This is a genomic window from Achromobacter spanius (assembly GCF_029637605.1).
Classification (GTDB): Bacteria; Pseudomonadota; Gammaproteobacteria; order Burkholderiales; family Burkholderiaceae_B; genus Achromobacter; species Achromobacter spanius_E.
On sequence record NZ_CP121261.1, the window covers coordinates 4,907,322 to 5,136,197 of the forward strand.

Consider the following 228,876-nt stretch of genomic DNA (forward strand, 5'->3'; position numbering starts at 1 on the left):
GACCGTGCGGCTTGGTAATGGACGTGACGTTACCGTGCCTGCCCAAATGTTGTCGCCCCGCTCCGTGACGGATCTGGGCCTTGGAAAACTGTCGAATGCGGCGGGCGCCAAGGGCGCGGTGGCGTTTGAATGGATCAACGACTATGGCGCCGCCGAGCGGCGCGAAAGTCCGCTTGAGCCGTAGGCCGCGCCGTGCATCGTCACGTACGGTTGAGCAGCGCATTCCTGCTTTTTACCGGTTTGCTCAGCACCACGCTCCAAGCCCAGGAACCGGTTGAGTTCAATCCTGCGTTCTTTGGTGGACGCAACGGGAAAGCGGTCGATTTGTCGCGCTTTCAGGGCGGCAATGCGCTGACTCCCGGGGTCCATCAACTGGACCTCTATCTGAACGGCAACCACGTCGGGCGGCAGCAGGTCCGGGTGCGCGTGGGTGATACCGCCTCCCCGACGACCGCCACGCCGGCCACCACCGCAGCGCGTGCCGACGCCCAACCCTGCCTGCCCATGAAGGTGTATGAGCGGATCGGCGTCAACACCCCCCTGCTGAACGCGGAGCAGGCCGTGCCGGTGTCCGACGATCAATGCGTGGGGCTGGACGGCCTGCCGCCTTCCAGCCGCTTTGATGTGGATATGTCAGAGCTGCGCGCCAACCTTTCCATTCCGCAGATTTATATCAAGTCCACGGCGCGCGGCTACGTGCCGCCCGACGAGTGGGACGCCGGCATCAATGCGGGCTTTCTTGGCTATGCCATCAATCTGTCGTCCAATCGCTATGCCAAGCAAGACAATCGACAGTTCTACAGCAGCGTGAATACGGGCGTGAATCTGGGGGCATGGCGCTTGCGGCACAGCGGGTCTTTCAGCCATACAAGCAAAGCCGGCGCTTCCGGGGGCAGCCACTATCAGGCGCTAAGCAGCTATGTGCAGCGCGACGCCACGCCATTCAGCGCGCAGTTGACCCTGGGGCAGTTCTACACGCCTGGCAATATCTTTGACAGCATTCCCTACACCGGCATCCAACTCAGCAGCGACGAACGAATGCTGCCCGATTCCATGCGCGGTTTTGCGCCCGTGGTGCGTGGCGTGGCCGACACCACGGCCAAGGTCAGCGTGCGCCAGGGCAACAACCTGCTGTATGAAACCACCGTGTCGCCCGGGCCGTTCGCCATCGATGACCTGTACAACACCGGCTATGCCGGTGACCTGGACGTCACGATCACCGAGGCCGATGGGCGCACCAAGCGCTTCGTGGTGCCCTATGCGTCGGTGGCGCAGTTGCTGCGGCCGGGTAGCTCGCGGTTCAGCCTGACGGGCGGTCGCTATCGCGACGACACCCTGAATGCGCCGCCCGCGTTCTTGCAAGGCACCTACCAACGGGGGCTGTCCGACACGGTGACCGGCTACGGCGGCATCATTGCCGCGCAACAGTACCGCGCGCTGCAAGGTGGGCTGGCGCTAAGCACGCCGCTGGGCGCGCTGGCGGCGGATCTGACGCAATCGCGCGCCACCCACGTTCGCGATGCCGGCCAACAGGAAGGCGGCGCCGCAAGTGGCCGCAGCCTGCGCTTGAGCTACAGCAAGCTGCTGGAACCCACGTCAACGAACTTCAGCGTGGTGGGGTATCGGTTCTCAAGCGAGGGTTATCTGAGCCTGGGCGAGTTTGCGCGCCGTAGCGGCAGGACGTCGGCGGGCGGGCCTGGCAGCGAGTCATATAGAAGCTGGGCCTACGGCGACAAAGAGCGCAGCCGCTTGCAATTCAACATCAGCCAACCCTTGGGCGAGGCTTGGGGCCAGGTGGCCCTGTCCGGCGTGGCGCAGAACTATTGGGGCCGCGATCGGCGCCGTGACACCAGCTTTTACGCAGGCTATTCCAATGGCTTTCGTTGGGGCAGCCTGAGCATCAGCGTGACGCGCACGCGCGACGACATCGGGCGCTTCGGCAATCAGTACCTGTTGAGCTTGAGCGTGCCGCTGGGACGCGGTTCGAACTCACCGACACTGAGAACATCGCTGAGCGCGCAAGGCAAGGACGAGCGCAGCGTCAATGCGTCGTTGAGCGGATCCGCCGGCGATTCCGGGCAGTTTGGCTATTCGCTCTACGGGTCGCAAGATCGCAACGACGGACAAGGCAGCGCCAACCAGGGCGGCAGCCTGCGCTACGACACCGGCCACGCCAGCTACAACCTGTCGGGCAGTCGCGGCAACAACTATCGCCAAATGGGCGCCGGCATGCGCGGCATGCTGGTGGCGCATGCCGGCGGCATCAACGCCACGCAAAGCCAGGGCGAAACCATGGCCGTGCTTGAGGCGCCCAGTGCCGAAGGCGCGGCGATCGTCTCGGGATCGCGCGGACGCATCGCCGGCAATGGCTACGGGGTCGTGGCCGGCCTGATGCCCTATCGCCGTAACGACGTGGCGCTGGATCCCAAGGGCACGTCGCAAGATGTCGAATTGGAAATGACGTCGCAACAGGTCGCGCCACGCGCCGGGGCCGTCGTGTTGTTGCGCTATCCCACCGTGGTGGGGCGTCCGATGCTGCTGAAGCTTGTACGCGAACGCGGGGCAAGCATCCCGATGGGGGCCGAACTCTGCATCGTGGGCAGCGATACGGTCACGCTGGTCGGTCAAGGCGGGCGGGCATTCGTGCGTGGCTTGCAGGGCGGCGAGCAACTGATCGCCAAATGGGGCGAGGGCAGTGACCAGCAATGCTGGGCAAGTTATCAGGTCAACGAACAAGCGGGCGTGGGCGACACGCACTACCCGCAATTGGAATTACCTTGCGTAGCGCCGTCGCCTAGGCAGTGGGAAGTGAAGCATCCATGAAAGCAGTCATCCGCCAGGCCAGCCTTGCGCTGTTGTTGACGTCGTTGGGCGGTTCGGCCTGGGCGGCGTGCACGGGCGATCGGCTCGTCACCACGATCACCGAGCAACAGCTTGACGCGGTCAGGCCGGCGCGTGATGCGCCCGTGGGCAGCACGATCCACACTCTCTCAATTGACGGTGGGGTGGCCAAGGTTCAGTGCACCTCCATCCGAGACTTGTTCACCTATGGCTTCGTGACGAACCTGGGCGCGGTTCCGGGTCAAGACAAGGTCTACGCGTCCGGCATTCCCGGCATCGGCGTGCGCATCTTCTGGCCACATGAGGGCGGGGTGTACCTGCCGTCGCCGATGACCCCCAAAAAGGCGCTTGGCCCTTGGGAATACCACCCACCGCAGATCTTCACGATCGAGTTCATCAAAACCGGGCCCATCCAGTCCGGTGTCTCGGGAGACCTGCGTGTCGAAGTCAGATACGGCAGCCTGCTCAGCAATCTGATCGTCTTCAACAACCTGCGCTACGACGCAAAAATCAGAAGCTGCCTGCCGACGAAAAGTGAACAACAGGTTGATCTATTGCCGATTCGTGCCCGCGATCTGGGTCATGTGGGCGCGACGGCGGCGCCCAAGGCATTCGTTATTGATCTGGCGTGCGACCCGGGTGTGAAGGTGGCGTATCGGATCGACGCACCGGACCAGGAAAACAACGTGATCAAGAACTCCACCCTAGATGGAATGGCAAAGGGGGTGGGGCTGCAACTGCTGATGGGCGACGTCGGCAGCAATGTCGTCCAGCCGCTGGAGACGCGCACCGAGATCCCGTCCACGCCCCACGCAGGCCCGGTCATCGTGTCGATTCCCTTGGGCGCGCGCTACTACCAGACCGAACCCAAGATCACGGGCGGTCCGGTCAGCGCGACCGCCACGGTCACGCTGTTCTACGAGTAGCGCACGCTGTGGCGCGCCTGCGCGCTACACCGTCAACACGCAATCCAAGGCTTCGGGCGCATTCAGCTTGACGCGGAACGCGCGCAGCTCGTCGCGCCGGAATACATGCACCGTCACGCGGTCGCCGGGCAGATACTGCGACAGCAGCATGTCCAGGCCCGCCGGCGATTCCACCCGCAACCCGTCCAACGCCACCAGCACGTCGCCCGCCGACAACCCACCCTTGTGGCCCGCGCCGCCTTCCAGCACCGTGGCGAGCGTCACCGCGTCCCCCTGCTTGCGGGGGCGAACATCCAGAGTCGGAATATTCATGGCCGTCTTCCATTGCAGCGTGATGCCTTGATCGGCCAGCAGGTCAGCCAAGGGCACATCCGCCGTGCCGTAGGCATGGCGCGCGATGAAGCGCCGGGTGTCGACGCCGGTGGCTTCCCGGATCAGGCCGGGCAGCGCGTCTTCGGGCAGACCTTGTGGCTTGCCCTGATAAAAGTCGCGGCCATAGCGCTCCCACAGCAGGCGCATCACGTCGTCCAGCGAATGCGCGTTGGCGCTTTCGCGGCGGATCAACAAGTCCAGCCCCAATGCCACCAGCGCGCCCTTGGTGTAATAGCTGACCAGCGCGTTGGGCGAATTTTCGTCTTGCTTGTAATAGCGCGTCCAGGCGTCGAAAGAGCTTTCGGCAACCGATTGCTTGGTGCGGCCTGGGGTACGGGCCACGCTGGTGATGGTCTTGGCGAGCAGACGCAGATACTCCGTTTGCGTGATGACGCCGGAACGCAGCAGCAGCAGATCGTCGTAATAAGACGTGAAGCCTTCGAACACCCACAGCAGGCGGGTCAGGTCGGGTTGCTCCAGATGGTAGGGGGCAAAGGCCTGCGGCTTGATGCGCTTGACGTTCCAGGTGTGGAAGTATTCATGGCTGACCAGGCCGAGAAACCCGCGATAGCCTTCGCCCTGGCCTTGCTGACCCAGCACGGGCAGGTCCTTGCGCGCCGTCATCAGCGCGGTGCTGGCGCGATGCTCCAGGCCGCCGTAGCCGTCGCCCGTGACCATGGTCATGAAGACGTAGCGGTTGGAACTGTCCAGGAAGGGCGCGCGCTTGGTGCGCGGTTCGAAGAATTCAATCTGCGTGTCGCAAATTTTCTTCACGTCGGCCGCGATGCGCGCCAGGTCCAGATTGGGGGCAACGCCCGTGAAGACCAGTTCGTGCTCGGCGCCGTGGGACGTAAAGCGGGCAACCTGCGGTGTGCCCATTTCCACCGGATGATCGATCAGCGCGTCGTAGTCGGGCGCCTGGTACAGGCCGAAGCCGTGGCGGCGTGCCGCGCCGCGTTGGCCCGCCGCTTCGGGCAGGCTGGTGTACACCTTCCAGCCGTCGATGCCGCGCGGGGGCGCCAGATCCACCAGGCAGGGCAGGTGATCTTGCCCATGCACACGCAGGAACACGCTGGTGCCGTTGAAGAAGCCGTGGGTTTCGTCCAGGTGCGCGCCGCGCACCGATAAGTCCCAGGCATACACCACGTACTCCACCCGCAGCGGGCCGTCGGTGGGCGCGACCTGCCAGGTGTGGTTGTCGATCTTGTCGACAATCATGCGGCGCGAGCCCGCGTGAGCCGTCACGGATTCGATCTGGCGCGAGAAGTCGCGGATCAGGTAGCTGCCAGGAATCCAGGCCGGCAGCGACAAGCGCTGGCCGTCCGGGGAGGGGGCGTCGATCGTTAGGGTTATCCGGTAGCGGTGTCCGGCCGGGTCATGGGGCGTCAGGCGGTAAAGTACGGGGCAAGCGTTGTCTTTTTTCATGCTCGTATCTTATTTCATACTTCCTACTGGAGACATTCAATGAGCGAGTCGTTTGTACTGGTCGAAACCCGGGGCCGCGTCGGCCTGCTGACGCTGAACCGCCCCAAGGCGCTCAATGCGCTGAACGATCAACTGATGGATGAGCTCGGCGCGGCGTTGCTGGCGTTCGAGGCCAATGCCGACATCGGCTGCGTGGTCATCACCGGCAGCGAAAAGGCCTTTGCCGCGGGCGCGGACATCGGCGCCATGAAAGACTGGTCGTACATGGACGTGTACGGCAGCGAATACATCACCCGCAACTGGGAAACCCTGAAGCGCATTCGCAAGCCCGTGATCGCCGCCGTGGCCGGCTACGCCTTGGGCGGCGGCTGCGAACTGGCCATGATGTGCGACATCATCATCGCCGCCGACACGGCCAAGTTCGGCCAGCCCGAAATCAAGCTGGGCGTGATTCCCGGCGCGGGCGGCACGCAGCGCCTGCCGCGCGCCGTGGGCAAGGCCAAGGCCATGGACATGGCCCTGACCGCCCGCATGATGGGCGCCGAGGAAGCCGAACGCGCCGGCCTGGTGTCGCGCGTGGTCGCCGCCGACAAGCTGATGGAAGAAGCGCTGGACGCCGCAACCGTCATCGCGTCGATGTCGCTGCCGTCCGTCATGATGGCCAAGGAATGCGTGAACCGCGCGTTCGAAGGGTCCTTGAACGAAGGCCTGTTGTTCGAGCGCCGCGTGTTCCATTCCCTGTTCGCCACGGAAGACCAGAAGGAAGGGATGGCCGCATTCACCGAAAAGCGCAAACCGGACTTTAAACACCGTTAAGGCTTGTTACTGCCGCAAAACGCTTGCGGTTCTGTCGCAGAAAGCCCAGCGCGCCCACTCCGGCGCGCTTTTTCATGGGCGCGAGGGTGTTGCGTGGCCGTTGCGCCTTGAAACGTCTGGGCAGCACCTTGTTGCAGGCTTCTTCCCTATGCTGGTTAAGCGTCATCAAGAGGTGCCGCGCCAGAGCGGCTTGCCCCACTGGCAAGTCCCGCGCGGCGGCTCGCTAGCAAACAAAATCAAGAAGGAGCCTTGCATGCGTACATTTATTGCTCGCCGCCGGTGGTCGACCGCGGTACTAGCCGGCGCGTTGAGCGCCTGCGCCATGACCGCCACCCAGGCTCAAGCGCCGCAGTCCACGCTGCGGCTGGTCTCTGAAACGCCGTATCCGGCGTCGTCCGCGCCCGCCCCGCAAATGAGCGAGCAGGAACTGCGCGACACGGCAATCGACGCCTACGTCTACGCCTATCCGATGGTGCTGATGGAACTGGCGCGCCGCAAGGCCACCGCCGTGCAGACACCCCTGGATGGCCGCGCGCCGGTCAACCAGTTCGGCCACAAGACCGCGTTCCCGGATCCGCGCGCCGCCGACACCCCGTGGCCCAGCGCCGATGCGTTGTATTCCAGCCTGTGGTTCGACGTGTCGCAAGCGCCCTTGATCGTGAACCTGCCGGATACCGGCGGCCGATACTCGGTGCTGTCGGCACTGGATATGTGGAGCGACGTGTTCGCCTCGCGCGGCACCCGCACCAACGGACCCGGCGCGCAGTCGTTTGCCATCGTCGGCCCCAATTGGCAGGGCAGCGTGCCCGCGGGTGTCGATGTCATCCACAGCCCCACCTCCACGGGTTGGCTGATCGGCTGGACGCAGGCCAAGGGTCCGCAGGACTATGCCGCCGTCAATCAGATTCAGGCAGGCATGACGGCCTCGCCGATGATGGCGCCGATGGCCGCGACCTCGACCGCTGCTTCGCGCAACCGCAACGCCGGCAACGCCTACCCGCAAACCGGCTCGCGCGTGGGCTCGGCCCCCATCGGCAGCAGCCTGCCCATGCCAATGCCGGTGAACGTGCCCGACGGCACGCCCGCCGAACAAGCGGCCAGCATGGACGCGGCCTCGTTCTTTACGCTGTTCTTTGACGTGCTGCGCAACAACCCGCCGCACGCCAACGACACGCCGATGCTTGAGCGCATGCGCCGCATTGGGCTCGACAGCCGTCAACCGTTCTCGTACGGGCGCTTGAGCCCGGCCGTGCAACAGGCGCTGGCCGACGCGCAACCGCTGGCAGGCCGTCGCATCGCGGATGGCGTATCGCGTTTGGGTACGCCGATCAATAACTGGAACACCGTGCTGTCGGGCATCGGTACCTATGGCACCGACTATTCCCGACGTGCCGCGATTGCCTACGCGGGCTTGGGGGCGCCCACGCCGGAAGATGTGCTGTATCCGGTGACCATGTCGGACTCCAAGGGCCGCCAGCTGGATTCGGACGAAGACTACGTGCTGCATTTCGACAAGGGGCAACTGCCGCCGGCCAATGCGTTCTGGTCGCTGCATGTCTATAACGACAAGCACGGTTTTGCTGAAAACCCCGCCAACCGCTACGTGCTGCGCAGCACCGATGAGCTGAAGTACAACGACGACGGTTCGCTGGACATCTATATCCAACGTCGGGATCCGGGCGACAGGAAGCGTTCGAACTGGGTCAGCACGCCGGCTGCCGACGGCCCGTTCCTCTTGAGCATGCGTCTGTATTGGCCGCAGAATACGGCGCTGGACGGTCTTTGGGCGCCGCCGCCGGTCAGGGAAGACTGATCATGGGCGCGGTTTAGAACCGCCTGCCGGAACCAAAAGCGGCCCTTCGATGAAGGGCCGCTTTTTCGTGCCCACGCCGCGCTGCGCAAGGCTTGCGCAGCGCGTGGCCAGCCCCGGTTCGCGTCCCTAATTTCGATGCGGCCGGGGACGTTGCGCGCACCTTACAAACTCCCGAAAGTTCATTTGCTTGGGTAAAAAGATTCAAGCTATACTCTGCGGGTTTGACGCTTGCGGGATAAGAACACGTGGCGGCCGGGTAGGTAAAAGTAGTTGAAAAACACTGCTTTTGCGCAGGCTAGCCGGTTCTGACAGGGGCAAGAAGTAGCGGGGTGTTTGATGCATGAGCCAATGCAAAACTCGATGCAAAGCGCAATGCAAAGCAAAATGCAAGATGCGCAGCAACGAGGGTTGTCGGGCCAGGGTGGGGATGGAGCAGGTGGTGGTGGCATCTACAGTGATGGCATCAACGATGACGACATCAAGGTCCTGGTTCTAAGCGACGCGGATCGCGTGGCGCTGAATGCTCAGGCAAGCCGCGGTCTCCTGTTGGCACTGGCGGCGCAAGGCGCCATGGGGCTCGCAGCAGCGGTAATTGCGGGAGTTGTCGGAGGGGCGGCGGCTGGTTGGTCGGCGCTGGCGGGGGCGGGAGCGTATTTCATACCCAATGCATTGTTTGCATTGCGCCTGGCTGTCAGTGTTCGGGCCGGTAAAGCCAATCCCTTTACCTTTCTCTCTGGTGAGTTGATCAAGTTGTTCGCAACCGCATTGCTGTTGTGGATGCTTTCGCGTGTGGCACAGGACAGTCTGGTTTGGCCTGCCGCATTGCTGGGTCTGATACTCACATTGAAGGGTTATCTCTTGCTCTTGATGTTCCGCAAGTTGTCTTAGCGCCGAGCAGTAAGTAGCGGCAAACGTGATCGTGGAATCGTCCGACTCGCAAGGGTTCGGGCATACAGCAAATAGGGTAGGATTCAAATGGCTGCTGCCAGCGACGTGTCGCCTCAGTCCGCGTATATTCAGCATCACCTGGTGCATCTGAACAATACCGGTGAAAAACAGAGCGCAATTGCTCAGTTCAACGTCATCAATTACGACTCGTTGTTCTGGTCCGGCCTGATGGGTCTGATCGTCATTTTCTTTCTGTGGCGCGCTGCTCGCCGCGCCACCAGTGGCGTACCGACCCGCTTCCAGGCTTTCGTGGAAATGATCGTCGACATGGTCGACGACCAGGCCAAGGGCATCGTCCACAACGCCAAAAGCCGTCTTTTCATCGCCCCGCTGGCGCTCACCGTGTTCCTCTGGATCATCCTGATGAACGCGCTGGACTTGCTGCCGGTTGACCTGTTGCCCTCCATCTGGCGCCTGACCGGCCTGGGTGCGCATCACGGCGATCCCCTCTATTACCACCGCATTCTGCCGACGGCCGACCTGAACGTGCCGATGGGCATGTCGCTGGGCGTGCTGCTGCTGATGTTCTATTACGGCATCAAGATCAAGCACCCGGGTGGCTTCGTCAAAGAACTGTTCACCGCGCCGTTCCATGCGCATGGCCTGGGCGCCATCGTGCTGGCCCCGTTCAACCTGCTGCTGAACTTGATCGAATACGCCGCCAAGTCCGTGTCGCTGGGCATGCGGTTGTTCGGCAACATGTTCGCCGGCGAACTGATTTTCATGCTGATCGCCCTGCTGGGTGGCGCCTGGACCGGCTTTAACGGTGCCAGCATCGGCTTGGGAATCGGTCACATCCTGGCCGGCTCCATCTGGGCGATCTTCCACATCCTGATCGTCCTTCTGCAGGCCTTCATCTTCATGATGCTGACGCTGGTGTATCTCGGCCAGGCACACGAAGGCCACTGATCCCCGAATTTCCCGCGCTGGTCATCCGGCCAGCGTGGGATAGCAAGATTATCTTGCATTGAGCTGTACCCCTTATTTTCAATTTTTGACTTCAGATTTCTAACCAAGGAGTTGTCATGACCAACGTCGCTTTCGTTGCCCTCGCTTGCGGTCTCATCATCGGTTTGGGTGCTATCGGCGCTTGCATCGGCATCGCATTGATGGGCGGCAAGTATCTGGAAGCTTCGGCTCGTCAGCCTGAGCTGATGAACGCTCTGCAAACGAAGATGTTCCTGCTGGCCGGCCTGATCGACGCGGCATTCCTGATCGGCGTGGGTATTGCCATGCTGTTCGCCTTCGCCAACCCGTTCGTCGGTTAAGGCAGCGCCCGCCGGCGAATAGGCGGGTCATGACGTTGGCGGCGATGTGGGCAACAGCCCCGTCGCCGGCCAGCAAAGTATCGAGTGCTCCGTGACGCCCCTTTCCGGGTGCGGTCGGAGCCGCAAGGTGTTAAAGGAACGACCGTGAATCTGAACGCGACGATCATTTTCCAGATGCTCGTGTTCTTCGTTCTGGGCTGGTTCACGATGAAATTCGTGTGGCCTCCTCTGACGAAGGCGATGGACGAGCGCCGCCAAAAAATCGCCGACGGCCTTGCCGCCGCCGAGAAGGGCAAGGCCGATTTGGCTCAAGCCCAGGCGCGTGTCAGTCTGATCGAGGCTTCTGCCAAGTCCGAAAACCACGCCCGCATCATCGAGGCCGAGAAGCAAGCTGCCTCCCTGATCGAGCAAGCCCGCCGTGAAGCGGAAGCTGAACGCGCCCGTATCGTGGCCCAAGCCGCTCAGGATGCCGCGCAGGAAGTCCAGCGCGCTCGTGACTCGCTGCGCGACGATGTTGCCGCGCTGGCTGTCAAGGGTGCTGAACAGATCCTCAAGCGCGAGGTTGACGCCCGCGCCCACGCCGAGCTGCTCAACCAGCTTCGCGCGCAGCTTTAATCCGGGACCGTCATGGCTGAACTTTCCACTGTTGCCCGGCCCTACGCTGAAGCGCTCTTCAGCGCAGCGCGCGACGACAAGGCCGGCTTGCCGGCCTGGGCCGACCTGGTCAGCGAAATGTCGCAGGTCGCCTCCAACCCCGACGTGCGCGAGGCCATGGCCGACCCGCGTCTGGGTGACAAGCAGCGCGTCGAGCTGTTCTCCGGCCTGATCAAGGCCGAACTGCCGCAGGCCGCCCGTAATTTCATCGAGCTGCTGGTTGAAAACGACCGGCTGCTGCTGCTGCCCGACATCGCCACGCAATTCGTGGTGCTGCGCAATCGTCACGAGGGCACGGCGCAGGCGGAAATCACCAGCGCGTTCGAACTGAGCGACGCCCAGGTCAAAGACCTGGTCGACGCGCTCGAACAAAAATTCGGCCTCAAGCTCAAGCCCAACGTCACCGTCGACCAGTCGTTGATCGGCGGCGTGCGCGTGGCTGTCGGTGACCAGGTGCTCGATACTTCCGTACAAGCCCAATTGGTCCGCATGCGCGATCAGCTCGCCGCTTAAGGCAACTAACAGGATTCCAGGAGTCAATATGCAACTCAATCCCTCCGAGATCAGCGAACTGCTCAAGAGCCGCATCGAGGGCCTGGGCGCTTCGGCTGATGTCCGTACTCAGGGCACCGTCGTGTCCGTGACCGACGGTATTACCCGCATCCACGGCTTGTCCGACGTGATGCAGGGCGAAATGCTCGAATTTCCCAACAACGTTTTCGGTCTGGCGCTCAACCTCGAGCGCGACTCCGTCGGCGCCGTTATTCTGGGCGACTACACCGGCATCTCCGAAGGCGACCAGGTCAAGACGACCGGCCGCATTCTGGAAGTTCCGGTTGGTCCGGAACTGAAAGGCCGCGTGGTGAACACGCTGGGCGAGCCGATCGACGGCAAGGGCCCGGTCAACGCCAAGGAAACCGACATCATTGAAAAAGTGGCGCCTGGCGTTATTGCCCGCCGCTCGGTGTCGCAGCCGCTGCAAACCGGCGTCAAGGCTATCGACTCGATGGTGCCGATCGGCCGTGGCCAGCGCGAGCTGATCATTGGCGACCGCCAAACCGGCAAGACCGCTGTCGCCGTCGACACGATCATCAGCCAGAAGGGCAAGGGCGTCACCTGCGTGTACGTCGCTATCGGCCAGAAGGCTTCCACGATCAACAACGTGGTGCGCAAGCTGGAAGAGCACGGCGCGATGGAATACACCATCGTCGTGGCCGCTTCGGCTTCGGACTCGGCCGCCATGCAATACCTGGCCGCCTACGCCGGTTGCACGATGGGCGAATACTTCCGCGATCGTGGCGAAGACGCCCTGATCGTTTATGACGACCTGACCAAGCAAGCCTGGGCCTACCGCCAGGTGTCGCTGCTGCTGCGCCGTCCGCCGGGCCGTGAAGCCTACCCGGGCGACGTGTTCTACCTGCACTCGCGTCTGCTGGAACGTGCTGCCCGCGTGAACGAAGACTACGTCGAAAAGTTCACCAACGGCGCCGTCAAGGGCAAGACCGGTTCGCTGACCGCACTGCCGATCATCGAAACGCAAGCCGGCGACGTGTCCGCCTTCGTTCCGACCAACGTGATCTCGATCACCGACGGCCAGATCTTCCTGGAAACCGACCTGTTCAACGCCGGTGTCCGCCCCGCCATCAACGCCGGTATCTCGGTGTCGCGTGTGGGTGGTGCTGCGCAGACCAAGGTCGTCAAGAAGCTGTCCGGCGGTATCCGTACCGACTTGGCGCAGTACCGTGAACTGGCCGCCTTCGCGCAGTTCGCTTCCGACCTGGACGACGCCACCCGTCGCCAGCTGGAACGCGGCAAGCGCGTGGTCGAACTGCTCAAGCAGCCGCAATACCAGCCGCTGCAAGTGTGGGAACTGGCCGTCACGCTGTACACGGTCAACAACGGCTACCTGGATGACGTGGACGTGGCCCAAGTGCTGTCGTTCGAGAAGTCGCTGAAGGATCAACTGAAGGCCAAGCATGCGGCCATGATCCAGCGCATCGAAGACACCAAGGAACTGTCCAAGGACGACGAGGCCGAACTGGCCACCGCCGTTCAGGAATTCAAGAAGCACGGTGCTTTTTAAGAAAGTGATGGGTTAGGCGTCTGCAACGCCTCACCCGTCCTTACCGGATGGTTGAGGCGTGAGCGGAACCCATCGGCCAGTCTTCACAGGAAAGCGCAATGCCCGGAATTAAGGAAATCCGAACCAAGATCAAGAGCGTGCAAAACACGCGCAAGATCACCAAGGCGATGGAAATGGTCGCCGCATCCAAAATGCGCAAGGCGCAGGAACGGATGCGTGCTGGTCGTCCGTACGCCACCAAGGTGCGCGAGATTGCTGCGCACCTGATGCAGGCCAACCCCGAGTACAGCCACCCGTACCTGGTCGAACGCGAAGTCAAGGCGGTCGGCGTGGTCATGGTGACGACTGACAAGGGTTTGTGCGGCGGCTTGAACACCAACATCACTCGCGTGACGTTGGGCAAGCTGAAAGAGTTCGAGAAAAACGGCATCGCCGTGCAAGCGACCGCTTTCGGCAACAAGGGCGTGGGTGTGCTGACCCGTATCGGCGCCAAACTGGTTTCCCAGGAAGTGCAACTGGGCGACAAGCCGCAACTGGACCGCCTGCTGGGCGCGATCAAGGTGCAGCTGGACGCCTACCTGGAAGGCCGCATCGATGCGCTGTACGTGGCTTCGACCCGCTTCGTCAACACGATGAAGCAGGAGCCGTTGTTCTTGCGTCTGCTGCCGTTGGCCAGTGGTTTGGACGATCCGTATCAATCGGGTGCCGAGAGCCTGGCCAAGACGTCGGAAGTGAAGTCGGACTACAGCTGGGATTACATCTACGAACCCGACGCCCGTAGCGTGATCGACGACCTGCTGCAGCGTTACGTTGAAGGCCTGCTGTATCAAGCCGTGGCCGAGAACATGGCTTCGGAGCAGTCGGCCCGGATGGTCGCCATGAAGGCGGCGTCGGACAACGCCAAGAAGGTCATCGGAGAGCTGCAACTGGTCTACAACAAGACCCGTCAGGCCGCGATCACCAAGGAAATTTCGGAAATCGTAGGGGGCGCTGCCGCCGTGTAAGGCAGGCAGCTCCCATCTAAAGCTATCAAGCAAGGAATCGACATGAGCAACGGAACCATCGTTCAGTGCATCGGCGCCGTGGTGGATATTCAGTTCCCCCGCGATCACATGCCCAAGATCTATGAGGCGCTTACCCTGGCCGACGACGAGTCCTCCTCGTTCGCCGAGAAGGGTCTGACGCTGGAAGTGCAGCAACAGTTGGGCGACGGCGTGGTGCGTACCATTGCGCTGGGTTCCAGCGACGGCCTGCGCCGCGGCATGCAAGTCACCGGCACCGGCGCCCCGATCTCGGTGCCCGTCGGCACCGGCACGCTGGGCCGCATCATGGACGTGCTGGGTCGTCCCATCGACGAAGCCGGCCCGATCCAACACGAAGAAAAGCGTGGCATCCACCAACCGGCTCCCCGTTTCGACGAACTGTCGCCGTCGGTGGAACTGCTGGAAACCGGCATCAAGGTTATTGACTTGGTCTGCCCGTTCGCAAAGGGCGGCAAGGTCGGCCTGTTCGGCGGCGCCGGCGTGGGCAAGACCGTGAACATGATGGAACTCATCAACAACATCGCCAAGCAGCACAGCGGTTTGTCGGTGTTTGCCGGCGTGGGTGAGCGTACCCGCGAAGGCAACGACTTCTACCACGAAATGGAAGAGTCGAACGTTCTGGACAAGGTTGCGATGGTGTTCGGTCAGATGAACGAACCCCCGGGCAACCGTCTGCGCGTGGCGCTGACCGGCCTGACGATGGCCGAGAAGTTCCGTGACGAAGGCCGCGACATCCTGTTCTTCGTGGACAACATCTACCGCTACACCCTGGCCGGTACCGAAGTGTCCGCACTGCTGGGCCGTATGCCGTCGGCCGTGGGCTACCAGCCCACGCTGGCTGAAGAAATGGGCAAGCTGCAAGAGCGCATCACGTCGACCAAGACCGGTTCGATCACGTCCATCCAGGCCGTGTACGTCCCTGCGGATGACTTGACCGACCCGTCGCCTGCCACGACCTTCCAGCATTTGGACTCCACCGTCGTGCTGTCGCGTGACATCGCTTCGCTGGGTATCTACCCGGCCGTGGACCCGCTGGATTCGTCCAGCCGCCAGCTCGACCCGCAAGTCGTTGGCGAAGAGCACTACGCGGTTGCCCGTGGCGTGCAGCAAACGCTGCAACGCTACAAGGAACTGCGCGACATCATCGCGATTCTGGGCATGGACGAACTGTCGCCCGAAGACAAGCAGGCCGTGGCCCGCGCGCGTAAGATCCAGCGCTTCCTGTCGCAGCCGTTCCACGTTGCTGAAGTGTTCACCGGCTCGCCCGGCAAGTACGTTCCGCTGGCCGAAACCATCCGTGGTTTCAAGATGATCGTGGACGGCGAGTGCGATGCACTGCCGGAACAGGCCTTCTACATGGTCGGTTCGATCGACGAGGCCTTCGAGAAGGCCAAGAAACTGCAATAAGGAACCGATATGGCTACCCTGCATGTGGATGTCGTCAGCGCAGAGGAAGCGATCTTCTCCGGTGAGGCGAAGTTCGTGGTGCTGCCTGGCGAAGCGGGTGAACTGGGCATCTTGCCCGGCCACACCCCGCTGATTTCGCGCATACGCCCCGGCACGGTCAAGATCGTTCGTGCCGACCAAGGCGAGGAAAACATCTTCGTCGCCGGGGGCATTCTGGAAGTGCAGCCGGGCAGCGTGACGGTTTTGGCCGACACCGCTATCCGTGCTTCCGATCTGGACGAAGCCCGCGCCGTGGAAGCTCGCAAGAAGGCCGAAGAGGCCCTGGCGAACGCCAAGGACAAGGCGGACATCGCAGTTGTCGAAGCGGAACTCGCCATGCTGGCTGCGCAAGCCATCGCGGCGCGCAAGCTGCGTCAAGGCGGCCGTTCGCACTAAGCGGCAAAGCAGTACACCGGAGCTTGCTCTGGATTGAAAAAGGCGGCCATTGGCCGCCTTTTTCATGCCTGTTCGAATTGCACGGGTGAATTGCACGGGCCCTGGCCGTGGCGACCGCAATGCGTTCGATACGAATAGCTGGGCGGGTTTTGCAACAGTAGCCTTCAAGCTTGCCTAACGAGCGTAGGGGGAAGCGTGCGAGAAGTTCTGGATTGCGGGGTGCTGCTGGCGCCCGGCCATGAAGCCGCCATGCGCGACTGGGTGACGCGGTATCAGGCCGGGCTGCCGCGCGTACGCTTGCATCTGGTGCCTTTGGAGGCGCAGGCGGGCACGGGTAATGTGGCCACGGGCCATGTCGCCACCGGTTCTGCTGCCACGGGTGATGCCGCCGTGGACTCCGCGAGTACACCCGAGGCCACGCGCCTGCCTGCGGGCTTGCACCAGGACGTACAGGCGTTGGCCCGCGTTGCCGTGTCGCTGCGGCGCTATGACAGCTGTGTGCTGCCGGTGGCGCCATCGTCGGTGGCCTGGGCGCGCATGGCCCTGTCGCACGCGGGCGACGCGCTGACCACGCCCTTGCTGCTGCTGATGGAAGGCATGAAAGCGCCCGCCATCGAAGACTTGCTGGGCCTGGGCGCGGCGGACTTCATGGCGCAGCCCGCCTGCATGGAAAGCATGCGAGTGCGGTTGGGCCGCCTGCGTCGGTCCGCCTCGGGCACGCACCCGGCCTGGCGCGAGGCCAGGGTGGAAGAGGCGTCGGCACGCTACACCGCCGACGGCAGCAGCGCCGCGCCATCGCTGCACGCCGTCCGGCCCCCGGTGGCTGCAGACATCCTCGCACAGGGCCTGGCCAACCTGCGGGACACCCGGCGCCAGGCGGCGCAGGAGTCGTTCCGCCAAGCCAAGGCGCGGGTGGTCGACGGATTCGAGCGTGACTACATCCGCCACGCCCTGTCGCGCCATGGCGGCAATGTGGCGCAGGCCGCGCGCGCCTGCGAAAAGCATCGCCGTGCCTTCTGGGCCTTGATGCGCAAGCATGGTATTGAGGCCGCGCCGTACCGGCAGGCAGCGCAAGGACGCAGGATGCGTGACTAAACCGCTCTTGCGCCCCAAGGGAAGTAAAATCACGGCTTCCGATCAACGAGGATAGTCGTGTCTGCTTCCAGCTTGAAGAACGATGTGTTCTTGCGCTCGCTCTTGCGCGAGCCCGTGCCCTATACCCCGATCTGGCTGATGCGCCAGGCGGGTCGCTACCTGCCCGAGTACCGCGCCACGCGGGCCCGCGCAGGCTCCTTCATGGGCCTGGCTCAAAACCCGGACTACGCCATGGAGGTCACGTTGCAGCCGCTGGCGCGCTACGACCTGGATGCGGCCATTCTGTTTTCGGACATTCTGACGGTGCCGCATGCAATGGGCCTGGGCCTGGACTTCGCCGAAGGCGAGGGCCCGCGCTTTGCCCACCCCGTGCGCACCGAGGAAGACGTCGCCCGCCTGGCCGTGCCCGACATGGACAAGCTGCGTTATGTCTTCGATGCGGTAGGCGTGATCCGCCGCGAGCTGGACGGCAAGGTGCCGCTGATCGGCTTTGCCGGCAGCCCGTTCACCATCGCCTGCTATATGGTCGAAGGCAAGGGCAGCGACGACTACCGCCTGATCAAGACCATGCTGTATTCCCGCCCGGACCTGCTGCACCGCATCCTGGAAATCAACGCCGAGGCCACGCTGCAATACCTGAACGCGCAGATCGCCGCGGGCGCTCAGGCCGTCATGCTGTTCGACAGTTGGGGCGGTGTGCTGGCCGATGGCCTGTTCCAGCAATTCTCGCTGGCCTACTCCAAGAAGGTCGTGGATGGCCTGACCCGTGAAAACGAAGGCCGGCGCGTGCCCGTCATCGTGTTCACCAAGGGCGGTGGCCAATGGCTGGAACAGATTGCGGCTTGTGGTTGCGACGCCGTGGGGCTGGATTGGACCGTGGACCTGGCCGCGGCGCGCCGCCGCACCGGCGACTCGGTTGCCTTCCAGGGCAACCTGGACCCGATGGCGCTGTTTGGCGGTGGCCCCGCCATCCGCGCGGAAGCCCGCCGCGTGCTGGACGCCTTTGGTCCGGTCGGCAAGGGCGGCCACGTGTTCAACCTGGGACACGGAATTTCGCGCTTCACTCCGCCGGAAGCCGTAGCCGAATTGGTCGAAGAAGTCCACCAACACAGCCGCACGCTGCGGGGGTAAGTGAGTGAACGCTTCGGTTCCTAGGGCCGATATTTGAGGGCCCGGGCAAGTACTTGTGCACAGCAGGAATTTGCCTGGGGAAAACCCTTTAGAAGCTAGTTTACAATCTTGGAACGTTATATAAGCTGCTGTTTTTAAACGGAAAAATAGAGTTTTCCACCGGATTGCAGCATGCTGCGCAATCTTGGCTTATTCCGAAAATTGACGTTGCTCCAGCCTTTTCCCCAAAGTTATCCACAGGCGCCGCCCAAGCCGGCCGGCGCGCCTGGGCGGCAATTGTCCAGCGGCGCCATCCCCGATTACCTATCATCCATTCGGATTAAACCTTTTCCATGACCCGTCCAAGTCTCCATGTCTGAACCGCTCGCAGGAACGACTTCCGAAGCCGTCTGCTGGGTGCGCGTGGCGCTGGACGTCCCCTTGCCCGGCCCCTTCGATTACCGCAGTGATGCGCCGGTCGCGGTGGGCTTGCGGGTGATCGTCCCGTTTGGGCGGCGCAAGATGGTCGGCGTGGTGGTGGAGAACCCGGCGGAGCCGTCATACGAGCCCAAGCAGATCCGGCCGATCGAACATGTGCTGGACGACCTGCCCCCCTTTGACGAAGACTGGCTGCGCATGGCGCGCTTTGCGGCGGACTACTATCAGCGGCCTTTGGGCGAAGTGATGTTGCCTACCTTGCCTCCGCCCTTGCGCAAGCCCACCGCGTATCAGGGCAAGCGTTCGGCGGGCGGCCCGGTGGCGCGCCTGGACAATCGCAAGCGGAAACCGGTGCGTGCGCCGGCCAAGGCGGATCAGCCGCCGGAACTTAACGACGCGCAGCGCGCTGCCGTGGACACCATTGGGGCATTGACCGGCTTCAAGCCGGTGCTGCTGCATGGCGTGACGGGTAGCGGCAAGACCGAGGTCTACCTGCGGGCAGCGGAAAAAGTGCTGGGCCAGGGGCGGCAAGTGCTGCTGATGGTGCCCGAAATCAACCTGACGCCGCAGTTGGAAGCCGCGCTGCGCGCGCGCCTGGAAGCCTTGGTGGGGCCGGATGGCCTGGCCGTCATGCACAGCGGCTTGTCCGACGGTGAGCGGTTGCAGGCCTGGGCCCGCGCCCAACGCGGCGAGGCGCGCATGGTGCTGGGCACGCGCATGTCGATCTTTGCGCCCCTGAGCAAGCTGGGCTTGATCGTGGTGGACGAAGAGCACGACGCTTCCTACAAGCAGCAGGACGGCCTGCGCTATTCGGCGCGTGACCTTGCCGTGTGGCGCGCGCACGATCTGGATATTCCCGTGGTGTTGGGCTCGGCCACGCCGTCCCTGGAGACTTGGCAGCATGCCGAGCGCGGCCGCTATCTGCGCTTGACGCTGCCGGGCCGGGCGCGCTCCAGCACGCTGCCGTCGATGCGTCTGGTGGACACACGCCGCCTGCAGATGAAGCACGGCATGTCGCCACATTTGCTGGAAGCCATCGGCCAGCGCCTGGAACGCAAAGAGCAGTCGCTGATCTTCCTGAACCGGCGCGGCTATTCCCCGGTGCTGCATTGCCAGTCCTGCGCCTGGGTCAGCAATTGCCCGCGCTGCACCGCGTTTACCGTGCTGCATCGCACGGATGGGCGCGGCCATCGGCTGCAGTGCCACCACTGCGGCTACCAGGCGCCGGTGCCGCGTGCGTGCCCGGAATGCGGCGACCAGGACCTGGCGCCCATGGGCCGGGGCACTCAGCGCATCGAAGAGCATCTGGCCGAGTTGTTCCCCGGGGCGCGCATCCTGCGCATCGATGCCGACAGCACGCGCAAGAAAGGCAGTGCCGAAGCGCTGTTCGCCTCCGTGCACGCGGGCGAGGTCGACATCCTGGTGGGCACGCAGATGGTGGCCAAGGGGCATGATTTTGCGCGGCTGGGCCTGGTGGGCGTGCTGAATTCCGATTCGATGCTGTTCGCGCACGACTTCCGCGCGCCCGAGCGCCTGTTTGCTCAGCTGATGCAGGTAGCGGGCCGGGCCGGCCGCCACCAGGGCAATGGCGAGGTGCTTATCCAGACCGGCTACCCGGAGCAGCCGGTGTATCAGGCCTTGCTGCGCCATGACTACGCGGGCTTTGCGCGCCATGCCCTGCATGAACGCGAAAGCACCGGCTTGCCGCCCTTCGTTTATCAAGCCCTGCTGACGGCCGAAGCGCGCGAACTGAAAGTGGCGCAGGCCTTCCTGGAGCGCGCGCGCGTGCTGCCCGAAGGCGAATGGGCCGCCGACTTTCCCAGCCTGGATGCCATCATGCTGTACGACCCGGTGCCGTTGCGCGTGGTGCGGGTGGCCAATATCGAGCGTGCCCAACTGCTGGTGGAAAGCAGCAGCCGGCCGGCCTTGCAGGCCTTTCTGACGTCGTGGTCGCACCACTTGCCGTATATCGCCAACGAGGCGCGGGTGCGCTGGCAGTTGGAAGTCGATCCGCTTGAAATCTAGCCTAAGGTCCAACATGTCCGCCAACGAAGCCATTGCCCAAGGGATGAACCCCGCCCAACGCGAGGCGGTGCTGTACCTGGACGGCCCCTGCCTGGTGCTGGCGGGCGCCGGCAGCGGCAAGACGCGCGTGATCACGCAGAAAATTGCGTATCTGCTGCGCGAATGCGGTTATATGGGCCGCAACGTGGTGGCCTTGACCTTCACCAACAAGGCTGCGCGCGAAATGGACGAGCGCGTCAAGACGCTGGTCGATCGCAAGCTGTCCAAGGGATTGATCATCAGCACGTTCCACTCGTTGGGCGTGAAGATGCTGCGCGAGGAAGCGCGCAACGCCGGGCTCAAGCCCACGTTTTCCATTCTGGATGCCGATGACGCCATGTCCATCATCCAGGAACTGCTGGCCACCACCGACAAGGCGCGGCTGCGGCACGTGCAGGGCATTATTTCGCTGTGGAAAAACGCGCTGATGGAGCCGGACGACGCCGCGCGCGAAGCCGTCACGCCGGGCGACGTGGAAGCCGCCAATATCTACCGCAGCTATGCGGCCACGCTGGCGGCCTATCAGGCGGTGGACTTCGATGACCTGATCCGCATTCCCGCGCTGCTGCTGTCCAGCAACGAAGAGGTGCGCACGCGCTGGCAAAACCGCGTCCGCTACCTGCTGGTGGACGAATACCAGGACACCAACGTGTGCCAGTACCGGCTGGTGCAGTTGCTGACGGGCTCGCGCGCCATGTTCACGGCGGTGGGCGACGACGACCAGGCCATCTACGCCTGGCGCGGCGCCACCATCGAAAACCTGGCCAAGCTGACCACCGACTACCCCAACATCAAGCTCATCAAGCTGGAACAGAACTACCGCTCGGTGCAGCGCATTCTGGCCGCCGCCAACGCAGTCATTGAAAAGAACCCCAAGCTGTTCGACAAGAAGCTGTGGTCCGACCTGGGCGTGGGCGAGCCCATCCTGGTGTCGGCCATGGACGGTGAAGAGCAGGAAGCCGAATCCATCGCCATGAAGGTGTCGGCCTCGCGCTTTGAACGGCAGGCGCAGTGGAAGGATTTCGCCATCCTGTACCGCAGCAATCATCAGTCGCGCATTCTGGAACAGGCGCTGCGCAACCTGAAGATTCCGTACACGATCTCGGGCGGGCAAAGCTTTTTCGACAAGGCGGAAGTGCGCGACGTCTTGTCGTACCTGCGCCTGTTGGCCAACGACGATGACGACCCCGCGTTCATCCGCGCGGCCACCACGCCCAAGCGCGGCATCGGCCAGGCCACCTTGCAGGTGCTGGGCCAGTACGCGGCCACGCGCGAAACGTCGCTGCTGGCCGCCGTGGCCGAAACCGGTTTGGAAAGCTTGCTGGCACCGCGCCAGTTGGAGCCCCTGCGTACCTTTGCCGAATTCATCCGCCGCATGCAGTGGCGCGCCGGACGTGGCGCCACCGGCAAGGACGCCGCGCCGGCCGAACCCGCCGGCGTCATCCTGGACGACCTGGTGGAAGCCATTCAGTACGAACGCCATCTGTTCGAACTGTTCGAGGAACGCCCCGCGCAAACGCGCTGGCAGAACGTGCTGGAGCTGACCGGCTGGCTCAAGCGCAAGGCCGAAGAAGACAACATGACGCTCTTCGACCTGGTGCAGCACGTGGCGCTGGTCACGATGCTGGAGCGCGGCGAGGAAGACGAGCCCGATGCGGTGAAGATGTCGACCCTGCATGCGTCCAAGGGCCTGGAGTATCCGCACGTGTATCTGGCGGGTGTGGAAGAAGGCTTGCTACCGCACCTGGGTAAGGACGATGAAGTGGGCGACCCCGCGCGCGCTGCCGAGAACCTGGCCACGCGCATTCAGGAAGAACGCCGCCTGATGTACGTGGGCATCACCCGTGCGCAGCGCAGCCTGAATCTAAGCTGGTGCAAGCGCCGCCGCCGCGCGCGCGAAGACCTGGTGCGCGAGCCGTCGCGCTTCATCGAAGAGATGGGGCTGGGGGATGTGCGCGTGCAGGAAGACGAAGCCACCGCCGCCATGAACCCCAAGGAGCGCATGGCCATGTTGAAAGCGCTGCTGAAGAAGTAGCGCGCAGCCCGTGCCATGAAAGACGACGTCCGCTATCTGCCCGTGTCCGGCACACCGGGGCTGGTGCTGGGGCAAGCGCGTCTCAGCGAATTCCAGTTTGACCGCCACTATCACGAGGACTATCACATCGGCCTGGTGACGCAGGGCGTGCAACGCCAGCACTTTCGTGGGCAGAGCATTCTGCTGGGGCCTGGCGGCATTGCGTTGATGCCGCCCGGCGAGATCCATGACGGCATGGGGGCGGACGACCAAGGCTCGGCCTATGTACTGAAGACGTTTCGGATTTCGGCGGCCTTGATGCGCACCTGGATCGAAGACGTGTCGGACGCCGCCGCCCGCGAGCACTTCTTTGGCACGCTGCTGCAAGACGCCGCGCTGGCGCAGCGCTTCATGGCCTTGCACAACGTGTGGATGTCCCGCGCGCCGGACGAACCGCTGGCGCGGCAGTCGCAATCGCTGGCCTTGATGGCCGACCTGTTCCTGCGCACGCGCACGGTGTTGCCGCAAGTGGTCAAGGGCGGCCTGTCAGCGGCGCATCGGCTTGCCGTGCGGGATTACTGCCATGCGCATCTGAGCGAGAAGATCGCGTTGGACGACCTGGCGCGCTTGTGCGGACTCAGCCGTTTTCAATTCCTGCGGCGCTTTACGCACACGGCGGGTTTGACGCCCCACGCCTGGTTGGTGCGGCTGCGGCTGGAGCGGGCCTGCGCGGTGCTGGCCACCGCGCGCATGTCGGTGGCCGAGGTGGCGGCGGAAGTGGGTTTCTATGATCAAAGCCATTTCAACCGCGCTTTCCGCGCCGCCTATGGCGCACCGCCTTCGGCTTATCAACCCACGGCGTAGGTGTAGGCGAGGCCGCAGGCCTCACACAGCCGCTTCAACCCACCCGCGCGCGCAGCGCCGACAGGAAGTGGTCCACGTCTTGTTCCGTGGTGGCAAAGGACGTCACCAGACGCACGACGCCCGGACCCCAGCGGTCGTGATAGAAACGGAAGCCGTCGGCCAGCAGGCCGTCGATGGCGGCGGCGGGCAATTGGCAGAACAGGATGTTGGCGTCGGCCTTGCCTTGCAGTGTCACGCCGGGCAGGCCTTGCATGCCCGCCGCCAGCCGGGCGGCCATGGCGTTGGCCTGGCGCGCGTTGCGCAGCCACAGGCCATCATCCAGATACGCTTCCATTTGCGCGGACAGCAAGCGCATCTTTGACAACAGATGGCCGCCGCGCTTGCGCCGGAACGCCAGGTCGCGCGCACGCTCAGGGTTGAACATCACGATGGCCTCGGCGCCCAGCACGCCGTTCTTGGTGGCGCCGAACGACAGAATCTCCACGCCCGCCTTCCACGTCATGTCCGCCGGCGTGCAGTCCAGGCTGACCAGCGCGTTGGCAAAGCGCGCGCCGTCCATGTGCAGCGGCAGGCCCGCATCGCGGCAGACGCTGCCGATGGCCTGGATCTCATCCAAGGTATAGACGCTGCCGGTTTCCGTGGCCTGCGTGATGCTGACGCAGGACGGCTGCACGGAATGCACGTCACCCACCTTGCGCCGCGCCTGCTCCGCCAGTTGGACCGGGTCGATCTTGGCGTCGGCCCCGCCCAGCAGCATCAGGCGTGCGCCATGGGTGTAGAACTCGGGCGCCCCACATTCATCGTTGGCGATATGGCTTTGCGTGTGGCACAGCACGGCGCCCCAGGGCGGCGTCAGCGCGGCCAGGCTGAGCGAATTGGCGGCGGTGCCGGTGGGCACCAGCAGCACGTCGACCTCGTGCTCGAACAGCTCGGCCAGCCGGCGCTGCACATTCAGGGTGCTGTCGTCGGCGCCATAGGGCTGGGCCTGGCCGGTGCTGGCGCGCAGCAGCGCTTGCATCACTTCGGGGCTGGCGCCCGCGATGTTGTCGCTGGAAAAGCCCATATTGGGGGCGGGGACGGATAAGGGCGTGTTCACGGTTGGCTTCGGCGGATACGGGAAAGCCGTCACTATGCCGGGGCGCGCGCATGCGGGCTTGTAGAAAATTGCGGCTGGCTCCTACACTGGGCAAGTCCATCTTGAAGGAGCGCATCATGTGTCGTTGGCTGGCTTACACCGGAAGTCCCCTACAGATGGAAAGCGTGCTGTTCAAGGCCAAGCACTCGCTTATCGACCAGAGCCTGCATTCGCGCCTGGGCGCCACCACGACCAATGGCGATGGCTTTGGCCTGGGTTGGTACAGTCGGCCCTCGAATAGCCACATCGAGCCGCCGTTCCGCTACCGCAGCGTGCACCCCGCCTGGAACGATCGCAACTTGCGCGAAGCAGCGCGCGCCATCCACGCGCCGCTGTTCGTGGCGCATATCCGCGCGGCCACCGACACGCCCGCGCAAGAAACCAACTGCCATCCGTTTCGCCACGGCCAGTGGCTGTTCGTGCATAACGGGGTGATTCGCGACTACCCCTTGCTGCGCCGCGACCTGATGCTGATGATTGCGCCGGCCTATTTCGGGTCGCTGGAAGGGTCCACTGATTCCGAGGTGATGTTCCTGCTGGCCCTGACCTTCGGCCTGGAGGAAGACCCGATTCCCGCGCTGGCCCGCATGGTGGGCGCGGTGGAAGAAACGGGCCGCCGCCACGGCGTGACGCATCCCATCAACATGACGGTGTGCGCGCTGGATGGCGAAAGGCTGATTGCGGTGCGTTATTCCAGCGAGGCAGAGTCGCGCACCCTGTTCCACAATACCTGCGTGCGCCATTTGCGCGAGCTGTATCCGCAGGACCCGCAGATCGCCACGCTGGACGAAGACGCCTTTCTGCTGCTGTCCGAGCCCTTGAGCGAAATGCCCGGCGTCTGGGAAGAAGTGCCCGAAGCCACCGCCATCATCGCCGGGGGCGGCGATGTGCGGCATTACCCCTTCGTGCCGATTGCTCCGGGGCCGTGACGGGGCTTTTAGGCAGAATCCGGCCAAATATCGTCGAAATTGGCCGATAAATAGGGGTCATCAAGCACGTATCGCCCATATAAGGGAGAATGCGTGTCGCAATGACTTTGCGACGTCCTGGGCCGCGAAAGCACCCCAACTCAATAAGGAAGTTGCATGACAGATAGCAAAACCCCGCAAGTCTCAGACGCATTGGCGGTGTTTACGCACACGGGGAACGCCCCGGTTCGCTTTGAATTGCATGACAAGGGCGTGGTCTGCCAGCAAGGCGACACACGCAGCTACACCGCCTTCGCGGATGTACTGGACCTTTGCCTGTTCCCCGCTGAAGCGGGCGCAACGGCAGGCCCGATCCACCAATTTGCCTACCGTACCAGCACGACGCAAGACTGGACCGTGGTGTCCGGCGACGTCAGCAACTTCGCCCAGCTCCTGGATGCATTCCGCTCGCGCTACGTCGCGCAGCGCCTGCCCGTGCTGGAAGCGTTGATGGCCGACGGCAAGCGCGTGGCATTCCGGACGATCAAGTCCGGTGATTTTCCCGGCTTTGACACGCAGGAACTGGCCCTGTCGGCCGAAGGCCTGCATATTGACGGCGCCACCTGGCCCTATGAATCGTTGCAGCGCATCGACCTGAACGACTGGACCGAGACGATCACCCTGCAAGACGACAACGGCAAGACCGTGTTTTCGTGCGTGACGACGCGCATTCTCAGCTCGGACCTGCTGGTGAACCTGGTGTACGACCAGTTGGGTCAAACGGCGGAATACGCCTGACGGGCATCGTCGGCGCAAGCGGCGTAACGGGCACGCTTGATACGTAAAGATGAAGGGCCGCCCCGAGCGTTACGAGCGGCCCTTTTGCATGGGGTTTGGCGGTTGTTGCGTCGCTTTGCCGATGACGTTGACGCTATCGCTGGCGCAGTTGCTGATGCTGCTGCCGCTGAGGTTTCTGTTGTCCTTACCGTCTTGGCGAGCGGGTCAATGCCCCGCGTGCAGCGCGGGATTCAGCGTGCCCCAGGCCGCGGTGCGGACCAGGGATTCCACGGCACCGGTCTGCGAATTTCGACGGAACAACAACCCATGCCGGCCCGCCAGCGACGCCGCTTTCACTACCGCGCCTTCCGGCGTCAGCACCCGCGTTCCAGCTGTGATGTAGCAGCCGGCTTCCACCACGCAATCGTCGCCCAGCGAGATCCCGATACCTGAGTTCGCGCCCAGCAGGCAGCGTTTGCCAATGGACACCACCTGCTTGCCGCCACCCGACATGGTGCCCATGATGGACGCGCCGCCGCCGATATCGCTGCCGTCGTCCACGATGACGCCCGCGCTGATGCGGCCTTCGACCATCGAGGCGCCCAGCGTGCCAGCGTTGAAATTGCAGAACCCTTCATGCAGCACGGTCGTGCCCGCCGACAAGTGCGCGCCCAGGCGCACGCGCGCCGTATCGGCAATGCGCACGCCGCTGGGCACGACGTAGTCGGTCATGCGGGGAATCTTGTCCACGCCGCGAATTTCCAGTGTTTGCCCCGTGGCGCGCAATTGCCAGCGCAAGGCATCCACCTGATCCACCGCGCAAGGACCCACGGACGTCCACGCCACGTTGGTCAGCACGCCGAACAAGCCATCCAGGTTTGCCTCATGCGGGCGGATCAGGCGATGGCTGAGCAGATGCAGCCGAAGATAGGCGTCATGCGCATCGGCCGGCGGTTCATCCAGCGACGCAATGGCGGTGCGCACGGCAACGATATCCACCTTGCGCCGCGTATCGCGGATCAAGGCCGTGGGCACATGTTCGCCCAGCGCCGCGCGGGCTTCTTCAGGCGTCAGGTGGCGCGTACCGGAAGCGGGCGTACGCTCGGCCAGCGACGGACGTGGATACCAGGTGTCAAGCACGGAGCCATCGGCGGCAAGCGTGGCCAAGCCGTAGGCGATGGCGCTGGAGGGAGCGGCGGACATGATAATTAGCGATAAAAAAATGGAAAAATTCGACGTAGGATGGGTGAAGCGCGAACGGCCGTTCAATAGAACACCAGTGTGAAACGCGCGCAACCCATCAGCCGCCCGTGGATCAACCCGTGACCACCGCCAGATGGGTTACGCGCGATGGGCCACCGGCGCCCTTGCCATCGACACCGCGCGCTTCACCCATCCTACGATGCCAGGCAAGCGAAACCCATCAGCCGAGACCCCGTAGGATGGGTGAAGCGCGAACCGCCGTTCAAAAGAACACCACCGTAGATCGCGCGCAACCCATCATCCGATGAGTCACCCACGCCGTTGCCATCACCCCTACGCCAATTCCTTCAACAGCAACTCCCAGAACTTCAGCCGCTGTTCCAGCGTCGACACCAGCACATACTCATTCAACGTATGTGCCCCATCGCCATCAGCGCCCAAGCCATCCAACGTAGGAATTCCCATCGCCGACGTGAAGTTCGCGTCGCTGCCGCCGCCGGTCATCGGCGCGTCTTCCAGCAGGAAACCCGCCCGATCCGCGTAGCCTTGCACCAGCGACAGCAACGCCGCCGCAGCGTCTGTCTTCACCATCGGCGGGCGGTTCAGTTCAACGTTGATGTCCAGTTCCACATCCGGCCCCACCGCGCACAACTCACGCATGCGGCGCAGCACGTCTTCGGCGGCGCCCATGTCCGGCACGCGGAAGTCCACCACGCAGCGGCACAGCGCCGGCACCGTATTCGTGACCGTGCCGCCCGCAATCGTGCCCACGCTGACCGTGATGCCGCGGTCGTAGTCGGTCATGGCTTCCAGCGCCAACACCTGGTGCGCCATTTCGCGGATCGCGCTGCGGCCCTTTTCGTGCTGCATGCCGGCGTGCGCCGGGCGGCCCTTCACGTTCAGGTTCAACATGCCCGTGCCCTTGCGCGCGGTCACACACTTGCCGCCGTTCGGACGCGCCGGTTCGCAGACCAGCGCGTACTTGGCGTTGGCGGCAAAGCGTTCGATGTGCACGCGGGACGCATGGCTGCCGGTTTCCTCATCCGGCACCACCAGGAAGTCCACCGGCAGTTGCGTCGCGCCGGGACGCGCCACCCCGGCCAGCGCGGTCAGCGCCAGGTAGATGCCCGCCTTCATGTCATAACTGCCCGGGCCGTAGAGACGGTCGCCATCAATACGCACCGGGTTTTCAAGCAGCGTGCCCACCGGGTGCACCGTGTCCATGTGCGCCAGGATCAGGATGCCCGGGCGCGTGTCGCCGGGCGCGCGGTTGGTGGCGTACAGCAGCGGACCCGTGGTGTGGCCCAGCGACGACAGCTCAACCGTCAGGCCCGCGGCGGCCGCGTAGTCGGCGATGATGCGCGCCATGGCGGCGATGCCTTCGGGAAAGTTCGACGGCGATTCGCATTGCAGCCAGCTTTGAATGCCGGCGACGATCTGTTCAGTGCTCTGAGTGTTGGACATGGCGGGTTCGGTTTCAGCAATGAAAAAGGAAGGAGCGATCAGGCGACCTGCTGGCCGGCCAGGCGGGCCAGTTCGGCGTCGTCGGGCATCTTGCCGTCAAACCACAAACTGGCGCAAACGGCCGACATGGCGCGGCCATCGTGGCCGATGCCGGGCACCACTTGCAGCGTCCAGCCAAACGGCACGCCACGGCGCTCGGCTTCTTGCTTGCCGAAGTCGTAGTAGTTCTTGGCGCGCGCGAAGCGGTGCGGGCCCTGGCGCATGGCGGCAGGCTCCGCCGGCAGGTTCGGGTCGTCGGTGGCAATGTCCTGATCGCCCGCCAGAATCGTCATGGGGTAGGCCAGCAGCTTCACCAGGTGCTCTTCGGTCAGACCCACGCCGTCCATGCCTTCGGGGAACGGGTAATCAAACGTGGGCAGCGTGTACCAGCCCGGGTTGCCCGCCGTCACGGCCTTGAAGGGCGCGTGCGACTGGCTGCTCATCAAGCGGTGCACGAACTGGCCGCCCGCCGAGTGGCCGAACAGGTAGACGTTCTGGCCGTCGGTGATTTCACCGTCGATCATGTCCTTGATGACGTTGCCCACCAGCGCGTATGTCCAGCCATCGATGTGGCGCGGGTTGCCGCCAGCCGAGAACACGCGGCCGTTGTTGTAGCTTTCAACGCCGGGCCAGATCTCGTTGGAGAAGGTCAGCGCCACGATCAGCAGCTTGTGCTTGTCGGCGGCCTCGACCCAGAAGTCGCGGTATTCGTCGCCGTTGCGCAGCACACCATGCTGCACGATGACGACCGGGCGGTCGGGCGTGTAGCCGTAGGGGCGGTACGTTTGCAGCTTGAACGGGCGATCCGAATTGCGGTCCTCGTCGATGTACTGGATGGTGTTGCGGCCCGCATGGCCCATTTCGATGGCGATGCGGTCCACGTTGGACATGTCGGAGGGTTTCATCAGGCGCTCGCTTCGTTCAGGTGACAGGCCGACCAATGGCCCGCCGAGATTTCTTTCAGGGCCGGCGCCTGCTCGCGGCATCGCGGCATGGCGTGGGGGCAACGGGGGTTGAAGGTGCAGCCCGGGGGCGGGTTCAGCGGCGACGGGATTTCTCCCTTGATCGGCGTGAACTTGCGGCCACGGCGGGCCACGTCCGGCACCTCGGCCATCAAGGCCTGAGTGTACGGGTGGTTGGCGCGCGCGAAGATCTCGGCCGACGTGGAAATTTCCACGATCTTGCCCAGGTACATGATCGCGACGCGATCCGAGATGTGCTTGACCACGCCCAGGTCGTGGCTGATGAAGAGATACGTAAAGCCGTGCTGTTCGCGCAGGTCCATGAACAGGTTGATCACCTGTGCCTGGATGGACACGTCCAGCGCGGCCACGGGCTCGTCGCAAACCAGGAACTTGGGCGCCACCATCAGCGCGCGGGCGATGCCGATGCGCTGGCGCTGGCCGCCGGAAATCTGGTGGGGAAAGCGGTCGCGGTATTCGGCGTCCAGACCCACTTCCTTCAAGGCCTGGTCAATACGAGCGGGGATCTCGGCCGGCGGCGCCAACTTGTGGACCTTCAGCGATTCGCCCAGGATCTGGCGCAGGCGCTGGCGCGGGTTCAAGGACGCTTGCGGGTCCTGGAAAATCATCTGCACGCCCAGCGTGTAGGCCAGCTTGTCGGCGCCGCGCAGGCGCACGGCGTCGCGGCCCTGGTACAGCAGTTCGCCTTCAGTCTGGCGGTGCAGGCCGGCCACGACGCGGCCCAGGGTGGACTTGCCGCAACCTGATTCACCCACCAGCCCGACGACTTCGCCGCGCTGGATGGACAGGTCCACGCCGTTCACGGCATGCACCGTGCGGCGGTCCAACGGGCGGCCGGTCAGGGCCAGGATGCGCTGGGCCAGGTCGGGGCGCTGTTCGAATCGCTTGTGGACGTTCTTGAGCTCGATGACGGGAGTATCGGCTTGGCTCATGCTTGCTGTGCCTCGCGGGCTATCGGCACGTAACAGCGGTAGCTGCGCGGACCTTCGGTGGTAACGGAGGGGGCTTGTTCGGTGCAGCGCGGGATAACCTTGGTGCAGCGCGGCCGGAACGCGCAGCCCGACGGGCGGCCCGCCAGGCTGGGCGCCATGCCGTTGATCTGGTGCAGGCGGGCGCCGGGCTGGGTGGCGCCGGGCATCGAATCCAGCAGACCCCGGGTGTAGGGGTGGCGCGGCGATTCCAGCACCTGTTCAACCGGGCCGCTTTCCACAATGCGGCCGGCATACATGACGGCCACGCGGTCGGCCAGTTCGGCCACCACGCCCAGGTCGTGGGTGATCCAGATAAGCGCGGTGTTGTGCTCGCGGCAGATCTCTTGCATGCGGTAGAGAATCTGCCCCTGGATGGTGACGTCCAGCGCGGTCGTGGGCTCGTCGCAAATGATCAGGTCGGGCTTGTTCAGCATGGCGATGGCGATCGCCACGCGCTGGCGCATGCCGCCGGAAAACTCATGCGGATAGCTCTTCAAGCGCTTTTCGGGCGACGGAATGCCCACCATCTCCAGCGCCTCGCGGCAGCGTTCCTCGGCTTGCGCCCGGGACACGCTTTCGTGCGTGAGGATGGCTTCCATCATCTGCTCGCCGATGCTCAGCACCGGGTTCAGCGTCATCAAGGGGTCCTGGAAGATCATGGCGATGCGGTTGCCGCGCAACTGGCGCATCTGCTCTTCCGTGAACTTGCGCAGGTCGGTGCCCTTGAACTTCACTTCGCCGTCCACCACTTCCCCGGGCGGGTCGATCAGGCCCAGCAGCGAGAAGCCGGTCACGGATTTGCCGGAGCCGGATTCGCCCACCAGACCCACGATTTCGCCGCGGCGCACGGTAAGGTCGACGCCGTCGACGGCCAGATACGCACCGGCTTCGGTGTGGAATGCGGTGCGCAGTCCGCGCACATCAAGAAGGATATCGCTCATTTCAGTTGTCCATTGCGCCACAGGCGACGGGTGGGCGTCATCGCTTGGGGTCCAGGCTTTCACGCAGGCGGTCGCCCACGATGTTGATGGAAAGAATCAGCACCAGCAGCGCAATGCCGGGGAACAGACTGATCCAGTAATCGCCCGACAGCAGGTATTGGAAGCCGTTGGAAATCAACAAGCCCAGCGACGGCTCGGTGATCGGCACGCCGACGCCCAGGAACGACAAGGTGGCTTCCAGCGCGATGGCGGTGGCGATCTGGATGGTGGCGAACACCATGACGGGGCCCAGGCAGTTGGGCAGCAGGTGGAACACCATGATGCGCCAGGCCGGAAAGCCCAGGTTGGCGGCGGCTTCCACATATTCCTTGCGGCGTTCTTGCAGCGCGCGGCTGCGCATGATGCGGGCATAGTGCCCCCACTGCACCAGCACCAGCGCCAGGATCACCTTGTCCACGCCGCGCCCCAGCACCACCAGCAGCACCAGCGCCACGAGAATGGTCGGGAAGCCCAGGATGAAGTCGACGATGCGCATCAGGATGGTGTCGACCAGGCCGCCCACGTAGGCGGCGATCAGGCCGATGGCGCCGCCGATGGCGGTGGCCAGCACCACGGCCGACAGGCCCACCATGAGACTGATGCGCAAGCCATACAGGATGGCGCTGAGCATGTCGCGCCCTTGGTCGTCGGTGCCCAGCCAGGCGATGCTGCCGTCCATCAGCGCCTGGCGCGGCGCCAGGCGGCCGTCCAGCAGCGACAGGTTGGCCAGGTCGTAGGGATTCTGCGGCGCGAAGTAGGGCGCGAAGACCACCAGGATGATCAGGACGGCCAGCGCGATCACGGAGCCGCGCACGGTGGGGCGCGCGCGGAGCTTTTTCAGGATGGAGGCGCGCTGCGGGGTCTCGGCCAGGGGCTGGACGGTGCGAGTGCGGCCGGAATTGGGAATGTTAGCCATGGCGGATTATTGAGCGGGGGCCACGAGCTGCACGCGCGGGTCGAGCGCGGCGTACAGAATGTCCACAACCAGGTTGATGACCACGAAGATCAGGGTGACCAGCATCACGTAGGCGACCACCACGGGGCGGTCCAGCTGGTAGACGCTGTCGATCAGCAGCTTGCCCATCCCCGGCCACGCGAACACGGTTTCGGTGATGGTGGAATAGGCGATCAGGCTGCCGAACTCCATGCCGATCACGGTCACGACGGGGATCAGGATGTTGCGCAGGATGTGGCGGCGCACGATGCGCCCGGGCTTGACGCCCTTGGCGCGCGCGAATTTCACGTAATCCTGGCTGCGTGCCTCGACCACGCCCGAGGCGGTCAGGCGCAGCACCAGCGCAATGTTGGCCAGCGCCAGGTTGATGGCCGGCATGATCAGATGCGCCCAGCCGTCGGCGGTCAGGATGGACAGGCGTATGCCCAGCACCGTGACGGTGTCGCCACGCCCCGTGGCGGGCAGCCAGCCCAGCCACACGGCAAACAGCAGAATCAACATCATGCCCTGCCAGAAGTTCGGCAACGAAAATCCCAGCACCGACGACGCCATGATGCCGCGGCCCAGATACTCGTCGCGGTACAGGCCGGCAACCAGCCCCAGCGGAATCCCGATCACACAGGTCAGCATGATGGCCACGATGACGAGTTCGAACGTGGCGGGAATGCGCTGCACGATCAGTTCAATGGCCGGAATGCCGTGCACGAAGGACGTGCCCAGGTCGCCATGCAGCGCGCGCCACAGAAAACCGGTGTATTGCTGCCAAACCGGCAGGTCCAGGCCCAGGCGGGCGATCATCGCCTCGCGAGCTGCCTGGCTGGCTTCGGGGCTGACCAGCAGTTCGATCGGGTCGCCCACGGCATACACCGCGAAGAAGACCACGACCGAAACGGCCAGCAGTACGAACAGACTCTGTATCAGTCTGCGCAGGATGAACAAGGCCACGTGATGATTTCCTTGGTGGGCTCAGGGTTGCTTGGCGCCGAGTGCTTGCTTGGCGGGATTATTTGGCGGGTTTGGCCGACATGGCCAGGGTGTATTGGTCGGCTCGGCCTTCGTAGACCAGCCCCTTCTTGAAAGCCCAGATGCTGCTTTCAAAGTGCAGGGGAATGCTGGGCAGGTCGGCCAGTGCAATCGTCAGGGACTGTTGCAACAGCTTTTCCCGCTCGGCGGGGTCCACGGTGACCAGCGCGCGCTTGAACACAGCATCGAACTCGGGGTTGTCGTAACCGCCATAGTTGCTGGTGCCCAGGCCCTGGGCTTTGTCGAACCGGGTGACCCAGTATTGTAGGAAAGACGAGGCTTCGCCGGTTTCGGACGACCAGCCGCCCATCGCGAAACTGAATTCGCGCTTGGCGCGCTTGGGGAAATACACCGAGCGCGTCATGGCGTCGACCGTCGTCTTGATGCCCACGCGCGACAGGTACTGCGCCACCGCTTGCGAGATCTGGGCGTCGTTGATGTAGCGGTCGTTGGTGGACGAAATAGTCAGCTCGAACCCGTTGGGGTAGCCGGCTTCGGCCAGCAGCTTCTTCGCGCCCTCGGGGTCATACTTCAGTTCGGGCGGGTGGGGCAGCGTGCCGAACATGCCGTCGGGCAGGAACTGGTTGGCGGGCGTGGCGGCGCCGTCCATGATGCGCGCGGTGATGGTCTTGCGGTCGATGGCCATGGAGATGGCGCGGCGCACGCGCACGTCCTGCAAGGGGTTCTTGCCGTCGGCGGCCTTGACGGTGGGGCTGGGGTTGCGCGCCACGTCGAACTGAAAATACACCACGCGCACCGACGGCGTGATGACGTAGCCAAAGCCCGGTGTTTCCGAAATGCGCTTCACGTCGCGTGCGGCAGGGTTCTCGATCAGGTCGAAATCACCGGCCAATAGCCCGGTCAGGCGCGGTCCGGCGGCCGGTACGGGAATCAGCTTGACGTTCTGCCAGGCAGGTTTGTCGCCCCAGTAGCCGTCGTTGCGTGTCAGTTCGATGCCCGTGCCTTTCACGTAGGACTTCAGCGTGTAGGGGCCGGTGCCGATCACGTCGCGGCCGCCGTTGAAGTCGGCGACGGTGGGCCAGGGGCCGGTCACGCCGCACTTGTTCGCCAGGTCGAACGTGATGGGACCGTGCTGGACGATGCCGTTCCAGAGCATGGCCGTGCGGGTCAGGTCGTTGGGCAAGAGCGGATAGGGCTTGCGCGTCTTGATGAGCAGCTTGTTGCCGTCTTGCGCCCGCACATCGGCAAACTTCTGCACGATCGCCGGGTACGAGCCGCCAATGGACTGCTCGTTATTCATCACGCGGCAGAACGTAAAAATCACGTCCTGGGCGGTGAAGGGCTGGCCATTCGAAAACTTGACGCCCTCGCGCAGCGTGAACTCCCAAGTCGTGTCGTCCACTGCCTTCCAGCTTGTGGCCAGACGCGGAATTAGGCCCATCTTGGCGTCCTGGCCCACCAGCGTTTCGAACATGTGCGAGGTCATCGCGTCGTTCGGCGTGGCTTGGTGATAGTGCGGGTCCATCGACGTCGGTTCGGAGGACAAGCCAATTGTCAGGGTGGCCGCTTGCGCCTGCGCCATGGCGGCGGGGGCGGCGGCGGCCAGCGTACAGGCCAGTAATGCGCTGCGGATAGTTACCTGGATGGACATGCTTTCCCTTGTTGTTTTGGATGATGCCGGCGGTGCCTCGTGCTTGGGCGCCGCTCGGTTTGCGGATCAGACGATAGCCTGCGCCAGGCGGACCACGGTGACGCCGGGCCGCAGATTGGCGGTGGACGGCATGATCAGCACGCAGTCGTCATAGGGCGTGACCACGGCTTCGCCTTCGGACCAGCCGATGACGGTGCCCGCCGTGGCCAAGGTTTCCAGGCCCTTCCAGGGCTGGTCGAAACGGAAGTCCGCGCTTTTGGCGGCGACGGCGTGGGTGACCCGCAGCGCGCGCTGGGCGGCTGCCGCGGGCGCGAACCAGGCGTCGGGGATGTCGTCGCGGTCCACCGTGCCGGCTTCCAGCAGGAAGCGCGCCATCTGGTCCACCGCCACGCCGCGCGCTTCGGGCGCGCCGTGGAAACCGCATTCGATCAGTAGCGAGCGCGTGCCGTTGTCACCCGTTTCGCCAAAGCGGCCGTAGTCGCGCATGCGCACGCCGGCGGCATGGCCCGCGTCCGCGATGATGGTGGCGGGGTTGCCCAGCGCCAGCGCCAGGTCGATATTGCGCTGCTCCATGCCGGTCAGTTGCAGCGGCACGTCGGAATTGCTCATGGAATGAAAGTCCAGCAACCAGTCTGCCTGTTCCACCCACGGACGGATCTGCGCGGCGCGGCGGCGTTCCTGGCTGATCGGCACGGTCAGCTTGTCGTCGCTCCAGACGCGGTTCATGTCTTCGTCGACAAAACGCGCGGGGGCGTAATTGGTGGAATCGAAGCGGTCGAACGCCGCCAGGTTGCAAAAGGCCAGGGTCAGCGAGCCCCGGCGCGGGCGCAGCCCGGCCGCAAGCGCTTCCTTCAAGGCCCAGGCGCCGCACAGCTCGTTGCCGTGGATCAGCGCGCTCAACATTACTCGCTTGCCCGGCACGCCGGAGTCAAAATGCCAGACGCCGGGCGTCTCCGTATTGCCCAAGCGCTCCGATGACAAATCCGGACAGGCAAGAAGAAAAGGGCGGGGCTGGACCGCGGGCGTGGACGTGGGCATGGGGAACTCCGATGAAGCGGGGGAATTGTATAGGGATCCGGCAAAAGAAAACGGCTGCACGAGGCAGCCGTCTCACGGTTCAAGCGAACCAGATTACTTCTTTTCGGGCGTGACCGACGTCGCCAGCGTGTATTGGTCGCGGCGACCTTCGTAGGTGATGCCCTTGCGGAAGGCCCAGATGCTGCTTTCAAAGTGCAGCGGAATCAGCGGCACGTTGTCCAGGGCGATCTGGGTGGCTTCCTGCAACAGCTTTTCGCGCTTGGGCGCGTCAACCGTCACGATGGCTTCCTTGTAGACCTTGTCGAAATCGGCATTGGAGAAGCCGCCGTAGTTGCTGGTGCCCAGGCTCTTGGGCGAATCCAGCGACGCGACCCACAGCTGGAACAGCGCCGAGGCTTCACCCGTTTCCGCCGGCCAGCCGCCCATCGAGAAGCTGAATTCGCGCTTGGCGCGCTTGGGGAAATAGATGGAGGCCGTCATGGCGTCCACATTGGTCTTGATGCCGACGCGGGCCAGGTACTGGGCCACGGCCTGGGCGATCTGGCCGTCGTTGACGTAGCGGTCGTTGGTGGACGACAGCGTTAATTCAAAGCCGTTGGGGTAGCCGGCTTCGGCCAGCAGCTTCTTCGCGCCTTCCGGGTCGTACTTGATTTCCGGTGCCTTGGGCAGCGCGCCGAACATGCCGTCGGGCATGAACTGGTAGGCCGGGGTGGCCATGCCGTCCATGATGCGCGCGGTGATGGTCTTGCGGTCGATGGCCATGGAAATGGCCTTGCGCACACGCAGGTCCTGCAGCGGGTTCTTGCCGTCGGCGCTCTTGACGAACGGGCTCGGGTTGCGTGCCACGTCCGGCTGGAAGAACACCAGGCGGGTGGACGGCGTAGCGACGAAGCCGAACTTCGGGTTGTCCTTCAGGCGGGGCAGGTCGCGGGCGGCGGGGTTTTCGATCATGTCGAAATCACCCGACAGCAGGCCGGTCAGGCGCGGGCCGGCGGACGGCACCGGCACGAACTTCACTTCCTTCCAGGCCGGCTTGTCGCCCCAGTAGTTCTCGTTGCGGACGAGTTCGATGCCGGTGCCCTTTACGTAGGACTTCAGGGTGTACGGGCCGGTGCCGATGGCATCCTTGCCGTTGTTGAAGTCGGCCACCGTGGGCCAGGCGCCCGTCACGCCGCAACCCTTCTTGGGGTCGAACGTCAGCTTGCCGTGCTCAACAATGCCGTTCCAGATGATGGGCAGCGAGCGGGCCAGCTCGGCGGGCATCAGCGGGAAGGGTTCGGCGGTCTTGATGATGACGGTGTGCGCGTCGGGCGTTTGCACGTCGGCGATGCGCTTGGTCATGTCCATGTAGGACTGCGACACGTTGGTTTCGTTGTTCAGCGTGCGGCAGATCGTGAACAGCACGTCTTCGGACGTGAACGGCTTGCCGTTCGAGAACTTGACGTCGTCGCGCAGCTTGAATTCCCAGGTCAGGTCGTCCAGGTTCTTCCAGGACGTGGCCAACTGGGGCTTGAGCTTCATGTCGGCGCTGCGGCCCACCAGCGAATTGTAGACGTGCGCGGAGAACGCGTCGTTCTGCGTCATCTTGTGATAGTGGGGATCTGCCGAAGTGGGTTCGGCCGACAGGCCGATCTTCAGCGTCTGGGCTTGAGCGGCTGCCAGGGGAATGGCGGCGGCCACAAGGGCCAGGGTGGTGCGCAACTTCATGTGACAACTCCGGAGGGATAGCGAACCGGATCATGCCTGCGCGAAAACCACCGCCGCCGCGGCCGGACACGTTGTCGGCCGCGGGCAAACTAGGATGGGTTGGCGCCAGGCACGACGGCAAGGGGCCGATTATCAATAGGGGCTTCGCGCGTTGTCAATGAAGAACGGCGAATCTGGAGCTAGGGAAAACGCCGAGAGGAAGGGAACAAGCGGGGATGCTTGCCCGGGCGAGAGTGCCGAAAAAGACACCGAACGCCTGTCATCGGGCGCTTGTCCAGCAAGCGGGCCGAAAACGACAGCGCGCCGGGCGAAACCGCGAATATCGATCGCGGTTTCAGCCCAGCGCGGCTGTTTTTACCACTGCGAGCCGGAGAAGCGCGAGCTGGCGGCGCGGGCCTTGTTCATCGACTCGTTCACTTCGTCGATGAAGGCAAACACGCTGGCGACAGCGGCGATCACGGCTTGGCCGGCCTTCTTCAGGCTGGTCAGCGGATGGGAATTGGGTTGGTTCTCGAGGGCGCCGCGCAGCAGGTCGCGCTCCAGCGCGTCGGTCAGGCGGGCAGTGCTATTCAGGGTCAGTTCGCTCATGGTCTTTCTCCAGTCCGTTTCGTCTTGGTGAAAACCATTATAGGGATAACCCTAGTTCGAAAGCAATGACCTTTTCAGGGAAAACCCTAGTATGTTGTAAAAATGTTTATTTGACGGGGACTTAGCTGCGGAAGCTGCCCCAGTTTTCGTTCCGCAAGGCGCGGGCAGCGTCCGCGAGTTCGCCCGCCGTCAAGCCGATGGGGCCGATGCCCTGGGCCACCAGCGTGTCGGCTGCGGCCCCATGCAACCAGACTGCCCCGGCCACGGCTTGGTCCACCGGCAGCTTTTGCGCCAGCAACGAGCCAAGCATCCCGGCCAATACGTCGCCTGTTCCGGCCGTGGCCAAGCCCGGGTTGCCGCTGGTGTTGATTCGTATGTCGCCCGCCGGGCTGCAAACGACCGTGCCCGCGCCCTTCAGTACGATCCAGCAGCCGTAACGCTGCGCCAATTGCCGGGCGGCGCCGGGTCGGTCTGCCTGGATCTGCGCGGCGCTGGTGCCCAGCAGGCGCCCGGCTTCGGCGGGATGCGGGGTCAGCACGACAGGGCCCGCGCCCCAGTTGGGGCGGATGTCGCCCGTGGCCAGCAGGTTGAGTCCGTCGGCGTCCAGTACCAGCGGGGCTTCGCGCCGCAGCACGAATAGTTCCGACAGCGCGTTGGCCGCAAGCGCATCCGTGCCGATACCGCAGCCGGCCACCCAGGCGGTTACGCCCCAGTCTGCATCCAATAGCGAACGGGCGTCGCGCAGCATCAGTTCGGGTTGCAGCGGGTCGCACGCCAGCGGCAAGGTTTCCTGGGCGAAGCCGACCAGCACTTTGCCGGCTCCGGTCTTCAGTGCGGCGCGGGCGGCCAGCAGCGCGGCGCCCGTCATGCCCGGGCCGCCGCCCACCACGCCGACGGTGCCGAAGCTGCCTTTGTGCGTGTCTTGCCCACGCGGGGCGAACAGGGCGGGCAGGCTGGCGCGGTCGATGGGGGCGCCGACGGACGGGACGAGGGTGTTCATTGGCTGAGGCTCCGTGGGAAAGCGGCGGGGCGGGCGCCCGCGTATCCACTATAGTGCGCAAAAACGCGCCGGCCCCAAGGCTCGCGCAGCGGCTAAAGACAACGCGGAGTAGACAATGACTGATATCACGCTGCAACACTATTCAGCCTATGAATCCCTGAAGCTGCGCCGGCATCCCGGCGGCGTGCTGGAGGTGATCATGGGGGCCAAGGGCGGCCAGCCCGGCAAGCTGTCCACGGCAGACGACCGTATGCACCGCGAATTGGCCGACATCTGGCGCGACATCGATACCGACCCCGACACCCGTGTGGTGGTGATTCGGGGCGAAGGCAAGGGCTTTTCGGGCGGCGGCGACCTTGAACTGGTGCAGCAGATGGCCGACGACTTCGACGTGCGTACCCGCGTGTGGCGGGAAGCCCGCGACCTGGTCTACAACATCATCAATTGCAACAAGCCCATCGTGTCCGCCATGCACGGCGCGGCGGTGGGGGCGGGGCTGGTGGCGGGCTTGCTGGCCGACATCTCGATCGCGGCGCGCGACGCGCGCATCATTGATGGCCATACCCGCCTGGGCGTGACGGCGGGGGACCACGCCGCCATCGTCTGGCCGCTGCTGTGCGGCATGGCCAAGGCCAAGTACTACCTGATGCTGTGCGAGACGGTGACCGGCGAAGAGGCGGAGCGCATCGGCCTGGTGTCATTGTGCGTCGATGAAGCCGAGCTGATTTCCCGTGCGTTCGAGGTGGCCAACAAGCTGGCGGCCGGTTCGCAGACAGCGATACGCTGGACCAAGTATTCGCTGAACAATTGGCTGCGCATGGCGGGGCCGAGCTTTGATACGTCGCTGGCCCTGGAGTTCATGGGGTTTGGCGGGCCGGACGTGAAAGAGGGGATCCAGTCGTTGCGCGAACGCCGGGCGCCGAATTTTCGGCCGGATTCGCCGTTTTAGGCGGCGTTGTTTGATGGGTTCGCGCGGTCCGCGGCCGGGTTCTTTTGTCGGTTGTGCCGCGCCGCACCCATCCTACGTCCCAACCGTAGGATGGGTGAAGCGCGAATGACCCGATGTCAGAACGCCAAAGCCCAACGCGCGCAACCCATCACCTCGCGCCCCATCGCCTCGCGTCCCATCGCTTCGCGCCCCATCGCTTCGCGCCCCATCGCCTCGCGCCCCATCGCTTCGCCCCCTATTTCTTAAAAAACTTCGCGAATGCCGCCTGCGCTTCCTCGGTCTGCAGGCGGGCGCGGAACTGCTGGGCTTCGTAATCCAGCGTTTCCTGGATGGCCTGGCGGTCCGCACGCTTCATCATGGCCTTGGTCAGGCGCAGCGCGGCGGGCGGTTGGCGGGCCAAATCAGCGGCCGTGGCCTGGGCCGCCGCCAGCGCCTGGCCTTTTGGCGTAACCGACGTCGCCAAGCCAGCCTCGCGCGCATCTTCGGCGGAAAACGCCTTGCCCTGCAACAGCCATTCGGCGGCGCGCCGCCCTGCCAGGCGGGGCATCAACAGGCTGGAGGCGCCCTCCGGGCACAGGCCCAGCGCTACGAACGGCATGCGCAGCGTGGCGCCTTCGCCGATGTGGACAAAGTCGCAATGCTGTAGCAGTGTCACGCCGATGCCGATCGCATAGCCTTCGACCGCAGCAATGACCGGCACGTCGGCCAGGGTCAGCGCCCGCAGGAACGTCAGCCCCGCGCTGTCACCGGCCCCACGTTCGGCTTGGAAGTCGCGCAGGTCATTACCGGCCGTGAAGTGCTCGCCCGCGCCCGTCAGGATCACCGCCGAGATGGCCTGGTCGGCGCTGGCCAGTGAAATCTGTTCGGTCAGGGCGGCGTAGGTGGCCGTGTCCAGCGCGTTGCGGCGATCCTGGCGGTTGATGACCAGGGTCAGCACCGCGCCGTCACGGCTGACTGTCAGGCCCGCGCTCATGCGAACGACCTGGCGTTCAGTTGCGCCTTGGCCTCGGCGTACTCGCGGCGCAGCGTGTCGACGATCTCCCGGGTCGGCAGCACGCTGGCGATGCCGCCCACGCCCTGGCCGGCGCCCCAGATGTCTTTCCACGGTTTGACGCGAGTCGATCCGAAGTTCGACGCGCCACTGTCCGGCTGCGGCAGGTTGGCCGGGTCCAGCCCCGACGCGGTGATGCTGGCCTTCAGATAGTTGCCGGGAATGCCCGTGAAAAACGGGGTGTACAGAATGTCGGACGCGCTGGCCTCGACGATGGCGGACTTGTAGCCCTCGCTGGCGTTGGCTTCCTGGCTGGCGATGAAGCGCGTGCCCATGTAGGCAAAGTCGGCGCCCATGGCCAGCGCGGCCAGTACGTGCGCGCCGGACGTGATGGCGCCCGACAGGATCAGCGGGCCGTCGTAGAAACGGCGCACTTCGGACAGCAGCGCGAACGGGCTCAGCGTGCCTGCATGGCCGCCGGCGCCCGAGCACACCAGGATCAGCCCGTCCACACCCGCTTCCAGCGCTTTCTCGGCGTGGCGCAGCGTGGTGACGTCATGAAAGACCTTGCCGCCCCAGTCGTGCACGCCCTTGACCAGGTCGCCCGGCGCGCGCAGGCTGGTGATGATCAACGGCACGCGGTGGCTGGCGCACACGGCCAGGTCCTGTTCCAGCCGGTCGTTGGATTGATGGATGATCTGGTTGACCGCGAACGGCGCCACGGCAGCGCCTGGATTCGCTTCGCGGTACGAGGCAAGCCCGGCCTGGACTTCGTCCAGCCAATCGGTCAAGAGGCTTTGGGGGCGCGCGTTCAGCGCGGGAAACGAACCCACGATGCCGCTCGTGCACTGCGCGATCACCAGTTGCGGGTTGGACACGATGAACATGGGGGCGCTGATGACCGGCAGGGACATCTGGCCATACAAATCTGTCACTAGAGAGTGGGGCATAGCGTCGTCGCGTTGTGTTCAGGTCAGTCCAGAAAAGGCGTCCCGCAATTGGGCCTTGAGCCTTGAAAGCGGATGTGCCTATAATTACCTACCGACCGTCCGGTAATTAATTAATCTTTATTTAACGGCATGCGCCGAACCGCTGTCAATGGAGGCCCGCGCGGCCTGCCCGCAGCCTCAGGCGCGGCCCTTGCAAAGGCTGTCATGGCGACCTCCGCCCCTCCTGTTCAGAAACGCGCCCGCGCTGGCCGGCCCCCCACCCTGGTGGCCCCGCGCGAACGCATCCTGGAAGAAGCCGCCAAGCTATTCGCGCAAAGCGGCTACGACGGCAGCTCGGTGGCCGACCTGGCCGCCGCCATCGGCGTGTCCAAGGCGGCCATCTATCACTACTACACCACCAAGCAGGACATCTACGACGCCATCATCCTGGGCGTGTTGAACGGGCTGACGCAAAACGTCGGCCAGGATGTGGCCGATGCCCAGGGCGCCGCCGACCGCTTGCGCGCGTTCATGGTGGGCCACGCCCGCTACTTCGAACAGCACCATGCTGAATTTGTCACCATGCTGATCGGCTATTCCGGCATGGCGCTACCCGAACGCGAAGACGCCGCCCGCCTGCGCGACGGCTACGAAAAGCGCCTGCGCGAACTGATCGCCCAAGGCGTGGAACAAGGCGTGTTCCGCCCGCTGGACGTGGCCGCCACCGGCCGCGCCGTGCTGTCCATGCTGAATTGGATGGTGCGCTGGTACAAGCCCGGCCAGGGCGACAGCGCCGAAGCCATCGCCGCCGGTTACTTCGATTTATTGGTCGGCGGCATGCGCGCCTGATCGCGCCGCCGTCCGGAAACGCATTGCTTATCTACTGAGACTTCCATCATGGCCCTCGACACCGAAACCCTGAACCTGTTGCTGGACGCCGTGCACCGCTTTGTGCACGAACGCCTGATTCCCGCCGAAGACGAACTGGCCTCTAGCGGCCAGGTGCCGCCGGACATCGTCAACGAAATGCGCGAGCTGGGCTTGTTCGGCCTGTCGATCTCGCCCGACTTCGGCGGTTTGGGCCTGACGATGGAAGAGGAAGTGCGCGTGGTGTTCGAACTGGGCCAGACCTCGCCCGCGTTTCGTTCGCTGGCCGGCACCAATATCGGCATCGGCTCGCAAGCCATCGTGCTGGCCGGCACCGACGAACAGCGCGCGCGCTACTTGCCCAAGCTGGCCAGCGGTGAATTGATCGGCTCGTTCGCCTTGACCGAGCCGGACGCCGGTTCCGACGCCATGGCGCTGCGCCTGTCCGCCGAGCGCGATGGCGACGGCTACGTGCTGAACGGCACCAAGCGCTACATCACCAACGCACCCATCGCCGGCCTGTTTTCGGTGATGGCGCGCACCGCGCCCGAACGCCGCGCCAATTCCATTTCGTGCTTCCTGGTGGAAGCCGGCACGCCGGGCCTCATCATCGGCAAGCCCGACAAGAAGATGGGTCAGGCGGGCGCCTTGACCAGCGACGTGGTCTTCGACAACTGCCGCGTGCCGGCCAGCGCCTTGCTGGGCGGGGAAGAGGGCAATGGGTTCCGGACATCGATGCGCGTGCTGGACAAGGGGCGGCTGCACATCTCGGCGCTGTGCGTGGGGATTGCCGAGCGCCTGCTGTCGGACGCGGTCAAGTACGCGCTGGAGCGCAAGCAGTTCGGCCAGCCGATCGCTGAATTCCAGCTGATCCAGGCGATGATCGCCGACAGTCAGGCCGAACTCTATGCCGCCCGCTGCATGGTGCTGGACGCGGCCCGCATGCGCGACCGCGGCGAGAACACCACCATGCAGGCCGCTTGCTGCAAGCTGTACTCGACCGAGATGGTGGGCCGCGTGGCTGACCGCGCCGTGCAGATTCACGGCGGCGCGGGCTATATGTCCGAGTACGCCGTGGAACGCTTCTACCGCGACGTGCGCTTGTTCCGCATCTTCGAGGGCACCTCGCAGATCCAGCAACTGGTGATCGCGCGCGAGACGATCAAGGCGCATTCCTGAGCCGACAGCCAGCGGAAATCCGGCCAGAGTGTCCAAACAGCTAATATCCGGATTGACGAATGGTGCTCCGGGCGCGACCCTAACGGTCCGCGTCCGGGTATGACGCGCTGGCGGCCCGGGCCGCCAGCATGACGGAATTCCAGTCTGGCTTCGCGCATGGCCGCAAGCCGGACGTTTTCATTTCTCATCTAGCGAAAAGACTACAGATGTCGCAACGTCCCGCTCCCCTTACCGGCATCCGCGTGCTGGACCTGACCCGCGTGCTGGCGGGCCCCTGGTGCACCCAGAACCTGGCCGACCTTGGCGCCGAGGTCATCAAGATTGAAAGGCCCGGTGCGGGCGACGATACGCGCGCCTGGGGGCCGCCCTATCTGAAGGACGAAGCGGGCAACGACACCACCGAAGCCGCCTACTACCTGTCCGCCAACCGCAACAAGATGTCGGTGGCGCTGGATATCGCGTCGCCGCGCGGCGCCGAACTGGTGCGCGAACTGGCGCTGCAAAGCGACATCCTGGTTGAGAACTTCAAAGTGGGCGGCCTGAAGAAATACGGGCTGGACTACGAAAGCCTGAAGGCCATCAACCCGCGCCTGATCTATTGCTCGATCACCGGTTTCGGCCAGACCGGCCCGTACGCCAGCCGCCCCGGCTATGACTTCATGATCCAGGGCATGGGCGGGCTGATGAGCATCACCGGCGAACGCGACGACCTGCCGGGCGGCGGCCCGCAAAAGGCCGGCGTGGCCGTGGCCGATCTGATGACCGGCATGTACTCCACGGTAGGCATTCTGGCCGCGCTGCTTGAACGCGCCAACAGCGGTTTGGGCCAGCATATCGACATGGCCTTGCTGGACTGCCAGGTCAGCATGATGGCCAATCAGAACTTGAACTTCATGACCTCGGGCGTGGCGCCCCAGCGCGCGGGCAACGCACACCAGAACCTGGTGCCTTACCAAGTGTTCGCCGCGGCCGATGGCCATTTGATCGTGGCGGTGGGTAACGACAGCCAGTTCCGCAACTACTGCGGCGCCATCGGCCTGCCCGAGTTGTCGGCCGACCCGCGTTTTTCCACCAACCCCCAGCGCGTGAAGAACCGTACCGAGCTCGTGCCGCTGTTGGCCGAGCGCATGGCCACCGGCGCGCGCGACCACTGGCTGGCCGCGCTGGAAGCCGTGGGCGTGCCGGCCGGCCCCATCAATACACTGGACCAGGTCTACGAAGACCCGCACGTGCTGGCGCGCAACATGAAGCGCGAGCTGCCGCATCCGGCCGCCGGCAAGGTGCCGATGGCCGCCAGCCCGTTGAAGTTTTCCGATAGCCCCGTTGAATACCGCCGTCCGCCGCCCATGCTGGGCGAGCACACCGCGCAGGTGCTGGCGGAAAAGCTGGGCTTGTCGGCCGAAGACATTCAGGCGCTGGCACAAAGCCAGCCTTGATCGCGGCGGGGTGGCTGCGCGCCGCCCCGCTTGCCACGCGCCCTGCCGCGGCGCGCACCATCCATTCCAATACAGGCAGGAGAGAGTTGATGACGGAGATTCAAACCATCGGCGTCGTGGGCGCCGGGGCCATGGGGCGCGGCATTGCGCAGATTGCGGCGCAAGCCGGATTGCGCGTGCGTCTGTACGACACCAGCGCCGACGCGATCGCGGCCGCGCGCGAGTCCTTACGCCAAACCTGGGACAAGCTGGCGCAAAAGGGCAAGCTGACCGCCGCCGATGCGCAAGCCGCCTTGGAGCGTGTGGAGGCCGCCACCGCGCTGACCGATATGTCGGCCTGCCAACTGGTGGTGGAAGCCATCGTTGAACGGCTGGACGTGAAGCGCGACCTGTTCGCCGCGCTGGAAGGCGTGGTGTCGGAAGACTGCATCCTGGCGTCGAACACGTCGTCCTTGTCCATCACCGCGATCGCCGCTGCTTGCAAGCACCCGCGCCGCGTGGTCGGCTATCACTTCTTCAACCCGGTGGCGTTGATGAAGGTGGTTGAAGTGATCGACGGCCTGCGCAGCGCACCCGAAGTGGGCGACGCGCTGGCCGCGCTGGCCCGCCGCATGGGCCACACGCCCGTGCGCGCCAAGGACATGCCCGGCTTTATCGTCAACCATGCCGGCCGTGGCATGAATACCGAAGGCCTGCGCGTGGCGCAAGAGGCCGTGGCCACCTTTGCGCAAGTCGACGCCGTGATGCGCGAGCAAGCCGGCTTCCGCATGGGGCCTTTTGAGCTGCTGGACCTTACCGCGCTGGACGTGTCGCATCCGGTGATGGAATCCATCTACCGTCAGTTCTTCGACGAAGCGCGTTTTCGCCCATCGCCGATCACGACCGTGCGCCTGGCGGGCGGGCTGATCGGACGCAAGGCGGGCGAAGGCTTCTACGTCTACGCCGACGGCCAGAAGCAAGTGCCGGCCGAACCGCCCGTGCCGGCGCTGCCGGAAGGCCTGAAGGTCTGGGTCAGCCCCAAGCACGCGGAAGGCTACGCGCGCGCGTCGGCGCTGATCGAAAAGCTGGGCGCTACGTTGGTGACGGATTCGACGCCCGACGCGGACGCGCTGATTGTCGTCACGCCGTTTGGTGATGATGTGTCGACGTCGGTGTCCGCCCAAGGCTTGAACGCCGGCCGCACGGTGGGCTTGGACACGCTATATGCCTTCGACGGCGCCAAGCGCCGCACCGTCATGGTGTCGCCCGCCACCGAAGCCAAATGGCGCGACGCCGCGCACGCGCTGCTGGCCGCCGATGGCGTGCCGGTTACGGTGATCGAGGACTCGCCGGGCTTCATCGCCCAGCGCATCGTGGCCATGATCGTCAACATCGCCAGCGACATCGCGCAACAGCAGATCGCCACGCCGGAAGACATCGACCAAGCCGTGACGCTGGGCCTGGGGTACCCGGTGGGTCCGTTGGCCCTGGGCGACAAGCTGGGCGCCGACCGCATCCTGGAAATCCTGAAGAGCATGCAGCGCGTGACCGGCGACCCGCGCTATCGCCCCAGCCTCTGGCTGCAACGCCGCGTCCAATTGGGCCTGTCCCTACTGAAATCATCAGCCCCGTAGGATGGGTGAAGCGCGAAAAGGTCGGCAGAAGAACCCCGCCGGCCAACGCGCGCAACCCACCAAGTAGCGCCCAAAGCTTCACCTGATCCAGGCAAGAAAAAGCCCCCTGAATTTCTTCTTCAGGGGGCTTTTTATTTGCGCGGTTGCTTGATGGGTTACGCGCGTTGGGCAGAATCTCTGTGGCATAAATCCTGCCGCGCTTCACCCATCCTACTTGGCGTGGTCGACCATGTATTGGACGGCTGCGCGGATGTCTTCTTCCGAGGCGTTGGCGGCGCCGCCCTTGGGCGGCATGGGCGGCTTGCCTTGCATGGCGACCTTCACCATGGCGTCCATGCCGGTCTTGATGTAGGGCGCCCAGGCGGCCTTGTCGCCAAACTTCGGCGCGTTGGCCACGCCGGTGGCGTGACAGGCGAAGCAGACGCTCTTGTAGAGCTTTTCGCCGGCCGGATTGACGGCGGCGGCTTGTTGCGGGGCGCTGGCGGCCGGCGCGGCGGCAGCAGGCGCGCCGGCGGCAGTGGCAGTGGCAGCAGCAGGAGCGGCTCCAGATGCAGCGGCACCAGGAGCGGCGGCGGCTCCAGCAGCCGGTGCACTCGCTGCAGACGCGGTAGCGGCGGGAGCCGCACCAGCAGCCGGCGCACTAGCGGCCGCCGCGGCGTCTGCTTCCTTCTTCGCGCCTTCTTCGGCGGGGGCGGCGGGCTCGGGCAGCGATGCGCCGGACTTGTTGGCCATATAGACCACCGCGCGCGCGACTTCGTAGTCGGACAGCGTGGGGTTGCCGCCCTTGGCGGGCATGCCGCCCTTGCCGTGCAGGGCCACGTTCAGCATGGTGTCGTAGCCGGCCTTGATGAACGGCGCCCAGGCCGCGTTGTCGCCCACCTTGGGTGCGCCGGCCACACCGGCGGTGTGACAGGCCGTACAGACGGCGGCAAAGACCTGTTCGCCCGTCTTGAAGACTCGGGGGGCGTTGGCGTCGACCAGTTCAAACCCCGCGACCGGGGCGATGCGCTTGGTGATGGCTTCCGGGGTCAGCGTGTCCGAGCCGGCTCCGGTCTTGTTGCCGGAGACCACCATGTTCACCAACAGGATGATGATGGCGATTGGGATCACGAAAGACAGGACGATCGTGACGACCAGTTGCTTGGGGGTCTTGATGGGGGAGGAGTGCTCTTCTATGTGTTCCTGCTCGTTGCTCATGACCAAATCCTGCTAACGGGTGGGGCGCCTGACGGCGGCAACAGAAAATCAGTAACTGCACAAATCGGCGAACAAGTCGGGCATCCGCCTGCAAGCAAACGCTGGATTATATAACGGTGTCAGGGACGCACGTCCAATGCATCTGACCGGGTTTTCGATGAGATTGACGGAAGATTTGATGCGCTTCATGCAGGCCATCCAAAACTAGGTACAATGTCGCCTCTTTGCGCTGCGCCCGTAGTTCAATGGATAGAATGAGAGTTTCCGAAGCTCTTGATACAGGTTCGATTCCTGTCGGGCGCACCACAATCACGACGTGACGTGCAATGCGTGACGTGCAATATCTGATGTAGAAATACGTGGCATAGAAAGTCGAATCCCGGGATTCGACATTCGAAACCCGGGATTCATCAGCGTATATAGATCAAAGTCGACAGATCAACGTCGACACATCAACGTCGACACATCAGGGCGGCCATCCAGTCATACGGCCATCAAGCTCCCTGAATATCAATCCCCCTGGATTTAAATTCGCTTCGGCACGCGCGGCGGCATTTTTGCGTTCAGTCATCCAGCGACGGCACCGTGCCGATTTGCGTCAGGATGCGCGGCGATTCCATGTCGCCGGTTTCTTTGTCGATCCATACTTCATAAGCGGCCACGCCCGCGAATTTGGAAGCCATGGAATTGGCGATTCGGATGGCGCCGAATTCGCTGCTGGCCGGACGGATTTCCCCGGGGGCCACGCCGTTGGCGGCGGCGCGATAGGGAACGACGATGTACTGCACAAGATGAGCGGCTTCTGACACAGGTTTCTCCCTGGATGACAGGTTTTTTGGGCGAGCGAAATGTATCACGTCGCACTGTGTTTTTGTACAGTATTTTGAAGCGCCGCACCAACTAAATCTTGCGTGGCGGGAAAACCCCTAGCGGGCAATCGTTGCCCGAAATTCCGCTCGCCTCTATTATTTTCGAAAATCTTCACGGTTTTATAAAAAGAGGCAAGGGATGGAAGCGAACCGGTACGACGCCTATCGCGAGGACACCGCAGGCCGCGCCAATGTGGCGGACTCGCCCGAACGCATTGCCTATTACCAGGAGCTGGCGCGCCTGGAGACCGGCGCCTTGTGGACCGTGGCGAACAAGATTGAACCCTGGGCGCCGCGCTCGGCGTCGGTGCCGGTGGTGTGGCGCTACCAGGACTTGCGCGCGCATGTGCTGCGCTCGGCCGAACTGGTGTCACCCGAAGAAGCGGGCCGGCGCGTGATCTACCTGAACAACCCCGGCCGGCGCGACGTGGCCGCCGCCGTGGGCTGGTTGTATTCCGGCTTGCAAGTGATGCAGCCTGGCGAACTGGCCTCGGCCCACAAGCATTCGCATTCGGCGCTGCGCTTCATCATGGAAGGCCAGGGCGCCTACACCGTGGTGGATGGCCACAAGATGACGTTGGGCGCGAACGACTTCGTGCTGACGCCTAACGGCACCTGGCATGAGCACGGCGTGGCCGAAGACGGCACTACCTGCATCTGGCAGGACGGCCTGGACATTCCGCTGGTCAATGCGCTGGAAGCGGGCTTCTATGCCGTGCATCCCGACCTGAACCAGACCGTGACCCATCCGGTGGACGACACCAGCGCCGCCTGGGGCAACGTAGCCTTGCGCCCGCAAGTGTCGGGCTGGACCAAACCGTATTCGCCGCTCTTGAAGTACGAATGGGAACCCACCTACGAGGCCTTGCGCCGTTATGCGCGCACCACCGCCGGCAGCCCGTACGACGGCGTCCTGCTTGACTACGTGAACCCGGCCACGGGCGGGCCGGTGATGCCGACCATCGGCGCCAGCATGCAGTTGCTGCGCCCGGGCGAACACACCAAGGCGCATCGGCACACGGGTAGCTTTATCTACCAGGTGGCCAAGGGCAGCGGCTTTTCCATCATCGACGGCAAACGCTATGACTGGACCGAGCGCGATATTTTCTGCGTGCCGTCCTGGGCCATCCACGAACACGCCAACCTGTCGAGCAACGACGACGCCTGCCTGTTCTGCTTCAACGATCTGCCCGTGATGCGGTCGCTGGCGCTCTACCGCGAAGAAGCGGTCAAGGAAAACGACGGCCATCAAACGTTGACCTGACGCGCTGATCAGTACCCCATCCCTATTCGAATTTTTATCCGCCGCGCGGGCGTTGTCCGTGCGCCTGGCTCAACTCGTCCTGACTTAATGCGTCCTGATTTAACCCGTCCTCATTCAACTCGTCCTGAATCAATGGAGTTCTTATGCGCTTGGTGACTTTTCGCGCTCATCCCACCGCTGCCGCGCGGCTTGGCGCGCTGGCCGAAGGCTATGTAATCGACCTGGCCCTGCTGGGCCGTGCCGGCGGCGTGGACCTGCCCGACGACATGCTGGCGTTCATCGACCTGGGCCCGGTGGCCGTGGCGCAGGCCACCCGCTTGATGGAGACCTACCGTGGCGAATGGCCGGTGGGCACGGCGCTGCCTCAAGAAAACGTGAAGCTGCTTGCACCCATTCCGCGTCCGCGCAAGAACATCTTCGGCATCGGCCTGAACTACGTTGAACACGTGGCTGAATCCAGCCGCACGCTGGATACGTCGGCCGACCTGCCCAAGCAGCCCGTGATTTTCTCCAAACCGCCCACCACTGTGATCGGCCCGGGCGACGCCATCGAGCACAACGCCAAGATCACGCAGCAGTTGGACTGGGAAGTGGAGCTGGCGGTGATCATGGGCCGCCGCGCCTCGCGCGTGGCCGAGGCCGATGCGCTGTCCTATGTGTTTGGCTACAGCGTCATGCTGGACATGAGCGCGCGCGACTGCCGCCGCGCCGGGCAATGGATCTATTCCAAGGGCCAGGACACCTACGCGCCGTTCGGCCCGTGCATTGTCACCGCCGACGAAATTCCGGACCCGCAGGTGCTGGACCTGTGGCTCACGGTCAATGGCGAGAAAAAGCAGGGATCGAACACGCGCCACATGCTGTTCAAGGTGCCGTTCCTGATTGCGGACATCAGTGCCGGCATCACGCTGGAACCGGGCGACATCATCGCCACCGGCACGCCGGAAGGCGTGGGCGCGGGCCGCAAGCCGCAGGAATGGTTGTGGCCGGGCGATGTGGTGGTGGCGTGCGTGGAAGGCATCGGCACGCTGCGCCATCCGGTGGTGGCGGTTTAGCTCAGGCCTGCCGCCAGGCGGGCAACGCAGTCTTCAAGGGGAAAACATGATCAAGAAACAGAAACTGGGCGGCGTGGCCGCCGCGTTGTCCGTCGCGCTGGTCGCGGCGGTTGCGATGGGCGCCGCGCGCGCCGCCGAGCCCGTCAAGATCGGCTTCATCGCCACCTTGTCCACGCCGGCCGGCTACATCGGCGAAGACGAACGCGATGCCTTCAACCTGGCCATCAAGGAAGGCGGCGGCAAGCTGGGCGGCGTGCCCGTGCAACTGGTTATCGAAGACGACGGCTTGAAGCCCGCCAACGCCAAGCAGGCGGCCGACCGTCTGGTGCAATCCGGCGTGAAGCTCTTTACCGGGGTGAACTTCTCCAACGTGCTGGCCGCCGTGGTGCCGGGCGTGGTGAAGTCGGGCGCGTTCTATGTGAGCCTGAATCCGGGTCCGTCGAACTTCGCGGGCGAAAAGTGCGACCCCAACTATTTCGTGGCGTCCTATCAGAACGACGCCTTTCACACGGCGGGCGGCGTGGCGGCCAATGAATTGGGCTACAAGCGCGTGGTGCTGCTGGCGCCCAACTACCAGGCCGGCCGCGACGCCATCGAAGGGTTCAAGCGCACCTATAAGGGCGAGGTGGTGGCCGAGATCTACACCAAGCTCGACCAGTCTGACTTCTCCGTGGAACTGGCGCGTCTGCGTTCGCTGGCGCCCGAAGCCATCTACCAGTTTCATCCGGGCGGCACCGGCATCAACTTCGTCAAGCAGTATGCGGCGGCGGGCTTGAATAAAAGCATCCCCATGCTGATGCCCAGCTTCTCGATGGACGCACGCATGATCCAGGCCACGGGCGATGCCTCCTTGGGTTCCTACACCACGGGCATCTGGTCGCAAGACTTCAACAACCCGCAGTCGCAGGCCTTCGTCAAAGCCTTCAAGGAAGCCTATGGCCGTGTGCCCACCGACTACGCGATGCAGGCTTACGACACCGCGCAGTTGATCGGCGTGGGTTTGAAGGCCACGGGTGGCGATCTGTCCAAGGCAGCTGAATTCCGCGCGGCGCTGCGCAAGCCCGGCTTCACGTCCTTGCGCGGCAATTTCAGCATGAACACCAATCAGCATCCCATTCAGGATCTGTACCTGATGCGTATCGACAAGGACAGCTCGGGCGGCCTGGTGCCGCATCTGGTTCGCAAACTGGTGTCTGACGACAAGGACGCCTACGCCCAATTCTGCAAGATGCCATCATGACGCTGCTGTTCGAACAACTGCTTAACGGGCTGCAGTTCGGCGCCATGCTGTTCATGCTGGCGGCCGGACTCACGCTGATCTTCGGCATCATGGGCGTGGTCAACCTGACGCATGGCTCGTTCTACATGGTGGGCGCGTACTGCGCGGCCTATGCCATCGGCACCACGGGCTCGTTCCTGGCGGGCGTGCTGGCGGCGCTGCTGGGGGCGGGGCTGTACGGCATATCCGTCGAAGTGCTGGTGATACGCAAGCTGTACAAGCGCGATCACCTGTACCAGGTGCTGGCCACTTTCGGCCTGCTGCTGTTTTCGAACGAGGCCGTCAGCCTGATCTTTGGCCGGCGTCCGCCGCTGGTCAGCATCCCGTCGTTCCTGGAAGGCGCGGTGACGCTGGCGCCTGGCTTTCAGTATCCCTTGATCCGCCTGTCGTTCATCGCCATTGGCGCCTTGGTGGCGGTGGGCTTGTGGTGGCTGGTGAACCGCACGCGCATCGGCATGCTGATCCGCGCGGGCGCGGATGACCGTGAAATGGTGGACGCCTTGGGCGTGGATATCCGCAAGCTCTACACGCTGGTGTTCGGGCTGGGCGCGTTGCTGTGCGGCTTGGCCGGCGTGATGGCCGCGCCGCTGCTGGCGGTGGAAATCGGCATGGGCGAACGCATCTTGATCACCACCTTTGTGGTCATTGTGATTGGCGGGGTCGGCTCGGTGCGCGGCGCCTTGGCGGGCGCCTTGTTGGTGGGCATGGTCGACAGCCTGGGCCGTGCTTTCCTGCCGCAGTTGCTGTCCACGATGTTCTCGCCCGCCACGGCGGACCCGCTGGCCGCCGGCATGGCGTCGGCCAGCATTTATGTGTTGATGGCGATTGTGCTGATCGCCAAGCCGGGCGGCTTGTTTCCGGCGCGAGGATGATGATGGCAAAGACACTTTCGAATCGCGCCCGCTGGGGCTTGGCCGGCCTGGTGGTATTGATCCTGCTGCCGGCCGCCGCGCTGGCCTCGGGTTCGCCGTTCCTGATCGGCGTGGTGACGCGCTTTCTTATCTATGGGCTGGCCGCGGTCAGCCTGGACCTGGTGATCGGCTACGGCGCCATGGTCAGCTTTGGCCACGCCATGTTCTTCGGCCTGGGTGGCTACGCGGTAGGCATCATTGCCTTTCACACGGCCGAGGCAGGGCCCATCTTTGGCTGGGCCGGCAGCAATGCCGCGCTGGTGGTGTGGCCCATTGCGCTGGCCGTGTGCGCGCTGGCGGGCTGGGTCTTCGGTTACCTGGCGCTGCGCACGCGCGGTGTGCAGTTCATCATGATTACGCTGGCCTTTGGGCAGATGGTGTATTTCATCCTGGTGTCGCTGCAGTTCTATGGCGGCGACGACGGGCTGATGATTACGCAGCGCAACGAGTTGCCGGGCCTCAATCTGGAAAGCCCCATGGTGTTCTATTACGTGTGCCTGGCGCTGCTGACGGCGTGGACGCTGCTGTGCATCCGCATCACCAATTCGCGCTTTGGCATGGTGCTGCAGGCGTTGCGCCAAAGCGAGCGGCGCGCGCTGAACCTGGGTGTGGCGCCCACGCCGTACCGCCTGAGCGCGTTCGTGCTGTCGGCCGTGGGCACCGGACTGGCGGGCGTGCTGTGGGCCAACTATGCGGGGCTGGTGACGCCCGACATGGCGGCGTGGACCAAGTCCGGCGAGCTGATGGCGATTGTCATCCTGGGCGGCGTGGGCACCTTGCTGGGGCCGATTGCAGGCGCGGCGGTCTTCCTGGGCCTGGAGCAGATGCTGTCGTCCTTGACCGAGCATTGGCTGCTGTACATGGGGCCGATTCTGGTGCTGGTGGTGCTGTGGGGCCAGAAGGGCTTGTTCGGCAAATTGCTGGAGACGCGCCATGCCGACTGACACGCAAGCAAGCCTGTTGCGGCTGACGCAGTTGCGCAAGACCTTTGACGCGGTGGTGGCCACCAATGGGGTGGACCTGGATGTGCGGGCCGGCGAAATTCACGCCATCATCGGCCCCAATGGCGCGGGCAAGTCCACGCTGATTGCGCAGATTTGCGGTGAGATCCGGCCAGACTCCGGCACCATCCATCTGGACGGGCAGGATGTGACCGGGCTGCGCGCGTTCGAGCGGGCACGGCTGGGCCTGGGGCGTTCCTTCCAGATCACCGAGCTTTGCCACGAATTCACCGCGCTGGAAAACGTGATCCTGTCGCGCATGCTGAAGGACGGGCCCGCGTTTGGCGCCTGGTCCGATCCGCGCCGCGACACCGGCCTGAAGGCCGAGGCCATGCAGTGGTTGACGCATGTGGGCCTGGCTGAGCGCCGCCATGTGCGGTCGGCCGATCTGGCGCACGGCGAACGGCGGCAACTGGAACTGGCGGTGGCGCTGGCGCGCGAGCCGCGCCTGTTGCTGCTGGATGAGCCCATGGCCGGCATGGGGCCCGAGGAATCGGCGCGCATGACGCGCCTGCTGCAAGGCATGAAGGGCGATTACGCGGTGCTGCTGGTTGAGCACGATATGGACGCCGTCTTCGCGCTGGCCGACCGCATCAGTGTGCTGGTCTATGGCCGCGTGGTGTTCAGCGGCACACCGGACGAGGTGCGCCGCCATCCGGAAGTGCGCGCGGCCTACCTGGGAGAAGAACATGTTGAAGGTTGACGGCCTGACGGGCGGTTACGGATCCAGCAAGGTGCTGTTCGGCATGTCGTTCGAGGCCAGCGAGGGCGAGGTGATTTCGCTGATTGGCCGCAACGGCATGGGCAAGACCACCACGGTCAAGACCTTGATGGGCATGCTGCCCGCCACCGGCGGCGCGGTGCAGTTCCGGGGGCAGACGCTGGGCCGGTCCGCGCCCAGCACGGTGGCGCGCCTGGGCGTGGGGTTGGTGCCGGAAGGGCGGCGCGTGTTTGGCTCGCTGACGGTGCAGGAAAACCTGGTGGCGACGGCACGAGCGGCCGCGGGCGGCTGGGACCTGGAGCGCGTCTACACGCTGTTCCCGCGCCTGAAAGAGCGCCGCGCGCAGTCGTCACGCACCTTGTCGGGCGGCGAGCAGCAGATGCTGGTGGTGGGCCGCGCGCTGATGACCAACCCCAAACTGCTGATCCTGGACGAAGCCACCGAAGGGCTGGCGCCATTGATCCGCCAGGAGATCTGGCGTTGCCTGCGGTCGCTGAAGGCCGAGGGCCAGACCATTCTGGTCATCGACAAGAACCTGCCCGAGATGGCCACGCTGGTCGACAGGCACTACATCGTGGACAAGGGCCGCGTGGCCTGGTCGGGCAAGCCCGCCGAGCTGTCCGCCCAACCCGAATTGGCGCAGCGGTATCTGGGAATATAGGGCCGCCACGCCTAAGCGCCACACCTGCCCGCGCCGCCCATGGGCGCGGGTAGAATGGGCCGCCTGTGCGCGGATCAGCGGACACGCCGCTGACATCTGGAGAGCATGTTGAAGCCAAGAATCAAAGCTTCCCGCCAGGACGATTCCGGATCGGCCGGGAACGCTGACGTGGAAGACATCACGCTGTCGGAGCAGGTTTACCGCCTGCTTCGGCGCGACATCATGAGCGGGGTCTTCGCACCGGGCCAGTCGCTGCGGCTGGAATTGTTGAAGCAGCGCTACGGCAGCAGTTTTTCGCCGATCCGCGAAGCGCTCAACCGCCTGCGCAGCGAACGCATGGTGGTGAACACCACGTCGCGCGGTTTCAGCATCGCGCCCTTGTCGGTCGAGGAAATGTGGGACGCCTGTGAAACCCGCATCCTGATCGACTGCGATGCCTTGCGCCGGTCGCTGGCGAATGCGGACGACGCTTGGGAAGCGCGGCTGGTCGGCGCCTATCACGCGCTGACGCTGGCGGCGCAGCGCGCGAGCGTAGCGTCAGCCCCGTCCGATGAACTGGAAGATTTGCTGGAGGCCCGCCACCTGGATTTCCATCACGCGCTGATTGGCGCCTGCCGCTCGCATTGGCTGTTGGACCTGTCCACGCAGCTGTACGCGCAAACCGAGCGCTACCGCCGCCCCGCGCGCGCGGGCGCCACGGCCTATGGGCCGGAACGCAACGTGGACGACGAACACCGCCAACTGCTGGACGCGGCGATCTCGCGCGACGCCGAACGTTCCGTGGCCATGCTGGCCGCGCACTACCGCAAGACCGCGCAATTCATCGAACGCATCATTTCACAGCCCGACACCCAGGCACGACATGCATAACGCCGAGATCGATCTTTTCTTTTCCTCCATTGCCGAACGCGATGTTCAATACAACGCGCGCGAATCCGTGGCCGACTTTGACGCCTGCGTGCGCCGCTACGCGGAGTCGTCGGCGCGGGTGCGCTCGCGCCGCCCCGGCGTGCTGGACCTGCGTTACGGCATGGGCCAGGACGAGCGGCTGGACCTGTTCCTGCCCGCGGCGTCGCACGCACCCGCGCCGCTGTTCGTGTTCATCCATGGCGGCTACTGGCGCGCGCAACGCAAGGAAGACGCGCCCGTGATGGCCGAGGCCTTCAATGCGGCTGGCGCGGCGGTGGCCACGCTGGAATACACGCTGGTGCCCGAAGCCACGCTGGGTGAAGTGGTGCGCGAAGTGCGTTCCGCCGTGGCCTGGCTGTACCAGAACGTGGCGGCCTACGGCGTGGACCCCGAACGGATCTACGTGAGCGGCAGCTCGGCCGGCGGCCACCTGGCCGGCATGCTGGCGGCACCCGGCTGGCCCGCGCGCTATGGCGTGCCGGACGACATCATCAAGGGCACGCTGGCCTTGTCCGGCCTGTTCGATTTGCGTCCGCTGTGCGACATCCTGCCCAACACCTGGCTGCGCCTGACGCCGGAGCAGGCCGCGCATCAAAGCCCCATCTTCAATCTGCCCGAGCGCGCCGGCCCCATGTTGCTGGCCGTGGGCGGGCTGGAGACACAGGGCTTCAAGAACCAGACGTCGGCGTTTGAGGCGGCCTGGAACGCGGCGGGCCTGGCGTCCACCCGCATTCCCACGCCGCACTGCAATCACTTTGACCTGGTCAACGAGCTGGAAGACCCGGACAGCGCGCTGACCCGGGCCACGCTGGCGATGATGGGGCTGGCCGCCCGCTGAGGGCCAGCCTTGATGGCCGCCGCGCATGGCTGATCTGAAACTCCTGGAAGACCTGATCGCGCTGGCGCGCACGGGCAGTTTCGTGCGCGCCGCCGAACTGCGCCACGTGACGCATCCCGCGTTCGGGCGGCGCATCCGCGCGCTGGAAGCCTGGGCGGGCGCACCGCTGGTCGAACGCCAGCACCTGCCCGTGACGCTGACCCCGGAAGGCGAGGCGCTGCTCAGGACGGCCACGCAGGTGGTCGAGCAGATGGGGCTGGTGCGCCATCGCATTAGCAGTTCGGGCCCGGGCGGCGAAGCCGTGTTGCGCATCGCCACCGGCCGCAGCCTGGCGCGCACGCTGGTGGCGGACTGGATTGCGCGCTTGCGGCACCGCACGCCCAAAGTGCTGACCGACGGCACGCAGGTGGAGTTGTCGACCGCTCAGACGGAAGACCTGGTGGTGCGTCTGGAGCAAGGCAAGGTGGACCTGCTGTGCTGCTACGAGCATCCGGCCTTGTCCGTGCCCTTGAGCCCGGCGCGCTACCGCTACATGACGCTGGCCACTGACAAACTGGTGCCCGTAAGCCAGGTGGATGCGCGCGGCCGTATCCGATATACGCTGCAAGACGGCGGCCAGCCGGTGCCGCTGATCACCTACACGGGCGGCCTGGCGATGGAGCGCATCGTGGGCGATCGCCTGGAAACCACGCCGTATGCGCTGACGCCGTTCGTGCGCAGCGATTCGCTGGACGCGGCGCACGGCGCGGTCGCCAAGGGCCTGGGCGTGGCGTGGTTGCCGTGGTCCATGGTGGCGGCGGATTGCCGTCGCGGCGCGTTGGCGGCGCTGGGCGGCCGCAGTGAAGAGATCGCTTTCGAGGTGCGTTTGTACCGTCCGCGCTCCCGTTTGACGGACCTGGCGGAGGCCGCCTGGGAGGCCACCGCGAACCGTAAAGTCTGATGTGCACCGCCACCTTGGCGGGCTTGGCTCAGGCTGAATTAGCACGAAGATGTGCTATTTCGGCACGGCCCAGGGGTATGAGGCCCGTGAAAATACGAACCTATACCTTCAACGAGACGGCAACGCCGTCCATCCTAGTCCCCAAGGAAGAAAACATGAAATCACACCTTCATCCGCTGCGCGCAGCGCTTGTTGCTTTCGGTGCGGCCTCGGCTGTAGCGGCCGCGCCGGCCGCCTTCGCTGCCGACTATCCCGCCCGCAGCATCTCGCTGGTTGTCGGCTACCCGGCAGGCGGCAGTGTAGACCTGACCGCGCGCCTGTTGGGCGAAGAGCTGGGCAAGCAACTGGGCCAGACCGTGGTAGTTGAAAACGTGGGCGGCGCCGGCGGCACCATTGGTGCCCAGCGTGTGGCGCGCGCGGCACCCGACGGTTACACGCTTTTGCTGGGCTCGACCAATGAAATGGTGATTGCCCGCATGATCAACACCGCGGTGAAGTACGACAGCGCCAAGGAGTTCACGCCCTTGGGCCTGGTGGCGTCGCAGCCGATGCTGCTGGCCGCCAGCAAGAATTCCGGCGTCAAGACGGCGGCCGAATACTTGCAGAAGCTGCGCGGCGCGGAAGCGGGCACGTTCAATTACGGCTCGTCCGGCGTGGGCACCACCTTGCACCTGGCCGGCGAAATGATCAATCGGGCCACCGGTACGCGCGCCGAACACGTGCCTTACCGTGGCGTGTCGCCGCTGGTCACGGACCTGATGAGCGGCCAACTGGACTTCGGTGTGCTGGTGCTGTCCTCGGGCCTGCCGCAAGTGCGCAGCGGCAACATCGTGGCGCTGGGCCTGACCGAGAACAAGCGTTCGCCGGCCGCACCCGAAATCGCGCCGCTGGCCGCCACCCCGGGCTTTGAATCCGTCGACATCAACCTGTGGTTCGCGCTGTATGGCCCGGCCGGCTTGCCGGAGCCGGTGATCGCCAAGCTGCGCGGCGCGCTGGACGAGGCGCTGAAGTCAGACCAGTTCCGCGGCAAGCTGCAGGATGCGGGCGGTGAAATCGCCAAGCCAGGCGTGGATCTGGCGGCCTACCAGGTTGAAGAAACGAAGAAGTACGGCGCGCTGGTCAAGGCCGCCAAGATCGAAGCGCAATAAAACAGGCGCAAAACCAAGCTATTGCCATACCGAAAAAAAGCGGATCACACCATGGAATTCAAGCTACCCCTTCCCGACCTAAGCGCCGAGCGCGCCGGCAACACCGACACGCCGGGTGTCTGGCATTTTGATTCGGGCGTGCCGGGGCGGGCGCTGATGGTGACCGCGCTGGTGCATGGCAACGAGCTGTGCGGCGCCTGGGCGTTGAAGGACCTGCTGGCGGCCGGCGTCAAGCCGCGCCGTGGCAGCCTGACGCTGGCCTTTTGCAACCTGAATGCGTTCGACCGCTTCGACCACGCCAACCATGACGCATCGCGTTTCGTGGCCGAAGACATGAACCGCGTCTGGAGCGCCGAGCGTCTGGACAACCCTACGACGCCCGACCGCCAGCGCGGCGCTGAACTGCGCCCCTGGGTGCAGCGCGCGGATTGGTTGCTGGACCTGCATTCCATGCACGAGCCGGGCGCGCCCTTGCTGCTGACCGGCGTACTGCCGCGCAACATTGCACTGGCGCGTCGGCTGAAAGCGCCGCAGCACGTGATCGTGGACGCGGGGCACAAGGACGGCGTGCGGATGCGTGACTTCGCGCAGTTCGGCGACGCCGCGCGTGAAGACGCCTGCGCCTTGCTGATCGAATGCGGTTTCCATGGCGAGCTGGCCTCGCGCGATGTCGCCCGCGACATGGTGGCCCGCATGCTGGTGGAGTCGGGAGTGCTGGACGTGGCCGACGTGCCGGCCGGCTGGCGGCTGCCCGATCCGGCGGCACAGCGCGTGCTGGAAGTGACCGACGCCGTGGTCGCGCCGTCGATGGATGTGACGTTCGCGCAGCCGTGGACGGGCCTGGAAACGTTGGAGCAGGCCGGTTCGGTGATCGGCTGGGCAGACGGCCAGCCGATCGTGACGCCTTACGACAACTGCACGCTGATCATGCCGTCGTTGCGGCAGTTGAAGCCAGGCGTGACGGTGGTGCGGTTGGCGCGCGACTACGCGGGCTGATTGCGCGGGTTGGTTACGCAGGCTGATCGCGCGGGGGCTGAACCCCCACGCGAAAGCCACGCGCCGAACCCCGGCGTTATTTCTGCGGCGTGTACCGCAGCTCTTCCAGCTCGTAGCCCTGGGCCTTGGCGGCAGCCAGGGCCTTGTCCAATTCTTCCTTGGGCAATTGCGGCGAGCGCGACAATATCCACAAGTACTTGCGATCAGGCGTGCCCACTACGGACCAGCGGTAGTCGGGGTCCAGGCCAATGACCCAGTAGTCGCCCTTGAACGGCTTGAAGAAAGTGACTTCCAGCTTGGCGTTGTTGCTGCCTTCCACGACGGTGGCGGTGCCGGACGCGGAATCGATGTCGCCGTCCTTCGTGCGGCAGCGATTGTTCACACCGATGGTGCCATCGGCATTCGCGATGTATTCGGCGGTGGTGTCGCCCACGCAGTTGCGCTGGAAGAACATGGGGAAATTCGCGATTTCGTACCACATGCCGGCGTAGCGTTTCAGGTCCACCGAGTCCACGGTCTTCATGGGCGGCGGTGCGGCATGGGCGATGCCCACGCTGGCGGCCAGAGCCATCAGGAATGTTGCGGTGCGGCGCATGTAAAAAACCTCCGGATTAACGGATAAGGGATTGGGCCACGGCGCGCGCTTGCCTGTTGGACGCGCGCGCCGTGAACGCAAACCCTAACGATACGCCCTATTTTCGCGGAGCCTTCAGGGCTTCGTGGTAGCGGGCCACGTAGGTGGCGAAGTCCACCGTGTCCGATTCCTCCAGGCGCTGCTGTTCTTGCGCTGACTTCACCGCCGCCTGTTCATAGGCCGTGGCCAGGTCCGCGGGCAGTGCCTGCGCACGCAGTGTGTCGGCGTGCTTGGCGCTTTGCGCCAGCGAGTAGTCGTGGAACGACAGGCCGCTTTGCGTCAGAGCTTCCAGCAAGCGCGCCGACGGGGTGGCGTCGGGCTGATCCAGCTTGACCCGTTGCGCGGCCAGCGCGTCCGCGTAGGCGCTGCCGCCCAGGGCCGAATCGAACAACGCGGCGTAGGGGGCGATCTGGTCCAGAAGGTCGTTGCCCCACTGCGGCAACGCCACGGCCTGGCCGTCGCGGTCCAGCTCCAGGCCGGGCTTGCGGCCTTCTTTGACCACCGTGGAAAAATTGTCGGCGCTGCGCTGACAGTAGCCGTTGGCGGGAAAGAAGGGGCTGTCCGACGCGGCGCAGAACAGCAGGAAGGCGTCCACGAAGCGGCTCGTGCTGGCATCGATACCCACGGGCGATTCCGGGTCGATATCCAGGCAGCGAACTTCCACGTACTGCACGCCGCGTTCCGCGAGCGCGGTGATGGGGCGTTCGCAGCGGCCCGTGGCGCGCTTGGGCCGGATGCTGGAGTAGTACTCGTTTTCGATCTGCAGCACGTTGGTGTTGAGCTGGATCCATTCGCCGTTGCGCTGCGTGCCGATCTTTTCGTAATCGGGCCAGGGTTTTGTCACGGCGTCGTACAGGCGGCCCAGGAACGTGTCCAGGTCGTTGTAGCAAAGCTTGAGCTGCGACTGCGCCTTGTTCTGGTAGCCAAGATCGCTCATGCGCAGGCTGGTGGCGTAGGGCAGGTAGAGCGTGTGGTCACCCAGGCGTTGCAGCGGGTGGTCCTGGCCGCGCAGGAAGTCGCTGGCCAGCGCGGGGGCCGCGCCAAACAGGTACATCAGCAGCCAGGAATAGCGCGTGAAGTTGCGGATCAGGCTGATATAGCCGCGCGAACGGCGGTCTTGCGCGGACCCGGCCTGCGTGTCCAGCACCGACCACAAATCTTCCGGCAGCGAGAAGTTGTAATGCACGCCGGCAATGCATTGCATCGTCTTGCCATAGCGTTCGGCAAGCCCGCGGCGATACACATGCTTGAGCATGCCCGTGTTGGATTTGCCATACCACGCGATGGGAATGTCCGCTTCGGCGGGCAGCGTGGCGGGCATGGACTGGTTCCAGATCAGCTCGTGGTCCAGCACGCTGTATACGTGGCGGTGGGTGTTGGTGAGCTCGGCCAGCAGCGCATCCACGTCGGTGTGCGTGCCCGTGATCAGTTCCAGCAGCGATTCGGAGTAATCGGTGGTGACGTGTTCATTGGTCAGCGCCGAACCCAGGCCGGCGGGGTGGGGCGTGCGGGACAAAATGCCCTGCTCGTCCACGCGCAGGCCTTCTTTTTCGATGCCTCGCAGCGTCTGGGTCAGCAGCGAGCGGTTGGCCTCTAGGCGGGAGAGGCGGTTGGCGGCGGTATCAGTCACGGATTCTTCTCGTTGGGGTCTGTCGCGGGATTTTACGGGGTGCCGGCCTCCTGTGCCGAGGGAGTCAATACAGGGGGCAGGGACAATGCCTGCGCCGTGCGCGCCAGCCATTCGTCCAGGTCAGCATAAACCGGATCAGAAATAGGGGCCGTTTCATTGAAGATCTCGTGCCAGGCGGTGTCGTACCAGCGCAGGGTCAGCAACTCGGCGGGCGCGCGCTGGGCAAATTGGCGGCTGCCCTCGGCGGCGACGATGGAGTCGTCCCCCGCCACCATCAGCAGGGTGCGGCAGGGCAGCAGGCCGGCTTCGCGCAGGGACTCGCGGCCGTTTTCATCCACGAAGCGGGCCAGCCGGCCCGTCATGCGCCGCCGCACCAAGGGGTCGGACCGGTAGGCTTTCACGACGGCCCGGTCGTGCGAGATCCGGGCGGGCGCCAAGCCGTGGGGCACGCGCAGGTCCGGCGCGTGCAGCGACATCCAGGTCAGCGTGCGACGTACCCAAAGAGGCACGTTGACGACAAAGGGCGGTGAGCTCAGGACCAGCGCGTCCAGTTCGGCCATGCGGCGCAGGGCGATGCGTACGGCCACCAGCGCACCCAGACTGTGGCCCAGCAAGATGGGCGGGCGGCCCTGGGCCTGGGTCCAGGCCCGCAGGCGGTCCACGGCATCGTGGAGCAGATCGTCCTGGTGGCTCAGGGTGGCGGGCGGGCCGCCCGAACGCCCATGGCCGCGGTGGTCATGCGCGCCCACGGTCCAGCCACGGGCGGCCAGCCAGCGGGCCAGGCGGTCGTAGCGGCCGGCGTGTTCGCTCAGCCCATGCATCAGGTAGACGCTGGGGGTGCCGGGGCCGGTGATGGGGGCGGGCACATTAGGGGCGGCGGGCCAAAGATAGTTGGCCAAGGGGGTGCCGTCGGGCGCTGGGGTCATGGAAATCGGCGACAATTTCAGCCTTCCTGGAAATGAATGGGCCGTCGGGTCACGGTAATGACGATTTCATCGCTGTTTCGTTTCATGTTCAAGAAAGCCGGCCTGATTGTGGGGTTGGCTTTGCTGGTGGCCGCTTGCTCGCCCCGTTACAACTGGCGGGAAGTCGACGTGGCCGATGGCCATGTGCGCGCGGCATTCCCGGACCGCGTGTCCACCGACAGCCGCGACCTGCGCCTGGATACCCACACCTTGCGTTTTACCCTGTCCACCGCAACCGTGGGCGAAGCCGTGTTCGCGATCGGGTCGGCGCCGCTGCCGCCCGAGATGGCGGCGGACCCGGCTGCCAGGCGGGCGCTGGGCATGGCGCTGATGCAGTCCTTGTACATCAACATGCAGGCGCCGCCACCGACACAATGGCCGGCCTACGGGCAGGACATCGAGGTACACGGCAAGGCCATGGGCAAGCCGGGATGGCTGCAGGCCAGGGTCTGGGTGACCGACACGATGCTGATCGAAGCGGTGGCCGCCGGCACAACGGAAAGCCTGCCGCCGGAACGCGCGCGGGAATTCCTGCGGTCAGTGGTGATCAAGCCCGGAAAACCGGGCCAGCCCAGCCAGCCCAATCAGCCCAGCCAGCCGGTCAACCCTGCCGGCAGTTCTGCCGGTAGCCCAGCACCCACCAGCCCCGTCACGCAATGACGGTGTCCAGCAGCCCTTGGCGCAGCGCCGCGACCACGGCGGCCCGTCGGCCCCGGACGCCTAGTTTGGCGCAGGCATTGCGCAGGTGGAAATTCACGGTGCTTTCACTGACGCCCAGGATGCGGCTGGTTTCCCAACTGGTCTTGCCCGCCGCTGACCAGAACAGGCACATGGCCTGGCGGTCTGACAGCGCTTTCGGGGCGGGCAGCGCCGACAGCGACGACTGCGGCGCCATGGGTGGCCCCAAGGCCGACAACGGCCCGCCGCCCTGGGCAAGCTCTGGGCGGAACGCGCACAAACGCTGAAAAGCGGATGATCGCGGGAATGCGGATGAACGCGAAAGCGGGGACAGGCGGCGGGAGGCGGTCATGGCGGCTGGGGGCAAAACGCCCCGTCGTTGAAGTTGCTGCATGCTGCGGCCGCCCCGATCAGCGCGCAAGCATTGATGCCTTGGCGAATTGATCCTCTTATCTTTCACGGAATAGTTGTATGTTGGCCATCGCTCAGTTCTACCTGTCAGCCATCGTGCTGATGCTGCCCTTGCTGTCCTGCGTGGGCATCGGGGTGTTCTGGGGCAAGCGCGATATCCCCTTTGGCGGCGCGTTCATCACCACGCTGGTGACCTCGGTGACCACGCCCGCCCTGGTGTTCCACACCTTTGTCACGACCCAGCTCGATGACCGCGCGCTGGCCGACGTGGCGGCCGCCACGCTGTTGGCCCTGCTGCTGTGCGCCTTGATCGGCGCGCTGCTGCTCAAGGTCTGGAAGCTGCCCGTGCTTACGTTGCTGCCCACGGCGTGCCTGCCGAATGCCGGCAACCTGGGGCTGCCGATTTCGCAACTGGCGTTTGGCGACGCGGGCCTGTCGGTGGCGGTGGCGTTTTTTGCGGTGAACTCGTTCGTCATGCATACGGTGGCCGTGCGGCTGCTGCCCGGCGTCAACACCAAGGGCAGTTGGAAAAGCCCTATCTTGCTGGCCTCGGTGGTGGCGGTGGCGATGCGCCTGTTGCACATTCCGGTGCCCGAATGGCTGATTGAAACGGCCCGCATGCTGGGCGCGGTCACCGTGCCGCTGATGCTGCTGAGCCTGGGCCATGCGTTGGCGCTGATCCCGTCCAATGGCCTGCGTGACGGCGCCAAGGTGGCGGCGATCCGGCTGGTGGTGGGCCTGGGGGCAGGGCTGGCCGTGGTGTGGGCGTTGGACCTGGAACCCGTGCTGGGCGGCGCGCTGACCTTGCAGATGGCCATGCCCTGCGCCGTGGTCAGCTATATGTATGCCAAGCGCTACACGACGATGGGCGACACCGCGGCGGGCGCGGTGCTGGTGTCGACAGTGGTGTTTCTGCTGCTGGCGCCGCTGATGTTGTGGTTCACGCACGGGGCGTAGCGGCCGCGTCAGGCCGCCCCGGCCATGTCGCGCAGCTGCGCCATCAGCGCGTCGGGGATGTCCACGCCGTGTTTGATGGCGGCGTCGCGCAGCTTGCGGCGGCGGTCGCCGGGCAGGCGCACTCCGTCGTCTACCAGCATGGCGTCCACCAGCGTTTCAACGCGCTCCAGGTAGGCGTTGTTGCCGGCCAGCGCGCCGGGGTCGATCGCCATGAACGCCTGTCCCAAGCGTGCGGGGCCGCCAGCGTCAACAAAGAACGATTCTGTTTCGAAGCCGAAGTGCGCACCCGTCAGCGCGCACGCCAGCAGCTCGACAATCAACGCCAGCATGGCGCCCTTGACGCCGCCCGCCGGCAACATGCTGCCAGCCAGGCCGGCCTTGGGGTCGGTGGTGGGCTGGCCGTCGGCGTCCAGCGCCCAGCCCAGGGGAATGGGCTGATTGTCGCGCGCGGCGATCATCAGCTTGCCGCGCGCCACCTGCGACAGCGACATGTCGATCACCAGCCTTGCGCCGTTGCGGCGCGGAAAGACCGCCGCGATGGGGTTGGTGCCGAACAGCGGGCGCTTGCCGCCCCAGGCGGGCATGGCGGCGGGGGAATTGCTCAGGGCCAGCGCCACCAGTCCGGCGTCCGCCAGCGCTTCAAGGTGGTAGGCGGCTTCGCCGAAATGGTGGCTGTTGGCCACGCCAATGAAGGCGATGCCGTGTTCATGGGCGCGCAGCGCGGCCTGTTCGACCGCCATTGCGCAGGCGGGAAACGCCAGGCCCGAGCCCGCATCGATCAGCGCCGCGCCGCCGCGTTCGTGCACGATGCGTGGCACGGCTGAACCAATGGCGCGGCCCGCGCGCAGGTGCCCGGCATAGAACGGCACGCGCGACAGGCCGTGCGAACTGATGCCCTGGCTTTCCGCAAAAACCAGCGCGCGGGCGGTGCTGTCAGCCATGGTCGGGTTGGCGCCGGCGGCGGCCAGCGCGGCGGCCGCCAGGTGTTGCAGTTCGTCCAGATAGATGTGAGCCATAGCCTTCCTGTCAGGAGAGCGCGCGCCTCAAGTAGAGCGGGCGCCGCCGGTAAACGCGATTGTCCCACCAGCCCGCGGCGGCTGCAGCATCCGCAAGCAGTGCTAGAATTCTTTTCGCTGTACCCATGCATTACCCATATTTCGGCGCCGATTTGCCTGATCCGCTTGCGGGCGCCTTCCAATAAATCCAGCTAAAGAGGTCCGTATGACCACTCCTGCCCAACATTTGGCCGGTGATCTGGCCGCTGATCCGGCCAACGGGTTCGTCCCCGCCACCGTCACGACTTCCGACACCGTTGATCCCGGTTCCGTCGGCCTGGTCGCACCTACCTTCATCCGCTTCGATGAGCCGCTGCCTTTGCTCAGCGGCCAGTCCCTGGCTGCCTACGAGCTGGCCGTGGAAACCTACGGCACGCTCAATGCCCAGCGCAGCAACGCGGTCTTGATCTGCCACGCGCTGAACGCTTCGCACCACGTTGCGGGGCAAGCGGCCGACAACCCCAGCGACGTGGGCTGGTGGGACAACATGGTGGGCCCCGGCAAGCCGGTGGACACCAATATTTTCTTTGTGATCGGCGTCAACAACCTGGGCTCGTGCTTTGGTTCGACCGGCCCGGCAAGCATCAACCCGGCCACCGGCAAACCCTGGGGCGCCGCGTTCCCCGTGTTGACGGTGGAAGACTGGGTGCGCGCCCAGGCCCGCGTGGCCGACCACTTCGGCATCGAGCGCTTCGCGGCCGTGATGGGCGGATCGCTGGGCGGCATGCAAGCGCTTAGCTGGGCCATCACCTTGCCCGACCGTGTGGCCAACTGCGTGGTCATCGCCAGCACGCCGCGCTTGTCGGCGCAGAACATCGGCTTTAACGAAGTGGCGCGCCGCGCCATCATCACCGACCCGGATTTCCACGGCGGCGACTACTACGCGCAAGACACCGTGCCGCGCCGGGGCCTGTCGGTGGCACGCATGATCGGCCACATCACGTATCTGTCCGACGACGACATGGCCGAAAAATTCGGCCGTGCCCAACGCGCGCCGGCCGAGAACGGCGCCTACCACTACGGCTACGACGTCGAATTCGAAGTGGAGTCGTACCTGCGCTACCAGGGCGAAAAGTTCACTCGCTATTTCGACGCCAATACCTATCTGCTGATCACGCGCGCGCTGGATTATTTCGATCCGGCCCGCACCACGGGCGGTGACCTGGCGCGCGCGCTGGCGCCGGCCAAGGCCGACTTCCTGCTGGTGTCGTTTTCCACCGATTGGCGCTTTCCGCCGGAACGCTCGCGCGAAATCGTGCGCGCGCTGTTGAAGAACGCCAGCCCCGTGACCTACGCCGAAATCGACGCGCCGCATGGGCACGACGCCTTCCTGCTGGAAGACGCGCGCTACCACGCCGTGGTGCGTGGCTACTACGAACGTATCGCGCGCGAGCTTGGCCTGGCCGCTGGCGCCGCGCAGACCGAAGGACGCTCCGAATGACTCCTGTCACCCCCCGCTATGCCCATAGCGCGCTGCGGCCCGACCTGGCGCGCATCGCCGGCTGGATCGAGCCCGGCAGCCGCGTACTGGACCTGGGCTGTGGCGACGGCGCGCTGCTGGCGCACCTGCGCGACCATCGCCAGGTGCGCGGCGCGGGTGTCGAACTGGACGACACCTGCGTCATCGCTTGCGTGCGGCGCGGGGTCGAGGTGATTCAGCAAAACCTGGAAGACGGGCTGGCGCTGTTCGACGACAAGCAGTTCGACACCGTGGTGCTGTCGCAGACCTTGCAGTCCATGCATCGCACCGAGCACATCCTGCGCGAGATGGCGCGCGTGGCCCGCCACGGCATCGTGTCGTTTCCCAACTTCGGCTACTGGCCGCATGGCTGGGCCATCCTGCGCGGGCGCATGCCGGTCACTGGCCAGATGCCTTACCAGTGGTACAACACGCCGAACATCCACCTGTGCACGCTGCGCGATTTCGAGCAATTGGCCGACGAGCTGAAGCTGCGCATTCTTGAACGCGCCACCTTCAACGAAGGCCACGAGGTCAAGCTGTTCCCAAGCTGGCGCAGCACGCTGGCGGTGTACCGTTTCGCCACCCCCTGACATTCCGACACCGATCCTCCTGTCGGCGCGGCTGAACAGGCCCTAAAATGCCGCAAGCCCGTGGCGCAACGCCTGTTGCACCACGCCGCCGCGTTTCAGGAGACCGTCATCACCGCTGTATCCAACGTCTATACCAGCCCCCGCGTGGCCCCCTTGCTGGTCCTGGGCTTTGCCAGCGGACTGCCCCTGGCGCTAACCGGCGGTACCTTGCAGGCCTGGGCCACCGTTGAAGGGGTGCCGCTACAGGAAATCGGGTTTCTCACGCTGGTGGGCACCGCCTACACCATCAAGTTTCTTTGGGCTCCCTTTGTTGACCGCTACGTGCCGCCCCTGCTGGGCCGGCGCCGGGGCTGGATGCTGCTGACGCAACTGCTGCTGGCCGTGGCGATCATGGTGATGGGGGCGCTGTCGCCGTCCACCGCGCTGATGCCGCTGGCCTTGCTGGCGGTGCTGGTCGCTTTCCTGTCCGCCACCCAGGACATCGCGTTCGACGCCTATTGCACGGACGTGTTGCGCAAGGAGGAACGCGGCGCGGGCGCGGCGGTCAAGGTCATGGGCTACCGGCTGGCGATGATTGCGTCCGGCGGCTTGGCGCTGATCATGGCGGACCAGTGGATCGGCTGGGGCTATACGTATGTGCTGATGGGCGGACTGATGCTGCTGTGCGCGATCGCCACGCTGCTGGCGCCCGAACCCGAGCACGTCGCGCGCGCGCCGCGCAATCTGGGCGAGGCAATCGGCGAGCCTTTGCACGAATTCTTCACCCGTCGCGGCGCGCTGTCGATACTGGCGCTGATCGTGCTGTACAAGCTGGGCGACGCCTTCGCGGGTGCCTTGTCCACCACCTTCCTGATCCGCGGCGCGGGCTTCTCGCCCACCGAGGTCGGCACCGTCAACAAGGTGCTGGGCCTGGCCGCCACCATTGTCGGTGCGTTGGCTGGGGGCACCTTGATGGCGCGCTGGGGCTTGTACCGGTCGCTGATGGCCTTTGGCCTGTTGCAGGCGGTGTCGAACCTGGCGTATTGGCTGATCGCCATCAGCCCGAAAACGCTGTGGCTGATGGCCACCGGCGTGGGTATCGAAAACCTGTGCGGCGGCCTGGGCACGGCGTCTTTCGTGGGCCTGTTGATGGCACTGTGCCGCCGGCAGTTTTCCGCGACGCAGTTTGCGCTGCTGTCCGCGTTGTCGGCCGTGGGCCGCACCTATCTGGCCGGGCCGCTGACGCCGCCGCTGGTGGAATCCATGGGCTGGCCGGGTTTTTTCCTGTTGACGGTGGTGATCGCCTTGCCCGGCCTGGTGCTGTTGCACGTTTTGCGCGGCACCATCGACACGATGGAAAAGCAGGGCGACCAGGCCTGACGCGACGGCAGGCTGGCTGAAAAAAATGGCGGCGCACAATGCGCCGCCATGTTCAGGCTAGCTTTCGTCTTGCAGCCGGACGATCAGCACGTCGCTGGGCAGGGATTCCAACAGGCGTTCGGCCACGCTGCCGATCGCGGTGCGCAGGATGCCGGTGCGGCCATGCGTGCCCGTCACCACCAGGTCTGAACGGTGGTGGAACGAATATTCCGACAGCACGGTCTCGGGCTGGCCGGGTTCCAACACCACCTGGGGCGGTGTCCGGCCCGCCAATTCGGGCGTGTTGGCGGTGAATTCCCGCGCGCTTTGTTCCGCGCCCTTGTAGAAGCTGCGCGTGACGGCGTCGTCGGGCGCGGACTTGCCCTGGAACGGTACGTCATAGGCGTGGAACAGCGTCAGGTTGGCGTTGGGCGCCAGTTGCAGCGCGGCACGCAGGGCATGGCGCGATCCGTCCGAAAAGTCGGTGGCCACCAGCACGTCGCGATACGGCTTGCGCGGACGGGTCTTCACCACCAGCACCGGTTGGCGCGCCTGGCGGGCGAGCTTTTCGACGGTGGTGCCCAGTAGCAGCCGGCCCAGGGTTTCGTCGCGCGCGGTACCGGTGACGATCAACGAGCAGCCATAGCTGTCGGCGGTTTCCAGGATCTGCGTGAGGGGGTCGCCCGACACGACGACCACTTCGGTGGAAACGTCGGCGGCGGCCAGGTCTTCGGCCAGCTCGCGTTCGGCCAGCGCCTTGTGGTCGGTGGACAGCCGCCGCCAGACCGGGGTGGTCAGGCGCGCCGTGGTGGCGTGGCTTTCCATGACGTGCAGCACGATCAGTTGGGTGCCGAGTTCACGGGCGAGCTGTAACGCGCGGTCCAGGGCACGGTCGCCGCGCGCGCTCAGGTCGGTTGCCAAAAGGATGGGGCCTGTTTGCTGTGTCATACCTTATCTCCCGGTTGTGGCCAGGGTGGCGAACCCCGCGTCCGCGCAGCCTGGCTTTAGGGCCCATGAGGGCATGTCCCGATTGTCTCGCCGCGATGCAAATCGGGAATTGATCGATATCAACGCACGGTCCAGCGTAGGGGATGGCGCGAGGGGCTGCAATGCCGCCTTGCGCCAGGTCAGTCTCAATACAATAGGGTCCGATCCCCCGTCATTCCTGAAATTTCCCCCATGCTCTCCGACATATCCCCCCTGTTGCTGCACACGCTGTACCTGGTCGCCATCGTGGCCGAAGCGATGACCGCGGCGCTGTCGGCCGGCCGGCGCGACATGGACTGGATGGGTGTCTGCATCATCGCGTGCGTGACGGCGCTGGGCGGCGGGTCGCTGCGCGACGTGCTGCTGGGGCATTACCCGTTGACCTGGGTCATCCACCCCGAATACCTGTGGATGACGGGGGGCGCGGCCATCCTGACGGCGTTGATCGCGCCGGTGATGCGGCGGCTGCGCAGCCTGTTCCTGCTGGCCGACGCGCTGGGCCTGGTGGCCTTTACCGTCATCGGCTGCCAGGTGGCGCAGATGATGCAGTTGCCCATTACCGTCGTGCTGATCAGCGGCATGATCACCGGCTGCGCGGGCGGGGTGCTGCGCGATGTGCTCTGCAACGAAGTGCCGCTGCTGTTTCGCAAGGAACTCTACGCCAGCGTGTCCGTGGTGACCGGCGCGCTGTACCTGGGCGGGCAATCCCTGGGCCTGTCGGCCAACGCCGCCGTGCCGCTTGCGCTGGTGGTGGGTCTTGCGCTGCGCCTGCTGGCCTTGCGTTTCAACTGGCAGATGCCGAAGTTTGTGTATCGGGACGATTGGCACTGATCGCCGGTTACTGAGCGCCTGCCGGCGTCGCCCAGCGGACCGGATTCGGCTCTGCAACAATTTTCTTATTTGTGTTTCAATAGATTTCTAGTATCTTCTCGCTGTCTCATACCATGCCTCGCGCAGTACAAAGGGGAGCCGATTGGACGTCAAAGCGCCCGCCACGATTCCGTATTTTCTGCAGGAACAAATTCGCGCGTTGATCGTGGATGGCACGATCCGGCCCGGGCAGCCGCTGCGCGAGCAAGAACTCGAGCAGCGTTTCGGCACCAGCCGCAGCCCGATCCGTGAAGCCCTGCGCCTGTTGGAACTGAGTGGCCTGGTCACGCATATCCAACGCAAGGGCTTTCGGGCCACCCTCTATACCGAAGCGCAGATCCGTCACCTGTACATGCTGCGCGCCGAACTGGAGGCGTATTGCATGCGCCAGTTGGCCGACATGCAAGACCTGTCGCCGCTGTTGGCTGAATTGCGCAGCTATGACCAGGCGATCGCGTCATCAATGGCCAAGCGCGACGCGCGCGCCTGCATTGCGGCCGCCCGCGAGTTCTATCTGGCCTGCGCCCGGTTCACGGGCAATACCCCGCTGACCAGCATGCTGAGCAAGCTCTATGAACAGGTGGAGCCGCTGCGCTTCCTGCTGGCCAAGCGGTCGGTGCAAACCCATGTGATCCAGTCGTACACCAACAGCATCACGCTGGCGTTGACGGCTCGCGACGTTGACCGCGCGGCTGAGTTGACGCGCACGTATGTGCTGGAAGTGCTGCCGAGCATTGTGGAGGCCTACCGCGAAGCCTCGGGGCAGACGGCTATGCCGGCCACGGTAGACGCGCCCGCCCGCTACGCCCGAGGCTGATCCGCTCAGTTCGTCAAGCTGGTGCCAGCACCACGCGCAGGGGCGCCAAGGCCTCGTGCAATTGCGCAAAAGCGCGTTCGCGCTCACCGTCCAGGCGCTGCGCGTCTTCCATCGTTATCTGCTGAAAACGCAAAGCTTGGCCGGGCGCGGCCTGCGCCAGCGCCGGCAGGTCCACCGTGGCGATCTGCGCAATCTTGGGATAGCCGCCTGTGGTTTGCCGGTCGGCCATCAGGATGATGGCTTCGCCGCCCGCGGGCACCTGCACGGTACCGAAGCAGGCGGCCTCCGACAGCATCTGGCGCGGCGTGTCCATGCTTAGTGCCGGGCCAACCAGGCGATACCCCATGCGGTCCGATTGCGGGCTGATGCGGAATTCCGCCGTGGTGAAGGCCTGGCGCGAGGCTTCCGAAAACGCTTCCCAGTGCATGCCGGGCAGAAAGCGGATGGACTCCCGCCGCTTATTGGCGACGACGCCGGGCAGATAGATGCGCAGATTCCATAGCGCCTGCTGCAAGGCGTCCAGGTCGCGGCCCTGCGCCAGCGGCGTGCGCAGCGCAATCTGGTCGCCCTTGGCCAGCGTGCGTCCCTTGAAGCCGCCAAAGCCGCTGCGCAGATACGTGCTTTCGCTGCCCATTACCGGTGGCAGGGCAAAGCCGCCGTGCACCGCCAGATAAGCGCGCGCACCCGTCGCGGCACGGGCGCCAAAGGCCAGCGTGTCGCCCGCGCGGGCCACCAGCGGGCGATGCACGGGAATGTCCTGCCCGTTCAGCGTGGCGCCCAGATCGGCGCCGGTAAGGGCGAAACAGGCCGGCAAGTCAAAGCGCAGGGAGGGACCTGTCAGCGTCATTTCCAGCGTGGCCGGGTCGCCCGTGTTGCCGGCCAGAGCGTTGGCAAGCCGGTGCGCGCGTTCGTCCATCGCGCCCGCGGTGGGAATGCCCTGATGCTGGTAGCCCTCGCGGCCCCGGTCCTGGAAGCTGGACAGCATGCCGGGCTTGATGACGGTCACGCTCATGGCTGGCCCTTGCGGATGCGGTCGAATTCCTCGGGTGCAATCGGCACGAATCGAACGGAATCGCCAGGTTGCAGCAGCGCTGCGGGGGCGCGGGCGGGGTCGAACAGGGTCAGCGGGGTGGCGCCGATGATGTTCCAGCCGCCCGGCAGGCGGCTGGGGTAGATCACGGTCTGGCGATTGGCGACCGCCACGGCGCCTGCGGGAACGGCGGTGCGCGGCGAGGGCCGGCGTGGAATGTTCAGCGGTTCATCATGCACGCCCAGATAGGCATGGCCGGGCGCGAAGCCCAGCATGAAGACCATGCTGCGCCGCTGGCTGTGCAGGGCGATGATGGCGTCGGGCGACAGGCCCGCGGCATGCGCCACGTCGGCCAGGTCGGGCCCATGTTCGCCGCCATAACAAACGGGAATGTCGATGTCGCGTCCGCCCACGGCGTCGGCGGGTATGCCTTCGGCCAGCAAGGCGTTGATGCGGTCGGTGAGGCTGGCGCAGGTGGGGCCGTTGCCCAGGCCGTCGGGCCGGTAGTGCACCGCGACTGCGGCAAAAGAAGGCACCACATCGGTGACGCCCGCCCAGCGCGCGTCGCGCAGTTTGCGCGCGGCGGCCAGGCAGGTGCGGCCGAGGTCGGCGTCGATGCGGTCGCCGAACGAGACGACGATGCAGCGGTCACCCTGGGGCAGGATGCGCCAGCGAGGGCAGGCCGAGGAAGGAGGTTCGGAAGAATCGTGCAACGGCGTGACACCTGTTGGGCGGATTACTTGGCGAAGAGCGAATCCATGTTCTTGAAGGCCTTGAATTCCAGGGCGTTGCCCGACGGATCCAGGAAGAACATCGTGGCTTGTTCGCCCACTTCGCCTTTGAAGCGGATGTACGGTTCGATGACGAATTCCGTGCCGGCGTCGATCAGGCGCTTGGACATGGCTTCCCATTGTTCCATGGAAAGCACGGCGCCGAAATGGCGCACCGGCACGTTGTGCGAGTCAACGGCGCTGGTGGCGTTGTGGCCGCATTCGCTGGGAGCCAGGTGGGCAACGATCTGGTGGCCGTAGAAATTGAAGTCGATCCATTCGTTCGAGCTACGGCCTTCCGGACAGCCCAGCGTTTCGCCGTAGAAGGCGCGGGCTTCGGCCAGGTCGCGGACCGGGAAGGCCAAATGGAACGGCGGCAGGTTGGTTTGGGCGGTCATGAAAAACTCCGGGTCATTCAAAGTGTGATGGTGATGCGGATGCTTGCCTGGTGTTGCTGATCACAAGCTCCAGGGCATAGTTTAGGTATTGTTTTTTTGATTGAAAAACGATATTTTTTGTGTCTTAGCATCGAAAAAATTGATTGTGATCAAAGAATTCAAGACATTCATCGCCGTGGCGCGGGATGGCACCTTTACCGGAGCCGGCACGCACCTGGGCCTGACGCAATCGGCGGTCAGCGCCCAGATCAAGCGCCTGGAGGAATACCTGGGCGTGGCGTTGTTCGATCGCAGCGCGCGTGCTGCTGTCTTGAACGCCCATGGCCGCGAGATGCTGCCGCAGGCGGAAGAACTGGTGGCCATGGCCGAACGCATGGTCACGACGGCCGGCGCCGGGCAGGTCAGCGGGTCCTTGCGCATCGGGGCGATTGCCTCGGTGCAGCAAGACTTGCTGGTCGGCGCGCTGGGCCGGTTCCGCGCGGTGTATCCCGACGTGAGGGTGCGCGTGGTGCCGGGCGTGTCGCTATCACTGTTGGGGCAGGTGGACGCGGGTGAAGTGGACATGGCCGTGCTGATCCGCCCGCCTTTTGCCTTGCCGCCGGAACTGGGCTGGCAGCGGCTGTTGAGCGAGCCGGTAGTCCTGGCCATGCCGGAATCCATGCCCGTGGCGCCCTGGCGTGAGCTGTTGGCCACGCAACCGTTCATCCGTTACGACCGCGCGTCGTTTGGTGGGCGCGTGGTGGATATCTTTCTGAAGAAACATCGCATCAACGTGCATGAAGCCGTGGAGCTTGATGAGATCGAAGCGATTGCCAGCATGGTGCGGCACGGCGTGGGCGTGGCGCTGCTGCCGCAATTGCGCGGGCTGGACGTAACGGGGTTGCGCCTGCTGCCGCTAGGCGAACAGGCCTTCTACAGAGAAATCGGCATCATCGGCCGCCTGCCTTTCGATGCCGGCAGCGTACGCGAAAAAATGGCGGATTGTTTAGCCGAGGCAGCAAGCTCGTAGGATGGGTGAAGCGCGGCAGGAAAGTCAGAAAAAAGCAGCCGCAAAACGCGCGCAACCCATCAAGCAGCGCTAAACCCAAAACGGCAGCAGCCACATAGGCAACGCCGCATGATGGGTTTCGCGCGAAACACGGTGGTGTTCTTGCCACCCGTCTCGCGCGCTGCACCCATCCTACAGTCGGTCGCAGCGGACGGTGATGGGGTGGCTGCGCAGGGTGGTCATGACGATGTCGTCGACCTGGCCTTCTACGTCGGTGATGACGTAGCCGATTTGGCCCTTGGTTTGCAGCGTTTGGCTGACGATGTTCAAACCATGTTGCGCCATCAGGTTGTCCAGCGTGCCCAGCGCGCCCGGTGCGTTGCGGTGGACGTGCAGGATGCGGGTGGCGCCGGCTGGTTCCAGGTAGGGCAGCTCGGGGAAATTGACCGCGCCCTTGGTGGTGCCCGCCTGCATGAAACGCACCAGCTTTTCGGCTACTTCGCGGCCGATGTTCTCTTGCGATTCCTGCGTGCTGCCGCCGATGTGCGGGGTCAGGATCACGTTGGGCATGCCGATCAGGGGGCTGGCCAACGGTTCGTCGGCGCTCTTGGGCTCGGTGGGGAAAACGTCCAGCGCCGCGCCGGCCAGGTGGCCGGACTTCAGCGCCGCGTGCAGCGCGTCGATATCCACCACCGTGCCGCGCGAGGCGTTGATGAGGATGGCCCCGCGCTGCATGCGCGCGATGGTCTCGGCGTTCATGATGTTTTCGGTCGACTTGCCGCCCGGCACGTGCAGCGTCACCACGTCGGCCTGCTCCAGCAGATCGTTGAGCGTGGCGGCCGGGCGTGCATTGCCTAGCGGCAGCTTGGCTTCGACGTCGTGGTAGATGACGCGCATGCCCAGGCTTTCGGCCAGCGTGCTGATCTGCGAGCCGATGTTGCCATAGCCGACGATGCCCAGCGTCTTGCCCCGGGTTTCAAACGCGCCCGAGGCGCTTTTGTCCCAATGGCCCAAGTGCACGCGAGCGTTCTTTTCGGGGATCCGGCGCAGCAGCAGGATCGCTTCGCCCAGCACCAGTTCGGCCACCGAGCGGGTGTTTGAGAACGGCGCGTTGAATACCGGGATGCCGCGCTGCATGGCCGCGTCCAGGTCGACCTGGTTGGTGCCGATGCAAAAGCAGCCCACCACGCGCAGGTCGGGGCTGGACAGCAGGGCGGCGTCCAGGTGCGTGCGAGAACGGATACCCGCCACCTGCGCGCCGCGCAGGGCGTCGTGCATCTGCGCCGGCGGCAAGGCCGCTGCGTGCGTGACGATATCGGTGTAGCCGGCGGCTTCGAAGACCGCGCGGGCGCTCGGATGAATGTTCTCGAACAGGACGATTTTTGCCATGACTGCCAGGGGGTGGTGAGAAAGCGTTTTATTTATTGTGGCGCATTTTTGCTGCAGTGCAAGGAGTAGCCATTGAGACGGTGTGGATGAATTGTTTCAGCGGTAGGCCTGAAACACCTGGGCGCCGCCTTGCTTGCCAACCAGCAGCACGTCGTGCGGGGTCTTCCTGCCGCCGTACTCGGGGCCGTCCATGCCCGGCGAACCCAGCGGCATGCCGGGGGCGGCCAGGCCGGCGGCGTCGGGCTTTTCCAGCAGCAGGCGGCGCACGTCGCTGGCGGGCACGTGGCCTTCGACCGCGTAGCCGTCAACCATCGCGGTGTGGCAAGAGCCGTAGTCCGCCATGCCCGCGTTGCGGCGGATGGGGCCGGTGTCCTGCACATCATGGGTGGTGACGATGAAGCCGTTGTCGCGCATGTGCTTGACCCAGTCTTCGCAGCAGCCGCAGGTGGGGGTCTTCCAGACCTCGACCTTGATGGGGCCTTGGGCGGTGGCGAACGCGGGGGCGCAGAGCGCTGCGACGAGAACCAGGCGAGTCAGTCGGGATACGTTCATGATGCTCCGATCAGGATGATGGAAAAGGGCAGGCGTTCGTCAGAACCAGAATCGCACGCCGGCCATGACGGCGGTCTGCGACCGGCTGGCGCCGGCGTCCGACGCGTAGCGTGCCGTCTGGCCGAACTTTCGTTCAAAGGATACGCCGATATACGGCGCGAATTCGCGCGTGACTTCATAGCGCAAGCGCAAGGAAAGCGAGCCCGTCGACAGGCCCGACCCGATGCCGCGTTCAACGTCGGACTTGCCGTAGAGGCTGGCTTCCAGCTCGGGCGTGAAGATCAGTCGTTGCGTCAGCAGCAGGTCGTACTCGGCCTTCAGCGCCAGCGCGGTGCGGCCCGACGCGCCCACGTACGCGGTGGTTTCCAGTTCCACGTTGTAGGGCAGCACGCCTTCAATGCCGAAGGCGGCCCAGTTGCGCTTCGGGCCTGAGCCGATGTCGCGGCGCGCACCCAGTTGCAGGTCCCAGAAGGGCGATACCGCGTGGCTCCAGAACGCTTCGACCTTGCCGTCCGACCCGCCACCGCTTTGGCGTTCGCCTTCGCTTTTGACGACCAAGCGGTCGGTGGCGGTGCCGAACCAGAAGCGGCCATCCCAGTCCAGCGCGTTCTGCCCATCGCGGTTGCGCGATACGCCGAACTTGTCGAACAGCACCTGCCAGGCGGGCGCGTTGTCCATCATGTGCGGGTGGATGCCATAGCTGTCGTAGCTGCGTTCACCCGAGCCGTCGCTGGACGGCAGGCTGCCCACGGGCGGCGAGTCCGAAGCGGGGGCGGCATGGTTCATGTCCGCGTGATCCATCGCGGCCGGATCAGTTGGCGGCGTCGCGCCGTGGCCCATGTTGGAATGGTCCATCGCGCCGTGATCCACGGCGGGGGACTGCGCCTGCGCGCCCGCCGCGGCCAGCGTCATTGCCATCGCAACGGCGCACAGCTTCAACCACGGTGTGCTTGATGTCATCGAGGGTTGCATCGAAAGCTTCATTGATTACTCCACCACGACCGCTCTGAACATGCCGGCCTCCATGTGATAGAGCAGATGGCAGTGGTATGCCCACAGCCCGCGCGCGTCGGCGCTGACCCGGTAGCTGAGCCGCTGCGCGGGGTTGAGCGTGATGGTGTGCTTGCGTACCTGGAATGCGCCGTCGGGTGACTCCAGGTCGCTCCACAGGCCATGCAGGTGGATGGGGTGCGTCATCATCGTGTCGTTGACCAGCACAAAGCGCACGCGCTCGCCGTAGCGCAGCACGATGGGCTTGGCGTCCGAAAACTTCACGCCGTTGAACGACCACATGTAGCGTTCCATGTTGCCCGTCAGATGCAGTTCTATCTCACGCGATGGCGCGCGCTTGTCGTCGGGTTCGCGCAGCGAATGCAGGTCTGCATAGGTGAGCACGCGGCGGCCGTTCTTGCGCAGGCCCACGCCTGGGTCGTCCAGGCGCGTCGACACCTGGTCCGGCAACATGGAATTGCCCACGCCGCGTTCCGTGGCGTAGGGGTGTTGGACTTGAACCATGCCGCCGGCATTGTCCATGGGGGCTTTCATGTCCGCGCCCATGTCATGCGACATCCCCATATCCATCATGCCCAGCAATTGCACGCGGTCCAGCGCGGGTACGTCTGCCTGCATGCCGGCGCGTGGCGCCAGCGTGGCGCGGGCGTATCCCGAACGGTCCATGGCTTGCGAGAAGATCGTGTACGCACGCGCGTCCTTGGGCTCGACGATGACGTCATAGGTTTCCGCCACGCCGATGCGGAATTCCTCTACCTCCACCGGCCGCACGTCCTGCCCGTCGGCGGCCACCACGGTCATCTTCAGGCCCGGAATGCGCACATCGAAGTAGGTCATCGCCGAGCCGTTGATGAAGCGCAGCCGGATGCGTTCGCCCGGCTTGAACAGCCCCGTCCAGTTGCCAGCGGGCGTGGCGCCGTTGGTCAGGAAGGTATAGGTGGCGCCGGACACGTCCGCCAGGTCCGACGGGTTCATGCGCATCTGCTCCCACATCAGCCGTTCGGACAGTGCCGTGCGCCAACCGTGTTCACGCGCGTCGGCCGACAGGCTTTGGATGCTGGGCTGGATGCCGTTGTAGTAGTCGGGCATCACCTTGAGCTTGTTGAACAGCCGCATGGGATCTTCGTCCGTCCAGTCGGACAACAGCACCGTGTGCTCGCGGTCGAAGGCGACAGGGTCGTGATGGCGCGGGTCGATGACGATGGCGCCGTACAGGCCGGTCTGTTCCTGAAAGCCCGAGTGGCTGTGATACCAGTACGTGCCGCTTTGGCGCACGGGAAAGCGGTAAGTGAACGTCTGGCCGGGGTCGATGCCGTCAAAGCTCAGGCCCGGGACGCCGTCCATGTTGGAAGGCAGAAGAATGCCGTGCCAATGAATGGACGTTTGTTCGCGTAGCCGGTTGGTGACGTGCAGCGTGACGGTGTCGCCTTCGCGCCAGCGCAGTATCGGCGCGGGCAGCTGGCCGTTGACCGTGGTGGCGATGCGTGTCGCGCCGGTGTAGTTCACGGGCGTTTCGCCGATCTCCAGATGGAATTCGGTGCCGCGCAGTTCGGCGGTGGGAGTGGGCGCGGATGTGGTTGCGGACGTGGGTGGGGGCGCGGCCGAGGCCGCGCGCCAGCCGCCCAGCGCCGCCAACGCACCGCCCGTGGCAAGGCCTTGCACAAAGCGGCGGCGGGCAAGAGATGAGGTGCCCATGGGCTGCGCGGTGGGGCGCAAGCGGGGCAGAGCGTCTTTCACGAAAGTCCTTGAAGGAGTGACCGTGATGACACTTTAGGAAAACCGGGGTGACCCGATTCTGTCGCTTGGATTACGGTTTTGTAATGTTCGCGCGAGCCGAACCCGAACCCTGACCCGGGTCTGAACCCCGCAAGGTGATCCCCACCACCGTGCCATTCGCGTCGGACGCCGCATCGACATCGCCGCCATGCATGCGGGCGATGGCGCGCACGATGGCCAGCCCCAGGCCATGGCCTTCGCTGCGCGGCGCGCGCGATGTGCCCGACCGAAAGAAGCGGTCAAAGATGCGGGGCAGGTCCGCCGCCGGAATCGGCGTGCCGGGGTTGCGCACTTCCACGCGCGCGCCCGAGGCTTGCGCGGAACAGATCAGCACGATTTCGTCTCCGGCTGGCGTGGCCCTGATGGCGTTGGCGATCAGGTTCGCCAGCGCCCGGCGCACCAGGCCGGGGTTGGCCGCCACCGTTGCGTCGCCCTCGCAGCGCAGGCGCACGCCTTGCGCCTCCAGCATGGCCTCGTAGTAGTCCGCCACCCGCCGCGCTTCGGCGGCCAATGACACGGGCGCCAGGTCGGCCGCCTGTTCGCCCCGGTCGGCGCGAGCCAGGAACAGCATGTCGTTGACCAGCGTCTTCAGGTCTTCAAGCTCTTCCAGGTTGGATTCCAGCGCATCGCGCAGTTCGGCGGCATCGCGGGGCGACGACAGGATGACTTGGGCGCCGTTGATCAGCGTGGCCAGCGGCGTGCGCAGCTCATGCGCCACGTCGGCGTTGAACCCTTCCATCTGCTGATAGGCCGCTTGCAGGCGTTCCAGTGTGCGGTTGAACGAGCGCACCAGGTCGTGCAGTTCGCGGTCGGTATCGGCCAGCGGCAGGCGATGCGCCAGGTTGTCGGGCTGGATGCGCGCGGCTTGTTCCGACAAGCGCCGCGTGGGAGCCATGCTGCGCCGCACGGCCCAGGCCGCCAGTACCACGGTCGCGCCCACCCACAGCGCGCAGATCAGCACCAGCGCGGTGCCATAGGCGTAAAGGAACTGCGAGCTGGTGCGGGTACTGACCGCCACGGTCAATTGCGCGCCGGGCAGAATGCGGTCGTTCATGGCGACGCGCAGGCCACGCATGCGGCCGCCGTCGGCGGTTTGCAGCACCACCTGTCGGCCGTTGACCATGTCCAGCGTTTCAGGCGGCGCTCCGCCATAGACGGCATGGCCTTGCGCGTCCACGATCCAGATGCCCAACTGGCCTTGCCCCGCGCGCATCTGGTCAAAGGTGGCGGCCAGGTCTTGCAGGCCGCTGGCGCTGTTCTGCATGTCGATCAAGTGGTCGATCAGTTCCAGCTTGCCGCTGACCTCGGTGATTTCCTGGCGCTCGACTTCGCGCTTGAGCGCCCAGAACAAGGTCGCGCCGGCCAGGCTGGACACCAGCAGCGCAATGGCGCCCAGCAACAGCGTCAGCCGGGCTTGCATCGAGCGCATGCGGGGTGGCTTGGGGCGGGGCGGTTTCATGCCGGCAGCGGCTGGCTGCGCGACTCCAGCACATAGCCCATGCCGCGCACGGTGTGCAGCAGCTTGGCCTCGTAGGGGTCGTCCAGCTTGCTGCGCAGGCGGCGCACCGCCACGTCGATGACGTTGGTGTCGCTGTCGAAATTCATGTCCCACACCTGTTCGGCCAGCGTGGTGCGCGACAGCACCTGGCCCTGGCGGCGCAGCAGCAGCGCCAGCAGGCTGAATTCCTTGGCGGTCAGGTCCAGCCGGCGCCCAGCGCGCTGGGCGCGCCGGCTGGCCAGGTCCAGTTCCAGGTCTGCCAGCCGCAGCAGCGTGGGTTCCTGCGCGCGGCCACGGCGCAACAGCGCCTGCACCCGCGCCAGCAATTCCGAAAAGGCGAAGGGCTTGACCAGGTAGTCGTCGGCGCCGCCTTCCAGGCCGCGCACGCGGTCTTCCACCGCGTCACGCGCGGTCAGCATCAGGATGGGGGTGTCTTTACGCGCTCGCACGGCGGCCAGAATGCCGAAGCCGTCCACGCCGGGCAGCATCACGTCCAGCACGATCAGGTCGTAGGCGCCTTCCAGCGCCAGATGCAGGCCGTCCACGCCATCGCGGGCCACGTCCACGACATGGCTCTGCTCCGACAAGCCCTTGTTCAGGTAGTCGGCAAGCTTGGGTTCGTCTTCGATGACCAGGATGCGCATGGCCCGGAATTTACCACCCGCGCCGCAACCCCTTATTCGGCTTCGTCCACGGCGATGCGTTCGGGCGGAAAGCGCAGCGTGAATACGCTGCCCTTGCCGGGTTCGCTGGTGATCAGCAGTTCGGCGTCGTGGCGCATGGCGATGTGCTTGGTGATCGCCAGCCCCAAGCCGGTGCCGCCGACCGCGCGCGAGCGTCCGCGATCCACGCGGTAGAAGCGTTCGGTCAGGCGCGGCAGGTGGCGCGCGGGGATGCCGATGCCGGTGTCCTGCACGCTGTAGCGTGCGCCGCCATCGGGCTCGCGCTCCCACCGCACGGTGATCGTGCCGCCATCGGGCGTGTAGCGCACCGCATTCGTCAGCAGGTTGGACAAGGCAGAGGTCAGCTCCGTTTCGGCGCCCAGCACGTCCAGCGTTTCGTCTATATGCCATTCGAGCACATGACGCCCGCCCGACAGCGCTTCGATCTGCTGGCGTGCCTTTTGCAGCAGCGCGCCCATGTTGATGGCGCGCGGGTCGCTGCCCGGTGAAGACTCCAGCGTGGACAAGGTCAGCAGGTCTTCCACAATGGCCTGCATGCGTTGTGCCTGCTCGTGCATCATGTCGATGTACTGCTCGCGCTGTTCCGCGGGCAGCGCGTCGGCCGGCATGTCGCGCAGCGTTTCCAGAAAGCCCGCCAGCACGGTCAGCGGCGTGCGCAGTTCGTGCGAGACGTTGGCGACGAAGTCGCGGCGCGTCGTTTCCAGGCGTTCAATCTGCGTCACGTCGCGGGTGATGAGCAGGCGCTGGTTGCTGGCGTAGGACGTCAGCTGCATCATCATCAAGCGTTCCTGGCCCTGTTGGCCCAGGCGCACGAGGATGGGTTCCGGCCACGCGGGCCGATGCGCGTACTCCACGAACTCCGGCGCGCGCAGCAGGTTCAGCAGGTTGTGGCCACGGTCGGCCGGCAGGCGCAGGCCCAGATGCTGGCGCGCCATGCGGTTGCACCAGTCAATCTGGAAGTCTTCATTCAGCGTGACCGCGCCGTCCGGCAAGGCCTGGGCGGCCGCCAGCATGCCTTGCATGGTGTCGCGGGTTTCGGTCAGTTCACGCGCACGGGCGCGGGTGTAGCGGTAGAGAGGGGCAAGGATGTCGTCCCAGGGGCCGACGGAAGCGGGGGGCGAGGTGTCGGGCTGATTGGCCCAACGGGAAACCAGCGTCAGGCGCCAACTGCGCCAGAGCAGCATGGTGGCCTGCGCGGCGGAAAACACAATCCAGCCCGCCGGGTCTCCTATGAGCCATTGCGCCAGTAAGGCAATCACCGCCCACAGGGCGACCAGGAAAAGTGTGCGCAGCCAAATCATCGTGCGGGAGTTTTACCGCGTCGGAAGCTGTGCCGTAAACCGGTAGCCGCTACCACGGACCGTTTCCACGTGTGCGTCGTGGCCGCTGGGTTCCAGCGCCTTGCGCAAGCGGCGGATATGGACGTCCACGGTGCGTTCTTCGACGAACACGTGGTCGCCCCAGACCTGGTCCAGCAGTTGCGAACGCGAGAACACGCGCTCGGGGTGGGTCATGAAGAAGTGCAGCAGGCGGAATTCGGTGGGGCCGATCTGCAGCGACTGGCTGTTGCCCGACAGGCGATGCGTCACCGGATCCAGCTTCAGGCCGCCCACGTCGATGACGTCGTCGGTCAGTTGGGGGGCGCGGCGGCGCAGCACGGCCTTGATGCGGGCCATCAGCTCTTTGGGCGAGAAGGGCTTGGTGATGTAGTCGTCGGCGCCGGCTTCCAGGCCGTCAACCTTGTCTTGCTCGGAACCCTTGGCGGTCAGCATGATGACCGGCACGGCGCGGGTGCGCTCGTCATTGCGCAGCTTGCGCGCCATGGCCAGGCCGGAGGTGCCGGGCAGCATCCAGTCCAGCAGGATCAGGTCAGGCAATTCGGCGCGGATAAGGGTTTGGGCTTGGTCGGCGTCGAAGGCGCGCAGCACTTTGTGCCCCGCGAAGGACAGGTTGACGGCGATCAGTTCCTGGATTGCGGGTTCGTCTTCGACGACGAGGATGGTGCTGGACATGGCGAATTTGGCACGCTTCTGAGCGCCGGCGCGGCGCGAACATTGCGATAGTATGGCCGCAATATTTCAGGTATGTGACCGCGGTGGCGTTCCAGGGCCGGTTTTCAGGCCGCCGCCGCATGTCCGATAGGCTACCATTGCCCGATATATCGGGAATTCACCATGCAAAACCCCTCCGAATCGCAACATTCCGCGCAATCCAACGACCCGTCCACCCATTTCGGCTTTCAAACGGTGCCGGAAGGCGAAAAGGCCCGTAAGGTCGCTGAAGTCTTCCATTCGGTCGCCCAGCGTTACGACGTCATGAACGACTTCATGTCGGCGGGCCTGCACCGCGTCTGGAAGGCCTTCACCATAGGCCGCGCCGCCATCCGTCCCGGCATGAAGGTGCTGGACATTGCCGGCGGCACGGGCGACCTGGCCAAGGCGTTCGCCAAGCGCGCCGGCCCCACGGGCGAGGTCTGGCTGACCGACATCAACGATTCCATGCTGCGCGTGGGCCGCGACCGCATGACCGACGCGGGCCTGTTGCTGCCCACCGCCGTGTGCGACGCCGAGCGCCTGCCGTTCCCCACGGGGTATTTTGACCGTGTCAGCGTGGCCTTCGGCTTGCGCAACATGACCCACAAAGACCGCGCCCTGGCTGAAATGGCGCGGGTGTTGAAGCCCGGCGGCAAGCTGCTGGTGCTGGAGTTTTCGCGCGTGGCCAAGCCCTTGTCGCCCGCCTACGACTGGTATTCCTTTAATGTATTGCCCTGGCTGGGCAAGAAAATTGCTAACGACGAGGCCAGCTACCGCTATCTGGCCGAATCCATCCGCATGCATCCTGACCAGGACACCCTGGCCGACATGCTGCGCACCGCCGGTCTGGATCGGGTGCAGTATTTCAACCTGACCGCCGGCATCGCCGCCCTGCATGAAGGCGTGCGCCTGGGCTGAACCCGGCATATTTATCGGATGATTCGTCCCCCACGGGGAACTTGTGGGGCGACCGCTTGTCCGTTATTCTTACGACGTTCAGATTACTGTAAGAAAGTCGCGTATAGGTCCCGCTGTCCGTGGGACTCCTGGCTGCTCGGGGCAGCGGGGGCGCGAGTACGAGGGAGCAAACTCTATGTCCAAATTCTGTTTTTCGCGGTTTGTCGCCGCGGCGCTCATCGCCATTTCCGGCGCGGCGTTGGTTACGGCATCGTTTGATGCCGAGGCCCGTCGCGCGGGTGGTGGTGGCAGCTTCGGCCGTCAATCCTCCAATGTGACCCAGCAGCGCCAGGCCACCACGCCGCCGGCCGCCGCCAATAACACGGCCGGCGCTACCGCGGCCCCGGCCGCCGCTGGCGCGGCGACGGCAGGTGCCGCGGGCGCCGCCGCCAAGAGCGGCGCGTCGCGCTGGCTTGGCCCCATCGCCGGCATCGCCGCTGGCCTGGGTATCGCCGCGCTGCTGTCCAGCATGGGCCTGTCGGGCGCGTTCGCCGAATTCCTGGGCTCCGCGCTGCTGATCGCCGCTGTCGTGTTCGCCGTCATGTTCATCATCCGCCGCCTGCGTGGCGCCGGTCCGCGTACGGCAACGCAAGGCGCGTTCAATGGCGCCAACAACACACCGGGCCAGCAACAGCAGCCCATGTGGCGTGAAGCCTTGAAGCCGACCGCCGCCGCTCCGGCTGCCGCGGCCGCGCCCGTGGCGCCGCCGGCCGTGCTGCCCAAGGCGGGTGAGGACAACAACTGGTTCGTGCCGGGCGACTTCGACACGCCCGCCTTCCTGAAACAGGCCAAGGAGCAGTTCGTCCGCATCCAGGCCGTTTGGGACAGCGGCAGCACCGACGGTTTGCGCGACTTCCTTACCGACGACCTGATCACCGAGCTCAAGCCGCAACTGGCCGAGCGCGGCGCGGCGCCCAACAAGACCGAAGTGGTCCTGCTGAACGCTGAAATGCTGGGTATCGAGACCGTGTCCGACGGCCACCTGGCCAGCGTGCGTTTCTCCGGCATGCTGCGCGAGGCCCCGGGCACCGAGGCCTTCCGCTTCGAAGAGGTCTGGAACCTGTTCAAGCCCGCCAATGGCGGCTGGCTGTTGGCCGGCATCCAGCAGATCCCCGTGGATCTGGCCAGCTAAACGCTGTTTGATCGGGGTTGACCCTGTCCTTTGCTGAAGGATGCCACCCGGCATCCAATAGAACCGGCCCTAGATGGGCCGGTTTTTCCTTGTGCCGCTGCGTGAAACGCGCCCGCATCTAACCCGTTACACTCCCGATTTACCCACTAATTTCGGCAACCCCGGCAACCGGGCCGTTGCAGACCGTCATGCTGCCTTTTTCGTTCCTGCCCACCCCCTCGCGAATGGCTGTCAGCGCGCTTAACGCCTTGTTGCGGCGCGAGGACTGGGCGCGCGAGCGTCTGGCGAAGCACGCGGGCAAGACCGTGCGGTTCGCGTTGGGCGGATTCACCTTGGCCCTGACGATCGACAGCGAAGGCCTGGCCGCGCAAGCCGACCCGGCCGTGGTGCCCGACGTGACCTTGACGGTTGCCCCTGAAAAACTGCCCCTGCCTCGTCTCGGGGGCCTGGGCGCCGATCGCGAAGCCCCTGATTTCGCCGAAGCCACGCACATCTCGGGCGATGCCGCCCTGGCGCAGGTGGTGGCCGACCTGTCCAAGCAGTTACGCTGGGATCCCGAAGACGCGCTGGCCCGAGTGGTGGGCGATATCGCCGCCCTGCGCATCGTGGGCGGTGCACGCGCGGCAGCCGACGGCGCGCGCACGGCCAGCAAGCGGCTGGCCGAAAACGTGTCTGAATACCTGGCCGAAGAAAGCGGCGTGCTGGTGGGCCGCCCCGTGCTGGAGCAATGGCGCCTGGATCTGGCCGAACTGAACACGCGCGCCGATGCGCTGGCGCGTTCGACCGGCGCGCTGCAAACCCGTCTGGCGTCCGCCAGCGCAAAGCGGGGTGCCTGATCCATGTTTCCCCTGCTGCGCCTGCTTCGCATCATCCTCGTATCGCTGCGCTATGGCCTGGACGAGCTCGTCCTGTCCAGCCTGAACCACCCGCTGGCCACCTGCCTGCTGCGCGTCATCCGTCTGGGCACGCGCCCGCGCCAGCCGCGCGGGCTGCGCCTGCGCCTGGCGCTGGAGTCGCTGGGCCCCATCTTCGTGAAGTTCGGCCAGGTGCTGTCCACCCGCCGCGACCTGATCCCCGCCGATATCGCCAACGAACTCGCCTTGCTGCAGGACCGCGTGCCCCCGTTCCCGTCGGCACAGGCCGCGGCCTGCATCGAGGCCGCGCTGGGCGCGCCGCCCGACAAGCTGTTCGCGCAGTTCGACGTGGACCCGGTGGCGTCGGCATCCATCGCCCAGGTGCACTTCGCCGTGCTGCACGACGGCCGCGAGGTTGCTGTGAAAGTGCTGCGGCCCGGCATGCTGGGCATCATCGAAAAAGACCTGTCGCTGCTGAAGATCGTGGCGCGCATCATCGAGCGCCTGGGCGCCGACGGCCGCCGCCTGAAGCCGCGCGAAGTCGTGGCCGAATTCGACAAATACCTGCACGACGAACTGGACCTGGTGCGCGAAGCTTCCAACTGCAGCCAGTTGCGTCGCAACTTCGGCCCGGAATCCGGCCGGGGCGACATGCTGATCGTGCCCGAGGTGATCTGGGAATACACCGCATCCACCGTGTTCACGATGCAACGCATGTACGGCATGCCGGTGGGCCAGGTGCAACGCATGCGCGAAGCGGGCATCGACATCCCGACGCTGGCGCGCACCGGGGTCGAGATCTTCTTCACCCAGGTGTTCACCGACGGCTTCTTCCACGCCGACATGCACCCGGGCAACATCTATGTGTCCGACCGCCCCGAGACGCTCGGCAGCTACATCGCCCTGGACTTCGGCATCGTGGGCTCGCTGTCCGAGTTCGACAAAAACTATCTGGCGCAGAATTTCCTGGCCTTCTTCCATCGCGATTACCGGCGTGTGGCGCAGCTGCACATCGAATCGGGCTGGGTGCCCGCCGACACGCGCGAAGAGGAGCTGGAGGGCGCCGTGCGCGCCGTCTGCGAACCGTACTTTGACCGGCCGCTGTCCGAGATCTCGCTGGGGCAGGTTCTGCTCCGCCTGTTCCAGACGTCGCGCCGGTTCAATGTGGAGATCCAGCCGCAACTGGTCTTGCTGCAAAAGACCTTGCTGAACGTCGAGGGATTGGGCCGTCAGCTCGACCCCGATCTGGATCTCTGGAAGACGGCCAAGCCCTATCTGGAACGCTGGATGCGCCAGCGTGTCGGATTCAAGGGCTTGCGTCAAAGCCTGGAAAAGGAAGCCGCGCAGTGGTCGCAAATGCTGCCCGCTTTGCCCAGGCTGGTCCATGACCACCTGAGCCGTCCGAACGTCTCGCCGGCGCTGCTGGCCGAGATGATTCACTTGCGGCGCGCCCAGGAACAGAACAACCGGCTGGTTGCAGCGCTGGTTGGGGTAGTGGCTCTTGCGATCGGGGTCGCAATATGGGCCTTGACCCGGTAGGCGGCGCGATGATCTAGACGAACGCTGTCATGTTTCATTCATGAAACGGTCATCATAGCTTCGCGGGAAACGGCGAAAAATAGCGCTGCAGTGGATGAATGCAGCGTCACGCCAACAAGACGCGCGCGCCATTCATTAATTTCTATCGCCCCACAAGCGGGACGAATACAAGGGCAGACCATGCTTTATCCTGAACTCTTCAAGACCATGGAAGCGGTGCGCTGGAACATGGCTCACGACATCCCCTGGGGGGATTTCGATCGCAGCAAGCTTTCTGACGAGCAGGCGCAAACCATCAAGATGAACGCCATCACCGAATGGGCGGCGCTGCCGGCCACCGAGATGTTCCTGCGCGACAACCGCGGCGACAGCGACTTCTGCGCATTCATGTCGGTGTGGTTCTTCGAAGAACAGAAGCACTCGCTGGTGCTGATCGAATACCTGCGCCGCTTCCGTCCGGACCTAGTTCCCACCGAAGAAGAACTGCACAACGTGCGCTTCGAATTCGACGTGGCGCCGGAACTTGAAACGCTGATGCTGCATTTCTGCGGCGAAATCCGCCTGAACCACTGGTATCGCCGTGCCGCCGAATGGCACACGGAGCCGGTCATCAAGGCCATCTACAAGACCGTGGCGCAAGACGAAGCCCGCCATGCCGGCGCGTATCTGCAATACATGCGCCGCGCGCTGCATGACCGTGGTCAGGACACCAGCGAGCAGGCTCGGCTGGCGTTCTCGAAGATCGGCGTGCTGATGGCCTCGGCCGGCCGGACCCAGCAGGCGCTGCATCCGACCAACCTGCACGTGAACAAAGACCTGTTCCCGAATGACACCGTGCAATCGCGCCTGCCCGAGCCGGGCTGGCTGGAACACTGGCTGGACACGCAGATCCGCTTTGACGGCATCTGGGAACAAAAAGTCGCCAGCCGCATCCTGCACATTTTGTCCAAGCTGATGGATCGCAGCTTCGAAACGGTGAAGGACCTGAACCGCTACCGCAAGGAAATGACGGCGCTGGTGGTGCCCAAGGAAAAGAAGATCATCCTCGGCGGCGCCTGATATTACGGGGCGACCGGCGGCGGGCGACGGGCGGCTCTGGGCTGCCTGTCGCGTTGCCGGGAATGACCGCGCGGAGCGCTGGCTGGGATGCTGTCGGGAAAGCTGCCCGTAAAGCTCGCCGGAAAGCTCCCGGGAATGCTGCTTCTTGGCGGCGGATGCGCGGATATAATCGCCGCATGTCCGCCGCCCGTTTTGAATCCAAAGTCCTGTCCCGCGACGAATGCGTCGCCGCCGTCGCTTCTGGCCGCCTGCCGCGGCCGCTGGTATTCACCAACGGCGTCTTCGACATCCTGCATCGCGGCCACGCCACGTATCTGGACCAGGCCGCCCAGTTGGGCGCGACGCTGGTGGTGGCGGTGAACACCGATGAGTCGGTCCGCCGCCTGGGCAAGGGCGCCGAACGTCCGTTAAACCGCATGGAAGACCGCGCCGCATTGTTGGCCGCGCTGGGCTGCGTGACCGTGGTCACGTCATTTAGCGAAGACACGCCCGAGGCCCTGATCGGCGAGATCAAGCCCGACCTGATCGTCAAGGGCGGCGACTACGACATGGAAACGTTGCCGGAAACGGCGCTGGTAAAAAGCTGGGGCGGCCGCGCGGTGGCGATCCCGTTCGAATTCGAACGGTCCACGACGGCGCTGGTGAAGAAGATCCAGGGCGGCTGAATACAACGCGGCCCGATTGCGGCGTTTTTTGGCTAGGAAGATCATGGGTTACGCGCGAAGAGCAGCAGCATTCTTGCCTCCGCCTTTACGCGCTTCACCCATCCTACCGAAACGAAAAATTGCCCATCGCAAGCACCCCATCGGCCGGTAGGATGGGTGCAGCGCGGCACCCCCTGCCCGCGAAAACTGGTGCCTGTCGCGCGTAACCCATCAGCAACGTCCGCGCGATGGGTTGCGCGCGATCTTCGGTCGGGTTCTTGCGACGGGTATCGCGCGCTTCACCCATCCTACGAGCGAGGCATCCCATCCCACGAATGGGGCATCCCATCCCACGAATGGGGCATCCCGTCCTTGATGCGTAGGATGGGTGAAGCGCGGCACGTCCGTCATGAACAACCAAGCGCCCATCGCGCGCAACCCATCACCCTTTACCGCGGTTCCCTCAACAACCGATTAATAGCTTCCAGATCCGTCTCGGCCAAAATCCCGCTCGTTGCCTTCAACCTTAATCCCGACAACACCGTGCTATACCTCGCCAGCGCCAAGTCCCGTTGCGTGGCATAAAGCTGCTGCTGCGCGTTCAACACATCCAGGTTGATGCGCACGCCCACTTCGTATCCCGTGCGGTTGGCTTCCACCGCGGCCCGGCTGGACTTCTCGCCGGCTTCCAGGGCTTGAATGCGTGCCAGCCCACTCGTGACGCCGGTGTAATACTGCCGCGCGGCCTGGATCGCCTGGCGGCGCGCGGTTTCGAAATCGTGGCGGGCCTTCTGTTCCAACTGCACCTTTTCGGTCACTTGCGACGACACGCCGCCACCTGAATACAGCGGAATGGACAGCACCACGCCGACCGTGTTGTCGATCGGCTTGCCCGGCGCGGCATTGCGCATGACCGCGTCGCTGGCGCTGCCGCTGGTGGCGCGCAGGTTCAGCGTGGGATAGTGGCCGCTCTTGGCGATCTGGATCTCTCGCCCCGCGATGCGGGTCAGCAACTGCGCGCGCAGCACTTCCAGGCTGGATGACTCGGCTTGCGTGCTCCAGTCATTCACGCGGGCGGGTTGGGGCGCCGGCAATTGCACGCCGTAGGGCAGTTCCGCCAGCGCGCCAGGCGGCGACCCGATGATCTTGGCGAGCTCGTCGCGGCGCACGTCCAGGTCGTTCTGCAGACGCAGTTCCTGCGCCACCACCAGGTCGTAGCGCGCCTGCGCTTCATACGTGTCGGTGACCGTGGAATTGCCCAGCTCGAAATTGCGCTTCGCCGATTCCAATTGCCCGGCCACGGCGGCCTTCTCGGCCTCGGTGGCGGTCAGCGCGTCTTGCGCATAAAGCACATTGAAATACGCATCGGCCACACGCAGCAGCAAGTCTTGATAGGCCTGCTGCAGTTGCACCTCGACATCGGCAACGATCAGCTTGGATTGTTCGTAGTTCTGCCAGCGGCCCCAATCAAACAGAGGCTGGGTCAACGCCAGGTCCCAGACGCCGCGCCCGCCGCTATACGACACGCCCAGGCCGCGCGTACTGCGCGTTTCCTGGTAGGCGCCACCGGCTTCCGCCGTGATCAGTGGTAGCAGCAGCGAACGGGCTTGGGGTTCTTTTTCCAGCCCGGCGCGATAGTTGGCGCGGGCGGCGGCGTAGGAGGGGTCATTGCCCAGCGCGGCTTGCCAGACCTGGATCAGGTTCTGCGCGAACGCGGGCGACGGCCCGACGCTTGCGGCGCAGGTAAATACCAGTAAAGCCGTAAGCAGTCGGACGCGCATGATTTTCAACGATACGCCGGGCCGCCCCGTAATGCGCGGGCCCGGATGCGGGGCGGGCGCGGGGCGGCAGGAAGGAGGGTTAGAACTTGAACTGTGACACCGCAACGCCGCGCAGCGGCTTGATCACGGTCTCGAACAGGTTCACCGTTTCGAAGCTGGCGGCGGTGGTGCGGGTGATGCGACAGGCCGTCATGACGGGAGCCTGGCCCACGATCACGACCAGACGGCCCCCCACGCGCAATTGGTACTTGAGCGCGTCCGGCACGACCGGCACCGAACCCGTTACCAGGATGGCGTCGTATTCGGTGGAGCCCCAGCCGTTGCGGGCGTCGCCGGTTTCGACCTTGACGTTGGTGACGTTGTTCATTTGCAGGTTCTGCTGCGCGAACGTCACCAGGCGGCTGTCGATTTCAACCGAAGTCACCTGTTGGGCCAGATAGCCCAGCAGCGCGGCCTGGTAGCCGGAACCGGTGCCGATTTCCAGCACGCAGTCGGATTTGGTCAATTGCAGCTCTTGCGCCAGACGCGCTTCAACCTTGGGGGCGAGCATGGTCTGGTGGGTGTTGACCGCATTGATTTCAAGCGGCAGTTCCAGGTCGGAAAACGCCAGGGCGCGCAGGGCGGGCGGAACGAATTGTTCGCGGCGCACATCGAACAGCGCTTGCAGCACGTTGGCGTCCAGGACGTCCCACGGGCGGATCTGCTGTTCCACCATATTGAAGCGGGCTTGTTCTACGTCGGGCAGGGTCGAAGCGTTCATGACGGTCAGGAAAAAACAGAGGAATCAGGCGGTCATTGTACCGATTCGTAGCGGCCTGTGACGGCGCGCGCCCCAGACACCTGTTTCAGGTCGGGCCGTGCCGCGAATCCGGCCATGGAAATGAACGCGGCGCTTCGAAAAGCGCCGCGAGGTTACTGGCAAAAAGCAGCCGTGATCGACGTTGATCTACGCGCCTACCACCAGGCGTGAAAGTGATGCACCGGGCCGTGGCCCGACCCCACCGACAGGCGCTCGGCGTGGCGGATGGCTTCGGTCAGATACGCCTTGGCGCGGCGAGCGGCCTCGGGTACGTCCCCAATTTGAGGCAGCAAGGCCGCCAGCGCCGCCGACAAGGTGCAGCCGGTGCCGTGGGTATTGGCCGTCTCAATGCGGTGGCCGGGCAGCTCGATCATGCGGTCGCCGTCGTGCAGCAGGTCGATGGTCTCGTTGCCAGGCAGATGCCCGCCCTTGACCAGCACCCAGCGTTCGCCCGAATGCGCCAGCTTGTTGCGCAGGCGTTCGGCAACGCGCCGCATTTCCTTGACGGTTTCCACCGGCCGCTCTTCCAGCAGCACGCCAGCTTCCGGCAGGTTGGGCGTCAGCATCGTGCATTGCGGCAGCAGCGCCTCGCGCATGGCGCCCACGGCGTCGTTCTCCAGCAGCAGGTCGCCGCTTTTGGCCACCATGACCGGGTCCAGCACCACGTGCGCCGGGGTCCACTTGGCCAGCTTTTCGGCGACCACTTCAATCACCGGGCGCTGGCCCAGCATGCCGATCTTGACTGCGTCGATGCGCACGTCGGCGAACAGCGTGTCGATCTGCAAGCCCACAAACGCGGGCGGCACGGCGGAGATGCCGGTGACGCCCTGGGTGTTCTGGGCCGTCAGCGCGGCGATGATGGCGCAACCATAGGCGCCCAGCGCGCTCATCGCCTTGACGTCGGCCAGGATGCCGGCGCCGCCGGACGGGTCGACGCCGGCAATGCTCAGCGCGTTGGGAATGGGACGGGCGTTGCCGTCCTGTTGGCGCGAACTCATTTCGCCGCGCCCGGGCCGCCGGTGATCAGCCCTTCGGTGGGCGAGCTGGGCGCGCCGCTGTACAGCTTCTTGGGCATGCGGCCGGCCAGGAAGGCCTCGCGGCCGGCTTCCACGCCCTTCTTCATGGCGCTGGCCATCAGGATCGGGTCTTGCGCGCCAGCGATGGCGGTGTTCATCAGCACGGCGTCGCAGCCCAGTTCCATGGCGATGGCGGCGTCCGACGCGGTGCCCACGCCGGCGTCCACCACGACCGGCACGCGCGCCTGGTCGATGATCAGGCGCAGGTTCCACGGGTTCAGAATGCCCATGCCCGAGCCGATCAGGGACGCCAGCGGCATAACGGCCACGGCACCCATGTCTTCCAGCATGCGGCACTGGATGGGGTCGTCGGTGCAATAGACCATGACCTTGAAGCCCTCGTCGACCAGCGTCTTGGTGGCCTTCAGGGTTTCGGGCATGTTCGGGAACAGCGTGTGCGGGTCGCCCAGCACTTCCAGCTTGACCAGGTCATGGCCGTCCAGCAGTTCGCGCGCCAGGCGCAGCGTGCGCACCGCGTCGTCGGCGCTGTAGCAGCCGGCGGTGTTGGGCAGCAGCGTGAATTTGGACGTCGGGACGTAGTCCAGCAGGTTCGGTTCGCCCGCGTTCTGGCCGATGTTGGTGCGGCGGATGGCGACGGTGACGATTTCCGTGCCGCTGGCATCCAGCGCCGCGCGAGTCTGTTCAAAGTCCTTGTACTTGCCGGTGCCGACAAGCAGGCGCGACGAATAGGCGCGTCCGGCGATGGTGAGAGTGTCTTGTGTGGTCATGGCGGTGTTTCAAAGGGCGGGTGCGCACAGCGATGCCCGCGGAGGCTGACTGAGAGGCTTTTGCGAATGATAAAGCACGATGTCGCGCCGCATGCGGATGTCCCTGGTAAGGCGCGTTCCGTTTTTCAAGGATTGCGGCAATTGCCAGGAACGGATCACCAAGAACGGATCGGCAAATAACGGATCGCCAAGATCGGATCAGCAAGAACGGATCAGCGCAGCCGGTCCAGGTCGGCGCAGATGGCCTCGGCCGCGTCGATCAGGCGCGGCCCCGGCCGATACAGCGCGTCGGCATCCACGCCGTACACGTGCCCCAGCCGGGCGGCGGGTAGCCCCAGCGCCTGCCACGCGGCCAGATTGCGGGCGGTGTCTTCAGGCCGGCTCACGCCTGCCAGCACGGCCTCGGGCCGGGCCGCCAGCACGCCTTCCAGACTGACCTGGGGGGCCACGATGGGCGCCTGGCCAAAAACGTTGACGCCGCCGCAGATGCGCAGCGCGTCGCTGACGATGCTGCTGTCGTTCAAGGTGTAGATCGGGTCCAGCCCGGCCTGGATGAAGACGCGCACGGGCCGGCGGCCGGCGTAGCGTGCGGTCAGGGCGTCCAGGCGCGCGCGCATTTGCGCGGCGGCCGGTTGGGCTTGTGCCTGGGTGCCGAACAACACGCCCATGCGTTCTACCGCGTCGGGAATGGCAGCCAGCGTCAAGGGGTCGCTGTAGAACACCGGCACGCCCAGCTTGTCCATGACGCGCACCACGGGTTGCGCGGCGGTGGGTTGCCAGGCGATCAGCAGGTCGGGGCGGACCGCGGCCACGCGCTCGGCGTCAGGTTGCGTGCCGTCGCCGATGACGGGCACCTGGCGCGCGGCGGGAGGGTAGTCGCTGCCGCGGATGGTGGCGGCAAGATAGTCGCCCGCGCCGGCCGCGAATACCAGTTCGGTCGCGTGCGGCGCCAGCGTGATGGCGCGGCGCGCGGGTGCGGCCAGCGCCACGGCGCGGCCCTTGTCGTCCTGCGTGTGGATCGCGACGCCGGCGGGCGTTGCGGCCAGGGGCGTGGCGGTAGCGGGGGGAGTTTCGGGGGATGGCTCGGCAGCAGGCAGCGCACCTGGTGCCAGAAGCAGCGCCAGCGCCAGTGCTGGCGCTGAAGCCGGGCGCAAGGCTGGCCGCGATACGCCATCCCGAGACGGCTGGCGAAGCCGTTCTGGGTTGGAGCGAATCGGGCGAATCAATGCGCGTGCGTACGTCATGCAAGAGCCGATAAGGTCAGCGAAGAACGCCGACTATATCGGATGTCCGCCATCAATAGCGCAGCGTGAGCGACGCGTAGAAATTGCGGCCCGGCGCCGGGTACAGGTTGTAGTTGGCAACCGGCCCCAGCATTTCGAACGACGCGTTGCCGCCGCGTATGCCGTAGGTGGCGTACTGGCGATCGAAGATGTTGTTCACGCCAATGGCGCCTTCGATGTTGCGCGTGAACTTGTAGGCCACCTTCGTGTTGAACAGTACATAGGCGTCCAGTTCCTTGTCGAACTGGTTGGCCTGGTCGTTGTCCATGCGCGACTTGCCCACGTACTGCGCCGACACGTTCCACAGGAACGCATCGGTGGGGCGCCAGGTCACGCCCGCATTGGCCAGCCACTTGGGCGCCAGCGGCACGGTCTTGCCGGCCAGGTCCACGCCCGCGTAGGTGCCCGAGCGGAATTGCGCTTCCATCCAGGTCAGGTTGGCATCCAGCGTGACGCTGCTGGACACGGCGGTGCGGCCTTCCAGTTCGATGCCTTGGCGGCGGGTCGGATCCAGGTTGGTGTTGGCGCCGGTGCCCGGGCCCCACATGCCGTCGGCCAGCGGGTTGTACTGGATTTCGTTGGTGAGGTCATAGCGGAAGTACGACAGGCGGGCGCTGCTGGCCTGCCCTTGCCACGTCACGCCGATTTCCTTGTCGGTGGACGTTTGCGGGGCCAGCGGGCTTTGCACCGACAGCAGTTCGTCGGCGTTGGGCAGACGGAAGCTGCGGCCGACCTTGCCGTACAGGCCGAAGCCGGCCGACAGTTCCTGGCGCACGCCCAATTGCCACGCGGTCAGGTGGTTGCTGCGGTCCGACGCGGTGCCCGACCCGCTCAGCACTTCCAGGTCGTCCGAGGCGTACTGGCGGCGCACGCCGGCCGTTACCGTGGTGCTGTCGGTGGCGCGGATCAGGCCTTCGGCGAACAGGCCGTACTGGTGCTGGCGCGACTGCCACTTCGACGGTTCGAAGTCGTAATAGGCGTTCTGGTCGGCGGTGGTCTTGGATTCCTGCGCGTCGGCGCCGAAGACAATGCTGTGGCCGCCGTTGATCGGCAGGCGATAGCGCACGCTGGCGATGTTCTCTTCCAGTTTCTGGTCGCGCAACGTATCGCCAAAGCCGTCATACGTCAGGCCGTTCAGCTTCTTCTCGCGGGTGGACAGGTCGGCGTACAGCATGCCCGTGCCAATGGCTTGTTCCACTTGCAGGCCGAAGGTGCTGGACGTGGTCTTGACGTAGTCCACATCATTCTTCGCGCCGCGCGGGTCGTCCTGGAATTCGTTCACGCCCGTCGACGGGCTGATCAGGCGCGGGCCGGGCAGTTCCAGCTTTTGCGTGGTGGTGCGGCCGTACAGGCGGATCGAGCCATTGTCGTGGCGCAGCGTGATGCCACCGCCGCCGCCTTCGCGGCGTTCGCCGCTGTGGTCGCGGTAGCCGTCGCTGTGCAGCGACTGCATGTAGGCGTCTACGCCAACCTTCTGGTTGTTCAGGGCGACCGCGGCGTCGTACTGGCGCAGGCCGTAGCTGCCGAACGTGGCAGTGGCGCGGGCCGTCACCGGCTCTTTCGAGAAATCCGACTTGGTGATGATGTTGATGACGCCGCCGGTCGTGCCGCCGCCGTATTGCACCGAGCCGCTGCCGCGCACGATTTCAATGCGTTCCACCTGATCCAGCGGCACCACGCCCAGGCTGGGGGCCGACAGGTCGTTGGTGTTCTGCTTCACGCCGTCGATCAGGATCAGCGTGTTGCTGGCGCCCGTGAGGCCGAAGCCGCGCAGGTCGACAATTGCGTTGTCGCTGGAGCTGCTGGTGTTGATCAGGTTGATGCCGGCCTGGGTCGACAGCAGGTCCTGCATGGTGCGGGCGCTGCTGGCGGCAATGTCTTCGGCGCTGATCACCGAAATCGACACCGGCAGCGTGCGGCCGTCGGTCGGCACGCGCTGGGCGGTGACGGTGACCGTGTCGAGTTCAGGAGTGGGGGAGGCAGCTTGCTGGGCGGCGGCGATGGCCGGAGCGGAACAGAGCAGGGCACCGGCGTAACGCCGGATAGAGCGGGCTTTCATCTACGTAACCTCGATGCGACCCGCGACCCCGCAGGCCAATCACGATGGGAGGATGCCCCGCGCCACGGCAAACCAGGCTGGCCCGGGTGGCGGCGATGGACTTCCTGGCGATCGAACTGGCCGGTATCGGGCTGCCATGGGCGCAAAGCGCGCATGGGGACCGTTGCGGGGGCAGCACAGGCTGGACGTGGGGCTTGCCGGCCGCCTGCTTGCGGCAAGGCGGCGCGGCGGCCCGGGCGGGCGTCTTCCTGTTTCCCGTTTACCTTTCGCACGCGGACCAGCAAGTGTTGCGTTCTTGCCAGCCCAATGCGCCGAAAGCACCGGTTCGGGGCCGAAACTGTATCACCCGAGGGCGCGCGGGACCCCGTTTTGTTACGATCAGGGCTTGTTTTTTCGGCGTTTTTCGCTTTTTAGCCACATCCACGCCGCCGTTGGCCAACTTTATCCGGACCTGCCCGTGTCGTATCCCCGCCTGCCGTACCCGCCCGAAGCCTATACCCAGGGCGGCGAATTCGCCCGCCTGCTGGGCAAGCGCATCCTGATCCTGGACGGCGCCATGGGCACCATGATCCAGCGCTACAAGCTGGGCGAGGCCGACTTCCGGGGCGAGCGTTTCGCCGACCACGGCAAGGACGTCAAAGGCAATAACGAACTGCTGTCGCTGGTGCGCCCCGACGTCATCTCCGAGATCCACCGCCAGTACCTGGAAGCGGGCGCGGACGTCATCGAGACCAATACCTTTGGCGCCACCACCATCGCGCAGGGCGACTACGACCTGCCCGAACTGGCCTACGAACTGAACCTGGTTTCCGCGCAACTGGCGCGCGAAGCCTGTGACGCCTACAGCACGCCCGACAAGCCGCGCTTTGTGGCCGGCGCCCTGGGCCCGCAACCCAAGACCGCGTCAATCTCGCCCGACGTGAACGACCCCGGCGCCCGCAACGTCACCTTCGACGAATTGCGCGTGGCTTATATAGAGCAGTTGAACGGCTTGCTGGACGGCGGCATCGACATCGTCCTGATCGAAACCATTTTCGACACGCTGAACGCCAAGGCCGCCATCTTCGCCACCGAGGAAGTGTTCGAAGCGCGCGGCATCCGCCTGCCGGTGATGATCTCGGGCACGGTCACCGACGCCTCCGGCCGCATCCTGTCGGGCCAGACGGTTGAAGCCTTCTGGAATTCCGTGCGCCATGCGCGCCCCGTCACCATCGGGCTGAACTGCGCGCTGGGCGCGGCGCTGATGCGGCCCTACGTGGCCGAGCTCTCCAAGATCTGCGACACCTACGTCTGCGTGTATCCCAACGCCGGCCTGCCCAACCCCATGGCCGAAACCGGCTTTGATGAAACGCCCGCCGACACCTCCGCGCTGCTGGAAGAATTTGCCCGCGCGGGCTTGGTGAACATGTCGGGCGGCTGTTGCGGCACCACGCCTGACCATATCCGTGCCATTGCCGACAAGGTCACGGCGCTGACGCCGCGCGTCGTGCCCGACATTCCGGTCAAGACGCGCCTGTCCGGCCTGGAAGCGCTGAACATCGACGAAGACACGCTGTACGTCAACGTGGGCGAACGCACCAACGTGACGGGCAGCAAGATGTTCGCCCGCCTGATCCGCGAAGAAAAATACGACGAGGCGCTGGCCGTGGCCCGCCAGCAGGTTGAGAACGGCGCGCAGATCATCGACATCAACATGGACGAGGCCATGCTGGATTCGGTGGCCTGCATGCACCGCTTCCTGAACCTGATTGCGTCCGAGCCCGACATCGCGCGCGTGCCGGTCATGATCGACAGTTCCAAGTGGGAAGTCATCGAAACCGGCCTGAAGTGCGTGCAGGGCAAGGCGGTGGTGAACTCCATTTCCATGAAGGAAGGGATCGAGCCCTTCCGCCATCACGCCCGCCTGTGCCGCCGCTATGGCGCGGCCGTGGTCGTCATGGCCTTTGACGAACTGGGTCAGGCCGACACGTTGGAACGCCGCAAGGAAATCTGCGGTCGCGCCTACAAGATCCTGGTCGACGAAGAAGGCTTCCCGCCGGAAGACATCATTTTCGACCCGAACGTTTTCGCGGTCGCCACCGGCATCGACGAACACAACCACTACGCGGTGGACTTCATTGAAGGCACCCGCTGGATCCGCGACAACCTGCCGCACGCCCGTATATCGGGCGGCGTGTCCAACGTCAGCTTCTCGTTCCGCGGCAACGAGCCGATGCGCGAAGCCATCCACACCGTGTTCCTGTATTACGCGGTCAAGGAAGGCATGACGATGGGCATCGTCAACGCCGGCCAACTCGGCGTGTACGCCGACCTGGATCCGAAACTGCGCGACCTGGTCGAAGACGTGGTGCTGGACCGCCCCAACCCCGTCGGCAAGACGGAACCCGACGACGAGCGCACGCCCACCGAACGCCTGGTGCAGTTTGCCGACAGCGTGAAGGGCTCCGGCGCCAAGCGCGAAGAAGACCTGACCTGGCGCAAGGCGGACGTTGAGCAGCGCCTGTCGCATGCGCTGGTGCACGGCATCACCACCTTCATCGTGGAAGATACCGAAGAAGTCCGCCAGAAGATCTTTGACCGGGGCGGCCGCCCCATCGAAGTCATCGAAGGCCCGCTCATGGACGGCATGAACGTCGTGGGCGACCTGTTCGGCGAAGGCAAGATGTTCCTGCCGCAAGTGGTGAAGTCGGCCCGCGTCATGAAGCAGGCCGTGGCCCATTTGATTCCCTTCATCGAAGAAGAAAAGCGCCAGATCGCGGCGGCCGGCGGCGACGTGCGCGCCAAGGGCAAGATCGTCATCGCCACCGTCAAGGGCGATGTGCACGACATCGGCAAGAACATTGTGTCGGTGGTCTTGCAGTGCAATAACTTTGAAGTCGTGAACATGGGCGTGATGGTGCCCTGCGCGCAGATCCTGGAAAAAGCCAAGGAAGAAAATGCCGACATCGTCGGTTTGTCCGGCCTGATCACGCCCAGCCTGGAAGAAATGGCCTACGTGGCCAGCGAAATGCAGCGCGACGACTACTTCCGCAGCCGCAAGCTGCCGCTGATGATTGGCGGCGCCACCACCAGCCGCGTGCACACCGCCGTGAAGATTGCGCCCAACTACGACGGCCCGGTCATCTATGTGCCCGACGCCAGTCGGTCGGTGGGTGTCGCCACCAACCTGATGTCGGACCAATCCGAAACCTACCTGGCCGATTTGGCCCAGGAATACGAAGACGTGCGCCGCCGCCACGCCAACCGCAAGGCCACGCCGATTTTGCCGCTGGCGGATGCGCGCGCCTCGCGCCCCGTGATCGATTGGGACAACTACACGCCGCCGCGCCCGAAGTTCATCGGCCGCCGCACGTTCAAGAGCTATGACCTGTCCGAGATCGTGAAGTACGTGGACTGGGGCCCGTTCTTCCAGACGTGGAGCCTGTTCGGCCCGTTCCCCGCCATTCTTGACGACAAGGTCGTGGGCGAGCAGGCGCGCAAGGTCTACGCCGACGGCCTGGCCATGATGAAGCGCATCGTCGAAGGCCGCTGGCTGACCGCCAACGGCGTCGTCGGCTTCTACCCGGCCAACAGCGTCAACGACGAAGACATCGAAATCTACAAGGATGAAACGCGCAGCGAAGTGCTGTTCACGTATCGCAACCTGCGCCAGCAAGGCGCCAAGCGCGAAGGCGTCAGCAACAAGTCGCTGTCGGACTACATCGCGCCCAAGTCATCGGGCAAGATGGACTACATCGGCATGTTCGCCGTGACGGCGGGCATCGGCATCGAGAAAAAGGAAGCGGAATTCGAGAAGGCGCTGGATGACTATTCCAGCATCATGTTGAAGTCCCTGGCCGACCGTCTGGCCGAAGGCTTCGCCGAATGCCTGCATGCCCGCGTGCGCCAGGACCTGTGGGGCTACGCGCCCGACGAGGCCCTGAGCAACGAAGACATGATTGCCGAGAAATACGTGGGCATCCGCCCCGCGCCCGGCTATCCGGCCTGCCCGGAACACGTGGTCAAGAGCGACATGTTCCGCGTGCTGGACGGCGGCGACATCGGCATGATGCTGACCGACAGCTACGCCATGTACCCCGCGTCCAGCGTGTCCGGCTTCTACTTCAGCCACCCCGACTCGCAGTACTTCAACGTGGGCGTGATTGGCGAAGACCAGCTTGAGGACTACGCCAAGCGCAGCGGCCGCAGCATCGAAGACCTGAAGCGAACACTGGCGCCGAATCTGGGCTAAGGCGCCGGCCCGACCACCGCCGGCCATTCCCGCCTATTGCTTCGGCGGGGCGATGCGGCCCAGGATGCGTTCAACGCTCAGCCCGATGGCCAGCACCGTCCGGTCTTCGCCCGGCAGGCCGTCGATTTCCAGCCCCACCGGCAAGCCTGATTCCGACAACCCGGCCGGCACGCTCAAGCCCGGCAGGCCGGCGTTGCTGCCGGGATCCACGTTGCGGGCCAGCAGGCCGAACGCTTCGAAGCTGCTGGCTTCCGGCGTGGCCGCCAACGGCAGCACCGGCACCGTGGGAAAGAGCAGGCCGTCAAGCTTGTGTTCCTGGAACGCGCGACGATAGACGTCGATGAGTTCATCGCGCTGTTCCGCGATAACGCGCTCGTACAGCGGTTGCAGCGCCAGCACCTGGCCGTCTGGCGTGGGCAGCACACCGGGCACGATCAAGCCTTCAAAGATGCCTTTCACGTCGGGGCTGGATATCTGCGCCACCACTTCGTCAAAGCTCACGCCCGTGCCATAGCGTTGCAGGTAGGCGGTCAGGTCGGGCTTTTGTTCGTACAGGCATAGCGGCATGCCCACCGCCGCGTTCGCGGCCGGCAGCTCGGGCATGTCGATCTCTACCAATTGCACGCCCGCATCACGCAGCTTTTGCAGCGCGGCGTAAGTGACGTCGCGCACCTGGGGGTCCAGGTCGGTCCAGAAATAGCTGGCCAGGCCCAGGCGGATGTTCTCGGGAGGCAGGGCGGCAAGCGGCGTGGCGTCGTCGGCCAGCACCGAATCAAGCAGCACGATGTCTTCCATGCTGTTGGCAATGGGGCCCGGGGTGTCGCGGGTGTGCGAAATCGGCGTGATGCCCGCGCCGTCGTAACGCCCGACCGACGGCCGGAACCCTGCGGCCCCGTTCACCGATGCGGGCAGGCGCACCGAAGCCCCCGTGTCCGTGCCCAGCGCAGCCGGCGTCAGACGCGCGCCCACTGCCGCGCCGCTGCCCGACGACGAGCCCCCGGCGATGCGGCTGTGGTCATAGGCGTTGCGCGTGCCGTCGCCCAGCGGGCCGGGAAACGCGGTGTTGTAGCCCGACACGCCAAAGGCCAGTTCATGCATGTTGGTCTTGCCCACGATGATCGCGCCCGCCGCGCGCAGCCGTTGCACCACGGGCGCATCTTCGGTGGGGCGAAACGATTTCAGCGCGGGCGTGCCGGCCGTGTTGGGCAAGCCGGCCACGTGAATGTTGTCCTTGACGGCGATGGGCACGCCGCCCAACGGCCCCTTGCCCGGCTTGGCGTCATAGGAGCGTGCCTGCGCCAGCGCGCCGTCGCGGTCCACGGTGATGAAGGCGTTCAGCGCGGCGTGGGCGTCGATGCGGTCCAGGCTGGCCTGGGTCAGCGCGACGCTGGACAAGCGCCCGTCGCGGATCAAGGCGGCGGCTTGGCCGACGGTCAGGGCGGCCAGCGTATCGTCGCCGGCCAAGTGCGGCAGCGGCTTGGCGGATACGGGCTGTGATGATGATTCGGACATGGCGCTTTCCTTACCGGCACGGATTTTGTGGAACCGCCATCTATACCGCGTGGGTGTGGGGTGTGTCGAGCAGGCTTCGCTTTCTGCCCTGCTTCGGTGGTTTACCGCTTCGATACTGGTAAACCATGATGTTGAAAATTGGTAAACCAATTTAGATTTGGTCTTACCAAAATTTTCAAACGCCATGACGCTGCAACTGCTCCCCAAACCCGAAGAACCCGCCAGCAAGCCGGTGGCGGACCGCGCCTATGTGCGGCTGGCCGCGCAAATCCAGGCCCTGGTCGCTCAAGGCGAATTCGCCGTCGGCAAGCGGCTGCCGGCCGAACGCGCGCTGGCCGAACGTTTCGACGTCAGCCGCACCGCGCTGCGCGAAGCGATCATCGCGCTGGAACTGCAAGGCGTGGTGGAAGTGCGGGGCGGGTCGGGTATCTACGTCTGCGAAGCCAAGCCCGGCGTTGCCCGCCTGCCGGCCACGCAGGAAGCCGGGGCGGGACCGTTCGAATTGCTGCGGGCGCGCTGCCTGATTGAATCCGAAATCGCCGCGCTGGCGGCCACCACCCGTAACGACGCCGACTTGGACCGCATCTTTGAAGCGCTGACGACCATGCGCGAACACATGACGGACAAGGCCGCCAACGAAGCGGCCGACCGCCGCTTTCACCTGACCATCGCCCAGTCCACCGGCAATAGCGTGCTGCTGGCGACGGTGACATCGATGTGGGATCAGGCCCAAGGGCCTATCTGGGAAAAGATAGAACAGCACTTCCATACGCAGGAATTACGCCAGGCATCGCAGGAAGACCATCAGCGCATTTTCAGCGCCTTGGTCGCGGGCGATGCGCAGGCGGCCAGGCAAGCCATGCGCGCTCACCTTGAGCGCGTCATCGGCGAGTTCGCACAGGGGTGGCGATAGGGCATCCCTCCATGCAGTGAGCACACCAGCATGTTGAATTGCGCAATTCATGGTGCACAGGATCTGCGCCTGGACGAACAGGCACCCGAGCCGCTGGCCGCGACGCAGGTGCGCGTGGGCGTCAAGGCCGTGGGCATCTGCGGGTCGGACCTGCATTACTACCGGCATGGCAGGGTGGGCGACTTCGTCATCCGCGAGCCGCTGACGCCGGGCCACGAGGCCTCGGGCCAGGTGCTGGAAGTGGGCGCTTCTGTCACGGCCGTGAAGCCGGGCGACCGCGTGGCGCTGGACCCGGCGCGCACCTGCGGCGTGTGCCGCTACTGCCGGCAAGGCGATTCCAATCATTGCGAAGCCGTGCACTTTTTCGGCAGCGCCAGCCGGTATCCGCACATGCAGGGCGCGATGCGCGAACAAGTGGTGGTGCAGGAAAAGCAGTGCCTGCCCGTGCCGGATAGTTTGTCGTTCGAACTCGCCGCCTTCGGCGAGCCCTTGGCGGTGGCGCTGCACGCCGTGCGCAGCGCCGGCAGCCTGCTGGGCAAGTCGGTGATGGTGGTGGGCGCCGGACCCATCGGCGCGCTGACCTTGATGGCCGCGCGGCTGGCCGGCGCCAGCCAGGTGACGGTTGTGGACATCGTGGACGAAACGCTGGCCACTTGCTCCCGGGTGGGCGCCACGCGCACCCTCAACGCCGCGACCGACCCTGCCGCCATCGATGCGCTGGCCGCGGGCAAGGGCAGCATCGACGTGTGCTTCGAAGCCTCCGGCAACTACGCGGGGCTGGCCAACTGCATTCGCGCCACGCGCCCGCGCGGCGTGATCGTCACGGTGGGCACCTTGAACGGCAGCAGCGAGCAATGCCCCTTCAACCTGATCATGGTGAAAAGCCTGTCCGTGATCGGCAGTTTTCGCTTTGTCGATGAATACGCCTGGGCCGTGGACTATTTAAGCCGTGGCGTACTGGACGTGTCGCCCCTGCTGACGGCGGCGGTGCCGGTGCGCAACGTGCATGACGCCTTCACGCTGGCGGCCGATCGGCAGCGGGCAATGAAAGTGATGGTGACGTTCTGACGCGGCTTTCAGCCGTTAGCCCCAGTTTCTATTCCCCTTCCGCCTACCCGAAAACCAAAATGAAAATTACGAATGCTCGCGTGATTGTTTGTTCGCCGGGACGCAACTTCGTCACCTTGAAAATCGAAACCGACCAAGGTCTGACCGGCATCGGCGACGCCACCTTGAACGGGCGCGAACTGGCGGTGTCGGCCTATCTGACCGAACACGTCATTCCCTGCCTGATCGGGCGCGACGCGCATCAGATCGAGGACATCTGGCAGTACCTGTACAAAGGCGCCTACTGGCGGCGCGGCCCGGTCACCATGACGGCGATTGCCGCCGTGGACACCGCGCTGTGGGACCTGAAGGCCAAGGCGGCGGGCATGCCGCTATACCAACTGCTGGGCGGCAAGAGCCGCAGCGGCGTCATGGTTTACGGCCACGCCAACGGCTCGGACATCGAGCACACGCTGGATGAAGTGCTGCGCTATGTGGACATGGGCTACCGAGCCATCCGCGCGCAAAGCGGCGTGCCGGGGCTGGACAAGGTCTACGGCGTGGGGCGCGGCAACCTGTTCTACGAACCCGCCGACGCCGACCTGCCCAGCGAGCACGACTGGTCCACCGAAAAGTACCTGCGCCACACGCCCCAGCTATTCGACCGCATCCGCGACAAGCTGGGCTTTGAACACCATCTGCTGCACGACGTGCATCACCGCCTGACGCCGATCGAAGCCGGGCGGCTGGGCAAGTCGCTGGAACCCTACAACCTGTTCTGGATGGAAGACGCCACGCCGGCCGAAAACCAGGATGCCTTCCGCCTGATCCGGCAGCACACGACCACGCCGCTGGCCGTGGGCGAGATCTTCAATTCCATCTGGGACTGCAAGGACCTGGTGCAGAACCAGTTGATCGACTACATCCGGACCACCGTGGTGCACGCGGGCGGCATCACGCATCTGCGCCGCATTGCGGACCTGGCTTCGCTGTATCAGGTGCGCACCGGCTGCCACGGCGCCACCGACCTGTCGCCGGTGTGCATGGGGGCGGCGCTGCACTTTGATTTGTGGGTGCCCAATTTCGGCATCCAGGAATACATGCGCCACACGGAAGAGACCGACGCCGTGTTCCCGCACGCCTATACGTTCGCCCAAGGCATGCTGTACCCCGGTGATGTGCCGGGCCACGGCGTGGACATCGACGAGACGCTGGCCGCCAAGTATCCGTACAAGCGCGCCTACCTGCCGGTGAACCGCTTGCAGCAGGACGGCACGCTATGGAACTGGTAGCGGCCGGCGTGCAGCGGCTGGCGCCTGAGTGCCTTGCCGCGCTGCCCTTGGACGTGGCGCGGCCGACATATGACCGCAACGCCTTGCGCGTGGGCATCGTGCATCTGGGCCTGGGCGCGTTCGCGCGCGCGCATCTGGCGGCGGTCAACGAAGCCGCGCTGCATGCGGGCGGGGGCGAGGATCTGGCCTGGGGCATTTGCGGCGTGTCCTTGCGGCAGGCCGACACGCGCGATGCGCTGGCGCCGCAAGCGGGCCTGTACACCTTGGCGCTGCGTAGCGCCGACGCGACCGGCCGCGAGCAACAGCAAGTCACCGTAATCGGCTGCCTGCTGGAAATGCTGGTTGCGCCGGAGGATCCGCAGGCCGTGCTGGCGCGCATTGCGCATGCGGACACGCGCATCGTCAGCGTGACCGTGACCGAAAAAGGCTATTGCCACGATCCGGCCAGCGGCCGCTTGAACCTGCAACACCCCGACATCGTGCACGACCTTGCGCAAGCGCAGGCGCCTCGCAGCACCATCGGCTTTCTGGTGCGGGGTTTGCAGCAACGGCGCGCGGCGGGGCAGGGCCCGATCACGCTGATGTCGCTGGACAACCTGCCCAGCAACGGGCATCTGCTGCGCGGCATGGTGCTGGCGTTTGCGCGGCAGGTGGACCCGGCATTGGCGACGTGGATCGAAACCTTGTGCGCGTTCCCGTGTTCGATGGTGGACCGCATCGTGCCGCGCACAACCGATCGCGACCGGTGCGATGTGGCGCGGGCGCTGGGCATGGACGACGCCTGGCCAGTGTTGGGTGAGCCCTATCTGGAATGGGTGGTGGAAGATCAATTCGCGGCGGGCCGCCCGGACTGGGCCGCGGGCGGCGCGCGCTTTGTGGCCGAGGCCGCGCCGTTTGAAACCTTGAAGCTGCGTACGGTCAACGGCGTGCATTCGGCGCTGGCGTATTTGTCGGTGATGGCGGGCTGGGCAACGGTGGACGAAGCGATGGCGCAGCCCGCGTTGAAGGCGTATCTGGCGGCGTTGATGCAGGATGAAATCGTGCCGACGCTGCCGCCCTTGCCGGGCCTGGATCTGGCGCGCTATCAGCAAAGGCTGTTGCAGCGCTTTGAGAACCCGGCGTTGAAGCATCAGACTCGGCAGATTGCGATGGACGGTTCGCAGAAGCTGCCGCAGCGCTTGCTGGACACCGTGCGGGCGCGGTTGGCGACGGATTCGCCCATCGGCAAGCTGGCGCTGGCGGTTGCCGCGTGGCTGCATTTCCTGCGTGGCGTTGATGAGGCAGGCTTGCGCTACGACATCCAGGACCCGATGGCCGCCGAGCTGGCGCAACGCTATACGCAAGCTGAACTTGCCGCTGAACGCAGTGGCCCTGGGCCGGCCGCCATGCTGGCCTGGACGGAAACGCTGACCAGCGTGGCTGCGGTGTTTGGTGATCTGGGCGACGACCCGCGTTTTGTACGGGCCGTGTCGCAGGCGGCGCACGCGCTGCGCAGCCAAGGGGTGAGCGGAGCGCTGGCCTGAATCAGCCCGGCTTCTTCACCACGATCGTGGCCGTGTCGCTGGTGAACGAGCCGTCTTCTTGCACGTCGAAATGCGCGCGCACCACGTCAGGCGCAATGCTGAACATATGGCGCAGCGCCGCCACCAGCGTGTCCGGCGTGCGCATGCGCGTGACCCAGGTCTGGAATTCCAGCGGCAGGCGGCGCGGCGACAGGCCGTGCAACGTGAAGCCGGCCTCGGTCAGCATGCGCGTCCATTCGGCCACCGAGTAGTCGCGCACGTGTGACGTGTCGCGCAGCACTTCTATCGTTTGCAGCCAGGTGTCCAGCAGCGGCTCGCCGGGCGACACCACATCGGCAAACACGGCGATGCCGCCCGGCTTGAGCACGCGGAACGCTTCGCGCAGGCCCCGGCCGGCGTCTTGCCAGTGGTGCGTGGAATAGCGCGACATCACCAGGTCGAACTCGCCATCGGCAAAGGGCAGGTATTCGGCCTTGCCCTGGCGCGTGACCAGGTTGGCCAGGCCGCGCTTGGCGGCTTCGCCCGCCACCACGTCCAGCATTTGCTGGGACAGGTCGTAGGCGGTGACGTCCTTGACCTCGGGCGCCACGTGAAAGCTCACGTGGCCACCGCCACAGCCCAGGTCCAGCACGCGCGCCTGGGGGTGTTGGCGGGCGATGCCGGCCATTTGCAGCAGGTCTTCGCCTTGGGCGTGGACGGCGCTGGTCAGGTACGCCGTGGCGCGGGGGCTGAACTGGCGGTCGACGGCGGCGTCGTGGGTGCTGGCGGTCATGGGATTCCTTTAATGGCGTTGTGCGGGATGTCAGGTGCAGGCGCTAAGATAGGCCGGCCTTTATACACGTACAAGTCCATTGCTTATCCTGGTATGACTACTTCCCCCCAAGGCACGGCCTCCCAAGACGGATCGCCCCTGCGCCGCCAGGCACTGGGTGAATTCGTGCGCAGCGCGCGCTCCCGCATCACCCCGCGCATGGCCGGGCTGCCCGAAGGCATGCGGCGGCGCACGCCGGGCCTGCGCCGCGAAGAGGTCGCGCAGTTGTGCGGCATCAGCGTCACTTGGTACACGTGGATCGAACAGGGGCGCGAGGTCTCGGTGTCGCCGTCCGTGTGGTCGCGCATTGCGGGCGTGCTGCAATTGGCGCGCGCGGAACGCGCCTACCTGTTCGATCTGGCCGACTGCGCCGACCCGCAACACGCGCGCGACGACGCGGGCGCCGCGCCCGGCCCCTTGCAGGAATGCGTGGACGCGATCAACGCGCCGGCCTATGTGCTGGACCGCGCCTGGAACGTGCTGGCCTGTAATGAGCCGCTGCGCGATCTGTTCGACAACTGGCCCACGCGCGACCCCGAACCCAACCTGCTGCGCTACATCTTCCTGGACCCGGCCGCCCGTGATCTGGTGGTGGACTGGGACCAGCGCGCGCGCCGCGTCGTGGCGGAATTTCGCGCCGACGCGGGCGCGCATCTGGATGAGTCCGCCGTGTTGGCCTTGCTGGACACGCTGAGCCGCCAAAGCCCTGTGTTCGCGCATTGGTGGACGCGCCACGCGGTGGTGGAGCGCGAAGGCGGCTTGCGCGAATTCCAGCATCCGCGCGACGGCAAGCTGGCGTTTCAGCAGATCACGTTCCGGCTGGCCACGCATCCGGACTTGAAGCTGGTGATGTTGTTGAGCGGCGCGGCGCCTGAAGACCGGTAGCGTTCAGGCCTTGGCCGTGGAGAACAAACTGTCTTGCATCCCCGCGTCGACCAGGCCCTGCAATAGCTTCTTGACCGGCGCGGGAAGCGCCATCGACGCCAGCTTGTCGGCCGGCACCCAGCGTTCGGGTAACGACGATTCGCGCAGGCTGGCCGCGCGCACCGGCACCAGCCAGGGGCGGATGTGCAGTCGGTAGTGCGTGAACGTGTGCGCGAAGGCGGCCAGCTCAAAGCGTTGTTCGGGTTCCAGGCCCAGCGCCCGGGAAGCGGCGTCGGGGTCGCCCGCTACGTCGAATTCAGGCAGGCTCCAGAGCCCGCCCCAGATGCCCGGTTCAGGCCGCTGCTGCAACAGGAAAGCGCCCTGGTATTGCAGCACCAACATGCCCGTTTCGCGTTCGGGGATCGTCTTGCGCACCTTGGGCGTGGGCAGTTCGGCCTGGCGTCCTTCGCGGCGGGCGACGCAGGTCTGTGCCATGGGACATCGATCACAGGCGGGCTTGCCGCGCGTACAGAGCGTGGCGCCCAGATCCATCAAGCCTTGCGTGTAGGCGGCCATGTCCAGGCCGGGCGCCGCCTCGACCTGCGCGTCGGCCAGCGCCCACAGCCGGGTTTCGATCTCGCGCTTGGCGGGGTCGCCAGTGATGCCAAAGTGGCGGGTGAACACGCGCTTGACGTTGCCGTCCAGAATGGGTGAACGCTCGCCGTAGGCGAAGGCGGCAATGGCGGCGGCGGTGGACCGGCCGATGCCGGGCAGCGTGGCGATGGCTTCGGCGGAAGGCGGAAAACTTCCGTTCCAGTTTTCAGCGATCTGCACTGCGCAGCGATGCAGGTTGCGGGCGCGGGCGTAGTAGCCCAGCCCCGCCCAATACGGCATCACGTCTTCCTGCGTGGCGGCGGCCAGCGCGGCCACGTCCGGAAAGCGTTGCAGGAAGCGCTCGTAATACGGAATCACCGTGGCCACTTGCGTTTGCTGCAGCATGATCTCGGATAGCCAGATCCGATACGGGTCACGTGTGTTTTGCCAGGGCAGATCGTGGCGGCCATGCTGGCGTTGCCAGGCAACGATTCGAGGGGCGAAGTCCATGGCGGCAATTATCGCATCGCCCTCTTGCCGGGCTTTGGACGAGCGGTTACAACTATTGGCACTACAGCGCGAACGCGCCACGACTTCACTTTCACGGCCCTTGTTGGCCCGCGTGACCGTCAAGCGAGGCGGCTCGCGTCGCTGGAGGGGGCCTCCAGAATTTTGGAGTAGACATGAATGCCCCCCTGCCAGCCGCCGTACGCACGGCGCTTGAATCCGTCCAGCTGGACGACAAGTACACCTTGGAATCCGGGCGCGCCTGGATGAGCGGCATCCATGCCCTGGTCCGGCTGCCCATGATGCAGCGCGTGCGCGATGCACAGGCGGGCTTGAACACGGCGGGCTTCGTGTCCGGCTACCGCGGGTCCCCGCTGGGAGGGGTGGACCAGAACATGTGGAAGGCGGCCAAGCACCTGAAGGCGCACCACGTTGAGTTCCAGCCCGGCATCAACGAAGACCTGGCGGCGACAGCGGTCTGGGGCTCGCAACAGGTCAACCTGTTTCCCGGCGCAAAATACGACGGCGTCTTTGGCATGTGGTACGGCAAGGGCCCCGGCGTGGACCGTTGCGGCGACGTCTTCAAGCACGCCAATGCAGCGGGCACGTCGCGCCATGGCGGCGTGCTGGTGGTGGCGGGTGACGACCATCCGGCCAAGTCATCCACCTTGCCGCACCAGAGCGACCACATCCTGAAGGCCTGCATGATTCCGGTGCTGTTTCCGTCCAGCGTCCAGGAAGTGCTGGATTACGGCCTGCACGGCTGGGCCATGAGCCGCTACGCGGGCGTGTGGGTGGGCATGAAGTGCATCACCGATATCGTCGAAGTGTCCGCGTCGGTGGACGTGGACCCGCAGCGCGTGCAAATCCAGTTGCCCGAAGATTTCATCTTGCCACCCGACGGCCTGAACATCCGCCTGGCCGACACGCCGCTGCAACAAGAGGCGCGGCTGCTGGACTACAAGCTGTACGCCGCGCTGGCCTACGCGCGCGCCAACAAGCTGAATCGTGAGCTCTGGCACTTGCCGCAACGCGATGCGCGCTTTGGCATCATGACGTCGGGCAAGGCGTATCTGGACACGCGCCAGGCGCTGTCGGACCTGGGCTTGACGGAAACCGTGTGCCAGCGCATCGGCCTGCGCCTGTTCAAGGTGGGCATGGTGTGGCCGCTGGAATCCACCGGCACGCAGCAGTTTGCCGAGGGGCTGGACGAGATTCTGGTGGTGGAGGAAAAGCGCCAGGTGCTGGAATACCAACTGAAGGAAGAGCTGTTCAGTTGGATCGGCAGCGGCAAGAAGATTCCGCGCGTGGTTGGAAAGTTCGACGACAAGGATGGCGGCGAATGGTCCGTGCCGCAGGGCAACTGGCTGCTGCCCGCGCACTACGAGTTTTCGCCCGCGATGGTGGCGCGTGCGATCGCCGCGCGGCTGATGCGCTTTGATCTGCCGGAAGACGTGCGCGCCGGCATCGATGCGCGCCTGACATTCATCCGCGAGCGCGAACAGGCGCTGGCGCGCCCGCGCGTGGTGGAAGAGCGCAAGCCGTGGTTCTGTTCGGGCTGTCCGCACAACACCTCGACCCGCTTGCCGGAGGGCTCGCGTGGCATGGCGGGCATCGGCTGCCACTACATGGTCAGGTGGATGGACCGCAGCACTGAGGTCTATACGCAGATGGGCGGAGAAGGGGTGCCCTGGGTGGGCCAGGCTCCCTTTACTGAAGAAAAGCACGTCTTCGCCAACCTGGGCGACGGCACGTATTTTCATTCGGGCCTGTTGGCGATACGCGCGGCCGTGGCGGCCAAGGTGCCCATCACCTACAAGATCCTGTTCAACGACGCGGTTGCCATGACGGGCGGGCAGCCGGTGGACGGCCCTATCAACGTGCCGATGATCAGCCGGCAGGTGGCGGCCGAGGGCATCGACAAGATCGTGGTGGTGACGGACGACCCGGACAAATACAAGGACATCTCTGACTTGGCGTCCGGCGTGCCGGTGATGCATCGCGACGAACTGGACGCGGTGATGCGCGATCTGCGCGAGCATCCCGGGGTATCGGTACTGATCTATGACCAGACCTGCGCCACCGAAAAACGCCGCCGCCGCAAACGCAATGCCTACCCCGACCCCGCCCGCCGCGTGGTTATCAACGAGCGTGTGTGCGAAGGCTGTGGAGATTGCTCGAAGGCGTCGCATTGCTTGTCGGTGGAGCCGCTGGAAACGGAGTTCGGCCGCAAGCGCAAGATCAACCAATCAAGCTGCAACAAGGATTTTTCCTGTTTGAAGGGCTTCTGCCCGAGCTTTGTGACGGTGGAAGGCGGCAAGCTGAAAAAGCCCAAGGCCTTGTCGCAAGAGGGTGTGGTGGACGAAGGCGTGCCGCAGCCCTGTGTGCCGTTGCTGGATCAACCGTATGGCGTGTTCATTGCCGGCGTGGGCGGCACGGGTGTGGTCACCATTGGGCAATTGCTGGGCATGGCCGCGCATCTGGAGGGCAGGGGCTGTTCGGTGCTGGATATGGCCGGCCTGGCGCAAAAGGGCGGCGCGGTGTATTCGCACGTGGTGCTGGCGGAATCTCCCGGCCATTTGTTGAATACGCGGGTTGCCATGGGCGAGGCCGACTTGTTGCTGGCGGGCGACCTGGTGGTGGCGACCAGCGCGGACAGCATGGCGCGTGTGCGCCCTGGCCGCACGCGCGTGCTGTTGAACAGCGACACCGCGCCCACGGCTGCATTCGTGGCCAACCCCAATTGGACGCTGCCTGGCGCCAACCTGACGGCGGACCTGCAAGCCGCGTGCGGCAAAGACAAGCTGTACGCGGTTGATGCCGCCGCGATGGCCGTGGCGCTGCTGGGCGACGCGATCTATTCCAATCCCTTGATGATGGGATACGCCTATCAAAAAGGCTGGATTCCGCTATCGCAAGCGGCGCTGCTGCGCGCGATTGAGTTGAACGGCCAGCAGGTTGGAAACAATCTCACCGCCTTTGCCTGGGGCCGCCGCGCGGCGCATGACCCGGCCGACGTAGCGCGGTTGATGGCCAACGGCGGCGTGCCGCTGGCGCCGCCGGAAGACATCATCGAGATCAAGCGGCCGCGCACGGCGAACCCGGTGGTCGAGCTGAAGAAGCCAACGGGTGAACTGGCGCAAGTGGTGGCGCAGCGCAAGGCCTTCCTCACCGAGTATCAGAACGCGGCCTACGCCAAGCAGTACGCGGATTTGGTGGACAAGGTGGCACGCGCCGAACAGGAAGCCACCGGTACGCAGCGGCTGGCGCTGGCGGTAGCGCGGTATTACTTCAAGCTGATGGCCTACAAGGACGAGTACGAAGTGGCGCGCTTGTATTCCGATGGCGAGTTTGTGAAGAAGGTTGGCGAGCAGTTTGAAGGAGACTGGAAGCTGCATTTTCATCTTGCGCCGCCGCTGTTCTCGCGGCGCGACAAGAAAGGGCATCTGATCAAGCGCAGTTATGGGCCGGGGATGCTGAAGGTGTTTGGGGTGTTGGCGAAACTGCGGCGCTTGCGCGGAACAAGGCTGGATGTGTTTGGGTATACGGCGGAGCGACGCGCGGAGCGGGAGTTGATTCGGGAGTATCGGGAAACGCTGACGGCGATCTTGTCGAAATTGAATCGCGGGAATCTGGATAAGGCTGTCGCGCTGGCTAGTGTGCCGGAAGAGATACGTGGGTACGGGCACGTGAAGGAAGAGGCCTTGGCGCGGGCGGAGCAGGTCAGGGAGGAGTTGCTGAAGGAATTTAGCGCGCGGGTGGTGGCGATTGGGGTGCGGGCGGCTTGATCGGCGCGATCGGGTGTGGCTGATTCTGGTGGGAATGGGGTGCTGCTTGATGGGTTTCGCGCGGTTGACGGCGGGGTTCTTGCGTTGGGTTTTGCGCGCTGCACCCATCCTACGGTGGGGGGCTGCTTGATGGGTTTCGCGCGATTGATGGTGGGGTTCTTGCGTTGGATCTTGCGCGCTGCACCCATCCTACGATGTGCGCTGCTTGATGGGTTTCGCGCGGTGGGTGGTGGGGTTCTTGCGTCGGGCTTTGCGCGCTGCACCCATCCTACGGTGGGGGGCTGCTTGATGGGTTTCGCGCGGTGGGTGGTGGGGTTCTTGCGTCGGGCTTTGCGCGCTGCACCCATCCTACGGTGGGGGCTGCTTGATGGGTTTCGCGCGATTGATGGTGGGGTTCTTGCGTTGGATCTTGCGCGCTGCACCCATCCTACGATGTGCGCTGCTTGATGGGTTTCGCGCGGTGGGTGGTGGGGTTCTTGCGTCGGGCTTTGCGCGCTGCACCCATCCTACGATGTGCGTTGCTTGATGGGTTTCGCGCGGTTGATGATGGGGTTCTTGCATCGGGCCTCGCGCGCTGCACCCATCCTACGGATGCGGGGCCGTGCCTTGTAGGATGGGTGAAGTGCGAGGAGGTCGGCCCGCGAACGCAGGCCCGCATCGCACGTAACCCATCACTTCCCTGAACTCCAACCCTTCGACAATTCCACCGCCTGCCGCCACCGTTTCATCCGGGCTTCGCGTACGGCTTGCGGCCAGGCGGGTTCGAAGGTGCGTTCGGCTTGCCACTTGGAGGCGAATTCGTCCTGGCTGCCCCAGAACCCTACCGCCAGCCCAGCCAAGCCCGCGGCGCCCAAGGCCGTCGACTCCGGGACTCGCGGGCGCACTACCGGCACGCCGAGCAGATCCGCCTGCATTTGCATCAGCAGGTCGTTGCGGGCGGCGCCGCCGTCTACCCGCAGTTCGGTCAGCGCGATGCCGCTGTCGCCGTTCATGCAGGTCAGCAACTCCGCGCTTTGCAGCGCGATGGATTCCAGCGTGGCTCGCGCGATATGCGCGCGGGTCGTGCCGCGGGTCAGGCCCACCAGCGTGCCGCGCGCATAAGGATCCCAGTGCGGCGCGCCCAGGCCCGCGAAGGCCGGCACCATGAACACGTCGTCGGTATCCGACACGCTGGCCGCCAGGGATTCCACCTCTTCCGAACGCTGGATGATGCCCAGCCCATCACGTAACCATTGCACCGCCGCGCCCGCCACGAACACGCCGCCTTCCAGCATGTAGGTGGGCTTCCAGCCATCAACCCCCGCTTGCGGCAGGCCCCAGCCCACGGTCGACAGCAGATGATTCTTGGACTGCACCGGCTTGTCGCCCACGTTCATCAGCATGAAGCAGCCGGTGCCGTAGGTGTTCTTCGCCATGCCGGGGGCAAAGCAGGCCTGGCCGAAGGTGGCGGCCTGCTGGTCGCCGGCCACGCCCGCGATGGGGATCGAGCCGCCCAACCATTCCGGCAGCGCTTCACCCACGACCGCGCTGCTGGGCGCGATGCGCGGCAGCACGCTGCGCGGAATGTTCAACAACGCCAGGATCTCGTCATTCCAATCCTGCGTGTGCAGATCGAACAACATCGTGCGCGACGCGTTGCTGCAATCGGTGCTGTGCACGGCGCCGCCGGTCAACTGCCAGATCAGCCAGGTATCCACCGTGCCGAAAGCCAGCTCGCCGCGCTCGGCCATCTGGCGTGCGCCCGGCACGTGGTCCAGCAGCCACGCGAGCTTGGTGCCCGAAAAATAGGCGTCCAGCACCAGGCCCGTGCGCGATTGCAGGAAGTCGGCGTGACCGTCGTTGCGCAGTTGGTCGCACATTGGCGCGGTGCGGCGGTCTTGCCAGACGATGGCGCGGGCAAGCGGGCGGCCGGTGGCGCGTTCCCAGATCAGCGTGGTTTCGCGCTGGTTGGTGATGCCGATGGCGGCAATATCGGCGGCGGTGGCGCCGGCGTTGCGCAGCGCTTCGCGCGCCACGTCCAATTGGCTGTGCCAGATCTCGCCGGCATCGTGTTCCACCCAGCCCGGCCGTGGATAGTGCTGGCGAAATTCACGCTGGCCGACGCCGCGCACCACGCCTTCGCGGTCGAATACGATGGCTCGCGAGCTGGTCGTGCCCTGGTCCAGGGCTAGGACAAATTCATTCGTCGTCACTTTGTTTGCCGCCGTTCAGGTGTGCCCCGGCCTGCGGCTCAAGGCGTCTAAAGGAAAGGACCGAGGCCATGCACATCAGCCCGATGACGAGAAAGCCGGCGATGACGTCGCTGACCGCAAGCGTCTCGGCGCCGCGCAGGGTCATGCTGACGTTCAGCGTCACCGCGGCCACCCCGACGCCCAACGTGATGCCCAGTTGTTGCGCCATGGCGGCGAAACTGCTGGCGTGGCTCATTTTGGACGGGGGTATGTCGGCATAGGTTAGCGTATTTACCCCGGTGAACTGCAGCGAACGGAAGAAGCCGCCAACCAGCAAAACGGCAATCATCAACCAGACCGGCGTGGCGGGTGTGAAGGTGGCGCACACCATGATGAACACGCCGGTAAGCAGCGCATTCACGGTCAGCACGCGGCGGAAACCGAAGTGCCGGACGATGGGCGTGGCCACGAACTTCATCAGCAGCGCACCAGCGGCGCTGGCAAAGGTGATCATGCCGGCCGCGAAGGGCGTCAGGCCAAAGCCCACCTGCAGCAGCATGGCCAGCAGGAACGGGGTGGCGCCCACGGAGAAGCGGCACAGGTTGCCGCCCAGCGTGGAAATGGCGAACGTGGGAATGCGCATCAGCGACAGGTTGATGATGGGATGTTCGATGCGCCGGGCATGCCAGGCGTATAGAAATCCACATGCCGCGCCCACCGCGATCAGCCCCAGCAGCATGGGCAAGGGCATCACATCGCGGCCGATGGCCTCAAAGCCGCTGACCAGCGAAGCCAGGCAAACCGCGCTAAGCAGAAACCCCAGCCAGTCCAGGCGTGGCGCCGATTTTTCCTTGATTTCAGCCACATAGCGCAGCACCAGCGCAATACCCAACACGCCAATAGGGATATTGATCAGGAAAATCCAGTGCCACGACATATACGTGACCATGAAGCCGCCCAGCGGCGGGCCGATCACCGGGCCCAGCAGCGCGGGGATGGACAAAAAAGACATGGCTTTCAGCAGATCCTGCTTGGGCACCGTGCGCAGCAGGATGATGCGCCCCACGGGCACCATCATCGCGCCCGCCATACCCTGGACGATCCGTGCCATGACCAACTGAGGCAGGTCCTGCGAGAGGGCGCAGGCGACCGAACTGAGCGTAAACAGCCCGATGGCGGCCAGGAATACGCGGCGGGCGCCGTAGCGGTCAGCCGCCCAGCCGCTGATCGGCACGAACACGGCCACCGCCAGCAGGTAGGACGTAATTGCCACGTTCAGCCGCACCGGTGTGGACCCCAGCGCCCGCGCCATGGCGGGCAGGGCGGTGGCCACGACGGTGGCGTCCAGCATCTGCATGAACAGCGCACAGCCCACAATGAAGGGGATCATGCGTGCCGCGCGCAGCGCGTCCGGGTTTGAGGGCGGAGCGGGATTGGCTGCGGTTGCGGATTCGGCTGACATGGCGGGAGGGGGCGTTGGATGCCTGACGATTGTAACGCCGGGCATTTGCCCGGCGTGAAGTAAACTCGTCGGATCTGCAACCTACTGAAATTGGCGTCATGGCGACCAACTACGAATCCGAGATCACCCTTTTCCTGAAAGACTTCAAGCAGTCGCACCCTGGCACGGAAGAACGCCAGCGTGAAGGCCGCGCTCGTCTGTGGGACAAACAGCAAGATTCGGAGCTGCTTGAAGGCTTCCGTGCGGCCCGCGTGCCGCAAAAACCGTACGTGTACTCGGCAGACTGATCCCCGTTGCGGCAGACATGTCCCGTAACCCTTCAGTCCCTGGCGAGGCCCTGGCCAAGCTAGTGGCGCCGCCTGTGGACAGCACGCCAGACACCGTCGACAGCGTGGCGTTCGCGCGCCTGTACGGCGAGCCGCTGTTCCAGATGCCGACGGATCTGTACATTCCGCCGGATGCGCTGGAAGTGTTTCTTGAGGCGTTCGAAGGGCCGCTGGACCTGCTGCTGTACCTGATCCGCAAGCAGAACTTCAATGTGCTGGACATCCCGATGGCGGATGTCACGCGGCAGTACCTGTCTTATGTGGACCAGATCCGCATCACCAATCTGGAGCTGGCCGCGGAATATCTGCTGATGGCGGCCATGCTGATTGAAATCAAATCGCGCATGCTGCTGCCGGTAAAGAAGACCGATACCGGCGAAGAGCCCGAGGATCCGCGCGCCGAACTCGTGCGCCGCCTGCTTGAATACGAGCAGATGAAGCTGGCCGCGCAAAAGCTCGACAAGCTGCCGCAGTTGGGCCGCGACTTCGTCAGCAGCCAGGCCGTGGCCGATCTCAGCGTTGAACGCATGATGCCCGAGGTCAGCGTCGACGACCTGCGCCTGGCCTGGGCCGACATCATGAAGCGCGCCAAGCTGAACCAGCACCATCACATCACGCGCGAACAGTTGTCGGTGCGCGACCACATGACGCATATCCTGCGGCGTCTGAACGACGTGCGCTTCATGGAATTCGGCGACCTCTTCATGGAACGTGTCCGCGAGGGCGCGCCCGCGGCGGTCGTTGTCGTGCATTTCATCGCCATGCTGGAGCTGGCCCGCGAATCCTTGCTAGAGATTACGCAGGCCGAGCCCTACGCGCCCATCTATGTCCGCCTGGCTTACACCAGCGTGGCGGCGGTCGCGGCCTGATCCTGACCGGGCTGCCCCCAACCCCGGAGAGTCCCCTTGAAAGTCGTACACACCATCCAGGAATTGCGCGATCACCTGCGCGGGCAAAACCGCGTGTCTTTCGTGCCCACGATGGGCAATCTGCACGAAGGCCACCTGTCCTTGATGAAACTGGCGCGTCAGCACGGGGACCCCGTGGTGGCCAGTATTTTCGTGAACCGCCTGCAATTCGGCCCCAACGAAGACTTCGACCAATATCCCCGCACCCTGGCCGCCGACATCGAAAAGCTGGAGCAGGCGCGCGACGTTTACGTGCTGTTCGCGCCCAATGAGCGCGAGATGTACCCCGAACCGCAGAACTTCCGCGTGCAGCCGCCGAATGATTTGGGCGACATCCTGGAAGGCGAGTTCCGCCCCGGCTTTTTCGAAGGCGTCAGCACAGTGGTGCTGAAGCTGTTTTCCTGCGTGCAGCCGCGCGTAGCCGTGTTCGGCAAGAAGGACTATCAACAGTTGATGGTGGTGCGCAATATGTGCCGCCAGTTTCAACTGCCGGTGGAAGTGCTGGCGCATGAAACGGTGCGGGCCGACGACGGCCTGGCGCTCTCGTCGCGCAACCGCTACCTGACCGAGGGCGAACGCGCCGAGGCGCCCGCGCTGTACGCCGCCTTGCAGAACATCGGCCAGCGCCTGACCCAAGGCGAGCGCGATGCCCTGGCTCTGGAGCGCGACGCCGCCAACCATCTGACCCAGCGTGGCTGGAAGGTCGATTACATCGCCTTGCGTCGTCAACGAGACCTGAATCGCCCTGACGCCGCCGATCTACAGGCCGGTGAACCCGTGGTGGTGCTGGCAGCCGCCAAGCTGGGCGCCACGCGCCTGATCGACAATCTGGAACTGGCCTACAAGGCCTGATCCTGCACAGGGGCGGGGCTCGCCTCGGGGCTGGTGTCCCGGCAGCGTCCCGCCCCCCTGACAGAATTGCCAGCTATCGCCGTTTTGGGCGGCCGGGCAGACTTCTTGTAATCCTACATTGCAAAAAAGAGTCGCCCCATGCGTGTTTTCCGTCCCGATCTTGAAACGGCGCTTTCCGCGTTGACGCCCCGCGAACGGCAAATCGTTGACTATGTGGCGGCCGGCCGCCCGAATAAAGTCATCGCCATCGACCTGGGCATTTCGCTGCGCACCGCCGAGGCCCATCGCGCCCGCATCTTCGCCAAGCTTGATGCACGCAACGCCATGCAGCTGGCTTGCCGTCTGTGCGCGCACGGCCGCTCCGGTGCGTCTCCCATCCTTGAAGCCGCGCGGGACGATTTGCCCGCGGGTTTGATGGTGCCCGCCGCGCATGCGCCGGCGTCTGGCCATGTGTTGCACGAACCTGCGCAGGAATACGGCGCCAGTTCGCCCGGTGCAGGCGGGTCTGGCTATCAACCGGGACCTGGGGCCAGGTCTGCTGGACTTGAGCCGGAGCCTGGCCCTGACTCCCTCGGCATCGAGCCATGACGCGCCTATGTTGGGCCGGGTGGAGCCCTAAAACAATCGGGCCCGGCGAACGCGGTGTTCGTCAGGCCCGATGGGCGTTGCATTGCGAACCGGGGCAGATTCAGCCGGCCCGCCATTCCATGGCCTATATGGCCTTGATGGCCTTCATGGCATCAGGGGCACTTGGGCGCCGCGGCCTTGGCCAGCTCGTCAATCGGATCCAGGTCCGGCTGGCGGGTCAGGTTGTAGTTCAGGTTCGGCGTCTGGCCGCCAATGGAACGCACACGCAGCACATTGTTGGCGGCAACCAGGAATTCAACCCGGACGTTGCCGTTGGCATCCATCAGGATGACGCGCGGCGGGCGTTCGTCGGTGGCGTCCCAGCAGCCTTGTTCGGTGACGGCGGGGCCCTTCTTGGGATCGTCGTCCAGGTAGGCCGTGCGGCCGCGCCAACGGCCGTTGGGCGCCAGAGTCAGCGTGACGCGCTGCGCCGTGCATTGCATGGCGGGCGAGAAACACGGCAGGGTGCCCATATAGGTTTGCGGCTGCGGCACCAGGCTCTGCGCGGCGGCATTGGCGGGTGCCGGGGCGGGGGCAGATGCGGACGCGGCGCCGGCGTTGTTGGCGCCTTCCGGCACGGGCTGGCCGTCTTCCGTGGTGGGTGCTTCCGCCGAGGCTTGCGCGGCCTGGTTCTGCGGCTTGCGGGCATCGGGCTTGAGCGCGATTTGCACTTGCGACGGCGCGCGGATGACGCTGCGGTAACCGGCGCCCGAGCCCTGGTATTGGGCATCGGTCACCGTGCTTTCAACCGGGGGGTCGTAATAGCCTTCGGTTTTCTGTTGGGCGCAGCCAGCCGCGCCCAAGGCGCCTCCGGCCAGCAGCAGCCCCATGACGCTAAGTTTGCGGGATCGGGTAACGATGTCGACGCGGGCGGTCATGGCAGCTTATCCGTGAATTGAGTCTGTCTCCGATTTTACGCACTTATGCGAAGATTCGATACGTTCCCTTAGCCGCTCTTGGGTGTAGCCAGCACTTTATGCACAATAAACGACACGACCGGTGTTTCGCCTTTTGCCTTCTGGTCCACAGATGGGGCGCGGGACAGGGCGCGCGCGCGGGTCAGGCGGTGGCATGAGCATGGTGTGGCAGGTCTTCGATATTCCGTTGGGCGTGTTTATCGGTGTGGCTGCGTTGGCCGGGCTGTTCGTCGGTGGCTGGCTCACTGTGCTGACCTATCGGCTGCCCCGCATGATGGAACGCGAATGGCAGGCGCAGTGCCTGGATGCGGTGGGGCGGGCGCGGCCGGACAGCCCTGATGGCCTTTTCCGACCCGCCTCGCATTGCCCGGCCTGCAATGCCCCGGTGCGCGGCTGGCGCCGGCTGCCAATGCTGGGTTGGCTGCTGCTGCGTGGACGCTGCGCCGCTTGCAACGCAGTCATCGCCTGGCGTTACCCCGCGATTGAATTGCTGACCTGCGTGTTGTTCGCGGCCTGTGCGTGGCGCTATGGCGCAACGCCCGTAGCCTTGTTTGCCATGGGCCTGTCGGCCATGTTGGTCGCCTTGGCCTGGATTGATTTTGAATCCACGCTGCTGCCGGATGTGCTGACGCAGCCCTTGGTCTGGGCGGGCCTGCTGGTGAATTTGTTCGGTACGTTCACCACGCTGCCGATGGCGGTGATCGGCGCCGTGGCCGGTTATGTGTTCTTGTGGCTGATCTTCCATCTGTTCCGTCTGCTGACCGGGCGCGAAGGCATGGGCTACGGCGACTTCAAATTGCTGGCGGCATTAGGTGCGTGGTTTGGCGCCGAGTCGCTGCCGATGTTGTTGCTGGCGGCATCGGTAGTGGGCGTGGTGATTGGCGGCGCGTTGACGCTTAGCGGACGCGCCAGCCGCGGGCAGCCGCTGCCCTTCGGGCCGTACCTGGCCCTGGCCGGTATCGTGATGTTGCTGCTGGGCGGCGATGCCGGCTTGTGGCAGTTAATGCGCTAGGGCGGACGTCCGGCAAGAAAGGATAAGCATCATGTTCAAGATTGGGCTGACGGGCGGCATCGGTTCGGGCAAGTCCCGCGTGGCCGACATGCTGGTGGAATGGGGTGCGACGCTGGTCGACACAGACGAAATCGCGCGTGCGCTGACGGCGGTGGGCGGCGCGGCCATGCCTGCCATCGAAGCTGAGTTCGGCGCGCAGGCGCTGACGCCTGATGGCGCGCTCAACCGCGAATGGATGCGCGAGCGCGCCTTCTCGGACCCCCAGGCGCGGCGGCGGTTGGAAGCCGTGCTGCATCCCATCATCTCTGAAGAAACACGGCGCCAGGCGGCTGCCGCGACCGGATCGTATCTGGTGTTCGATGTGCCGCTTTTGGTGGAGTCCCTGGCGCGATGGCGCGGGCGCGTGGATCGCATCTGCGTGGTGGATTGCGACCCCGACACGCAAGTGGCTCGCGTGCAGGTTCGCAGCGGGCTGACGGAGCCAGCCATCAGGCGTATTATGGCGGCACAGGCTGCGCGGCAAACTCGCCTGGACATCGCGGACGACGTCATCACCAACGACGGCGCCACATCACCAGAGCAGTTGCGCGCGCAGGCAAAGATCTTGCATGACCGCTGGCTTGCGCTGGCGGCGACAACGGGCCGGTAAGCGCCAGCTTGGCCGGCACTCTGAACATCTCGGCCGCTTGAGCCGACCACTGATGGGCCTGTAAAAAAGCGTGATTGTTTACGAATATCCCTTCAATGAGCGCATCCGCGCTTACCTGCGATTGGAATACCTGTTGGACAGGCTGTTCTTCTTTTCGCGGGCTGGGGACTCACGCCAACATCAGGTGGCCGTTACCTCTCTTTTCGATCTCCTCGACGCTTGCGAACGCACCGACGTGAAAGGCGCCGTGCTGCAAGACCTGGAGCGCCAGCGCACCGCGCTGATGGGGCTGCGCGATCACCCCGGCGTGGCGCAGGATGCGCTGGAAGGCATGCTGCGCGAATTGGAAAAGGTGGCCAGCGGCTTGGCCGCACCCGGTAAGACCGGGCAGTCCCTGCGCGAAAACGAATGGCTGACCAGCTTGCGCGGACGCCTGTCGGTGCCGGGCAGCGCGACGCAAGTGGACATGCCTTCTTACTTTGCCTGGCAAAACAAGTCCGAAGCCGCCCGCTGCGCGGACCTGCAGGCCTGGGTGTCTCCTTTCCTGGCCTTGTACGATGGCCTGACGCTGGCCTTGCGATTGCTGCGCGAATCCGGCCGCAAGACCGATATCGTGGCCGAGCAGGGCGCCTATCAGCAGATGCTGGGCGGCAAGCAATTCCAATTGCTGCGTGTCTGGGTAGATGAGGATCAAGGTTTGTTTCCCGAGATCAGCGCCAATAAGTACATGATCTGGATACGCTTTTCCACCCAGGACGGCGAATTCAAGCCCCAGCAGGTCGCCCGCGACGTCGCCTTTCAAATGACCCTGTGCAGCTCGTAGGATGGGTGCAGCGCGGAAGATCAGTGGCAAGAACCCCACCGTAAATCGCGCGAAACCCATCAAGCGGCCTTTGCGCTGTGGTCACCCTTTCCTAGAATTCAGCGCTGCCTGATGGGTTTCGCGCGATATCCAGTCGTGTTCTAGCGAACTGTCTCCCGCGCTCCACCCATCCTACGATCAACATCGGGCCATCCCCCTGTGAACGCACACCCGTAGGATGGGTGCAGCGCGGCAAGCCCAAGCCAAGAACCCGGCCGCCCCAACGCGCGAAACCCATCACCCCCCCAACCCCATCCCCCCCAACCCCATCCCCCCCAACCCCATCCCCCCCAACCCCATCCCCCCCAACCCCATCCCCCCCAACCCCATCCCCCCCAACCCCATCCCCCCCAACCCCATCCCCCCCCAATCCCATCCCCCCCCAACCCGATTCTTGTTGCGGCCAGTTTCAACTGGGACTTCCAGCGCGCGAAACCGGGACCGACTAGTAGACAATACGGCTTTCTGCATTAGTGCCGGAACCGTTCCATGTCCGAAAGTCGTCCTGTTTCCCAAGCTTCCCGCTGGAGCCGCCGCCGCGTTGTCGGGCTGGTGGTGTTGTTGCTGGTGGCGGCGGGTGTTGCCTGGTTTGCGCTGCGGCCCTCCCCAAAGCAAGCTGGGGCGCGGGGCCCGGGCGGGGCGCGTCCGTCGATGGCCGCCATGGCCAACATGCCCGTGCCGGTGCGCATTGCCACCGCCACCCAGCAGGACATCGACATCTACCTGAAGTCGCTTGGCACCGTTACCGCCTACAACACCGTCACCGTGCGTAGCCGCGTCAGTGGTGAGCTGGTGGACGTGGCCTTCCAGGAAGGCCAGCGCGTCAAGGCGGGCGACCTGTTGGCGCAGGTGGATCCGCGGGCGTTCCAGGTGGCGCTGGATCAGGCGCGCGGCACGCAGATGCAGAACCTGGCCCAGCTTGAAAACGCGCGCCGCGACCTGCAGCGCTATCAGACCCTGTTCAAGCAAAACTCCATCGCCAAGCAGCAGGTGGATACGCAGGCCGCGCTGGTGCGCCAATACGAAGGCACCGTCAAAAGCGACCAGGCCAATGTCGACAACGCCAAGCTGCAACTGGACTATGCCCGCATCACCGCGCCCATCAGCGGCCGGCTGGGTTTGCGCCAGGTCGACCGCGGCAACCTGGTGTCCAGTTCGGACACCAACGGGCTCGTTGTCATCACCCAGACGCAACCGATCTCCGTCGTCTTCACCTTGCCCGAGACCCAGCTACCCGAAGTGCGCGGTGAAATCGCCGCCGGCCGCACCCTGCCGGTTGACGCCTATGACCGCGCCGACACCCGCCGCATCGCCACCGGCGTGCTGGAAACGCTGGACAACCAGATCGACGTCACCACCGGCACCTTGAAGCTGAAAGCCAAGTTTGAAAACGCCGACGACGCGCTTTTTCCGAACCAGTTCGTCAACGTGCGCCTGCACGTGCTGACGCGCAAGGACGTAACCGCCATCCCCACCGCCGCCGTGCAACAAGGCTCGGCCGGCGCCTTTGTCTTCCTGGTGCAGCAAGACGACACCATCGTCGTGCGCCCAGTGAAGTTGGGCGCCATCAACAACGGCATGGTGGCCGTGAACGAAGGGCTGCAGCCGGGTGATCGCGTCGTGACCGAAGGCACCGACCGCCTGCGCGCCGGCGCCAAGGTTGAAATCGTGGGCGGCGCCGAAGTCATTCCCGCCACCCGCGACAAGACGCTGGGCGCGGGTGCGCCGGCCGGCACCACGCCGCCGTCGAAATAAGCCGAGCCCATCGTGAGTCCGTCGCGTCTGTTCATTCTGCGCCCCGTGGCCACCACGCTGGCGATGGTGGCCATCCTGATCGCCGGCTTCATCGCCTACCGGCTCTTGCCCGTGTCGGCGCTGCCCGAGGTAGACTACCCGACGATCCAGGTGGTGACGCTGTACCCGGGGGCAAGCCCCGACGTCATGACGTCCCTGGTCACGTCCCCGCTGGAACGGCAGTTTGGGCAGATGCCCGGCCTGAATCAGATGTCGTCCACCAGTTCGGGCGGCGCCTCGGTCATCACCATGCAGTTCAACCTGACGCTGCCGCTGGATGTGGCCGAGCAGCAGGTGCAGGCCGCCATCAACGCGGCGTCCAACCTGCTGCCCAGCGACCTGCCGGTGCCGCCCACCTACAACAAGGTGAACCCGGCCGATGCCGCCGTGCTGACGCTGGCCATCACGTCGCCCACCATGCCCTTGCCGCAGGTGCGCGACCTAGTCGACACGCGAGTCGCGCAGAAGCTGTCGCAGATACCGGGCGTGGGCCTGGTCAGCGTGGCGGGCGGGCAGCGTCCCGCCGTGCGCGTGCAGGTCAACCCGCAGGCGCTGGCCGCCAATGGGCTGGCGCTGTCGGACCTGCGTACCGCCATCGTGGGCGCCAATGTCAACCAGCCCAAGGGCAACCTGGACGGCCCGCTGCGGTCCACCACCATCAACGCCAACGATCAGTTGAAGTCGCCCACCGACTACAACGATCTGATCATCGCCTACAAGAACAACGCGCCGCTGCGCCTGTCCGACGTGGCGCGCGCGGTCGAGGGCGCCGAAGACACACGCCAGGCCGCATGGGTGGGCGACAAGCCCGCCATTCTTTTGAACATCCAGCGCCAGCCGGGCGCCAACGTGATCGACGTGGTCGACCGCATCCAGACGCTGTTGCCGCAGTTGCGCGCCGCCTTGCCGGCCACGCTGGACGTGACCGTCGTGTCCGACCGCACGCAGACCATCCGCGATTCCGTCGAAGACGTGAAGTTTGAAATGCTGCTGGCGGTGGCGCTGGTGGTCATGGTGACCTTTGTGTTCCTGCGCAGCCTGACCGCCACGCTAATCCCCAGCGTGGTGGTGCCGCTGTCGCTGGTGGGCACGTTCGGCGTCATGTACCTGGCCGGCTTCTCCATCAACAACCTGACCTTGATGGCGCTGACGATCGCCACCGGTTTCGTGGTGGACGACGCCATCGTCATGATCGAGAACATCGCGCGCCACCTTGAAGAAGGCGAAACGCCCATGCAGGCCGCGTTGAAGGGCGCCTCGCAGATCGGCTTCACGCTGATCTCGCTGACCTTCTCGCTGATCGCCGTGCTGATCCCGCTGCTGTTCATGACGGAAGTCGTGGGCCGCTTGTTCCGGGAATTCGCCATCACGCTGGCGGTATCCATCCTGATATCGCTGGTGGTTTCATTGACCTTGACGCCGATGATGTGCGCGCGCCTGCTGCGCGCCGAATCAGAACAGAAGCACGGCCGTTTTCATACCGCCACCGGCAACTTCATCGACCGCGTCATCGCCGGCTACGACCGCCTGCTGCAAGTGGTGCTGCGGCATCAGACGCTGACCCTGTTGGTGGCGCTGGGCACGTTCGCACTGACGGTGGTGTTGTACCTGATGGTGCCCAAGGGCTTTTTCCCGCAGCAGGACACCGGCCTGATCCAGGCCATTACGCAAGGCCCGCAATCCATCTCTTTCCCGGCCATGGCCGAACGCCAGCAGGCCGCGGCGCGCCTGGTGCTGGAAGACCCGGACGTGCAGGCGGTGTCGTCGTTCATCGGGGTTGACGGCAGCAACGCCACGCTTAGCGCCGGGCGTATGCAGATTGCGCTGAAACCGCAGGCCGAACGCAGCGGCGACCTGGCTACCGTCATGGCGCGCTTGCAGCAATCGCTGAGCAAGCAGGACGGGCTGACCGTCTACATGCAGCCCGTGCAAGACCTGACCATTGAAGACCGCGTCAGCCGCACGCAATACCAGATGACGCTGTCCAACCCCGACCTGAAGGTGCTGAGCGAATGGACGCCCAAGCTGGTGGAGCGGCTGCGCCAGGTGCCGGGCCTGAAAGACGTGACCGATGACCTGCAGGACGACGGCCTGCAAACCTGGGTCGAGATCGATCGCGATGCGGCGTCCCGCTTGGGCATCACCGCCGCCGTCATCGACGAGGCGCTTTACGACGCCTTCGGCCAACGCCTGATCTCCACGATTTTCACGCAGTCCAACCAATACCGCGTGGTGCTGGAAGTGCAGCCGCAGTTTCAGATGAACCCCGCCGCGCTGGGGCAGATCCACGTGCCCACCTCGGCCGGCACGCAGGTGCCCTTGTCGTCGGTGGCGCATATTTCCGAAGGCAAGACCGTGCTGGCGGTGAACCGCCTGGACCAGTTCCCCATGGTGACCGTGTCGTTCAATCTGGCGCCGGGCGCATCGCTGTCGAACGCGGTCGAGGCCATTACCGCCGCCGAGGCCGAGATCGGCATGCCCGCCAGCGTTGAAACCCGTTTCCAGGGGGCGGCGCAGGCGTTCCAGAATTCCCTGACCAGCACACTGTGGCTGATCCTGGCCGCCGTGGTCACCATGTATATCGTGCTGGGCGTGCTGTACGAAAGCTACATCCACCCCATCACCATCCTGTCGACCTTGCCGTCCGCCGGCGTGGGCGCCTTGCTGGCCTTGCTGATCAGCGGCACCGAGCTGGACATGATCGGCATCATCGGCATCATCCTCTTGATCGGCATCGTGAAAAAGAACGCCATCATGATGATCGACTTCGCGCTGGACGCCGAGCGCAAGCGGGGCTTGAGCCCGCGCGCGGCCATTCACGAAGCGGCGCTGCTGCGCTTTCGGCCCATCTTGATGACGACGCTGGCCGCCTTGTTCGGCGCCTTGCCGCTGATGCTGTCCACCGGCACGGGGGCGGAACTGCGCCAGCCGCTGGGCCTGGTGATGGTGGGCGGTCTGTTGCTTAGCCAGGTGCTTACGCTGTTCACCACACCGGTCATCTACCTGATGTTCGACCGCCTGTCGCGCCGTTGGCGTGGCGTGCGCGAGCCGGCGGCCGGGGATGCGTCATGATTCTGTCGGCGCCTTTCATCATGCGGCCGGTAGCGACCACGCTGCTTAGCCTGGCGGTGGTGATGGCGGGCTTGCTGGCGTTCTTCCTGCTGCCGGTGGCGCCCCTGCCGCAGGTGGACATCCCCACGATTTCGGTGTCGGCCAGCCTGCCCGGCGCCAGCCCCGAAACCATGGCGTCCAGCGTGGCCACGCCGCTGGAACGGTCGCTGGGCAGCATTGCCGGCGTGACCGAGATGACGTCGCGCAGCTCGCAGGGATCAACCCGCATCACCTTGCAGTTCGATCTGTCGCGCGACATCAACGGCGCCGCGCGCGACGTGCAGGCCGCCATCAACGCGGCGCGCTCGCTCTTGCCAACCAGCTTGCGCAGCAACCCCACGTATCACAAGTCCAACCCGTCGGACGCGCCCATCATGACCTTGGCGCTGACGTCCGACACGTTGAGCCAGGGCCAGTTGTACGACATTGCCTCCACCATCGTGGCGCAGAAGCTGGCGCAGGTGGACGGGGTGGGCGAGGTCACGGTGGGCGGCAGTTCGCTGCCGGCCGTGCGCGTTACCGTGCTGCCCGGCGCGCTGGCCAACCAGGGCGTGTCGCTGGACCAGTTGCGCACCACCCTGGCCAACGCCAACGCGAACCGGCCCAAGGGTGTGTTGGAAAACGACCGCTACCACTGGCAGATCATGGTCAGCGATCAGCTCAGCCGCGCCGAGCAATACCGGCCGCTGATCGTCGCCTGGAAAGACGGCGCGCCGGTGCGCGTGTCGGACGTGGCCAAGGTGGAAGATTCCGTTGAAGACCTTTACCAGACCGGCTTCTACAACGATCGCAAGGCCATCCTGATGATCGTGCGGCGCCAGGCCGACGCCAACATCATCGAAGCCGTCGACGCCGTGCGCGCACAACTGCCCATGCTGCAGGCGCTGATGCCGGCCGACGTGAACATGACGGTGGCGCAAGACCGCACGCCCAGCATTCGCGCGTCGCTGCACGAGGCCGAGCTGACGCTGATCATTGCCGTTGGCCTGGTGGTGCTGGTGGTGCTGTTGTTCCTGCGGCGCTGGCGCGCGGCCATCATCCCCAGCGTGGCGGTGCCGGTGTCTTTGATTGGCACCTTCTGCATCATGTATATGTGCGGGTTCACGCTGAACACCATTTCGCTGATGGCGCTGATCGTGGCCACGGGCTTTGTGGTGGATGACGCCATTGTGGTGCTGGAAAACATCATGCGGCACGTGGAAAACGGCATGTCGCCAATGCGGGCGGCGCTGCGCGGCTCGCGCGAGGTGGGCTTTACCGTGCTGTCCATGAGCCTGTCGCTGGTGGCGGTATTCATTCCGATCCTGCTGATGGGCGGCGTGGTCGGCCGTCTGTTCCGCGAATTCGCGGTGACCTTATCGGCCGCCATCATGGTGTCGCTGGTGGTGTCGCTGACCTTGACACCGATGATGTGCGCGCGTCTGCTGCGCCCCGAACCGAAAGACGCCAAGCCGCCGGGCCGCCTGGCGCAATGGGCCGAACGCGGCTTCGAGGCCATGCTGGACGGCTACCGCCGCAGCCTGCGCTGGGCCTTGGCGCATGGCCGGTTGATGATGTTGACACTGGCGGTGGCCGTGGGCCTGAACGTGTACCTGTACATGGCGGTGCCCAAGGGATTTTTTCCGCAGCAGGACACGGGCCAGTTGCTGGGCTTTTTCCGGGTGGACCAGGGCACGTCGTTCCAGGCCACGGTGCCCAAGCTGGATGCGCTGCGCAAGGTGGTGCTGGCGGATCCGGCCGTGCAAAGCATGACGGGCTACGCGGGCGGGCGCGGCGGCAGCAACAGCAGCTTCATGCAGATCCAGCTCAAGCCCCTGGAAGAGCGCAAGGTGTCGGCCGACGACGTCATCAACCGCCTGCGCGGCAAGCTGCAGAACATGCCGGGGGCGCGCATGTTCCTGGTGTCGCAGCAAGACATCCGCATCGGCGGGCGTCAAAGCCAGGGGTCTTACGACTACACGTTGATGTCCGGCGACCTGCAACTGCTGCGCACCTGGATGCCCAAGGTGCAGCAGGCCATGGCCAAGATTCCCGAGATCACCGACGTGGATACCGATGTCGAGGACAAGGGCCGGCAGATTGACCTGGTGATCGACCGCGAGGCCGCGACCCGGCTGGGCGTGAGCATGTCCACGATATCGACCGTGCTGAACAATTCTTTCAGCCAGCGCCAGGTGTCGGTCATGTACGGCCCGCTGAACCAGTATCACGTGGTGCTGGGGCTGGAACCGAAGTTTGCCGAAGATATTGAATCGCTCAAGCAGGTTGAAGTGATTACGTCGACCGGCGCGCGCGTGCCGCTGCTGGCGTTTGCCCGGCTGGAAAATTCCAACGCGCCGCTCAGCGTGCAACACCAGGGCCTGTTCGTGGCGGACACCGTGTCGTTCAGCCTGGCGCCTGGCGTGTCGCTGGGGCAGGCCACGGCCGCCATCGACGCGGCGGTGGCGCGCATTGGTCTGCCGTCGGATCAGATCCAGGCCGGCTTCCAGGGTACGGCGGCGGCCTTGCAGCAGACCTTGTCGCAACAGCCGTGGCTGATCCTGGCGGCGCTGGTCACCATGTACATCGTGCTGGGCATTCTGTACGAAAGCTTCGTGCATCCGCTGACGATCCTGTCGACGCTGCCGTCGGCCGGGCTGGGGGCATTGCTGGCCTTGCTGCTGGTGCGTCACGACTTCACCTTGATTGCGCTGATCGGTGTGTTCCTGTTGATCGGCATCGTGAAAAAGAACGCCATCATGATGGTGGACTTTGCGCTGGAAGCCCAGCGGGTCCAGGGCATGGCGCCGCGCGAGGCCATCTTCCAGGCATGCGTGACGCGCTTTCGCCCGATCATGATGACGACCATGGCCGCCATTTTCGGCGCGTTGCCGCTGGTGCTGGCCACCGGCGCCGGTGTCGAGATGCGCCAGCCCTTGGGCATTACCATCGTGGGCGGCCTGGTGCTCAGCCAGATCCTGACGCTGTACACCACGCCCGTGGTTTATCTTTACCTGGACCGATTTCGCCTGTGGGCCGCGCGCGGGCGCGGCCGGCGCAAAGACGCCCCTGCTTCCATAGAACCTACATGATCCGACCCAAGCCGCTTGTCACCACCCGTCTTCCTCGCAGCGCCATCACGTTGGCGCTGTGCGCGCTGCTGGGCGCCTGCGCGGTAGGCCCCGATTACCAACGCCCCGAATTGGATGTGGGCGCGTCCTACAAGGAAGCCCAGGGCCAGCAGCAGGTGGAGGGCTGGAAGCCGGCCCAGCCGCGCGACGAAGCGGACCGTGGCAAGTGGTGGCTGGTGTATGGGGACGACACGCTGGACGCCTTGGTGGAACGCCTGAACACGTCGAACCAGACCATCGCGCAGGCCGAAGCCAATTACCGCCAGGCGCTGGGCCTGGTGCGCGCCGCGCGCGCCGGTTTCTATCCCACCGTGGGCGCCAGCGCGGGCGCATCGCGCGCGGGTGTTGGCAACGGGTCATCGTCATCGACCAACGGCAGCAACGTGTCCAACCAGTATTCCGTGACCGGCAGCGTCAGTTGGGAAGTGGACGTGTGGGGCCGCGTGCGGCGAAGCACCGAGTCGTCCGAGGCCAGCGCGGCCGCCAGCCTGGCGGACCTGGGCGCCACCCGCCTGAGCGCGCAAGCGGCGCTGGTGCAAACCTATTTCCAGTTGCGCGTGCTGGACGAACAGAAGCGCCTGCTGGACGCCACGGTGGCGGCCTATGAACGGTCGTTGAAGCTGACGCAGAACCGCTACGAGGTCGGCGTGGCGGGGCAGGCCGATGTGGCGGTGGCGCGCACGCAGGTGGAAAGCACGCGCGCGCAGTCTATCGATCTGGACTGGCAGCGCGGCCAGTACGAGCACGCCATTGCGGTGTTGATGGGCCAGGCGCCGTCGCAATTCGGCCTGCCGCCCGCCGTCTTCACCTTGCAGTTGCCGCAGATTCCGGTGGGCCTGCCGTCCGAGCTGCTCGAGCGCCGTCCGGACATCGCCGCGGCCGAGCGCCGCGCGGCAGCCGCCAATGCGCAGATTGGCGTGGCGCAAGCCGCGTGGTTCCCGTCGTTGATCCTGTCGGCCGACGGCGGTTTTCGCAACGGCCAGTTCGCGGACTTGCTGACCGCGCCCGCGCGCTTCTGGTCGCTGGGGCCGGCGCTGGCGCTGACGATCTTCGATGGCGGCGCGCGCGCCGCGCAGGTCGAACAGGCACGCGCCGCCTATGACTCGCAGGCCGCCGCCTACCGCCAGGCGGCGTTGGTGGGGCTGCGCGAAGTCGAGGACTATCTGATCCAGCTCCGGGTCATGGAACAAGAACAGATCGTGCAACGCCGCGCGCTGGAGTCCGCGCGCGAATCGCTGCGCCTGATCCAGAACCAATACCAGGCCGGGCTGGTGGATTACTTGAGCGTGGCGGTGGTGGACGCCACCGCGCTCAACAGCGAACGCAATGCGCTAAGCCTGTTGGGCACGCGTCTGTTGGCCAGCGTGAACCTGATCGTGGCCCTGGGCGGCGGCTGGGAGGAGGCTTCTCAGGAAGCCCCGATAACCCAGGGGGGCCAAGGAACACAGCAGCCCCCGGTGTCCCAGGAAACCCAGGAATCGCAGGTGTCCCAACAGCCCGCGGTGCCGCAAGGATCCTAGGGAATTGCCGAGGCTAGGGATTACGCCTAATTCTCTTTGCTGTCGTTGACAAGCTTTCGGCGCCGGTTCTTAATGCGGGAAAAGTGACCGCATGGTCACTTTCGCTGTGCATGACGTCATGCTGCACCGACGCCGACTTCCGTTTGATCACACGAACACAATCATGCGAAGGGGAAAGAGGATGGGCTGGTCATTTCAATGGCGGACCACCGCCAGTGCCGGGCGCTGGGCAGGCAAGGCGACTTCTGCCGCGGCAGCCGCCACGCTGGTGTTTTCCGCGGCCGCATCCGCACAGACTTGGCCCACGCGGCCCATCACTCTGATCGTGCCGTTTCCGGCGGGCGGCACCACCGACCTCTTTGCGCGAACCATCGCGCAGCACATGGCGCCCACGCTGGGCCAGTCCATCGTGGTTGAAAACAAGCCGGGCGCGGCGGGCAACCTGGGCGTAGCCGCCGCAACGCGCGCCGCGCCGGATGGCTACACGATTGTGCTGGGGTCCATTGGCACGCAGACGGTCAACCAATATCTGTACAGCAACATCGGCTTCAACCCGGCCACCGACCTGGTGCCGCTGGGCATCATCGCGTCCACGCCCAACGTGATGGCGGTGGCCGCCACGTCGCCATGGCGCAATCTGGATGACGTGATGAAGGCGGTGAAGAAGGACCCGGGCAAGTATTCCTATGCCTCGCCCGGCATTGGCTCATCGGTGCATCTGACCGGCGCCTACTTCGAATCCTTGGCGGGCTTGCAGATGCTGCACGTGCCGTTCAAGGGATCGTCGGCGGCGATACCCGCCGTGATCGGTGGCCAGGTCGACATCCTGATGGACAACCTGCCCAGTTCCATGGCGGCCATGAAACCGGGCGGACGCCTGCGCGGTATTGCCGTCACGTCGGCCCAACGCAGCCCGGCCGCGCCCGACCTGCCGACGATGGCTGAAGCTGGCTTGCCCGGCTTTGAGGTCACCGCCTGGTCCGGCCTGTATGCGCCGCGCGGCACACCGGCGCCGGTGGTCGACAAGCTGATCGCCGCCATGAAGCAGGCCCTGAAAGCGCCCGAGCTACAGCAATCGCTGGCGCAAGGCGGCGCCACGCCAGGCAATGTCTTTGGCGCCGATCTGGCCGCGTTTGAAGAGCAGGAACGCGGCAAGTGGAGCAAGCTGATCCAAAGCCGAGGCATCAAGGCCGACTGATTATGCGGGCGCAGGCGGCAGCTACTCTCCGCCTACGCCAGCGCCTACGCAACGCCAACGCTCACGCCTACGCCAGCGCGAAAGCGGATGGGTCCACGGCGGGGTCGCGACCCCGCATCAAATCCGCCAAGACCCGCGCGCTACCCAAGGCCAGCGTAAAGCCCAGGCCGCCGTGGCCGGTGTTCAGCCACAGGTTGCGGTAGGGCGTGGCGCCGATCAGCGGCTTGCCGTCTGGCCGGGCCGGCCGCAGCCCCGCCCAGGCGCTCGGCGCGCCTTCGGGCTTCAGGCCAGGAAAGAACTGCGCCACGTCGCGCTCCAGGCTGCGCACGCGCTGCGCGTCCACGCCCGCGCCACCCGTTCCAATATCCACCATGCCCGCCACGCGCAGCCGCTGCCCCAGCCGCGCATACACCACCTTGCGCCGGATATCGCTGATGCTGGCGGTGGGCGCCACGCTGTCCGGCGTCAGCGTATAGGTCAGGCTGTAGCCCTTTAGCGGATAGATGCCCAGGTTCAAGCCCAGCGGCCGCGCCAGCGCTTGCGCGCCCATGCCGCTGGCGAGCACGAAGTGGTCGGCTTCCAGGTCGCCGGCCGTCGTGGCGGCGCCCATCACGCGGCCGTGTTCGCGGCGCAGCGTGTCGACCCGTGTGTTGAAGTGAAAGCGCACGGGGTCGGGCGCGGCGCGCAGGATGCGTTCCAGTTCGGTACACAGCCGTTGGCAATCACCGGCGTCTTCGGTGGGGGTATAGAGCGCGCCCTGGATGCTTGCGCCGATCCCGGCCAGCGCGGGCTCCATCTCGAGGCAGGCGCGGGTGTCCATCACCCGTTGCTCGCAGCCCAGGCCGGCCAGGTAGTCGCGTTGCGCCAGCGCCTGCCGATAGGCGTCGGCATCCTGGTAGACCAGCAGTTTTCCCGCCGTGGCAAAGTCAAAGTCGGGTTGTTCATCACGCACCAGCGCGTGTACGCACAAGCGGCTGTACATGCCCAAGGCCAGCAGTTCGCGCGTGGTTTCGCGGTTCTTGGCGCGCGTGCAGGCGCGTAGGAAAGCCAGGCTCCAGCGCCATTGATCGGGATCCAGCCGGGGGCGAAAGCGCAGCGGCGCATCCTGGGCCAGCAGCCAGGACGGCAGCTTGGGCAACACGGCGGGGTCGGCCAGCGGGGCGACAAAGCTATAGCTCAGTTGCGCGCCGTTGGCCATGCTGGTGGCCTGGCCCGGGCCGGACCCCGCGTCCACGACCGTCACGCGATGGCCCTCGCGATGCAGGAAGTAGGCGGTGGCCATGCCGACCACGCCCGCGCCGATGACAACGATGTGCATGATGCTCCAGGAAAGCCGCCGCGCGCCGAGGGCGCGGCGTTCAGGGTTGCTTTGTGCGATTTGCCTTTTGCTATTCGCTATTCGCTATTCGTTATTCGCTTCACGTAGCGCTTGCGTTACAGGCCGCCCAGGCCGGCGTTTCGAAACCGGGGGCGGCGCGCTCGTCGCCGCGCAGCAGGCGGCCCGGGCGGGCGCCCGTGGGTGCGCCGCCTTCTTCAACCAGTTGGCCATTGACCAGCACCGCGTGGATGCCGGTGGACGGCAGCGTCGGTTCGGCAAAGCTGGCCAGGTCGGCGACGGTGGCGGCGTCGAACACCACCACGTCGGCATAGCAGCCGGCACGCAGCACGCCGCGATCCTTCAAGCCGAATTGCGCGGCGGTCAGGCTCGTCATGCGGCGCACGGCTTCCTCCAGGCCCAGCACACGCATCTCACGCACGTAGCGCGCCAGCACGCGCGAAAACGCGCCCCACAAGCGAGGGTGCGGGCGCTGGTCATGCGGCAGGCCGTCTGACCCGATCATGACGCTGCCATGCCCGATGACCCGCTTGACGTCGGCTTCGTCCATCGAAAAATAAATGGCGCCGCCCGGCGACAGTTCTTCGGCCAGGCGGGTGGGGTCTTTCCCTTCGCGCGCGGCCAGTTCGCGCAGGTCCACGCCCTGGATTTCCGGGCGTGTCTGCGACCATGTGACGATGATTTTTTCGCCGGCCGCCACGCGGCGCGGTTCCAGAATGGTGGAGGACGCCGCGTAGGGGTAGACGTCCATGCCCAGCGGCTGGTCGGCGCGCACGCGGTCAAACAGCGCCAGCGTTTGCGCGGTGCGGCCGTGGTTGTGCTTGCCGGTGACCTTGTGGTGCGACAGGATGGCCGGCACGTCGGCCGCGCGGCCAATCAGGAAAGCTTCTTCCATGGCATCGCAAACGTGGTCGGCTTCGTCGCGCAGGTGGGTGGTGTACAGGCCGCGCCAGGCTGACAAGGGCTCGGCCACGCCGATCACTTCCTCGGTGCTGGCATGCATGGCGGTGGGGTAGTACAGGCCCGTGGACAGGCCCGCGGCACCGGCCGCCATGGCCTCGTCCAGCGCGCGCCGCATGGCGGCGATCTCGCCCTTGTCGGCCGGGCGGTCCAGCCGGTCCATGGCGGATACGCGCAAACTGGAATGGCCCACCAGCGCCAGGCTGTTGACGGCGGCGGGCGTGTCGGTAAGCGCGTCGGCGTAGTCCTGCATGCGGGCGTAGAGTTCGCCCGTGTGCTTGGCCAGCAGGTTCAGCGGGGGCGGCACCACATCGCCCGGCGCGCGCACCGGCGCCAGGCTGATGCCGCAGTTGCCGGTGACGACGGTGGTGATGCCCTGGCTGACTTTGGGTCGCATCAGCGGCGTGCCCAGCAACGCGCGGTCATCGTGGGTATGGCAATCGATAAAGCCCGGTGACACCACCTTGCCGGTGGCGTCCAGGCGACGCCGCGCGCGCCATTGCGCGCCGTCGCCAATGGCCGCGATGCGCTCGCCCTGGATGGCGATGTCGGCGCGGCGGGCGGGTCCGCCCAAACCGTCGGCGACCTGGCCGCCTGTGATGATGATGTCGTATTCCTGCGGGTCAAGATGCGCGGGCATGTAGGACTCAGGTGGGGGGATCGGCGGCCGGCGGTTTGCCGCGCCGCGCCTCCAGGTTGGCAAGGGATTCGGTATTCAGGGGGTCGGGCAAGCCACGGGCCACCAGGTGTTCCAGTGCGGCGCTGATCCGTTCCCAACCTTCAGGCGTGCGCAGCGGCACGCCCAGGAAATGGGATTCGGTCTTGGCGCGCAGCATCAGGTACAGCACGCCGGCCAACATCACGCTGACTGTCGCGGGCATGTCGACGTCGGGCGCCAGGCCGTCCAGGCGGTCGATGAAGCCGCGCGCCGCGCGTTCGCGCCGTTCGGCCAATGGCGCGGACACCTCGTTGCGTTCTATCAATTCCCAGCGGCGTACTTCGCGCAGGGTTTCATTGCCGGCCAGCGCGTCGATCTGCGCGCGCAGCATGGACAGCACCAGTTCCGCGGGCGTGCGCTGGCTGGATTCATCTTCCGCCAGCAGGCCGGGGTTGCGTGTCCAGAAATCTTGTTCCTGCATCCAGGCCAGCATCAGGCCGGGCATGCCGTCGAAGTAGCGGTAGATAAGCTCTTTGCTGACCCCCGCGCGTTTGGCGATGGCGTTGATGCCTACCCCGCCCATGCCTGTTTCCAGGATCTGGGCTTCCAGCGCTTGCAGGATCAGTCTTTCGGTATTTTCGCGGCGGGACATGGCTTATTCCTTTATGACGATAAGGAAGCGGGCAGGGTCCGGCACGCCGGTCACTTGCCCGTCAGCCAGGTCGGCAATAAGTTCGCTGACGGTATGGCCGATTAGCCTTCCATCTTGCCAGACTTCGCTGCCCAGGTAGACCACATTCGCACGCCTTGGATTCAGGGGCCATGAAGGGTCGGCGTGTTCGATGGCAAGAATGCGGCCGTGGGCGTCCACCTGCACGCGGTCATGGGACGCGAGGGTGATCGGCGTTGCCGCATGCAGGCTCAGGGCGCGGTAGGAAGCGGGCTCACCGGTCAAGGCGCACCAGGCCAGGTCCGCCATGGCGTGGGCCAGCGGCGCGCACGGATAAATGGAGTTGTGCAGCACCGCGACGCGGCAGTCGCCGTTGGCGCGATGGGCCATGCCGTGGTCGGGCCGGCGCGATACGCGGCGGGTATTGCCCCAGCCCAATTCGCCCGTGGCGGACAGCGCGATCAGGCCCGCATCGATTTCCGGATGCGCGTGCAGCACCTGCGCGACGGCGTCGGCGGGCGTGGCGCCGTCGGCCATGCGTTGCAGCGCGGCAAGATTCAGCGGCACGCCGTCCGCACCGGGCCGGTTGGGCAGGCGGTGGCCGGTCACCAGCCCTACCCCATCGGCGCCGGGCAGGAACTGCACCAGGGGTTCGGGGCGGTCAGGACCGCTTTCGATCAAGGCCGCGCGCGGCGCGCGCAGCCAGGCCGGCGGCAAGTCCAGCGCGGTGACGCCGCCGCGCTGGCATGACGTGTGGTGCACGCGGCCATCGTCGTCCATCACGGCAAACACCGCGAAGCCGCCGATGGCGCCGTGGCCCATCAACTCGGCCGCCAGCGCCGCCGTGCGCACCGCCGCGCCCGCATCCCGTCCCGAAGCCGCTACGCCTATGGTCATTGGCTAGTCCGTATTGCTCGTCACGGGGTCGACGATGTTCAGGTTGGTGATGAAGCGCTGGAACAGCATGGCCAACGCCAACGGGGGCAGGGCGGCCAGCATGCTGGCGGCGGCGAACAGGCCCAGGTCGGCGCGAAAGCCCGGCATCAATGGTGACAAGCCCAGCAGCGAGGCCGACAAGGTTTGCGCCGACGTGCCGCCCGTCAACACGATGGCGAACAGCAGGTCGTTCCAGCCCACCAGGAAGGCGATGATGAAGGCGGCGGCAATGCCCGGCATGGCCATGGGCAAGGTCACGTGGCGCAGCATCTGCCAGCGCGTGCAGCCGTCCATGCGCGCGGCGCGTTCGATCTCGACGGGCAGCGACGCGAAGTAGCCCATCAGCACCCACGACAGCAGCGGGATCACGGCGGTCAGGTACACGACCCACAGACCGAACAGGCTGCCCGCCAGGCCGATGGCGGCAAAGAACACGTAGTACGGAATCAGCAAGGCTATCGGGGGCAGCGTGCGCGAAGCCAGTAGCACGTACAGCAGCGGACCCTTGAACGGAAATTCAAAACGGCCCAGCACATAGCCCGCCAGCGTGGCGATGGCCGTGCCGGCGGCAGCGGCCGGCAGCGCCACCAGTGCGCTGTTCACAAAGCCGGTCATGATGGCCTTGGTCTGCCCGCCGAAGATCGAGTCCGACGTGGACAGGCCCAGCACGCGCAGATAGTTGTCGAACGTGAATCCGCCCGCGTTGTGCGCCACGCCCATGATGATGGCGGACTCGTCCATGAAGGACGCCTTCAGCGTCCAGTACAACGGGAACAGGCTCCAGAACGCGACCAGGGCCACGCCCGCCCCGACCAGCCAGGGGCGCCAGCCTTCGCCGGTGACTTTCGCGGCATCATTGCGCATGGGCGGCTCCTTGGGGGCGCTTCTTGCGGATCAGCATGAAGTAGGCGGTGGCCAGCAGCAGCGACAACACGGTCAGCAAAAAGGCCGCCGCCGACGCCAGCCCATACTTCGAGAATTCAAAGTTGTAGCGGAAGATCAGCAAGGGCAGGATCTGCGTGGACGTGCCCGGCCCGCCGCGCGTCAGCGAGAACAACAGGTCGAACTGGCGCACGGCTTCCACCGTCATCACCACCAGCACGATCAGCGTGGTGTGTTTCAGATGCGGCAAGGTGATGTGCCGGAAGCGCGACAGCGGCCCCGCGCCATCCACGCGCGCCGCGCGGTACAGATCGCGCGGAATCGTCTGCAACGCCGCCAGATAAAAGAAGCTGCCCAACGGCGCGATATGCCAGACAAACGCCAGCGCCACCCAGAACAGCGCCCAGTCGCTGGCCAGCCACACGGTGGCCGCATTGGCCAGACCCAGCGGCGCCAGCAGGCCGGTCAGCGCGCCGAAGCTGGGGTTGAGCAGGAACGAAAACACGGTGGCCGTCACCACCTGGGACATGGCCCAGGGCAAGAGCGCCAGGCCGCGCACCAGACCGCGCATCGGCATCTCTTCGTTCAGCACCAGCGCAATACCCAGCGCGGCAACGAAGGAACCCACCACGCACATCGCCACGAAACCCAGGCTGCGCCAGATGGCGTCGATGACGGCGGGGTCGGACATCACCTCGCCGTAGAGCGCCGTGCCCACGAATTCCTCGGTACGCAAGATGGCGTTGGTGTCGTGCAGGCTGAGCCAGAATGAATAGCCCAGCGGTACGCCGATGATCAGCGTGTTCAGCGCGTACACCGCCACGATGACCGTCAGCGCAAAGCTCAGGTCCGACATTTCGCGGCCGCCCTGGCGCGCGGCGGCGGGGCGGGCGGGTGACAAGCTGGCGGCGCTCACAGGCGCGGCTCCTCGCCGCCATGCACGCGCAAGCCTTGCGCGTCGAACAGGTACAGGCGCGCGGCGGGCATTGCCAGCGCAATGGGCGCGCCCACCTCGTAACGACGTTCGGGCGGCAGTCGCGCGCGCAGTCGCGGGCCGTCTTCGCCAGCGACGCATACGTCCACGAATTGATCGGGCCCCACGGGTTCCACGGCCCAGACGCTGCCTTGCAGCAACAGGCCGTCGCCCGCCAGCGGCGCAGGCGCCATGGCTTCTGGCCGGATGCCGAGTGTGGCCGCGCTGCCCTCGGGAAGCATGCGCGCGGCCGGGTGCAAGGCGGGCGGCAGCACGTACACGGTGCCGGCGGCGTGCAAGGCAGGCGCGCCGTCCTGCGCGTGCAGCGTGCCGCGCAGGAAGTTCATGCCGGGGTTGCCGATGAAGTCGGCCACTTCCATATTGGCGGGGCGGCGGTAGATGGTGTCGGGGTCGGCGAACTGCAGCAGGTTGCCGCCCGACATCACCGCGATGCGGTCGGCCAGCGTCATGGCCTCGACCTGGTCGTGCGTGACGTAGATGAAGGTGGCTTGCAGCGTGCGGTGCAGGCGCTTGAGTTCCACCCGCATGTCGGTGCGCAGCTTGGCGTCCAGGCTGGACAGCGGTTCGTCGAACAGGAACAGGTCGGGGCTGCGCACCACCGCGCGGCCGATCGCCACGCGCTGACGCTGCCCGCCCGACAACTGATAGGGCTTGCGGTCCAGCATGGATTCCACGCGCAGCAGGCTGGCCGCCTGGTCCACGCGGGTGCGCACGTCGGCCGTCGGCATCTTCTGCATGCGCAGCGGAAAGCCGATGTTCTCGCGCACGGTCATGTGCGGGTACAGCGCGATGCTCTGGAACACCATGGCCACGTTGCGCCGATGCGGCGGCACCTGGTCCACGCGCCGGTCGGCAATACGGATCTCGCCGCCGGTGGGCGTGTCCAGCCCCGCGATCATATTCAGCGTGGTGGTCTTGCCGCAGCCGGATGGCCCCAGCAGCACCACGAATTCGCCGTCGCGGATGTCCAGGTCCAGCGAGCGCACGGCCTGGAAGTGGGAATAGGCCTTCTGGATGCCTTGCAAGGTGACGCTGGCCATATCAGCTCCGCTTCAGGATCTTGGCGTACTTCTTGTAGAGCGCGTCCCAACGGGCACGCAGCTCGGTGGCGACTTGCGCGGGCGTCTTCGAGCCCTTGATCAGCAGGTCCTGCGCAATCATCTCGTGCATGGCGGTATCCCATTCCTGATACCAGGGTGCCTTCAGGATGTGCGCGGCCACCGCTTTCTCGCGGCCTTGGAAGAGCCACTGATAGACCTGTTCGGCTTGCGGCGGGTACATCCACTTCATGATGGCGGCGCGGCTGTCCGGGTCGCGGTAGAGCTCGGGAAACGGCACTTCCAGATTGGCCTTGGCGATCCAGTTCTTGTGCGTGGTGAGTTGGCCGGCCTTGTCGCGGTAGCCGAAGTACTTCACCAGTTCCCACAGCGCGGCCTGCTCGGCGTCGCTGCGCTTGCGGGTCGACATGCACAGCAGCGCGTGGCCCACCAGCACGGTGTCGTGCGTGGCGCCCGGCACCACCGGGTTGTAGCTGGAATACGCGGCAATCTGGCTTTTGGCGGGGTCGTTGTAGTTGAAGCTGTAGTAGTCGATGTTCAGGTGAAAGGCGTGCTGGCCCTTCATCCACGAGCTGGACGTTTCGGTGCCTGACCAGGTCAGCACGGCGCGTTGCACCAGTTCGTCGTCCCACCAGCGCTTCCAGTCCGTCAGCACTTTCACCAGGGGCGTGTCGGCGTTGAAGGTGGCGCGCAACTCGTCGTCCACAAAGCGTTCGCCTTCGGCAAAGCACTGCGCGATCAAGGCCCAGGGCAGGCCGGTCCAGGCGTTGTACCAGGGCATCAGCAAGGGGTGTTCGGACAGGCCCTTTTTCTTGATTTCGCGCGCCTGCTTTTCCACCGTGGCCCAGTCCTGCGGGTAGTCCGCCGCGTTGGCCGTGCCGCCGAAACCGGCCTCGCCCAGCATCTTCTCGTTGCGGAACAACGCGAAGGGGCCGCCGTTGTAATAGGTCAGGCCCAAGTAGCGGCCGTCGGTGGCGCGGGCGTCGTCAACAATGCCGGGGAACATCTGCTTCTGGATGTCGGCCAGCCCGGGCATGTCGTCAATTGGCCTGATCCAGCCCGCCGCATACCAGCGCGATGCCTGGCCGCGCTGCGCGTAGAACATGTCCAGCGGCGCTCGGGCGGCCAACTGGGTTTCGAGCACGGCAGCGTAGTCGCCGGGGATGGGAGATAGGTTGACCGGCACGCCGCTTTCCTGCGTGAAGCGCGTGGCGCCCTGCTGCACGATTTCGCTGCCCCAGGGCCAGAAGGCGAAGGTCAGGGGCGAGACGGGTTGCGCCAACCCCGGCAAGGGCCAGCCAGCGGCCGCCAGCCCGGCCGCGCCAGCCAGCCCTGCGGCGCCGCGCAAGAGAAAGTCGCGGCGGGCCGGATTGGCATCGCCTTCAAAGGGGGAACGCTGGGGCATGCTGGACTTCCTTGTTGTGGGAACGACGACAAAGAGAGGGTGCAGCGACTGCGATTCAGACGTAATGTGACTATGTGGTCACATTACGGATTCCAAGATATTGCTTTCGGCCTGAGGGCAGCAAGGGGGGAGTTTCCCTAGGGGGCAATGCGGCGACGGTGCATGCATGGGCGATGCAAGCTAAGGGCAAGCGGAACGCAACTAAAGCGCAATTGAAGTGCAACCGCGGCGCAAGTGGAACGTGGCGGTCAGGCAATCGAAGCGCAGGCGGAATGTAAAAACGCCGCGCCGTGGCAAGCACGGAACGCGGCGTCTTGATGCAAACGGCCGAGTGATAGCGCGGGCGTCAGATCACCCCACGAATGCCGGCGATGCCGTGTGCGCCATGGCGTAGCGCGTGCGACACGGTCGTGGTCGACTGGCCGCCCAGCGCGAACACGGGGATGCCCGCATCACGGTTGCCCGCGACAAAGCCTTCCCAACCAAGCGTGGCCGCGCCGGGGTGGCTGGGCGTGTCCAGCACCGGCCCCAGCACCGCGAAGTCGGCCCCGAGTTCGCGGGCGTGCTCCACCTGCGCGTTGTCGTGCGCGGACACGCCAACGAGCGCGCCAGTCGGCAGCTCGGGCCGCGCATGCAGGCGGGCCGCATCGGCCGTACGTAGGTGCACGCCGTCGGCTTCCTTCCACCATGCGGCGGGGTGTGCGCTATTGACCAGCACGCGCGCACCGGCGGCGCGGCAACGCTTGATCACCTGCTGCAAGACCTCGTGCAGCGAGCTTGCACCCGCGCCGTCCGGCCATTGCGGTTCACGAAATTGCACCAGCTTCACGCCACGCGCCAGCGCCGCTTCCAGGCGGCCCAGGAACGCGGCCACGCCCGCGCGCGAACCCATCGAACTGATGCCGTAGGTGGTGGGCAATTGCAGCCAACGCAACGGGGGCAGGGTGGCGGGCAAGAGGTCGCCGACCGACGCTGCGCGGGCGGGGTCCACCCATTCCAGGCGCTGGTTCTCAAGCCCTTGCGGCTCGCCCTCCCACGCGGTCACGTGGCAGAACGCCAGGCGCACCGTGGTGTGCGGATACACGTGTACATAGGTCACCCATGGCCGCGACTGCGTCACGCGGATGCCCAACTCTTCCTGCAGTTCGCGGGCCAGCGCTTCCAGCACGGTTTCGCCCGGCTCCAGCTTGCCGCCCGGCAATTCCCACCAGCCCGACCACGGCTTGCCTTCGGGCCGCTGGCCCAGCAGCAGCATGCCATCGGGACGCAGGATCAAACCGGCGGCAACGTCAACGATCTTCTCAGACATGGCGGGCCGCCCAATCGCGTGCGAATTGATAGGCCACCCGGCCCGACCGCGAGCCGCGTTCGATGGTCCACTGCAGCGCCTCGGTGCGCGAGGGCTCGATATGCGCCTCGGGGCAACCCAGCTCGCGCAGCCAGTGGTAGACGATGTCCAGGTAGTCGTCCTGCTTGAAGGGATAGAACGACAGCCACAGGCCGAAGCGTTCCGACAGCGAGATCTTTTCCTCGACGGTCTCGCCCGGATGGATTTCGCCATCGGGCTGGTGTTTGGCTTGCAGGTTTTCGCTCATGTATTCCGGCATCAGGTGGCGCCGGTTGGACGTGGCGTAGATAAGCACGTTGTCGCCCGAGGCCGACACGGAGCCGTCCAGCACGGATTTCAGCGCCTTGTAGCCGGGCTCGCCTTCTTCGAACGACAGGTCGTCGCAGAACACGATGAAGCGTTCGGGGCGCGAGGCGACGAGTTCAACGATGTCGGCCAGGTCGCCCAGGTCGGACTTGTCGACTTCGATCAGGCGCAGGCCGCGCTCGCCATAGGCCGCCAGCATGGCTTTGACCAGGGAGCTTTTACCGGTGCCGCGCGCGCCGGTCATGAGCACGTTGTTGGCCGGCTTGTTCTCAAGGAACTGCACGGTGTTGCGGTCGATGGTGGCCTTCTGGCGCTCGATGTGCTGAAGGTCTTGCATGTCGATGCGCGCGACGTGGCGCACCGCGTCCAGCCAGCCCCGCGAGCCACGCTTGCGCCAACGGAAGGCATGCGCGCTCCAGTCGATCTCGGGCGTGGCGGGCGGAAGAAAGGCCTCAAGCTGCGCCAGCACCCGCTCGGCGCGCTGGATAAGAGTGGAAAATTCGGTTGCGGTCACGTCTGCATCCTTGGGTGGCGTGGGGCGGTTGTTGTGGGTCGCGGTTGTGCTGTGGATGATTTTGGTTGGAGTTCGGGCGCTGCTTGATGGGTTTGCGCGTTTGGCGCTTGTGTTTTTGGCGGCAGCCTGCCGCGCGGCACCCATCCTACGTTAGAACGCCGACGCTGCTTGATGGGTTTCGCGCGCTTGGCGGTGGCGTTCTTGGCAACAGTCTTGCGCGCTGCACCCATCCTACGATGGTCGTCCGACCGTACGACGGTCGTCCCGGCGTACGAAGGTCGTGCCGGCGTAGGATGGGTGAAGCGCGCAATTGCTTCAAGAAGAACACCGCCTAAGATCGCGCGCAACCCATCAACCTACACCGTGCGCAACCATCAACCTACACCGCGGGCAAACATCAACCTATATCGCGGGCACCTCACCAAATAAATGGCTCGCGCCCCATCAATTTACGAACGGTAATCCGCGTTGATCGACACATACTCATGCGAGAAATCGCACGTGTACACCGTGTCCGTCACCTTGCCGCGGCCCAGCGCAATGCGCACCTGGATCTCGGCCTGCTTCATCACGCGCTGGCCGTCGGCTTCCTGGTAATCCGGATTGCGGCCGCCGTCTTTCGCCACCAGCACATCGTCCAGCCACAGGCGAATGTTCGACACGTCCAGATCGTCAATACCCGCGTAGCCCACCGCCGCCAGGATGCGGCCCAGGTTGGGGTCCGATGCAAAGAACGCCGTCTTGACCAGCGGCGAATGCGCCACGGCATACGCCACCTTCAGCGCCTCTTCCGTGGTGCCGGCTTCTTCGACGCGGATGGTCATGAACTTGGTGGCGCCTTCGGCGTCGCGCACGATCTTCGTGGCCAATTCCAGCGCGGCGGCGGTCAGCGCCTCGCGCACGGCGGCGTAGGCGGCGTCGGACTCGCTGTTGACGTTCACGCCCGACTTGCCAGTCGCGGCGATGATGAAGGAATCGTTCGTGGACGTGTCGCCGTCAACCGTGATGCGGTTGAACGAAGCATCGGCGATTTCCACGGCCAGCTTCTGCAACAGCGGCTGGGCGATGCCGGCATCGGTGGCCAAAAAGCTGAGCATCGTGGCCATGTTCGGGCGGATCATGCCCGCGCCCTTGCTGATGCCGGTGAAGGTAACGGTCTTGCCGTCGATCTGCACCTTGGCCGACGAGATCTTGGGCAGCGTGTCCGTCGTCATGATGCCGTGGGCGGCACTGGACCAGTGGTCGGCGCCCAGGTTGGCGATGGCGCCCGGCAGGCCGGCGACCAGGCGGTCCAGCGGCAGCGGCTCAAGAATGACGCCGGTGGAAAACGGCAGAATCTGCGCAGCCGGCACGCCCAGCAACTTACCCAGCGCGTCGCAGGTGTCGCGAGCCTTTTTCAGGCCTTCTTCACCCGTGCCTGCGTTGGCGTTGCCGGTGTTGATGACCAGCGCGCTGATCGGGCCGCCGGTGGCCAGGTGGGCCTGGCAAACCTGCACCGGCGCGGCGCAGAAGCGGTTGCGCGTGAACACACCCGCCACGCTGGTGCCTTCGGCCAGACGGAACACGGTCAGGTCACGTCGGTTGGCTTTGCGGATGCCGGCCTCGGTGACGCCGATTTCAACGCCGGCAACAGGAAAAATTTCGGACTCGGAGGGGATCTGCAAATTAACGGCCATGACTTCGTCTCATGAGTAGGCAGGACAAAATCGCCGCCAGGCTAGGCGGCGCGCGGGGGAAAGCTCAGTATTATCCCACCGCTTTGCGGCAGGGACTTGTCAGGGGACGGCTCAGGGGGCCATGCGCATGGCGGCCACGTCCAGCACCCCGGCATCGCGGTTGCTGAGCACGCCGCGCACCGTGCCGTCGGGCGCTTGCAGCACCGAACTGCCCGCCGCCACGTCTTCGCCGCCGTCGCGCCGTGCCGAGCGGCCGCGCGATGGCGAAAACAGCAGGTCGCCAGGCTGGGCGCCGGGCAGGCGGGGGTTGGCGGTCAGCACGCGGGTGCCGGGCGGGTAGGTCATGGCGCCCAGCGTGGTGTCGCGGGCCAGCAGGCCTTCGAAATCCAGCAGGCGGCGTTGGCCGTCCAGCCGCATGTCCACCTTCAGCAAGGGTAGTTGGCGCAGGTCCATCGCGTCGCTGCCTTCGGTGCGCAGCAGCCAGCGCGGCGCGCCGGCGTTGGCGTCCAGCGCCGTGCCGCGCGCGGCTTCGTCCACCTTCAGCCAGGCACCGGGCGGCACCGCTTGCTGGTCCAGCGTGTTGCCCACGGCCAGGTGGCAACTGGCAAAACGCGCCTGGCCGCCCTGCAAGACGAATTCAAGCCGGTGCCCATGGGCGCACAGCCACCCTTCCTGCGCCTGGTCGCGGGCAATCTCCACGGACAGGGTTTCGGGCTGCTTGGGGGTGGCGGCGTAGCGGAACAGGCGGGTGGCGGTCAGGCCCTGGATGGCGGCGGGCTGCGTGTCGGGGAAGACGGCGCGGTCAAACGAGGCCAGGTCGCCGGCTTGCGTCAGGCTGAGCACGGTGCCGGCGGGCATGTCCACACCGGCCAGTCGGGTGGGCTGGGCCAGCGTCGTCTTGCGGCCGGCGTCGGCCTGGGCGTCACGCTGCGCGGCGAACCACACGCTGAGTTGCTGATACGGAAAGATGGCGCCCACCAGCGCCAGGAAGGTCATCAACGTCGTGCCGATACGCCGGTGGTCGCCCAGCCAATGCCGCGCGCTGGGGGTGGTGGCCAGCACGGCCAGCCAGGTCAGCAAGGTGGCCAGGCAGGCCAGCGAGGCCACCATCAGCACATAGAAATTACCGCCAGGAAGAGAAACCGGAATCATGGCGGCAATTATGCGCCAATCCGGATGCGCTTTTCAGCCCTGGCGGCGAGGTGGCCGCGCGGTCAGGCCTTGGCGGATTCCGAGCGGGTGGCCACCACTTGCAGCTTGAGTTCGCCCAGCGCCTGGAACAGCGCATTGCGGGTGGACTCGGGCATTTCACCAAACATGGACTTGACCCAGGCTTCGTGTGCGCGCGCCATGCGCGCAAAGCTCTTCTTGCCCAGGGGCGTCAGCTTGATCAGTGAACTGCGGCGGTCGGACTCGACCTTGGTGCGCACCACCAGCCCCTCTTTTTCAAGCTGGTCGGTAATGCCGGTGATATTGCCGTTGGTGACCATCATGTGGCGCGACAGCTCGCCCATCTTCATGCCCTTGGGCGCGCGTTGCAGTTGCGCCATCAGGTCGAAGCGGGGCAGGGTGGTGTCGAATTCGTTGCGCAGGCGGCTGCGGATTTCGCCTTCGATGAGATTGGCGCAGGTGAGCATGCGCAACCATAACCGCAGCGCGTGGTGGTCGTCGGGCGCGGCGCGGGATTCGAGATCAGGAGCGTCAGTCATCGGCGTTTTCTTGAGGTTCGGCGAGATGTCGGGTACTGTCGCGCGAGCGTCGTACCTAGCGTTTCGTCGATACGGTCTTCGTTGATGGAAGGGCTGGTGTAAACCCAGGGCTGGTAAAAACCCTAGTCTTGTTTTGAAGAATACTTTAAACCTAAACTATGAACCGCGCCAGCTTTCCCTGTGCAGCTCAAGGGGGATGATGGTGTGGCAAGCCCAGGCTTGCAAGCACGTGTTTGACGGCGGCGCATTGGCGCCGGCAGGCCGGGCATAGAAGTCATTCGAATCGCACCCTCAATAAGAACACCCTCTGCGCGGGCTCGCGCACGGAGCACACCACCATGCGTTTGATCACTTCCCTTATCGCCGCCGCCGCACTGGTGCCGGCCGTAGCCATGGCCGACGCCGTCAAGGTCGGCATCGCCAACGACATTTCCGGCCCGTTCTCGGCGCTGGGCGCCGAAGCCCGTGATGGCTTCAACCTGGCCATCAAGCAACTGGGCAGCAAGCTGGGCGGTCAGCCCGCCGAATTCGTGCAAACCGACATGGGCGGCAACCCGGACCAGGCCCGCCAACTGGTCACGCGCTACATCCAGCGCGAAAAAATCGACTTCTTCACCGGCCCCATTGGTTCCAACGTGGCGCTGGCCGTCGGCCCCGCGCTGTTCGCCGCCAAGATCCCGTACCTGTCCAACAACCCCGGCCCCAGCCAGTTCGCCGGCGCCCAGTGCAACAACTACTGGTTCGGCACGTCCTACCAGAACGACGCCTTCCACGAAGCCGCCGGCAAGGTTGCCGCCGACCGGGGCTTCAAGAAGATGTTCATCATGGCGCCCGACTACCCGGCCGGCAAGGACGCGCTGACGGGCTTCAAGCGCGGCTACAAGATCGCCCCGGGCGACGAGGTCTACACCAAGCTGGGCCAGATCGACTACGCCGCCGAAATCGCGCAGATCCGCGCGGCCAAGCCGGACGCGGTCTACATCTTCCTGCCGGGCGGCATGGGCATCAACTTCGTCAAGCAGTTCGTGTCGGCGGGCCTGTCGCAAAGCGTCAAGCTGATCGGCCCCGGCTTCTCGGCCGACGAAGACGTGATCCAGGCAGTGGGCGAACCCATGCTGGGCATGTACAACACCGCGCAGTGGGCGCATGACCTGGACGTGCCGCAGAACAAGACGTTCGTGGACGCCTTCCGCAAGGAATACAACGGCCGTTACCCCTCGGTGTACGCCGCCCAGGCCTACGACGTCATCATGGCCATGGACGCCGCCGTCAAGCAGGCCGGCGGCAAGGCCTCGGACCGCGCGGCTGTCATCGCCGCGCTGGAAAAAGCCGACTACCCCTCGGTGCGCGGCAAGTTCACCTACGGCAAGAACCACTATCCGATCCAGGCCTACTACCTGCGCGTCGTCGACAAGGACGGCAGCGGCCGCATCACCAACAAGCTGGTGGGCAAGGTGTTCGACAAGTACCAGGACGTCTACGTCGGCGACTGCAAGCTCTGAGGTAAGACGCCCAAGCACACGTCGGCCGCGTCCGGCAATGCCGGACGCGGCGGGCGCGTGCCGCCGTCCAATGTAGGTTCGAATCGCACGCGCACCGCTCGCAAGGTCCGCGGCAGGGGGAAGTGTTCATGACGTTTACGCTGATCGTCGAGCAATTGCTGAACGGTCTGCAGTTTGGGTTGATGTTGTTTTTGATCGCGGCCGGGCTGACCCTGGTTTTCGGCATCATGGACATCATGAATCTGGCTCACGGCTCGCTCTACATGGCCGGCGCCTATGTCGCCGCCGAAACCATGCAGCGCACAGGTTCATTCACCGCCGCCGTCCTGGTGGCGGCCGTCGCCACCGGCCTGGTCGGCGTGGTACTGGAACTGACGCTGATCCGCCGCCTGGCGCTGCGCGACCACCTGGCCCAGGTGCTGGGCACCTATGCCGTCATTCTTATCGCCAATGACCTGGTCAAGATGATCTGGGGGCCTGCCCCCGTCATGCTGAACATGCCGGCCATGCTGTCAGGACCCGTGCGCCTGATGCCCGACCTGCTGTATCCCGCCTACCGCTTGATGATCATTGTGTTCGGCGTGGCCGCCGCCGCGGGTTTGTACTGGTTCGTGACGCGCACCCGTGCCGGCGTGCTGGTGCGGGCCGGCGCGTCCAATCGGCAGATGGCCACGCTGATGGGCGTGCGCGTGCCGCTGCTGTTCCTGGGCGTGTTCGTGCTGGGCGCCATGCTGGCCGCCGTGGCCGGGGCGCTGCTGGGGCCGATCACCGCCGTGCAGTTGGGCATGGGCGAAGACATCCTGATCCTGGTGCTGGTGTGCATCGTCATCGGCGGCATCGGTTCCATTCGGGGCGCCTTTGTGGGCGCCCTGCTGGTGGGCATGGTGGACACGGCGGGGCGGGCCTTCCTGCCCATGCTGCTGCGCCAGGTCTTCTCGCCGGCCGTGGCCTCCAGCGTCGGCCCGACGCTGGCCGCCATCGCCATTTACGTATTGATGGCGGCTGTGCTGGTGTTCCGGCCCTCTGGCCTGTTTCCGGCGCGGGGTTGATGATGAAAAGCACAATCTGGACCGTAATCCTGCTGCTGGCGCTGGCGGTGTTCCCGCTGGTGGCCCCGGCGCTGGACCTGGACTTCTATATTTCCTTCGTGCGCCGTGTGCTGATCTACGCGCTGGCCGCGACCAGCCTGAACCTGATCCTGGGCTATGGCGGCATGGTGGCGCTGGGGCACGCGGCCTTCTTCGGCGCGGGCGCCTACGCCGTGGGCATCCTGGCCATGTCGGGCATCACGTCGGCGTTTATCGTCTGGCCGGTGGCCATGGTGCTGGCGGGCGTGCTGGCGGCAATCACGGGCGCGATTTCGCTGCGCACCCGTGGCGTGTACTTCATCATGATCACGCTGGCGTTCGCGCAGATGCTGTACTACATCTTCATTTCGCTGCGCCAGTACGGCGGGGAAGACGGGCTGAACCTGCCCGGGCATTCCACGCTGCCGGGCATTGACCTGGCCAATGACGTCAGCTTCTATTACCTGGTGCTGGCGCTCTTCGCGGTGCTGATGTGGGTGTTCAGCCGCGTGGTGTCTTCGCGTTTCGGCACCGCCTTGCAGGGCATCCGCGAAAATGAATCGCGCATGGAAGCCATGGGCTATCCGGTCTATCGCATCAAGCTCGTGGCCTTCACGCTTAGCGGCGCGGCGGCGGGCCTGGCGGGCGCGCTGCTGGCCAACCACAACCTGTTCGTGTCGCCCAACCTGATGCAATGGACCCAGTCGGCCAACCTGCTGATCATGGTGCTGGTGGGCGGCATCGGCCTGCGTTGGGGGGGTGTGGCGGGCGCGGTGGTGATGCTGACGCTGGAGGAAGTGCTGCGCATGTGGACCGAATACTGGCACTTGCCCCTGGGCGTGCTGCTGCTGTGCGTCGTGTTTGGCGCGCCGCGCGGTCTGGTCGGCCTGTTCGGCCCGATGTTCGGCGGACGCGCCGTGGCCCAATCCGGCAAGGTGGGATCATGAGCCTGGCATCCAACACCAACACCAACTCGGGCGTGCCGGCCTTGCAGGCCACCGGCCTGGTGCGCCGCTTTGGCGCCCTGGTCGCGACCGATAACGTGTCGCTAACCCTGAACCCGGGCGAAATCCACGCCCTGATCGGCCCCAACGGCGCCGGCAAGTCCACGCTGATCCATCTGCTGTCGGGCACGCTGGCGGCGGATTCCGGCACGCTGACCGTGGGCGGGCGCGACGTCACCAGCATGAACGCGCACCAGCGCGTGGCGGCCGGGCTGTCGCGGTCTTACCAGATCACCAACATCTTCAAGCAGTCCAACGTGTTGGACAACCTGGTGCTGGCGGTGCAGGCGCACGCGGGCAGCAGCTTTCGCTTCTGGTCGCCGCGCACGGCCCAGACCGCGCTGTACGAGCAGGCGCGCGAGCTGGCGCGGGAATGCGCCATCGACGCCAGCCTGCTGGAACGCCCGGCCGGCACCCTGCCGCACGGCGAGCAGCGCAAGGTGGAATTCGCGCTGGCCTTGGCCGCGCGCCCCAGCGTGCTGCTGCTGGACGAACCCATGGCCGGCATGGGGCCGGACGAAACCGTGCGACTGACCGAACTGATTGAAACCTTGCGCGGCCGCGCCGCCATGCTGCTGGTCGAACACGACATGCAGGCGGTATTCCGCCTGGCCGATCGCCTGTCGGTGCTGGTGTATGGCCGCGTCATCGCGACCGGCACCCCTGACGAAATCCGCGCCAATCCGGAAGTGCGGCAAGCCTATCTGGGCGACGAGGAGACCGCATGATGCTCACCATCGAATCCGCCCAAAGCGGCTACGGCGCCAGCCAGGTGCTGTTTGGCGTGGACCTGCAAATTGGCGCCGGGCAGGTGGTGACCTTGCTGGGCCGCAATGGCATGGGCAAGACCACGCTGCTGCGCACGCTGTACGGCCAATTGCCCCTGCGTGGCGGCAAGATCCATTTCGCGGGCCAGGACATCAGCGGCTGGAGCTCCGATCGCATCGCTCGCGCCGGCGTGGCCATCGTGCCCGAGGGGCGGCAGTGCTTTCCCAACCTGACGGTGCGTGAACACCTCACGGCGTTCACGGCTTCACGCAACCCCGGCATTGGTGAACCCTGGACGCCGGACCGCGTCTTCGAATTGTTTCCGCGCCTCCGCGAACGTGCCCGCAACATGGGCAACCAGTTGTCGGGCGGCGAGCAGCAGATGCTGGCCATCGGCCGCGCCCTGGTCACCAACCCGCGCCTGCTGATCCTGGACGAAGCCACCGAAGGCCTGGCGCCCAAGATCCGCGAAGAAATCTGGATGTGCCTGGCACGCTTGCGCCAGGCAGGGCAGACCATCCTGGTCATCGACAAATATGTTGAAAGGTTGCTGAGCCTGGCTGACCAGCACGTCATCCTGGAACGCGGCAAGGTCGTCTGGACCGGCGATTCCAAGGCGCTGGATGCGGACCGTGGCCTATGGGAACGCTATCTGGGCGTGTAGTAATAAAGCTGCACATCACGCGGGTGAGCGCAAGAAAAATTAGATATAAATCGCAATAAACCGCCATTTTCATTGCTGGGCTGAAACACAAGGTGTCTGGGTCGAATCCTGATGTTTGCACCTGTTTCAATTGCCCCGGCTGTTCTCTACACTTGTCCCGCCAGGCCCATCGCGAGCCTACCGAGTGGGCACGCACGTTACGCAAGTACGTCTTATCAAGCTGTCAGGAAGACTTCGCATGGCGAAATGGGGTTTGCGCAAAAAATCATTAATGGCGCTGTTGTTGGCGTGCGTGGTCGCCCTGGCGCCCGCGGCGGTAATCGGTTGGATGGTGCTGGATGGGGTCAGGGATCACTTCGGACGCGCCTTCGCCGACAACTTCACGCAGTTGAACCGGCAACGCATCCTGGCGCCGGTGTCCCGTGAGCTGGCCTTGTCGTTGCGCCTGGCCGACAGCGAAGTCACCCGCCGCTGGCTGCGCGACGAAAGCGATCCGGCCGCGCGCGAATTATTCTTTCGAGAAGCGGATGGCTACCGCCGCGATTTGCTCGGACGCGCCTACTTCATCGCCAGCGCCGCCACCGGCAACTACTACTTCAATGACGACAAGCCGCTGTCCGAAGCGCCGCGCTACACGCTCAGCCCCAGCGCGGCCGACGACGGCTGGTTCTACGCGTCGCTGAAATCGCCAGCCAAATACAACATCAACGTCAACCCCGACCTGAAGCTGAAGACCACCAAGGTGTGGATCAACGTCCAGGTGCGCGACGGCAACAAGGTCGTCGGGCTGACCGGCGCGGGCCTGGACGTGGGTGGCTTCCTGCGGGAATTCGTCAACAGCGGCCAGCCCGGCGTCACCCCCATCATCGTGGACGAAGACGGCGCCATCCAGGCGCACATGGACGCCTCGCTGATTGCCTATAACTCTGGCGCGGGCGGCGCCGCCGCCGAGGGCGGGCGCGTGTTCAACCTGCTGGACGCGGGGCCGGGCCGGGACGAACTGCGCTCGGCCATGCATGCGGCGCAGGCCGATCCGCAATCGGTGCAGACGGCGTGGGTCAGCATGGACGGCACCCGCCAATTGGTGTCGGTGGCCTACATGCCCGAACTGCACTGGCACGTGCTGACGGTGGTGGACCTGGGCGCCGCGCGCGTGCTGGACACCGACTGGCTGTGGCCGGCCGCCATTGGCCTGGTGGTGCTGTTCGCCGCCATGCTGCTGTGCTTCGGCTACGCCATCGAGCGGCTGATGCTGCGCCCCTTGCGCCGCCTGCAGCAATCGGCCCGCGCCATTGCGGACGGCAGCTATGACGTGCGCCTGCCGCCGGGCGGCCAGGACGAAATCGGCGACCTGAGCCGCGCCTTTGGCGTCATGGCCGACAAGGTCCGCCAGCACACGGCCGAATTGGAAACCAAGGTGCGCGAACGCACCTCGGCGCTGGAAGACGCCAACCGCGCCATGGCCGCCGCGCACAAGAAAATTGGCGACTCCATCGACTACGCCAGCCTGATCCAGCGCGCCATCCTGCCCGACCGTCAACTGACGCAGTCGTTGGGCGCGCACCATTTCGTGCTGTGGAAGCCGCGCGACGTGGTGGGCGGCGACTTCTATGTGTTCCGCTCAGACGGCGCCAACTGCCTGCTGGGCATCATGGACTGCGCGGGCCACGGCGTGCCCGGCGCGTTGATGACCATGCTGGCGCGCGCCGCCATCGACCTGGCGATCACCGAGGTCGGCCCCACCGACCCCGCCGGTGTCCTGACCCGTACCGACGGCGCCATTCGCGCCATGCTTGCGGATGCGCAATTGCCACGGGCGCTGGCCACCAATACCGACGCGGGCCTGGTATATATTGACCGCCAGGCCGGGCGCCTGCGTTATGCCGGCGCAAAAATCAGCCTGTATGCCAGCGATGGCGAGACCTTGCGTGAAGTGCCTGGCGGCAAGCGTGCGTTGGGCGACAAGCGGGTTGGCCGCTACGAAAACATCGACGTGCAATTGGAGCCCGGCTGGACGTATTACCTGGCCACCGACGGCTTCCTGGACCAGGCGGGCGGCGAGCACGGGTTTGGCTTTGGCAATACCCGTTTCGCGGAAATGCTCAAGAGACACGCGCGCCGGCCGTTAACTGAACAGGCCGCCGCGTTTTCGCAGGCGCTGGCTGAATACCAGGGTGGCCGTCCGCAACGTGACGACATCACCCTGTTGTCTTTCCGTTTCGAATAATCGTTATCAGGGCGGTAACCCCTATGAATGCCTCCGATCTCTACGCGCTGGGTGAACGGTTCAACCAGAACCGGACCCTGCTCTGCTTTAACGGGCCGATCTCCCGCAGCCTGATCGAGGAAATCGGCAACGCGCTCAAGAATTACCTGAATGCGGAACATGCGCGCCCGGCGGAAGCCATGGACGTCTTTTCGGTCTATATCGAAATGATCCAGAACATCCGCCAGTACGCCGCCGCCAATGGCGATGCCGAGGCCAGCGCCACGGTCGTCATCGGCCGCCGCGACGAAAGCCGCTACGTGGTGTCGGCGGGCAACCTCGTCAAGGCGGACGATGGCCACGCGCTGGTCACCCGCATCCGCGAGCTTGCCGCGCTGGACAAGGCGGCGTTGAAGGCCGAATACAAGACACAGTTGCACAAGCCGCGTGCCCAGGGCGTGGCCTCGGGCGCGGGCTTGGGCTTGATCGATATCGCGCGGCGCGCCGGCGCTCCGCTGGAAGCCAGCCTGACGCCCACCGCGCACGAAGGCATGGCGTTCTTCAGCCTGAGCGTCGTGATCTGAAGGCTCCGCGCGCATCAAAGAATCATTTTCGGAGTATCTGATGAAAGACCTGAACATTCCCGGGACGCAGTCCACGCCCGCCATTACCGCCGACGCCGCCGCCGGCGTGCTGGCGATGCGCGGCGACTCCTATCCCGAGAATTCCTTTGAACTGTTCGGCCCGGTCATTGAATGGGTTGAAGCCTATCTGCTGGGGACGGCCGCGCCGCTGAACCTGGAACTGGAACTGCTGTATCTCAACACCAGCAGCATCAAGTCCATCATGGACATCTTTGACCAGCTCGAAGCCGCTCATTGCACAGGCCGCGAAGTCAGCGTCACCTGGTTCTACGACAAGCGCAACGAACGGGTCGGAGAGCTGGCCGAGGAATTCAAGGAAGACTGCACCTTTCCGTTCTCGGTGGTTGGCCGCGAATGAAGCCGGGCGCCGCCGACCTGGATCGCCGCATCACCGAGCTGCTGGCTGACCCCGCCCATGCCGGACACCCGCTGCGCGAAGCGCTGGAGGCGCTGTGGCGGCATACGGCGGACCAGATGACGCGGATTCAGCGCATCACCCAGTTGTCGGACGCCTATCAATCCATGGCGCACGAGCGTGAGCTGGGGCTGTGCGACCAGTTCGACCGCCAACTGCGGCGGCTGACGCGCATTGCGCGCATCTCCGACCACTACCAGAACATGATGCGCGACCTGAACACGGCGCTTGCGGAAACGTCCAGCCGCGACCCCTTGACCGGCTTGCTCAACCGGCGCGCGTTGATGGACATGATCAAGCAGGAAGTCGAGCGCGCCGCGCGCAGCGGAGAGAGCTTTGTGGTGGCCATGCTGGACGTGGATCACTTCAAGGCGGTCAACGACCGTTATGGCCACGAAACCGGCGACCGCGCCTTGGTCGAACTGGCGGGCGTGCTGGGCGAAAGCCTGCGTGAATACGATATGTGCGGCCGTTGGGGCGGCGAGGAGTTCCTGGTGATGCTGCCCAACACCCAACCCGAAGCCGCCCAGGGCGTCATGGACCGGCTGGTCGGCGCGGTGCGCGGGCTGGTGGTGGCGGCGGGCGAAAACGACGTATTGAGGCTGACGGTCAGCATCGGCATGGCGCATCACCAGTTGGGTGAAACCTTCTCGGAGACGCTGAGCCGCGCGGACCAGGCGCTGTATCTGGCCAAGCAGGACGGACGCGATCGCGTCGCCCTTGGTTTTCCCAAGCGCTGAATGAAACCGGAACCGCTGTATTCCGGTATGGAGCCCCTTATGCTTGACACTCAAGCAAGCGTTTCAAGCGCGGGCCCCCAGGGCGCCGCGTGGCAGGCCGACAATTATCTGGCGTCGATGGACCGGGCGCTGTTGCTGTTCGATTTCGATGTGGACGGCGCGCTGCTGAACGCCAATGCCAATTTCCTGGCGGCCGTGGGGTACACCCGTGAAGAGGCCTTGTTGCTGCGTCATGACATGCTGTGCGACAGCATGGACGAAGGCAAGGGCATCGCCAGCGGCGAACAGGTGTGGGCCCGGCTGCGTCGTGGCGAACACTTTTCGGGCACCTGCCGCTACCGCATGAAAGATGGCGGCAGCCTGTGGATCGAAGCCACCTATCTGCCCTTGCCCGCCGATGATGGCGTGACTGCCCGCGTGTCGGTGGTGTCGCGCAAATCCATCGCCGACGCCGAACGCCAGGAAGAGATCCGCCTGCTGCTGCTGGGCATCAACGAAACCGGCAACGCGGTCGCGGTATCCGGCTGTGATGGCCGCATCGTCTACGTGAACGATGGCTTCCAGCGCATGCTGGGCTTTGCGCGCGGCGACGCGCTGCACCAGGAACTGGGCGAACTGCTGGCCGGCGGCCGCCCCGATGGCGGCACCCGCGAAGAGCTGGACCGCCGCATCGCCTGCCGCGAAGGCTTCCATAAAGACGTGCTGGTCTATGACCGCTGCGGCAAGCCGCTGTGGGTGTCGGTCATGGCCAATTCCGTCTTCGATGACCGGGGCACGCTGGTCAATATCGTCGACGTGCTGACCGACATTACGCCGACCAAGGTGCATGAGGTATTGCAGCGCCGCGTGCTGCAAGCCATGGTCAACGAGGCCTCGGTGGTCGAGGTCATGAACATGGTGTGCCGCGAGGTCGAGCGCCTGGCACCCGAAGTGGCCGCCACGGTCTTGCGCGTGGACGATACGGGCCATTTGCGGCACCTGGCCGCGCCCAGCATTCCGGAGGCCTATTCAAACGCGCTGGACGGCGTGAAGATCGGACCGCAAGTGGGCGCTTGCGGCACGTCCGCCTTCCTGGGCCGCCCGGTCATCGTGCCGGACATCGCCACCGACCCGCTGTGGGACGATTACCGCCATCTGCCCTTGCCGGACGACATCAAGGCGTGCTGGTCGTCGCCCATCAAGTCCAGCGACGGCAGGGTGATCGGCACCTTCGGGTTCTATTTCCGCGAACGCCGCCTGCCCGACGATTTCCATCATCGCCTGGTCGATGTGTGCGTGTACTTGTGCGCGCTGGCGTTGGAACGCGAGGAAGCGCGCGCCCGCATCCGCCAGTTGGCGTTCTACGACGAACTGACGGGCTTGCCCAACCGCAACCTGCTGCTGGCGCAAGCCGAGCAGGCTATCGCGCGCGCCGAGCCGGAACGCAAGCGCGTGGCGGTACTGTTCCTGGACCTGGACCGTTTCAAGCAGGTCAACGACACACTGGGCCATCCCGTGGGCGACGCGCTGCTGCGTGACGTGGCGCAACGCCTGCGCCGCCTGGCGCGCGCCTCGGACATCGTCGGTCGATTGTCCGGCGACGAGTTCGTGATGCTGATGCCGGACTTTGAACATGGCCGCCTGACCGCGGCCGCTGAACATGTGCTGGTGGCGCTGGCCCAGCCGTTCTCGGTGGGCGGCATTACCTTGAACCCGTCGGTCAGCATCGGCATCAGCGTGTTCCCGGAAAACGGGCGCGACATGGATACCTTGCTGCGCCACGCCGACATGGCCATGTACCAGGCCAAGACGGCGGGCCGCAACCGCATCTCGTTCTTCAGCGCCGAGATGAACCGCCAGGCGCAAGAACGCCTGGCCCTGGAAGCCGCGCTGCGCGATGCGCTGGAAGCCAAGGCGTTGCGCTTGCACTATCAGCCGCAAGTTGGCTTGAAGAATGGCAGCCTGTACGGGGTGGAGGCGCTGGCCCGCTGGCGTCATCCCACGCTGGGCGATATTTCACCGGTGCGCTTCGTGCCGCTGGCCGAGGAATGCGGGCTGATCGGCGACCTGGGCGACTGGGCGCTGCGCGAGGCGTGTTCGCAACTGGCTATCTGGCGCAACAACGGCCTGCGGGTGCCGTCGGTGTCGGTGAACCTGTCGGCGACGAATTTCCACAACCTGAACCTGCCGCGGATGATTGCGGCGACCCTGGCCGAGTTCGGTTTGGCGCCGGCGGATTTGATGCTGGAGATTACCGAAGGCGTGGTGCTGGACGCCACGGCCGGCACGCTGCGCACCATTGCCGAGTTGCATCGGCTGGGGGTGCGGCTGTCGATGGACGACTTCGGCACCGGGTATTCCAGCCTGGGGCATTTGCGACGCTTGATCGTGGATGAATTGAAACTGGACCGCAGTTTCGTGCAGGGGCTGGAAAGCGACGATGCGGCGCGGGCCCTGACTAGCGCCGTCATAAGGATTGGGGAAAGTCTGAGCCTGCCGGTGGTGGCGGAAGGGGTTGAGAACGAGGAGCAGCGCAGGTTCTTGATCGAGCAGGGCTGCGCGGCGGGACAGGGGTTCCTGTTTTCGCCGCCGTTGCCGGCGGAGGAATTGGAGGAGTGGCTGCGGGGCAGGTAGGTGGTAAGCGCCACAACGATCCTACGTGGCCGCGTCGGGCGGGGTTTTGGTTCTGGGCACCGCTGATGGGTTTGCGCGCTGGGGGCTGTTGTTCTTCTCTTCATGTGTGCGCGCCACACCCATCCTACGTGGCCGCGTCACACGGTGCTTCGGTTCTGGCACCGCTGATGGGTTCGCGCGCTGGGGGCTGTTGTTCTTCTCTTCATGTGTGCGCGCCACACCCATCCTACGTGGCCGCGTCGGGCGGGGGTTCGGTTCTGGGCACCGCTGATGGGTTTGCGCGCTGGGGGCTGTTGTTCTTCTCTTCATGTGTGCGCGCCACACCCATCCTACGTGGCCGCGTCGGGCGGGGTTTCGGTTCTGGCACCGCTGATGGGTTCGCGCGCTGGGGGCTGTTGTTCTTCTCTTCATGTGTGCGCGCCACACCCATCCTACGTGGCCGCGTCGGGCGGGGTTTCGGTTCTGGGCACCGCTGATGGGTTTGCGCGCTGTGGGCTGTTGTTCTTCTCTTCATGTGTGCGCGCTACACCCATCCTACGGGCGCCGGTCCGGCTCACGTAGGATGGGTGAAGTGCGGGAAGGCCGCCCCGCGAATTCCGATGCCCAGCGCACGTAACCCATCTCTTCCCCCGCCACCAAAGCGTCCCCCATTTCACCCCCCCTAATAGCTTTCCCCCATTTGCGAAGCCCCCGCTTCGGGTATATATTTCAAGCCTAAACTATCCAGACCTAAATATCCGCGGCGCCCCGCTCCCGATAAATGAGCGACTGTCGCGTACCTCGGAGCGTTACGGCAATGAAAATAGTCTGCATCGGCGGCGGTCCCGCCGGCCTGTATTTCGGTCTGCTCATGAAACTGCAGAACCCCGCCAACGACGTCACCGTCATCGAACGCAATCGTCCGTATGACACTTTTGGATGGGGCGTGGTGTTCTCCGACGCCACCATGCAGAACCTGCGCGAGGCAGACCCCGTTTCCGCTCAGACCATTGGCGACGCGTTCAACCATTGGGATGACATCGACATCCATTTCAAAGGCCGCAGCATCCGCAGCAGCGGCCACGGCTTTATCGGCATTGGCCGCAAGAAGCTGCTGAACATCCTGCAGGCGCGTTGCGAAGACGTGGGCGTGAAGCTGGTGTTTGAAAACTTCGTCCAGGACGACCAGGCCATCGCCCGCGAATACGACGCCGACCTCGTCATTGCCTCCGACGGCATCAACAGCCAGGTCCGTACCCGCTACGCCGACACCTTCCACCCCGACATCGATCAGCGCCGTTGCCGCTTCGTCTGGCTGGGCACCAAAAAGGTGTTCGACGCCTTCACCTTCGCCTTCGTCCAGACCGAACACGGCTGGTTCCAGGCGCATGCCTACCGCTACGAAGACGGCATGTCGACCTTTATCGTCGAAACGCCCGAGGAAACCTGGCAGGCTGCCGGCATCGAGCAGATGAGCCAGGAAGACGGCATTGCCTACTGCGAAAAGCTGTTCGCGCCCTGGCTGGACGGCAATGCGCTGATCAGCAACGCCACGCACCTGCGCGGGTCCGCCATCTGGATTCGTTTCCCGCGCGTCATCTGCAACACCTGGGTGCACTGGAACACGCTGGACACCGCGCGCGGCCAGCGCCGCGTGCCCGTCGTGCTGATGGGCGATGCCGCGCACACCGCGCACTTCTCGATCGGCTCCGGCACCAAATTGGCGCTTGAGGATTCCATCGAACTCGCGCGCTGCCTGAGCGGCGCCGAAGGCAGTGTGGAAGCGGGCCTGAAGCACTACGAGGAAGTGCGTAGCGTCGAAGTCCTGAAGATTCAGAACGCCGCCCGCAACTCCACCGAATGGTTCGAAAACGTCGAGCGCTACGCCGAACTCGAACCCGAGCAATTCGCCTATTCGCTGCTGACCCGCTCGCAGCGCATCTCGCACGAAAACCTGCGCTTGCGCGACCCGGCCTGGCTGGAAGGCTTTGAGCGCTGGATCGCTGAACGCGCTGGCGCGCCGGCGGCTCCCGGCCAGCGCCCCGCCATCCCGATGCTGACGCCGTACCAGGCGCGCGGCGTGCGGTTGAAGAACCGCATTCTGGTGTCCCCGATGGCCATGTATTCCTGCAACGACGGCGTGCCGGGCGACTTTCACCTGGTGCACCTGGGCGCGCGCGCCATGGGCGGCGCCGGCCTGGTCATGGTGGAAATGACCTGCGTGTCGCCGGACGGCCGCATCACCCCGGGCTGCCCGGGCTTGTGGAACGACGAACAGGCGCAGGCATTTACCCGCATCGTGGATTTTGTGCACGGCAATAGCGACGCCCGCATCGGCGTGCAGCTGGGCCATGCCGGCCGCAAGGGCTCCACGCAACTGGGCTGGCAGAAAATCGATCACCCCCTGGCCGAAGGCAATTGGCCGCTGCTGTCGGCGTCTGCCTTGCCATACATCGAAGGCGTGTCGCAAACGCCGCGCGCCATGACGCGCGCCGACATGGACGACGCGCGCGACAACTTCGTTGCCGCCGCCCGCCGCGCCGAGCAGGCCGGTTTTGACTGGCTGGAACTGCACTGCGCCCACGGCTACCTGCTGTCCAGCTTCATCTCGCCGCTGACCAACCACCGTGACGACGAATACGGCGGCAGCCTGGAAAACCGCCTGCGCTACCCGCTGGAAGTATTCAAGGCCGTGCGCGCCGTCTGGCCCGAAGACAAGCCCATGTCGGTGCGCATTTCCGCCAGCGACTGGGTCGAAGGCGGCATCACCGCCGATGACGCGGTGGAAATCGCGCGCTACTTCAAGGCCGCCGGCGCCGACATGATCGACTGCTCGTCCGGCCAGGTCAGCAAGGAAGAAAAGCCCGTCTACGGCCGCATGTTCCAGACCCCGTTCGCCGACCGCGTGCGCAACGAAGCGGGCATCCCCACCATTGCGGTGGGCGCCATCTTCGAAGCCGACCACGCCAACGCCATCATCGCGTCGGGCCGTGCCGACCTCTGCGCGCTGGCGCGTCCCCACTTGGCCGACGCTTCCTGGACGCTGCGCGAAGCCGCCCGCGTGGGCTACCGTGACGTGGCCTGGCCCAGCCAGTATTTCGCGGGCAAGCGCCAACTGGAAACGAACTTCGAACGCGCCGCCGCCATGGCGCAACTGGACATCAAATGACGAGTCTTGCGCAACCCTTGGCCGGACGCCACGCGCTGGTGACGGGCGGCGCGCGCGGCATCGGGCTGGCCAGCGCGCGGGCGCTGCTGGCGCGCGGCGCGCGCGTCACGCTGCTGGGCCGCGATGGCGCGGCGCTGGATGCCGCCGCCGACAGCCTGGCCAGCCTGGGGCAGGTACAGGCGGTTAGCGCCGACATCGCGGACGAAGCCTCGGTGCGTGCCGCCTTTGCCCAGGCCGAAACCGAATTCGGCCCGGTGCTGGTGCTGGTGAACAACGCCGGCCAAGCCGTCAGCCAACGCTTTGACCGCACCGACGCCGCGCTCTGGCACCAGATGATTGCGGTCAACCTGACCGGCACGTTTCACTGCATCCAGGCCGCGCTGCCCGGCATGCTGCAAGAAAAGTGGGGCCGCGTCATCAACGTGGCCAGCACCGCCGGCCTGATCGGCTACGGCTATGTCAGCGCGTACTGCGCTGCCAAGCACGGCGTGATCGGGCTGACCCGCTCGCTGGCGCTGGAAACGGCGCAAAAGGGCGTCACCGTCAACGCCGTCTGCCCCGGTTATACCGAGACCGACATCGTGCGCGGCGCGGTCGCCAACATCGTGGAAAAGACCGGCATGACGCCGGACGCCGCCCGCGCCAAGCTGGCCGAGCGCAACCCCCAAGGCCGCCTGGTGCAGCCCGAGGAAGTGGCCGAAACCGTGGCCTGGCTGGCGCTGCCGGCCTCTGCCTCGGTCAATGGGCAGGCGATCGCCGTGGACGGCGGCGAAGTGATGACCGGCTGAGCCCGGCGCCCCATCAACCCCTGGATAACGAACGGAGACACCATGAGCACCCAGTCCGAAGAGCACACCATGAAGCACCACAAGCGCCCGCTGGCCGGCTACCCCGCCAAGACGTTCCTGTGGGAGGTGTCGGCCGACGGCAAGATCGGCACGGTGACGCTGAACCGGCCCGAACGCAAGAACCCGTTGACGTTCGATTCCTACGCCGAACTGCGCGACCTGTTCCGCTCGCTGGTGTATGCCACTGATGTGAAGGTGGTGGTGGTGACGGGCGCGGGCGGCAACTTCTGCTCGGGCGGCGATGTGCATGAAATCATCGGGCCGCTGACCAAGATGAGCATGCCCGAACTGCTGGACTTCACTCGCATGACGGGCGATCTGGTCAAGGCCATGCGCGCCTGCCCGCAGCCCATCTTGGCGGCGGTGGACGGCGTGTGCGCGGGCGCGGGCGCCATGGTGGCGCTGGCCGCCGACATGCGCTTGGGCACGCCCGCCGCGCGCACCGCTTTCCTGTTCACCCGCGTGGGCTTGGCCGGCGCCGACATGGGCGCCTGCACCTTGCTGCCGCGCATGATCGGCCAGGGTCGCGCCTCTGAATTGCTGTACACCGGCCGCGCCATGACGGCGGACGAAGGCGCAAGCTGGGGTTTCTTCAACGCGTTGCACGATTCCGCCAAGCTGGCCGAGGCCGCGCAGACGCTGGCCGCGCAACTAGCCGCCGGCCCCACCTTCGCGCACGGCGTCACCAAGAAGCTGTTGCACCAGGAATGGAATATGGGCGTGGACGAGGCCATCGAGGCCGAAGCCGAGGCCCAGGCCATTTGCATGCAGACGCGCGACTTCCACCGCGCCTACGAGGCCTTCGTGGTCAAGCAAAAGCCCGTCTTCGAGGGGAACTGATGATGCGTGATGCAAGCTGGCTGGACTGGCCCTTTTTTGACGACGCGCACCGCAAGCTGGCGCACGAGGTCGACGCCTGGTGCGAAGCGTCCTTGGGCGACGTGGATCATCACGACGCCGACGCGGCCTGCAAGAAACTGGTCAAGGCCATGGGCCAGGCCGGCTGGCTGCGCTATGCGGTCGCGGGCGGCCCGGGCGGAGCCTGGGGCGGCGCGTTGCCGGAAGTCGATTCCCGCGCCGTCTGCATCCTGCGCGAAACCTTCGCCCGCCACGAAGGCCTGGCGGACTTTGCCTTCGCCATGCAGGGCCTGGGCAGCGGCGCCATCTCCTTGATGGGCTCTGACGAACTGCGCCAGCACTACCTGCCGCGCGTGGCGCGCGGTGAAGCCATTGCCGCCTTCGCGCTGTCTGAACCCGACGCGGGCTCGGACGTGGCGGCACTCGCCTGCGAGGCCAAGGCGGATGGTGACCACTACGTGCTGAACGGCGCCAAGACCTGGATTTCCAACGGCGGCATCGCGGACTTCTACGTGGTCTTTGCCCGCACCGGCGAAGCACCGGGCGCGCGCGGCATCAGCGCCTTCGTGGTGGATGCCGATACCCCGGGCTTCGAGGTCAGCGAACGCATCGAACTGATCGCCCCGCATCCGCTGGCCACGATCACCTTCGACCACTGCCGCATTCCGGCCTCGCATCGCCTGGGCGATGCGGGCCAGGGCTTCAAGCTGGCCATGATGACGCTGGATATTTTCCGCGCCTCGGTGGCGGCGGCCGCGCTGGGGTTCGCCCGCCGCGCGCTGGACGAAGGCTTGGCGCGCGCCAAGTCGCGCCGCATGTTCGGCCAGACACTGGCCGACCTGCAATTGACGCAAGCCGCGCTGGGCGACATGGCCACCGCCATCGACGCCTCGGCGCTGTTGACGTATCGCGCCGCGTGGATGCGCGACGTGCAAAAGCTGCGCACCACGCGCGAAGCCGCGATGGCCAAGATGATGGCCACGGAATCGGCGCAGACCGTGATCGACCGCGCCTTGCAGATGTTTGGCGGCGCGGGCGTGGTGTCGGGGATGCCGGTGGAGAAGCTTTACAGGGAAATCAGAGCGCTGCGTATTTACGAAGGCGCCACCGAAGTGCAGAAGTTGATCATCGCCCGTGAACTGCTGAAGGCGTAAAGGGCCATCGAGCTCTCGCCATCAGCACAGCAAACCACACCGCACAAGCAAGGGGAATTTCATGGAAGTATCCGCCCACACCGACACCTTCGCCCGGGACAACCTGCCCCCGGGCGAACAATGGCCTGAATTCCTGCTTGATGGCCCCGACGTGGCCTACCCCAAGCGTTTCAACTGCGCCGTTGAATTGGTGGACGCCATGGCCGAACGCGGCTTTGCCGACCGCGTGGCGCTGCGCTGGCGCGACGGCGACAAGCCCGCCACGATGACCTATCGCGAACTGGCCACGCTGACCAACCGCATTGCGCGCGTGCTGACCGAAGACATGGGTCTGGTCCCCGGCAACCGCCTGCTGCTGCGCGGGCCGAACAACCCGATGATGGCGGCCTCGTGGCTGGCGGCGATCAAGGCGGGTTTGGTGACGGTGCCCACGATGCCGCTGCTGCGCGCCAAGGAACTCAAGCAGATCATCGAGAAGGCCCAGATCCAGGCCGTGCTGTGCGATGCGCGCCTGAAAGAAGAGGCCGGGTTCTGCGTTGAACCTGACCACGAGCATCACTGCCCGCAGTTGACCCAGGTGATGGTCTTCAACGATGCCGCGCCCGATGCGCTGGACGCGTTGGCCGCCGCCAAGCCTGACGATTTCACCGCCTGCGACACCGCTGCCGATGACGTCTGCCTGATCGCCTTTACCAGCGGCACCACGGGTTCGCCCAAGGGCTGCATGCACTTTCATCGCGACGTGCTGGCGATGTGCGACCTGTTCCCCAAGCATGTGATCAAGCCCGGTCCCGACGACATCTTCTGCGGCACGCCGCCGCTGGCGTTCACGTTCGGCCTGGGCGGCCTGCTGTGCTTTCCCTTGCGCGTGGGCGCCAGCACCGTGCTGGCCGAAAAGCTGTCGCCGGAAAGCCTGCTGGAACTGATCCAGGACTTCCGCGCCACCATCGTCTTTACCGCGCCGACGTTCTATCGCCAGATGGCCGCGCTGGTCGGCAAGTTCGATTTGTCTTCGCTGAAGAAAAGCGTGTCGGCGGGCGAGGCGCTGCCGGATGCCACGCGCCAGTTGTGGAAAGAGGCCAGCGGCATCGAAATGATCGACGGCATCGGCGGCACGGAAATGATCCACGTGTTTGTGTCCAGCCCGCCCGAAGCCGTCAAGCGCGGCGCCATCGGCAAGGTCGTACCCGGCTATGTGGCGCAGGTGGTGGACGACGACATGAAGCCCGTGCCCAACGGCACGGTGGGCCGGTTGGCCATCAAGGGCCCCACGGGCTGCCGCTATCTGGCCGACGACCGCCAGCGCCGCTTCGTGCAGCAGGGCTGGAACCTGCCGGGCGACACCTTCATGCAGGACGACGACGGCTACCTGTATTACCAGGCGCGCAACGACGACATGATCGTCTCGGCGGGCTACAACATCGCCGGCCCCGAAGTGGAAGACGCGCTGCTGCGCCACGAAGCCGTGGCGGAATGCGGCGTGGTGGGGGCGCAGGACGACGAGCGCGGCCAGTTGGTCAAGGCCTTCGTGGTGCTCAAGCCGGGCTTTGCGCCCAGCGATGCGCTGGTGGCCGACATGCAGGCGTTCGTGAAAGCCAGCATTGCCCCCTACAAATATCCGCGCGCCATCGAATTCGTGGCGACGCTGCCCCGCACCGAAACCGGCAAGCTGCAACGCTTTGCGTTGCGCCAGATGGCTTGAACCGGTCGTTGAAATAAGTAATCAGGAAATCATCATGTCCGCAGCATTCACCAGCCAGGTAGAAGTCCGCTTCCGTCATTGCGACCCGGCGGGCATTGTCTTCTATCCGCGCTATTTCGAGATGATCAATGACTTTGTCGAGGAATGGTTCGACAAGGGCATGGGCCTGCCGTTTCATGCGCTGCATGTCGATCGGCACATCGGTACGCCGATGGCCTCGGTCACCTGCGATTTCAGCGCGCCCAGCCGCTGGCATGAACGCTTGCGCCAGACGCTTGAAGTACAGCGCATTGGCGGCGCGTCCTTCAAGGCGCTGGTGCGCTTTGAAGGCCCGGACGGACAGTTGCGCTTGTCGGCCACGCTGACGATCGTAACGGTGGATTTACGGACGATGAAGTCCATGCCCATGCCTGCCGACCTGCGGGAACGCATGCAGGCTTATCTGGTTCCCGCGGCGTAAGGCCGCGAGACCACCCTGTCGTTTGTTTTTTATAAATAGGATGAGACGTTATGAAGATTCTGCAACCGCCGGATTGGATGGCGCCCCGGGGCTATTCGAATGGTGTGCTCACCGAAATGACGGTGGGCAGCAAGCTCGTGTTCGTGGGCGGGCAGGTGGGGTGGAATGGGCAGCAGCAATTCGAATCGGATGACCTGGCGGACCAGGTCCGCCAGACGCTGTCGAACATTGTCGCCATCCTGGCCGAAGGCGGCGCCAAGCCCGAACACATCGTGCGGATGACCTGGTACGTCACCGACAAAGAAGCCTATGTGGCCGCGTATCCGGCAATCGGCAAGCACTATCGCGAATTCATCGGCCGGCACTTCCCGGCGATGACGGCGGTGGAAGTGGCTGATCTGGTCGAGGACCGCGCCAAGGTGGAAATCGAAGTGACGGCGGTGGTGCCGGCGGCCTGAGCCGTGCGGGCCATGGCTATACAGCGCCGGGAGCTCTCAGGTCTCCCGGGCGCCTCCTACCCGTGCCCACGCCGCGTCTCGCGCGGCAGTTCTCCAAACCGTTCCCGGTAATACTCCGAGAACCTTCCCAGATGTCCAAACCCCACGCCCAGCGCGACTTCGGTCACGCTGGCGTGGGCGTTCGCCCGCAGCTTCTGCCTGGCCGTGTCCAGCCGCAACGACCGCAGCGCCAGCATGGGCGTGGTGTCGCGGTGTTCCTGGAACAGGCGGGTCAGCGCGGTGGCGCTGGCGCCGGCATGGCGAGCGATGTCCGTCAGTGTCAGCGGGGCCGACAGGTGCTCGCGCATATAGGATTCGGCCAGCGTCAGGCGGCGCGGCAGGTCTTGGGCTTGCCCCGCCTGCGCTTGCCAGCTATTGGGCTGGTTGTACAGCAGGTGCAGCACCAGCGTGTCTTCCAGGTGTTCCAACCAGGCGGCGGGCGGGCGCCGCGCGCCGTCGTCCAGCGTGGGCAGCAGGTGGATCATGCTGGCGACCATGCTGCGCCAGGCCGCGCCCACCGGGTTGTCCAGGCGCAGGGCGGGGTGGAAGTCCAGCGCCAGCGTGGCGGCGTCGCCAAAGGCGCGGCGGCCCATGGCTTCGAGCTTGCCGCGCGGAATCTTCAACAGCAGTTGTTCGCAGCCGGCCTCCCAGTGCAGCCGCACCGGGCGGTTGGGCGCGATGACGGCGGCGCAGTCGGGGTGGGCGTCTACGTGGTCGCTGCCGCATTCGATGCGCGCTCGGCCCCGCAACGGCACTTGCACCAGCATGAAGTCCTGCAGGCGGTCGGGTTCGATGTGGACTTCGGCGCCGTAGCGCAAGGTACAGACCGTTAGCGAGCCGAACCGGCCCCGGTTCAGTTCCGCGTCCACCCGGCCAGCCTTCCAGGTCAGCCGGTGTTCCTTCAGCGCTTCCGACACGCGGGTGCGTGTTTCGTCCTGTTGGGTGGAGCTGAACACGCGCCGCTTGAATAGCGGCGCCAGTTCGAGTCGGGACCAGCCGTGCATGGGTGCCTCCGGGACGGGAACGCTCCCGTATCAGCCGCCCAGAATAAATTAACTGTCCAGGCTTTGGAATTAAGTGAATCCCGGATAAGACTGCGCGTATTCGGATAGAGCGGCGCGTCCGCGAGGCATACGCTAGCCAGCAGGCTCTCCCCGGCAGCTATTGGAGGGCGTCGTCACGGCGCGTAAGCTTGGCGACTTTGATCGGCGGCATGCGTGTACCGACGGCAGACGGGATCTGTCAGCTTTCCGCCAGCGCGGCTGGCGGCAGAATCGAAGGTGGCCCATGAATCGAAATCTCTGGAGCCGGCGCGCGCTGGCGGCGCTGGTCTGTATCTCTGCCGTGGCCAGCGCCTCGGCGGCTGACAAGATCAAGGTAGGCATGCTGACAACGCTGTCCGGCCCGGGTTCCGCGCTGGGCAACGAGATCCGCGACGGCTTCAATCTGGCGCTGCAGCATACGGGCGGCAAGTTGGGCGGGCTGCCCGCCGAGGTCGTGGTGGCCGACGACCAGCAAAAAGCGGACACGGGCCGCCAGGCGGTTGAACGGTTGCTCAAGCGCGACCGCGTGGACGTCATGACGGGCATCGTGTTTTCCAACGTGCTGCTGCCCGTGATGCCGGCGATTTTGCAGTCTGACACCATTTACCTCAGCACCAATACTGGCCCTGAAAACTACGCGGGCGCGGGCTGTAACCCCAACTTCTTCGCGGTGGCCTGGCAGAACGAAGACATTCCCGCCGCCATGGGCAAGTACGCCACGGACCAGGGCTACAAGAGCGTGGCGCTGATCGCGCCCGACTACCCGGGCGGCCGCGAATCGCTAAAGGGTTTCAAACGCCTGTACAAGGGTGGCCTGTCCGAAGAGATCTACACCCAGCTCGGCCAGTTGGACTACGGCGTTGAAATTTCGCGCTTGCGTGCCAGCAAGCCCGATGCGGTCTTCTTCTTCCTGCCCGGCGGCATGGGCGTGAACTTCATCAAGCAGTTCAACGGCGCGGGCCTGTCCAAGGACATCGCGCTCTTGGCGCCGGGCTTCTCGGGCGACGAAGACACCATCGCGGCCGTCGGCGCGCCGATTGCCGGCATGCGCAACACGTCGCAATGGGCGGCTGACCTGGACAACCCCGCCAACCGCAAATTCGTCGAAGACTTCAAGAAGACCTACAAGCGCACGCCCACGCTGTACGCCTCGCAAGGCTATGACGCTGCCATGCTGCTGGACAGCGCCGTGCGCCAAACGGGCGGCAAGCTTGACGCCGACGCGCTGCGTCCGGCACTGCGACGCGCGGATTTCAAATCGGTGCGGGGCGACTTCAAATTCAACCGCAACCAATACCCCATCCAGAACTACTACCTGCGCGTCGTGGAAGCGGGCGCGGACGGCAAGCTGGCCAACAAGCTGTCGGGCACGGTGCTGACCCAGTACCAGGACCCGTTTGCCGCCACCTGCCAGATGAAATAGGCGGCCGGCCACGCAACAGGCATCTTGCGACACGTACTACGCAATACAGGAGAACCGAATGACTCAACAAATCACGACGCGCGAGGTGACCATTCCCTCGCACGATGGCAAGACATTCAGCGCCTATCTGGCCGTGCCCGCCTCGGGCCATGGCCCCGGGCTGGTGCTGTGCCAGGAAATCTTCGGCGTGAATGACTTCATGCGCCGCGCCGCGCAGTTGCTGGCTGAAGAGGGCTATGTAGTGCTGGTGCCCGACCTGTTCTGGCGCCAGCAGCCCGGCATTCAGCTGACCGACGGGCCTGCCGACATGCCGCGCGCGTTCGAGCTTTACAAAGGCTTTGACGTTGAGCAGGGCCTGAAAGACATCGCGTCCACTATCGCCGCGCTGCGCGAAATGCCCGAGCAACAGGGTGGCGTTGGCGTGCTGGGCTACTGCCTGGGCGGCAAGCTGGCCTACCTGGCCGCCTGCCGTACCGACGTGGACGTGGCCGTGGGCTATTACGGTGTCGGCATCGAAGAGAGCCTGGACGAAGCGGCCAACTTGCGCGGGCGCCTGGTGCTGCACATTGCCGAGCAGGACGGCTTCTGTCCGCCCGCTGCGCGCCAGCGCATCCTGGATGCACTGGGCGGCAAACCTGGTGTGGAACTGTATGTGTACCCTGGCATGGACCATGCCTTCGCCCGCACGGGTGGCGAGCACTACGACAAACCGTCGGCACTGATGGCGCACCAGCGCAGCATGGCGGCGTTGCAACGCGCCATCGGCCCCGAGTTCGATTATTCGTACTTGTGGGACAAGCACTGCGAATACGAATTCGGCACGCGCGACGTGGCCGCCACCATGGCCACGATGGTGGCCGAACCCTACGTGAACCACATCCCCACCATGACGGGCGGCGTGGGCCACAAGGAACTGTCGCGCTTCTACCAGCACCATTTCGTCAACGGCAACCCGCCCGACACGCGGCTGGTTCCGCTGTCGCGCACGGTGGGCGCCACGCAGATCGTGGACGAACTGCTGTTCTGCTTCACACACACCACCGAGATCGACTGGATGCTGCCCGGCGTGGCGCCCACGGGCCGGACGGTTGAGATTCCGCTGATCGCTGTCGTGAAGTTCCGGGGCGACAAGCTCTACCACGAGCACATCTATTGGGACCAGGCCAGCGTGCTGGTGCAGGTGGGCCTCTTGGACCCCGCCGGGTTGCCGGTGGCCGGCCGCGAAACCGCCGCCAAGCTGCTGGACGAAACCCTGCCGTCGAACACGTTGATGGCGCGCTGGAAAGACAGCGAGAACAAGTAGGAGCACCCCATGTCTTACACCGACCAACAACTGGCCGCGATGGTGCGTGGCGACAGCGTGCATCGCGGCGTCTACACCGACCCGGCCATCTTCGACCTGGAAATGCAGCGCATCTATGGCCGCGCCTGGATCTACGTGGGCCATGAAAGCCAGGTGCCCAAGACGGGTGACTATCACACCACCCGCGTGGGCGACCAGGACGTGCTGATGGTGCGCGCGTCCGACGGCCGCGTGCACGTGCTGTACAACCGCTGCCCGCACAAGGGCGCCAAGGTGGTGGCGGATGGCGAAGGCTGCGTGGGCAAGTTCTTCCGCTGCCCGTATCACGCCTGGACCTTCAAGCTGGATGGCAGCCATCTGGGCGTGCCGCTCAAGCAGGGCCTGGAAGGCACGTCGTATGACCCCACCGACCCGAGTTTTTCGATGCGCCGGCTGGCGCGCGTGGAAAGCTATCGCGGTTTTGTGTTCGCCAGCCAGGCCAAGGCAGGCCCGGCGCTGGTCGACTTCCTGGGCGGCGTGCGCTCGTCCATCGACAACCTGTGCGACCGCTCGCCGGTGGGCGAAGTGGAAGTGGCGGGCGGTATCTTCCGCGTGATGCAACGGTCGAACTGGAAGGTGTTCTACGAGAACCTGCACGACACGATGCACGCCCGCGTCACGCATGAATCGTCCTACGCCGCCGCGCGCGATGAAGCCAAGGAAATGGGCGAAATGCCGCTTGAGCTGCACATCATGGACGGCAACGGCGAGCCCTACGAATTCTGGGAAAAGCTGGAGCTGCGCGCCTACGAAAACGGCCACGGCTATATGGAAGGCATTTTCAACCCGGGCGCCGCCGAACGCGACCCCGTCTCGCGCGCGCACTTTGAAACGCTGGCCGCCGCCTACGGCGAGGAACGCGCCCGCGAGATCCTGGGCATGAACCGCCACAACACGGTCATCTATGGCAGCGGTTCGCCGCATACGGTGTTCCAGCAGTTCCGCGTGATCCGCCCGATTGCCGTGGATCGCACGCTGATCGAGATCCAGACCTTTCGCTGCAAGGGCGCGCCCGACGGCGTGTTCAAGCGCGCGATGCTGTATGCCAACGTCATCAACTCGCCGTCGTCCAACGTCATGCCTGACGACATCGAGCTCTACAACCGCTGCCAGGAAGGCAACGCCACGCGCGGCGGCGAATGGGTCAGCATGCACCGCTACCATGGCAGTGACCGCAGCGACGCGGACGGCATGGTGTCCGTCAACGGCACCAGCGAACTGCCCATGCGCAACCAGTTCCACGCATGGAAGACCTATATGGAAGCCGGCGCGGCGTCGAACGCGCCCGCCACGGGAGAAGGCGCATGCTGCTAGACCTGGATTTCGATGTCGGTACCCTGGAGCTGTCGCCTGCCGATGTGCCCGCCGACGCCTACCACCGCATTGCGCAATTCCTGTACCGCGAGGCGCGGTTGCTGGACGAGCGACGCTATGACGATTGGCAGGCGCTGTGGACGCAGGACGGCATGTACTGGATGCCGCGCGTGCACGGCCAGCAAAGCCCGTACGACCATATTTCGCTGTTCTGGGAAGACCGCATGCTGCGCGATGTACGCATCCGCCGCCTGGAACACCCGCGCAATTGGTCGCAGCAGCCGCCCACGCGCAGCGTCCGCCTGGTGGGCGGCGTGCAGGTGGAAGGCGTGGACGCGGGTGGCAACCTGGTGGTGCATTCCGCGTTCCAGATGACCGAATGGCGCAAGCGCCAACCTCGCCAACTGGCCGGCCGCTACACGCACAAGCTGGCGGCCGATGGCGATAGCTGGCGCATCCGCATGAAGCGCGTCGACCTCGTCAATTGCGACGACGTGCACGACGTGTTCGAGGTGTTCGTCTGATGACGACGGACACCGCGGTGCTGGCGCTGCACTATCAGAACGACGTGCTGCATCCCGACGGCAAGATCCGCGTCGGGCTGGATGCCGACAAGGGCGCGCGCCAGCGTCTGCTGGACAACGCCGCCGCCTTGCTGGACGCGGCGCGTGCGCAGGCGATGCCCATCGTGCATGTGCGCATCGCCTTCCGCCCGGACTACGCCGACCTGCTGCCCAACTGCGCCATCTTTCGCAACGTGGCCGCCATTGGCGCGGTGCCAGAAGGTCAGTGGGGCAGCGAGTTCTATGACGGCCTGCAGCCCTTGGCCGGCAGCCCGCGCGAGTTCATCGTGAAGCACACCCGCATCAGCGCGTTCTACGGCACGCCGCTGGAAGAAACACTGCGCGTGATTGGCGCGCGCCGGCTGGTGGTGGCGGGCGTGGCCACGCATTCCGTGGTGGAAGGCACGGTGCGCCATGCCGCCGACATTGGTTTTGACGTGATGGTGGCCGAAGACGCCTGCGCGGCCGCCGACCCGGCCGTGCACGAGGCCTCGCTGGCCAGCATGCGCCTGATTGCGCAAACGGGCTCGGTGGCGCAAGCGGTGCGCTGGGCCGCCGCGCCGCACTGATCAAGGACTACTCATGGATTTTTCAGGCTTTCCCGGCTTGGCCGGCAAGACGGCCATCATCACCGGCAGCACGCAGGGCCTGGGCGCCGACATCGCGCGCGGCCTGGCGGCCGCCGGCGCCCACGTGGTGCTGGTGGGACGCAACGCGCAAGCCGGCCAGGCGCTTGAGCAGGAACTGGACGGACGCGCGCTTTTTTGCGAAACCGACATCGGCAGCGACGCGCACATCCAACGTTGCATTGACGCCGCGCTGGCACGCTTTGGCCGCCTGGACATCCTGGTGAACAACGCCTGCCAGTACACGGACCGGGGGTTGGCTTCCTCGCGCGAGGAATGGCACGCGACGCTGGACACGAATCTGGTGTCGGCCGCCATCTTCACGCAGTTGGCCGCGCCGCATCTGCCGCGCGGCGGCGTGGTGGTCAACATGGGCAGCACGGGCGGCAAGTTCGGCGCGGCGGGGCGCGCGCTGTATCCGGCGTCCAAGGCGGCGATGTTGCAGATTACGAAGAACTTCGCGGTGGAACTGGCGCCGGCCGGCGTGCGGGTGCTGGCGGTGTCGCCGGCATGGACCTGGTCGCCGTCGGTGGAACAGTTGTCAGGCGGCTCGCGCGAGGCGGCTGACGCCGTGGGCGCGCACTTTCATCCATTGGGCCGGGTGGGGTCGGGCGAAGAAATCGCCGCCGCCGTGTGCTTCGCGTGTTCGGACGCGGCGTCCTGGATGACGGGGGTGGACATCCCCGTGGACGGCGGCTTTTCCATCCTGGGGCCAGACCGCGGCATTTCGCCGCGCGTGTGGTTCAAGGAATTGGCGCCCTGAGGCGCGGTGCCGGATCGGGGGGGTTCGTAGGGCTATTCAGGGGCGGCCAGGGGATAAGGCGCGGCCTCAGCGTATGACGATCTCGCCTTCCTCCAGCCCGGCCTTGCCGCCGACCTGGTCTTCCAGGAATTCCTGCATCTTGTTGCCCAACTGAATCTTCGTCCCGCTGCAAAAGCGCCGCGTGGCGGCGATGGTGGCGGTGTGCAGCGGTTGCAGGTCGCGCACCAACTGGGATTCTTCTTCGTCCAGCGTCAGCAAGTCGCTGCCCAGCTTCACATGGGTATTGCGGGCACGCTCCACCACGTCGCCGGGGGCGCGCTGCGGGTTGGCCTGCAGGAACATCAGCAGTTGCTCCAGCTTGGCCTTTTCCTCGTTCATCTTCAGGCGCTTGCGGGTCAGTGCCGAGCGCTTGATGTCGGCATGCGGGTCCAGGCCGGCTTGCACCAGCGTGGGAATGCCGGAGGGGGATCCGATGGTGCCGGCGCGCACGGCGTTCAGCGCGCGGATCTGGCCGCCCGTGATGGCGCTTTGCTGCGTGTTGGGCGGGCCGACGTTGACGCTGCCGCCCGCCGCGATGCTGCTCTGGCGGATCTCGCGCTCAACCTCCACATCCTGCCCGGCGCTGATGATGGCGTTTTCAATGAACTTGGCGCGCAGCATGCCGCCACAGACGATGTGGGCCGTGCGCGCGGTGGCGGCGGGGTCTTGCAAGGCTTCAGCCATGCCAATGATGCCGCCCTTGACCGTGACGCTGCCGCCCGCTTCCACCAGCGCCGCCTCAATGGTGCCGTTGACCACCACGTCGCCCGTCACGCGCACTTCCATGGTCGCGGCGATGTCGCCGCGCACCTGCAGCGAGCCTTCAAAGGTGATGTTGCCGGTGGACAGGTTGACCGCATCCACCTCAACCATCGGGTTCACCTGCACACCGTGGCTGACCAGCGTGGGCGTGCCGGCGATGGTCGCGCGCAGCAGCAGCGGGTCTTCCGGGTCCACGGCCACGCCGCTTACGTCCTTGGAGAACGGCGTGTCGGGCAGTTCGTCCGGCAGCACCGGTTCGCCCAGCACGTTGACGCCATCCACGCCCGGCAGGGGCGGGTAGCGGCGCATCAAGGGCGTGCCCGGCGACACCAGCAGCAGGCTGCCGAGATCGCGGTAGTCCACCTGGGCCAGCTCGTCGATTTCCTGCGCGCGCGGCTTCAGGCGGTCCAGCAGGCTTTCAAAACGGGTGGGGGTACCACGGGTGGGCGGCGTGCCTTGGGCGATGACGACGGTGTCGCTGGTTCCCTTTTCCACGGCCTCTGCCAGCGCCTGTTCCTGCACGCCATGCACGATGCCGCGGTCGGCCACGGCCTGGCGCAGCGCGTCCAGCGTAACGGGCTGGCCGCCCCGGGGTGGGTGCAGGGTCAGCAGCGCGGTCATGCGATTGGGGTCGAGTTCCAGCTCGAACGAGCCGTCCACCACCTGTCCCACTGGAAACTGGACCGGCTCGGCGGCGCTGCGGCAGCGGTCGATGAAGGCCAGCACCGCGTGGTTGTCCAGCGCGTCGGCGTTCCAGCCTTGGGCGATGGCGGCGGCGGTCAGGGTTTCCCAACTGGGGATGTCGGTATTGATGATGGGGGCGGGCTCGACTTCGGTCTCGGCCTCTACGACAGTGGCCCCCACGTCTTCGGCCGCCGCGTCATCGGCCGCCGCGTCATCGGCCGCCACATCTATGTCCGTGTCGGATTCCCGGGCATCGTCGCCGCGCTTGCCGTGTTCGGCTTCGCTGGCGGGCAGGGCTGCGGGGTCAGGGTCGGGGGTCGGGTCGGGATCTGGGCGTGGCGGGGGCGTATAAATTGCCGACAGGACGTTGGTGCCGGCGTCCAGCACCAGCTGCAACGTGTTTTCTGCGTCCATCTTTGCCTCTCCCTGCCCGGCACGGGCGGCCAGGTTCATTCATTTGGTAAATAACGGAAATATTGCGACATATTAGCCCAGTCGTCCGCCGTATGCCCTAGGTAAGACCCCGAAGTTTTCGAAGTTTCCCGGGCGCGATCAGGCAAAGCGAGGACTAGGGCGTAGGGGCGAGCGACAAACCGGGTTGATCGCCGCAGCATAGGGGCTCGCCAACGCGTCTTCGGACGCCGCCGGAGCCCCAAACCATGGACCCTCGACACCGACGTTACCCGCCTGTCTTTTGCGCCTTGCTGGCGCGCGTCGGCGGCATGGCGGTGCTGATGGCCCTGGCCGTGGGTGCTCTGGCGCTGGCGCCCGCAAGCCCAGCCCAGGCCGCCGAGGTCTACCGCTACAAAGACCCCTACGGCGTCTGGCGCGTCATGAAAGTACCCACGGGCTACGCCAAGCATTACAAACGGGCCCAGGCGCGCACGGCTTGGCGCCGCAATACCACCAAGGTCTGTCTGGAATGCGCGCCGAAGCAGGGTGATGGCGCGCGCATGGCGACGTTGGCGCCGACGTCCCGGGCGCAGCGCTGGGGCGAGATCAAGCTGCCCACCGTGCATGATGGCCTGATCGAGCGCGCGGCCAAGGATTCCGGCGTGGACCGGGCCTTGCTGACGGCCGTCATCGCCATCGAGTCGGGGTTTCGCAGCGACGCGCGCTCGCCCAAGGGCGCGCTGGGGCTGATGCAGCTGATGCCGGCTACGGCGGCGGCGGTGCTGGCGGTGGACGATATTGAACGCGCGCTGGTGGACCCGGCCACCAATGTGAAGGCAGGTTCACGCCATTTGCGCCGGCTGATCGACCAATACCCCGGCAGGCTGGACCTGGCGCTGGCGGCGTACAACGCGGGCGAGGGGGCGGTGCGCAAATACGATGCGGTGCCGCCGTATGCCGAAACCCAGGCGTATGTCAGGGACGTGACCGCCCTGTACGAGCAATACAAGACGCCCTGAGCAGGGCGTCTTGATGGGTGTGATTTCGATGGGGCCCCTGAACAGGGGCCCCAGCCGCTTACATCGCGGCGAAGACCTTCTCGGCGATGTTCAGCGTGGACGTGATCACCGCGTCGTCGTGCGTGGCCGACACGAAGCCTGCTTCGAACGCGGACGGCGCGAAGTGCACGCCGTGGTCCAGCATGGCATGGAAAAAGCGGTTGAACGCCGCCGTGTCGCACTTGGAGACCTCGGCGAACGAGGTGGGCACCGTGTTGCTGAAGTAAATGCCGAACATGCCGCCCACTGAATCGGCCGAAAAGGCCAGGCCGGCGGCATGGGCGCGTTCCTGCAACCCCTGGGCCAGCTTGGCGGTTTGCGCCGACAGCTTGTCGTAGAAGCCGGGCGCGGCGATCAGGCGCAGCGTGGCCAGGCCCGCCGCCACGGCCACCGGGTTGCCGGACAAGGTGCCGGCCTGGTACACGCCGCCCAGCGGGGCGATGTGCTTCATGACTTCAGCGCTGCCGCCGAAAGCGCCTACCGGCATGCCGCCGCCAATCACTTTGGCCAGCGTGGTGATGTCCGGCTTCACGCCGGTCAGCCCCTGCACGCCTTGCGGCCCCACGCGGAAACCCGTCATCACTTCGTCAAAAATCAGCAGCGCGCCGTGCTGCGTGCAAACTTCGCGCAGGCCTTCCAGGAAGCCGGCCGTGGGCTTGATCAGGTTCATGTTGCCGGCCACCGGCTCCACGATGATGCAGGCGATGTCGGCGCCGTGCTGGGCAAAGGCCTCGCGCACCGCGTCCAGGTTGTTGTATTCCAGGGTCAGCGTGTGCGACACGAATTCGGGCGGCACGCCAGCCGAGCTGGGGTTGCCGAAGGTCAGCAGGCCGGAGCCCGCCTTGACCAGCAGGCTGTCGGAATGGCCGTGATAGCAACCTTCGAACTTCACGATCTTGGCGCGGCCGGTGGCGCCACGGGCCAGGCGGATTGCCGTCATGGTGGCTTCGGTGCCTGAACTTACCAGGCGCACCTGCTCCAGCGACGGCAGGCGCGAGATCAACACTTCGGCCAGTTCGATTTCGGCTTCGGTGGGGGCACCGAACGACAGGCCGTTGACGGCGGCTTCCTGCACCGCGCGCACCACGTCGGGATGCGAATGGCCCAGGATGGCGGGGCCCCAGGAGCCCACGTAATCGATGTACTGCTTGTCGTCCGCGTCCCAAACGTACGGGCCTTGCGCGCGCTTGATGAAGCGCGGCGTGCCGCCCACGGAGCGGAAAGCGCGCACGGGCGAGTTGACGCCGCCGGGGATGCTGCGGCAGGCGCGTTCGAAAAGCTGTTCGTTACGGGACATGGCGTTCAAGGCTTGCGTAGAGGGTTGACGGAATAGGGCGCGGAGCAGGCCGTTGCGGCGGCGCGAATGCTGGGCGCTTCGAAAAGGGCGGTGATGACGGCGATGGCGTCGGCGCCCGCCTGGGCCACCAGCCGTGCGTTGTCGGGCGTGATGCCGCCAATGGCCACCACGGCGGGGCGGGGCGCATCGCGCTCGTCGACCAGGCGGCGGGCTTCGGTCAGCACCGACAGCGGCGCGCGCACGGTGTCCGGTTTGACGGTGGACGCGAACATGGCGCCGAAGGCGATGTAGTCGGCGCCCGCGTCCAGCAGTTCGCGGGCGCGCGTCAGGTCGTCGTAGCTGGAGCCGCCCAGGATCAGGTCGGGGCCGGCCTCGGCGCGGATGCGCGCCAGGCTTTCGTCGTCGCGGCCCACGTGCGCGCCGTCGGCGCCGACGTCAAGCGCCAGGCGCCAGTCGTCATTGATCAGGAACACCACGCCCAGCTCGCGGCACAGCGGCGCCAACGCGCGAGCCTGTTCGGCGCGCACGGCGTTGGGCACGTTCTTGCGCCGCAATTGCAGGGAACGCATGCCGCCCTCGGCGGCCTTGCGCACGGCTTGCAAGAGGCGGTCGGTGTCGTCCCATTCAGGCGTGACGCCATACAGGCCGGCAGGAAAGCGCAAGGGTTTCATTGCGGTTGGATCCGGTTGGGAATGCGCCGGCCCATGCCGGGCAGGAAGCTGGCCGCGACCGACGCATCGGCATGCGCCAGGCCTTGGCGCACGGCCTCGGGCATGTCGAGCCCGCGCGCCAGCATGGCGGTGATGGCGGTGGCGGCCAGGCCGCCTGCATCGCCGTTGCGGTCGGGCGGCGTCTGCCAGGGCCAGGTGTGGGTCTGGCCGTTGGGGCCCAGCAACACGTTGGCAAAATGGCCGGGCCGCTGCGGGCTGCCCAGCACCAGCACCCACTGCGCGCCCGCCGCCACCAGGGCGTGCATGGGTGAAGGTGCGTCCCCGATATCGATGTCGCCGTCGGCATGCCATTGCGCCAGGCGCAGATGCTCGATGATCACCAGATCCGTCTGCGGCAGCACCAGTTCAAGCGTGGCGGCCAGGAGGTCATCGGCGTCGTCTTCATCGGCCGCGTCGGTCGGCAGCGGGGCACGCTGGCCCAGGTGCAGCACCAGCGGCACCTGGCTGTAGTCAGCCGCGACCTGGGCCGCCACACTGGCAGTTTCAGCGGTGTATAGTCCGCCCACCTTGATGGCCTGCACGGGCATGTCTTCCAGCAGGCAGCGTGCCTGGTCGTCCAGCAGGTCGGGCGAAACGGGATGGATTTCTTCGATGCCGGCAGTGTCCTGCACGGTCAGCGCGGTCACGGCCGCCAGGCCATGACAGCCCAGGCGGGCGCAGGTGACGGCGTCAGCGGGCAAGCCGTCGGATCCCGAGGGATCGAACGGGCCGAAGACCAAAACGAGAGGGGGGGTAACGGGGGCCACGTAGACAGCGCTTGAGCTTTGAGCGGAGTACCCGGATTCATTTTGAGGTGAATCAGGGGAACCCCTATTGGGTTTCGGTAAGATTGTCCCCATTCTAATGGAAGCCCCCCACCTTTGCCCCGCCGCGGGGAACCGGGTGGGGTTTTGATGTAAGAGAGAACTATGCGTACTTGGATGTGTCTGATTTGTGGCTGGGTCTATGACGAAGAGGCCGGCCTCCCCGACGAAGGCATTGCTCCCGGCACCCGCTGGGAAGACGTGCCGCCGAACTGGGTCTGTCCCGAATGCGGCGCCCGCAAAGAGGACTTTGAATTGATGGAAATCTGAACCCGACCCGCTGACCCATTCCGCCAGGGCTCGTAAGATGGGGCATGACCCCATCCCACGTAACCGAAGACGGTCTGCCGCCAGGCAAGACGGCCACGCTCGCGTGTGCGACGTCCACGGTTCTTTCAGACTACCCAAAGGGGTTGCCATGACGGAAAAACATCACGAATCCGCCGCATCGCAGGCGGCCAACTTTGCCAACCAGTTCCTGATCGCCATGCCCGGCATGGTCGAAGGCAGCCTGGCCGGCTCGGTCATCTACGTGTGCGAACACACCGAACGCGGCGCGCTGGGCCTGGTCATCAACCGGCCCACCGACCTGACCCTGGGCACCTTGTTCGAGCGCATCGAATTGACGCTTGAAATCGGCCCGGTCAAAGACACGCTGGTTTATTTCGGCGGCCCGGTCCAGACCGACCGCGGCTTCGTGCTGCACGCGCCCGCCGGCGACTACAGTTCCAGCATCAAGATGGGCGCCATGGCGCTGACCACCTCGCGCGATGTGCTGCAAGCCGTGGCCGACGGCAATGGCCCCGCCCGCATGCTCGTCACGCTGGGTTACGCCGGCTGGGGCGCCGGGCAACTGGAAAGCGAAATGGGCCAGAATGCGTGGCTCAACGTGGGCGCCGACGACCACATCATCTTCGACGTACCCGCCGAAGACCGCTACCCCGCCGCGCTCAAGCTGCTGGGCATTGATCCGGTCATGCTGGCGGGCGATGCGGGCCATGCCTGAAGAAACACTGCTTGGGTTCGACTTTGGCGAAAAGAAGATCGGCATCGCCATCGGCAACACCCTGACGCGCCAGGCGCGCCCGCTGGAAATCATATTCAGTGAAATTCGCGATGCGCGCTTTGGCCGCATCGCCGCGTTGTTGCAGGAATGGCAGCCCCATCGCGTGGTGGTGGGGCTGGCGCTGGATGCCGATGGCGGCGAACAGCCCGCCACCGCGCGCTGCCGACGTTTCGCCAATCAATTGCATGGCCGTTTCGGCATCGAGGTCGAGCTGGTGGACGAGCGCGGCTCCAGCATGGAAGCGCAGCGCCTTCTGGGCACGCACGCCGCCGATGACGCGATGGCGGCGGCTGTTATCCTGCAACGATATCTCGACACCCTGCCTGCCGCATAACGCGCATGGCCCGGCCTTTTCTATGCTCAATCCGCAACTTGATCGCCGCGGCGAACTCATTCATCTGCTGACAACGGAAGGGCTGCCCAAGCGCCACGTCGAGCGCCTGCTGGACGCTGCCCGCGCCTGTGCGGCGGCGGGCGATGCCGGTTCCCCAGCAGCCGCCCCGACGCCCCACGCGCACGCCGCGCCATGCCCCGTTTTTCTATCCCTTGACGACGACCTTGCCGACCGCGACGCCTACGCCGCGCTGGCGACCCGGCTGTCGCTCTTGCCCGTGGTGCTGGACCCGCAGGATGAGCAGCACGCGCAAAACGGGCAAAGTGCACAGCGCGCGCAACACCCACAACACGCACAACACGCGCCCGACGTGCACGTCCCGTCCGGTGCGCCAGCCGGCACCGCGCATATGGGCGACGCGCTGGCCGAGACGGTGGCGCGCTTGCAACCCGGCGTGCTGGTGCTGCGCCATGCGGCCAGCGGCGCCGCCCATTGCGCCGCCGCGCACGCCGCGCCGGGCCTGCGCGTTATCAATGCGGGTGACGGTTCGCATGCGGACCCCTTGCCCGCCCTGGCACTGATACAGGCCATGCTGCACGCCAAGCAAGACCTGACGAATCTGGCCGTGACCTTGGTGGGCGATATCCGGCATTCGCGCGTAGCGCGTTCGGTCATCCACGCCATGACGACGCTGGGCGTGCCCGAGGTGCGCGTGGTGGCGCCGCGCACGCTGCTGCCCGAAGGCCTGCCGCAGTTGGGCGTGCGCGAATGCGCGACCCTGCACGACGGGCTGCAAGCGGCCGACGTCATCATCGTGCTGCCCTTGCAGGTGGAACGCATCAGTGGCGCGCTGCTGCCGTCCGCGCGTGAATACGCCCATGCCTATGGCCTGACCCCCGCCACGCTGGCCGGCGCCAAGCCGGATGCGCTGCTCTTGCCCGGCGGCGCGCTGACCCCGGGCGTGGAAGTGGATGGCGACGTGGCCGCCGGCCTGCCGCCCGTGCAGGCGCAATTGGCCGACCTGGAACAACACCTGCGCCTGGCCGCCTTGAGCGTGCTGGCCGGAGATGCCCCATGAGGCTGCATATTGCCAATGGCCGCCTGATCGATCCCGCCAATGGGGTGGACGGGCCGCACGACCTTTTTCTGGCTGATGGCCGGGTGGCCGCGGTGGGCGCAGCGCCCGACGGCTTCCATGCCGATCGTGTGCTGGACGCAACCGGCCTGGCGGTATTGCCCGGCCTGGTGGACCTGTCCGCGCGCGTGGCACAGCCTGGCCACGCAACGGGCCTGGCGTTCGCGCCCGCCGAGTTGCGCGCGGCCTTGGCCGGCGGCGTAACTCGGCTGGTGATGCCGCCAGACGCCGCGTCGGATGACGCGCTGGACGAGCCCGGCAAGGTCGACGCCTTGACGCGCCAGATGGAAGCCGGCCAACCCCGCATCCATCCGCTGGGCGCGATGACGGTGGGTCTGGCGGGCGAGACGCTGACGGAAATGGGCCTGCTCGCGCAAGCCGGTTGCCTGGCCTATGCGCAAGGCGAGCACGGCATCGCGGACACGCGCGTGCTGTGGGGCGCGATGCGCTATGCCAGCGGGCTGGGCTACACGCTGTGGCTGCGTCCGCAGGACCCCTGGCTGGCCCAGGGCGCCGTTGCCGCCAGCGGCGCGTACGCCGAACGCCTGGGCCTGGAAGGCCTGCCACCGCAAGCCGAGACGGTGGCCCTGAACACCATCTTCGAACTGCAACGGGCCACCGGCGCGCGCGTGCACCTGACCCGCCTGTCCACCGCGCCCGGGCTGGCACTGCTGCGCGCCGCAAGGCGTGAGGGCCTGGCGGTAACGGCGGACGTGTCAGCGCACAACCTGCACCTGACCGATGTCGATATCGGTTTCTTCGACACGCACTTCCACCTGCAACCGCCGCTGCGCGGCCAGCGCGACCGCGACGCCATCCAGGCGGCGCTGGCCGAAGGGCTGGTCCAGGCGCTGTGTTCGGATCACACACCCGTGGACAAGCACGGCAAGGCGGCGCCGTTTCCCGTGTCCACCCCTGGCGCGACGGCCCTGGAACTGCTGCTGTCGCTGACCTTGAAATGGGCGCGTGACCATCGCGTGCCGCTGGCCGACGCGCTGGCTCGGGTCACGTCGGGGCCGGGTGCGGTACTCAGTGGCATAAGCAGCGGCAACAGCAGTGGCAGCAGCAGCGGCAACAGCAGTGGCACAAGCAGTGGCACAAGCAACCCCGCCGCGCAGGCCGGCCAGTTGGGCGTGGGCGCGCCCGCCGACGCCTGCCTGGTGGACCTGGATGCCGAATGGCTGGTGACCCCCACGGCGCTGCAAAGCCGCAGCCCGCATACGCCGTTCGCGGGTATGATGCTGCCCGGTCGGGTACGCGCCACCGTGGTCGGTGGCCAACTGGCCTGGGAGACCTCAGTTTGAAACTGCTGCGCTTTGTCTTACGGCTGGCCCTGGTGCTGCCTCTGATTGTGTTTGGCTTGTTTTGCGTGGGGCTGGTCTACCCCTTCATCCGCCCGCGAAGCCGGGCCTGGCTGAACCGCTCGTGGTCGCGCGCGCTGATGGCGGCCTGCGGCGTGAAGGTGACCTTCAAGGGCGACCCGCGCATGAGCGGCCCGGTATTGCTGGTGGCCAACCACGTCTCCTGGATCGATATCTTCGTCCTGAATTCCGCGCGCCCCACGTCGTTTGTGGCCAAGAGCGAGATCCGTAAATGGCCCGTGATCGGCTGGTTGGTGGCGGGCGCGGGCACGCTCTTCATCGAACGCGGCCAACGCCACGCGGTACACGCCATGGGCGAAGCCATGCAAGCCCGCTTCAAGCTGGGCGACGCGGTCGGGCTGTTTCCAGAAGGCACGACGACGGAAGGCTTCGACCTGCTTCCCTTCCACGCCAGCCTGTTCGAACCGGCGCGTTCAGCCGCCGTGGAAATCCAACCCGTGGCCTTGCGGTTCCTGCGCGACGGCAAGCGCGACGGCTTCGCGGCGTTTGTCGGCGAAGAAAGCCTGGTGGCCAATCTTTGGCGCGTGCTGGGCGCGACGGGCTTGTCCGTCGAAGTGGTGTTTCTGCCGGTGTTGGCGGCAAGGCATCCGGATGGCAGCTTGCCGACCCGGCTTGAGCTGTCGCATCAGGCGCGCGACGCGATTCTTGGTGCGCTGTAAAGCCAGGGTCTGAAACAGGAGGCTTAAGCTCGGCCTTCCCCCCCTACACCCCGCCGGAAAACTCGCAGCAGCTTTCCGCCAACTCCGCCACGCTTTCACAGAACGCCACGTCCGCGTCGCGGCGGAACATGGCGCTGTAGACCGATTGCGGCGGCGCGGTGCTGGTGCGCGCAATCACCAACTGTTTCTTGCTCACCATGTCCGCGAAATAATCGCGGGGCAGGCAACTGACGCCGAAGCCGGCGGCAGTCAAACCCGCCATGGCGATCAGGCTGTTGATCGTGAAGATATTGCTGTCCGGCGTGTGGGGCCGCAGCCACCCGTCATAGATCATGTTCAAGCCCGACTCGCGGCTTTGGCGCAGCAGCGGCAGGCGCGCGATGTCGGCGGGTGTGTAGATGCGGCTGGCGTCGATCAGGTCAGAGCTGCCCATCCAGGCGAATTCCAGCCGTTGCAGCGCGACGACTTGCAGGTTCGGTTCCGCGAATTCCCCATGCAGGAACGCCATGTCCAACTGCCCCGCCTGCAAGCGCTTGAGCAGGTCCGCGCCCAAGTCGATGTGCGGTTCCAGCGTGATGCGCGGATAGTGCGCGCGCAGCAGGCGGATCAAGGCGGGCAGCCATGTCATGGCCGTGATCTCGGTAATGCCGAAACGGAAGGTGCCGGTCAGCGTGTGCTGGCCTTTTAGCCGCACCAGCAAGCGGTCGCGATGGCCCAGCATGTCTTCGGCAAGCGCATAAACCTCGTGGCCCCGCGCGGTCAGTTCGGCGCGATGGCCCGAGCGGTCGAACAGCGCCACGTTGAAGTCCGCCTCCAGTTCCTGGATGCGCTTGGTGATGGCCGATTGGGTCGTGTGCAGCTTCTGCGCCGACGCGGAAAACGTACCCAGCCGGACGGTCCAGTACAGGGCCTCGATTTGCTTGAACGTCAGCATGCGGGGTACCGCGTCGTAGAGATGTTCATTCCGAAATTTCCGCCTAGGGCTAACCCCTATATTCCAAAAATTGATGAAGCTCGTGGAAATTTAATCCCTTTTTCTGAAAACGAAAAGCTCGCAACATGCCATCTGATTGTTCACCCGGCCAGCCTGCATCCTGAAAAAACCACAGGTTTGCCGGCGGCTACCGACCCAGGAACTGCAGATCGTCATGGCCACTATTCTTACCGGCGCCCGCCAATTGCCGGCTTCCCCCGTTGCTCCCGCCGCCATTCTTGAAGCGCTTGCCGGCATCGTCACGCCCCATCTTAGCGACAACCTGGCGCGCCGCGAGGGCATCTCCGGCCTGCACCGCTACAACGGCAGCGGCAAGCTCGTGGGCACCGCGCTGACGGTCAAGACGCGCCCGGGCGACAACCTGATGATCTACAAGGCCATGGTGCAGATCCAGCCCGGCCACGTGCTGGTGGTGGATGCGGGCGGCGACCTGTCCAACGCCGTGCTTGGCGAAATCATGAAGCGCTACCTGCAAGTGCACGGCTGCGCTGGCGTGGTGGTGGACGGAGCCATCCGCGACGTGGCGGCGTTTGAAGCCGACAGCTTCCCCTGCTATGCGCGCGGCCACATCCATCGCGGCCCCTACAAGGATGGCCCCGGCGAGGTCAACGTGCCCGTGTCGATTGGCGGGCAGGTGATCAACCCCGGCGACATCATCGTGGGCGACGAGGACGGCCTGGTCTGCTTTGCCGCATCCGACGCGGAAAGCCTGATTGCCGCCGCGCACGCGCATGCGGCCAAGGAAGAACGCATCATGGCCGAGATCGCCAAGGGCGATAAGACGCAAAGCTGGATGCAGGCCGCCTTTGCCGCCAAGGGGCTGGCATGAGCGCCGCCGACACCGCCTTCCTGGCCGAACGCGCCCGCGCCATCAAGCCATCGCCCAGCATGGCCGCCAAAACGCGCGTGGACCAGTTGCGCGCCGAGGGCCGCGACATCATCGACTTCACCGTGGGCGAACCCGACCTGCCCACACCCGCGCACATTGTGCAGGCGGGCATCGACGCACTGAACAGCGGCGACATCCGCTACACCGCGTCCGCCGGCGCCAAGCCGCTGCTGGAAGCCGTGCGCGCCAAGTTCCAGCGCGAAAACGGCCTGGACTACGGGCTGGACGAGCTGATCGTCGGCGTGGGCGCCAAGCAGTTGATCTTCACCGCGCTGGCCGCCACCGTGCAGGCCGGCGACGAAGTCATCATTCCCGCGCCGTACTGGGTGTCGTACCCGGACATGGTGCTGGTCAACGATGGCACGCCCGTGGTGCTGGCCTGCCCTGAAGCCGATGGCTTCAAGCTCACGCCACAAGGGCTGGAACAAGCCATCACGCCGCGCACGAAATGGGTGCTGCTGAATACGCCCAGCAATCCCACCGGCGCCATGTACAGCGTGGACGAACTGCGCGCCCTGGGCGAGGTGCTGGCGCGCCATCCCCACGTGTGGGTGATGACGGACGAAATCTATGAACACCTGGCTTACGGCGACGCGCGCCACGCGTCGCCCGCCACAGTGGTGCCGGCGTTGGCCGGCCGCACGCTGACGATCAATGGCGTGTCCAAGGCCTACGCCATGACCGGCTGGCGCCTGGGTTACGCGGGCGGTCCCAAGCCGCTGATCAAGGCCATGGCCACGCTGATCTCGCAAAGCACCAGCTGTGTCAGCGCCATCAGCCAAGCTGCCGCGCGCGTGGCCTTGACCGCCGACCAGCGCTGCGTCAGCGATGCCGCCGCCGTGTTCCACGCGCGCCGCGACCGCATCGTGGCCTTGCTGAACGCGGTGCCGGGCATCCGCTGCCCCGAGCCGCAGGGCGCGTTCTATGTCTATCCGTCGGTTGAAGGCCTGCTGGGCAAGCGCACGCCGGCCGGGCGCGTGCTGCAAAGCGATCTGGACGTGGTGATGTACCTGTTGGACGAGGCCGGTGTTGCCGTGCTGGACGGCGCGGCCTATGGCTTGTCGCCCTACTTGCGGCTGAGCTTCGCCACGTCGATGGAGAACATCGAAGAAGGATGCCGCCGTATCAACAGCGCCTGCGCGGCGCTGCGTTGATCGCTCTTTTTTTTGGCTGTACCCATACCTGGCAGTACCCATACCTATATTCAAGGGGAATTACCATGAAGACCACCATTGCATCTTTCGTTGCCGCCGTCGGCCTGGCCGCCACGCTGGCGCCCGCCGCGCATGCGGACACCGTGCAAGACATCAAGGCGCGCGGCAAATTCATCTGCGGCACCATGGGCACGGCCGAGCCCTTCAGCTTCCAGGACCCGAAGACCCGCGCGGTGGTCGGCTACGAAGTCGATATGTGCCAGGCCGTGGCCGACAGCCTGGGCGTGCCGCTGGAACTGAAGCTGATCGCCGTCGAGGCCCGCATTCCCGAGCTGATCGCCGGCCGCGTCGACGTGGTGGCCGCCAACCTGGGCTGGAGCCCCGACCGCGCGAAGCAGATCGACTATTCGCACCAGCATTTCGTGAGCCTGCAAAAGATCCTGGCGCGCGAGTCCGAGAAAGACGTGAACGCGCCTGCCGACCTGGCGGGCAAGCGCGTGAGCGCCGTGCGCGGATCGTCCTCGGAGCAGGGCGCGCGCAAGAACATCCCGAACGTGGATACGGTGACGTTCAAAGACCCCAGCGGCGCGTTCCTGGCGCTGCAACAGGGCAAGGTCAGCGGCTTTGTTGCGTCGGAAATGATGCTGGTGAAGCTTCAGCAGCAGGCCGCTGGCAGCGCGGTGCCGGTGAAGATTCTGCAACCGGCGCTGTTCGTCGAACCCTGGGGCATGGGCGTGCGCAAGGGTGACACCGCCATGCTGAACCAGGTGAACAAGGTGCTGGACGGCATGGAAGCTTCCGGCCAGGCCACCAAGCTGTTCGACAAGTGGTTCGGCGCGGGCACGCAGTTCAACCTGAAGCGCGACTTCCGCATCGAAGCCATCAAGGGTTGATGCGCGACACGCGCTGGAGCCTCGTTCGATGCACTACGTTTTCGACTTCAGCGCCATTTTCCAAGGCGAGTACCCGGACTGGCTGCTCAGGGGGTTGATCACCACCCTGGCGCTGGCCGGGCTGGCCTGGATTCTGGCGTTCTGCCTGGGCAGCCTGCTGGCGGTGATCCGCCTGACGGGCTCGCCCGTGGCCAATGCGGTGATCGCGGTGTATGTCGCGTTCCACCGCAACGTGCCCATGCTGGTACACATCCTGTTCTGGTACTTCGGCGTGCCGGCGTTGCTGCCGCAAGCCTTAAGTGATTGGCTCAACAGCCACGGCAGTGAATTCATCATGTCGTGCATCGCGATCGGGCTGGTGATGTCGGCCTACATCTGTGAAGACCTGCGCAGCGCCGTGCGCGGCATTCCGCCGGGGCAGGTGGAAGCATCGCGCGCGCTGGGCCTGAGCTTTCTGCGCACCATGCGCTGCGTGGTGCTGCCGCAGGCGTTTCGCATCGCGATCCCGCCGCTGCTGAACCAGACCCTGCTGCTGTTGAAGAACACCAGCCTGGCGATGGCGATCGGCGTGACGGAACTGACGGCGGCGGGGCGCGAGATCGAGAACTACACGTTCCGCACCTTCGAGGCCTATGCAGTGGTGACGGTCATCTATCTGTTGCTGTCGTTCCTGATCATGGGCGGTGGCGCGATCTTGCAACGACGTTATCGTCCGCTGGGGGCGCGCTGAGATGTGGGACATACTGAAAGACAATTGGCTGCTGCTTCTGATCGGGCAGTATCCGCACGGCCCGATAGGCGGGCTGGTCGCCACGCTGGGCCTGGCGGCCATCAGCCTGACGCTGGCCCTGCCTTGCGGCGTGCTGCTGGCGCTGGGCCGCATCAGCCCGTACCGCATCTTCTACTGGCCGTCGTCGGCGGTGGTGTATCTGGTGCGCGGGCTGCCGCTGTTGATGTTCATTTTCTGGGCGTATTTTTTCGTGCCGATCATCATCGGCCGCCCCGTTGCGGGCACGACCACGATGGTGGTGGCGCTGGTCTGCTACGAAAGCGCCTACCTGGCCGAGATCATCCGCGCGGGTATTCAGGCCTTGCCACCGGGGCAGCAAGAGGCCAGCCGGGCGTTGGGCTTGTCGTATATGCAGACGATGCGGCGCGTGATCCTGCCGCAAGCGCTCTACAACATGCTGCCCAGCATGCTGAGCCAGTTCGTGTCGACGGTGAAGGAAACGTCGCTGGCCTATGTGATCAGCGTGCAGGAACTGACCTACGCCGCCAACCAGATCAACAGCGTCTTGCTGACCAAGCCGTTCGAGGTGTTCGGCCTGCTGGCGATGACGTATTTCATTCTGAATTTTGGCCTGAGTTCATTGGTGCACCTGACCGAACGACGTATCGGCAGACGGCGCGCCGGGCTTGGGGCTGTCTCTAAAGTGGTGCCCACATGATCCGATTTTCACAAGTGCAGAAGTGGTACGGCGATTATCAGGCGCTGGCCGACGTGACCGAAGAGGTCAAGCAGGGAGAGGTGGTGGTGGTCTGCGGGCCGTCGGGGTCGGGCAAGTCCACGCTGATTCGTACCGTGAACCGGCTGGAGCCTATCCAGAAGGGCATGATCGAGGTCAATGGCCAGGATATCTATGGTCCGAAGGTGCATCTGGATCAGTTGCGCAGCCACATTGGATTCGTGTTCCAGCAGTTCAACCTGTTCCCGCATTTGTCGGTGCTGGAAAACCTGATGCTGGCGCCGCTGCAACTCAAGCGCGCCAAACGCGCCGAGGCCCGTGAGCGGGCGATGCAGTTGCTGGAAAGGGTAGGCCTGACGCACAAGGCAGAGGCGTATCCGGCGCAGTTGTCGGGCGGGCAGCAGCAACGGGTGGCGATTGCACGGGCTTTGGCGATGAATCCGCCGGTGATGTTGTTCGATGAGCCGACCAGCGCGTTGGACCCGGAGATGGTGGGCGAGGTGCTTCAGGTGATGAAGGGGCTGGCCCGGGACGGGATGACGATGGTGTGCGTGACACACGAGATGGGGTTCGCGCGAGAAGTGGCGGACCGGGTGTGGTTCATGGACGCGGGGCGGATCGTGGAGACGGGGGCGCCGGAGGAGTTTTTCAACCGGCCGGGCACGGTGCGGGCGCAGAAGTTCCTGGCGGAAATTCGGCATTGAGTTTTTTGGCGGGGTGATGGGTTACGCGCGGCTGTGGATGGGGTTTTTTTGGCGGCCCTGCCGCGCTTCACCCATCCTACGGGGACGGTTTGTGTTTGGCGGGGTGATGGGTTACGCGCGGCTGTGGATGGGGTTTTTTTGGCGGCCCTGCCGCGCTTCACCCATCCTACGGGTGGGGCATCGTAGGATGGGTGAAGTGCGAGATGGTCTGCCCGAGAAATGCGGCGCTTGCCGCACGGAACCCATCTGCGACGTCGCGTGAACGCCTATTCCGACAGCGGATCCTGGAACTGCGAACACTTTACCTGCACCAGCTTGCGATCCTGCAAGCGCAGCGCGGTCAGGGAACCGCCCCAGACGCAGCCGGTGTCCAGGCAGATGACATCGGGGCGCTGCAGCAAGCCCAGCGTGGACCAATGGCCGAACACCGTCGTGATGTCGCGCGTGGCGCGGTTGGGGACGTCGAACCAGGGCACCAGGCCCGGAGGCCAGGCGCCGGGGGCAACCTTGGTGGCGAACTCCATGTGACCGTTCGGGGTGCACAGGCGGATGCGTGTCAGCGCGTTGATGATGACGCGCATCCGTTTGCCGCCCTTGTGGTCTTCTTTCCACGTGGCCGGTTCGTTGCCGTACATTTTTTGCAGCGCCTTTTGCCAATTCGGGCCACGCAAGGCGTCCTGCACTTCCCCGGCCAGGGCCAGCGTCTTGGCCACATCCCACTTCGCCAAGGTGCCTGCGTGCACCAGCAAATGCCCTTGTTCGAAATGGGCCAGCGGGCGGAAACGTAGCCAATTGATCAGGTCGGTGGCGTCAGGCGCGCGCAGGATGTCGTCCAGCGTGTCCGACTTGGACGGCTTGCGCACGCCAGCGGCGGCGGCCAGAAGGTGCAGGTCATGGTTGCCCAGCACCGAGGTCGCGCGGTCGCCCAGGTCGATGATGCGACGCAGGGTCTCCAGCGACTGTGGGCCACGGTTGACCAGGTCGCCCGCGAACCAGAAGCGCGAGCGGGGATCTCCGACCAGGTCGGGGTGGGCCAGCAAGCGATCCAGCGGCGAGCAGCATCCCTGCACGTCGCCGATCATCCAGATACTGCCGTTCATGCGGGACTCTTGCTCCAGGGCCAACGTTGTTGGAAGATGCGGGTAATCGTGTGGCGGTATTCCATATAGCTCATGGAGCCCAGCGCCAGCGCCATGGCGCCGAGATTCGGACCCAGTGCGGTGAACCAGGGCGGCCATTTGCCCAGCATGCCCACATTCAGCGCCAACTGGTTCAGCATGAAGAAGCCCACGCCCAGCAAGATGCCGATGAACACCTTCGCGCCCACGCCGCCGCGGCGCGTTTGCATCAGGCCGATGGGGGCGGCAATAGTGATCATCACAAGCAGGGTGAAGGGATACGCCAGTTTGCGCCACAGGGCGACCACCTGTCGACCATATTGCAGTTGGTTGTCGCGCAAATACTCCACATAGTCCAACAGGGTAACGATGGACATGCGCTCGGGCGTCAGCACGCGGGCCAGCAGGCGTTCGGCGCTAAGGGTGGTGTTCACCGTGCGCTCGGGCAGCTTCACCACCGAGGCGGGCGGGTTCTTGGGCTGGCGGGCGTCGGCCAGGGCCTCGGCCGCGTCGTCATCCAGGCGCGTTTCCGATACGTCCTTGAGCACCAGGTCGCCGTGGGCGAACGAGCCGGTGGGCGCGGTGGACAGCGCGGTCAGCGTCTGGTCTTTCTTGAATTCGTACAGGGTGATGCCGGACACCTGGCCGTCTCCCTTGAGTTCGGCGATGTTGATGATGCGCATGCCGCCGTCGGCGGTGGGTTCCTTGAACCAGTAACCGCTTTTCAGGCGGTCGCCGCCGGCCTTGCCGCGAAACATCAGGTTGGCCTCGCCGCTTTTGATCTCGGCCCAGGGCGTGACGTATTCGGACAACAGGGCGGCGCCGATCATCAGCGGAATGGTCACCATCCACAGCATGCGCAACAGGCGCATGCCGCTCACGCCCGACACACGCAGGATGACGAGCTCGTTGCGCTGGGCCAGGCCGGCCAGCGCCAGGATCGCGCCGATCAGCAGCCCGATGGGCAGCAGGTCGTACAAGCGGGTGGGAATGGCCAGCGCCTGCATGTAGAGCAGGGCCATCATGGAGAACTTGTCGCCCACGTTGTCCAGGTCGTCCACCAGCGCGAAGAACGTGAAAAGACCCAGCAGGGCCATAAGGACCACTGCACAAGAGCGATAGATCTCGCGGGCCAGGTAGCGACGTGCGGTACGCATGAAAATGATGGGGAAGCGCTAAACGTGAAAGCTTAACAAATCCCGCCGTCCCGGGTGGGGATGGCCGGACGGCGGCGCGCGCTTTTGCGTGTCAGGGGATGTCAACCATCCGCATGCGGCGGGTCAGCACGCCCACGCGCGAGTTCAGATAGCGAGAATTGCGGCGGGTGTCGTAGAAGCGGGGGTTGGGCAGCATGGCCGCCAGCCGCGCCGACTGGCTGGCGTTGAGATTGGCGGCCGAGGTCTTGAAATAGTGCTGGGCGGCGGCCTGCGCGCCGAACACGCCCACGCCCCATTCCGCCACGTTCAGATACAGCTCAAGAATGCGTTCCTTGGTCATGACGTGTTCGATCATGTAGGTCAGCACCAGTTCCTGGCCCTTGCGGATGTAACTGCGCGAATTGGACAGGAACAGGTTCTTGGCCAGTTGCTGCGTGATGGTGGAGCCGCCGCGCATCTTGCTGCGTCCGGCCTCTTCCTGCCGCTGGTTGTATTCCCAGGCCTTGCGGATGGCGTCCCATTCGATGCCGTCGTGTTCGGTGAACTTGGAATCCTCTGACGCCACCACCGCGCGTTTGAGGTTGCGGCTGATCTTGTCGTAGGGCACCCAGTCATATTGCAACTGGAAGGCGGGGTTGCCTTCGCGCAGGCGCGAGCGCTCTTCGCGCATGATGGCGCTGCTGCCGGGATCGCGGTAGTTGTACCAGACCACCTGCGAGAACAGCCAGAATTGGTACAGCAGCACCGCGCACACCAGCGCCATCAGCACGCCGGTGGTGATTCGGAACCAGGATCGGCCTTGTTTGCGCGTCGCCATGCCGCTTAGTGCCCGGCCGCCAGGGCCTCGCGCAGCGCGGCCAGCACGGGCGCCGGGTCGGGGCGCACGCCGTGCCAGATGAAAAAGCTCTCGGCGGCCTGGCCCACCAGCATGCCCAGGCCATCGGCCGTCAGCGCGGCGCCGTCGGCCTCGGCCTGCTTCATGAAGGCGGTGGGCCTGGCGCCATACATCATGTCGTAAGCCGCCGCGCCATCGGCGTACAGCCCGGCGGGCAAATCGGGCGCGGCGTCCTGCAAGCCGCTGGCCGTGGCGTTGATGACCACGTTCCAGCCGCCTGGGCGCGCGGCGTCGGACAGGCCGCCCGCCGTAACCTGGGTTTGCGGCGACACGCCGCTGGCACGCCAGGCGTCGGCCAGTTCCAGCGCCTTGGCCGCGGTGCGGTTCACGATATGGATGTGCGCGCAGCCGGCTTGCGCCAGCGGTTGCAGCACGCCCCGGGCGGCGCCGCCCGCGCCCACCAGCAGCACGGCGACATCGGACAGATGCACGCCCAGGCGCAGCAGGTCGGACACCAGGCCCACGCCGTCGGTATTGCAGCCGTGCCAGGCGCCATCGCGCCAGGTCAAGGTGTTGACCGCGCCGGCCAGCCGCGCGCGCGTGGACAGGTGGCCCGCCGCCAGCGCGTAGGCGTCCAGCTTGAACGGCACCGTCACGTTCAGGCCCTGCCCGCCCTCGGCCACGAACGCGGCAACGGCATCGGCAAATCCATCAATCGGCGCCAGCAGCCGCTCGTAGCTGAGCGGTTTGCCGGTTTGCTGGGAAAACAGGGCGTGGATCTGGGGCGAGCGGCTGTGCGCGATGGGGTTGCCGATGACGGCGTAGCGGGCAAGAGGGGACGCCTCGGTCATGGGGCTTGTGTTTCCAGGGTGTCGTTGACGAAGTGCCAGGTGCGGGTGATGACCAGCACGTCCGTATCGCGGGCGATATCGGGCGGGAAGGGAGGGAAGGGCGCGGCCAACTGAACAATGCGGCGCGCGGCCTGGTTCAGCACGGCGTGCGGGGAAGGCTGGTCGATTTCCACGTCGGCGATGCTGCCGTCGGCACGCACCGACACGGTGATGCGCAACGACCCATAGATGCGTCCCCGCGCCTCGTCGGGATAGTGCTGGGTGCCGATGGCCTCGATACGGGCGCGCCAGGCATCCAGGTAGGCGGCGTAGCGCGAGGCTTCGGCCGAGGGCGCAACAAACTGCTTGCGCGGTTCGTTGCTGTATTGCTGGACCCGTTCGGCCAGGGCGGCGACCTGTGCATTCTGAATCACGCTGGCCTGGTCTTCGGCGTCTTGCCCCAGGTCGGCGCCATCCGGCCACGGGTTCACGGCCTGCCGCTCGGCGCCTGCCTTGTCCTGTGAGCGCAATTGGGTCATCAAGCGGGTCTGTTCGGCTTCCAGCTGTACCTGGCGTTTGCGCATGGCCTCCAGCACGATGGTCTCGGCGGACTCGCCGGTCTGGGGCAGCGGGGTGGTGGTCATGCCGTGCTCGGCGTTGCCGCCGCCGCTCATCTGGTTCTGGGCCTGGGCGCGTGGTGCTTCCGGCGGCGTTTCGCTGCGCGCATTCAACAGCACCACTTCCAGGCTGGTCACGGGCGGCCGCGTCAGCGTGGGCGCACCGAAGCGCCACGCCAGGGCGCCGGCGTGTACCAACAGCGATATTGCAATGCCAATACGCAGGTAGTGCTGGGCGGGAGCGCCCAGCCACCGCAGGTAACGGCCTAGCGAGGAGGGGGAGTCAGGGCGTTGCACGGTCGCATTGTAAGGCGAGTCCGCACCGCCCGGCCATGCCCGCCGATCGCTGTGTAACAGCTTTTGGACAGCATGCCGCCCGGCGGGGCGGCGCGCCTGCCCCGCCGCCGCCCGGGGGGATCAGGCGCTGTTACGTGGGAAAACCCAGACCTTGTCCGCGGGCAGCGCCAGGCGGCTGGGGCCCGGGTCGCGGCCCTCGGGACCATAGGCGCGCAAAGCCAGCGTGTTCAGGGGATCCGCGTCCGGCGTACGGAACAGGTATTCCCAGCGGTCACCCAGATACATGCTGGTCAGGAGCGGCATGTCGAGATGGTTGCCGTCGGGGTCGTCGGCCAGGCGCACCTGTTCGACCCGGATCACGGCGGTGCCGTCCTGGCCGGCCGCCACCCCTGCGCCCGCCTTGCCCCACAGTGCCCAGCCATGGCCTTCGATCCGGGCACGGCCATCGCGCAATTCGGTCACCTTGCCTTCCAGCCGGTTGTTGCTGCCCATGAATTCCGCCGTGAACAGCGTGGACGGCGAACCGTACATTTCCTGCGGCGTGCCCTGCTGTTCGATCTTGCCGTTATTCAGCAGCAGGATGCGGTCGGATATCGCCATGGCTTCGCTCTGGTCATGCGTCACCATCAGGGCCGACAGCCCCAGCCGCATGATCAGTTCACGCAGGAAGGCGCGGGCTTCCTCGCGCAGCTTGGCGTCCAGATTCGACAGCGGCTCGTCCAGCAGGATGACAGGCGGGCTGTACACCAGCGCCCGGCCGATGGCCACGCGCTGTTGCTGGCCACCCGACAGCGCATGCGGATGGCGCTGACCCAGCTTGCCCAGGCCCAGTTGGTCCAGCACGGCCTGCACGCGGTCGCGCACCTCGGCCGAGGGCACCTTGCGCAGCTTCAATGGGTAGGCCACGTTTTCAAATACGGTCTTGTGCGGCCACAGCGCATAAGACTGGAACACCAGACCCAGGTTGCGCTCTTCGGCGGGAATCTCCTTGCGGGCGCCGCCGTCATAGACGATGCGCTCGCCGATGGTGATGCGGCCACGCTTGGGGCCTTCCAACCCGGCCACCGCGCGCAGCAGCGTCGTCTTGCCGCTACCCGACGGCCCCAGCAGCGACACCACTTCGCCCTGGCGCAGTTGCATCGACACGCCCTTCAACACCGGGTTGTCGCCGTAGTCCAGGTGCAGGTCTTCTACAGAAAGCTCAATCATGAAGTTTGACTCCGAATCGCAGGGCGATGCCCAGGCCGATCACGACCAGAACGATATTGATGAAGGAAAGCGCGGCCACGATGTCGATGGCGCCCGAGGCCCACAACGACACCAGCATGGAGCCGATGGTTTCCGTGCCGGGCGACAACAGGTAGACGCCGGTGGAGTATTCGCGCTCGAAGATCAGGAACATCAGCAGCCACGACCCGATCAGGCCGTACTTGGCCAGCGGCACCGTGACGTGGCGCGTGACCTGGCCACGGCGTGCGCCCGCGCTGCGGGCGGCTTCTTCCAGCTCAGGGCCCACCTGTAGCAGCGTGGATGAAATCAGGCGCAGGCCGTATGCCATCCACACCACGGTGTAGGCCAGCCACACGCTGAAGATGGTGCTGCGCATGGCGCGCAGCCATTCGATGAAGTTCTCGCGCAGCCATTCGGCGAATGGCAGCGCGGACAGCCAGCCGTTCTGGTCCACGTCCAGCGCGTTGTCCAGCCACATGGGCACAAACAGGAACACCCACAGGAAGGCCAGGCCGGCCAGCAGGCCGGGCACGGCGCGCGGCACCAGCACGCTGTAGTCCATGAAGCGCGTCACGTTGTCGGGCTTGCGGTGCATGGCCAGGCCCACGAACATGTAGCACATCACCGCCAGCGCGCCGCCGAACACCCCGATGGCCACCGAGTTCACAATGGCGCGGATCAGGTTGGGCTGCGCGAACACCGTGCGAAACGCCTCCAGCGACAGCACATCGAAGAGCGACACGCCCATGCCCCAGTTGGACACGAAGGCACGCAGCAGCACGCCCATGAGCGGCACCACGATGGTGACCAGCAGCCAGAACGCCACCACGGCGCCGGCCACCCAGCGCCACTTGCCCAGCGGCAGCGGCCGTGCGCGCGAGGCCTTGCCCTTGACTGTGACAAAGCGGTTTGCCGTGCGCATCAGGCGGCGTTGCAGCATCACCAGCGGGATCGTCATGCAGATCAGGACCACGGCCACGGCCGCCATCAGGTGATACGACGGAATCCCCAGCTTGTTGGTCAGCTTGTACAGGTAGGTGGCCAGCACCAGATTGCCTTCGGGGTCGCCCAGCACCAGCACCAGGCCGAACACTTCCAGGCCCAGGAAGAACAGCAGCACCGTGGCGTACAGCATGGCCGGGCGCACCATCGGCAGGCTGACCGACACCATCACACGCAGCGGCGATGCGCCGGTCACGCGGGCGGCCTCTTCCACGTCGGATCCCATGCTGCGCAGCGCCGACGAGATGTACAGATAGGCGTGCGGCACGTGCGTCAGGCCGGCGATGATGACGATGCTGGTCAGCGAATAGACGTTCCAGGGCACGAAGCCCAGGATGTTCTGCGCCCAGATCGAGAAGAAGCCCACGGGGCCGGCGGCCACGACGTAGCCAAAGCCCAGCACCATGGGCGACACGAACACCGGCACCAGGATCAGCGGCTCGATCCAGCGGCGGCCGGGCAGGTCGGTGCGGATCATCAGAAAGGCCAGCATGCCACCCAGCGGGATGGCGATGATGGCCAGCCCGAAGGCCAGGATGAAGCCGCTTTTCAGCGCCTTGTAGAAATCGGGGTCCGCGAATATGAAGCGGAACGCATCCAGGCTGAAAACCTTGGACGGGGCAAAGAATGGCGCGGATAGAAAGCTCTGGATGATGATGAACGACAGCGGCACGTAGATGGCCAATGCCGTGATCAACACCACCACGCCGCGCGGCAGGGACTGCCATTTTCTGCGCAATGACTGCATGGGGAGATCCTGTTGTGGAAAGGGCGCGGCGATTGCGCCGCGCCCCGGAACCGCGCGGCCTTTACTTGCCGGCCGCGGCGCGCCAGTCCTTGATGAACTGCAGACGCTTGGTCTGTTCCAGGTAGTCCAGCAGCGTTTCGTTGACCGGAATCGGCTTGAGCGAAGCGCCCAGCTTCTTGGTCATGCCGTCCACGTCGTTGTCGCCGTCGATGTCGTCGCGCACCGACGCCAGGTCAGCCTGGTTGGCCATGATTTCCTGGCCCTTTTGCGACAGCAGGTAGTCCATCCACAGCTTGGCGGCGTTGCGGTGCTTGGCCTTCTTGCTGATGAAGGCCACGCGCGACAGCACCAGCGCGTAGTCGGTGGGGTAGGCCACGCCCAGCGACGGATCCGACTTGGCGCGCGTTTCGGCGTAGGAACCCAGGATGTTGTAGCCGATCAGGTTTTCGCCCGACGACACGCGCTCCATCATGGTGCCGGTGGATGACTGCACTACCAGGCCGCCCTTGGCGATGTCCTTGAGCGTGTCGAAATACTTGGGGTCGTTGACCTTGTCCTGCACGGCCAGCATGAAGCCCACGGCCGATTTTTCGATGTCGTAGGTGGTGACCTTGTTCTTGAATTTATCCGGCTGGCTGGCAATCAGCTTGGCCAGGGCGCCGTGCGTGGTCGGCACTTCGTTGGCGGCGATCAGGCGCTTGTTGTAGATGAACACGGCCGGCTCGTAGGTCGTGCCGTAGGCCGAATCCTTCCACACCGCCCAGCCCGGCAGCTTGCCGGCTTCGGGCGACTTGTATTGCAGCGCGTAGTCGCTGGCCAGCTTCAAGGCGGAATCCATGGACGAACTCCAGACGACGTCGCCGCTGCTGCCGCCCGCCGCCTGTTCGCTGATGTAGCGGTTGTAGAGCTCGGTGCTGTTCATGTCGTTGTATTCGACCTTGACGTCTGGATACAGCGCTTCGAAGCCCTTGATGATGGGGCCGGCGGCCTTGGTGTCGGTGGTCGAATAGATGACGACCTTGCCTTCCTTCTTGGCGCCGTCCAGGATTTTTTGATAGTCGGCCGGGTAACCCGCCGGCGCGGCCTGCGCGAAGGCGCTGCCGGTGGCGATGGCGAATGCAGCGGCGCAGGCGGCCGCCAGTTGGGACTTGGCAAGCATGATGGTTCGTCTCCGATTGGAATGGGTCTACAGCGGGATCTGGGTCCCGCCTGCGGCCATCTTAGGAGGCGGCGTCTGTCACCGTCCTGTCACGGCGGCGGCCGGTGGCTAGGGGTAAACCCGCTTCGGCGTATCGGTCACCAGGCGCACCCAGTTCTGCACGAAGCGTGAGTGCCGTCGCTGGTCCAGGCCCACCAGCAGCGCGGGGCTCAGCACCACGGGCTGCACGATGCCTTGCGAGCGTGCCAGCACGGCCTCGGACGTCCAGCGCCCGGGCGTGTCTTCCATGATGGACCCCAGCGCGGCATGGCTGGACGCCACCTGTTGGCCGGCCGGCGACAGCAGCCAGTCCACCAGCGCGCGCGCCAGGTCGGGGCTGGGCGCGCGCCGCGATATCAGCACCGAGCGCGCCAGCACCAGCACGTAATCCTGCGGAAAGACCACGCCGATCTTGCTGCCCGCGGCCTGGCGCGACAGCGCGTACGAGCCCAGCACGTTGTAGGCCAGGTCCAGTTCATCGTGTTCGATGGCGTCCAGGATCTGCGCGCTGGTGGGCGACAGGCGCACGCCCACCTGGCCCATCGCGTTGGCCAGGCCCCAGAAGTTGGACGAGACCAGTTCGTCCTGTTCGGCCAGCAAATAACCCAGGCTGCTGGTGGCGATGTCGTACGTGCCCACGCGGCCTTGCAGGCTGGCCTGCTCGCGTTCCAGCAGGCGCAGAATGTCCTGGCGCGAGCGCGGTACCGTCTCGTCGGTAAAGCGCTTGGGGTTGTAGACGATCACCGCGGGTTCGAACGTGAAGCCGTAGACCTCGTGGCGCCACACCGCCCACGAGGGCAGCTTGGACGCGTAGGGTGAGGTGTAGCTTTGCGCGTAGCCATCGTTGGCCAGGCGAATTTGCAGGTCGGACGCCGAACTCATCAGCACGTCTACCTGCGTCAGGCGCCCGTCGACGGTGGCCTCGTAAAGATCACGGCTGCTGATTTCGCGATACACGACGGTGACGTCGGGCCGTTGCGCCTGAAACCCCTGGATCAGCGGGGCGACAACCGGCGTGTCGGTTGGGCCCGCGATCACCAGCGTGCGCGACGTGGGCTGCGGGGCGGGGTAGCGGGTGACGATCTCGTGCAGGTCCGCCGCCTGCACGCGGTCGGGCGCGCCGGCCAGCAGCAGCAAGGCGGTGCACGCGGCGCCCAGCCATGTCATCAGGCCACGGCCGGCGGGTTGAGGCAGCAGCGGCAGAATGATGCGGGCCGACAGCCCGCCGCCCGGCCGGTCGTGCAGCCAGAGCGAACCGCCATGCGCCGTGGCCACCGACCGCACGATGGCCAGCCCCAAGCCGGAGCCCGGTTGCGATTCGCCCGCGCGGCCCCGGGTGAAGCGCTGCTGCACGGCTTCCTTTTCGTCGTCGGAAATGCCCGGCCCTCGGTCGGACACCGTCAGCGCCACGCGGAACCCGGCCACCGGTGTGGCCTGGATGTCCACCGTGCCGTCCGGCGCATAGCGCAGCGCGTTATCAACCAGGTTGCGCAGCATTTCGCGCAGCGCCACGCGGTCGCCTGACACGCGCGCGCGCCGCACCTCGGGGGCGATATCGATGCGCAGGCGTCGGGCTTCAAGCGGGCCGATGCGGCGGCGTGTTTCGTTGATGGTTTCCGCCACGCCCACCGGCTCGGGCGGGCCTTTGCCCAGCCGATGCGTGATGGTGGCGTCCATCAGCAATTGGTTGATCAGCTGGCTGGCGTGCGTGGCGTTCAGGTGGATGCGCGTGATGCGCTCGCGCAGCCGCTTGGGGTCGGTTTCGTCCAGTGCCACCTCGGCCTGCGCGCGCAACGACGCCAGCGGCGTGCGCACTTGATGCGTGGCATCGGCCACCAGCGTGTTCAGGGTGTCCATGATGACCGACAGGCGTTGCATGAAGGCGTTCAGCGCTTCGACCAGCCGCCGCACTTCGCGCGGCACCGGCGTGGTGACGGGGGTCAGGTCTTCGGGCGCGCGCGTGCGCAGTTCGCGTTCCAGCACGGCCAGCGGGGCGAATGCTCGCTGCACGCCGAACCACAGCAGGCCCAGCGCCACCAGGGACATGATCAGCAGCGGCAGCACGCCGCGCCCCAAAATTTCATCGGCCAAGGCCTGGCGTGAACCCAGCGTTTCCGCCACGCGCACCGTGACCCAACCGGCGTGCTGGCTGGCCGACACCAGGCGCCCCACGGTGGCCACGCGCACGGGTTCGTCGTGATACGTCACATAGGCGAATACCGGCGTGGCCGCCAGGGCCAGCGGCAGGTGGGGGGCCAGGTCGCCGTAACCGGTAATCAGGCGGCCGTTGGAGGTGCGGGCTTCGTAGAACACGCGCTCGCCGCTGGACAGCATGGCCAGGGATGACACGGGCGGTTCCACCGTCACGCCCTCGTCGTCGATCTGCACCGAGCCCGCGATCGTCAACGCGGACGCAGCCAGCAAACGGTCGAACGCCTGTTCGGCCGCGCGATGCGCGTAGCCCCGCAAGAAAAACACCAGGCCGATCAGCGCGCACGCCAACAGGGCGGCGCCCAGCGTGAAGACGCGGCGCCGGATCGAGGCGCTTTCAGGAATGCGCATGGCTGCGGGCCTGATAGCCAACGCCGCGCACGGTAACGATGTCGATCGACGCGCCCGCCAGCTTCTTGCGCAGCCGCGAAATCAACAGCTCCAGCGCGTTGAGCGAGCCGTCGTCCAGATCGAACAGCTGGTTCATCAGCCGTTCCTTGGCCACGGTCTGGCCAATGCGGCCCAACAGGATCTCCAGCAAGCGGAATTCGCGCCGGCCCAGTTCCAGCGGCGCGCCGGCAAGCGTGGCGCTGCGGCCGGCCAGGTCCAGGCCCAGGTTGCCGTAGGACGTGATGCTGCTGGTCTGCCCGGCAGGCCGCCGCATGAGCGCGCGCAGCCGGGCTTCGAGTTCGCGCAGGTCGAAGGGCTTGACCAGGTAGTCGTCGGCGCCCAGGTCCAGCATGTCGATCTTGTCTTCGATTTCCGCGCGCGCGGTCATGACCAGCACGGGGGCGTCGACCCCGGCGGCGCGCAGTTCCCGGATAACCAGGAACCCGTCCTTGCCAGGCAGGTTGATGTCCAGCACCAGCGCGTCCCAAGTCTCGTCCAGGCCCCAGCGCAAGGCGGCCACGCCGTCCCGCACCCATTGGACGCTATGGCCCGCGGACCGCAACTTGCTTTCCACGGCATCGCCCAGGTCAAGGTTGTCCTCGACCAGCAGAATGCGCATGTTTGTCTCCGTTGTTTTTGGGTTTTGTTTTTGTTTTTTTGTTTTGGTGTTGGTGCTTGGCTGGGGGGTGGGCTGGTGGAGGTTGTTTGATGGGTTGCGCGCGTTGGGCCGTGTTTCAGTAGCATGAAGCCGCGCGCGCTTCACCCATCCTACGTGCCAGTGGGGGGGAGTTCGCCTACGTAGCGGCAGTCTGGCTCCAGGGCTAGTTCGTCCATGCCGAGGATGTCGATTTCGACGGCGGTGCCGCGTTCCAGTTCTGGCATGCCGCCCACGCGGGTTACCAGCGGTGCGTTGGCGAAGCGGACCAGATCGTCGCGCAGCACATGCGCCACGGTGCGGGTCACGCCGTGCTGCTTGAGCCAGCGCAGGCACCAGTAGCGTTCCATGGCGCTTTGGAATTCGGCCCAGGCGGCGTACTGCGCGTCGAAGGCGCCGATGATGGCGAACAGGTCCGCGTCGCGCGGCTTGAACGGGGCCACCAGGCGCGCCGATACGCCGTGTTCCACCGCGGCGATCAACTGCCATTGGTTGACCAGGTCCACATAGCGGCGCAGCGGCGACGTGCTCCACGCATATTGCGGCACGCCGATCGCTTCGTGCGGCAGCGCCTGCGTGCTCATGCGCACGCGGCCCGCCTGCTGCGAACGGTAGATGCCCGGCACGCCATGCTGGTGCAGCAGGCCGCCCCACAGGTTGTTGGCCAGGATCATGTATTCAGCCACCATGCGGTCCAGCGGCGCGTTGCGCTGGCGCGGCACCAGGCGCACCGGGGTGTCCGGGTCGTCGGGGTTGCCGTCCAGGTAGAAGCTGTATTCCACGCGGGAATTGTTTTCGGGCTTGCCGCGCACGTTTTCGCGTTGCGCCGACAGCGCCTGCGCCAGCTTCCACAGCGGACGCAGCCAGTGGCCGTAAGGAATATCGGCAGACGGGTCGGCCAGGCTGGCTTCGGTGACCTGCGCGTCCAGCATGTTGTGGCGCAGGTTTTCGCGCACCACCACCCGTTCCAGGCGCGTCTCGGACTCAATGACTTCGCCCGTTTCAGGGTCGGCCACCACGTACAGCGACAGCACGGGCACTTCGCGGCCCGCGTCCAGCGAGAACGCCTTGATGACGTTGTCGGGCTGCATCGGGATCTTGTCGCCCGGCATGTAGACGGTGGACAGGCGCGCGCGCGCCAGCTTGTCGAATTCGCTGTCGCGGGTCACTGACAGACCGGGGGCGGCCACGTGCACGCCCACGCGCAGGCGCCCGTCGGGCAGCGTGGTGACGGACAGCGCGTCGTCGATCTCGGTGGTGGTGACGTCGTCCACCGAATAGATTTCGGCGTCCGACAGCGGCAGCTCGCGGTCGATGGGCGGCAGTTCCAGTTCGGGGAATTCCAGCCCGCGCGGGAAGTTCACCGCCAGGAAGCGACGCTTGTGCAGCGCCAGCGCATGCGGCCACGCGCCCAGTTCCAGCAGCAGGCGGTCGGGGCTCTTGCCCAGCTTGGCGCAGGCGGCGTCCAGCGCCTTCCATTGCTGCGAATTCTTGTCCGGACGGATCAACAGGGTTTCGGCAACTTGGGCAATGGGCTCGGGCAAGCGGCCCGCGGCCATCTCGTCGACCCATTCCTGTTGCTGCTCGGCCTGGCGCTGCTTCTTTTCCAGCGCGGCCAGCGCGGCGGCCAGGATGTCTGGCGGGGCGGGGCGGTAGCGGCCCTTGCCACGGCGGTGGAAATACGCGGGCGCGCTGTGCAGGCGCATCAGCAGCGCGGCGTGTTCCACGGGCGTGGGGGTGTGGCCAAAGTAGTCGGTCGCAAGCGCCGGTGTGTCGAATTCTTCCTGGGGGGCACATTCCCAAAGGAATTGCAGGTCCAGTTCTTCGGCGGCCGCGGCGGCCTGGCTCATCAGCGCCGCCGGTTCGGGCGACGCGAAATTGAACAGGGTGTTGGCGCGCTTGATTTTGCTGCGCTTGCCCGATTCCGACTCCACCTGCAGGCTGGCGTCGGTTTCGGACAGGATGTTGCCGGCCTTGAAGCTGCCGTCATCTTCGTAAAACACATACATGGTGGGGATCTTCCTGGGCGACGCGCACGCGCCGCCTTGCGCAGCTATATAGATAGAGTGTTGATGCCTGGTACTGATTATTGAGGGCGAACCTGCTTGCCGCCAAGGGCGAATTCAAGCACCTCGGGCATCCAACGTTCAAAATCGGACAAACCGTGGTCGCTGCCTTCGACGATACGCTGCTGGCAACCCAGGTAGCGATCGCGCATTTCACGCCAATCCAGCACCTCGTCGCCAGTTGCCGCCAGCAGGAAGTACCGGTCGGGCTGGGTGATACGAGGCACGTGGATGGCCGCCAATTCGGCCACATATTCGGGCAAAAAGACGAACGGCGCGTTGGAATGATACATGTGGTGCTCGCCCACCTGGGTGGCCAGGTCGCGCGCCGCCTCGACGGCGGGGTTCAACAGCACGGCCTTGCAGCCCAGTTGCTCGGCCAGCCAGGTGGCGTAGAAGCCGCCCAGCGATGAGCCGATCACGGTCAGCGCGCGGGGGCTGTCCGCGCCCTGCAATTGGCGTTGGGCAATGTCCATGCACAGCGCAATGGCTTGCCTGGGGCTGGCGGGTAGCTGCGGGCAGGCCCATAGCGCGGCCAGCCCGCGCTGGGCCATGGCGTCGGCCATCTGCCGGGCCTTGGTGGAGCTTGGCGAGGAACGAAAACCGTGCAGGTAGAGGATCATTTCGTGCTCGTCCAGGAGTGGGTATTCAGCCGCGCGCCCGCAGCGCATCCAGCAGTTTGCCGTGGACGCCGCCAAAGCCGCCGTTGCTCATGACCAGCACCTGGTCGCCGGGGCGGGCGGCGGCGGTCACGGCCGCGACCAGCGCGTCGATGTCATCGTAACTGGACGCCCGGTCGCCCAGCGGCGCCAGGACCTCGGCCGGGTTCCAGCCCAGGGCGTGCTTGCCACTGTGCGCGCCGAAGCAGAACACCAGGTCGGCGTCGGCCAGGGCATCGGGCAGGCGGGCGGCCATGGTGCCCAGCTTCATCGTGTTGGAGCGCGGTTCCAGCACCGCCAGGATGCGGGCCGATCCGACCTGCCGGCGCAGCCCTTCCAGCGTAGTGGCGATGGCGGTGGGGTGATGCGCGAAATCGTCGAACACCCTGACGCCGTTGACCGTGCCGCGCAACTCCATGCGGCGCTTCACGCCGGCAAAGCGGGTCAGGGCGGCGATGCCGTCGGCGGCCGCAACGCCAGCGTGTTCGGCGGCGGCCAGCGCGGCCAGGGCGTTCATGCGGTTGTGTTCGCCGCTCAGGTTCCAGCGCACGGTGCCGGCTTCGATGCCGTTGCGCAGCACGGCGAACGCGCCCGCATCATCGGGCGGCGATGCTTGCCAGGCGCCATCGGGGCCGAACGTGACGGTTTCAGACCAGCATCCGCGCGCAATCACACGGTCCAGCGCGTCGCAATGGGCGGGGCGCACGATGCGGCCGGATGCGGGGATGGTGCGCACCAGATGGTGGAATTGGGTTTCGATGGCCGCCAGATCGGGGAAGATGTCGGCGTGGTCGTATTCCAGATTGTTCAGGATGGCGGTGCGCGGGCGGTAATGGACAAACTTTGAGCGCTTGTCGAAGAAGGCCGTGTCGTATTCGTCCGCCTCGATCACGAAGGGACGGCGCGCGGGGTCGTAGCGGGCCGACACGTGCAGGTCCGCCGCCACGCCGCCGATCAGGAAGTTGGGCGCCAGGCCCGCGGCTTCCAATATCCAGGCCAGCATCGAGCTGGTGGTGGTCTTGCCGTGGGTGCCTGCCACCGCCAGCACGTGTGCGCCCGGCAGGATGTTGTCGCCCAGCCATTGCGGGCCGGACACGTAGCGCGCGCCGGATTCCAAAATGGCTTCCATCAGCGGGTTGCCGCGGCTGACCACGTTGCCGATCACGTACAGGTCGGGCGCAAGCGCCATCTGTTCGGGGCCAAAGCCTTCGATCAGATCGATGCCTTGTTCGGATAACTGGGTACTCATGGGCGGGTACACGCCCGCGTCGCAACCCGTGACCTTGTGGCCGGCGGCCCGCGCAATCAGCGCCAAGCCGCCCATGAACGTACCGCAGATGCCAAGTATGTGCAGGTGCATTGAAAACTCTCCTGTCCGGCATTGTATATATAGCGGTGAGTGGGGCGCCGAGCCGGGGGCTCCAAGCCGGGCACCACCCGGCCACGCCGCAACAACGCGCAAAACAGCAGCAGCGGTTATGATCGCGCCATGAATCGACGCCTACTTCTATCCGCCGGCGTGGCCGTGGCCGCCACGGTCGCGGGCGGCTACACCTTGCTGGGGCAAAAGTCCCGCACGTCTTCGGCACCGGCCGACGCCAGCGACCCCGTCGCCGGACTCATGCAAATGCAGTTGCCCGACCTGAACGGCGCGACGCAGTCGCTGGCCAACTGGAAAGGCCAGCCGATGGTGGTTAATTTCTGGGCAACCTGGTGCGCGCCCTGCGTGCGCGAAATGCCCGAACTGGATGCCCTGCAGAAAAAATACCCGCATGTACGCTTTGTCGGCATCGGCGTCGATTCCGCCGCCAACATGCAAAAATTTGTCGAGAAAGTGCAAGTTTCCTACCCGCTGTGGGTGATCGGGGCGGGCGCCATCGACACCTTGCGCAAACTGGGCAACCCCAGCGGCGGCCTGCCTTTTACCATCGTTTTCAATGCCGATGGCGGAATTAACCGGAAGATATTGGGTGAAATCCAACCAGATGACCTGAACAAAACCCTGTCGGGTTTGAAGGCATAAGTCTGTTGGACAAATAGTAGGAATTGGCGTAAAAAGCTGGTTTATCGGCTGTTTTGCCAGCAATTCCACCGTTGGCAATCCACTCATTGGCAAGCGCATGGCGCAAAACATACTGGTATTGCATGGCCCGAATCTGAACCTGCTTGGCACCCGGGAACCTCATATCTACGGCAGTCTGACGCTGCCCCAGATCAATGAGCGCCTGGAGCTGCTTGGCGGGGAACTGGGCGCCAGGCTGACTGCCTGGCAAGGCAATCACGAAGGTGCGCTGGTCGACCGCATTCAGGCGGCGCGGCAAGACGGCACGGACTTCATCATCATCAACGCGGCGGCTTATACGCACACCAGCGTCGCGATTCGCGATGCGCTGGCTGGGGTCGCGATCCCATTTATTGAAGTACATTTGTCCAATCTGTATAAGCGAGAGCCCTTCAGGCATCACTCTTATCTGTCCGACTTGGCGATAGGCCTTATCACCGGCCTGGGCGCGGACGGCTACGAGGCGGCTCTGCGTTACGCAGTGCGGCACTGATCTCGCACCAAACTCACGGCTTTTACATCTTATACACGGCGCGGACCCCACGCTGGGACGCCGCCGACACTATCTCGGGAAGCAGCTTCTATGGACCTTCGAAAACTCAAAACCCTGATCGACCTGGTGGCTGAATCGGGTATCGCCGAGCTGGAAATCACCGAAGGCGAAGGCAAGGTACGCATCGTCAAGTTCTCGCAAACCTTGCAGCCGGTGGCTTACCACCAGCCCGAAGCCGGCGCGCACGCCGCGCCCGTCGCCCAGGCCGCCGCGCCTGCCGCGCCGGCCGCCGAAGCCGCCCCGGTCATTCAGGGCCATGTCGTGAAGGCGCCGATGGTTGGCACGTTCTACCGTTCGCCGAACCCGGGCGCCGCCCCGTTCATCGACGTGGGCGCCACCGTCAAGGAAGGCGATCCGCTGTGCATCATTGAAGCCATGAAGCTGCTCAATGAAATCGAAGCCGACAAGTCCGGCGTCATCAAAGAAATCCTGGTCGAAAATGGTGAGCCCGTCGAGTACGGTCAACCCCTGTTCGTCATTGGCTGATAGCTGAAAATGTTCGAAAAAATCCTGATCGCCAATCGGGGCGAAATCGCCCTGCGCATTCAGCGCGCTTGCCGTGAGCTGGGCATTAAAACCGTGGTCGTGCACTCCGAGGCTGACCGCGAGGCCAAGTACGTGCGCCTGGCCGATGAATCCGTGTGCATCGGGCCCGCGCCGTCGCGTGACAGCTACCTGAACATGCCGGCCATCATTTCGGCTGCCGAAGTGACGGATTCCGAGGCAATCCACCCGGGTTACGGGTTCTTGTCCGAAAATGCCGACTTCGCCGATCGCGTCGAAAAGAGTGGCTTCGTCTTCATCGGCCCGCGTCCCGACACCATTCGCCTGATGGGCGACAAGGTCAGCGCCAAGCGCGCCATGATCGAAGCGGGCGTGCCGGTGGTGCCGGGTTCCGAGGGCGCGTTGCCCGAAGATCCGCAGGAAATCATCCGCATTGCGCGCGAAGTCGGTTATCCGGTCATCATCAAGGCGGCAGGCGGCGGCGGTGGCCGTGGCATGCGCGTGGTGTACACCGAGGCCGCGCTCTTGAACGCCGTCACCATGACGCGTTCGGAAGCAGGCGCCGCGTTCAACAACCCGGAAGTCTATATGGAGAAGTTCCTTGAGAACCCTCGCCATGTGGAAATCCAGGTGCTGGCCGATGGCGGCCGCAACGCCGTCTGGTTGGGCGAACGCGACTGCTCCATGCAGCGCCGCCACCAGAAAGTCATTGAAGAAGCGCCGGCTCCCGGTATCGCCCGTCGCGCCATCGAGCGCATTGGCGACCGTTGCGCCGACGCTTGCCGCAAGATGGGCTACCGTGGCGCGGGCACGTTCGAATTCCTGTTTGAAAACGGCGAGTTCTATTTCATTGAAATGAACACCCGTATCCAGGTCGAACACCCGGTCACCGAGCTGATCACCGGCATTGACCTCGTGCAGCAGCAGATCCTGATCGCCGCGGGCGAAAAGTTCACGCTGCGCCAGCGCGACATTACGTTCAAGGGCCATGCGATCGAATGCCGCATCAACGCGGAAGATCCTTTCCGCTTTGTGCCCAGCCCCGGCCGCATCACCAACTGGCATACGCCGGGCGGTCCTGGCGTGCGTATCGATTCGCATGCCTACAACAGCTATTTCGTGCCGCCCAACTACGATTCGATGATCGCCAAGGTCATCACGTATGGCGATACGCGCGATCAAGCCCTGGCCCGCATGCGCATTGCGCTGTCGGAAATGGTGGTGGAAGGCATTTCCACCAACATCCCGCTGCATCGTGAATTGCTGCAAGACGCTCGCTTCATCGAAGGCGGCACCAGCATCCACTATCTGGAAAACAAGTTGGCTCAGCGCCCCTGACCGACTACCCCGGGGCCTCACGGCCCCTTTTTACGTTTATGGTCTATCGGGCCGCGGCGCGAGCCGTGGCCCGATGGCCAGATGGAAGAATAATCATGCGTGAACTCGTGCTCTATTGCCTGGAGGCGCAGGCCGAAGCCCTGTCGGATGCGTTGCTGGAAGCGGGCGTGCTGTCGGTATCCGTGGAAGACGCCGACTTCGGCACCGATGACGAACGCCCCTTGTTCGGCGAACCCGGCACCGAGCCCGACATCCAAGCCTGGGACCGCAACCGCGTCGTTGCCTTGCTGCCCGATGGCGCCGACCCCACGCAGATCATGGAAGAGGCCGCCTCGGCCGGTGAACTGGACCCCGCGCTGTTTGCCGGCTGGACGCTGCGCGACGTGCCGGACGCCGACTGGGTGCGCCTGACGCAATCGCAGTTTGGCCCCATCCATATTGCCGAGCGCCTGTGGATCGTGCCCAGTTGGCACCGCGACAACCCCGATGTGCCCGGCCTGGACCCGGCCGCCGCCGAAGACGGCGCCATCCATATCGAACTGGACCCCGGCCTGGCCTTCGGTACCGGCAGCCATCCCACGACGCATCTCTGCCTGGCCTGGCTGGAAGCCGAAATGCCCACGGGCGCCACGCTGCTGGACTACGGCTGCGGCTCGGGCATTCTGGCCATTGCCGCGCGCAAGCTGGGCGCCGGCCCGACGTTGGCCGTGGACATCGACGCGCAGGCGGTGCAAAGCACGGCCTACAACGCCGAGGTCAACCACGTCGAATTGCAAGCCATGCTGCCCGACGCGCTGGCTGACGGCACCTTCCAGGTGGTGGTTGCCAACATCCTGTCCAATCCGCTGAAGGTGTTGGCGCCCATGTTGGCGGGCCGCGTTGCATCTGGCGGCCATTTGGTGCTGTCCGGCGTGCTGGAGCGTCAGGCCGAGGAAGTGGCCGCGGCTTACGCGCCCTGGCTTGCCATGTCGGTCTGGCGTGCCCGCGACGGCTGGGTATGCCTGCACGGCCAGAAGGCCTGAGTTGCCGGATCGGCAGGATTGCATCACATGGCTCTGACCACCCGCTGCCCGCAGTGCGGCACCACGTTCAAGGTGGTGCCTGACCAGCTCCGCGTTCGCAATGGCCTGGTGCGCTGCGGCGCCTGCTCAACCGTCTTCGACGGCCGCGCCTGCCTGCTGCCTGAGCCCGGATCGCGGGCGCCCGTCGCGCCGGCCGTGCCGCCCGTGCCTTCTTCAGCAGCGGCCGCCGCCGCGCCAGTCCTGGCGCCGACGCTGGCGCGCCCGTCAGCCGAGCCGCGCCAGACGCCGCCCTGGGAAGACGAACCCGCCGCGCCACAGTCCGCGCCCGTCGCACCCGTCGCACCCGTCGCACCCGTCGCGCCAACCGTACGTGCCGAACCCGTGATCTCGCCATTGGCCACGCCCGCAACTCCGCCGGCGGTGCTGCGTGGGCGTGATGCGATACGCCGCCCCGTGGAGCCCGAGGACACCCTGCCGGAAGACGAGCCCGACGACGATCGCGACCTGGAAGACGAAGTCCGTGAAGCGCCGCATGGCCATGGCTACACCCACCGCGACCAGCCGATCATCGCGTCTCGCGACAACGAACCGATCATCAAGTGGAACGACCGCGACGCGCCCGATGATGACGACGACCTCGACCTGGACGACGACCGTGAGCCCGTGCTGGGCGAAGCGCGCACCCGCTATTCCAGCGCCACCGACGTCGGCCGCGCACCGCCCGAGTTCCTGGATCAGGACCGCAGCGAACGCCGGGGCCTGATGCGCAAGATCTGGGGCGCTGCCTGCCTGCTGGGTCTGATCGCCTTGGGCCTGCAACTGGTTTACGTCTACCGCACCGACATCGCCAATTCCGCGCCCGCCTTGCGCCCGGTGCTGGAAACCGTTTGCCAGCCGCTGGGCTGCACCGTGGGCTATGCGCGTCGCCTGGAACGCATCGCCATTTCTTCGTCGTCGCTACAGCCGCCCACGGGCGCCGCCGCGATCGACGACGGCCGTAGCCGGCTGGTGTTGAATCTGGTGCTGCGCAACCGCTACGACAAGCCGCAGCACTGGCCCGCGCTAGTGCTGGACCTGACGGACCTGTCCGACACGGTGGTCGTGCGCAAGGTGCTCAAGCCCGAAGACTATCTGACGCCCGAACAACTGCGCGGGCCCTTCGCCCCGGCGGGCGAGGTCAAAATTTCAGTGCCCATTGAAGTGACCGGCGTTCAGGTCAATGGCTACCAACTTGATAAGTTCTTTCCTTAAAGGATGACACGCATGGCAACCCCCGTCCTGGTTTGCGGTTCGATGGCGTTCGACACGATCGCCGTGTTCGAAGGCCGCTTCAAAGAGCACATTCTTGCCGACCGTATCCAATCGTTGAGCGTGTCCTTCCTGGTGCCCAGCATGCGCAAGGAATACGGCGGCTGCTCCGGCAACATTGCCTACAACATGAATCTGCTGGGCGGCAAACCGGTGCCCGTGGCCACCGTGGGTGAAGACGCCGGCGAATACATGGAGCGCCTGTCGGGCCTGGGCATCGACACGTCCCGCGTCAAGGTGGTGCCTGGCACGTTCACCGCGCAGTGCTTCATCACGACCGACCTGGACGACAACCAGATCACCGCGTTCCACCCGGGCGCCATGTCGTTCGCGGCGGACAACGACCTGAGCGACGCGGACGCGGCCTGGGCCATCGTGGCGCCGGACGCCAAGGAAGGCATGTTCGCCCACGCGGAACGTCTGCACCAGCGTGGCATTCCCTTCATTTTCGATCTGGGCCAGGCCATGCCCTTGTTCGACGGCGCCGACCTCGAACGCATGCTGAAGATGGCGCAGGCCTTGACCGTGAATGATTACGAAGCGGGCGTCGTCGAGCAGCGCACCGGCCGCAGCATGGCCGACATTGCCCAGACGCTGCAAGCCGTGGTGGTGACGCGCGGCGCGGAAGGCGCCACGCTGATGACCGGCGGCAAGACCCTCTCCATCGCGCCCGTGAAGGCGACGCAGGTCGTGGACCCGACGGGTTGCGGCGACGCGCAGCGCGGCGGCCTGCTCTACGGCTTGACCAGTGGCTGGAACTGGGAAGACAGTTGCCGCCTGGGCAACGTCATGGGCGCCCTCAAGATTGCCTCGCGCGGGCCGCAGAACCACACGCCGTCGCGCGCCGACATCGACGCGGTGCTGCACGCCACCTACGGCATCCACCTGCCGGCGTGAACCCTGGGCTGCGCGGGAACTGCCTCGCGGCGGCACGGTCGAACGGTCGTCCAAACGTCTGATGCGGTGGCGCCATCGCCACCGCTTTCAGCCGATGTTTTCTGGCTTTGGCCGTGAGTTTCAGTGTGTTGCAGCCGAGCCTGGCCAAGATGGCGGGCGCGGTATGATCAACGTTCGTCGGCAGTCCCCGATCGAGGAGTCCAAATGAACCAAAGCAAATCTCTTTCCCTGGTAACGCCGCGTACTGGCCGGTGGCTGGCCGTTGCGGCCGTCGTGACGTCGATGGCAGTCTTGGGCGGCTGCGCCAACCCCAGCGCATCCAGCGGGGTTTATAGCTACGACCAAGCCCAGCGCGAACAGATCGTTCGCACGGGCACCGTCACGGGGGTGCGCCCCATCGTGATCCAGAATGACAAGTCCAGCGGTGTTGGCATGTTGGCCGGCGGTGCGCTGGGCGGCGTGGCCGGCAACGCCGTCGGCGGCGGCACGGGCCGCACCATCGCCACCGTGGGCGGCGCCATCCTGGGCGCCCTGGCGGGTAACGCCGTGGAAAACCGGGTCGGCAAGAATTCCGGCTACGAAATCACGGTGCGCCTGGACAATGGCGAAACCCGCGTCGTGGCGCAGGAAGCGGACTTGCCCATCAGCGTGGGCCAGCGCGTGCAAGTCATCAGCGGCGCAGGCCCAACGCGCGTTACCCCGATGTAATTCAAAAGCCCGCGCAAGCGGGCTTTTCAAATGCCGCGCCAAGGCGCGCGCAGGCCCCTTTGATGGGGCCATTTTTTTGCCCAAAGGTCGCTCGGTCGCAACGCGGCCTCCCAGGATTTACCCGCAGGCGCCGCCTTTCCCAGCCTTTTCCCGCCATCAAAGCCAAAAGTTCGATGTCGATTCGACGATCGAAGTGCAATGATTGCGCCTGCAAACGAGGCTAAACGCGGTTTTTGATGTAACCGAGCGTATCTCGGCGTCATTCTGAATGGCTCAATTCCGTCAGTTGAGCTTCAGCTTCTTTCTATATCCTCAAGCCCCTGAATCCCTGCAAGCGGAGGTGGTTTGCCGACGAGGCGCCCCGCACCCCTTATGTATACCGAGCAAGAACTCCACACCAAGATCGGCGATATTGTTGAGTCGATCGTCATGAAGAAAGTCACCCCCGACACGCAATTGATCGCCTCCGGCCTGGTGGATTCCCTGGCGGCCGTGGACATCACGCTGGCGGTGGAATCGGAATACGGTTGCAGCATCCCCGCTCCTGAAATCGCGGAAATCCTGCAGTCGGTTCGCTCGCTAGCCGGCTATGTTGCTGCCCATTCTGCGTAACACGCGCCTGCTGTCCCACGTCGCGGCCGCCGCGACGGCGGTCGCACTGGCGGTGGGGGCGTATTGCGGAATGGACGATCTGCTCGGCCGCATCGTGACGCCCACTGCCGTCGCCGTGCCTGCCACGGCCGGCCAGAACAACTACCTGCCCAATCTGGGACCAGACTGGGGCACTCAGCACGTCAACCTGAATCGCCTGGGCAACGCGCTAAGCGACGGCACGCTGGTCGTGCTGGGCTCGTCCGAGCTGTCCAGCCACGACCTGCGTTTCGTTCCCTACCGCTTCTTTCCCGAAAAACTGAAGATGCCGACGCTGGCCTATGGCCACGCCATGTTCCAGTCTTATGGGATTGTCAGCGTGCTGGAATCCGTGGCGGATTCGCTGACGCCGAACACGCGGCTGGTGATCATGGTGTCGCCCGCGTGGTTCGCCTCGGGCGGCCAGTTGCCGCGCAGCGCGTTCGCCGAGCACGTGACCGGCCCGGTCTGGGACCGCCTGTGGGACCAGCCCAGCACGCGCGAGCAGATGCAGACCTGGATCACCGACAACGCGAATTGGGGTCTGCTCTGGCTGATTGCCAACGGCCAGGCGTCCGAGCTGAAAGACAAGCTGGCGCTGTGGTGGCATGCCCGCCAGGAACCCGCGCCCGACCGTCCGCGCACCAAGCTGTCCGTGCCCGCGCATCGTTTCGTGTCCTGGCCGTCTGCCGCGCGCTTGAATGAAGGGCAGTGGGGGCGGCTGACGCATCAGGCGCGCGAGGTGGAACACACGCTGGGCGGCCACAACCCCTACGACGTGCGCGACGACTACTACAAGCAGTACCTGGCGCCGCTGTACTCGCCGGCCCGCAACGAGTTCGCCGACGTAGACCCCATCACCCGCACCGAGCTGGGCGATCTGTCGCGCGTCATGGCCTTGCTGCAAAAGCGCAAGGTGAAGGCCTACTTCGTCATCCAGCCGTTCAACCCCAAGCTCATCCTGGACGTCGAGCGCTTTGACCCGGTGGTGGCCGCCATCACGGGCATGTGCACGCGCTACCGGATGGGTTGCCTGGACCTTTACAGCATCCCGTTCGAACCGGGCATGCTGCGCGACGACATGCACCTGGCCGAGCTGGGCTGGGCCATGGCGGACCAAGGTATTGCGGAGTACTTCTCCCGATGAAATTCTTTCGCAAAGACGGCCCCGGACGCCGCTTTTTATGGCATTTGTGCCTGTACATCGGGGTCATCCTCGTCTTTGTGCTGCAGGCACAGCCCACCACGGGCAGCGGCGGACCGATCAAGGTCGAATTCCAGTACCAGCAGTTCTGACCCGCGCCATGGAATTGTTCGCAAGCTTGAGCTTTTTTGGCGGCGCGCTGTGCGGCGGCCTGGGTCTGTTGGCGTATCGCTCGTTCGGGATGCCGTTTCGCATCGGCTATCGCCACGTCATCGGGGTGATCTGCCTGGGTGTCTGGATGGCAGTGTTCTGGGCGCGCCCCTATCAACCCATTGCGCTGCTGGCCATTTCGGGCAGCGCCTTGTGGGCCATGCGCCGCGGCTATATCCCCTCCTGGCTGGCCGTCATCATCACCATGACGCCGCTGCTGCTGGTGAAGACCGGCGTGTCGCACCTGGGCGCCATGCTGGGCCTGTCGTTCGCCACCTTCCGCGCCATCGATGTGCTGCTGTTCGCGCAACGCAACGAGCGCGTGTCGCCGCTGGACTACTTCATCTACCTGTTCTTCCCGCTGACGCTATTGGCCGGCCCCATGTACCGCTGGCGCAATTTCCAGGCGGATCTCAAGCGCGGCTATGAAGGCGTGAACCTGAACACCTGGCTGACCGGGCTGGAACTGATCATGCTGGGCGTGATCCAGAAGTTTGGCCTGGCTGAGCTGATCTGGCGCTATGGCTTGGCCACGCTGGACGCACACGACTATTCATTCACGGGCGTAGTGCTGAACGCCTCGCTGTACAGCGCGTATCTGTTCTTCGATTTCGCCGGCTATTCGACGATGGCAATCGGCATCGGCATGCTGTTCGGCTTCACCTTGCCGATCAACTTCCGCAATCCCCTGGCCACGCTGAACCCGCAGGACTTCTGGCGCCGCTGGCACATCAGCCTGTCGGAGTGGTTGCGCGATGTGGTGTTCATGCCGATCTACAAGGCGTTGAGCAAGACCAAATTCTTCGGGCGCCATCGCATGGCGGCGCAGAACATCGGCATCTTCGCCACGCTGCTGGCCATGGGCGTGTGGAACGGCTTGTCGCTGCATTACATCGTCAGTGGGCTGATGTTCGGCGCGTATTCGGTGGGCCACAACCTGCTGATCAACGCGGCGCGCACGCGGCCCGCCTTGCAGTCCACGTTGGCGCATCCGGTGATGCGGTTCCTGGGCCGTGTGCTTACCTTGATTCTGGCCGCGCTGGCGCTGTACGTGTTCAGCGGCCGCAGCCCCCTCTGACGCCGGGAGTGTTGGCATGCGTTTTGACCTGAAAACGTTCCAGTTCGTTGATACCGGAATGTCGCCCGACGCCTTGGCCGTCGGCGCCGTCGACCGTTCTTTGAGCTGGGCGCAGTTGCGTGCCGAGGCGCATGCCTGGGCGGAGAACGCGCGCAAGCATGGCGCGGCCCCGGATGTGCCGGTGGCCATTTACGGCCACAAAGAAGCGTCGTTCTTCGTCGCCATGGTGGGCGCACTGCTGATCGGCGCGCCGTTCGTGCCGGTAGACACCATCTACCCGGTGGAGCGTCTGCGCCGCATTGTCGAGATTGTTTGCGCCGCGGCCGTCTACGATGCCGCCGCCGGCACGTTCACCCAAGGGGAAGGCGCGGTGCTTGCCGAGCGCGGCCTGGCCTACGTCATGTTCACCTCGGGCAGCACGGGCGACCCCAAGGGCGTGCAGATCGGCCGCGAAAGCGTGGGCCTGCTGGGCGACTGGATGCAGGGCAGCTTTGGCTTGGGCGAGGCGCCGGTGTTCATGAACCAGGCGCCGTTCAGCTTCGACCTGTCCATGTACGAGGTCTTCGGCACCCTGGCTTCGGGCGGCGCCTGCTTGTTGAACGCACGCGAGCAGATCGCGGCGGCGGGCACGTGGATGGCGCGCCTGGCGCAACATGAGGTCACGGTGTGGGTGTCGACCCCGTCGTTCGCCCACCAGCAGTTGGCCAACCGGGATTTTTCCCCCGCCACCTTGCCGGCGCTGCGCACCTTCCTGTTCTGCGGCGAGCCGCTGCCGACGGCCTTGGCGAAGAAGCTGCGCCAGCGCTTCCACGGTGCCGTCATCCTGAACACGTATGGCCCCACGGAAGCCACCGTGGCCACCACCTGGATCGAAGTCACCGACGCGGTGCTGGCGGCCCACGACCCGCTGCCGGTGGGGCACGCCAAGCCGGATAGCCTGTTGATCGTGGACGAAGGCGAGATCTGCATCGTGGGCGACCACGTCATGCGCGGCTACCTGAACCGCCCCGATCTGAACGACGCCAAGCTCTACACCCATGAAGATGGCCGCCGCGCTTTCCGCACGGGCGACCTTGGCGCGATGGAAGAGGGCGGTTTGCTGTTCTGTCGAGGCCGCATGGATGACCAGATCAAGCTGAACGGCTATCGCATCGAACTGGCGGAAATCGACGAGGCGCTGCACGGTCTGCCCGGGGTAGAGGGAGGCGCCTGCGCGGTGCTGCGCCGTCCCGATGGCACGGCGGTGCGTCTGATTGGTTTTGTGGCGTGCGTGGCGCGGGAGCCGGATGCGCGCTTTCTGGCGCCCGATGCGCTGGCCGATTGCAAAGCGCGGCTGGCCCAGCGCCTGCCGCCCTATATGGTGCCGTCGGAATTGGTGGCTTGCCCGGCATTGCCCATGTCGAACAACCACAAGATCGACCGCAAGAAGCTGGTCGAGATCTACGCCGGGATTCCGGCGTAGCGGAAAAAAGAACGGGGCGCGATGCCCCGTGTCTTTGGTCTACAGCCCCATCATGCGCTGGCTTAGATTGGCCAGCACCATCAGCAGCACCTGCGCCACGATCAGCAGCACCAAGGGCGAAAAGTCGATGCTGGTGCGCGGCAGGATGCGGCGGATGGGATCCAGCATGGGCGCGGTCAATGCCTGCAACAGCGGCATCATCGGCGCCGTTGGGTTGACCCAGGACAGCACGGCCTGGATCAGCGTCAACCACACCACCAGATTCAGCGCCCACTTGATGGCCATGATCAGGGCCGAGCCCATGGCGGCGGGTAGCAGTGCGGCGGGGATCAGCGCGCCCAGCGCCAGCAGCCAGATCAGCACGATATACAGCAGCGCGGCCAGCCAGGCGGCGACCAGGCTCGTCCAATCGATCTTGTTGCCGGCGGGAATGACCTTGCGCAGCGGCATTACCAGCCAGTTCGTTGCCTGGTAGATGGTGCGCGCAATCGGGTTGAAGGCGTGGAGGCGGATCGCGTGCATCCAGGCGCGGGCAATCAATGCCGCGCCGAACAGCGTGAACACGATTTCGAGGAGGAAGCGGAAGATTTCACCGAGCATGGACGCGATCACCGAAAAAATGAGGAATCAATTGTCGCACGCTGCGTGGAAAGTTTGCGGCGGCTTTTGGCGGAGGGGGATGACGCAAAAAAGCCGCCTAGCCAAGGCCAGGCGGCTCTAGTGAAGCTAAAGCTTCGAACCGTCCGGATTAAGGACGGCCACCCGTGGGGAACGGCCACGAAGCGGCGGGGTTCAGCGCGGTCTTTGCACCCGGGGCAGCGGCCGTGGACGGCGGCGTTGCGGGCTTCTTGGGAGCGGCTTTCTTCGCAGCAGGCTTCTTGGCAGCGGCGGGCTTGGCAGCAGCAGCCGGCTTGGCGGCAGCGGGAGCCTTCTTTGCAGCGGGAGCCTTCTTGGCGGCAGGCGCCTTCTTGGCAGCGGGGGCCTTCTTGGCTACCGCTTTCTTGGCAACTGCTTTCTTGGCGGCGGGCGCCTTCTTGGCAACGGCCTTTTTGGCAACGGCCTTCTTGGCTACCGCTTTCTTGGCGACGGCCTTCTTGGCAACTGCCTTCTTGGCAACTGCCTTCTTGGCGACGGCCTTCTTGGCGACGGCCTTCTTGGCTACCGCTTTCTTGGCGACGGCCTTCTTGGCAACTGCCTTCTTCGCGACAACCTTCTTGGCTACCGCTTTCTTGGCAACGGCCTTCTTGGCGACAACCTTCTTGGCTACCGCTTTCTTGGCGACTGCCTTCTTGGCGACTGCCTTCTTGGCTACCGCTTTCTTGGCGACGACCTTCTTGGCTGCCGGCTTCTTGGCGGCAACCTTCTTCACTGCCGGCTTCTTGGCGGCGGCGACTTTCTTGACTGCTACCTTCTTGACAGCGGCTTTCTTGGCCGGTGCGGCCTTCTTAGCGACTGCCTTCTTGGCGGCGGGCTTCTTCGCCGCGGCTTTCTTTACGGCTTTCTTGGCTGTTGCCATGGTCATGCTCCTTAGGTTCAGGGGTCCCAGAACTTAAACCCGTGCCCCGACTCGCCAACAAAGCGAATCGTGCCCGGGCTATTCATCGGCGCATGCCGCTGTTCTGTGCGAGCAACAGCTACTACGGTTTGCGCTAATGAATTCGGCACAGCCATTTGATATGGCCCCCGCTCCTTTGGCGCGAGCCATTTCAAATGGCGCCGGTGGGCAGCCTGATCACAGGCCACCGACCGCTTGTTCTACGTGTTCGAAAACACCCTGACCAGGAAGCGCGTCATCAAGCCTGTCGCGAACGCGACGCTCTGTGTTGGCAGAGCGTGCCCGCGCCGGGCCTGATGACCTACTGCTTTACTCCCAGCTCAGCGTGCCACCGGTTTGGTATTCGATCACGCGAGTTTCAAAAAAGTTGCGTTCCTTTTTAAGATCGATCATTTCCGCCATCCAGGGGAAGGGATTCTCTTCCTGCGGGTACAGCGGTTCGATACCGATTTGCTGGCAACGACGGTTGGCGATGAAGCGCAGGTAGGATTTGAACATAGGTGCGTTCAAGCCCAACACGCCGCGCGGCATCGTGTCTTCGGCGTAAGCGTATTCGAGTTCGACCGCTTTGCGGAAGAGTTCTCGAATTTCTTCGCGGAAAGCCGGCGTCCACAGATGCGGATTTTCCAGTTTGACGGTGTTGATCAGGTCGATGCCGAAGTTGCAGTGCATGGATTCATCGCGAAGGATGTACATGTACTGTTCGGCCGCGCCGGTCATCTTGTTCTGGCGGCCCAGCGCCAGGATCTGCGTGAAGCCCACGTAGAAGAACAGGCCTTCCATCAAGCAAGCGAAAACGATCAGCGACTTCAGCAGCGTCTGGTCGGCTTCGGGCGTGCCCGTCTTGAAGTGGGGGTCCGCGATCGCGTCGATGAACGGGATCAGGAACTCGTCTTTGGCGCGGATGGACGGCACTTCGTTATAAGCGTTGAAGATCTCGGCTTCGTCCAGGTCCAGGCTTTCGACGATGTATTGATAAGCGTGCGTGTGGATCGCTTCCTCGAATGCCTGGCGCAGCAGGAACTGGCGGCATTCGGGAGCCGTGATGTGGCGGTAGGTGCCCAACACGATGTTGTTCGCGGCCAGCGAATCGGCCGTGACGAAGAAACCCAGGTTGCGCTTGACGATGCGGCGTTCGTCTTCGGTGAGCCCGTTCGGGTTCTTCCAAAGCGCGATGTCGCGCGACATGTTGATCTCTTGCGGCATCCAGTGGTTGGCGCACGTGGCCAAATACTTTTCCCACGCCCACTTGTACTTGAACGGCACAAGTTGATTGACGTCGGTTTCGCCGTTGATGATGCGCTTGTCGGCAACCTTCACGCGCTGCGCGGTGGCAGCGCCGCTGGCGGCCAGACCCGCCGCGTGTTCAGGCGCGGCAGGCGTAGGCATGGCGGTGTCGCCGAACACACCCGTCGCCGCCCGGACTTCGGGCGCAGCCTGCTGGCCGCCCGCGGGGGCGGGGGAAGCAGGTTGCGTGGCGGTGGTGTCGTCTTCCCAATTAATCATTTCAATTCTCCGGAGGCGGTTATTGGCAGGCTTCGCACTCTTCGAAGCCGGGGTCGCCCGGCCGCATGGTGCAAACCGCCCCGAGAACTTCGGGTTCCGGCAAAACAGGTGCGGCGCCCACGGCCGCGGCCGTGGATTGGCCACCAGCAGTGACGGCGTTCAATTCGCCGCCGCGACCAGTGGACTTCTCGGCGCTGGTGGCGCCCAGGGTACGCAGGTAGTACGTGGTCTTCAGGCCACGCAGCCATGCCAGCTTGTAGGTGTCATCCAGCTTCTTGCCCGATGCGCCCGACATGTAGATGTTCAGCGACTGGGCTTGATCGATCCACTTCTGACGGCGCGACGCGCATTCAACCAGCCAGCTCGGTTCGACTTCGAACGCAGTGGCGTAGAGTTCGCGGAGTTCGGAAGGTACGCGATCGATGCGGGACAGGCTGCCGTCGAAGTACTTGAGGTCGGCGACCATGACTTCGTCCCAGAGACCGAGTTTCTTCAGGTCACGCACGAGGTAATCGTTAACGACCGTGAACTCGCCGGAGAGATTCGATTTGACGTACAAGTTCTGGAAAGTAGGTTCGATGCACGCAGATACACCAATGATATTGGAAATAGTCGCGGTTGGGGCAATTGCCACGCAATTGGAGTTGCGCATGCCATGTTGTTTGATGCGCGCGCGCAACGTATCCCAATCGAGCGTGCTCGATTCATCAACTTCAACATGACCACCGCGTTCATCACGCAGCATCTTCAACGTGTCTTGCGGCAAGATGCCACGCGACCACAACGAGCCTTCATACGATTGATAGCGGCCACGTTCTTCGGCGAGCAGGCTCGACGCGAAGTAGGCGTGATAGCAAACGGCTTCCATCGAACGATCAGCGAATTCAACGGCGGCTTGCGATGCATACGGCACGCGCATCATCTGCAGGCAATCCTGGAAGCCCATGATGCCCATGCCCACCGGACGATGGCGCGCGTTGGAATTGCGGGCCTTCTCGACGGCGTAGTAATTGATGTCGATGACGTTGTCGAGCATGCGCATCGCGATGCTGACGGTGCGCTTGATCTTGTCGTGATCCAGTTCGAAACCACCACCGGCAGCCGGCTTCATGTGCGCGACCAGGTTCACCGAACCCAGGTTGCACACCGCGATTTCGGATTCGTTGGTGTTCAGCGTGATCTCGGTGCACAGGTTCGAGCTGTGAACCACGCCCACGTGCTGCTGCGGCGAACGGATGTTGCACGGATCCTTGAACGTGATCCACGGATGGCCGGTTTCGAACAGCATCGACAGCATCTTGCGCCACAGCGTCAGCGCCGGCATCTTCTTGTAGAGCTTGAGCTCGCCGCTGGCGACGCGCTTTTCGTGGCCGATATACGCTTCTTCGAATTCGCGGCCGTACTTGTCGTGCAGGTCGGGGCAGTCGGACGGCGAGAACAGCGTCCATTCACCGCCTTCCATGACGCGCTTCATGAACAGGTCGGGAATCCAGTTCGCCGTGTTCATGTCGTGCGTGCGGCGGCGTTCGTCGCCGGTGTTCTTGCGCAGTTCCAGGAATTCTTCGATGTCCAGGTGCCACGATTCCAAGTACGTGCACACCGCGCCCTTGCGCTTGCCGCCCTGGTTCACCGCGACGGCGGTGTCGTTGACGACCTTCAGGAACGGAACCACGCCCTGGCTTTCGCCGTTGGTGCCCTTGATGTGGCTGCGCAGCGCGCGCACCGGGGTCCAGTCGTTGCCCAGGCCGCCGGCGTACTTGGCCAGCAGCGCGTTTTCCTTGATGGCGTCGTAGATGCCTTCCAGGTCATCCGACACGGTGGTCAGGTAGCACGACGACAAT

At 65.2% G+C, this 228,876-nt stretch carries 204 protein-coding genes, 1 tRNA gene and 1 riboswitch (2 of these 206 running past the window's edge); of the genes, 121 read left to right on the forward strand and 84 right to left on the reverse strand.

Annotated features, from left to right (window positions below; genetic code table 11):
* The 3 genes in view from P8T11_RS21870 to P8T11_RS21880 are tightly spaced (at most 8 nt apart) and all read left to right on the forward strand, a layout consistent with a single transcriptional unit that may run on beyond the window.
* Positions 1 to 184, forward strand: partial view of a fimbria/pilus periplasmic chaperone gene (locus tag P8T11_RS21870; protein WP_268080052.1) — the end only. It extends 557 nt beyond the left edge of the window; only the last 184 of its 741 coding nucleotides appear in the window; its start codon lies beyond the left edge, outside the window; the stop codon is at positions 182 to 184.
* 8 nt (positions 185 to 192) lie between these two features.
* On the forward strand, positions 193 to 2,823 hold the full coding sequence (locus tag P8T11_RS21875; protein ID WP_268080051.1) for a fimbria/pilus outer membrane usher protein: 2,631 nt from the start codon (positions 193 to 195) through the stop codon (positions 2,821 to 2,823).
* Positions 2,820 to 3,767, forward strand: coding sequence for a fimbrial protein (locus P8T11_RS21880; protein WP_268080049.1), 948 nt, complete (start codon positions 2,820 to 2,822; stop codon positions 3,765 to 3,767). Before P8T11_RS21875 ends, P8T11_RS21880 begins: the two co-directional genes overlap by 4 nt.
* 24 nt (positions 3,768 to 3,791) lie before the next feature.
* On the opposite strand, the gene P8T11_RS21885 is transcribed toward P8T11_RS21880, so the two are convergent.
* Positions 3,792 to 5,564: a M61 family metallopeptidase gene (locus P8T11_RS21885; RefSeq protein ID WP_268080048.1), complete on the reverse strand. Its 1,773-nt coding sequence runs from the start codon at positions 5,562 to 5,564 to the stop codon at positions 3,792 to 3,794.
* A 39-nt stretch (positions 5,565 to 5,603) separates the two neighbouring features.
* Between P8T11_RS21885 and P8T11_RS21890 the strand changes: the two genes are divergently transcribed.
* Complete coding sequence (locus P8T11_RS21890) at positions 5,604 to 6,380, forward strand: enoyl-CoA hydratase (protein WP_268080047.1); 777 nt, start codon at positions 5,604 to 5,606, stop codon at positions 6,378 to 6,380.
* Here P8T11_RS21890 and P8T11_RS21895 read toward each other — a convergent pair.
* Complete coding sequence (locus P8T11_RS21895; protein ID WP_268080046.1) at positions 6,367 to 6,546, reverse strand: hypothetical protein; 180 nt, start codon at positions 6,544 to 6,546, stop codon at positions 6,367 to 6,369. The genes P8T11_RS21890 and P8T11_RS21895 overlap by 14 nt on opposite strands.
* An 87-nt stretch (positions 6,547 to 6,633) precedes the next feature.
* Between P8T11_RS21895 and P8T11_RS21900 the strand changes: the two genes are divergently transcribed.
* From P8T11_RS21900 to P8T11_RS21970, 15 genes are all read left to right on the forward strand, one after another.
* Positions 6,634 to 8,193, forward strand: coding sequence for a DUF1254 domain-containing protein (locus P8T11_RS21900; protein WP_268080045.1), 1,560 nt, complete (start codon positions 6,634 to 6,636; stop codon positions 8,191 to 8,193).
* Between the two features lie 384 nt (positions 8,194 to 8,577).
* Entirely contained in the window at positions 8,578 to 9,081 is a 504-nt protein-coding gene (locus P8T11_RS21905; protein ID WP_418910321.1) for an ATP synthase subunit I, read from the forward strand.
* A gap of 87 nt (positions 9,082 to 9,168) precedes the next feature.
* Entirely contained in the window at positions 9,169 to 10,050 is an 882-nt protein-coding gene (gene atpB, locus P8T11_RS21910) for a F0F1 ATP synthase subunit A (protein WP_268080044.1), read from the forward strand.
* A 116-nt stretch (positions 10,051 to 10,166) separates the two neighbouring features.
* Positions 10,167 to 10,409, forward strand: a complete 243-nt coding sequence (atpE, locus tag P8T11_RS21915; protein WP_003815363.1) for a F0F1 ATP synthase subunit C — start codon at positions 10,167 to 10,169, stop codon at positions 10,407 to 10,409.
* Between the two features lie 144 nt (positions 10,410 to 10,553).
* Positions 10,554 to 11,024: a F0F1 ATP synthase subunit B gene (locus P8T11_RS21920; protein ID WP_006227275.1), complete on the forward strand. Its 471-nt coding sequence runs from the start codon at positions 10,554 to 10,556 to the stop codon at positions 11,022 to 11,024.
* Positions 11,025 to 11,036: 12 nt separating this feature from the next.
* On the forward strand, positions 11,037 to 11,576 hold the full coding sequence (locus P8T11_RS21925) for a F0F1 ATP synthase subunit delta (RefSeq protein WP_050446772.1): 540 nt from the start codon (positions 11,037 to 11,039) through the stop codon (positions 11,574 to 11,576).
* 28 nt (positions 11,577 to 11,604) lie between these two features.
* Positions 11,605 to 13,146: a F0F1 ATP synthase subunit alpha gene (atpA, locus tag P8T11_RS21930; RefSeq protein ID WP_006217061.1), complete on the forward strand. Its 1,542-nt coding sequence runs from the start codon at positions 11,605 to 11,607 to the stop codon at positions 13,144 to 13,146.
* 98 nt (positions 13,147 to 13,244) lie between these two features.
* Positions 13,245 to 14,150, forward strand: a complete 906-nt coding sequence (gene atpG, locus P8T11_RS21935; protein ID WP_050446771.1) for a F0F1 ATP synthase subunit gamma — start codon at positions 13,245 to 13,247, stop codon at positions 14,148 to 14,150.
* Positions 14,151 to 14,192: 42 nt separating this feature from the next.
* A complete protein-coding gene (gene atpD, locus P8T11_RS21940; protein ID WP_268080043.1) occupies positions 14,193 to 15,596 on the forward strand; it encodes a F0F1 ATP synthase subunit beta in 1,404 nt (467 codons plus the stop codon).
* Positions 15,597 to 15,605: 9 nt separating this feature from the next.
* Positions 15,606 to 16,031: a F0F1 ATP synthase subunit epsilon gene (locus tag P8T11_RS21945; protein ID WP_006217064.1), complete on the forward strand. Its 426-nt coding sequence runs from the start codon at positions 15,606 to 15,608 to the stop codon at positions 16,029 to 16,031.
* A gap of 195 nt (positions 16,032 to 16,226) precedes the next feature.
* Complete coding sequence (locus P8T11_RS21950) at positions 16,227 to 17,126, forward strand: helix-turn-helix domain-containing protein (protein WP_268080042.1); 900 nt, start codon at positions 16,227 to 16,229, stop codon at positions 17,124 to 17,126.
* A gap of 57 nt (positions 17,127 to 17,183) precedes the next feature.
* Positions 17,184 to 18,257 (forward strand): uroporphyrinogen decarboxylase, encoded by a 1,074-nt coding sequence (gene hemE / locus P8T11_RS21955; protein WP_268080041.1) that lies wholly within the window; start codon positions 17,184 to 17,186, stop codon positions 18,255 to 18,257.
* Between the two features lie 351 nt (positions 18,258 to 18,608).
* A complete protein-coding gene (locus tag P8T11_RS21960) occupies positions 18,609 to 20,699 on the forward strand; it encodes a primosomal protein N' (protein ID WP_268080040.1) in 2,091 nt (696 codons plus the stop codon).
* Positions 20,700 to 20,712: 13 nt separating this feature from the next.
* Complete coding sequence (locus P8T11_RS21965) at positions 20,713 to 22,773, forward strand: UvrD-helicase domain-containing protein (RefSeq protein ID WP_268080039.1); 2,061 nt, start codon at positions 20,713 to 20,715, stop codon at positions 22,771 to 22,773.
* Between the two features lie 15 nt (positions 22,774 to 22,788).
* Positions 22,789 to 23,616 (forward strand): AraC family transcriptional regulator, encoded by an 828-nt coding sequence (locus tag P8T11_RS21970; RefSeq protein WP_268080038.1) that lies wholly within the window; start codon positions 22,789 to 22,791, stop codon positions 23,614 to 23,616.
* Between the two features lie 34 nt (positions 23,617 to 23,650).
* Here P8T11_RS21970 and P8T11_RS21975 read toward each other — a convergent pair whose 3' ends face one another.
* Positions 23,651 to 24,712 carry a threonine aldolase family protein gene (locus tag P8T11_RS21975; protein ID WP_268080036.1) on the reverse strand — a complete coding sequence of 354 codons (1,062 nt, stop codon included), beginning with the start codon at positions 24,710 to 24,712 and terminating at the stop codon, positions 23,651 to 23,653.
* 116 nt (positions 24,713 to 24,828) lie between these two features.
* Here P8T11_RS21975 and P8T11_RS21980 point away from each other — a divergent pair, with 116 nt between their 5' ends.
* Entirely contained in the window at positions 24,829 to 25,680 is an 852-nt protein-coding gene (locus P8T11_RS21980; RefSeq protein ID WP_268080035.1) for a class II glutamine amidotransferase, read from the forward strand.
* A gap of 156 nt (positions 25,681 to 25,836) precedes the next feature.
* Positions 25,837 to 26,457 carry a hypothetical protein gene (locus P8T11_RS21985; RefSeq protein WP_268080033.1) on the forward strand — a complete coding sequence of 207 codons (621 nt, stop codon included), beginning with the start codon at positions 25,837 to 25,839 and terminating at the stop codon, positions 26,455 to 26,457.
* A gap of 204 nt (positions 26,458 to 26,661) precedes the next feature.
* Here the strand turns inward: P8T11_RS21985 and dapD are convergent, their stop codons facing one another.
* The 12 genes from dapD to P8T11_RS22045 all read right to left on the reverse strand — a co-directional run bounded on the left by dapD (position 26,662) and on the right by P8T11_RS22045 (position 39,999).
* Entirely contained in the window at positions 26,662 to 27,639 is a 978-nt protein-coding gene (gene dapD, locus P8T11_RS21990; protein WP_268080031.1) for a 2,3,4,5-tetrahydropyridine-2,6-dicarboxylate N-succinyltransferase, read from the reverse strand.
* A gap of 333 nt (positions 27,640 to 27,972) precedes the next feature.
* Positions 27,973 to 29,103 (reverse strand): M20 family metallopeptidase, encoded by a 1,131-nt coding sequence (locus tag P8T11_RS21995; RefSeq protein WP_268080029.1) that lies wholly within the window; start codon positions 29,101 to 29,103, stop codon positions 27,973 to 27,975.
* Between the two features lie 38 nt (positions 29,104 to 29,141).
* Positions 29,142 to 30,047: an alpha/beta hydrolase gene (locus P8T11_RS22000; RefSeq protein WP_268080028.1), complete on the reverse strand. Its 906-nt coding sequence runs from the start codon at positions 30,045 to 30,047 to the stop codon at positions 29,142 to 29,144.
* Positions 30,047 to 31,057: an ABC transporter ATP-binding protein gene (locus P8T11_RS22005; protein WP_268080026.1), complete on the reverse strand. Its 1,011-nt coding sequence runs from the start codon at positions 31,055 to 31,057 to the stop codon at positions 30,047 to 30,049. The genes P8T11_RS22000 and P8T11_RS22005 overlap by 1 nt, the downstream gene beginning before the upstream one ends.
* Entirely contained in the window at positions 31,054 to 32,037 is a 984-nt protein-coding gene (locus P8T11_RS22010) for an ABC transporter ATP-binding protein (RefSeq protein ID WP_268080025.1), read from the reverse strand. Before P8T11_RS22010 ends, P8T11_RS22005 begins: the two co-directional genes overlap by 4 nt.
* A gap of 37 nt (positions 32,038 to 32,074) precedes the next feature.
* Entirely contained in the window at positions 32,075 to 32,992 is a 918-nt protein-coding gene (locus tag P8T11_RS22015; protein WP_050446758.1) for an ABC transporter permease, read from the reverse strand.
* A 6-nt stretch (positions 32,993 to 32,998) separates the two neighbouring features.
* The gene (locus P8T11_RS22020) at positions 32,999 to 33,976 is read right to left on the reverse strand and encodes an ABC transporter permease (RefSeq protein ID WP_268080023.1); all 978 of its coding nucleotides are present in this window, start codon (positions 33,974 to 33,976) and stop codon (positions 32,999 to 33,001) included.
* Positions 33,977 to 34,034: 58 nt separating this feature from the next.
* Complete coding sequence (locus tag P8T11_RS22025) at positions 34,035 to 35,666, reverse strand: ABC transporter substrate-binding protein (protein ID WP_268080022.1); 1,632 nt, start codon at positions 35,664 to 35,666, stop codon at positions 34,035 to 34,037.
* 66 nt (positions 35,667 to 35,732) lie between these two features.
* Entirely contained in the window at positions 35,733 to 36,704 is a 972-nt protein-coding gene (locus tag P8T11_RS22030) for a succinylglutamate desuccinylase/aspartoacylase domain-containing protein (RefSeq protein ID WP_268080021.1), read from the reverse strand.
* A gap of 93 nt (positions 36,705 to 36,797) precedes the next feature.
* Entirely contained in the window at positions 36,798 to 38,411 is a 1,614-nt protein-coding gene (locus P8T11_RS22035) for an ABC transporter substrate-binding protein (protein ID WP_268080020.1), read from the reverse strand.
* Between the two features lie 354 nt (positions 38,412 to 38,765).
* A complete protein-coding gene (locus tag P8T11_RS22040; protein ID WP_050446754.1) occupies positions 38,766 to 38,999 on the reverse strand; it encodes a hypothetical protein in 234 nt (77 codons plus the stop codon).
* A gap of 121 nt (positions 39,000 to 39,120) precedes the next feature.
* Positions 39,121 to 39,999 carry an NAD(P)H-hydrate dehydratase gene (locus P8T11_RS22045; protein ID WP_268080019.1) on the reverse strand — a complete coding sequence of 293 codons (879 nt, stop codon included), beginning with the start codon at positions 39,997 to 39,999 and terminating at the stop codon, positions 39,121 to 39,123.
* Positions 40,000 to 40,114: 115 nt separating this feature from the next.
* On the opposite strand from P8T11_RS22045, the gene P8T11_RS22050 reads away from it, so the two are divergent.
* A complete protein-coding gene (locus P8T11_RS22050; RefSeq protein WP_050446752.1) occupies positions 40,115 to 40,948 on the forward strand; it encodes an enoyl-CoA hydratase/isomerase family protein in 834 nt (277 codons plus the stop codon).
* Between the two features lie 235 nt (positions 40,949 to 41,183).
* On the opposite strand, the gene P8T11_RS22055 is transcribed toward P8T11_RS22050, so the two are convergent.
* Positions 41,184 to 41,921, reverse strand: a complete 738-nt coding sequence (locus P8T11_RS22055; RefSeq protein ID WP_268080018.1) for an enoyl-CoA hydratase-related protein — start codon at positions 41,919 to 41,921, stop codon at positions 41,184 to 41,186.
* Positions 41,918 to 42,889, reverse strand: coding sequence for an NAD(P)H-dependent flavin oxidoreductase (locus P8T11_RS22060; protein WP_050446750.1), 972 nt, complete (start codon positions 42,887 to 42,889; stop codon positions 41,918 to 41,920). The genes P8T11_RS22055 and P8T11_RS22060 overlap by 4 nt, the downstream gene beginning before the upstream one ends.
* Positions 42,890 to 43,093: 204 nt before the next feature.
* Here P8T11_RS22060 and P8T11_RS22065 point away from each other — a divergent pair, with 204 nt between their 5' ends.
* From P8T11_RS22065 to P8T11_RS22080, 4 genes are all read left to right on the forward strand, one after another.
* Complete coding sequence (locus P8T11_RS22065) at positions 43,094 to 43,717, forward strand: TetR/AcrR family transcriptional regulator (RefSeq protein ID WP_264616904.1); 624 nt, start codon at positions 43,094 to 43,096, stop codon at positions 43,715 to 43,717.
* A 48-nt stretch (positions 43,718 to 43,765) separates the two neighbouring features.
* Complete coding sequence (locus P8T11_RS22070; RefSeq protein WP_050446748.1) at positions 43,766 to 44,914, forward strand: acyl-CoA dehydrogenase family protein; 1,149 nt, start codon at positions 43,766 to 43,768, stop codon at positions 44,912 to 44,914.
* A 206-nt stretch (positions 44,915 to 45,120) separates the two neighbouring features.
* Positions 45,121 to 46,350, forward strand: a complete 1,230-nt coding sequence (locus P8T11_RS22075; RefSeq protein ID WP_268080017.1) for a CaiB/BaiF CoA transferase family protein — start codon at positions 45,121 to 45,123, stop codon at positions 46,348 to 46,350.
* An 89-nt stretch (positions 46,351 to 46,439) separates the two neighbouring features.
* Positions 46,440 to 47,963: a 3-hydroxyacyl-CoA dehydrogenase gene (locus P8T11_RS22080; protein WP_268080016.1), complete on the forward strand. Its 1,524-nt coding sequence runs from the start codon at positions 46,440 to 46,442 to the stop codon at positions 47,961 to 47,963.
* Positions 47,964 to 48,173: 210 nt separating this feature from the next.
* On the opposite strand, the gene P8T11_RS22085 is transcribed toward P8T11_RS22080, so the two are convergent.
* Complete coding sequence (locus P8T11_RS22085; protein ID WP_268080015.1) at positions 48,174 to 49,160, reverse strand: c-type cytochrome; 987 nt, start codon at positions 49,158 to 49,160, stop codon at positions 48,174 to 48,176.
* Between the two features lie 231 nt (positions 49,161 to 49,391).
* Between P8T11_RS22085 and P8T11_RS22090 the strand changes: the two genes are divergently transcribed.
* A tRNA-Arg gene (locus P8T11_RS22090) sits at positions 49,392 to 49,466 on the forward strand.
* A gap of 257 nt (positions 49,467 to 49,723) precedes the next feature.
* Here the strand turns inward: P8T11_RS22090 and P8T11_RS22095 are convergent.
* Complete coding sequence (locus tag P8T11_RS22095; RefSeq protein WP_006217094.1) at positions 49,724 to 49,969, reverse strand: hypothetical protein; 246 nt, start codon at positions 49,967 to 49,969, stop codon at positions 49,724 to 49,726.
* A 199-nt stretch (positions 49,970 to 50,168) separates the two neighbouring features.
* Here P8T11_RS22095 and P8T11_RS22100 point away from each other — a divergent pair, with 199 nt between their 5' ends.
* From P8T11_RS22100 to P8T11_RS22155, 12 genes are all read left to right on the forward strand, one after another.
* Entirely contained in the window at positions 50,169 to 51,293 is a 1,125-nt protein-coding gene (locus tag P8T11_RS22100) for a cupin domain-containing protein (protein ID WP_268080014.1), read from the forward strand.
* A gap of 143 nt (positions 51,294 to 51,436) precedes the next feature.
* The gene (locus P8T11_RS22105) at positions 51,437 to 52,348 is read left to right on the forward strand and encodes a fumarylacetoacetate hydrolase family protein (RefSeq protein WP_268080013.1); all 912 of its coding nucleotides are present in this window, start codon (positions 51,437 to 51,439) and stop codon (positions 52,346 to 52,348) included.
* Between the two features lie 46 nt (positions 52,349 to 52,394).
* Complete coding sequence (locus P8T11_RS22110) at positions 52,395 to 53,588, forward strand: ABC transporter substrate-binding protein (protein ID WP_268080012.1); 1,194 nt, start codon at positions 52,395 to 52,397, stop codon at positions 53,586 to 53,588.
* A complete protein-coding gene (locus P8T11_RS22115) occupies positions 53,585 to 54,499 on the forward strand; it encodes a branched-chain amino acid ABC transporter permease (RefSeq protein WP_050449136.1) in 915 nt (304 codons plus the stop codon). The genes P8T11_RS22110 and P8T11_RS22115 overlap by 4 nt, the downstream gene beginning before the upstream one ends.
* The gene (locus tag P8T11_RS22120) at positions 54,496 to 55,482 is read left to right on the forward strand and encodes a branched-chain amino acid ABC transporter permease (RefSeq protein WP_268080011.1); all 987 of its coding nucleotides are present in this window, start codon (positions 54,496 to 54,498) and stop codon (positions 55,480 to 55,482) included. Before P8T11_RS22115 ends, P8T11_RS22120 begins: the two co-directional genes overlap by 4 nt.
* Positions 55,472 to 56,242, forward strand: coding sequence for an ABC transporter ATP-binding protein (locus tag P8T11_RS22125; RefSeq protein ID WP_268080010.1), 771 nt, complete (start codon positions 55,472 to 55,474; stop codon positions 56,240 to 56,242). The genes P8T11_RS22120 and P8T11_RS22125 overlap by 11 nt, the downstream gene beginning before the upstream one ends.
* A complete protein-coding gene (locus P8T11_RS22130) occupies positions 56,229 to 56,921 on the forward strand; it encodes an ABC transporter ATP-binding protein (RefSeq protein ID WP_268080009.1) in 693 nt (230 codons plus the stop codon). The genes P8T11_RS22125 and P8T11_RS22130 overlap by 14 nt, the downstream gene beginning before the upstream one ends.
* A 108-nt stretch (positions 56,922 to 57,029) precedes the next feature.
* Positions 57,030 to 57,791 (forward strand): GntR family transcriptional regulator, encoded by a 762-nt coding sequence (locus tag P8T11_RS22135; RefSeq protein WP_326494528.1) that lies wholly within the window; start codon positions 57,030 to 57,032, stop codon positions 57,789 to 57,791.
* A complete protein-coding gene (locus P8T11_RS22140) occupies positions 57,784 to 58,668 on the forward strand; it encodes an alpha/beta hydrolase (RefSeq protein ID WP_259252860.1) in 885 nt (294 codons plus the stop codon). Before P8T11_RS22135 ends, P8T11_RS22140 begins: the two co-directional genes overlap by 8 nt.
* A 25-nt stretch (positions 58,669 to 58,693) precedes the next feature.
* The gene (locus P8T11_RS22145; RefSeq protein ID WP_268080007.1) at positions 58,694 to 59,608 is read left to right on the forward strand and encodes a LysR family transcriptional regulator; all 915 of its coding nucleotides are present in this window, start codon (positions 58,694 to 58,696) and stop codon (positions 59,606 to 59,608) included.
* A gap of 155 nt (positions 59,609 to 59,763) precedes the next feature.
* On the forward strand, positions 59,764 to 60,756 hold the full coding sequence (locus tag P8T11_RS22150; RefSeq protein WP_268080006.1) for a Bug family tripartite tricarboxylate transporter substrate binding protein: 993 nt from the start codon (positions 59,764 to 59,766) through the stop codon (positions 60,754 to 60,756).
* 51 nt (positions 60,757 to 60,807) lie between these two features.
* On the forward strand, positions 60,808 to 61,752 hold the full coding sequence (locus tag P8T11_RS22155; protein ID WP_268080005.1) for a succinylglutamate desuccinylase/aspartoacylase domain-containing protein: 945 nt from the start codon (positions 60,808 to 60,810) through the stop codon (positions 61,750 to 61,752).
* 76 nt (positions 61,753 to 61,828) lie between these two features.
* Here the strand turns inward: P8T11_RS22155 and P8T11_RS22160 are convergent, their stop codons facing one another.
* From P8T11_RS22160 to P8T11_RS22170, 3 genes are all read right to left on the reverse strand, one after another.
* Positions 61,829 to 62,347, reverse strand: coding sequence for a lipocalin family protein (locus P8T11_RS22160; RefSeq protein WP_268080004.1), 519 nt, complete (start codon positions 62,345 to 62,347; stop codon positions 61,829 to 61,831).
* Between the two features lie 97 nt (positions 62,348 to 62,444).
* On the reverse strand, positions 62,445 to 64,016 hold the full coding sequence (gshA, locus tag P8T11_RS22165) for a glutamate--cysteine ligase (RefSeq protein ID WP_268080003.1): 1,572 nt from the start codon (positions 64,014 to 64,016) through the stop codon (positions 62,445 to 62,447).
* A gap of 32 nt (positions 64,017 to 64,048) precedes the next feature.
* Complete coding sequence (locus P8T11_RS22170; protein ID WP_268080002.1) at positions 64,049 to 64,942, reverse strand: alpha/beta hydrolase; 894 nt, start codon at positions 64,940 to 64,942, stop codon at positions 64,049 to 64,051.
* A gap of 57 nt (positions 64,943 to 64,999) precedes the next feature.
* On the opposite strand from P8T11_RS22170, the gene P8T11_RS22175 reads away from it, so the two are divergent.
* A complete protein-coding gene (locus P8T11_RS22175) occupies positions 65,000 to 65,641 on the forward strand; it encodes a hypothetical protein (protein WP_268080001.1) in 642 nt (213 codons plus the stop codon).
* Here the strand turns inward: P8T11_RS22175 and P8T11_RS22180 are convergent.
* A complete protein-coding gene (locus P8T11_RS22180) occupies positions 65,631 to 65,876 on the reverse strand; it encodes a helix-turn-helix domain-containing protein (RefSeq protein ID WP_268080000.1) in 246 nt (81 codons plus the stop codon). The genes P8T11_RS22175 and P8T11_RS22180 overlap by 11 nt on opposite strands.
* A 254-nt stretch (positions 65,877 to 66,130) precedes the next feature.
* Here P8T11_RS22180 and P8T11_RS22185 point away from each other — a divergent pair, with 254 nt between their 5' ends.
* A complete protein-coding gene (locus P8T11_RS22185) occupies positions 66,131 to 67,027 on the forward strand; it encodes an AEC family transporter (RefSeq protein ID WP_268079999.1) in 897 nt (298 codons plus the stop codon).
* A gap of 8 nt (positions 67,028 to 67,035) precedes the next feature.
* On the opposite strand, the gene P8T11_RS22190 is transcribed toward P8T11_RS22185, so the two are convergent.
* A complete protein-coding gene (locus P8T11_RS22190) occupies positions 67,036 to 68,043 on the reverse strand; it encodes an Ldh family oxidoreductase (protein WP_268079998.1) in 1,008 nt (335 codons plus the stop codon).
* Positions 68,044 to 68,177: 134 nt separating this feature from the next.
* Positions 68,178 to 68,259: riboswitch (SAM riboswitch) on the forward strand.
* On the opposite strand from P8T11_RS22190, the gene metX reads away from it, so the two are divergent.
* From metX to P8T11_RS22205, 3 genes are all read left to right on the forward strand, one after another.
* Positions 68,249 to 69,523, forward strand: coding sequence for a homoserine O-succinyltransferase MetX (gene metX / locus P8T11_RS22195; RefSeq protein ID WP_268079997.1), 1,275 nt, complete (start codon positions 68,249 to 68,251; stop codon positions 69,521 to 69,523). Its footprint overlaps the riboswitch before it by 11 nt.
* On the forward strand, positions 69,520 to 70,134 hold the full coding sequence (gene metW / locus P8T11_RS22200; protein WP_268079995.1) for a methionine biosynthesis protein MetW: 615 nt from the start codon (positions 69,520 to 69,522) through the stop codon (positions 70,132 to 70,134). The genes metX and metW overlap by 4 nt, the downstream gene beginning before the upstream one ends.
* A 108-nt stretch (positions 70,135 to 70,242) precedes the next feature.
* Entirely contained in the window at positions 70,243 to 71,493 is a 1,251-nt protein-coding gene (locus P8T11_RS22205; protein WP_268082297.1) for a muropeptide transporter, read from the forward strand.
* Between the two features lie 57 nt (positions 71,494 to 71,550).
* Here P8T11_RS22205 and P8T11_RS22210 read toward each other — a convergent pair whose 3' ends face one another.
* Positions 71,551 to 72,420: a universal stress protein gene (locus tag P8T11_RS22210; protein WP_268079994.1), complete on the reverse strand. Its 870-nt coding sequence runs from the start codon at positions 72,418 to 72,420 to the stop codon at positions 71,551 to 71,553.
* Positions 72,421 to 72,651: 231 nt separating this feature from the next.
* Between P8T11_RS22210 and P8T11_RS22215 the strand changes: the two genes are divergently transcribed.
* Together P8T11_RS22215 and P8T11_RS22220 are read left to right on the forward strand one after the other, a co-directional pair.
* Complete coding sequence (locus P8T11_RS22215) at positions 72,652 to 73,290, forward strand: trimeric intracellular cation channel family protein (protein WP_268079993.1); 639 nt, start codon at positions 72,652 to 72,654, stop codon at positions 73,288 to 73,290.
* Positions 73,291 to 73,432: 142 nt separating this feature from the next.
* Positions 73,433 to 74,146 (forward strand): GntR family transcriptional regulator, encoded by a 714-nt coding sequence (locus tag P8T11_RS22220; protein WP_268079992.1) that lies wholly within the window; start codon positions 73,433 to 73,435, stop codon positions 74,144 to 74,146.
* 13 nt (positions 74,147 to 74,159) lie between these two features.
* Here P8T11_RS22220 and P8T11_RS22225 read toward each other — a convergent pair whose 3' ends face one another.
* From P8T11_RS22225 to P8T11_RS22235, 3 genes are read right to left on the reverse strand one after another with little or no spacing between them, the layout of a single operon-like run.
* Entirely contained in the window at positions 74,160 to 75,158 is a 999-nt protein-coding gene (locus tag P8T11_RS22225; RefSeq protein WP_268079991.1) for a biotin-dependent carboxyltransferase family protein, read from the reverse strand.
* Positions 75,155 to 75,889, reverse strand: a complete 735-nt coding sequence (gene pxpB / locus P8T11_RS22230) for a 5-oxoprolinase subunit PxpB (RefSeq protein ID WP_268079990.1) — start codon at positions 75,887 to 75,889, stop codon at positions 75,155 to 75,157. The genes P8T11_RS22225 and pxpB overlap by 4 nt, the downstream gene beginning before the upstream one ends.
* Positions 75,890 to 75,912: 23 nt before the next feature.
* Complete coding sequence (locus P8T11_RS22235; protein ID WP_100853321.1) at positions 75,913 to 76,344, reverse strand: VOC family protein; 432 nt, start codon at positions 76,342 to 76,344, stop codon at positions 75,913 to 75,915.
* Positions 76,345 to 76,489: 145 nt separating this feature from the next.
* On the opposite strand from P8T11_RS22235, the gene P8T11_RS22240 reads away from it, so the two are divergent.
* A complete protein-coding gene (locus P8T11_RS22240; RefSeq protein ID WP_268082296.1) occupies positions 76,490 to 77,353 on the forward strand; it encodes a LysR substrate-binding domain-containing protein in 864 nt (287 codons plus the stop codon).
* Positions 77,354 to 77,524: 171 nt separating this feature from the next.
* On the opposite strand, the gene serA is transcribed toward P8T11_RS22240, so the two are convergent.
* The 8 genes from serA to phoB form a co-directional block, all read right to left on the reverse strand.
* Entirely contained in the window at positions 77,525 to 78,721 is a 1,197-nt protein-coding gene (gene serA / locus P8T11_RS22245; RefSeq protein WP_268079988.1) for a phosphoglycerate dehydrogenase, read from the reverse strand.
* A 96-nt stretch (positions 78,722 to 78,817) separates the two neighbouring features.
* Complete coding sequence (locus P8T11_RS22250) at positions 78,818 to 79,273, reverse strand: DUF411 domain-containing protein (protein ID WP_268079987.1); 456 nt, start codon at positions 79,271 to 79,273, stop codon at positions 78,818 to 78,820.
* Between the two features lie 39 nt (positions 79,274 to 79,312).
* A complete protein-coding gene (locus P8T11_RS22255; RefSeq protein ID WP_418910281.1) occupies positions 79,313 to 80,257 on the reverse strand; it encodes a copper resistance protein B in 945 nt (314 codons plus the stop codon).
* A gap of 3 nt (positions 80,258 to 80,260) precedes the next feature.
* Positions 80,261 to 81,979, reverse strand: a complete 1,719-nt coding sequence (locus P8T11_RS22260; protein ID WP_268082294.1) for a copper resistance system multicopper oxidase — start codon at positions 81,977 to 81,979, stop codon at positions 80,261 to 80,263.
* A gap of 112 nt (positions 81,980 to 82,091) precedes the next feature.
* Complete coding sequence (locus P8T11_RS22265) at positions 82,092 to 83,519, reverse strand: heavy metal sensor histidine kinase (RefSeq protein WP_268079986.1); 1,428 nt, start codon at positions 83,517 to 83,519, stop codon at positions 82,092 to 82,094.
* Positions 83,516 to 84,202 (reverse strand): heavy metal response regulator transcription factor, encoded by a 687-nt coding sequence (locus P8T11_RS22270; RefSeq protein ID WP_268079985.1) that lies wholly within the window; start codon positions 84,200 to 84,202, stop codon positions 83,516 to 83,518. Before P8T11_RS22270 ends, P8T11_RS22265 begins: the two co-directional genes overlap by 4 nt.
* A 32-nt stretch (positions 84,203 to 84,234) precedes the next feature.
* The gene (gene phoR / locus P8T11_RS22275) at positions 84,235 to 85,542 is read right to left on the reverse strand and encodes a phosphate regulon sensor histidine kinase PhoR (RefSeq protein WP_268079984.1); all 1,308 of its coding nucleotides are present in this window, start codon (positions 85,540 to 85,542) and stop codon (positions 84,235 to 84,237) included.
* Between the two features lie 12 nt (positions 85,543 to 85,554).
* A complete protein-coding gene (phoB, locus tag P8T11_RS22280) occupies positions 85,555 to 86,253 on the reverse strand; it encodes a phosphate regulon transcriptional regulator PhoB (RefSeq protein ID WP_006227196.1) in 699 nt (232 codons plus the stop codon).
* A gap of 162 nt (positions 86,254 to 86,415) precedes the next feature.
* Between phoB and ubiE the strand changes: the two genes are divergently transcribed.
* The 6 genes from ubiE to rfaE2 all read left to right on the forward strand — a co-directional run bounded on the left by ubiE (position 86,416) and on the right by rfaE2 (position 92,480).
* Positions 86,416 to 87,192, forward strand: a complete 777-nt coding sequence (gene ubiE, locus P8T11_RS22285; protein ID WP_268079983.1) for a bifunctional demethylmenaquinone methyltransferase/2-methoxy-6-polyprenyl-1,4-benzoquinol methylase UbiE — start codon at positions 86,416 to 86,418, stop codon at positions 87,190 to 87,192.
* A gap of 175 nt (positions 87,193 to 87,367) precedes the next feature.
* The gene (locus P8T11_RS22290) at positions 87,368 to 88,363 is read left to right on the forward strand and encodes a Tim44 domain-containing protein (RefSeq protein WP_268079982.1); all 996 of its coding nucleotides are present in this window, start codon (positions 87,368 to 87,370) and stop codon (positions 88,361 to 88,363) included.
* A gap of 188 nt (positions 88,364 to 88,551) precedes the next feature.
* On the forward strand, positions 88,552 to 89,199 hold the full coding sequence (locus tag P8T11_RS22295) for a ubiquinone biosynthesis accessory factor UbiJ (protein ID WP_268079981.1): 648 nt from the start codon (positions 88,552 to 88,554) through the stop codon (positions 89,197 to 89,199).
* A gap of 3 nt (positions 89,200 to 89,202) precedes the next feature.
* Positions 89,203 to 90,756, forward strand: a complete 1,554-nt coding sequence (ubiB, locus tag P8T11_RS22300) for a ubiquinone biosynthesis regulatory protein kinase UbiB (RefSeq protein WP_268079980.1) — start codon at positions 89,203 to 89,205, stop codon at positions 90,754 to 90,756.
* A gap of 180 nt (positions 90,757 to 90,936) precedes the next feature.
* Entirely contained in the window at positions 90,937 to 91,815 is an 879-nt protein-coding gene (locus tag P8T11_RS22305; RefSeq protein ID WP_050449105.1) for a ferritin-like domain-containing protein, read from the forward strand.
* Positions 91,816 to 91,991: 176 nt separating this feature from the next.
* Positions 91,992 to 92,480 carry a D-glycero-beta-D-manno-heptose 1-phosphate adenylyltransferase gene (gene rfaE2, locus P8T11_RS22310; RefSeq protein ID WP_268079978.1) on the forward strand — a complete coding sequence of 163 codons (489 nt, stop codon included), beginning with the start codon at positions 91,992 to 91,994 and terminating at the stop codon, positions 92,478 to 92,480.
* Between the two features lie 428 nt (positions 92,481 to 92,908).
* Here the strand turns inward: rfaE2 and P8T11_RS22315 are convergent, their stop codons facing one another.
* The 6 genes from P8T11_RS22315 to P8T11_RS22340 all read right to left on the reverse strand — a co-directional run bounded on the left by P8T11_RS22315 (position 92,909) and on the right by P8T11_RS22340 (position 100,185).
* On the reverse strand, positions 92,909 to 94,240 hold the full coding sequence (locus P8T11_RS22315) for a TolC family outer membrane protein (protein ID WP_268079977.1): 1,332 nt from the start codon (positions 94,238 to 94,240) through the stop codon (positions 92,909 to 92,911).
* A 79-nt stretch (positions 94,241 to 94,319) separates the two neighbouring features.
* Entirely contained in the window at positions 94,320 to 95,000 is a 681-nt protein-coding gene (locus P8T11_RS22320; protein WP_268079976.1) for a protein-L-isoaspartate O-methyltransferase family protein, read from the reverse strand.
* 194 nt (positions 95,001 to 95,194) lie between these two features.
* Positions 95,195 to 96,037: a bifunctional hydroxymethylpyrimidine kinase/phosphomethylpyrimidine kinase gene (gene thiD / locus P8T11_RS22325; RefSeq protein WP_268079975.1), complete on the reverse strand. Its 843-nt coding sequence runs from the start codon at positions 96,035 to 96,037 to the stop codon at positions 95,195 to 95,197.
* Complete coding sequence (locus P8T11_RS22330) at positions 96,034 to 96,843, reverse strand: thiazole synthase (protein WP_050449101.1); 810 nt, start codon at positions 96,841 to 96,843, stop codon at positions 96,034 to 96,036. The genes thiD and P8T11_RS22330 overlap by 4 nt, the downstream gene beginning before the upstream one ends.
* Positions 96,844 to 97,055: 212 nt before the next feature.
* Entirely contained in the window at positions 97,056 to 97,940 is an 885-nt protein-coding gene (locus P8T11_RS22335; RefSeq protein ID WP_418910320.1) for a cobalamin-binding protein, read from the reverse strand.
* A 199-nt stretch (positions 97,941 to 98,139) separates the two neighbouring features.
* Positions 98,140 to 100,185 carry a TonB-dependent receptor gene (locus P8T11_RS22340; protein WP_268079974.1) on the reverse strand — a complete coding sequence of 682 codons (2,046 nt, stop codon included), beginning with the start codon at positions 100,183 to 100,185 and terminating at the stop codon, positions 98,140 to 98,142.
* A 457-nt stretch (positions 100,186 to 100,642) separates the two neighbouring features.
* Between P8T11_RS22340 and metH the strand changes: the two genes are divergently transcribed.
* Complete coding sequence (gene metH / locus P8T11_RS22345) at positions 100,643 to 104,416, forward strand: methionine synthase (RefSeq protein ID WP_268079973.1); 3,774 nt, start codon at positions 100,643 to 100,645, stop codon at positions 104,414 to 104,416.
* 33 nt (positions 104,417 to 104,449) lie between these two features.
* Here metH and iaaH read toward each other — a convergent pair whose 3' ends face one another.
* Positions 104,450 to 105,928 (reverse strand): indoleacetamide hydrolase, encoded by a 1,479-nt coding sequence (gene iaaH, locus P8T11_RS22350; protein ID WP_268079972.1) that lies wholly within the window; start codon positions 105,926 to 105,928, stop codon positions 104,450 to 104,452.
* Positions 105,929 to 106,112: 184 nt separating this feature from the next.
* On the opposite strand from iaaH, the gene P8T11_RS22355 reads away from it, so the two are divergent.
* Genes P8T11_RS22355 through P8T11_RS22370 form a run of 4 tightly spaced genes read left to right on the forward strand, consistent with a single transcriptional unit; the run spans position 106,113 to position 110,703 of the window.
* Entirely contained in the window at positions 106,113 to 106,841 is a 729-nt protein-coding gene (locus P8T11_RS22355) for a FadR/GntR family transcriptional regulator (RefSeq protein ID WP_268079971.1), read from the forward strand.
* A 30-nt stretch (positions 106,842 to 106,871) separates the two neighbouring features.
* Positions 106,872 to 107,909: an L-idonate 5-dehydrogenase gene (locus P8T11_RS22360; RefSeq protein ID WP_268079970.1), complete on the forward strand. Its 1,038-nt coding sequence runs from the start codon at positions 106,872 to 106,874 to the stop codon at positions 107,907 to 107,909.
* 59 nt (positions 107,910 to 107,968) lie between these two features.
* Entirely contained in the window at positions 107,969 to 109,180 is a 1,212-nt protein-coding gene (gene manD, locus P8T11_RS22365; RefSeq protein ID WP_268079969.1) for a D-mannonate dehydratase ManD, read from the forward strand.
* Positions 109,168 to 110,703, forward strand: coding sequence for a mannitol dehydrogenase family protein (locus P8T11_RS22370; RefSeq protein WP_268079968.1), 1,536 nt, complete (start codon positions 109,168 to 109,170; stop codon positions 110,701 to 110,703). The genes manD and P8T11_RS22370 overlap by 13 nt, the downstream gene beginning before the upstream one ends.
* Position 110,704: 1 nt before the next feature.
* On the opposite strand, the gene P8T11_RS22375 is transcribed toward P8T11_RS22370, so the two are convergent.
* Complete coding sequence (locus P8T11_RS22375) at positions 110,705 to 111,475, reverse strand: class I SAM-dependent methyltransferase (RefSeq protein ID WP_268079967.1); 771 nt, start codon at positions 111,473 to 111,475, stop codon at positions 110,705 to 110,707.
* 93 nt (positions 111,476 to 111,568) lie between these two features.
* On the opposite strand from P8T11_RS22375, the gene P8T11_RS22380 reads away from it, so the two are divergent.
* Positions 111,569 to 112,399, forward strand: coding sequence for a helix-turn-helix transcriptional regulator (locus tag P8T11_RS22380; protein ID WP_268079966.1), 831 nt, complete (start codon positions 111,569 to 111,571; stop codon positions 112,397 to 112,399).
* Between the two features lie 3 nt (positions 112,400 to 112,402).
* Here the strand turns inward: P8T11_RS22380 and mutY are convergent, their stop codons facing one another.
* A complete protein-coding gene (gene mutY / locus P8T11_RS22385; RefSeq protein ID WP_268079965.1) occupies positions 112,403 to 113,482 on the reverse strand; it encodes an A/G-specific adenine glycosylase in 1,080 nt (359 codons plus the stop codon).
* 173 nt (positions 113,483 to 113,655) lie between these two features.
* Here mutY and P8T11_RS22390 point away from each other — a divergent pair, with 173 nt between their 5' ends.
* Positions 113,656 to 117,267 (forward strand): indolepyruvate ferredoxin oxidoreductase family protein, encoded by a 3,612-nt coding sequence (locus tag P8T11_RS22390; RefSeq protein ID WP_268079964.1) that lies wholly within the window; start codon positions 113,656 to 113,658, stop codon positions 117,265 to 117,267.
* 671 nt (positions 117,268 to 117,938) lie between these two features.
* Here the strand turns inward: P8T11_RS22390 and glpK are convergent.
* Positions 117,939 to 119,459 (reverse strand): glycerol kinase GlpK, encoded by a 1,521-nt coding sequence (glpK, locus tag P8T11_RS22395; RefSeq protein ID WP_268079963.1) that lies wholly within the window; start codon positions 119,457 to 119,459, stop codon positions 117,939 to 117,941.
* Complete coding sequence (locus tag P8T11_RS22400; protein ID WP_268079962.1) at positions 119,446 to 120,900, reverse strand: DHA2 family efflux MFS transporter permease subunit; 1,455 nt, start codon at positions 120,898 to 120,900, stop codon at positions 119,446 to 119,448. Before P8T11_RS22400 ends, glpK begins: the two co-directional genes overlap by 14 nt.
* A 98-nt stretch (positions 120,901 to 120,998) precedes the next feature.
* On the opposite strand from P8T11_RS22400, the gene P8T11_RS22405 reads away from it, so the two are divergent.
* From P8T11_RS22405 to P8T11_RS22420, 4 genes are all read left to right on the forward strand, one after another.
* The gene (locus P8T11_RS22405; RefSeq protein WP_100853287.1) at positions 120,999 to 121,187 is read left to right on the forward strand and encodes a DUF3460 family protein; all 189 of its coding nucleotides are present in this window, start codon (positions 120,999 to 121,001) and stop codon (positions 121,185 to 121,187) included.
* Between the two features lie 17 nt (positions 121,188 to 121,204).
* Positions 121,205 to 122,095, forward strand: coding sequence for a segregation and condensation protein A (locus tag P8T11_RS22410; protein ID WP_268079961.1), 891 nt, complete (start codon positions 121,205 to 121,207; stop codon positions 122,093 to 122,095).
* A 36-nt stretch (positions 122,096 to 122,131) separates the two neighbouring features.
* The gene (gene panC / locus P8T11_RS22415; RefSeq protein WP_268079960.1) at positions 122,132 to 122,986 is read left to right on the forward strand and encodes a pantoate--beta-alanine ligase; all 855 of its coding nucleotides are present in this window, start codon (positions 122,132 to 122,134) and stop codon (positions 122,984 to 122,986) included.
* 138 nt (positions 122,987 to 123,124) lie between these two features.
* Positions 123,125 to 123,574, forward strand: coding sequence for a response regulator transcription factor (locus P8T11_RS22420; protein WP_268079959.1), 450 nt, complete (start codon positions 123,125 to 123,127; stop codon positions 123,572 to 123,574).
* Between the two features lie 152 nt (positions 123,575 to 123,726).
* Here P8T11_RS22420 and P8T11_RS22425 read toward each other — a convergent pair whose 3' ends face one another.
* Complete coding sequence (locus P8T11_RS22425; protein ID WP_268079958.1) at positions 123,727 to 124,491, reverse strand: copper resistance protein NlpE N-terminal domain-containing protein; 765 nt, start codon at positions 124,489 to 124,491, stop codon at positions 123,727 to 123,729.
* 193 nt (positions 124,492 to 124,684) lie between these two features.
* Between P8T11_RS22425 and P8T11_RS22430 the strand changes: the two genes are divergently transcribed.
* The 8 genes from P8T11_RS22430 (at position 124,685) to P8T11_RS22465 (ending at position 137,786) form a co-directional block, all read left to right on the forward strand.
* Entirely contained in the window at positions 124,685 to 125,542 is an 858-nt protein-coding gene (locus tag P8T11_RS22430) for a prepilin peptidase (protein ID WP_268079957.1), read from the forward strand.
* A gap of 31 nt (positions 125,543 to 125,573) precedes the next feature.
* On the forward strand, positions 125,574 to 126,191 hold the full coding sequence (gene coaE / locus P8T11_RS22435; protein WP_268079956.1) for a dephospho-CoA kinase: 618 nt from the start codon (positions 125,574 to 125,576) through the stop codon (positions 126,189 to 126,191).
* A gap of 70 nt (positions 126,192 to 126,261) precedes the next feature.
* On the forward strand, positions 126,262 to 127,014 hold the full coding sequence (zapD, locus tag P8T11_RS22440) for a cell division protein ZapD (protein ID WP_268079955.1): 753 nt from the start codon (positions 126,262 to 126,264) through the stop codon (positions 127,012 to 127,014).
* 528 nt (positions 127,015 to 127,542) lie between these two features.
* On the forward strand, positions 127,543 to 128,808 hold the full coding sequence (locus P8T11_RS22445; RefSeq protein ID WP_268079954.1) for an MdtA/MuxA family multidrug efflux RND transporter periplasmic adaptor subunit: 1,266 nt from the start codon (positions 127,543 to 127,545) through the stop codon (positions 128,806 to 128,808).
* Between the two features lie 12 nt (positions 128,809 to 128,820).
* On the forward strand, positions 128,821 to 131,919 hold the full coding sequence (locus P8T11_RS22450) for an MdtB/MuxB family multidrug efflux RND transporter permease subunit (RefSeq protein WP_268079953.1): 3,099 nt from the start codon (positions 128,821 to 128,823) through the stop codon (positions 131,917 to 131,919).
* The gene (locus P8T11_RS22455) at positions 131,916 to 135,029 is read left to right on the forward strand and encodes a multidrug efflux RND transporter permease subunit (RefSeq protein WP_268079952.1); all 3,114 of its coding nucleotides are present in this window, start codon (positions 131,916 to 131,918) and stop codon (positions 135,027 to 135,029) included. Before P8T11_RS22450 ends, P8T11_RS22455 begins: the two co-directional genes overlap by 4 nt.
* On the forward strand, positions 135,026 to 136,588 hold the full coding sequence (locus tag P8T11_RS22460; RefSeq protein WP_268079951.1) for an efflux transporter outer membrane subunit: 1,563 nt from the start codon (positions 135,026 to 135,028) through the stop codon (positions 136,586 to 136,588). The genes P8T11_RS22455 and P8T11_RS22460 overlap by 4 nt, the downstream gene beginning before the upstream one ends.
* A 181-nt stretch (positions 136,589 to 136,769) precedes the next feature.
* The gene (locus tag P8T11_RS22465) at positions 136,770 to 137,786 is read left to right on the forward strand and encodes a Bug family tripartite tricarboxylate transporter substrate binding protein (RefSeq protein WP_268079950.1); all 1,017 of its coding nucleotides are present in this window, start codon (positions 136,770 to 136,772) and stop codon (positions 137,784 to 137,786) included.
* 67 nt (positions 137,787 to 137,853) lie between these two features.
* On the opposite strand, the gene P8T11_RS22470 is transcribed toward P8T11_RS22465, so the two are convergent.
* The 13 genes from P8T11_RS22470 to P8T11_RS22530 all read right to left on the reverse strand — a co-directional run bounded on the left by P8T11_RS22470 (position 137,854) and on the right by P8T11_RS22530 (position 152,238).
* Complete coding sequence (locus tag P8T11_RS22470) at positions 137,854 to 139,104, reverse strand: D-amino acid dehydrogenase (RefSeq protein ID WP_268079949.1); 1,251 nt, start codon at positions 139,102 to 139,104, stop codon at positions 137,854 to 137,856.
* A 100-nt stretch (positions 139,105 to 139,204) separates the two neighbouring features.
* A complete protein-coding gene (locus P8T11_RS22475) occupies positions 139,205 to 140,722 on the reverse strand; it encodes an N-acyl-D-amino-acid deacylase family protein (RefSeq protein WP_268079948.1) in 1,518 nt (505 codons plus the stop codon).
* Between the two features lie 7 nt (positions 140,723 to 140,729).
* Positions 140,730 to 141,392 carry a TetR/AcrR family transcriptional regulator gene (locus tag P8T11_RS22480; RefSeq protein WP_268079947.1) on the reverse strand — a complete coding sequence of 221 codons (663 nt, stop codon included), beginning with the start codon at positions 141,390 to 141,392 and terminating at the stop codon, positions 140,730 to 140,732.
* A gap of 3 nt (positions 141,393 to 141,395) precedes the next feature.
* Positions 141,396 to 142,307, reverse strand: coding sequence for a DUF6963 family protein (locus tag P8T11_RS22485; RefSeq protein ID WP_268079946.1), 912 nt, complete (start codon positions 142,305 to 142,307; stop codon positions 141,396 to 141,398).
* Between the two features lie 3 nt (positions 142,308 to 142,310).
* Complete coding sequence (locus P8T11_RS22490; protein WP_268079945.1) at positions 142,311 to 143,210, reverse strand: carbohydrate ABC transporter permease; 900 nt, start codon at positions 143,208 to 143,210, stop codon at positions 142,311 to 142,313.
* Positions 143,200 to 144,144: a carbohydrate ABC transporter permease gene (locus P8T11_RS22495; RefSeq protein WP_268079944.1), complete on the reverse strand. Its 945-nt coding sequence runs from the start codon at positions 144,142 to 144,144 to the stop codon at positions 143,200 to 143,202. The genes P8T11_RS22490 and P8T11_RS22495 overlap by 11 nt, the downstream gene beginning before the upstream one ends.
* Complete coding sequence (locus tag P8T11_RS22500) at positions 144,141 to 145,262, reverse strand: ABC transporter ATP-binding protein (protein WP_268079943.1); 1,122 nt, start codon at positions 145,260 to 145,262, stop codon at positions 144,141 to 144,143. The genes P8T11_RS22495 and P8T11_RS22500 overlap by 4 nt, the downstream gene beginning before the upstream one ends.
* 1 nt (position 145,263) lies before the next feature.
* Positions 145,264 to 146,685: an ABC transporter substrate-binding protein gene (locus P8T11_RS22505; protein ID WP_268079942.1), complete on the reverse strand. Its 1,422-nt coding sequence runs from the start codon at positions 146,683 to 146,685 to the stop codon at positions 145,264 to 145,266.
* 346 nt (positions 146,686 to 147,031) lie between these two features.
* Positions 147,032 to 147,994: a Nudix family hydrolase gene (locus tag P8T11_RS22510; RefSeq protein ID WP_268079941.1), complete on the reverse strand. Its 963-nt coding sequence runs from the start codon at positions 147,992 to 147,994 to the stop codon at positions 147,032 to 147,034.
* Positions 147,987 to 148,853 carry an ATP-binding protein gene (locus P8T11_RS22515; RefSeq protein ID WP_268079940.1) on the reverse strand — a complete coding sequence of 289 codons (867 nt, stop codon included), beginning with the start codon at positions 148,851 to 148,853 and terminating at the stop codon, positions 147,987 to 147,989. Before P8T11_RS22515 ends, P8T11_RS22510 begins: the two co-directional genes overlap by 8 nt.
* Positions 148,854 to 149,302: 449 nt before the next feature.
* Positions 149,303 to 150,529 (reverse strand): bifunctional glutamate N-acetyltransferase/amino-acid acetyltransferase ArgJ, encoded by a 1,227-nt coding sequence (gene argJ, locus P8T11_RS22520; protein ID WP_268079939.1) that lies wholly within the window; start codon positions 150,527 to 150,529, stop codon positions 149,303 to 149,305.
* Between the two features lie 111 nt (positions 150,530 to 150,640).
* Positions 150,641 to 151,681: a hypothetical protein gene (locus P8T11_RS22525; protein ID WP_268079938.1), complete on the reverse strand. Its 1,041-nt coding sequence runs from the start codon at positions 151,679 to 151,681 to the stop codon at positions 150,641 to 150,643.
* Positions 151,682 to 151,743: 62 nt separating this feature from the next.
* On the reverse strand, positions 151,744 to 152,238 hold the full coding sequence (locus P8T11_RS22530; RefSeq protein ID WP_268079937.1) for a MarR family winged helix-turn-helix transcriptional regulator: 495 nt from the start codon (positions 152,236 to 152,238) through the stop codon (positions 151,744 to 151,746).
* A gap of 338 nt (positions 152,239 to 152,576) precedes the next feature.
* Here P8T11_RS22530 and P8T11_RS22535 point away from each other — a divergent pair, with 338 nt between their 5' ends.
* From P8T11_RS22535 to P8T11_RS22615, 17 genes are all read left to right on the forward strand, one after another.
* Positions 152,577 to 153,740 (forward strand): ABC transporter substrate-binding protein, encoded by a 1,164-nt coding sequence (locus P8T11_RS22535; RefSeq protein ID WP_264616814.1) that lies wholly within the window; start codon positions 152,577 to 152,579, stop codon positions 153,738 to 153,740.
* Between the two features lie 128 nt (positions 153,741 to 153,868).
* Positions 153,869 to 154,789: a branched-chain amino acid ABC transporter permease gene (locus P8T11_RS22540; RefSeq protein ID WP_268079936.1), complete on the forward strand. Its 921-nt coding sequence runs from the start codon at positions 153,869 to 153,871 to the stop codon at positions 154,787 to 154,789.
* A complete protein-coding gene (locus P8T11_RS22545; RefSeq protein ID WP_268079935.1) occupies positions 154,789 to 155,754 on the forward strand; it encodes a branched-chain amino acid ABC transporter permease in 966 nt (321 codons plus the stop codon). The genes P8T11_RS22540 and P8T11_RS22545 overlap by 1 nt, the downstream gene beginning before the upstream one ends.
* A complete protein-coding gene (locus P8T11_RS22550) occupies positions 155,751 to 156,539 on the forward strand; it encodes an ABC transporter ATP-binding protein (protein WP_268079934.1) in 789 nt (262 codons plus the stop codon). The genes P8T11_RS22545 and P8T11_RS22550 overlap by 4 nt, the downstream gene beginning before the upstream one ends.
* Complete coding sequence (locus P8T11_RS22555) at positions 156,539 to 157,243, forward strand: ABC transporter ATP-binding protein (protein WP_268082292.1); 705 nt, start codon at positions 156,539 to 156,541, stop codon at positions 157,241 to 157,243. The genes P8T11_RS22550 and P8T11_RS22555 overlap by 1 nt, the downstream gene beginning before the upstream one ends.
* Positions 157,244 to 157,481: 238 nt before the next feature.
* Positions 157,482 to 159,470 carry a biofilm regulation protein phosphatase SiaA gene (gene siaA / locus P8T11_RS22560; RefSeq protein WP_268079932.1) on the forward strand — a complete coding sequence of 663 codons (1,989 nt, stop codon included), beginning with the start codon at positions 157,482 to 157,484 and terminating at the stop codon, positions 159,468 to 159,470.
* Between the two features lie 23 nt (positions 159,471 to 159,493).
* Positions 159,494 to 160,033, forward strand: coding sequence for a biofilm regulation protein kinase SiaB (siaB, locus tag P8T11_RS22565; protein WP_268079931.1), 540 nt, complete (start codon positions 159,494 to 159,496; stop codon positions 160,031 to 160,033).
* Positions 160,034 to 160,073: 40 nt separating this feature from the next.
* Positions 160,074 to 160,451, forward strand: coding sequence for a biofilm regulation phosphoprotein SiaC (siaC, locus tag P8T11_RS22570; RefSeq protein WP_268079930.1), 378 nt, complete (start codon positions 160,074 to 160,076; stop codon positions 160,449 to 160,451).
* Entirely contained in the window at positions 160,448 to 161,248 is an 801-nt protein-coding gene (siaD, locus tag P8T11_RS22575; protein WP_268079929.1) for a biofilm regulation diguanylate cyclase SiaD, read from the forward strand. Before siaC ends, siaD begins: the two co-directional genes overlap by 4 nt.
* 39 nt (positions 161,249 to 161,287) lie before the next feature.
* Positions 161,288 to 163,861 (forward strand): sensor domain-containing protein, encoded by a 2,574-nt coding sequence (locus tag P8T11_RS22580; RefSeq protein ID WP_268079928.1) that lies wholly within the window; start codon positions 161,288 to 161,290, stop codon positions 163,859 to 163,861.
* Between the two features lie 796 nt (positions 163,862 to 164,657).
* Entirely contained in the window at positions 164,658 to 167,009 is a 2,352-nt protein-coding gene (locus P8T11_RS22585; protein ID WP_268079927.1) for a bifunctional salicylyl-CoA 5-hydroxylase/oxidoreductase, read from the forward strand.
* On the forward strand, positions 167,006 to 167,797 hold the full coding sequence (locus P8T11_RS22590; RefSeq protein ID WP_268079926.1) for an SDR family NAD(P)-dependent oxidoreductase: 792 nt from the start codon (positions 167,006 to 167,008) through the stop codon (positions 167,795 to 167,797). The genes P8T11_RS22585 and P8T11_RS22590 overlap by 4 nt, the downstream gene beginning before the upstream one ends.
* Positions 167,798 to 167,839: 42 nt before the next feature.
* Entirely contained in the window at positions 167,840 to 168,697 is an 858-nt protein-coding gene (locus P8T11_RS22595; RefSeq protein ID WP_268079925.1) for an enoyl-CoA hydratase family protein, read from the forward strand.
* 2 nt (positions 168,698 to 168,699) lie between these two features.
* A complete protein-coding gene (locus tag P8T11_RS22600; RefSeq protein ID WP_268082291.1) occupies positions 168,700 to 169,869 on the forward strand; it encodes an acyl-CoA dehydrogenase family protein in 1,170 nt (389 codons plus the stop codon).
* 61 nt (positions 169,870 to 169,930) lie between these two features.
* Positions 169,931 to 171,571 carry an AMP-binding protein gene (locus tag P8T11_RS22605; RefSeq protein WP_268079923.1) on the forward strand — a complete coding sequence of 547 codons (1,641 nt, stop codon included), beginning with the start codon at positions 169,931 to 169,933 and terminating at the stop codon, positions 171,569 to 171,571.
* Positions 171,572 to 171,605: 34 nt separating this feature from the next.
* A complete protein-coding gene (locus tag P8T11_RS22610; protein WP_050447059.1) occupies positions 171,606 to 172,031 on the forward strand; it encodes an acyl-CoA thioesterase in 426 nt (141 codons plus the stop codon).
* Positions 172,032 to 172,081: 50 nt separating this feature from the next.
* Positions 172,082 to 172,489 carry a RidA family protein gene (locus P8T11_RS22615; RefSeq protein ID WP_006217230.1) on the forward strand — a complete coding sequence of 136 codons (408 nt, stop codon included), beginning with the start codon at positions 172,082 to 172,084 and terminating at the stop codon, positions 172,487 to 172,489.
* Positions 172,490 to 172,545: 56 nt separating this feature from the next.
* Here the strand turns inward: P8T11_RS22615 and P8T11_RS22620 are convergent, their stop codons facing one another.
* Positions 172,546 to 173,532 carry an AraC family transcriptional regulator gene (locus P8T11_RS22620; RefSeq protein ID WP_268079921.1) on the reverse strand — a complete coding sequence of 329 codons (987 nt, stop codon included), beginning with the start codon at positions 173,530 to 173,532 and terminating at the stop codon, positions 172,546 to 172,548.
* 283 nt (positions 173,533 to 173,815) lie between these two features.
* On the opposite strand from P8T11_RS22620, the gene P8T11_RS22625 reads away from it, so the two are divergent.
* The 6 genes from P8T11_RS22625 to P8T11_RS22650 are packed head-to-tail and all read left to right on the forward strand — an operon-like array spanning position 173,816 to position 179,602.
* Positions 173,816 to 174,994 carry an ABC transporter substrate-binding protein gene (locus tag P8T11_RS22625; protein WP_268079920.1) on the forward strand — a complete coding sequence of 393 codons (1,179 nt, stop codon included), beginning with the start codon at positions 173,816 to 173,818 and terminating at the stop codon, positions 174,992 to 174,994.
* A gap of 58 nt (positions 174,995 to 175,052) precedes the next feature.
* Positions 175,053 to 176,297: a dienelactone hydrolase family protein gene (locus P8T11_RS22630; RefSeq protein ID WP_268079919.1), complete on the forward strand. Its 1,245-nt coding sequence runs from the start codon at positions 175,053 to 175,055 to the stop codon at positions 176,295 to 176,297.
* Positions 176,298 to 176,306: 9 nt separating this feature from the next.
* Positions 176,307 to 177,650, forward strand: a complete 1,344-nt coding sequence (locus P8T11_RS22635) for an aromatic ring-hydroxylating dioxygenase subunit alpha (RefSeq protein ID WP_268079918.1) — start codon at positions 176,307 to 176,309, stop codon at positions 177,648 to 177,650.
* Positions 177,641 to 178,174, forward strand: a complete 534-nt coding sequence (locus P8T11_RS22640) for an aromatic-ring-hydroxylating dioxygenase subunit beta (protein ID WP_268079917.1) — start codon at positions 177,641 to 177,643, stop codon at positions 178,172 to 178,174. Before P8T11_RS22635 ends, P8T11_RS22640 begins: the two co-directional genes overlap by 10 nt.
* Entirely contained in the window at positions 178,174 to 178,782 is a 609-nt protein-coding gene (locus P8T11_RS22645; protein WP_268079915.1) for a cysteine hydrolase family protein, read from the forward strand. The genes P8T11_RS22640 and P8T11_RS22645 overlap by 1 nt, the downstream gene beginning before the upstream one ends.
* 13 nt (positions 178,783 to 178,795) lie before the next feature.
* Positions 178,796 to 179,602 carry an SDR family oxidoreductase gene (locus P8T11_RS22650; protein WP_268079914.1) on the forward strand — a complete coding sequence of 269 codons (807 nt, stop codon included), beginning with the start codon at positions 178,796 to 178,798 and terminating at the stop codon, positions 179,600 to 179,602.
* Between the two features lie 66 nt (positions 179,603 to 179,668).
* Here P8T11_RS22650 and P8T11_RS22655 read toward each other — a convergent pair whose 3' ends face one another.
* The gene (locus P8T11_RS22655; RefSeq protein WP_268079913.1) at positions 179,669 to 181,501 is read right to left on the reverse strand and encodes a DUF342 domain-containing protein; all 1,833 of its coding nucleotides are present in this window, start codon (positions 181,499 to 181,501) and stop codon (positions 179,669 to 179,671) included.
* A 245-nt stretch (positions 181,502 to 181,746) separates the two neighbouring features.
* Here P8T11_RS22655 and P8T11_RS22660 point away from each other — a divergent pair, with 245 nt between their 5' ends.
* Positions 181,747 to 182,499: a lytic transglycosylase domain-containing protein gene (locus P8T11_RS22660; protein WP_268079911.1), complete on the forward strand. Its 753-nt coding sequence runs from the start codon at positions 181,747 to 181,749 to the stop codon at positions 182,497 to 182,499.
* A gap of 58 nt (positions 182,500 to 182,557) precedes the next feature.
* Here the strand turns inward: P8T11_RS22660 and hemL are convergent, their stop codons facing one another.
* The 3 genes from hemL to P8T11_RS22675 are packed head-to-tail and all read right to left on the reverse strand — an operon-like array spanning position 182,558 to position 185,312.
* Positions 182,558 to 183,835, reverse strand: coding sequence for a glutamate-1-semialdehyde 2,1-aminomutase (gene hemL, locus P8T11_RS22665; protein ID WP_268079910.1), 1,278 nt, complete (start codon positions 183,833 to 183,835; stop codon positions 182,558 to 182,560).
* Between the two features lie 5 nt (positions 183,836 to 183,840).
* Positions 183,841 to 184,506: a thiamine phosphate synthase gene (gene thiE / locus P8T11_RS22670; protein WP_268079909.1), complete on the reverse strand. Its 666-nt coding sequence runs from the start codon at positions 184,504 to 184,506 to the stop codon at positions 183,841 to 183,843.
* Complete coding sequence (locus tag P8T11_RS22675; protein WP_418910280.1) at positions 184,503 to 185,312, reverse strand: hydroxymethylpyrimidine/phosphomethylpyrimidine kinase; 810 nt, start codon at positions 185,310 to 185,312, stop codon at positions 184,503 to 184,505. The genes thiE and P8T11_RS22675 overlap by 4 nt, the downstream gene beginning before the upstream one ends.
* A gap of 162 nt (positions 185,313 to 185,474) precedes the next feature.
* Between P8T11_RS22675 and P8T11_RS22680 the strand changes: the two genes are divergently transcribed.
* From P8T11_RS22680 to P8T11_RS22705, 6 genes are all read left to right on the forward strand, one after another.
* Positions 185,475 to 185,639: a rubredoxin gene (locus P8T11_RS22680; RefSeq protein WP_003814980.1), complete on the forward strand. Its 165-nt coding sequence runs from the start codon at positions 185,475 to 185,477 to the stop codon at positions 185,637 to 185,639.
* Between the two features lie 148 nt (positions 185,640 to 185,787).
* On the forward strand, positions 185,788 to 186,375 hold the full coding sequence (locus tag P8T11_RS22685) for a YqgE/AlgH family protein (RefSeq protein ID WP_006217244.1): 588 nt from the start codon (positions 185,788 to 185,790) through the stop codon (positions 186,373 to 186,375).
* Positions 186,368 to 186,769 (forward strand): Holliday junction resolvase RuvX, encoded by a 402-nt coding sequence (gene ruvX / locus P8T11_RS22690; protein ID WP_268079908.1) that lies wholly within the window; start codon positions 186,368 to 186,370, stop codon positions 186,767 to 186,769. Before P8T11_RS22685 ends, ruvX begins: the two co-directional genes overlap by 8 nt.
* Before the next feature lie 22 nt (positions 186,770 to 186,791).
* Positions 186,792 to 187,847 (forward strand): aspartate carbamoyltransferase, encoded by a 1,056-nt coding sequence (locus P8T11_RS22695; protein ID WP_268079907.1) that lies wholly within the window; start codon positions 186,792 to 186,794, stop codon positions 187,845 to 187,847.
* Positions 187,844 to 189,208 (forward strand): dihydroorotase, encoded by a 1,365-nt coding sequence (locus tag P8T11_RS22700; protein WP_268079906.1) that lies wholly within the window; start codon positions 187,844 to 187,846, stop codon positions 189,206 to 189,208. The genes P8T11_RS22695 and P8T11_RS22700 overlap by 4 nt, the downstream gene beginning before the upstream one ends.
* A complete protein-coding gene (locus P8T11_RS22705; RefSeq protein ID WP_259252955.1) occupies positions 189,205 to 189,945 on the forward strand; it encodes a lysophospholipid acyltransferase family protein in 741 nt (246 codons plus the stop codon). Before P8T11_RS22700 ends, P8T11_RS22705 begins: the two co-directional genes overlap by 4 nt.
* A 43-nt stretch (positions 189,946 to 189,988) precedes the next feature.
* On the opposite strand, the gene P8T11_RS22710 is transcribed toward P8T11_RS22705, so the two are convergent.
* Positions 189,989 to 190,879, reverse strand: a complete 891-nt coding sequence (locus P8T11_RS22710; protein ID WP_268079904.1) for a LysR family transcriptional regulator — start codon at positions 190,877 to 190,879, stop codon at positions 189,989 to 189,991.
* Between the two features lie 214 nt (positions 190,880 to 191,093).
* Here P8T11_RS22710 and P8T11_RS22715 point away from each other — a divergent pair, with 214 nt between their 5' ends.
* The 6 genes from P8T11_RS22715 to P8T11_RS22740 all read left to right on the forward strand — a co-directional run bounded on the left by P8T11_RS22715 (position 191,094) and on the right by P8T11_RS22740 (position 196,045).
* Positions 191,094 to 191,768 (forward strand): RraA family protein, encoded by a 675-nt coding sequence (locus P8T11_RS22715; RefSeq protein ID WP_268079903.1) that lies wholly within the window; start codon positions 191,094 to 191,096, stop codon positions 191,766 to 191,768.
* A complete protein-coding gene (locus tag P8T11_RS22720; protein WP_268079902.1) occupies positions 191,765 to 192,982 on the forward strand; it encodes an aminotransferase class I/II-fold pyridoxal phosphate-dependent enzyme in 1,218 nt (405 codons plus the stop codon). Before P8T11_RS22715 ends, P8T11_RS22720 begins: the two co-directional genes overlap by 4 nt.
* A gap of 65 nt (positions 192,983 to 193,047) precedes the next feature.
* Complete coding sequence (locus tag P8T11_RS22725) at positions 193,048 to 193,875, forward strand: ABC transporter substrate-binding protein (RefSeq protein WP_268079901.1); 828 nt, start codon at positions 193,048 to 193,050, stop codon at positions 193,873 to 193,875.
* A 28-nt stretch (positions 193,876 to 193,903) separates the two neighbouring features.
* Positions 193,904 to 194,605 (forward strand): amino acid ABC transporter permease, encoded by a 702-nt coding sequence (locus tag P8T11_RS22730; protein WP_268079900.1) that lies wholly within the window; start codon positions 193,904 to 193,906, stop codon positions 194,603 to 194,605.
* Between the two features lies 1 nt (position 194,606).
* Positions 194,607 to 195,323, forward strand: a complete 717-nt coding sequence (locus P8T11_RS22735; protein ID WP_100853238.1) for an amino acid ABC transporter permease — start codon at positions 194,607 to 194,609, stop codon at positions 195,321 to 195,323.
* Complete coding sequence (locus tag P8T11_RS22740) at positions 195,320 to 196,045, forward strand: amino acid ABC transporter ATP-binding protein (protein WP_268079899.1); 726 nt, start codon at positions 195,320 to 195,322, stop codon at positions 196,043 to 196,045. Before P8T11_RS22735 ends, P8T11_RS22740 begins: the two co-directional genes overlap by 4 nt.
* A gap of 266 nt (positions 196,046 to 196,311) precedes the next feature.
* Here the strand turns inward: P8T11_RS22740 and P8T11_RS22745 are convergent, their stop codons facing one another.
* The 13 genes from P8T11_RS22745 to mpl form a co-directional block, all read right to left on the reverse strand.
* A complete protein-coding gene (locus P8T11_RS22745) occupies positions 196,312 to 197,145 on the reverse strand; it encodes a symmetrical bis(5'-nucleosyl)-tetraphosphatase (protein WP_268079897.1) in 834 nt (277 codons plus the stop codon).
* The gene (gene lptG / locus P8T11_RS22750) at positions 197,142 to 198,320 is read right to left on the reverse strand and encodes an LPS export ABC transporter permease LptG (protein ID WP_268079896.1); all 1,179 of its coding nucleotides are present in this window, start codon (positions 198,318 to 198,320) and stop codon (positions 197,142 to 197,144) included. The genes P8T11_RS22745 and lptG overlap by 4 nt, the downstream gene beginning before the upstream one ends.
* Positions 198,321 to 198,411: 91 nt before the next feature.
* Positions 198,412 to 199,137, reverse strand: a complete 726-nt coding sequence (gene mtgA / locus P8T11_RS22755) for a monofunctional biosynthetic peptidoglycan transglycosylase (protein ID WP_268079894.1) — start codon at positions 199,135 to 199,137, stop codon at positions 198,412 to 198,414.
* A 5-nt stretch (positions 199,138 to 199,142) separates the two neighbouring features.
* Complete coding sequence (aroE, locus tag P8T11_RS22760; protein WP_268079893.1) at positions 199,143 to 200,006, reverse strand: shikimate dehydrogenase; 864 nt, start codon at positions 200,004 to 200,006, stop codon at positions 199,143 to 199,145.
* Positions 200,003 to 200,899 (reverse strand): TonB family protein, encoded by an 897-nt coding sequence (locus tag P8T11_RS22765; RefSeq protein ID WP_268079892.1) that lies wholly within the window; start codon positions 200,897 to 200,899, stop codon positions 200,003 to 200,005. Before P8T11_RS22765 ends, aroE begins: the two co-directional genes overlap by 4 nt.
* A 120-nt stretch (positions 200,900 to 201,019) precedes the next feature.
* Complete coding sequence (locus P8T11_RS22770; RefSeq protein WP_268079891.1) at positions 201,020 to 202,108, reverse strand: ABC transporter ATP-binding protein; 1,089 nt, start codon at positions 202,106 to 202,108, stop codon at positions 201,020 to 201,022.
* Positions 202,101 to 203,879, reverse strand: a complete 1,779-nt coding sequence (locus P8T11_RS22775; protein WP_268079890.1) for an ABC transporter permease — start codon at positions 203,877 to 203,879, stop codon at positions 202,101 to 202,103. The genes P8T11_RS22770 and P8T11_RS22775 overlap by 8 nt, the downstream gene beginning before the upstream one ends.
* A gap of 61 nt (positions 203,880 to 203,940) precedes the next feature.
* Positions 203,941 to 205,038: an ABC transporter substrate-binding protein gene (locus P8T11_RS22780; RefSeq protein ID WP_268079889.1), complete on the reverse strand. Its 1,098-nt coding sequence runs from the start codon at positions 205,036 to 205,038 to the stop codon at positions 203,941 to 203,943.
* Between the two features lie 108 nt (positions 205,039 to 205,146).
* Positions 205,147 to 207,639, reverse strand: a complete 2,493-nt coding sequence (locus tag P8T11_RS22785) for a sensor histidine kinase (protein WP_268079888.1) — start codon at positions 207,637 to 207,639, stop codon at positions 205,147 to 205,149.
* Positions 207,626 to 208,297 carry a response regulator transcription factor gene (locus P8T11_RS22790; protein WP_268079887.1) on the reverse strand — a complete coding sequence of 224 codons (672 nt, stop codon included), beginning with the start codon at positions 208,295 to 208,297 and terminating at the stop codon, positions 207,626 to 207,628. The genes P8T11_RS22785 and P8T11_RS22790 overlap by 14 nt, the downstream gene beginning before the upstream one ends.
* Positions 208,298 to 208,446: 149 nt before the next feature.
* Complete coding sequence (locus P8T11_RS22795) at positions 208,447 to 210,342, reverse strand: ribonuclease catalytic domain-containing protein (RefSeq protein ID WP_268079886.1); 1,896 nt, start codon at positions 210,340 to 210,342, stop codon at positions 208,447 to 208,449.
* Positions 210,343 to 210,419: 77 nt separating this feature from the next.
* Positions 210,420 to 211,022, reverse strand: a complete 603-nt coding sequence (locus tag P8T11_RS22800; RefSeq protein ID WP_268079885.1) for a YqiA/YcfP family alpha/beta fold hydrolase — start codon at positions 211,020 to 211,022, stop codon at positions 210,420 to 210,422.
* Between the two features lie 25 nt (positions 211,023 to 211,047).
* A complete protein-coding gene (mpl, locus tag P8T11_RS22805; RefSeq protein ID WP_268079884.1) occupies positions 211,048 to 212,418 on the reverse strand; it encodes a UDP-N-acetylmuramate:L-alanyl-gamma-D-glutamyl-meso-diaminopimelate ligase in 1,371 nt (456 codons plus the stop codon).
* A gap of 129 nt (positions 212,419 to 212,547) precedes the next feature.
* Between mpl and P8T11_RS22810 the strand changes: the two genes are divergently transcribed.
* The 13 genes from P8T11_RS22810 (at position 212,548) to P8T11_RS22870 (ending at position 223,974) form a co-directional block, all read left to right on the forward strand.
* Positions 212,548 to 213,081: a TlpA family protein disulfide reductase gene (locus tag P8T11_RS22810; RefSeq protein WP_268079883.1), complete on the forward strand. Its 534-nt coding sequence runs from the start codon at positions 212,548 to 212,550 to the stop codon at positions 213,079 to 213,081.
* Positions 213,082 to 213,178: 97 nt separating this feature from the next.
* Positions 213,179 to 213,613, forward strand: a complete 435-nt coding sequence (aroQ, locus tag P8T11_RS22815; RefSeq protein ID WP_268079882.1) for a type II 3-dehydroquinate dehydratase — start codon at positions 213,179 to 213,181, stop codon at positions 213,611 to 213,613.
* A gap of 90 nt (positions 213,614 to 213,703) precedes the next feature.
* Positions 213,704 to 214,159 (forward strand): acetyl-CoA carboxylase biotin carboxyl carrier protein, encoded by a 456-nt coding sequence (gene accB / locus P8T11_RS22820; protein ID WP_100853223.1) that lies wholly within the window; start codon positions 213,704 to 213,706, stop codon positions 214,157 to 214,159.
* Between the two features lie 9 nt (positions 214,160 to 214,168).
* Positions 214,169 to 215,515, forward strand: coding sequence for an acetyl-CoA carboxylase biotin carboxylase subunit (gene accC / locus P8T11_RS22825; protein ID WP_050447096.1), 1,347 nt, complete (start codon positions 214,169 to 214,171; stop codon positions 215,513 to 215,515).
* 95 nt (positions 215,516 to 215,610) lie between these two features.
* Positions 215,611 to 216,537 carry a 50S ribosomal protein L11 methyltransferase gene (prmA, locus tag P8T11_RS22830; RefSeq protein WP_268079881.1) on the forward strand — a complete coding sequence of 309 codons (927 nt, stop codon included), beginning with the start codon at positions 215,611 to 215,613 and terminating at the stop codon, positions 216,535 to 216,537.
* Positions 216,538 to 216,564: 27 nt separating this feature from the next.
* Complete coding sequence (locus tag P8T11_RS22835; protein WP_268079880.1) at positions 216,565 to 217,788, forward strand: DUF3426 domain-containing protein; 1,224 nt, start codon at positions 216,565 to 216,567, stop codon at positions 217,786 to 217,788.
* Between the two features lie 12 nt (positions 217,789 to 217,800).
* A complete protein-coding gene (locus P8T11_RS22840; protein ID WP_268079879.1) occupies positions 217,801 to 218,742 on the forward strand; it encodes a carbohydrate kinase family protein in 942 nt (313 codons plus the stop codon).
* Positions 218,743 to 218,946: 204 nt separating this feature from the next.
* Positions 218,947 to 219,450 carry a glycine zipper 2TM domain-containing protein gene (locus P8T11_RS22845; protein ID WP_050447100.1) on the forward strand — a complete coding sequence of 168 codons (504 nt, stop codon included), beginning with the start codon at positions 218,947 to 218,949 and terminating at the stop codon, positions 219,448 to 219,450.
* 372 nt (positions 219,451 to 219,822) lie between these two features.
* On the forward strand, positions 219,823 to 220,062 hold the full coding sequence (locus P8T11_RS22850) for an acyl carrier protein (RefSeq protein ID WP_268079878.1): 240 nt from the start codon (positions 219,823 to 219,825) through the stop codon (positions 220,060 to 220,062).
* Complete coding sequence (locus tag P8T11_RS22855) at positions 220,040 to 221,227, forward strand: D-alanyl-lipoteichoic acid biosynthesis protein DltD (protein ID WP_268079877.1); 1,188 nt, start codon at positions 220,040 to 220,042, stop codon at positions 221,225 to 221,227. The genes P8T11_RS22850 and P8T11_RS22855 overlap by 23 nt, the downstream gene beginning before the upstream one ends.
* Complete coding sequence (locus P8T11_RS22860) at positions 221,224 to 221,376, forward strand: hypothetical protein (RefSeq protein ID WP_268079876.1); 153 nt, start codon at positions 221,224 to 221,226, stop codon at positions 221,374 to 221,376. Before P8T11_RS22855 ends, P8T11_RS22860 begins: the two co-directional genes overlap by 4 nt.
* A gap of 8 nt (positions 221,377 to 221,384) precedes the next feature.
* Positions 221,385 to 222,512 carry an MBOAT family O-acyltransferase gene (locus P8T11_RS22865; RefSeq protein WP_268079875.1) on the forward strand — a complete coding sequence of 376 codons (1,128 nt, stop codon included), beginning with the start codon at positions 221,385 to 221,387 and terminating at the stop codon, positions 222,510 to 222,512.
* 16 nt (positions 222,513 to 222,528) lie between these two features.
* Complete coding sequence (locus tag P8T11_RS22870; protein WP_268079874.1) at positions 222,529 to 223,974, forward strand: D-alanine--poly(phosphoribitol) ligase; 1,446 nt, start codon at positions 222,529 to 222,531, stop codon at positions 223,972 to 223,974.
* 39 nt (positions 223,975 to 224,013) lie between these two features.
* Here the strand turns inward: P8T11_RS22870 and P8T11_RS22875 are convergent, their stop codons facing one another.
* The 4 genes from P8T11_RS22875 to P8T11_RS22890 all read right to left on the reverse strand — a co-directional run.
* A complete protein-coding gene (locus tag P8T11_RS22875; RefSeq protein ID WP_268079873.1) occupies positions 224,014 to 224,574 on the reverse strand; it encodes a YggT family protein in 561 nt (186 codons plus the stop codon).
* A 148-nt stretch (positions 224,575 to 224,722) separates the two neighbouring features.
* The gene (locus P8T11_RS22880; RefSeq protein ID WP_268079872.1) at positions 224,723 to 225,490 is read right to left on the reverse strand and encodes a histone H1-like DNA-binding protein; all 768 of its coding nucleotides are present in this window, start codon (positions 225,488 to 225,490) and stop codon (positions 224,723 to 224,725) included.
* A gap of 348 nt (positions 225,491 to 225,838) precedes the next feature.
* Entirely contained in the window at positions 225,839 to 227,035 is a 1,197-nt protein-coding gene (locus P8T11_RS22885; RefSeq protein ID WP_050447107.1) for a ribonucleotide-diphosphate reductase subunit beta, read from the reverse strand.
* 19 nt (positions 227,036 to 227,054) lie between these two features.
* Positions 227,055 to 228,876 carry the 3' portion of a ribonucleoside-diphosphate reductase subunit alpha gene (locus P8T11_RS22890; protein WP_268079871.1) on the reverse strand. 1,109 nt of this gene lie beyond the right edge of the window, so the window shows 1,822 of its 2,931 coding nt (coding positions 1,110-2,931); its start codon lies beyond the right edge, outside the window; it ends in the stop codon at positions 227,055 to 227,057.

Bases quoted from the DNA above. Each gene is read 5' to 3' on its own strand.
- siaB (WP_268079931.1), top strand. From the start codon at position 159,494: ATGAATGCCTCCGATCTCTACGCGCTGGGTGAACGGTTCAACCAGAAC.
- thiD (WP_268079975.1), bottom strand. From the start codon at position 96,037: ATGAGTTCGCGCCAACAGGACGGCAACGCCCGTCCCATTCCCAACGCG.
- P8T11_RS22425 (WP_268079958.1), bottom strand. From the start codon at position 124,491: ATGACCGCCCGCGTCGACATCGTTACCCGATCCCGCAAACTTAGCGTC.
- P8T11_RS22235 (WP_100853321.1), bottom strand. From the start codon at position 76,344: ATGACCGCCCAAACCAACCTGCCGCCGTTCCATTTGGCCTTCCCGGTC.
- P8T11_RS22810 (WP_268079883.1), top strand. From the start codon at position 212,548: ATGAATCGACGCCTACTTCTATCCGCCGGCGTGGCCGTGGCCGCCACG.
- siaC (WP_268079930.1), top strand. From the start codon at position 160,074: ATGAAAGACCTGAACATTCCCGGGACGCAGTCCACGCCCGCCATTACC.
- P8T11_RS22585 (WP_268079927.1), top strand. From the start codon at position 164,658: ATGAAAATAGTCTGCATCGGCGGCGGTCCCGCCGGCCTGTATTTCGGT.
- P8T11_RS22255 (WP_418910281.1), bottom strand. From the start codon at position 80,257: ATGAAGCTTTCGATGCAACCCTCGATGACATCAAGCACACCGTGGTTG.
- P8T11_RS22510 (WP_268079941.1), bottom strand. From the start codon at position 147,994: ATGTCTGAGAAGATCGTTGACGTTGCCGCCGGTTTGATCCTGCGTCCC.
- P8T11_RS22170 (WP_268080002.1), bottom strand. From the start codon at position 64,942: ATGACCCCAGCGCCCGACGGCACCCCCTTGGCCAACTATCTTTGGCCC.
- P8T11_RS22695 (WP_268079907.1), top strand. From the start codon at position 186,792: ATGCTCAATCCGCAACTTGATCGCCGCGGCGAACTCATTCATCTGCTG.
- P8T11_RS22660 (WP_268079911.1), top strand. From the start codon at position 181,747: ATGGACCCTCGACACCGACGTTACCCGCCTGTCTTTTGCGCCTTGCTG.
- P8T11_RS21995 (WP_268080029.1), bottom strand. From the start codon at position 29,103: ATGTCCAACACTCAGAGCACTGAACAGATCGTCGCCGGCATTCAAAGC.
- P8T11_RS22790 (WP_268079887.1), bottom strand. From the start codon at position 208,297: ATGCGCATTCTGCTGGTCGAGGACAACCTTGACCTGGGCGATGCCGTG.
- P8T11_RS22735 (WP_100853238.1), top strand. From the start codon at position 194,607: ATGTGGGACATACTGAAAGACAATTGGCTGCTGCTTCTGATCGGGCAG.
- P8T11_RS22315 (WP_268079977.1), bottom strand. From the start codon at position 94,240: ATGCGCGTCCGACTGCTTACGGCTTTACTGGTATTTACCTGCGCCGCA.
- P8T11_RS22115 (WP_050449136.1), top strand. From the start codon at position 53,585: ATGACGCTGCTGTTCGAACAACTGCTTAACGGGCTGCAGTTCGGCGCC.
- mutY (WP_268079965.1), bottom strand. From the start codon at position 113,482: ATGGACTTCGCCCCTCGAATCGTTGCCTGGCAACGCCAGCATGGCCGC.
- P8T11_RS22125 (WP_268080010.1), top strand. From the start codon at position 55,472: ATGCCGACTGACACGCAAGCAAGCCTGTTGCGGCTGACGCAGTTGCGC.
- P8T11_RS21885 (WP_268080048.1), bottom strand. From the start codon at position 5,564: ATGAAAAAAGACAACGCTTGCCCCGTACTTTACCGCCTGACGCCCCAT.
- P8T11_RS22655 (WP_268079913.1), bottom strand. From the start codon at position 181,501: ATGGACGCAGAAAACACGTTGCAGCTGGTGCTGGACGCCGGCACCAAC.
- P8T11_RS22885 (WP_050447107.1), bottom strand. From the start codon at position 227,035: ATGATTAATTGGGAAGACGACACCACCGCCACGCAACCTGCTTCCCCC.
- P8T11_RS22005 (WP_268080026.1), bottom strand. From the start codon at position 31,057: ATGAGCCAAGCCGATACTCCCGTCATCGAGCTCAAGAACGTCCACAAG.
- lptG (WP_268079896.1), bottom strand. From the start codon at position 198,320: ATGCGTACCGCACGTCGCTACCTGGCCCGCGAGATCTATCGCTCTTGT.
- P8T11_RS21905 (WP_418910321.1), top strand. From the start codon at position 8,578: ATGCAAGATGCGCAGCAACGAGGGTTGTCGGGCCAGGGTGGGGATGGA.
- P8T11_RS22405 (WP_100853287.1), top strand. From the start codon at position 120,999: ATGGCGACCAACTACGAATCCGAGATCACCCTTTTCCTGAAAGACTTC.
- P8T11_RS21980 (WP_268080035.1), top strand. From the start codon at position 24,829: ATGTGTCGTTGGCTGGCTTACACCGGAAGTCCCCTACAGATGGAAAGC.
- P8T11_RS22330 (WP_050449101.1), bottom strand. From the start codon at position 96,843: ATGACCACACAAGACACTCTCACCATCGCCGGACGCGCCTATTCGTCG.
- P8T11_RS22715 (WP_268079903.1), top strand. From the start codon at position 191,094: ATGGCCACTATTCTTACCGGCGCCCGCCAATTGCCGGCTTCCCCCGTT.
- P8T11_RS22460 (WP_268079951.1), top strand. From the start codon at position 135,026: ATGATCCGACCCAAGCCGCTTGTCACCACCCGTCTTCCTCGCAGCGCC.
- P8T11_RS22465 (WP_268079950.1), top strand. From the start codon at position 136,770: ATGGGCTGGTCATTTCAATGGCGGACCACCGCCAGTGCCGGGCGCTGG.
- P8T11_RS22455 (WP_268079952.1), top strand. From the start codon at position 131,916: ATGATTCTGTCGGCGCCTTTCATCATGCGGCCGGTAGCGACCACGCTG.
- P8T11_RS21985 (WP_268080033.1), top strand. From the start codon at position 25,837: ATGACAGATAGCAAAACCCCGCAAGTCTCAGACGCATTGGCGGTGTTT.
- P8T11_RS22775 (WP_268079890.1), bottom strand. From the start codon at position 203,879: ATGCAGTCATTGCGCAGAAAATGGCAGTCCCTGCCGCGCGGCGTGGTG.
- P8T11_RS22770 (WP_268079891.1), bottom strand. From the start codon at position 202,108: ATGATTGAGCTTTCTGTAGAAGACCTGCACCTGGACTACGGCGACAAC.
- P8T11_RS22620 (WP_268079921.1), bottom strand. From the start codon at position 173,532: ATGCACGGCTGGTCCCGACTCGAACTGGCGCCGCTATTCAAGCGGCGC.
- P8T11_RS22045 (WP_268080019.1), bottom strand. From the start codon at position 39,999: ATGAACACCCTCGTCCCGTCCGTCGGCGCCCCCATCGACCGCGCCAGC.
- P8T11_RS22485 (WP_268079946.1), bottom strand. From the start codon at position 142,307: ATGACCATAGGCGTAGCGGCTTCGGGACGGGATGCGGGCGCGGCGGTG.
- P8T11_RS22480 (WP_268079947.1), bottom strand. From the start codon at position 141,392: ATGTCCCGCCGCGAAAATACCGAAAGACTGATCCTGCAAGCGCTGGAA.
- P8T11_RS22500 (WP_268079943.1), bottom strand. From the start codon at position 145,262: ATGGCCAGCGTCACCTTGCAAGGCATCCAGAAGGCCTATTCCCACTTC.
- P8T11_RS22030 (WP_268080021.1), bottom strand. From the start codon at position 36,704: ATGCCCACGTCCACGCCCGCGGTCCAGCCCCGCCCTTTTCTTCTTGCC.
- mpl (WP_268079884.1), bottom strand. From the start codon at position 212,418: ATGCACCTGCACATACTTGGCATCTGCGGTACGTTCATGGGCGGCTTG.
- P8T11_RS22650 (WP_268079914.1), top strand. From the start codon at position 178,796: ATGGATTTTTCAGGCTTTCCCGGCTTGGCCGGCAAGACGGCCATCATC.
- P8T11_RS22865 (WP_268079875.1), top strand. From the start codon at position 221,385: ATGGAATTGTTCGCAAGCTTGAGCTTTTTTGGCGGCGCGCTGTGCGGC.
- P8T11_RS22225 (WP_268079991.1), bottom strand. From the start codon at position 75,158: ATGAGCGTGACCGTCATCAAGCCCGGCATGCTGTCCAGCTTCCAGGAC.
- P8T11_RS22180 (WP_268080000.1), bottom strand. From the start codon at position 65,876: ATGGCGCCGCAGTCGTCGCTGTCGGCGCTGCCCGCCCCGAAAGCGCTG.
- P8T11_RS22555 (WP_268082292.1), top strand. From the start codon at position 156,539: ATGCTCACCATCGAATCCGCCCAAAGCGGCTACGGCGCCAGCCAGGTG.
- P8T11_RS22055 (WP_268080018.1), bottom strand. From the start codon at position 41,921: ATGAGCGCGGGCCTGACAGTCAGCCGTGACGGCGCGGTGCTGACCCTG.
- P8T11_RS22010 (WP_268080025.1), bottom strand. From the start codon at position 32,037: ATGAGCGATATCCTTCTTGATGTGCGCGGACTGCGCACCGCATTCCAC.
- P8T11_RS22745 (WP_268079897.1), bottom strand. From the start codon at position 197,145: ATGAACGGCAGTATCTGGATGATCGGCGACGTGCAGGGATGCTGCTCG.
- P8T11_RS22360 (WP_268079970.1), top strand. From the start codon at position 106,872: ATGTTGAATTGCGCAATTCATGGTGCACAGGATCTGCGCCTGGACGAA.
- P8T11_RS22100 (WP_268080014.1), top strand. From the start codon at position 50,169: ATGGAAGCGAACCGGTACGACGCCTATCGCGAGGACACCGCAGGCCGC.
- thiE (WP_268079909.1), bottom strand. From the start codon at position 184,506: ATGAAACCCTTGCGCTTTCCTGCCGGCCTGTATGGCGTCACGCCTGAA.
- P8T11_RS22840 (WP_268079879.1), top strand. From the start codon at position 217,801: ATGGCAACCCCCGTCCTGGTTTGCGGTTCGATGGCGTTCGACACGATC.
- P8T11_RS22740 (WP_268079899.1), top strand. From the start codon at position 195,320: ATGATCCGATTTTCACAAGTGCAGAAGTGGTACGGCGATTATCAGGCG.
- mtgA (WP_268079894.1), bottom strand. From the start codon at position 199,137: ATGGCGACGCGCAAACAAGGCCGATCCTGGTTCCGAATCACCACCGGC.
- P8T11_RS22265 (WP_268079986.1), bottom strand. From the start codon at position 83,519: ATGAAACCGCCCCGCCCCAAGCCACCCCGCATGCGCTCGATGCAAGCC.
- P8T11_RS22155 (WP_268080005.1), top strand. From the start codon at position 60,808: ATGGAATTCAAGCTACCCCTTCCCGACCTAAGCGCCGAGCGCGCCGGC.
- P8T11_RS22420 (WP_268079959.1), top strand. From the start codon at position 123,125: ATGCGTGTTTTCCGTCCCGATCTTGAAACGGCGCTTTCCGCGTTGACG.
- P8T11_RS22855 (WP_268079877.1), top strand. From the start codon at position 220,040: ATGTTGCTGCCCATTCTGCGTAACACGCGCCTGCTGTCCCACGTCGCG.
- P8T11_RS22430 (WP_268079957.1), top strand. From the start codon at position 124,685: ATGAGCATGGTGTGGCAGGTCTTCGATATTCCGTTGGGCGTGTTTATC.
- atpD (WP_268080043.1), top strand. From the start codon at position 14,193: ATGAGCAACGGAACCATCGTTCAGTGCATCGGCGCCGTGGTGGATATT.
- P8T11_RS22050 (WP_050446752.1), top strand. From the start codon at position 40,115: ATGACTGATATCACGCTGCAACACTATTCAGCCTATGAATCCCTGAAG.
- P8T11_RS21960 (WP_268080040.1), top strand. From the start codon at position 18,609: ATGTCTGAACCGCTCGCAGGAACGACTTCCGAAGCCGTCTGCTGGGTG.
- serA (WP_268079988.1), bottom strand. From the start codon at position 78,721: ATGGCAAAAATCGTCCTGTTCGAGAACATTCATCCGAGCGCCCGCGCG.
- P8T11_RS22600 (WP_268082291.1), top strand. From the start codon at position 168,700: ATGCGTGATGCAAGCTGGCTGGACTGGCCCTTTTTTGACGACGCGCAC.
- P8T11_RS22605 (WP_268079923.1), top strand. From the start codon at position 169,931: ATGGAAGTATCCGCCCACACCGACACCTTCGCCCGGGACAACCTGCCC.
- P8T11_RS22025 (WP_268080022.1), bottom strand. From the start codon at position 35,666: ATGTCCATCCAGGTAACTATCCGCAGCGCATTACTGGCCTGTACGCTG.
- P8T11_RS22795 (WP_268079886.1), bottom strand. From the start codon at position 210,342: ATGTATGTGTTTTACGAAGATGACGGCAGCTTCAAGGCCGGCAACATC.
- P8T11_RS22505 (WP_268079942.1), bottom strand. From the start codon at position 146,685: ATGCCCCAGCGTTCCCCCTTTGAAGGCGATGCCAATCCGGCCCGCCGC.
- P8T11_RS22355 (WP_268079971.1), top strand. From the start codon at position 106,113: ATGACGCTGCAACTGCTCCCCAAACCCGAAGAACCCGCCAGCAAGCCG.
- P8T11_RS22720 (WP_268079902.1), top strand. From the start codon at position 191,765: ATGAGCGCCGCCGACACCGCCTTCCTGGCCGAACGCGCCCGCGCCATC.
- P8T11_RS22075 (WP_268080017.1), top strand. From the start codon at position 45,121: ATGTCGCAACGTCCCGCTCCCCTTACCGGCATCCGCGTGCTGGACCTG.
- P8T11_RS22635 (WP_268079918.1), top strand. From the start codon at position 176,307: ATGTCTTACACCGACCAACAACTGGCCGCGATGGTGCGTGGCGACAGC.
- P8T11_RS22060 (WP_050446750.1), bottom strand. From the start codon at position 42,889: ATGCCCCACTCTCTAGTGACAGATTTGTATGGCCAGATGTCCCTGCCG.
- P8T11_RS22530 (WP_268079937.1), bottom strand. From the start codon at position 152,238: ATGACTGACGCTCCTGATCTCGAATCCCGCGCCGCGCCCGACGACCAC.
- P8T11_RS22800 (WP_268079885.1), bottom strand. From the start codon at position 211,022: ATGATCCTCTACCTGCACGGTTTTCGTTCCTCGCCAAGCTCCACCAAG.
- P8T11_RS21925 (WP_050446772.1), top strand. From the start codon at position 11,037: ATGGCTGAACTTTCCACTGTTGCCCGGCCCTACGCTGAAGCGCTCTTC.
- metX (WP_268079997.1), top strand. From the start codon at position 68,249: ATGACCACTCCTGCCCAACATTTGGCCGGTGATCTGGCCGCTGATCCG.
- atpE (WP_003815363.1), top strand. From the start codon at position 10,167: ATGACCAACGTCGCTTTCGTTGCCCTCGCTTGCGGTCTCATCATCGGT.
- P8T11_RS22475 (WP_268079948.1), bottom strand. From the start codon at position 140,722: ATGCCCGCGCATCTTGACCCGCAGGAATACGACATCATCATCACAGGC.
- P8T11_RS22785 (WP_268079888.1), bottom strand. From the start codon at position 207,639: ATGCGCATTCCTGAAAGCGCCTCGATCCGGCGCCGCGTCTTCACGCTG.
- P8T11_RS22190 (WP_268079998.1), bottom strand. From the start codon at position 68,043: ATGGCTCACATCTATCTGGACGAACTGCAACACCTGGCGGCCGCCGCG.
- hemL (WP_268079910.1), bottom strand. From the start codon at position 183,835: ATGTCCCGTAACGAACAGCTTTTCGAACGCGCCTGCCGCAGCATCCCC.
- P8T11_RS22710 (WP_268079904.1), bottom strand. From the start codon at position 190,879: ATGCTGACGTTCAAGCAAATCGAGGCCCTGTACTGGACCGTCCGGCTG.
- atpA (WP_006217061.1), top strand. From the start codon at position 11,605: ATGCAACTCAATCCCTCCGAGATCAGCGAACTGCTCAAGAGCCGCATC.
- P8T11_RS22860 (WP_268079876.1), top strand. From the start codon at position 221,224: ATGAAATTCTTTCGCAAAGACGGCCCCGGACGCCGCTTTTTATGGCAT.
- coaE (WP_268079956.1), top strand. From the start codon at position 125,574: ATGTTCAAGATTGGGCTGACGGGCGGCATCGGTTCGGGCAAGTCCCGC.
- P8T11_RS22610 (WP_050447059.1), top strand. From the start codon at position 171,606: ATGTCCGCAGCATTCACCAGCCAGGTAGAAGTCCGCTTCCGTCATTGC.
- P8T11_RS22145 (WP_268080007.1), top strand. From the start codon at position 58,694: ATGGCTGATCTGAAACTCCTGGAAGACCTGATCGCGCTGGCGCGCACG.
- P8T11_RS22000 (WP_268080028.1), bottom strand. From the start codon at position 30,047: ATGAAACCCTCCGACATGTCCAACGTGGACCGCATCGCCATCGAAATG.
- P8T11_RS22305 (WP_050449105.1), top strand. From the start codon at position 90,937: ATGCTTTATCCTGAACTCTTCAAGACCATGGAAGCGGTGCGCTGGAAC.
- P8T11_RS21900 (WP_268080045.1), top strand. From the start codon at position 6,634: ATGCGTACATTTATTGCTCGCCGCCGGTGGTCGACCGCGGTACTAGCC.
- P8T11_RS22105 (WP_268080013.1), top strand. From the start codon at position 51,437: ATGCGCTTGGTGACTTTTCGCGCTCATCCCACCGCTGCCGCGCGGCTT.
- iaaH (WP_268079972.1), bottom strand. From the start codon at position 105,928: ATGTCCGAATCATCATCACAGCCCGTATCCGCCAAGCCGCTGCCGCAC.
- P8T11_RS22380 (WP_268079966.1), top strand. From the start codon at position 111,569: ATGACTACTTCCCCCCAAGGCACGGCCTCCCAAGACGGATCGCCCCTG.
- accB (WP_100853223.1), top strand. From the start codon at position 213,704: ATGGACCTTCGAAAACTCAAAACCCTGATCGACCTGGTGGCTGAATCG.
- P8T11_RS22215 (WP_268079993.1), top strand. From the start codon at position 72,652: ATGCTCTCCGACATATCCCCCCTGTTGCTGCACACGCTGTACCTGGTC.
- argJ (WP_268079939.1), bottom strand. From the start codon at position 150,529: ATGGCCGTTAATTTGCAGATCCCCTCCGAGTCCGAAATTTTTCCTGTT.
- manD (WP_268079969.1), top strand. From the start codon at position 107,969: ATGAAAATTACGAATGCTCGCGTGATTGTTTGTTCGCCGGGACGCAAC.
- P8T11_RS22085 (WP_268080015.1), bottom strand. From the start codon at position 49,160: ATGAGCAACGAGCAGGAACACATAGAAGAGCACTCCTCCCCCATCAAG.
- P8T11_RS21965 (WP_268080039.1), top strand. From the start codon at position 20,713: ATGTCCGCCAACGAAGCCATTGCCCAAGGGATGAACCCCGCCCAACGC.
- P8T11_RS22725 (WP_268079901.1), top strand. From the start codon at position 193,048: ATGAAGACCACCATTGCATCTTTCGTTGCCGCCGTCGGCCTGGCCGCC.
- P8T11_RS22185 (WP_268079999.1), top strand. From the start codon at position 66,131: ATGTTGGCCATCGCTCAGTTCTACCTGTCAGCCATCGTGCTGATGCTG.
- P8T11_RS22270 (WP_268079985.1), bottom strand. From the start codon at position 84,202: ATGCGCATCCTGGTCATCGAAGACGAACCCAAGCTTGCCGACTACCTG.
- P8T11_RS22260 (WP_268082294.1), bottom strand. From the start codon at position 81,979: ATGGGCACCTCATCTCTTGCCCGCCGCCGCTTTGTGCAAGGCCTTGCC.
- P8T11_RS22210 (WP_268079994.1), bottom strand. From the start codon at position 72,420: ATGACACAGCAAACAGGCCCCATCCTTTTGGCAACCGACCTGAGCGCG.
- P8T11_RS21945 (WP_006217064.1), top strand. From the start codon at position 15,606: ATGGCTACCCTGCATGTGGATGTCGTCAGCGCAGAGGAAGCGATCTTC.
- P8T11_RS22295 (WP_268079981.1), top strand. From the start codon at position 88,552: ATGCTGCCTTTTTCGTTCCTGCCCACCCCCTCGCGAATGGCTGTCAGC.
- P8T11_RS22140 (WP_259252860.1), top strand. From the start codon at position 57,784: ATGCATAACGCCGAGATCGATCTTTTCTTTTCCTCCATTGCCGAACGC.
- P8T11_RS22410 (WP_268079961.1), top strand. From the start codon at position 121,205: ATGTCCCGTAACCCTTCAGTCCCTGGCGAGGCCCTGGCCAAGCTAGTG.
- dapD (WP_268080031.1), bottom strand. From the start codon at position 27,639: ATGTCCGCCGCTCCCTCCAGCGCCATCGCCTACGGCTTGGCCACGCTT.
- P8T11_RS22290 (WP_268079982.1), top strand. From the start codon at position 87,368: ATGTCCAAATTCTGTTTTTCGCGGTTTGTCGCCGCGGCGCTCATCGCC.
- prmA (WP_268079881.1), top strand. From the start codon at position 215,611: ATGCGTGAACTCGTGCTCTATTGCCTGGAGGCGCAGGCCGAAGCCCTG.
- P8T11_RS21970 (WP_268080038.1), top strand. From the start codon at position 22,789: ATGAAAGACGACGTCCGCTATCTGCCCGTGTCCGGCACACCGGGGCTG.
- atpB (WP_268080044.1), top strand. From the start codon at position 9,169: ATGGCTGCTGCCAGCGACGTGTCGCCTCAGTCCGCGTATATTCAGCAT.
- P8T11_RS22370 (WP_268079968.1), top strand. From the start codon at position 109,168: ATGGAACTGGTAGCGGCCGGCGTGCAGCGGCTGGCGCCTGAGTGCCTT.
- P8T11_RS22590 (WP_268079926.1), top strand. From the start codon at position 167,006: ATGACGAGTCTTGCGCAACCCTTGGCCGGACGCCACGCGCTGGTGACG.
- P8T11_RS22320 (WP_268079976.1), bottom strand. From the start codon at position 95,000: ATGAACGCTTCGACCCTGCCCGACGTAGAACAAGCCCGCTTCAATATG.
- P8T11_RS22250 (WP_268079987.1), bottom strand. From the start codon at position 79,273: ATGAACGTATCCCGACTGACTCGCCTGGTTCTCGTCGCAGCGCTCTGC.
- P8T11_RS22625 (WP_268079920.1), top strand. From the start codon at position 173,816: ATGAATCGAAATCTCTGGAGCCGGCGCGCGCTGGCGGCGCTGGTCTGT.
- ubiB (WP_268079980.1), top strand. From the start codon at position 89,203: ATGTTTCCCCTGCTGCGCCTGCTTCGCATCATCCTCGTATCGCTGCGC.
- P8T11_RS22880 (WP_268079872.1), bottom strand. From the start codon at position 225,490: ATGGCAACAGCCAAGAAAGCCGTAAAGAAAGCCGCGGCGAAGAAGCCC.
- P8T11_RS22845 (WP_050447100.1), top strand. From the start codon at position 218,947: ATGAACCAAAGCAAATCTCTTTCCCTGGTAACGCCGCGTACTGGCCGG.
- P8T11_RS22875 (WP_268079873.1), bottom strand. From the start codon at position 224,574: ATGCTCGGTGAAATCTTCCGCTTCCTCCTCGAAATCGTGTTCACGCTG.
- P8T11_RS22645 (WP_268079915.1), top strand. From the start codon at position 178,174: ATGACGACGGACACCGCGGTGCTGGCGCTGCACTATCAGAACGACGTG.
- P8T11_RS22150 (WP_268080006.1), top strand. From the start codon at position 59,764: ATGAAATCACACCTTCATCCGCTGCGCGCAGCGCTTGTTGCTTTCGGT.
- P8T11_RS22110 (WP_268080012.1), top strand. From the start codon at position 52,395: ATGATCAAGAAACAGAAACTGGGCGGCGTGGCCGCCGCGTTGTCCGTC.
- P8T11_RS22130 (WP_268080009.1), top strand. From the start codon at position 56,229: ATGTTGAAGGTTGACGGCCTGACGGGCGGTTACGGATCCAGCAAGGTG.
- accC (WP_050447096.1), top strand. From the start codon at position 214,169: ATGTTCGAAAAAATCCTGATCGCCAATCGGGGCGAAATCGCCCTGCGC.
- P8T11_RS22700 (WP_268079906.1), top strand. From the start codon at position 187,844: ATGAGGCTGCATATTGCCAATGGCCGCCTGATCGATCCCGCCAATGGG.
- siaD (WP_268079929.1), top strand. From the start codon at position 160,448: ATGAAGCCGGGCGCCGCCGACCTGGATCGCCGCATCACCGAGCTGCTG.
- P8T11_RS22445 (WP_268079954.1), top strand. From the start codon at position 127,543: ATGTCCGAAAGTCGTCCTGTTTCCCAAGCTTCCCGCTGGAGCCGCCGC.
- P8T11_RS22390 (WP_268079964.1), top strand. From the start codon at position 113,656: ATGAATGCCCCCCTGCCAGCCGCCGTACGCACGGCGCTTGAATCCGTC.
- P8T11_RS22535 (WP_264616814.1), top strand. From the start codon at position 152,577: ATGCGTTTGATCACTTCCCTTATCGCCGCCGCCGCACTGGTGCCGGCC.
- phoR (WP_268079984.1), bottom strand. From the start codon at position 85,542: ATGATTTGGCTGCGCACACTTTTCCTGGTCGCCCTGTGGGCGGTGATT.
- P8T11_RS22615 (WP_006217230.1), top strand. From the start codon at position 172,082: ATGAAGATTCTGCAACCGCCGGATTGGATGGCGCCCCGGGGCTATTCG.
- P8T11_RS22070 (WP_050446748.1), top strand. From the start codon at position 43,766: ATGGCCCTCGACACCGAAACCCTGAACCTGTTGCTGGACGCCGTGCAC.
- P8T11_RS22015 (WP_050446758.1), bottom strand. From the start codon at position 32,992: ATGGCTAACATTCCCAATTCCGGCCGCACTCGCACCGTCCAGCCCCTG.
- P8T11_RS22470 (WP_268079949.1), bottom strand. From the start codon at position 139,104: ATGCACATCGTTGTCATCGGCGCGGGCGTGGTCGGCATGGCCACCGCC.
- P8T11_RS22490 (WP_268079945.1), bottom strand. From the start codon at position 143,210: ATGCGCAATGATGCCGCGAAAGTCACCGGCGAAGGCTGGCGCCCCTGG.
- atpG (WP_050446771.1), top strand. From the start codon at position 13,245: ATGCCCGGAATTAAGGAAATCCGAACCAAGATCAAGAGCGTGCAAAAC.
- P8T11_RS22160 (WP_268080004.1), bottom strand. From the start codon at position 62,347: ATGCGCCGCACCGCAACATTCCTGATGGCTCTGGCCGCCAGCGTGGGC.
- P8T11_RS22550 (WP_268079934.1), top strand. From the start codon at position 155,751: ATGAGCCTGGCATCCAACACCAACACCAACTCGGGCGTGCCGGCCTTG.
- P8T11_RS22545 (WP_268079935.1), top strand. From the start codon at position 154,789: ATGATGAAAAGCACAATCTGGACCGTAATCCTGCTGCTGGCGCTGGCG.
- P8T11_RS22540 (WP_268079936.1), top strand. From the start codon at position 153,869: ATGACGTTTACGCTGATCGTCGAGCAATTGCTGAACGGTCTGCAGTTT.
- P8T11_RS22595 (WP_268079925.1), top strand. From the start codon at position 167,840: ATGAGCACCCAGTCCGAAGAGCACACCATGAAGCACCACAAGCGCCCG.
- P8T11_RS22730 (WP_268079900.1), top strand. From the start codon at position 193,904: ATGCACTACGTTTTCGACTTCAGCGCCATTTTCCAAGGCGAGTACCCG.
- P8T11_RS22035 (WP_268080020.1), bottom strand. From the start codon at position 38,411: ATGAAGTTGCGCACCACCCTGGCCCTTGTGGCCGCCGCCATTCCCCTG.
- P8T11_RS22400 (WP_268079962.1), bottom strand. From the start codon at position 120,900: ATGTCAGCCGAATCCGCAACCGCAGCCAATCCCGCTCCGCCCTCAAAC.
- aroE (WP_268079893.1), bottom strand. From the start codon at position 200,006: ATGACCGAGGCGTCCCCTCTTGCCCGCTACGCCGTCATCGGCAACCCC.
- P8T11_RS22870 (WP_268079874.1), top strand. From the start codon at position 222,529: ATGCGTTTTGACCTGAAAACGTTCCAGTTCGTTGATACCGGAATGTCG.
- P8T11_RS22780 (WP_268079889.1), bottom strand. From the start codon at position 205,038: ATGCTTGCCAAGTCCCAACTGGCGGCCGCCTGCGCCGCTGCATTCGCC.
- siaA (WP_268079932.1), top strand. From the start codon at position 157,482: ATGGCGAAATGGGGTTTGCGCAAAAAATCATTAATGGCGCTGTTGTTG.
- phoB (WP_006227196.1), bottom strand. From the start codon at position 86,253: ATGTCCAGCACCATCCTCGTCGTCGAAGACGAACCCGCAATCCAGGAA.
- P8T11_RS22630 (WP_268079919.1), top strand. From the start codon at position 175,053: ATGACTCAACAAATCACGACGCGCGAGGTGACCATTCCCTCGCACGAT.
- P8T11_RS22850 (WP_268079878.1), top strand. From the start codon at position 219,823: ATGTATACCGAGCAAGAACTCCACACCAAGATCGGCGATATTGTTGAG.
- P8T11_RS22580 (WP_268079928.1), top strand. From the start codon at position 161,288: ATGCTTGACACTCAAGCAAGCGTTTCAAGCGCGGGCCCCCAGGGCGCC.
- P8T11_RS22525 (WP_268079938.1), bottom strand. From the start codon at position 151,681: ATGATTCCGGTTTCTCTTCCTGGCGGTAATTTCTATGTGCTGATGGTG.
- P8T11_RS22835 (WP_268079880.1), top strand. From the start codon at position 216,565: ATGGCTCTGACCACCCGCTGCCCGCAGTGCGGCACCACGTTCAAGGTG.
- P8T11_RS22640 (WP_268079917.1), top strand. From the start codon at position 177,641: ATGCTGCTAGACCTGGATTTCGATGTCGGTACCCTGGAGCTGTCGCCT.
- P8T11_RS22065 (WP_264616904.1), top strand. From the start codon at position 43,094: ATGGCGACCTCCGCCCCTCCTGTTCAGAAACGCGCCCGCGCTGGCCGG.
- rfaE2 (WP_268079978.1), top strand. From the start codon at position 91,992: ATGTCCGCCGCCCGTTTTGAATCCAAAGTCCTGTCCCGCGACGAATGC.
- ubiE (WP_268079983.1), top strand. From the start codon at position 86,416: ATGCAAAACCCCTCCGAATCGCAACATTCCGCGCAATCCAACGACCCG.
- aroQ (WP_268079882.1), top strand. From the start codon at position 213,179: ATGGCGCAAAACATACTGGTATTGCATGGCCCGAATCTGAACCTGCTT.
- P8T11_RS22120 (WP_268080011.1), top strand. From the start codon at position 54,496: ATGATGATGGCAAAGACACTTTCGAATCGCGCCCGCTGGGGCTTGGCC.
- P8T11_RS21880 (WP_268080049.1), top strand. From the start codon at position 2,820: ATGAAAGCAGTCATCCGCCAGGCCAGCCTTGCGCTGTTGTTGACGTCG.
- P8T11_RS21895 (WP_268080046.1), bottom strand. From the start codon at position 6,546: ATGACGCTTAACCAGCATAGGGAAGAAGCCTGCAACAAGGTGCTGCCC.
- ruvX (WP_268079908.1), top strand. From the start codon at position 186,368: ATGCCTGAAGAAACACTGCTTGGGTTCGACTTTGGCGAAAAGAAGATC.
- P8T11_RS22040 (WP_050446754.1), bottom strand. From the start codon at position 38,999: ATGAGCGAACTGACCCTGAATAGCACTGCCCGCCTGACCGACGCGCTG.
- P8T11_RS22680 (WP_003814980.1), top strand. From the start codon at position 185,475: ATGCGTACTTGGATGTGTCTGATTTGTGGCTGGGTCTATGACGAAGAG.
- metW (WP_268079995.1), top strand. From the start codon at position 69,520: ATGACTCCTGTCACCCCCCGCTATGCCCATAGCGCGCTGCGGCCCGAC.
- P8T11_RS22080 (WP_268080016.1), top strand. From the start codon at position 46,440: ATGACGGAGATTCAAACCATCGGCGTCGTGGGCGCCGGGGCCATGGGG.
- P8T11_RS22340 (WP_268079974.1), bottom strand. From the start codon at position 100,185: ATGAAAGCCCGCTCTATCCGGCGTTACGCCGGTGCCCTGCTCTGTTCC.
- P8T11_RS21890 (WP_268080047.1), top strand. From the start codon at position 5,604: ATGAGCGAGTCGTTTGTACTGGTCGAAACCCGGGGCCGCGTCGGCCTG.
- P8T11_RS22175 (WP_268080001.1), top strand. From the start codon at position 65,000: ATGACGATTTCATCGCTGTTTCGTTTCATGTTCAAGAAAGCCGGCCTG.
- P8T11_RS22375 (WP_268079967.1), bottom strand. From the start codon at position 111,475: ATGACCGCCAGCACCCACGACGCCGCCGTCGACCGCCAGTTCAGCCCC.
- P8T11_RS22685 (WP_006217244.1), top strand. From the start codon at position 185,788: ATGACGGAAAAACATCACGAATCCGCCGCATCGCAGGCGGCCAACTTT.